The sequence below is a fragment of the Parabacteroides sp. AF14-59 genome, from assembly GCF_003479515.1.
Taxonomy (GTDB): Bacteria; Bacteroidota; Bacteroidia; order Bacteroidales; family Tannerellaceae; genus Parabacteroides; species Parabacteroides faecis.
Genome location: NZ_QUHH01000010.1, coordinates 1 through 171,593, shown reverse-complemented (window position 1 = coordinate 171,593; position 171,593 = coordinate 1). Strand labels below are relative to the sequence as shown.

The following is a 171,593-nucleotide window of genomic DNA, read 5'->3' as shown; positions in this document are numbered from 1 at the left end:
CTATTAATGAAAACGGGAAATTTACCGGAGTTCAAGATGAACTCTGTCTGTTTTATCTCAGCAATATGCTTAAAAGACGTGATAACATTCTTAACCAGCACATATATATCAACTTCTGACAGTTTTAATTGCACCATTCCGGCTTCTATTTTTTGTACATAGAGTAATTGATTTACCAGGGTAGATAATGAGGTTGCATTATTGTAAACCAATGATAACTTATCATATAGAATTTGTGAAAGGCGTTCCGTCTGCAATAACTCCTGTAAAGGAGAAAGAATCAGTGTCAGAGGTGTGCGAAGTTCATGAGAGACATTCGTAAAGAAATTGCTGCGTTCCCGGTTGATTTGCTTCTCTTTCTCACGTTCCAGATTGGCAACAAACAATTCATGTTTTAACCGTTCTTCATGCCTCAGACGTGCCTGCTCCTTTTTTACACGGCGAATCAGATAATATATAATAAAACCGATTGTGATGATGATTAGAAGACGGAACCAAATTGTTTCATACCAATGAGGCAGGATGTTGATATCCATGGATGTCAGATAGCCGCTAGAACCGTCTGCCATAATACTTTGTACTTCAAAAACATATTTCCCTTGAGGTAAGTTTGCATACGAAACCTTTTCACCTTCATTGATTGTCAACCAGTTCGATTGAGCCGGACTTAACCGGTAATTATATTTTTGCAGGTCATCCGAGTAGGTCAGATTACTGAACATCAATGAAAAACTATTATTAGCAGCCTTTAATGTTAATCCGTGAGTATAAGGAATACCTTGTTTCAGAATGACTTGATTATTTATCTTTTGCCCGATTTCAACTGTTTTATTATCTACTTCCAATTGAGTTATTACTACTTTACCGGGAATAAAGTGGTTGTTCATTGCTTCATTCGGGAGGAAATAGGTTATGTTTTTATTATTCCCCCAAAACAGAAAATCCTTATAAAAGATGACTGAGCGGTTATTACCGGATATATAGTAATTATAGAACAATTTCTGATGTCTGCTGTAGTTACAAACACTCGAAGCGGAACCTAGCCAAATACGTCCTTCCGCATCTTCACAAATACAACCTATATAATTACTGCTTAACCCATTATGGGTTGTGTAAAAATTCTCGATTGAATCAGATTGAATATCCATTACCCCAAATCCGTCGGAATAACCTATATAGAGTTTTCCGTCTGAAGCAGCATAAAGGGAACGTATGTCCCTGACTGGAATATCAGCTGTTTTTTCATAGTCCGATCGAATAGGTTGACCATTCAAAGAACACTTTACTAAGCCGTATGACAATCCTAACAAGAAGTATTTATCGGGTACTTCTGCCATTGCCCGTATGGTTCCGGAACCGACAGGGTAATAGACAAAATCTTTTGTCTGGCGATCAAACAACAATAACCCGTTGGAAGTTCCCAGCCATAAACGATTTTGATTGTCAATCAATAAAGACCAGATGGAACCAGACCACTCAGGTTTGTCTTTAATACGGACAGGATAAACGGTAAAGGTTTTATTTTCGGAATTATACTGAATTAGTTCGGACTGACCGTTTCCGAACCACAAGTTTCCTTTTTTATCGTTGAGCACACATAAAACAGTATTGCTCGAGCCGGCAGGGACCGATTCAAACTCCAAACGGCTTTGAGGATTGAAAGGTTCCGTACTTCTCAAAATACCCTTATGGAAAGTGGCTAGCCAGATATATTCATTTTCATCCGTCGCCATTTCACATATTTCATTATGTGTTTCCTGATGAAAGCGCTGATAAAATTGCTTTCGCAAATCGGAGGCATACACTCCTCCGCCTTGTGTTCCGATCCAGATGATACCTTCCGTATCATAGTAAGCGGAGATCATTCGGGTCTCCAAGTTACGATGAAGTTGAGATGCAGTGTTGTTATAGACTTCTGTTGTATAACGGGTAGGTTCTTCTTTATCAGGAATAAAAACTGTGTAACCATTCCATGTAGCAGCTAAATACCGTCCGTCTCCCAAAGAAACCATCTGGTAAATATCTCCATGGGAAAGAGTTTTTTTCGTATCCTCCGGTTTATAGCTATATTGAGTATAGACACCTGTTTTCGGATTGTAACAGATCGCTCCGTTGGCCCAGGTTCCAATCCAGACAGAACCGTCGGAATAAAGAAGGCGGTGAACGTGAATTTTATTGACTCTCGGTAAATCGCCTTGGCTTGTCATTTGACGTGTTTTGGGATTGAAAGTGACTATATTTCCCCAATCGGTCGCAATATAAATGATTCCGTCAGGGGATTGACACATAGCCATATAGTTTGTATTGTTCCCAGCCAGACCAGTAAACTCCATTTCTACTTTTAAGTCCACTTTGTCTATATTCCCCATTTTATCCATCTGATAAGCGATTGAAATAAGCGAAAGTACATCAGTGGATATCATCCAAAAAGTCGTATCGTTTTGCATGAGTACATCTTGGACTTTGGCATTCAATCTCTTTATCTCTGGATTGATGCCCCGAAAATAGAATCAGCTTTGAAGAACCTCCTTTCGAATGCGCTCAAATATACCCCGAAAGGCGGAAAGATAAGGGTTGCGATCGCCGAGAAGGAGGTGGACGGGAAAATGTTCTGTTTATTATCTGTTACGGATAATGGACCCGGTATCGCTGAAAATTTGCAGGGACGCATTTTTGAATCTTTTATAACGGGCGAAAATGATCCCTCATTTTCTACCAAGGTGGGTATCGGCTTGCGTATCGTTAAAAACACGATGGATCTCCATCATGGGAAAGTCTTGCTGAACAGTGTTCCCGGTAAAGGTTCCGAGTTTATCCTTTACCTTCCGTTAGGACGTGAGCATTTTAAAGAAGATGTATATCAACAGGTTGAGGATACCCGTGATGACCAGAAGGAGGAAGTATTCATTGCGCCGGAAAAGGTTCGTGAAGAGAGATCCCTCGAATCAGGTAAGAAATTGCTGGTCATTGAAGATAACGATGAGATAAGATATTATATTCATACTCTATTCGAGAAAAAATACCGTGTCCTGGAAGCTCGAGACGGTGAAGAGGGCGTGCGGATTGCCAGTGAAGAGATCCCTGACCTGATCATTTCGGATATAATGATGCCGGTCAAAGACGGCTTTACCTGTTGTCAGGAGATCAGGCAGGAATTGCAGACGGCTCATATCCCGATCATCATGCTGACGGCCAAAGCAGAGGAGGAGGATTTGTTGAAAAGTACCCGGATCGGTGTGGACGACTATATCATGAAGCCTTTCAATCCCGAAGTGCTCAAGGCCAAAGCAGAGAACCTAATCCGCATGCGTGAACAGTTGAAACGCATCTATACGAAAACTCTGATGCTGAAACATACGGTAGAAAAGCCGGAGGAAGAAGAGCAGGCCAGTCTTTTCATGCAGCAGGTGATCTGCATCGTCGAAACCAATCTGACAAACCCGGATTTCAGTGCCAAAAGTCTGGCAGGCCTGTTGAACCTCAGCCAGCCTACTTTATACCGGAAGATGAAGCAGCAAAGTAACTTGTCGATTATCGAAGTGATTCGCAGTATCCGTATCAGCAAGGCCGCTTCCCTGATCATGCAGAAGAAATATTCTGTTCAGGAGGTGGCTGAAATGGTCGGTTATAACGATATCAATACTTTCCGCAAGCACTTTACGAATCAGTTCGGTGTATCGCCGTCACGGTATAATGCTTTATAGTCTCCATTAGTCCGGGGAGAGTGTTGCCACTAGGGTGATGTTGCTGTTAACACGGCGTATCGTTTATCTTATCACTACGTCCTTCTTTGCATATCACAGTTGTGAAACAAAAGAAATCCATCTGTGAAACAAACGGAATCCAACTGTGATATGAAAGGAATGCAGTTGTGATAAGCAATATAAGTATTAAAAAAGAATTATTACCAATAGCTATTGACTATTATGGAATAAATCTTATTTTTGTATGGTATTGAGATAAATGGAGAGAGAGCCTTCTTTAGATTCCAGAGGAGATGAGTAATATAAGTTTCAGCGAGATATACACAAACTACTATAAACGTTCGTTTTTGTTTGTAAAGTCATATGTCAGGGATGATATGGCTGCAGAAGATATTGTGTCTGAGGCTTTAATTAATTTGTGGGATACCAGCAAAAAGGAAAAGGTGGAATATCCGTTATCCTTACTTGTTATGATGCTGAAAAACGGTGCTTTGAATTATCTGAAACATCAGGATGTAAAGCAGTCTGTCTCCGATTCGATCTCATCTAAAATGGCCCGTGATCTGGGCTATCGGATCTCTACTCTACAGGCTTGTGATCTGGAAGAAATATTTTCCTCAGAGATAACCCGTATCGTAAAAGAAACATTGGAGGCTTTGCCGGAACAAACCCGGCGTGTCTTCGAGTTAAGCCGGTATGAATGCCGTACTGTAAAGGAAATAGCAGAGGAGTTGTCTATCAGCCCGAAAGGAGTTGAATACCATATAACCAGGTCTTTGAAGGTGTTGAGGATTGCCTTGAAAGATTACCTGCCTATTTTTTATTTACTCTTTCTGAAGTGAGGAACTATTTCTTATCTGGAAACCCTTTCGCCAAACATAGTACATGACCGTGTCCGGCGAAAGGATTGTTGACAGGAATGATCCCGTATTATCTTACTAACGGAAACTCTGAAACACGTAGCGTTGTACACCCGTAAGGAATCAGAGTGATCTCTTCTACAGGGTTTTTACTTCTGCCGGTAGAGAAGGGGAGAGGGCCTGCCATTTCATTGTATAGTTGCCAGGAAGGTATTTCCTTCGCTTTTACCTTGATCTGGATAGGGGCATTTTCTACGTTCCAGAAATAATTATTTGCCTGTTTGGCTTTGTCGATCGTAACCTGGAAATTCTCCTTTGTATTTTCGGGAGCTGAAGCCAGTATTCCATAATTCCATTTGGTCGGTGAAGTGACTTCGTAGTAGGATTGACCGAACTGTGTAATATCATCTCCTTCAAATTTTTTCTTTTCCCATTTCTCCTCCATCTTCAGTGCATAGACCAGCGGACCGCGTTCGACGGCGATTGAATTCTCATACCATTTACTTGTCGTTACTTCCATCGGTAAGTGTAAAACGACCTGGTCGCCGGTTTTCCATGTTCGACGTATAATCGCCGTGCTGTTTCCTTTGGCAGTAGATTCAGGAACGCCATTAACGGTAACAGTCGCATCTTTACACCATCCGGGGATACGCAAATGGAGCGGAAAGTCAACCTCTTTGGTCTTGTCGAGTAGCCGGACGGTAAACTGTATCTTATCATCCATCGGGTAATGAGTGTCCTCTGTAACAGTTACTCTATGGCCGTTGCTAACCTTTGTCGTCACCTCCGAAGGAGAATAAGCCAGCGCAGCAATACCATTATCCGGTGTAGCATACCAAAGGCTTTGAGTGAATTTAGGCCATCCCTGATGCATATTGGAGAAACAACAAGGATATCCGGTCCGTGTCCCATAGATAATATCTGTTTCTGCATGGTTGGCATCCTCATAGAAATTGTGGGTATGGCGTGTGACCATTACCTGATTGGCCTGCTGGAAATATTGTTTATCCATAAAATCATCTGTTATCTGGGTAGGGAGGGCGTTGAAAGCGATCCGTTCCAGATGGTCTGTCAAAGTCAGATCACCCGTTATCTCCATCATCTTTTCCAGTGAATACATAAATTCTACGGCAGAGCATAATTCGGAACCCTGGGTCGGATTGTTGCCATGCAATCCTTCATCTCCTCCGTACATTCCTTGTGGCTGTCCGTTATATTGACGAATATCGGCCAGTCCTTTTTTTACTGCATCCAGATACTTCTTATCCGGGTTTTGCTGGTAATAGATAACCGGCTCCTTGAGTCCTTGTGCCAGGTTCACACAATGAATCGTGTTGAAACGGGTTAGGTCATTCCGGTTAAGGAACATGTCGACGAAATCGTAGCTTTGCTTATGTAAGAGATTTCCTAGATCGAGCAGGAATTTCTCTCCGGTAATATTGTAAAGCCAGTATACGGCCTGCAGGTTGTCGCAGGCACGGTACTCGGCCCAGAAGGTCCAGTTACCCAGTGGGGTAGAAGGAAGAGTCGCTAACTGATAACGGAAGTAGTTACTCATAAAGTCGATCACCCGTTTATCTCCTGTTGCCGAATAATACTGCTGCATGATCTTCAGCATTACCATCCGGGGCCACCAGTCTGCGGAATTATCCCTTTGAATGCCGGGTTCGGGACTATAGTCCCTGGCAGGACCGAAGAAACCGTCTTCACGCTGGCTTTTCAAAGTCCATTCTATCCAGGGCTGTACCTTTTGCTTCAACTCCTTATCGTCCAGGATATAGGCTAAGGGTAATAATCCGTCTATCCAGTACGGACCTCTTTCCCATTGGTCGCCGTCACCACCGAGCCATCCGTTACGTGCCCCCATCACTTCCGGATACAGGACGTCCATTTGACTGGACGCCCCTTTCTTTTGCCGCTCCAGCATCTCCAGAAGCCAACCTTTGGCTTTGATGCTACCCAATGGTAGTTCTATGTAGGGTTTTCTTATGAGCGGATAACGGTTATTGGGGTGGTCGGGGTTATCCGCCTTGGCAAGGGATACAGTGCTACATAATCCTATTGTAAGTATTAATGATAAAAGGAATTTATTGTTCATAATTGTATCTATTTATATTTTATTGATAACAAATTGACAGGCCCTAATAATCCGGAGGTCTGTAAAGGTGAATGAACATTCCATGAATTATGATGCGCCCATGTCGGACGTTCTGCCTCTGGCAGATGCAAATCACCGATCAGACGGTTCATCCAGGTATTAACTACTTCTACCTCCAGTTCATTGATACCGTCTCTTATCACATCTGAAACTTCTATCCGGTAAGGAGCTGTCCAAACACCACCGACATATTTACCATTGATCTTTATTTTGGCCATTGCCGTAACCTGCCCCAAATCTACAAAAAGTTTTCCTTCGGGCTTCTTTTTTACGTCAAATGTTGTTTTGTATATGGCAGTCCCTGAATAATATCTGATACTTTCATCTTCATGTTTACTCCAATCCGTGAGCGTTGTGAATGTAACCGGTTGAGCAGGTCCCCGTTTATATTGGTCTGATTCAAAAAGAACCTGCCAGGGCTGATCTATTTTAGTAATAATTTCCGGTTTCGGATAATTATCCTCCACACCGGTAGCGGCAGGTTTACCTGTTTTACGGAACACGATAAACCCACTTTCGTATGCTTCCAGTTGCAACGGGACGGTTGTCGATTCTTTACCCTGTATGAAAGCAGGTAATGGTCTGATTGACCCGGTTACAACATCCCATAATTCGGGAACTTTCCCTTGTACACGGAATTGTGGAGAAACGGTGATCGTCCGGTCACTTTGGTTCGTGATAAAATAGATTTCATTATCTCCGGCTGTGCGATGAACATAAAGGACCGGATCATTTTCTCCGAACTGACAGTCGGGAATCACGCCTGATCTGTCCAGAACCTCTTTTAACTCCACGTCGGTATAGATAGTCCCTTTTCCATAAGAACGTTGTTTTACGGATAGATCGCCCCACATTTTCTTTGCGAGTGCATTTACTTCCTGATCGGCAACCGGGTAGTTCTCCATACTGGGTGAACGGCTAGGGGGAGGACCGAGGATAACCGCCCCGTCAGCAACCAACTGTTCAATCTTCTTCAGGACAGATGGGCGCATGGTTTCCAGTTTAGGTAATACCAGTACGCGGTAAGATGTGCCGTGTGGCAATACCAACTTTCCGTCTTTTACTGTCAGGTCACGTTCTATAACTTCTGCATTAATGTAATCATATGAATATCCTTTGGGTATTTCAGGATCACGTATGCCTGTCATCTTTGGTGCATCTTCTCCAATAAAGTAAGCGACATCAGCTATATTCTGACCTTGCTGTAACATATAATTGGCACGTTTGATATAAGAAACAAAAAGACCTAAATGTGAGTACCATGTATTCAGGCGGTTAAATTCGTTGCCGAAACTGGTGTTGACTCCGGGTGGTCTGTTTTCGTAAGGTTGGTGGATATAAACATGTAAAAGAGTATTGTTGACACCTTCAGTGAACGACCAGTCACCACGTTGTTTCAGGATTGCAGGATAACGACTGTACGAACCTTCTCCGCAGGTGAATGACTCGGCAGAGACCTTTGGTTTTCCATAAATATGGGCACAGGAAGAAGCTGCACGATTCTCGATACTCCCCAGGTTTCCTTCATTCCAAAATTCACCGCCGACTTCATCGGACTGACCGCCATATTGCAGAAATTCGCCAGGGAATCCCCAATGCCCGTAATTCTCAAGCCAGGTGGTCATTCCATGTTCATGACTTATTTTTCTTAACCCTCCGACATAATCATAGGATATTTTGTCGGCAACGAACCTTCTGACATCCCATAGGAAACGATCAGACAAATCAGGACTACCAATGATATGGCCTTTGAATACGGGAAGAAAAGGCACGGGGTCGTAGCCATAGCGTTTTTGGAATTCTTTCAGAAAATCGTCAGTAAAATTTTGTCCTCCGGTTTCATAACTGTCCTGAACCGCAACTTTTAATGTTTTACGATCGTCAGCAGGAATTCGCTCCAGGATCATTCCCAGATAGGCATCGAAATGACTGGCTACATGTTCTTTGCTCATTTTATCCACCTCGAGTCCTGTGCCTTCCGGAGAAGCCGGGCTGTTTGTGACGCCTGTCGGTGTCATTCCCGTACGCATAATAATCCATTCTCCTTCGGGAACATCCCAGGTTAACAGTCCCTGGTCATCCATATAGCCAGAGATGTCCAGGATTTCATTCGGTTGTGCCATTTTGTAACTGGTAACATCGGGTTGTTCATCCCATAAATAATCATGCCAATAGGGGAGTGGTGTCTGATGCATTTTTGCCAATGATTTTTCTGCAAACCTTTCCATTACAGGTGAAGGAGATAACAGGATACGCTTGATACCGCTTCCCGGATTGGCTTCCATCACAAGGCGGAGTTTCTGATCTTTTACTTCCGGTAAGCTGATAGCGACGGGAGCATAAGGTTCGAAACCAACATTCAATGCGGGGTTAGTGCGATTTAAGGTGAACTGTTTAATGTTTTTGAAGGAATCCCCCTCTTGAACCTGCAGTTCAATTTTCGCTCTTATTGGTCGTTCTGCCGGATAGAGAACAAGGCTTCGCGCTGTAGCCTCTTTCGGTAAGGTAATATCGATAGTAATTTCTTTATCATTGAAGGTCAACTCTTTCCCAGTGTTCAGATCCGCTTTTATATTTGAAGGTGAAATGGTATAAGTCCCTTTTTCCAACAAATTAATTAAGTAGTCCTTATTTACGGGCATGGCAATTACCTTAACATCCTGGAAATCCTTTGTCGGCTCTGTAAGATGTTGTTGTAATTTTTTTGGGCCTTTTACTTTGACTTCCGAATATGTAAGATATCGCATCGCTTGTTCAGGCTTGATCCATGGACCTCCTGACTGGCTCCATCCGGAACTGTTGAAAAGTCCTATTTCAATGTTTAATTCCGTAGCGGTTTTCAGTGCAGTATGCATAATATCCCACCACTCATCGGTAAAGATCTTGACTTTTCCGTAGGGGGCTTCTTGTGGAGATAGTCCGATATTACCGATAAAAGCCCGGTTGATACCGACCTCTTTCATCGAGTGCAGGTCTTTTATTACAGCCTCTTTGGATATATTATCGTTGATCCAGTACCAGTATATGGAGGTCTGTATATCAGCGGGGATATCCTTGAAGTTTTTCTCAACTTCTGTGAAGTCCACGGTATTCTTCTGTTGTTTTGTACAGCAACAGAGAAGGCAACAGACTATCAGTGGTGTAAAATAGGTATAAATTATTTTTTTCATTGCTTAAAAACTTGTTATGTTATACTTAACAGGCCCAAGAAGTCCTGAATCCCTTAAAGGGGCATCTTTTGAAGGGCCGTTTATAGTCCATGTTTTACGCATCTCTTCCGGTTGTCCGGCATCATAGACAAGACGATTGAACCAGGTACTTGTTATTTCTACAGTCAGTGTATTTTTTCCGGTTTTCACAGCTTCTGTTATATCCAGACTATATGGTGGAGCCCATAATGTACGGAGAGGTTTTCCGTTGACTGATACGGAAGCTATCATTTCTACTTTTCCCAGGTCCAAAGAAACAGTCATCCCTTTTTCAATTTTATCTATATTGAAAGATGTTTTGTAAATAGCAGTCCCTGAAAAGGCTTTACCTTCGGTTGGAAGGTCCATATCTTTCCACGGTTTTAAATCTGTAAGTTCCAATGAAGACGGTGTTCCCCATCCGGAAGGGAAAGTCAGAGTCCATGGATTAGAAAGTAATACAGATGAAACTTTTTTATTCTGTTTCTCTATTTCATATTGGGATTTATTATTTTTTGAGTGATGGAATACGACGAAACAAGAGCCTGCGACAGGTAGAGCCAACTTAACAGATGTACGGTTGCCGTTACTGGAACTTTCGATCGGTTTTGAAGTTCCTGTTACCGGGTCCCAAAGTTCGACCTCTCCTTCACAACGGAAATTGAGAATGCCGTTGAAATCTTCTCCCTTTTGCGGACATACAAAATACCAGTCGGCATCTTCAACCTGTCGATGCGACCATAAAGCTTTCCCTCCTGTTACATCCGGAGTTATTTTTAATTCTTTTAAAGCCGTGTCGAGTGGAGTATTTGAAATTATATATCCTTTACCGACTTTTCTGATGCCTTTCTGACTCGCTTTTCCCCAGATGTTTTTAATTGCTTTGTCAAAACGTTGTTGAGCCGTATTTCCTCCTGTAAGAGTTACAAGCTTCTCGGGTGCATTCCCTATTACAGTAGCTCCGGCCCGAAGCAGTTCATATATTTTTTCTAAAGTTTCCGGTAGCATTCTCGGAGTATCAGGAAGCCATAATACACGGTAACTGATTCCTTCAGGAGTCACTATCTTGCCCTCTTTAACGGAAAGCCGGTTCAATAAAATATCAGGGTTACAATAATCATATTTGAAACCTTCCGGGAATGGTGCATTTTGATTTGGCTTATGATTTATTTCATCTCCTAGATACCAGAGCACATCAGAAACCGGTTTTCCACGCTCTAACATATAACTGCAACGTGAAAGGTAGGTCGTTAATTCAGGCATATATTTCCACCAGGTCTGTCCCCGTAAGAATGGGCTGCCTATGCCTGATCCGAAGGATGTTCCCGGAGCAAAGAACGGATTCTGGGGGTTGTGTGTATAGGTGTGAAAAACAAGATGAGTAACGCCATCTGCATAATTCACATTTGCCACTTCTTTGAACATGCTCATGTGTTCGTCCCATGTCAGGTCGAAAGAGGTAAAGGCTTCTGCTGCTAGACGTGGCTTACCGTACAGGCGTGTAGCAGATGCTGCCGGTTTGATAGGTTTGAAATTTGAAGAACCGACAAAATTCTCAGTCATCGGTTGCCAGAATTCGCACATGGGTATATCTGCAAATTTGAAATACTCAAGTATATCAGCGGGGAATACATCTCCGGCTGCTGTCTCGTAGGTCATGTACAGGCCGTTTTCATGTGCCAGTTCTGTCATTCTTCCATAAAAGTTGTGAGTGAACAGATCGTTTGTAGTAGCACGCCAGTCGTGTAAGAAACGTGTAGTCGTTTCGTGGTCTTTAATAACATAACCGAATACAGCAGGTAACCATTTACGGAGTTGATAATTTGCTACACGTTTAAATTCATTTTCCATATTATCGGTCCATGTCTGTGTATAGCATTCCCAGCTATCTATCAACATACCATTCAGTAATCCGTCTGCCAGTACTCCGTTATTTTTGATGAGGCGTCCTATATAACCGTCGAATTGGGCCTCTGCTCCTGATGGGGCAAATTTATTACATTCCCATCCGGTTCCTTCGGGAGGGGCAGGACTGTTCTTTTGTCCCGTATTTACGTGCCCGATTCGTAATATGGTCCATTTACCGGCAGGTACGGTCCAGTTCAGATTTCCGTCTTTATCCATAAAAGATGAAATATCCTGAATTTGATCAATGTCGATGAAGGCTTTTTTGTCTTGCGTAGGAAAAGCCCCGTTGCGTTCAATGCTTCGTAAAGTCCATCCGGCTTCTGACTCCCAGTTGTTTTTACGGGCGGCGGAGTATAAGAGGAGCGAAGATAGAGACATGTTGTGTTTATTGACAATAGATATCCGGTATTTATTTACTCCATAAACATCGGAGCAGGCCAGGGTAAAAGGTTTGTTGTCTTGAGAATTGGCTTGAGGTATATCTGTTTTTATTATGTCTTTCACGGAACCATCTGGTAAAACAGCTTGTATATTTACTGTTACTCCCGGCTCATAACATTGAGGATGATTAAACCAATTGATACTGGGAAATTCCACAGCTCGAAGGGGCGTTGCCTCTGGAAATGTAACCTCAAACCAATGCGGAGCATCTTCTGTGGTTGGTTGGAGTTTTACAGGCTGTTTCATCTTTCCCTGAAAAAAATCATTCCAGTCCATTTCATGGTTACTTCTTATTTCCATAGGGATGAGAGGGCTATTTGTATCATCCAGGGGAGTCGGGAATGCCAGTACTGTAATGTCTTTGTAATCACGCCAGATTTCTTCACTTGGTTGTGGGACAGATAATTTTTTGTTTATATGTACTCCTCCATCGATATCAGTCCGGCTCCATACCAGATGACGCATGGCATTCGATGTCTCAATCCATGGCCCTCCTGATGTTGCCCATCCGGAACAGTTCAGCATCGTGAAACGTAATCCCAAACGTTTACATTCTTCTGCGGTATGGCGTACAGCATCATCCCAATGAGGGCTCAAACTTTTTATTTGAGGTTCTACTCCCGGCCACGGACCTCCAAACTGTCCGTGAAACAATTGAATCCCGGAAATTCCGGTCTTTGATATTGCTTCCAGGTCTTTGGTAATCCCTTCTTTTGAAACGTTTCCTCCAATGTAGTGAAACCAGGTTTCCGGATAATAAACTTTAGATGGAGATTGGAAGTTCTTTCTATCTGTATTTCCGAAAGGGCTGTTTAATTCATTATCAGAAGGTAGTACCGGATGTTGGGCTGCTCCGTAGGAACTAACAAGGAAAGCAGCAGCGGTAAAACAATTCCTCAAAAAATCTAAATATCTCATGATGTATTTATTTTAGTGATTGGTAGATATATCTCGAATACGTTATTTCCATATAGTAGAAATTTTGTAATCGGGATCTATGGTTTTGAAGTGTCCTCTTTTTTTATTGTTACAGGTCCTATAAGACCGGAAGGCATCAGTCCGGAAGTTGGAGAGAAACCAATATTTGTTTTGGTAATTCTTTCTTTTTCAGGCAATGACGCATCATAAACCAGTCGGTTCCACCAAGTGTTAGTTACTTCTATTTCGAGAACATTTCCTTTAGTTTTACAATATTCAGAAATATCAAGTCTCCATGGAGCACACCACACTGTACCAAGATCATTCCCATTCAGACGGATGTTAGCCAGATCGTGGACTGTGCCAAGATCAAGGAAAAGCTTTTCCTTTGAAATTTTGTCAAGATCGAATTCTTTGCGGTAAACTACAGCGCCGGAATAATACTTGATTTCGGGAACAGAACTTGTTGTCAGATCCTGTAGTGACTTATAAATTATAGGTTTTTCGGGCCCACCCAATTTCGGATTAAAATGAAGGCTCCAGGAACTGTCAAGTGTTTTAAGTACTTCATAATTTGTATAATTATTTCCATCCAGCCGGGTCTCAGATGTCGGTTTCCGGAAAACAACAAAAATGCCCTGGTATGGAGCTAGTTCCATAGGTATAGTTGTTCTGGAACCACTGATTGAAAAAGCTTTTGCTGGGCAGGAAGAACCATCTACCGGATTCCAGAATTCTGGTAATTTTCCTGTTATACGAAATTTGGCATCTATATTTTCAGTGGTATTCCTACGGTTGATAATAAAATATATATCCGTTTCTCCTTCTTTGCGATGGATAAAATCTATTTTTACCGGAGTCGTTCCATAACATGCAATTTCATTCTCATTCATGTATGAGAAATCCCTTTCAATCGCTTTTTTCTTCATAACTTCTGCAATTTTGACTCCGCTGACGACTCGTCCTTTGCCAACGGCACGATCTACCGGACCTTCTGTTTTGCCCCATAGCTTTTCAGTAATTTCACGAAGCGTTTTCTCACTTTCAGGAAAGTTTTTTAATCCGGGGGTTTTTATGAATCGCGGACCTATGACAGTCGCTCCTTCCTGTACTAATTCGAGTATTTTACGAGCGACTTCAATCGGGACAATCCCGGATTCAGGAAGAACAAGTACTTGATAATTCATTCCGTCAGGCAGGTAAATCCGGCCATCCCGAACGGATAAGCGGCTCATGATAATTTCTGTATTACATACATCATAATCATATCCAAAACCACGGTCAGGATCTATATTCTTCGGAGATACGAAACAAGGTACGAGATCTCCTTCATAATAAAGTACATCTGCGACAAAATGTCCGCGTCGAAGCATGTATTGGCAGCGTGCCAGATAATCTGTAAATGATTTTGCCCGGTTCCACCATGTAATCCGGTTATTAAAATGAACTCCGGCTGCAAATACAGTTCCCGGCATACCATTGGCAGGACCGGATGTTGCAGAACCATGGAAGGTTATGTCGTTGATGCCTTCACAAAAAGCGACATTGGCTCGTGGCAATAGAGTGGCAGGCGAACTGACCCAATGAGTAAAACTGGTAAATGCCTCCGAAGCCGTCTTTTCTTTTCCATATAAATGAGAGGCACTGGCTGCCTGTTTAGTATTGACGTTCTGACGTCCTTCATACCATTCTTCCGAAAGTGATCCACTGTGATGCACTGCCGGGATCCATTGGTTTTCACTCCATTGACCGCCATACCAGAATTCTCCGACCGGAACATCCATTCTTCCCAGATTTTTCAAACCGTCATTCATCATTAATCTTGGAAGATGTTGTCCTCCGGCTTCTGCACGAACCTGTACCCCTTTTTCATGGGCACGGTCTGCCCATATTTTATAGTGTCCGTCAGCGACGCAATCAGCAATCGTTCGACGTACATCATTCAAAAAACGTTCTGTAATATCCGTATTTTCAACTATTTCGCCGGCCATAGCTGCAAGATAAGGTTTTGGGTCATAACCCCGTCGATTACGGAATTCTTCCAACATATTCTCTGTCCATGAATAGATACCATGAATTTCAACATTATCCTCATGTAAATATTTAAAAGTTGTTCCCTCTTGTTTTTCTGCTTCGCGGATCAATACTCCGCTGCTGTGATCAAAATCAAAGTCTGTGGATTCTACTGATAAATAGTCGGGCAATAAACCTCCGCCTGCCGGGATTTCAACAAAAGCGGTTCCTACTCTAATGATTTTCCATTTTCCTTCCGGGACTTTCCAGTTTAAACTTCCGTCCGGTGATATTTTATTGGTCAAGTCAATAGCGTCTTCTATGCGAAGAGGTGAGTTTTTAGAAGAAGCTTGTAATGGAGTTAAAGGGAAAGCTTGTTCTACTTCTAGTTTTGATGTGCCAATGGGGGTTAATGGATTCATCAGGCCGCGTTTGGCATTCATTAAAGCTACCTGATGAACGTCGCTTTTAGTTCCGAGAGATACCATACGGACAGATTCGCCTCTCCCCTTTTTCAGGACAAGCCGGAAAAAACGGGCTGTACGCTCGGGAACGGGTTGAAAAACATTTTGATAGACATCACCAATCGAATGAAGTGTATCGACTGGTTGATATGTTTTCCCATCTTCCGAAGACTCGAGTATTGTTGTCCCCTCTCGCTCAAGATAAACAAAATCAACCTTTTGGGGAGATTTAAAATCAAAAAGAATCCATGGCTCTTCCGTCTCATTTTCCGGATTCCAGGCGGTATTGTAATCGCCGTCCAACATATTGTTGATATCTTTGGCATTACTGCTAACTGAAATAGAAGGCTTAAATGAAATGGAATCATGGACTGGATAAGCCCAAACAGCATCGTCTTTGTATAATCCCGTAATTCCGGTTGGAGTATTTAATTCCCCTGAAAACTGAGATGGTCCTTCAAGGATTGTTTCACTAGAGGCTACACGTTTTGCCCCATTTTTCTGGTCAATCCAGGGACCACCGGAAGGCCAGCCGCTACTTACATTAGCCCCACATTCCAGGCCCAGGCGGGCACATTCTCGTACGGTATGGCGATATAGCTCAAGCCAGGCCTCACCTAAAAAAGGGACGTTGGGCATTCCGCCATGATAAAACACAAGAACTCCACCTATTCCCTTTTTACTAAGTTCTTCCAAATGCTCTGTTATAGCAGGTTTATCTACATTATCATACCACCACATAAACACCCACGGGCGGTTTTCTTTGGGTGGATTCAGAAAGTTATCGATTTCTGTATCTGATTTTTTTACCGCATGAACGGTTTCCGATATTAGGCTGGTAAAGAATAGGATAGCAATAATTACAGATATTATTTTTTTACTCATCGTTCTATTTTGATAAACTGTTTTTATAAAGCATTACATTAGTTTTCCTTATGGGGATATAGAGATTAACATTTTTCACATGTTCGGGACGCTTATAAAGTTCTAAGGACTGTATTAGAATACTACAGTCCTTAGATTAAACATATTTTTCAGAGTTAAAACTGAAACTATTTTATCTCATAACCGGAGTTTTGTTCCAGGCTATTATTACTTCTTTGAATTTCAGAAAAAGCAATGGGTAAGCGATAAAATGCATCTTTCCATTCATTTTTCCGGGAATCCTGAGTCAATTTATGGCGATTATAAGTTAATGTTCCATCATTATTCTTTATGATCTCTTGACCCATAATATGAGTAGTTTCTGTTTTTTCAGCAATCTTCCAACGACGTACGTCAAAATAACGATGTCCTTCAAACGCAAGTTCGATCATACGCTCGTGGTATATTTTATTCAGCAATTCCTCTCCAGTGGCTGTTACAGGAGGCATTTTTACTCCTTCACGACCTCTTACCTTATTAATGTATTCACGTGCAAGATCTTCATTTCCCAAATGATATTGAGCTTCTGCATAATTGAGATACATTTCAGATAATCGGAATAACGGGAAAGGACCTGTATAATGTTGGGTTTGTGAAATGCCTTTATCTTCCTCTATGAATTTTCTTATATAGTAGCCAGTCATGGTGGCATCCTGATTTGTTACATCATAACCTCCTTTATAAGTTTCTATTTTACGATCCATAAAATCAGCACCATTATAATAGATCGATGCATAGAAACGAGGGTCTCTGTTCACATAAGGATTGGATGGGTCGTACATCGATTTAGGATTGATTGTTCCCAACTCGCTATCGGTAACCGGTACTTCACCGTCTATTGTTTCGTAAGCATCCACTATATTCAAAGAAGGAACTGCCAATGCGAGTCCGCTATTACCCGCAGTACCAATATAAAAGGTCAACTGACAGTAATAGGTCTCACTGAATTCTTTTGCGAATATAAATTCACTGCAGTTTACATCCAGGAACATTTTCTGATAGTCTGCTGCCAGCGTATATCCTTTGTCAAAAAGAGCTGCAGCAGCATCAGCTGCTCTCTGCCATTTCTGCTTATCATTGCTCGGATTATTCAATATACTTGCATCATAGAGTAATACTCGTGATTTAAGTGCGCGCGCAGCATTTCCACTGGCTCTGTTTCTTTCTGAAGGTCTGTCAGGAAGGTCAGCTATCACTTCATCCAGATTCTTAACTATATAGGTAACACATTCATCCCATGTGTTTCTTTCTACCTGTGACCAGTCACTATTGATGTCAAATGCTTCCTCTATAATAGGAACACCACCATATGCCCAGATCAGTTTGGCATAAATATAGGCACGTATGAATTTCATCTCGGCAATAAGTTCTTTTTTTACTGAATCATCAATTGATGATTCCCCTATGTTATTAAAGAACACATTAATATTATGGATGAATTTATACGAATTATCCCATACATGTAGTATATTATTTAATGAACCTACATTATCGGCTGTCAATATATTTTCCCGGATAAGATCACAGCCTCCTTCATTGTATTTGGAGAAAATATCATCTCCAAAATACATTATTTTATAATAATTATCTTTCGTACAAATGCCACTATATTGTTCATTTACAAACATTTTCAACAGGTTCTCATCCTGCCAGACTGCCGGGTCAGGATATCTGTCTGTTGGCGTTATATCAAGCACATCACTGCAAGAAGATAATAACATGATCCATGTTATGCTTACTAAATATATTATCTTTTTCATCATGTGTATTTTTAAAATGAAACGTTTACACCTAGATTTATTAATCGCATCGGATTCAAGTCCCATCCTCCATTGGCAACTTCCGGATCTATACCGAATTTGCTGGTATGGTCGATAGAGAATAAGTTCGTTCCGCTCACATATACCCGAGCTCTTGACAAACCGACTTTGGATATAATATCTTTAGGTATTCTATATCCTATTTCTGCATTTTTGAGTTTGAAGAAATTAGCGCTGATCTGAGTGAAAGTTGTTCCACCTATACCATATGCCGTACCTAACCGTGGTTTTGTTCCGTTCGGATTATCCGGTGTCATCGTATCTTCCGTCCACCACTGTAGTATATTTGCACCACCGTTTGATGTAGCCGGATTCACCCAGTCTTCACGAAGGTAAAAGACTGCCCGTGCCTGTCCCTGGAATCCTAACGTCAGGTCAAATTGTTTCCAACTGAGATTTATGTTAAGACCGTAAGTGATATCAGGAATATTGGTCATATCCTGACGAACCTGGTCGAGTGAATTGATTTCACCGTCTCCGTTGACATCCCGTATCTTGATGTCTCCGGCTACTGTTCCGGGTCTTTTGGGAACATCCGGATTGGCAATATCAGCTTCGCTGTATATTCCGATCGCTTCGTATCTTAATGCTGCACCAATAGGTTTTCCTTCTTCTTTCTGGTATATTTCCGCCATGGGCGTTTCATCCTTGAAAATTACTTTATTCCGGGCATAAGTCAGGTTGCCGGATACAGAATAAGAAAAATCTTTGGTGGGATCATCCCTGAAACCAAGCATCATTTCAACTCCTTTATTTTCGGTCTCTCCGATATTTTCATCAGGTAGGTTCAAACCTGTAAATGCCGGGATTGATGCATTACGCTTTGTCAGGATATCTTTTCTGTTTGTTTTGAACCAGTCAAAGTCAAATGTCAGACGGTTATTCAAAAATCCAGTTTCCAATCCGATATCGTATGTTTCGGCTTTTTCCCAGGTAATATTGGGGTTAGGCACATTTGCCTGAGAAATTCCTGAATATTGTGTTCCGTTAAAAACTGAGCCGTCTGCTAATGTATACATCGTCAGGTATTGGAATGAATCTTTGAGATAATCATTACCCATTTTACCCCATGAACCACGTAGCTTTAAATTGTTTAACCAGGTAATATCCTTCATGAAATTTTCTCTGGATATTGTCCAACCTCCTGAAATCCCAGGGAAGAATCCAAACCGTTTTCCGGAAGGGAAGTTGTGGGAACCGTCATATCTGAACTGGAATTGCAGCATGTATTTATGGTCATAGTCATATAATACACGTCCGAAATAGTTTCTTCTGGCTGTTTTTGAAGAACTACTGTGATTTGTCTGTGTATTGGCATCTCCAGCATTCAGTTCTTCTAACGTACCTGTAGGAAAATTTGTGCGTTTACCATCTAATGCCGTGCTTTTGGTTTGATTTTGTTCGAAACCGACAAAGGCATCGACTGTATGTACATCAGCAAATGTATTCAAATAATTGACACGTACATTTCCGTTGATATACTCAGTCCGTTTTTCCTCAATAAATAACTGAGGGGCAGAAGTATGACCCTTTAATTTTTCGTAAGTATTAGTACTTTCATCGTAACTATATACATAATATACATCTTCGAATTGTTTATAGTTCTGACCAAAATAGTCATAGGCTATACTTCCTTTTACCGATAGACCTTTCACCCAGGGTATCGATATGTCGATGGTGGATTGTCCGTTAAACACCCATGTTTTGGAAGCAGTAGTACCGGCATCTCCTGTAGAGATAACCAATGGATTATAATTACCCCATCCTTGATTTGTCGGATAATCTGTTCCAGGCCAGTATGCATGGGCTGTAGGAGCACTTAAACCAACCCAACTGTACATCCCGTTACCGCTGGCCTGACCATTATACGGTAAAGTCCGGTCTGTGTTTTTGCCGAACAAGTCAAAAGTAAGTTTAATGTAATCGTTTATTTTTGCATCTATGTTTGACCGGACATTGTACATGCGATTCTTCATAGAACTTTCTCTATAAGGAGAACCTTGATCCAGGAAACCTGCGGAAACAAGATAAGTTAAATTATCCATACCTCCGGTAAGTTGTATATTTGCTTTGTCCTGACCTGACCAGTTTTTCTGTACTACATCATACCAGTTTGTGTTAGGATAATGTAATGGGTCTGACCCATCGGCAAATTTTTGTATCTCATCTTCTGTCCAGCGAGGACTGATTCCTCTGATTTCATTTGCCAGATTCTGTGCTCTTGCATATGAAGCGGAGTTTGCCATTTTTACAGTCCGGGTAGGTTGTGTAAATGAATGATTATAAGAGAGTGAAATGGTCGGTTTTCCCACTTTACCACGTTTGGTGGTAATCAATATAACTCCATTTGCGGCACGAGAACCATATATTGCTGCTGAAGCATCCTTCAATACTGTGATCGATTCGATATCTTCCGGATCGAACCGGCTGAATATACCTCCTTCTTCGGAACGAACGACACCGTCGATAACATAGAGCGGGTCATTTGATACTAATGAGTTCTGGCCTCTGATACGTATGGTAGATTCGTCAGCTCCGGGTTCTCCGTTTCGTGTGTTAATGATAACACCAGAAAGGCGTCCTGCTAATCCGGAAGCCATATTTGCTGTTGGACTGAGTGAAATATCTTCAGATTTTAAAGATGTTATCGCTCCTGTAACCACTTCCTTTTTCTGAGTTCCGTATCCTACGACTACAACTTCATCCAATGCCTGTAAGTCTTCTTTCATGGTTACATTTAATGAAGTCTTATTTTGCACGGAAACCTCTTGTGTAAGATAACCGATAAAAGATATCTGCAATGTAGAAGAAGGAGAAACATTTAGCGTATAACTACCATCTATACCTGTTATGGTACCATTTGTTGTCCCTTTTTCTACAACATTTGCTCCAATGATGGCTTCTCCGTTCGAATCGGTTACTTTACCGGAGATCTTTTTACCATTTTGTTGCTTTTTCATTTCTGCAGCATTCTTCATTAGCAGGATATTGTTGCCTTCTACTGCATATACTACATCTGAGTTCTTAAAAAGAATTTTCAGCACTTCTGCAACGGAGATGTCCGAAGCCTTCAAGGAAACTTTTTGTGATAGATCTACATTCTCATAATTGTAAACAAATAGATAATCTGTTTGTGACTCGATCTGACTGATAATATCCTTCATGTGTGCATTTTCGGCCTGGATATTTACTTTAGTCGTCTGAGAATTGGCATTATTTGCCCAAACACTTGAAATACATAACAGAAATAATAAAAAGGTTAACTTCATAAGTCTGAATATGTGTTTAAAATTCGATAATAATAGGGCATACTTCTTCCCTATAGGTTTTTTTTTCATAACTTTGAAAAATCTAGAAAGTTAGTACTAAAATCAATTTGCTGTTGTGTCAGAGTACTGACTGTGATAACCGGGTTATGTTGGAGCATGATCCGGTTAATTTTTACATCTCATTTTTATCTCATAGGCATATTTATTTTATAGTTATTAGATTCAAATCACTATTTTTGGTATAGCTGAACTTATGTTCTATCTGCAATACTTTCAATACTTGCTCTATACCATCTTTGGTCCTGAATTTACCGGAATATCGACTGTTTAGGATCCTCTTATTATAAATTTTGATGTCAATATCGTAGTATAGTTTAAGCTTCTCAATGATTGTTGCAACTGATTCGTTATTGAAACAGATGAGTCCTTCCTTCCATCTGAAATAATCATAATCGGCTATTTGATCGATAATTAACTTGTTGTCTTTTAACTGGACGTGTTCTTTCTCCTTCATCCTGTAGTTGGATGGGAGGTTGGGTGAAGATAGCTCTATACTTCCTCTTAATAAAGATACCTCAAAATCAGAAGAGTTGGAATAGGAGGCCACATTAAATTCTGTACCTAACACCTGTATGTCCATTTGCTGAGTTTTCACAATAAAAGGTTGTTTCTCATTATGGATAACATCAAAATAGGCTTCTCCATTTAATTCTACCTGGCGGGTCCCTTTACCGAAACTGACAGGGTATACAAGTTTACTATGGGCATTGAGCCAGACTCGTGTACTATCCGGCAAAATCAATTCGGCACGTTGTCCGGCAGGTACGTATAGTGTCTGGTACGTCGCAATACTTTCTTCGGTGATGTTGTTTGTTTCGAATAATTTTGTTCCTCCCCAGAATATGATCAGTATTGCTGCTATTTTGGCCAGTTCATAACCTATCTTTCGGAAAGAGATAGTTCTTTTTACCTTTTGGATATCGACCTGCTTATCCGGTTGATTCAGTAGGGAGATGTCGTTCAGTTTATGTAATGCCATAAACTCCCGGACGTTATTTTCGTCTGCATCTAACCAGTCAACGACGGCTATGATTTCTTCCGGGGTGACATTTCCTTCTACGTATCTTTGTAATATCTCTTTATCCATTTATAGGTCTACTAGTGTGTTCTATTTTTGTCTTGTATAGAAGAGACAACACAAGTTTGAAAATCCCTAGTAGGAAAATGAGATATTTTTCTGTTTTACTGTTTTTTTCTCCGACAGATGCCAGCAGGCAGTCAAATCATTGTTTTCTGATCGATTGATAATCAAATATAATGCCGGAAATGCTACACAAATTGTTATGTAGACACAACAATATACTTTAGTACTTGAAATCGGCAGGATATGCCAATAACTGATAAGCTAAAGCTTTAGCCATCCGGTAATGGCCTGCTGCATTCGGGTGGAGCCGGTCGGTTTTTTCGTTATGGAAATAAGGAGTTTGTGCATCACACATCGGATAAAGTCCACTAATACTGTTTAAGTCGATGACCGGTACTGCCCATACGTTGGATGCTTCTTTGATGACATTGACATAGGAGTCTACATATAATCCCGATTTATTAGGAAAGGCTTCTTCCGGCTGAATGTTATCTTTTCCGAAATAAGCCTGTGCACGATGAATCGGGGTCAGCAAAATGATCTGCTGTGTGGGGAAATTCTCTTTCAGGTACGCCATAACATTGTTTATACGTCCCCTGAAATTTGTATCATCTGTCTGTGGGATGCGTTTAAGGCGTATTTCCCGGGAAGGACCAGCCACTTCTACACTGGTTTTTTCCGTGCGAAACCAATCTCCCAAAGGTATTCCTTCATTATAATCATTAGTTCCCGCAAAAATGATTATCGCATCTACCTGATTCCCCTTTTCTTCTTTCAGCTTTTTCGCCTGTTCCAGCACACCTACCCAATGATGGCCATTGATACCATAGACCAGTGCCTCCAAACCCAGCATCTCTTCCAGATATTGCCAGTAATTTTTTGTTGTCCCTACATGCGATTTATCTGTAATGGAATCGCCTAGGAAAGCGACCTTTTTACCCTTCCATTGGGTTTGTATGACTTCCGTTGCTACAGGTTCTTTTTGATGTGAATGTATAGCGGCGATACAAGGACTAACATTGGTTGACAAGATCAGGCCGGATAGTAAAATTGCAGAATATTTTGTGTTCATGGTATTAATAATAGGTGCTATTTTATACTTTCAGTTTGTTTACCAGTCATCTGTACGGAATGAAGAGAGAGGTAAGTTCCCTTCTTCCGTGAATATTTCAGTTGCTGAAGTATCATCGAAACAATAACATACGGCTCCGGTTGAGATACATAAGGAGAAAAGGGATAACTTTATCGCCTGTCAAAGCAACCTTTGCCGGATAGATCATGAAATATTTATTCTCCTTTTTTTACCGGCGGATAATCCAACGTATAATGTAATCCCCGGCTTTCTTTTCGTTCGATGGCCTGACGCATGATCAGATAACCGACATTGATCATGTTACGCAGTTCGCAGATATCTTTCGAGGCAACCGAACGTTTGAACAGGCTTTCTGTCTCTTCGTAGATGATATCCAGACGGTCCCAGGCGCGTTTCAGGCGCAGATCGGAACGGACGATGCCTACATAAGTGCTCATGATCTGCCCGACCTCTTTTACACTCTGGGTGATCAATACCATTTCTTCCAAGGAAGTCGTTCCTTCATCATTCCATTCCGGTATGCTTTCCTGGTATTTTAACGAGTCGATGATGCTCAGGCTGTGTTTTGCCGCTGCATCGGCATAAACGACTGCTTCGATCAGCGAGTTGGATGCCAGACGGTTTCCTCCGTGCAGGCCGGTACATGAACATTCACCTACCGCATACAGGCGGTCGATAGACGAACGGGCGTCCAGGTCGACTTTGATACCTCCGCAAAGATAATGGGCGGCAGGAGCGACCGGGATATACTCTTTGGTTATGTCGATTCCCAGGCTCAGACACTTCTCGTAGATATTGGGGAAATGCTTCTTTGTCTCCTCCGGATCTTTGTGCGTGACATCCAGATAAACATGATCGTCACCGCGGGTATCCATTTCGTTCTTAATGGCACGGGCCACAATATCACGTGGAGCCAATGAAAGACGCTTGTCATATTTCTGCATGAATTCCTTCCCGTCTTTCGTACGGAGCACGCCGCCATAACCGCGCATTGCCTCTGTGATCAGGAAAGAAGGACGGTCGCCCGGATGGAACAGGGCAGTGGGGTGGAACTGTACGAACTCCATATCTTTCACCGTTCCTTTTGCCCGGTAAACCATGGCAATGCCGTCGCCGGTTGCCACCAACGGATTGGTGGTTGTCTGATAAACGGCACCGACACCTCCTGTTGCGATCAGGGTCACTTTAGAAAGGAAAGTATCGATCCGGCCATCCGGGTCCATGATATAGGCGCCATAACATTCGATATCCGGAGTCTGGCGGGTGACGGTAACACCCAGATGGTGTTGGGTCAATATTTCGATTGCGAAATGATTTTCAAATACGGTGATATTAGGATGCTTCTGGATTGCCTGGATCAGGCTGTCCTGTATTTCGGCACCAGTGTTGTCTTTATGGTGTAGGATGCGGAATTCGGAGTGGCCGCCTTCCCGGTGCAGGTCGAAGTTCCCTTTTTCATCTTTGTCGAAATCGACTCCCCAGCTGATCAGTTCTTTGATTTGCTGAGGGGCATTACGCACAACTTTTTCTACTGCACCACGGTCACTGAGCCAGTCACCGGCTATCATTGTATCTTCAATATGCTTGTCGAAATTGTCAACAATCAGGTTGGTTACCGAGGCGATACCGCCCTGCGCGAAATAGGTGTTGGCTTCTTCCAGATTAGTTTTGCATACAAGGGCTACTTTCCCTTTATTGGCTACTTTAAGAGCGAAACTCATTCCTGCAATACCGGAACCTATCACTAAGAAATCGAATCTTTGTACCATAAGACATTACTGTTTAGAGCGCCAAAGTTAGGAATTAACTTTTATGGTTGTACCATTCGGGGTGCCCTTTCGGTTAAAAAGTCCCGAAATACTTATTCTTTTGCTATTTTTAAAAGAAAAGCCATAAACATTCGCAGGCTTCCTCTGTTTTAACTACGCATTGGATATCCGGCTTATTATTAATACTTAAACGTTATAAATATGAAATCTAAAGTTTTACTGTTAGCTTTAGCCTCTATGTTGGCAGGCGGGGCTATGGCACAAGATTGTACATTCTTTTTCCCGACGACAAAAGGAACTAAACTGGTGAAAAAGAGTTATGATGGCAAAGGCAACCTGTCAGGTGTGATGACTTATGTTGTGGATGAGGTGGAAAGTAAACAATCCGGCCTGGAAGTCGAAGCCGATTACGTGTTCACCAATAATAGCGGGACAGTTGTCGACAAAGGTGAACTGGAGGCTTTTTGCCAGGATGGCGAATTCTTTATGGATATGAAAGAGGTCCTTACTAATCCGTCTTTTGTCTCTACAACGAATACCGCAGTGGCAGCTACCGATGCTGTGATCAATTATCCGAGCGTATCTAAAGGAGCTTCTCCTGATGATGTGTATTTCGACGATGCAGTAATCAACATTTATTCAAAGAAGAATCGTAAGGACAGGAAGAACATCTCTATTTACGATCGTGAATATGTGAAAACAGAAGAGATCACCACTCCGGCAGGTACATTCGACTGTACGAAAGTAAAATTTAAAATCAAATCACGTTCTCCGAAAGAAACGATCGAGGGTTACGGTTATGAATGGTATGCTCCGAATATCGGAGTCGTTCGTACTGAACAATACAATAATAATAATGTATTACAATCTTATTCAGTACTGGAAGAGGTTAAGTAATACAATGTGATTTTAGGAAATAAGAGAATTTACATAAAATATATTCCTTTTTTGGAATTGTTTGACCGGTTTAAGTGGATACGTCGTTACTGTGAAGTGGCGGCGTATTTTCGCTTTTTTTAATGATCAATTGAATCATAACAGAACTAAAAAATTCAGGAGCGCGGAGTTATCTGCGTTCCTGAATAACCTCTTGATACAACTGTCTATTCCGACAATGCTTCCAGTATTTCTCGTCTTGTCTTCCGGAAATGATCGCCTTCCGTATCGTAGAGTGTCCAGTGGAAGACGGTCAGGCGGCACAGTTCTTTAGCCAGTTCCGGATCTTTCCGTTCCAGCATCTTCAGTAAGGTATAATCGGCAATGCCGTCACGCATGGCTTCCAGACGGATAGAACCGTATAACTTGCCATTGTCCGGATAGACGATCCAGCTATCCCCTCCGGGTAATGTGTTTCCGCTTTCCGTGTTCATCAGGGTTGTTTCTTTATAGGGATCGTTATTGGCAAACCATTGATTGAATCCCCAGTGCAGATATCCTGTTGCGCCATATTTGAAGTTCAGCCAGTGGATTAACCGGGTCTTTATGAGCGGTTGCTCCAGGAAGCGGTTGGCAAAGTCTCCTTGCGGAGCCAGGCAGGTGTAAAACCATACTTCGTCGCCCTGCTTCTGTCGTTCGCGGTAAAAATCATATCCGTCTTTATAGAAGTTCAACTGCGGTACCCAGATATCCAGAGTATTTTCCAGGTCGTGCGAATGACAGGCCTCTATGATCTTGATCTCCGGTGCCAGTTGTTTGATAAACCGGGCAATCTCGACATAACTTTTTATATTGGAGCTGATCGGCTCGTCCGCAATGTGCTGGGCATAGATTTCTCCCATTTGCTGCTCTTTCAGATGAGCCGTTAATGAAGGGATGAACTGTTTGTAGAAGTTTTGTGCCCGGGGAGAAGACATCGGGTATTGTACCCGGGTCTTTTTGCCGTCTTTATATTCCGGAACATAGGGTTCGAACTGGCTGTCCCAGTTGCCGGTGCGTCCCGCTATATGTCCGCCTTCGATCATCTTTAGAGCACCCGCTTTTTTGAATATAGAGACCATCTTGTCGAACTGGGTGTAATCGAATGTATACGTCCCGTCTTTCTCTGAAAATTCAACGTATTGCAAGGGAGAGATCAGTATGACATTGGAATAGCATTCTTTCAGTTTCAGGGCTAATTCCTTGATCATATCCCAGTAAACGGGGGAGTAAAGTTCTACCTCTTTTCCACCGTTAAATATCTTCATTTTCTCAGGTGAAGTACCAAACCAGTTGGTCACCCATAAAGAAGGTTCTTCCATGACGACCGGATATACTTTGATCCGTATCTCTTTCTCCTGGCGGAAGAGCTTGCCGCCAGCTTTGCCTGTTAACCGGAACGTCGCTTTATAGTCGCCGGGTGCGGCATCCGAAGGGATGTTTGCCGTCAGCCAGATAGGCTGTGCCATATCCCGTTCCACATTCCACCGGTCTTTCTCGATGATCGGGTCCGGATAGTAATGGGATAAGGAGGTGATCGCATCTTTTGCCCGGTCAGGAGTTTGGCGGCCTACCCGTACAAAATCGACAAAGCCTGAACGCACAGCCGGTAAAGTAACCCCTTGTTCATTCGTGAAAGGAGACACCTCTATCGCCAGGTCTTTCAATGTAGCAGCACTACGGACAACGAACTGAAATGTCGCATGTTCGCCTGCCGCCACTTCTTCCGTCTCGTTGTATTCCGGAAAGAAGTTCGATTCCCTGAATACTTTCAGGAAAGGATCTACCTGTGCGAAACTGATCGTATCTTTCGTATCCGATGTGTTTGCACATGCCATAAGTAAAATGCAGAAAGATAAATAGGCTAGATGTTTCATGGTGTATAGCTTTTAAACTTATGATTGACAAATTATAGGTAAAACCCAGTAAGGATTCTCCCGAATGCTTACTGAGTTTATTGAGTTATCGATGTATGTTGAAAAACTTTATTCCAGTGCGGATGCGCTGGCTACTGTCGGCCAGTACGGATTCTGATACAGGTTGGATGTCTCCAATCTGGAATCCGGAGAAGCCAGAGTCATTTCCAGGATGGAATAAGGACTCAGATAGTAGGCTTTCATCCAGTTATATCCGTTCCATACCTCGTTGTTTTCTTTTACTACACGGTACGGACGTATATATTTGCTGTCATTCCGGTTTGAAATGTTCGCAGAAGAAAGTCCGTCTTTCTGTTCGATCAAGGCAGATTCATTCGTCAGTTCACCGGCATCGTTCCTCTTCAGGTAAGCCGTGTTCTTGTGCATCTCTGTCCAGAAGTTGACACCTTCGGGAACGTACGGCCCCATGTTTTCCGAGAACAATGCATCGAACGAACGCCAGCGGATCAGGTCATCCCATCTTCTTCCTTCCCCGATAAATTCGCAACGGCGTTCACGGCGAATGTTATAAAGGGTAGGATCCACTTTCTGCGAGCCGGAGTAAACACCCCAGTCCGGTTCCTTGGAAAGGTCGGTCGCAGCGATCGTTTTCGTGAAATCGGCATCGATACCCGCCCGCTCACGCAACTTTCTCCAATAAGAGGCCGCTGTAGCGTCGATCGATCCGTTCTTCAGGTAAGATGCTTCCAGATAGTTCAGATAGGCTTCGGCAGCACGTGCGGTTACGATACCGTTCGTACCCCGTACCCCGTTACGTATCTGCGCAAAATCATAACAGAAGGATTTACGCTGACGGAAACCGGTACGGTCGCGATGTTCTGTCAGACCGACTACCTCCGGTGCGTTATAATATTGAAGCGAATCTTCATTTCCGAGCACAGTCGTTTCACCGAATAAGAATAACTGCAGACGGCCGTCGCGGTCTTCTTTCTGCTGGTCGATCGTTATGTCTCCCTTGTAGCCTGAATTGGCGGCATAGATAGGCAGCCCGTTCTCCATCAGGAAAGCGTCGACGTAACTTTTCGTCATACCGTTGTTTCCTCCCTGCTGTATGTAAGCCATAAAGCCGTGGGTCACACTCAGGTCGGCATCGAAATCACGCCAGAGTATCACTTCATCCAACGTGCCCGGAGTCGGCATCGAGAACATTTCAAAATAAGGATTCCATCCGTAGATCTGGTTGATTGCCGGATTCATCACCATCGTGTTCTGTGTCAGTTCATGGCTGTCGGCTACTTCTTTCGCAGCGTTCATCGCTTCCGTCAGGAAGAAACTGACTTCACCGTCGATATTGAAGCTCTTCCCCGAGTTGTAAGCTTTGTCGGCACCCGGCCAACCTTGTTCTCCCGGAACACGGGGTGTCCCTTTGTGATATTTTTCAAATGTACCTTCATATAAGGCTACCCGTGATTTTACTAAATAAGCCAGTTCCTTTCCGATACGAACCTTGTTGAAAGCAGTACCGCTTTTCAGCATGGAGATAGCGCGGTCGAGGTCTTCCAGGATGAAACGAGCCACTTCATTACGCGGGGAACGCTTGCTCAACTCTACCAGTTCTGACGTTTCATCGACCGGTACGGTCGTTATGATAGGATAATCGCCATACGATCTTAAACGGTCGAAGTAAACCGAGGCACGCATAAAATAAATCTCCCCGATATAATGCCGGATATTTTCCTCCGTACCGGAGATGCTACCTGCCTCATATTTCGGTAAAACTTGTTCCAGGAAATAGTTCATGGCACGTATCAGCGAGAAATCAGGGCTGCCGGAAGAGGGTACCAACCAGCGGTTGGAAGCAAAATAAGTTGTATTGGCTTCCCCTACAACCATATTGTCCGTGTTTCTGTCCGCATTCAACGGACCGGCTGCATAGGCATCTGCATAACTGGGGATGATCGAATTATAATAGTTGATCGCATAGGCTCCCAGTTCTTCTGCCGAATTGAAGTATTGCTGGGGAGTGATACTGGAGATCGGCTCTCTGTCCAGAAAATCATTGCACGACGGCATCGACAGACCGGCTGCCGCTACAATCGAATAGATATATATGCTTTTAAAATTTAGTTTCATGATCGGATAATTTAGAAATTAACATTTAAACCAACAGATATAGTTTTACACAATGGATACAGCTTGCCGTCTCCATAATCTCCGCCGAGAGTTTCCGGGTCGAATACGCCGGTAATGTCAGATATCGTAAGCAGGTTGTCGCCGGAGATGTAGACACGGACAGAAGACATGCCCGCCTTTGAAACCCATTGTTTCGGCAATGTATAGCCTACTTGGATGTTTTTCATACGGATATATGCTGCGTTCTGCAGGTAACCGCTCTGTACATATTGGTTTTTAGCTCCGTCAAAACTAGCCCGTGGGTAATAAGCGTTCAGGTTCGCTCCCAGAGGATCGTCGGCTCCGCGCCAGAAGTCCCAGTGTTCTGTGAACCCGGCCGATTGCCACATTCCGCCTGAAGCACCCCAGAAATACGGGCCGCTTAACCAGTAATCACGTTTGGCTATTCCCTGGAAGAATACGGAAAAGTCGAGACCTTTCCAGGAAGCATCCAGCGTTAAACCGAAGTTATAACGAGGTGTGCTGTTACCGATGACCTTACGGTCGCCCGGTTCGTCTACCGTATTGGCACCGCTGTTGATAACGCCGTCTCCGTTCAGGTCGGCATACATGATATCACCTGCACTCCAGCTGGCTCCCCAACTAGGCTTGTTATTGGCAAGGTGTGCGTCCATTTCTGCCTGCGACTGGGCGATGCCTACAGTAGTGTATCCCCAGATCTCGTTCAGCATTTTCCCGTTGTAGTGAGCGATATCCAACGATCTCGACTCATTCGGGTATCTGGTGATCTTCTGTTTGGCGTCAGACAATACGAATTTTGCTCCGTAGTTGAAATCACCGACACGGTCTCTCCAGGACAGTTCCAGTTCAAAACCGTACGATTTCATATCCGAGTTATTGATTTTCGGAGGGGAAGCACCCAGTACGCCCGGTAGTTCGGGAGCCGGACCGATCATGTCGTATGTGTAACGTGTAAAGTAGTCGAATGAACCTGTTAAACGGTTGCCGAGCAAAGCCCAATCTAGACCGACATCCCACGATTCGATCGTTTCCCATGTTTTTAAAGAACTGACGATACCCGGCAGTCCGGCTACGTTCGGTTTCGTTCCGTCGACCAGCCACGTACCTGTAGCAGTCCCTGTCGGCATTGTCTGATAGAAAGGATACCAGGCATCTTTCGTGTCCGTATTTCCCAACTGTCCCCAGGATGCTCTCAACTTCAGGGTGCTGAAAAGATTCGACCAATCACTGAAAAACTCTTCACGGGCAATGTTCCATCCTCCGGATACGGAAGGGAAGAATCCCCAGCGTTTATCGCCGATGAAACGGGAAGAACCATCGTAACGACCGTTCAACTCGACCATATAGCGATCTTTATAGTTGTAATTGATACGTCCGAAGAAGCCTGCTACCGAGTTTTCTGCCCGGCCGCCGGTCACTTTCTGTTCCGATGTTGTCTGGCTCAGGTAAGGAGTTTCTCCTGAGATCAGCTTGTCGCCTCGTCCTGAAGTCGTATCGTATTTCGTTAATTCCGCGTTGAAACCGGCCATCACTTTGAAATAATGGTCATTGATCGTTTTAGAATAGTCGGTATAGATATTTGTTGTAAAATAATCTTCAGTATACCGATATTCATATACACGGCTGGCCCCCGGTGAATAAGAAGCGCCGCCATCCCAGCTGACATAATACGGAGATCCGTCTGCGTAATAGGCGGAAACCGGTAGTACGGCGTAATGCTGGTTATTGGTATGCGTACGCATATTGCCATCCACATTGATCGTCCAGTCTTTGATCGGTTCGAACTTCAATCCTATCTGTTGTGTATAGTAGTTTTTCTGGTGTGTCTGCTTACCACCATCCTGCATCTGGATCAATTCCATACCGTCGGTCAGGTGACCGTTGTCATCATATACCGGACAAGTCGGCCAGCGGCGGGCGATATTATGGAAGAACAAGCCGGTCATATAAGTGGGACGGCTGTAGTCCTCGCGTGTCCATTTGTTGGTATAATTCAACGTTGCCCAATCTGTCAACTTTGCCGAGATCTTTGCGTCCATGGTGTAACGTTTGAAACGGTCTTCCCCGAAACGTATCAGACCCTGCTGGTTCAGGAAACTACCGCTGACACGATAAGTGACTTTTTCTGATCCGCCGCTGACGCTCAGATTGTGCTCATGCGAAGGTACCCAGTCGCGGTATACTTCTTTAAACCAGTTCGTGTTGGCATTCGCTCCTGCATACATATTCCATTTACCTTGTGCGTTGGGTGTCGAGACAGTCGATATTTTTCCAGCCTGGTAATCCTGGATACGCTGCATCACCTCGGCACTGAACACGGCACTTTGTCCGGCATTAGCTGCGGCTGCATTGAAATACTGGGCGAATTGATATGAATCCATCATTTCCGGTATCTGCAGTGCATCCGTGAAGCGGACGTTACCCGTATAGTTTACATTTACTTTTCCGGATTGTCCCCCTTTTGTCTTGATCAGGATCACACCGAAAGAGGCGCGTGAACCGTAGATCGAAGATGAGGCGGCATCTTTCAATACGGAGATAGATTCGATATCGGCCGGGTTGATCGTGTTCATATTACCTTCGATACCGTCGATCAGGACCAAAGGAGATGAACCGGAACCGTCACCGATCGTACCGGCACCACGGATGTTTACATTCATCGTGTTATCCAGTGTTCCTCCGTTACTGTTCACCGTAAAGTTCAAACCGGGAACAACACCCTGCAGGGCTTGAGATACATTCTGAACGGGTCTCGATTCGATCACTTCCGCATTGACCATGCTCACGGCACCGGTCAAATTGACTTTCTTTTGTGTACCGAAACCGACTACAACCACCTCGTCGAGTGTTTGTGAGTCTTCCTTTAACTGTACTCTGATGGCATCCTGACCGGTGTATTTTACTTCTTGAGTAACATAACCGATAAAAGAGATTACGATGACGTCTCCTTTTTTCACGTTTGATAAACTGAACTTACCGTTCATGTCTGTGACGGTTCCGTTCGTTGTTCCTTTTACTACCACGGAAGCGCCGGTTACGGGACCGAACTCATCCTCAATGGTCCCTGTGATTTTTTCTGCCTGTTGCGTGATTGAAGTTTCAGTACCCACTTCAGAAGCATACACGTTTCCTCCGAAAGAGAGGGCTAATGATAGCAGCAGAAAGCTAACAGTTTGTGTTTTTTTCAGCATAATAGTGTCTTTAATTTTGTTTAAATTGAAAGCTTTTAACTCTAAGGTATCCCTAAGTTAATCAGTTGTTTACGCGTCTAGCGCAGCTCATTTCATACTTCTCCTCTATATAAGTTCTGATAGAACTTATTCTATTTATAAATCTTTGTATGAATGATGAGCCTATATGTTCTATGTTATAGAGGAATTATCCGGGTTGATATCATTTATATTATATACGTGGTGCTTATTTTAAATAAATTATACAATCACTAGCCTTTGTTGATAAAATCTTGCGTTAAAAGATGAAATATTAAAAAATATATTATATATTTGTGCCGATAATAAAAATAGTTCTATCAGAACTATGATACTATTTTTAGGGCAATTTCTTTTCTGCTGCTGTACTTTGAAAAAAACACTCATCTCTTTTGCCATATATAGAATAAATCTAATAATTAAACTATTCCATTTTAATATATCACTGATATGTCAAAATGCTATTTTATCTTCTAATGGCTGGTTTGTAATGAACCGCTTATAAGATATTCGGATTTTGTGCTGTTCTCAAGAAGTTGAGGAATATCATAAAGATTTATTTACTTGGATAATGCGTTCAATTAGCTTGTTGTATTTCTGTTTATTGTCCCGGATTATTCTTATGTGGTGAAATTGTAGTCATAGTGTAATTTGGATGCTCTCTTTTGTTAGTCTTGTTTTAGATGGTTAATCCTGTTGAAAAACATATATTGTGTTCTCGTCTTGTTACTTTTTGATGCGTTTTTTGAGTGTAATTAACATATATTTCATTTAAAATGAATCACCAACTCATTTAAAACAAAAAATAATTCGTTTAAAACGAGTTTGCAAAAAAAATTGAAAAGGCTGAGGAATGGGTTTAGAAAGGATTATAGTTAATATATGTTTAATTGAATATTCTAAAAGGACTTTTTATCAGATGACTTGGTTACGAAAAGAGGCTTTATTCGAGTATTGTGTCATAAAATACGGTACTTTGCCTTTATTTTGTTATTTATGCTTTTATATGATGATATTAAAGCCCGTAAACTTTTTAATATGAGCAGAATTTCGTAATATTGCTTATTACTAACTTTAATAGGTGAGATTATGGAAAAGCAGACGTTTAGAAAGAAACTAGTGACTCCAAAACATGTTGCGATAGCAGTTAGTATGCTTATCCTTTTTGGATTACTGTATTTGAATGAGATACGGCAGCCGGCAGCCTATATTCTGATCCTTGTTTTTATTGTGCCTGCATTATACTCTTATAAGATTGACAAGGGTTATCTGACACAGGGTAACTTTGTGGCAATCCCGGTAAAAGATATAGAGAAGTTATTTATCAAGCAATCGGGTAGCGTAGTAATCTATTATGGCAAGCCTTATAAAGACAAGGAGTATACCAACACCGTCCATCCGGTCGATACCGAAGGTTTTGTGGCTGCTTTACAACAAGTAAATGAAGAAATGACTATCTTGCGCGAAAATTCGTGAAATGGATAGAGTCTTTAAATCTAAGATCGGATGGTGGTACCATCTGTTGATTATTGTGTTGGCAATCCTGTGTGTCGTATCCGTATTGCATCAGAATGTTGCAGCAATTGTTAGTACATTAGTTGCCAGTGCGTTGACATTGCATGTGTTTTTCAATACCTACTATGTGGTTACGACTGACGGAATGTTGTTGCTCCGCTGTGGCTTTTTTCCTAAAAAAGAAATCGCCATAGCCGATATAGAGGCGTTGCAACCGTCTATTCTTCCCGTTTTCAGTTATTCTTTATCTCTGGACCGGATCGTGATCTGGAAAGAAGGTAAAATGTGGATGCTGATATCTCCGCAGAATGAAAAAGAGTTTGTGAAGTTACTGAAGAAGTTCAATCCGGATATCGAGATTAGGAATAATATTGGGATATTATGAAAGCGACTTTCAGAAAAGATTATAGCCACTGGTCGACATGGTTTCCCGTTACTGCCTATTTCCTTGTGGCGATAGGACTGTTTGTTGCTATGAGTATGGATCGTACTAACTATTATATGTTGATGATGCCTTCTGCCTTTATTCTTTTCTATGTGTTAATGATGCGGAATCCTTATCATCTGACAAATGATAATAAACTTACCGGAAATGGAATTATAGATGTGGAACTGATTGACAGACTGGAAAGGAAAAGTAAGGGAGTAACAGTGTATTATCTTTGGCCGAACGGGAAAGCAGAGCAAAAGCGTTTCTTCCCTCTGAAAGATATTGACGCTTTCATATCTACATTGCAGGAAATTAACCCAAATATAAAACTTAATTAAATCTGATAACATGAAATACGATGTTGCTATAATTGGCGGGGGACCAGCCGGTTATACAGCTGCTGAAAAAGCGGCAGCGGGTGGATTATCCACTGTGTTGTTTGAAAAGAATGCGTTGGGCGGTGTCTGCCTTAATGAAGGTTGTGTTCCTACAAAAACACTTCTTTATTCGGCTAAAGTGTATGATACCATAAAACATGCACAGAAATATGCCGTCAAGGCGGAGAACCCTACTTTCGATTTTCCTAAAATCATTGCCCGTAAGAATAAGGTCGTGAAGAAACTGACAGCCGGTATCCGTATGAAGATGACGGAGCATGGTGTCGTTGTCGTTAACGGCGAAGCGGAGATAAAAGGGCGTGCTGCCGACGGTACGATCTCCATTGTATGTGGAGAGGAAACGTATGAAGCTGCAAACTTATTGCTGTGCACAGGCTCGGAAACGGTTATTCCTCCTATCCCCGGATTGGCAGAAACCGACTATTGGACAAGCCGGGAAGCCTTGCAGACGAAAGAACTTCCTGCTTCTCTCGTCATTATCGGCGGTGGGGTGATAGGTATGGAGTTCGCCTCTTTCTTTAATAGTATGGGAACCGAAGTCCATGTGGTGGAAATGCTGGATAAGATACTGGGCCCGATGGATAAGGAGCTTTCTGAAATGCTTCAGGCTGAATACGCCAAGAGAGGCATTCGGTTTTATCTGGGGCATAAGGTGACAGCCGTTCACGGAGGTGAAGTGACCGTAGAGAAAGATGGGGAGAGCTTCGTGATCGAGGGCGAAAAAGTGCTTTTGAGCGTGGGGCGTCGTCCGGTGACGAAAGGATTCGGACTGGAGACTTTATCTCCGGAGCCTTTCCGTAACGGCATAAAAGTAAACCAATATATGCAGACATCTCTTCCGAATGTCTATGCCTGCGGGGATATCACTGCGTTCTCTCTGCTGGCCCATACGGCAGTCAGTGAGGCGGAAGTAGCGGTTAAACATATTTTAGGTAAGTCTGGGGCCGGTATGAGCTATAAAGCAATTCCGGGTGTGGTCTATACCAATCCGGAAATAGCCGGTGTAGGCAAGACGGAGGAAGAATTGCAGGCGGAAGGAATCCCTTATATCGTGAAGAAGCTGCCGATGGCTTTTTCCGGCCGTTTTGTGGCGGAGAACGAACAGGGTAACGGCGTTTGTAAACTGATCCTCTCGGAAGACGAGACGGTGATAGGAGCGCATCTGTTAGGTAATCCGGCTTCCGAACTGGTTGTTATCGCAGGCATCGCCATTGAAAAAGAAATGACGGCCGAGGAACTGAAATCGATCGTATTCCCGCATCCGACAGTCGGTGAAATTATAAAAGAAGCCTTATAATAAAAACCTTTTATACATGAATGGCGATGTGTCAGAAAGCGATTAGCGACCGCAGATGACGCAGAATTCACAGAGTCTCGCAGATTTATATATTAATAATCATATAGTCTGCGAGACTCTGCGCTCTGTCTGCGTATTCTGCGTTCTTTATTACGGACTTTTGACACATCTCCATTTTATTTTAGCAGTACCACTTCCTGTTATTGTATCGTGCGGAAAGGTATTTGCAACGTCTCTTCCGAAGATGTACGAGTGCCAGCCTTTGTCTGGATTTTTGGTCCCGGGATGAGGGGGCTGTAATTTAAGACATGGCGTACTCTTGTGTACTGGTCTTCCGTAAATTTGTTCGTGAGACTGTATGCGTAATCCATCAGATTGTCGGAAATGAACTCCTCTCCCTGGCAGTTGCTCCGCTGCGACAAATATTCGAGATCATAATTACCTGCGGGTAGTCCTCCCAGCCACGCATCGTATTCGACTTTGTTGTAGGAAGGTGTATCTTCGCAATAGTCCGTATCCTTGCACTCATTGGCCGCTGCACCGTTCTCGTCTTCAGCAAAAGGATGATGCAGGCCCAGATAGTGCCCCAGCTCATGTGCGAGGGTAATAATCGGATCGTTCGGACTGTATTGGCTAACTCCTGCATTTATATAGTTCGTGTTGATGGATACACAGTAAATGTTCGAAAGTTGTGACGCCTGGATATTTGAATAGTCTGTCAGTGTCAGTCCTTCCAGATAATTTTGTTGCGTTGTCAGCGGTAAATGTGAGACACCTAGTACATCATCCTCCTCGAAAGCATAAAGGAATACATTGATATATGAGTTAGGATCTTTCATTAGCTTGTAATGGTCGGTCCCTTTTTCACTGTACATAAATTCTTCACAACTGATGGAAGCTGTGGCGGATGAAATTGGTTCTATTTCAGCTATTTTGAATGTGAGATTCATATTATTATACTGATAGAGCTTGTTGACGGCAGTCAGGATCGTCTCTATCCTGCTTTGCGGAACATTCTGTGCACTGTTATTGTACAGGACGTGGAAGTAAACAGGCAATTCGTAAGCATATCCGTCTATATCGCCGTTACCCGCGTTTTGTGTGACGGTGACGGTTTTCTGTGTCCGGTGGGATGTCACGATGATCGTCGCCCTTCTCGGTTTGTCATTCAGGTTGGCCCCGACAGAAAGGCTGAGGGTCTGATTTCCTGTTCCTTCGGTCTGGGAGATGCTGCACCAGCTAGCCGAACTTTCTGCCGTCCAGGAAGAATTACAGATGATATCCACCGTCAGAGAGACACCCTCGCTGCTGACTTCGTCGAATGCCGATGCCGATAATTCGACTGCCGAAGAATCGGAGTCACTACAGCTTACGGTAAAGAGCGCCAGGGTGCATAAAGTGCATATAAGGAATAAATATTTCGTTTTCATAACTGGAAATTTTGTTATTGAGAGTACATGATACAAAGATAATGTTTTTATCCCTACCTTTGCACGAAATAAAAAATACATGGATTTGTTTGAAGGATATGTAGGCATTCGTTTGTGGGACGGACAGCTGATAGATGATGTCATCTTCACGCTGCTGCTATCCTTGCTTATTGCCTTTGCCATAATATTCCGATCTAATTTTCAGCATTTTATAAAGATGATGAAAGATGTGATATACTTGAAGGAGCGGCAGAACCTGTTTGACGAAACGATAGGGAAGAGCGGATCTTTCTTTCGCAATTTTATGACTTTTCAGGCATTGTTTCTTTGTAGTATCGCTTTGTTTTCGATAGGCCGGACACGGGGAATGGTCGGTTTGCAGGGGGAGAAAGAGGTCTTGTTGGCTATTGCCGTCCTTTTTGGTGTGCTGTTCTTGTTCTATCAGTTCAAACAACTGAGTTACTATCTGTTGGGATTTGTGTTTGCAGCGCCCGATAAGTACAAGTTCTGGAAAAAAAATTATAACGCCATTATGGGAGCATGGGGCATTTTGTTATATATTCCGGTAGTGTGGTTGATGTTCGTGGGAAGTAAAACATTGGCTCCCGTAATAATGTTTTGTATTTTCTATTTTTTGTGTCGTTTTGTAATAATTTATAAGACAATACGTATATTTCACAAGAATAATGTCGGTTTTTTATATATTAGTTTGTACCTTTGCACCCAAGAAATCTTACCCCTTATATTTTTGTATGAAGGTATGATTTTTTTGTATAACTTTATTGAGACGAGTACTCTATGGCATTGAACATCAAAAAGTTGCTGGTATCACAACCGAAGCCTGCATCCGAGAAGTCACCGTATTTCGACATTGCAGAGAAATATGGGGTCGAGATCGACTTCCGTCCTTTTATCAAAGTAGAAGCTCTTTCTTCCAAAGAGTTTAGACAGCAGAGAATTTCTATTCTGGACTATACGGCAGTAATCTTTACCGCCCGTACAGCTATCGACCACTTTTTCCATTTATGTGAAGAACTACGTGTCACTATTCCGGAAACAATGAAGTATTTCTGTATGACGGAAGCTATTGCAGTTTACCTTCAGAAGTATATTGTATACAGGAAGCGTAAAATCTTTTTCGGTCAGACCGGAAAGCCTGAAGATCTGGTGACTGTTATTGCAAAACATGCAAAAGAAAAATATCTGGTGCCGGTTTCTGACGTGCATAAAGATGATTTGTTAAGTTTGCTTGAAGCGAAGAAGATCAACTATACAAAGGCCGTGATGTATAGAACGGTAAGTAACGAATTTGCTAAAGATGAGGAGTTCGATTACGATATGTTGGTATTTTTCAGCCCTTCAGGTATTTCTTCTTTGTTGAAAAACTTCCCGAATTTTAAGCAGGAAGATATAAAGATCGGTTGTTTCGGCCCTACGACAGCAAAAGCTGTAAAGGATGCCGGTTTGCGATTAGACGTGGAAGCGCCAACACCTGAAGCTCCTTCAATGACGGCTGCTTTGGATTTGTATCTGAAGAAAGAGTTGGGCGGAAACAAAAAGAATGGAAAATAGAAGGTATACCCTTTCAAAAGAAGAACGCCTGTCGTGGAAACGTTACATTGACCTGTTATTTGAAAAAGGACAATCGTTTGTAGCGTTTCCACTGCGGGTCGTTTATTTACCGCTGGAGGAAGAGATGTCTGTTCCCGTCTCTATCCTGATCAGTGTCCCCAAAAAGAAATTCAAACGTGCCGTAAAACGGAACCTGATCAAACGTCAGGTACGTGAAGCTTATCGGGTACGTAAATACGATCTGATCGATCCGTTGACAGAAAAAAATCAACGCATGCTGATTGCTTTCCTCTATCTGGATAAGGAAATACATCCCTTCACCGATATGGAAAAGGCGATGACGAAAGCGATCCGGATCTTGCGTGAAAAAGAATAATGAAGAAATTCTTTACTGCACTTCTCCTGTTGCCGGTCTATTTCTATAAATATTGTATTTCTCCTATGACACCGGCTTCATGCAGGTATACACCTACCTGTTCCGAATATGCTGTGCAAGCCCTGAAAAAATATGGTCCCGTCAAAGGACTTTACCTTGCTGTCAAACGGCTGCTCCGATGCCATCCCTGGGGTGGGAGCGGGTATGACCCGGTTCCCTGAACCGATCCCTATCCTTTACTTTACTTCAAATTCTTTGTTGAAAGAGATGATTCTCTTATCATCTGTTATCACGTCGATAAGCAGGCGGTATTTTCCCGGTTGCGACGGTGCTTTGATATGTTTGGCTGGTTGTTTATCTGTGATAGTGAGTCCGAAAGGATAAACCATTTCACCTAGTGGATCGTTTTCATATATTCGGGGTTCTTTTAATGTTTCGATAGCAATTGCCCCGTTAGGAGTGTTGTAAATCACGCAGCGTGAGTCTTTTGGTTCGATCAGTTCGATAGATTTGATGTCTCCGGCATTCCATTGCAGTATATGTTCGATGTTTCCGAAAACTGGTTCGCCATTCACGACAATATTCAGCGGTGTATTTTCTCCGCCTAGGGAACTGTATTTTGCCGATTTCCAAACGATAGTCAGTTCGTTGTAGTCTCTTTCCATCTTCTCTCTTTCTTTGGATTCCTGGTATGCAGCCGCTTTCTGTAATAATCCAATCTCGCCGGTGCCGCTTCCCTTGCTCATTATCAAACTTATTTTTGTGAATCGGTTCAATAAAGAACGTATACTTTGACCAGAGCGTTTAGACAAGGTCTCTTCGCCGATAAAATTATTGGGATTCCGGTTCATTTCCCGGAAGTCAACTTTTTTATGAGTTTGTACGGTTACATTGTCGATATGATAAACACGTTGTTTATTTTCATCGATACTGTATCGGATGCTGGTATCACCCAGTATAATATCTGTTTGTAGTCTGGTTCTAGGGAATAGTGGGTTCGATATTGTGACTTCCGGATATGTTTCTTCTAACAAGGTAAACGAGCAGTTTGCTTTTTTCCCTTTATTGTTTTTTCCGGTCAACAGAAATCCGGTTCCGTTCGGGTAATTGTCGACCGGAACAACGAAGTTCCCCTCTTGATCAATTTCGCCGGAATAAAAAGAAAGATCTTTTGTGTTTTGTACATCAATTAGTCCGGGACCGAAAGGCTTGTCTTTGTCTTTTCTGGCTTTCCCTGATAGGAAAAGTCCGTCTTCGATAGGATATTTGTAAACCATTCCTTCTTTTAATATGGTTTCAGGTGCAAAAAGAACAAAGCGGGTTGTATATAACCAATGACTTAACTCCGTATTCAGGTCTTCTGTCTGTAGACTATTTATAAATGGGAAACGAATTGGTGATGTGATGTTTCCGCTAAACCATAAAGTTGGGTAGGCTTGTGTAGCAAGTAAGTCATGTTGTCGGGCTATCCGAACGAAAACGGAACTATTCTGTGGGGTATCCAGTTGAAATTTCAGGGTATCTTGTGGGGATACAGCTGTTTGTGGTAATAAGCAGTTGAATGTAGTTTGTTTTTCATCCAAGCCTTCTTGCCATAAAATACGTTCACTTAACAAATTTAATTCGCTGTCTGTCAAAAAAAGGGCGAGTATTCCTGTCGAATAATCGGATAAGTTGACAGCAGCTATCTTCTCTTCGGCATGAAAGGGTATTTCTTGTAGTCCTTTATTGGCATGATACAGGAATAGCCGGAAATGACTCCCTTTTTCGTTTGATAGGATACGGCATGACAAACGGTTTCTATTTATAATAGCTTGTAAAGTGGCTTCTTCGGGATTTATTTTCAGAGGGAAAGAAAAGAAACGTCCGTCATATTCTGTCTGTAACCGATATTGTTTATCTGTTTCCGGTTGGAAAGTGAACTTTCCTAACCCATTTTCAGAAACAGGAATATGATGTATTATTGTATCGTTTTTTTCATCCAAAAGGGTAGTCTGGGTATTGGAGACTGAGAAACCGTCATCATCTGTTAGCTGAAATACTACGTTTTGTTGGAATCCGTTCACGAATTTGCCTCCTTCTGGAAAAAAACGGCTATGTATTTCGCTGGTAGGCTCTTTTTTTTGCGGCTGTGTTGTTCCCAATAAAAATGGGGCGATCGCAAAGCTTTCTGTTGAATAGTTTTGCATAAGTCGGGTATATGCCCGTAGGTAACAGATATTAGTATTCCATTCTATTTGTGTTGGGATGAAAGTATAAAAATAACCTTTTTCATCACACGTTACTTTTTGTCTGAGCAAGAGAGAATCGTTCTGGTTGATGCATTCCAGATAGATATATCGACTGTATGGAAAGAAATCCTGTGTGTTTGCAGCAAGTAGTTGGCCTCTGACTAACAGTGTATCATCAGGCATACAATTTTCCTTTTCTGGAACAAGAAAAATGTGTTCCGCCCGGAAACTTTGAGCGGAACTATATTGTAAGTAGAATAGAAAAGTTAATGTTAATATGAATTTTGACATATTCCGTTTTTATTTGAAAACAACTCGTAAGATTCCAATTCTAGACAAAGCGTTTACACATCCATTGTCTCCCCAGTATATTGAATAGTAGAAATGTTTCATAATAGTGGTGTTTTAATCATTAGTAAATGCAATATATAAAAAATACATGTATAAACAATTATGTTTATCCTAGTAGTTCATTATATTTGTTTTTTATCATGGAACAATTAAAGAAGACAGACTTTATATATGCAGTATTATGATATACATACCCATGCGGAACAAACGGCTGTAGTGGAAAATGTGGTTACCTGTTATAATGTGGTTGTAAAGGAGAAGACAATTTCTGATCTACCTTTCGGGCAACCTTTATCTTGTGGTATTCATCCGTGGTATATACAGGCAGATAAGATAGAAGATCAGCTAGCCCGTTTTCGGGACTTAGCCTGTAAGAGGCAGGTTATAATGATTGGAGAAGCCGGTTTGGATAAACAGGTGTCTGCATCGTTCGATCTACAGGTTAAGTTGTTTGAAGAGCAGATTCTTATTTCTGAAGAATTGAAAAAACCTCTGATAATCCATTGTGTCAAGGCATGGGATGAATTGATCGTAATTCGTAAAAAGCACAATCCCTCGATGCCTTGGATTATTCATGGTTTCCGGAAGAAAGGTGACTTGGCAGAACAATTGTTGAAACAGGGTTTTTATCTGTCTTTTGGGGAACATTTTCAGGAATCGGCTTTACGAAAAGCATGGCCTGATCATCTGTTGATGGAAACAGATGAATCGTCTTACCCTATACAGACTATTTATCAACGTATTGCTTTTACTCTCCAAGTGTCTGTTGAAGAATTAAGTAGGCAAGTAGAACAAACAATACGTCGCTTGTTTCTGGTTAAATGAATGTTCTTTTTATGTTGCGTTTATGTTCACTTTATAATTTGTGTATCCGCATAAAGTCGTATCTTTGCCCGCATTAACTATATAATAATGAATAATTAAAACGATGAATTTTGTTGAAGAATTAAGATGGAGGGGCATGATTCATGATATGATGCCCGGAACAGAAGAGCAGTTACAGAAAGAAATGACTTCTGCGTACGTAGGCATTGACCCGACGGCCGATTCATTACATATCGGACACCTTGTTAGTGTAATGATGCTGAAGCATTTGCAGCGTGCCGGACACCGTCCTATCGCTCTGGTCGGTGGTGCCACCGGTATGATCGGAGACCCTTCAATGAAGTCGGCAGAACGTAATCTGCTGGATGAAGTAACACTTCGTCACAATCAGGACAGTATAAAGAAACAGTTGGCTAAGTTCCTGGATTTCGATTCGGATGCTCCTAACGCAGCCAAGTTGGTGAACAACTACGACTGGATGAAGGATTATTCCTTCCTGAACTTTATCCGTGATATCGGTAAGCATTTGACTGTAAACTATATGATGTCGAAAGACTCGGTAAAGAAGCGTCTTAGCTCCGAATCGAGTGTAGGGATGTCTTTCACTGAATTTTCTTATCAGTTATTGCAGGGGTACGACTTTTTGTTCCTGTATCAGAACGAAGGTTGCCGCTTGCAGATGGGTGGTTCCGACCAATGGGGTAACATCACTACCGGAACGGAACTGATCCGCCGTAAAACGGGTGGTGAAGCATTTGCCCTTACCTGTCCGTTGATCACGAAAGCCGACGGTGGTAAGTTCGGTAAGACTGAATCGGGTAACGTATGGTTGGACCGTCGTTACACTTCTCCTTATAAATTTTACCAGTTCTGGTTGAATGTAAGTGATGCCGATGCAGCAAGATATATCAAAATCTTCACAGACTTGAGCAAAGAAGAGATCGCTGCCCTGGAAGAAGAACAGGCTGCTGCCGCTCATCTTCGTCCTTTGCAGAAACGTCTGGCAAAAGAAATCACTGTGATGGTTCATTCTCTGGAAGATTACGAAGCAGCTGTTGAAGCTTCCAATATTCTGTTCGGCAATTCAACTTCCGAAGCATTGAAGAAGCTTGACGAAGATACGTTGCTGGCTGTATTCGATGGCGTTCCGCAGTTTGAGATCAGCCGTGATGAGTTGAGTGCCGGTGTAAAGGCAATCGACTTGCTTACTGAAAAGGCTGCCGTTTTTGCGTCTAAAGGTGAGATGCGTAAATTGGTACAGAGTGGCGGTATCAGTCTGAATAAGGAAAAACTGGCTGATGCAGAAACGGTTATCGACTGTTCTTCCCTGTTGGATGAAAAATATCTGTTGGTTCAGAGAGGTAAAAAGAACTATTACCTGCTGATCGCAAAGTAAGAAAAATAAGAAAAACGCTTGCAGGGTAAGATTTTATTCTTACCTTTGCATCGCTTTAGATAAAGCGCCGGATTGTCCCATGGTGTAATGGTAGCACTACAGTTTTTGGTTCTGTCTGACGAGGTTCGAGTCCTCGTGGGACAACAGAGTGAAGAGGTCTGAGACTTATGTCTCGGACCTCTTTATTTTCTCTCCCTTTTGGTGGCATAATTTATATTTCATAGAAAACTGCTTAAATGTTTAGTTCAAATAAAAATAAATGGATATTTTTGGTGGCACATTACATCTTTAGCAATTGAAATATGCCTTATTCTTTGTTATCCGATACTGAATTGTGGGACCTTTTCCTGAAAGGAGACAAAAAGGCATTTGCTCATATTTACCAAAAACAATACCGGTTGTTGCTGGCTTATGGCATAAAGCTCTGTGATGATCCGGAACTGGTCAGGGACTGCATTCAGGACCTGTTCGTGAAGCTGCACACAAATCGGAAAAACCTCAGTCCGACCCTCAACATCAACATTTACCTTATTTGTGCGCTTAAACATCGTCTGTTCAAAGAACTGTCCAATTCCATGCGGATGGAGACGATCGAGGAATTTCTTTTCGATCTGGCTGTCGATGAGGAATTTATGGATCGTTTCACTGATAATGATGAAGAATGGATGCAGAAAAAGAAACTTCAGAAAGCCATAGAGCAACTCTCCTCACGCCAGAAAGAGGCTATCTATCTCCGTTTTATCCGCGATCTGTCCTATGAGGAAATAGGGGAGGTGCTGGGTATTAATTACCAGTCATCCAAAAACCTGATCTCCCGGACGTTGGTCAAACTTCGTGACTTTTATCTCTCTCTTTAGGAAGGAAAATTAGCTTGTAAATGTTAAAATCTTATCCGATTCGTCTTTTTCTTCAAAAAGTTGAGTACTATTTTGAATGGGAGGTGTTCTTGGTATAAATAAAGATCAATAAGGATGAAATCTGCTACAGGTAAAGAACAGAAGATACAGTTTGGAAAAATGGCCCGTAAACAGCTTCCTCTCTATCGGCAATACGAAGAAGAAAAATATAGCGAAGGGGAGCAGGAAAGTTGGCATGCGATCACCGAACGTATTGAAATGACGGAGCGGCGTACCTTACGGCGCAAGGTCCTTTATGCTGTTGCTGCAGCAGTAGTCCTGTTCGCAGTCGCTGGCGTCTCTTTCAGATTATATATGGTAACGGCAGATGAAAGACCTATCGAAGAACTGGCTCAAACTTTCCAAACACCGCAGGAGGCAGGTGATAAGATATTACTTGTCACCACCGGCGAAAAGCAAATGGACGTCGATGATAATGCCAGCCTGAAATATAAGAATGACGGGACGGTCGTTGTTAATTCACAGACTGTAGACCAGAATGTCGTTTTCGACAAGAATCAGCCTGCCGTCTATAACCAGATCATTGTCCCTAAAGGGAAACGGACCCATATCTATTTTGCCGACGGAACGCATATTTATGTGAATTCGGGAACCAAAGTCACGTATCCGGCAGTATTTGCCAGGGAAAAGCGGGAGATATATGTAGACGGAGAAGTATACCTGGAAGTGAAACGTGACGTAAACCGCCCATTCTATGTGAAGACGGAAGGCATGAGCGTGCAGGTATTAGGAACATCCTTCGGGGTCTGTGCTTATCAGGAGGATAAAGAATCGTCGGTAGTACTGGTTTCCGGAAAGGTAGAAGTCGAGACCAAAGCCCGGCAGAAAGTGACTTTATCGCCTGACGAGTTGTTCAGCATGGAAGGATCGGTGACAAGTACGCGGAAGGTGGATGCCTCGGAATATGTTTGCTGGACCGAAGGATTGATGATATTCAACAAAGAACCGTTGGACTCCGTATTCAAACGCTTGTCCCGCTATTACGGGCAGGAGATCAGATATGAACATAAAAAGGGCCAGCCTTATTATGTGAGCGGAAAATTGGATCTGAGGGATAGCCTGGAAGAGGTCCTCGGCCTGGTTGCAGGTTTTGCCCCGGTAACATTTAATAAAACAGATCACATCATTACTGTAGAAGTGATCGAGTGATAAAATATAAATCGAGATTATTAACCTTTTAAATCGTACTGCTTATGGAGTGAGTCTGAATTGATGGAATAACCGGATAATACTGGGAATATTATCCGGTCTGGTTTCCAATTAAACGTTAGCTTTCAACTATTTATTGTTTAACGAAAAATCATTACAAATGTATGAAAAAAGAACATGCCTTGATAAAAACACTTACCAAAATACCTAAAAGTGTTTTCTTTTTCTGCTTTTTAATTAACCTGAGTATAAGTAGCGTATTGGCTGCAGATACCTATGCACAGTCGACTATTTTGACTTTGCAGATGAATAATAAACCTATTAAGGAGGTTTTCAATTATATAGAAAAGAACAGTGAATTTGTTTTTGTATATCTGGATAATGTAATCGATTCGCGTAAGGTAGTCGATGTGAACCTTCATAACCAGCCCATCACGGTTATACTCGACGAACTGTTTAAAGGAACGGATCTGACCTATAAGATCGATAACCGCCAGATCCTTGTAAAAAGAAAAGAAGCCAAAGAATCCTCTTTTTTATCGGTACAGCAGACGATCGATATTACCGGCGTGGTAAAAGATGATGTCGGCGAACCGGTCATCGGTGCCAATATTCTGGTGAAAGGAACCAATAATGGCGTGATCACCGATATGGAAGGACGTTTCAGTCTGAAAATACCGCAGGCGAATGCCTTGTTGGTCGTTTCCTATATCGGATACATCTCACAGGAGATTCAGGTAGGCGACAAACGTTCCCTGACGATCATCCTGCATCCTGCCACGGAGGATTTGGGAGAAGTAGTCGTAACGGCCCTGGGTATTAAACGCGAAACGAAAGCATTGGGATATTCCGTGCAGGAGGTGAAAGGAGGATCCCTGACCGAAGCCCGCGAAAGTAATGTGCTGAACAGTTTGAGCGGCAAGCTTGCCGGTGTACAGATCAGCCGGAGCGGTAATGGCGAAGGAGGTTCCAGCCGCATAATCATCCGCGGAAATAACTCTATTGCCGGAAACAATGAACCGCTGGTCGTTGTGGACGGTGTTCCCGTTAATAACTTTAATAGCGGGACATCCGGTATCGATCAATGGGGCGGCAGCGACGGAGGAAACGGTTTGTCGGACATCAACCCCGACGATATCGAATCGATTTCCGTCCTCAAAGGAGCGGCGGCAGCAGCTTTGTACGGTGCCCGTGCCGGTAACGGTGTCCTGATGATTACGACCAAGAAAGGTTCAAAAGTGAAGGGCCTGGGTATTACCTGGAATTCGAATGTTATGATGGAGAACCCGCTGGTCAAACCCAAGATGCAGAATCTGTATGGTCAGGGTACGAATGGCACGTTCGATGCGAACAGTAATTATAGCTGGGGAGCAAAGATGGAAGGCCAGATGTTGAAAGACTGGACAGGTCAGGAACGTCCCTATTCGGCTTATGATAATGACATTACCGACTTTCTGGGAACCGGCGTAACGACAACGAATACATTGGAGGCAAATGCCGTGAACGAAAAAATTTCTTTCCGCGGAACATTGTCATACCAGCGTATGGACGGAGTGATCCCGACCAATTATCAGGATAAATACATGATGAATCTCCGTACTACGGTCAATCTGAGTAAAAAGCTTTCCCTGGATGCCAAGATCAACTACGTGAAACAACGGGGATGGAACCGCCCGCAGTTGACAGGCAGTCCTGAAAACATCATGGCGAATTACCTGATGATGCCCCGGAATGTGCATTATTTGGATATGGCAGGTGGTGTGAACGAGGATGGTGTCGTGAAACGCTGGACGACCGACGAGGCGAACTATGTCCTGAATCCTTATTATACGACCGGCTTTAATAAGAATAACAATCAGCGCGACCGTTTCATCGGTTTCCTGGCTTTGCAATATACACCGACATCCTGGCTGACTATTAAATTGCGTCATGGGGAAGATATGTATTGGGAAAAAGGAGATTGGCGCCATGCTTCCGGCACCCCGTATGGAAAATACAACGGCAAAGGCGATTATGGCCTGAACACAAGCGATTTCCGGGAACGGAATACAGATGCTTTGATAACGGCCACCAAAGACAATTGGTGGGACTCCGGCTTCTCCGGTAGTCTGAGCGTCGGCGGTAACCTGATGTTCCAGCAGAATAATTCATACGCCATGTCTACAGGCCTGCTGGCGATACCCGATTTCTTTGCGATCAGCAACGGGGAAACGCCGACACCGAGCCATTATATCAGTAAGAAATCGGTGAACTCCCTGTACGGTTTTGCCCAGTTGAGCTATAAGAACTGGATTTTCCTGGATGTGACTGCCCGCAACGACTGGTCGTCTACTTTGCCTTACAAGAACCGTTCGTTCTTCTATCCGTCGGTCGGACTGGGTTGGGTGGTTTCGGATATGCTCCGTTCTTATGAAGTGAATGTACCGGAATGGCTGTCCCTGGCAAAGCTGAGAGCTTCGTATGCGGAAGTAGGTAACGATACCGATCCTTACCGCCTGCTGACTACTTATGGTATTTACACTGTTATCGATGATATAAAAGGGGCATCGACCGCCAGTACGATCCCTCTGGCAGACCTGAAGCCGGAATTGATCAAATCGACGGAAGCCGGTTTCGATATCCGTTTCTTTAATAACCGGTTGGGGTTGGACCTTACCTGGTATAAGAAAAATGCAACCAACCAGATTCTGGCTTTGCCGATCTCTTCGACGACGGGTAAAAGCTCCCGGATGATCAATGCCGGGAATATCCAGAATACCGGTATAGAGATCGTTCTGAACGGAACGCCTGTGCGGACGAAAGATTTTGAATGGAACGTATCTGTCAATTACTCGAAGAATACGAACAAGATCAAAGAGTTGCATCCTGATTCCAGACGTTTTATCCTGGCTAGTACCGACTTCGTGAACATCGTCGCTACGGAAGGCAGCACGTACGGAGATCTGTACGGACGGGCTTACCAGCGGGATGAACAAGGCCGCAAGATCATCGATGAAAACGGTTTGCCGTTGCTGGAAAGCGATATGAATACGCAAATCGGCAACTATATGCCCAAATGGACGGGTAGTATGATAAACTCGTTTACCTATAAGAATTTATCTTTCAGCTTTATGTTGGATATGCGTTATGGCGGGGATATATTCGTCAATTCCCTGGCTCGCGGTTCGCAGTACGGAACGACGGAGCTTTCCTTGCAGGGACGTGATGAATGGTATGCCGGAACCGGTGGTATCGTTGTGGACGGAGTGACTGCCGACGGGAAGCAGAATACCGTTGCTGCCAATCCGCAGGCGTATTGGGACCGTGTATCCCGTGCAGGTGAAGAGTTTGTTTACGACGGTACGAATCTGCGCTTGCGTGAGTTGACCGTCGGTTATATGTTCCCTAATAAAATACTGGCGAAAACTCCTTTCACGAATCTGAAACTGAGTTTTGTCGGACGTAACCTGTGGCTGATCAAGAACAATATTCCGGGATACGATCCCGAATCATCCTACAGTACGGGGAACGGGCAGGGCATTGAATATGCTTCGTTGCCTTCCATGCGTAGTTTCGGTTTTAACCTGAATGTCTCTTTCTGAACGATTGTTTGACCTTTAATAGTATCTGATATGAATATACATATAAAATCATATTTGTTTGGTTTAGCCCTTTGCGGAACGGCTTTAACCTCGTGTGAGAGTTTCGACAGTATCAATCTTAACCCGAATGACCCGACGCCGGAAACGGTAGATCCTACCTTCCTGCTGACTCCTACGATGATCAAAGGGACATTGGACGTGGATATGTATCAGCGTATACATAATCTGTATGTAGACAATTTCGCCCAGTATTTTGCCAATGATAAGTATGCCTCGAACAACTGTGTACCGGTAGAAAGCTGGACACAGGATTTCTGGGATATGCACTGGCAATGGATCGATGCCCTGAATGAAATAATTAAGAACTATTCGGATGATCCCAAATTGGTGAATACTGTCCAGATCGCACGTATCTGGAAAGTCTGGCTCTTCCACAGGGCGACCGACCTGTGGGGAGATATCCCTTACTTCCAGGCTGCCGACGGTTCCGGATTGGCTGCCCCGTACGACCCCCAGAAAGATATTTACTATGATATGTTTAACGAACTGACCGAAGCCTCCCTCGCATTGGATACGCAGGCGGCTGATCCGGGTAAAGGCGACCTGATCTTTAGCGGGGATATCTCCCGCTGGAAGAGTTTCGCCAATAGCCTGCGGTTGCGTCTCGCCATGCGTCTGACCGAAGTCGACCCGGCGAAAGCACAGGAAGAAGCCGAAGCAGCGGTGAAGGCTGGTGCGTTGTTAGCATCTAACAGCGATAATGTAAAGATATACCGTTGCCAGAGTTACATCTTTGACGGCCGCTTTTATTATGCCAATGCCCATCTGTTCAACGGAAAACGGCAGACGATGAGTTATTCGATGGAGAAACTGCTGACGGGACTGGGCGGCGTTCCTTTCCCGGAAGGGAATGGTTATATCAGCGTTCCTGAATACATCGATCCGCGTGGGCCGGTATATTTCAATGTTACCAATGAATATAACGGGGCGGCGGAAGATTTCCGGGGACGATGGAAAGGTGTTCCTTCCGGCCTTCCGGTAGCGGAGCGGGAACTTCCTGAGAATGCACGTACGAATAACTCCCGTATCGGTGTCTATTATGTGAGCGATACGAAAACTCCGGGAGTACCTTTTACGATCCAGTTCAATCGCGACCAGATACTGATGTATTATTCGGAAATCTGTTTCCTGCGTGCGGAGGGGGCGCTCCGTGGCTGGAATATGGGAGGTAGTGCGAAAGAATTCTACGAAGAAGGTATCAAAGCCTCTATGACTGATGCAGGAATCTCCGGTGAAACTGTCGGAAAGTATATGCAATCGACAATGCCGAATGCCTACGGTACGACGGTTCTTTTCGACCATAAAGGAGCTTCCCACGACTCCCAGCTGGAGAAGATCATTACCCAGAAATACCTGGCGAACTTCCCGGATAATGGCTGGGAAGCCTGGAACGACTATCGCCGTTTGAATATACCGGACCTGGAGCCGTTCGTTGCTCCCGAACCCGGCTACGTGGTGAAGGCCGGCGAACGTGACTGGCGCGGATCTGTCCGTCGTATCACTTATCCCGCACAGGAGGTCATTGTGAACGAAGATAATTATAATGCTGTAGTATCCCGTATCGGAGAAGACAAGACGACGACCCGTATGTGGTGGGATGCTAAAAATAAATAAATACCAAAGTATCATGACAAACATTTCAAGAAGAACTTTCCTAAAGACCGGGGCCTTTGCCGCCGCCGGTCTTACCATCGTTCCCGGGCATGTATTGGGGCGTAATTTCGGATTTACCGCTCCGAGTGATAAACTGAATATTGCAGGGATCGGGGTCGGTGGAATGGGACGCCGCAATCTGGCGAACATGAATACGGAGAATATCGTGGCCCTTTGCGACATCGACTGGCAGTATGCCGGGAAGACGTTTAATGATTACCCGAATGCCCGTAAGTTTAAGGACTGGAGGGTGATGTTCGATGAGATGGGCGATTCGATCGACGCCGTGATGGTGGCTACTCCCGACCATACCCATGCAGGGGTGACAGCCCATGCGATGACGTTGGGGAAACATTGTTATACCCAGAAACCGCTTACCCACTCTGTTTACGAATCCCGCCTGTTGACCCGCCTGGCAAAGAAGTATAAGGTGGCGACTCAAATGGGTAACCAGGGCAATTCGTTTGACTGGTGCCGCCAGATAGCCGAATGGATACAATCCGGTATAATAGGAGATGTATATGAGGTGCATTGCTGGACCGACCGTCCTATCTGGCCGCAGGGCCTGCAGGAACCGAAAACGGCCGTGAAATGTCCGAAGACGCTGGACTGGGACCTGTTTATCGGTCCTGCCCGGAAACGTCCGTACAATCCGGTTTACACTCCCTGGAACTGGCGCGGCTGGTGGGATTTTGGAACCGGAGCCCTGGGCGATATGGCCTGTCATATCATGGACCCGCTCTATTGGGCCTTGGACCTGAAATATCCTACGAGTGTAATCGGAAGCTCCACCCTTAGCAACCTGTATTCTCCTCCTCATGCCCAGGTGGTGACTTATACTTTCCCGGCCCGTCCCCCGAAAGGGAACGTGAAAATGCCGGAGGTAAAGGTCTATTGGTATGATGGCGGCCTGGTTCCTCCCCGTCCGGAAGAATTGAAGGACGGCGAAATGATGGGTGATGAGAACGGCGGTATCATCTTTATCGGTACGAAAGGCAAGATCATGACCGGTTGTTACGGCATGAATCCGACTTTGTTACCCTTCTCTGCCATGGAAAATTTCAACCAGCCCAAACCTACCATACCCCGTATCAAAGGCGGCAATGGCGATATATGGAATACGAATGCACATGAACAGGACTGGATTCGCGCTTGTAAGGAATCGGCTGCGAACAGGACGGAAGCCTCGTCTAATTTCCAGTTCTCCGGTCCGTTCAATGAAATGGTCGTGATGGGTGTATTGGCCGTGCGCCTCTCCGGCTTGTACGGGTTGCATCGTGAATTGCAATGGGATGGCGAGAATATGCGTTTCACCAATATCTCGCCGAACGACAAGATAAAGATCGTGACGACAGACGATTTCAAAGTGATCGACGGAGATCCGCGCTTCGACCGCCGTTATGCCGATTTCAATGCGGCTGAAATGGCTGCCGAATGGATCAAACATACGTATGAGAACGGATTCTCTTTACCTGATATGCCTTAATAACCGATAAAGTGTAATAAGATGAAACGACTGAATAAAATACTGTTGCCGATCGTTTGCTGCCTGTTCTTTACGTGTTTTTTATCTGCCGGGGAACAGGCAAAGACCGGAAAACGGGATTGGAGGATAGCGATCCAATCTTATACCTTCCATCTCTTTCCCTTGACGGAGGCGTTGGATAAGACCCGGGAGCTGGGTGTGAAGTATATAGAAGTATATCCGGGCCATAAGCTGGGAGGAAAATGGGGTGAGAAGGTTTTCGATTTTAACCTGGATGCCCGGACGCAGAAAGAACTGAAAGAACTGGCTGCCTCCAAAGGCATACAGATCATCGCTACGGGGGTATATGTGGCGGAAAAGCCGGAAGACTGGGAAAAGATGTTCCGGTTTGCCAAAGGGATGGGCATGGAGTTCATCACGTGCGAACCGGCTCTGGATGACTGGGACCTGGTAGAGAAGCTGGTCAAGCAGTATGGCATAAAAATATCCGTCCACAATCATCCCAAACCATCCGATTACTGGACCCCGGATAATCTGCTGAAAGCAATCGGCGGACGTAGTAAAATGATCGGCTCCTGTGCCGATGTCGGACACTGGCGCCGGGAAGGTTTGAACCAGTTGGATTGCCTGAAAAAACTGGAAGGCCGTATCATCTCCCTGCATTTTAAGGATATTGCCCCCAAACAGGCGGGAGAGGCAGAACAGCATGACGTCATTTGGGGAACCGGTATCCTCGATGTAAAAGGAATGTTGCAGGAACTGAAACGGCAACATTTTAAGGGTGTTTTTTCTATAGAATATGAATACAACTGGGAAAATTCCGTGCCGGATATAAAAGAGTGCATCCGATATTTCAATGAACTGACCGAATAAGTAAGGATATAGAATAATATCCCATTCACATAAAAAATGAGGTGCAAAGCTATTTTTGTTATAGTCTTTGTATCTCATTTTTTATGCCTGTTTCTCCAGGCTATATAAATTAAAGGATTCCGGTTATTTCCCCCGTTTTAGGTATTGGTATGAAGTTCTTGAGGAACTAATATATTTCTCCCACCGCAAATATAATCTATTTATACTATAAATAGTTAATTTAATAGGACAAATCCATTGAGCTGTTATAAACAGAGAAATAATATTTAAAAATGAATATTTGAAGATAATTGTGTAGTTTTGTTTACACTCTTGATTTTAAACGTTTTATCGCAAAATAAGGACGTAGTTCCTCAAGAACTTGGTATTACCACTGATAGATATTATTGTTAATTAAAACTATTACAACTTGGGGCCTATTGATATACATGGAATACAGGAAGGGGATCAGGAAGCTTTTAAAAGATTCTTTGTTCACTTTTATCCGAAGCTGCTGTCGTTGGCTTGTCGTTTTGTGGATGAACAGGCAGCGAAAGATCTGGTGCAGGATATCTTTATATTCTATTGGGAACAAAAACAACAAATTGATGTAAATAGCGTACAATCCTATCTCTTTAAATCCCTTCAGAACCGTTGTTTGAATTATCTGAAACACCAAAAGGTTATAGAAGAGTATAATGCTAAAATACGAATAGCCGAAGCACGTATTGCTTTTTTGAATGACCGGACCGATACAAATGATGTATTGAAACAAGTGATTGATTGGGATATTCGTGAACAGATCGAAGCTTCCGTGAAAAAATTGTCACCTAAAGCGGCAGAAGTGTTCCGTTTATGCTACTATGAAGATTTACCCCACAAAGAAATTGCAGATAAACTTGGAATATCACCACGTACAGTCGCAGTTCATGTCCGTAATGCGGTACTTTTCCTGCGGGAAGATTTAAAAGATTTACTGATACTATATATAGCTTTTTGCCAGATTATAAATTAATATGAACTTTTTTCATTTTTGACTACGTAGTTTCCGATGCCCCAGTTGTCTTCTTTATATAAACGATAAGAAAGATCTATGAATGAAGAAATACTAATACGATTTTTAATCCACCGATGTACTTCGGAAGAAATAAAGGTGGTCGATCAATGGATTGCTTCTGATCAGGCAAATGCTGATTGGCTGTTTGAGATGGAGCGTATCTGGAGTTTGAAAGACCAGCTACGTTTTTCCGACAAACAAGAGGTCGAAAGGGCCTATGCACGTTTTATGTCTGGATTGCAGGAAAAGGAAGTAAAAGTGGAAATAAGCCGGAGACGTCCTGTTTATATTTCATGGATGAAATATGCTGCAGCAATTGTGCTGATCGGATTATTAAGTACTAATCTTTATTTTTTATTGCAGGAACAGCCCTCTTCCATGAATACGATTGAAGTCCCTAATGGTCAAAGGACTTCTTTAACCTTATCCGATGGTACAAAAGTCTGGCTGAATTCTCATAGTAAATTTACCTATCCTGCTCAGTTTTCATCAAAGATGCGGGATGTTAAGCTTGAAGGCGAGGGTTTTTTTGAAGTCGCACATAATGAAAAAGCGCCGTTTATCGTACATGCTGATTTACTCCAGGTAAAAGTATTGGGCACGAAGTTTAATGTGAGAGCATACAATGAAGAACCGTCTTCCATAACGTTGGCAGAAGGAAAAGTGGAAGTCGCTACAAATGACAATGAACATAAAGTAACTCTAAGACCGAATGAGCAGGTTACCTATTCTAAAGATGACGGCCTGATAGTCAATAAAACGGTCAACACCTCTTTAGTCAAATCGTGGACGGTGGGCGAAGCGGCTTATATTAATAAACAACTGATCGATATTGTAGTTGATCTGGAACGTCGTTTCAATGTTCATATTACAGTGAAAGATCAGGAACTCAATACGGAATTATTTACTTGCCGTTTCAAGGAAACAGCTAAAATAAATCAGATACTTACTTTATTGAAAGATACCCGCAAACTGGATTATGAAATTCAGGGGAATCATATACAGATTTATAAACCTATAAAATGAGAATGCTTATGAAGAAGACATGGATGTTATAAAAATGAAGAACCGAAGATGCTGCAAACATCCCCGGTTCGGATTAAGCGAGTAACGCATTAGAGACAACCTAAATTTATTACTAACTAATCATTTACAAATGTATGAATTTTATTAAGAAGTGTATGCCATGCGGTACGCATAAATCGTCATGGCTCCGGAAATGTCTATTTATTATGAGGTGTATCTTATTGTTTTTATTATTGGGTACAATGCAAATCACGGCGAGTGTCACTTACTCGCAATCGGCTAAGCTATCATTGAATATGGAGAATACGACAGTACAGGATGTTTTGTCGATGATAGAGCAAGAAAGTTCATTCTATTTTACTTACAACTTAAATCAGGTGAATGTAAACCGTAAAGTATCTGTGAATGTAAAGAATAAGCTGGTAACAGATATTCTGGATGAAATATTCAAAGGTGAGAATATTCGGTATACGATCAGTGACAAGCATATTGTATTATATAAAGCTGATAAGTCTGAATTACCGGGTGTGAACCAGAAACTTAAAACGATAACAGGAGTCGTGCTTGATAATAATGACGAACCTATTATCGGTGCGAACGTGTCCATTCCGGGAACAAGTACAGGAACAACTACGGATATGGACGGAAAGTTTACCTTGGAAGTGCCCGACAATGCAACAATTGAAATCTCTTATATTGGTTATATAACCCAAAGAATATCTGTAAGTAAAAAAAATAAATTTTCGATTATTCTGAAAGAAGACACCCAGGCTTTGGAAGAGGTGGTCGTAGTGGGCTATACCTCCCAGAAGAAAGGGCTATTGGCTGGATCTGTTGAAACTACCAAATTCACAGAATCGTTGGCACAGATTCCGACAAACAGTGCCGCACAGTCGCTGGTCGGTAAAATGGCAGGTGTGCATATCTCCGTTCCTTCCGGTAAGCCGGGCGAACAGGCCAGTGTAGGAGTACGTACCGGTACGACGTGGAATTCCTCACCGATGTTGTTTGTAATTGACGGGGTTGTACGTGATGCGGAAACGTTCAATAATTTAAGTCCGAATGAAATTGAATCGGTAAGCGTGTTGAAGGATGCCGCTTCGGCTGCTGTTTATGGAGCACGTTCGGATGCGGGGGTTATTTTGGTTACGACACGTTCCGGAGTCTCAGGGAAGATATCGGTTAACTATACAGCCAACTTCTCTGCCGATTTTGCTACGCAAGAAGTAGCTTTGACGAATCTTTATCAGCAAGGTAGGGCTATTAATCAGGCATACAAAAACTTCGGCTTGACTGCTCCCCAAGGTTCAGGTTGGAGTGATGAAGAGTTGGAATGGGCCAAAAACCTTCCTGGGCAAGGGTTTAACATGCTTGATGATACATGGCATACACCTTACGTGATGAATCATGCATTAAGCGTCAGCGGCGGTTCGGAAAGAATCAAATTCTTTGGGGCTGCTAATTACTATACACAGAGTGGTTTCATGGAGTCAACCGACTACAATAAGTTGAATATACGTTTGAATGTGACGGCTAACATAACCGACGATTTGCAATTGTACGCTTCTGTTGCTAATACGAATACAAACTATGCTTCTTCTCCAACAGAAGGTACAGATGCAACTTACACGAAAGCACGTGTATCATTTGAATATATGCCTTCACGTTCGCCTGACGGTAAGTGGATTGGCGACGGATGGGCATATGGTAACCCGGCTGCGGCTGCTGAAGGTGCTTCCGGTTACAGAAAAAATAGCTGGATACGACCCGAAGCCAACGTCAGCTTGACTTATAAATTGCCATGGATAGAAGGAATGAGCGTAAAGGCTTCTTATTTGGGAAGTTGGAACTCATCGCGTAGTAAAGACTACACTGAGCTGCAAAGGTTTTATTATCCAATAAAATCAGGTGAAAACAACCATATCATCGATGTAAACAATTTGACTAATTATTATGTCAGCAATGAAGGTGCCGGTGTTTCTGCTTCGGGCAATTGGTGGACTTACCAACAGTTGAACTTCCAGGTTAATTACGATAAACGTTGGGGAGATCATCATGTGAATGCGGCTGCCGTATATGAGGCTTCGAACTACAATCACTATTATGTATATGGTAGACGCGACCAGTTCCCGTTGTACCAGACCGATCAGTTCTGGGCAGCCGGTTCTTCTGCCGATAAACAGTTCTCCAATGGTGGTCCTGATACAGACGGTGGACGTGCTTCTTGGGTATTTATCGGCGGTTACGATTATGCCAACAAATATATCTTGAACCTCTCTGTTCGTTATGACGGCTCCATGAACTTTGCACCTAGCGAACGTTGGGGTGTGTTCCCCGCTGTATCGGCTGCATGGGTCGCTTCTGAAGAAAGCTTCTTGAAAGATGTTGAATGGCTCGACTTCTTGAAATTGCGCGGATCTATCGCTTTAACAGGTAACGACGCTGTCGGTGGATGGCAATGGCAGACCAGTTATAAGAGTGGCGGTAACTACATGCTTGGCGAAAACGCTGCTTTGAATAACGGTTTGCAGTATGGAAGTTTGGTGAATGAGTTCCTGACTTGGGAAAAATCTACCGGTATCAACGTCGGTGTAGATTACCGCTTCCTGGATCATCTGCACGGTGCTGTTGAATATTGGCACAAGCATACGTTTGATATCCTTGGTAACCGCCAAAATTCATTACCGACCACTTTCTCCAAGACGATGCCGGCTGAGAACTACGGTGTGATCAACGGACAAGGTTTTGATTTCAGTGTGGGATGGGAAGATAAGACAGGTAATGTCAATTGGCATGCCGGTTTGAACTTGTCATACGGATGGAACAATGTAAAGGTTCAGGATTATGCTGCCGGTTTGTTGGATTGGGAAATCCCCGTAGGTAAAGACCGTAGTTATATTGCTGCCTATGAAGGACGTATCCTCCGTTCGCAAGCGGAAGTAGATGCTTTCAAAAAGGAAAATCCTAATTATGTCATGCCTTCAGGTGGTGGTGTAGATCTTCGTCCCGGTTCGTTCGTCTATATTGATAAGAGTGGTCCTGATGGTGTGAAAGACGGTGTTATCAACAAGTATGATAAAGATATCCTATACAACAACAATAACCCGGTTTATATGGGCTTGAATTTGGGTGCCACTTGGAAGGGACTTTCTGTAGAAGCTACTTTCACCGGTAAATTCCATAATCATAAAAACTTTGGTGTAATAGGAGATTATCATGACAACCAGATGTGGAACATGGAATGGATTGAAAATTCTTGGACTCCGGAAAACCCCAATGCAAACCTGCCTATGTTGGCTCCGCGCGACTATCGTTCATATGGTTGGACAGATGTTGATTTTTTCTGGAAGAAGGCGAACTATATCCGTCTTTCCAATTTAAATATCGGTTACACGTTTAATTTTGCCCAGCCTCTAGGTAACGCAATCTCTAGTATCAAGGTGTTTGCAACAGGTACGAACTTATTCTACATCTCTGGATTCGGTCACTGGGATCCGGAATTGAACCCAGGATGGAGCGGTGTTGGTTACCCTGTGATGAGAACTCTGGGTGGTGGTATAAGTGTTAATTTTTAAACATAAATTCTATGAACAACTTAAATATAATAAAGAAAAGTGGACGTAAATTCCTGACTTTGTCGGTATGCGTATTGGCGTTGTCTTCTTGCCAATTAGATTACGAAAACAAATCAGCGATTAATCCGGATAATGTGTGGCAGAATGAAACAATGATCCAAGCATATCTGACCGATATCTATAGCGGCATAGTGCCGGGATGGTCTTCTACGTCTGATACCGACACGGACCTTACAACGGATTCAAACGATAGCATGAGCGAGTGGTTACGTGGGGTAAACATTTCAGCTTCCAGCTATGGGGTCGATTTTAATTATACAATTATTGACAAGATTAACTACCTGCTTGAGCAGTTGGAGACAGTACCGGAAAGTGTCATGGCTCTTGAGGATAAAGATGCAGTGGTGGCACAAGCCAAGTTTTGGCGGGCTTACCGGTATTGGTCTTATGTAAAGGACTTGGGTGGTGTTCCTCTGATTCTCAAATCGCAGGATGTGAACGATCTGTCTTCATTGATGGTGAAGCGAAGTTCTACTTCTGATTGTATGGCACAAATTGTGAAAGACTTGGATGATGCCATCCAAGGTTTGCCAGACCGTTGGTCGGGTGTTAACTATGGGCGTATTGACAAATGTGCTGCCATGGCTTTCAAAGGACGCGTACAAATGTGGTATGCTAGTAAGTTATTCAATCGCTCCAACGACAAGGGGCGTTGGGAAGCTGCCTATCAAACTAATAAGGCAGCTCTTGAATATGCTGAAAAGAATGGCTATAAATTGATGGATAAATTTGGCGATATTTGGTTGACAAAAGGGAAGCCTAATACGGAAGCCTTGATCTATAGACATTACAAATATCCAGATTCGTATTATGACATGAACCAATATCTTCCTGAAGATATTACCCATGGATGGGCATGCCGTCAAGTGCCGCAAACACCTCAACTTCTTTCATTCCCGTTGAAGGATGGCTCTTCTATAGCTATCTACGAAAACGAAGAGTATAAGAGCCAGAAACTGGATGTAAACCGCCTTTCTACGGATGCTACTTACAATGCAGAAATTCTTGACAAATTGGTGAACGGAATGGATCCACGTTTCTACGACTCTTATTCAGTTCCAGGTTGCGAGTTCCCGTCGTTGGAAATTCCTGCCGGGCAGTATTTCTGGACTTCGTATGTGAAGACAGAAACGTTCTATAAAGCGATGTCCAACATACAGCTTGAGCGTAATGCCGGAACTACCCATTATGGATCATTCTTCCCGTTAAAAGCCATTACTCCGGGATTGAATAATGCAGATTCATATAAAGGTGAAAATAATGCTATCAGTTTACGCTTGGGTGAAGTTTACCTGAACCTTGCCGAATGTGCTGCCGAAGCAGGTCATATAAATGAAGCGTTGGGTTATGTAGCTGCAATCCGTAAACGTGCAGGTATCGATAAAGGTGCGGGCGCTATCGGGTATGGGTTGGATGTGTATAACACGATCGAAGGGGTTCGTCGTTTATTATACAACGAACGTGCAGCTGAGTTGTCTCAAGAGAACTTCCGTTATGGCGACCTCCGCCGTTGGATGAATTTCGGCAACATCAATGCCCAGAAACATTACAACAACCTGTATGTGGTATTTAACGGGGATGAGGAAGAAGCTGGAAAATTCGACTGGACACGTACGTTGGAAGATGCTGAAACGCAGAAATTTTTCCATATTGATTTCGTGCCTAATGTGAAGCAAGTTGAAGTTTCCACGTTTAATATCTCCACCAAGCATTGGTTTGGTGCCATTGGGGACAAGACTATAGGAGCAAACTTCGACAATGATATGTCACAACAAAACAACGAATGGGGTGGCTCATTTGATCCATTGAAGTAATACTGAAAACTCATTTATTTTTATAGCGGAGTAGAAGATATTTGTTTTAAAGATCTTTTACTCTGCTTTTTCGAACCTGTTCAAATCTTATATGAGACAAATGAAAAATATCTTATTAAAATGGGTGTGGGTAGTTATATCTTCACTATTCTTTTCGTGCAATCAGGCAGAGATGAATATTTGCTTTGAAACGGATTATGCAGTATTAAAGATGGATTCTACAGGATTCTTAACGAGTATCTACAGTAAAGTCGATAATATAGAATATTTATCTGATAAGAAAAGTTCTCCTTTATTGGCTCTTTATGCCGGTAACGATCAGGTAATTTTGCCTGTTTCGGCTCGACAAATCGACGAAAAGTTGATGTTGACATATATAAATGGAGCTGAAGCTATTATAGAAGTAGGAGAAAAAGAAGAGTACTTGACGTTTAAACTTATATCACTGACTAATCGTGGTAAAACGGATCATGTAGTGTGGGGACCTTATTATACCACGATACGTGAATATATTGGAGATTTGTTGGGAGTGGTCAGTAATGAACGTTGTACGATCGGTATGGTAGCCTGCAATGACAATACGAATACCGGTCTTCCTACAGATGGAGATATGCACCAAATGTATTACAGAGTACATACATCAGATCCGATCAAATACCCTTTGCCGGATTCATTATATGAGGGGCAGCGATTGCGTATAGGTGGAGATGGCATTAGCGATGTTGCTTTTACGAATCGGAAAGAAGGTCATTTCTTTTTCAATAAAGGAAATGGGGCAGAGTATATACCGGAATATGGTTCTTACATTGTAATGAGTTCGCGTGATCGCCGTGCTACCCGTGATATATTTTTTACACTTATACCAGGTTTTGAAAATGTGAATGTACCTAAGCATCATCAGGTGGAGGCTGTAGATGAGGATGTTTTAGGATCATCGGTTGCATTTTTTGTTTGTCCTAAAGAACATACGTTAAAACTTTATGAAAAAGTCGTTTTGGAGGAAGGGTTACCTTATATTACTCAGCAAGGGAAATGGGTTCGTGATCCGAAAGCTGCTTGTGCCGATTTAGCATGGTGGGGACGGCATGATAGTTTGATCTCTTATGCAACTCAGCTGGGAGTACGCGCTGTACAGGATGAAGGTTTGGGAGAGTATTATGTTAACCCGGCAAATCGATGGGCGGATAAGATGATTTCTTATGGTGGAAAACAAATTTCTATCGCTGAGTTTACAAAAATGACGAACGAGGCTGGAATCGCTTATGGGTTACATACGTTGTGTGAATTTTTGCAACCACATTGCAGTGATGTCAGTCCCATTCCTAATGATAGCTTATGTGTGGTACTGAAAACAACGATCACTCACGATTTGAATGCTTCTCAAACGGATATTTGTGTGGCTGATACAAGTTGGTTAAATGAATGGGGAACTTGGCATTGCAATAAACTCAATGTTTTGAAATTAGGAAAAGAATTACTTACTTACGAAGGAGTTACAACAACCCAACCTTATACATTGAAAGGAGTGAAGCGTGGTGCTTACAACACAGTGGCTCAAACACATAAAGCGGGTGAGGTGTTGGCAAAATTACAGATGAACTGTTATAATGGTTTTGTTCCGGATATGAATCTTCAAGACGATTATGCCGATTATTATGCGCGGTTATTGGTTGACGGTGGCATGGATTATGTCGATTATGATGGGCAGGAAAGTTTCATGTATCAAGGACATGGCTATTATTCTATGAAACGATTCTATCGGAATTTGTTTGAGAAGTTTCATACATATGGCGGAAATGAACTTCGTGTGATGGGATCTGGTATCATGTATGGTAATTGGCTATATATGGGGAATGGAAATATTGGTGGCGGAAACAATATGTTTAACCCTGTAACCAATTCTTTCGGAATTCAGGGGAAAGATGAAAGGAACGGTAATGTTAATAATTTCATTTGTCCCACTTTCGGTATCCAAAATTTCCAACCGGAATGGGATGAACAAGTGATAGAGAATCTACAATCAAAGGCTGTTGCATGGAATGCTACTTATATGCTTGGTTTAAGTGAAAACGCTGTTGAAAAATGTTTGGATAAAAAGCGCGTGTTTAAGGCTTTTCGTGTGTGGGAAGACGCTCGGCGTGCCGACATTTTTTCTAAAGAATTGAAAGAAGAAATGAAAGCTCAAGAGAACCGGTACCATTTGGAACGTACCAATGATCATACGTGGACGCTATATACAGTGAATACTTCCGGTGAGCGTGTCGATCCGAGAACTCTTTCATCGGATATTGCGCTTAAATAGATCCTGAAATTTTTTGATGGTAGTTTCTTATAAATTAGACAATATGTTAAAACATAAATTATTACGTGCATGTGTGTTGCTGTGTTTGGCTCTGAATATCCAACAAGGAAAAGCACAAGAGACAAACGGATTGGAATATGGAGAGGCGATCCGAGGAATGAATCAAGATCCGAAGCAAAAAAGCATCGGGAGTAAACCTTATGAAATGGAAGGGCGTACAGAAGCCAGAGAGCCACTGTTTACTTTTGATGATTGTACGCAGTGGCAGGTTCGGGCAAATCAATCCGAAGTCACATTATATCGAACTAAAGAGCAACGGGTAATAGGTGATTACAGTGGAAAAGTTGTTTACAAGACTAAGCAGGCAAAAGCCGGATTTCGTGTAGAGCTCGTCAAACCGTACAAGTTTGAGAAAGAGTGGGATTGCATCAACTTTTGGAATTATGGAAACCATTGGTTATGGGAGAACAGCGGAGAAGCCATGGCCCATTATGCCGTTATCCAGGATGCCAAAGGCCGGGAGATAACAATTCCGTTCATGCAAGAATGGTTATGGCGGAATATGAATTACAAGTATTGGTTTTTGAACCATATCAAATTGAATGATAGTATTGCCCGACCGATTACATTCATCGGATTGGAGTTTAAAGGGAATGGCACAAAACCGGATGTGGAGAACAATATTTTCTTGGGCCCTATCTATGGATATCAAGAAGTTTTGAAGCCGATGAAGTTTAAACCGTTCCCGGAGAGATTACCTTTTCCGCTTCGTGAAGAGACGATCTTACCGACGAATAAGACGACAGGATTTAGTAATCGTGTGGAGCAACAAGACGAGAAATTCCTTTTCTCATACGAAGGGAAAGATGCTAAGCTGATGTATCAAGTAGACCCGGCCTATCCGATAGGCGGCGTGACACTTTTGTGTGACGGACAAGAGAAAAAGGTGAATGCCAACGCTAAGATCCTTTTTGAAAAACGAACAGAAGCAGAGTGGATAGTTATGGATAAGAGACTAGAAAACGATACTTTGTTCATTCGTTATAAAGCAGTAGGAAAGGGGTTGAGCCAACGCTTTGATTGTTCTTATACGATCAAGCAGAAATCTTTGATTTGGACGATTGAAGAAAAAGCAGCGGATGGGAAAGTGGAAGAGATCTGCTTAGGCACAACAGGTAACGTGTCGGATGGTAAATTGGTGGGGGTCCCTTTCTTGGTGTATAACCCTTTTGCCAATGATTCCTATACGGCTGATGCTCCCAGCATACTGTATGCCGACAATCTGTTCTATTTGACAATGTTTGATTGGTATTATACCAATGCTTCCATGTATTATGGTGGAGAACAGGGTATCAAAGAGGGTAAAGCCACTTACAATGGCGGAGTAAAATATTATCCGTTGAATAACAAAAAGCGTAATCCCTTACGTGAACGTCTTTTCATTAACGTATCACCTGATGTACACGAAGTATTCCCGACGATTGATAACCCGGCTTCTCCAATGCGTTCTAATCAGGTAGATCGTTTGTGGGCGATCAACGGTGGAAGTGATCTTCCTAAATTAGGAAAGTTCGTGACCGATTTACGTTCTAAAGGTGTAGAAAAAGTTAGTATTCGCTATCACGAAGATTTTTGGCGTGCCGATGGAGAAAGTTATACGTTTCGAACGATACCTAATCCTGATCTGGGAATAGAGCGCCTGAAAGAATATGTCCGTTTTGTACAAGGACAAGATTGGAGGATTGGTTTTTACTCAAATTACATGGATTTTGCTCCTGTAAATGCTCTGTGGAATGAAGATTGGGTACGTATTAGCCACAAAGATTATGGTTGGGGGCCTGCTTGGTGTAGATGCTATGCTAATAAAGTAACTATAGGTTGGGAACAACAGGCCATTTTGGCTCCACAAATACATAAGACATTTGGGACCAACTTCTCTTATTGCGATGTAGAGACTTGTATTTCTCCTATGGATCGGGTGGATTACGATTATCGTACTCCTGGAGCAGGAAAATTTCGTACTGTATTTGAATATATTGGTATGACTTTGATGAACGAACGCCGTGCCTACCAAGGTCCTGTTTATTCAGAAGGTGGTACACATTGGTTCTATGCAGGATTGTTAGATGGGAATTATTCACATATGAATCATAGTTTACCTATATTCCCTGATTTTCAATTATTGAAGATTAATCCGTTGGAAATGGACGGAATGTCTAATGTATCTAACGAGGCCTATGTTGCTTATGCCTACGCTTTCGGTAATATTGGTATTTTGTCAGAGGGATTCGATGCGGTTCGTAGATATGCTTTCTTGCAACCATTCCAAAATAGCTATTCGATGATTCCGGTGAAAAGTATCCGGTATTTTGATGGCAAATCTTATGTATCATCTTCAGATGCAATCAAAAAAGATTTATTAAAATCTCCTTGTATTCAGGTTGAATATAATAGTGGTTTAAAGATTTATGCCAACTTTTCCGATCAGCCGTGGGGAGTTAAAGAGAATGATTGCGACTATTCATTGCCTAAATATGGAACTTTGGCTGTTTTGCCTGGAAGTCGTTTGTTTTCTGTTTCTTCTACAAACCCTGCCTCATCAACGGGTAAATTACTTGACAAGGTTTATTCCGATCATTTATTTTATATCGATACGTATGGGGAAGTAGAAAAGGGAGAACTTGGTGGTAAAGGGTCTTATATGTTGAAGAAAGAAAAGTTTGGTTGGGAAATTATCCCTCTTAGAGATTTAGAGGAGGTTGATTTCAATTTGTCTTTACTTGGATTTTCAGCATTAGGTGTAGATATAGAAGCGGTGGATAAGGATGGAAATAGTATGACGGTGGTTAACAAAGCGCCTATAACCAACCAAGTTCATTTTGAACACAAACCGCACTATTACAAATATAAGATTTGCCCTGTCTCATCTGAAAACTGACTACAGTAGAAACAATAATAATCCATGGAATAGACAATTATTTGCTATTTTATGGCTTATCAGTAAGCATTATTTTTGTTTGTGAAAAATGAGTATAAATAGGAAAATCCGATAAATAAGCTGTAAACAATGAGATTGGGAAAAATTAGCAGTATTTGTGTAGTAGCATTTCTAATGCTATGCGCATGCAATCAATCATATGTCGATGAACTATCGACTCAGTATGCCACATTCAGTGTAGATGGAAAAGGGTTTATCCGTCAAGTGGCAGACAACCGAACCGGTGTGAACTACTTGGCAAAAGAGAGTTCCTCTCCTGTGTTGAGCCTCTATGACGGGGAAGAGTATATCCTGCCTACTGGCTTGAAAACCGAAGCTGATAAATGGATACTGACCTTTGCCAACCAATCGGAAGCGGTCGTTTCCAAAGAGATAAAAGACGGATATATCCGTTTGTCATTGGTTTCGTTAAGTAATCGTGATCAGATTGAAGCTATTGCCTGGGGACCTTATGCAACCGATATATCTCAATATATAGGAGAGACGGTGGGAGTGGTACGCGATACCGTGTTTGCCGTTGGAGTACAGGCACTCGGTATCAACACGACAGAAGGACGACCTCATCTGGGCGATGATGCTACAGGCGGTTGTTACATCGATCCGCTGCCGGGACAAGAGGTGCCCGACGATTTGAAAGATAAGATCGGACAGCAAACGTACGACATCAATGTGAATGAAGAAGGAGATATGCCCGAATATGTACGTATGATCAGGGGGAATGCGGCTGTAGCACGTCCGTATGGTAGTGATATTCAATTTTTCGCACGTGATTGGCGAAAAGAAAAAGTGATAGATTATATAGGAAGGAGACAGACGGTGACGGCTTTGGATCAGGATTTCGTAGGAAGTTCTATTGCCTTGTTTGCCGCACCCTCTTCGGAAGCGGTTGATGTCATAGGGAAGATCGAGGTGCAGGAAGGATTGCCACATCCGATGATGAACGGAGAGTGGATCAAAAAACGGAAACTCCGGAATCCGGCTTATATGTTATATGAGGGTCGTTTGTTGGATAATGCATTGAATTATGCCGATTCTTGTAACTTCAATTTGGTTCATATCGGGGACCTATTCAAAAGCTGGGGACATTTTGATTTACACACCTCTCGTTTTCCGGAGGGAGCAGAGCAAATTAAAGCATTTACCGACAAAGCGAAAGCTCGTGGCATTGAAATCGGCGTACATACACTGACGATGTTTACTTCTACGCACGACCCGTATGTCTCTCCCGTGCCTAGTGATAGCCTGGCCATTTCAGGAAGTTCTGTTTTAACAAAAGAGATCAGTGCTACTGATAAGGATATAGAAATTGAATCACCGGAATTTTTTACCTATTTGGGTGAAACGCATTCGGCAAAGATTGGGACAGAGATTGTGTCGTATCGGGAGGTGACATCGGATAAACCTTATAAATTGTTGGATTGCACTCGCGGACAGTTCGGAACGAAACCAACGGCTCATAAAACGGGTGAAAAGATCGATAAGCTGCTGAATAATTGTTATAGCGGTCTTTTCCCGGATATTCATTTGAGTGATGTTTTTGCAAAACGTTTGGCTGAAGTGTGTAATGAAACGGGAGTCGGATTGATGGATTTCGACGGTTACTACGGTGGGTCACCTACGGGACATGGTTTATATGGGGCTTCCAGGTTCCTGAAACAATGGTTTGACGACCTGGATCAGAAAGGTATTATCTCTTGTGGCTCATCACCGTTCCATTATTGGTGGCATATCTATTCTTTCATGAACTGGGGAGAACCTTGGTACGACAATCTGCGTGAAAGCCAGGTCAATTACCGTTTGGAAAACCAGCGTTATTTCGAACGTAACCTGATGCCGGGCATGTTGGGTTGGTTTAAATTGGAACAGACTTATCGGCCGGAAGATATTGAATGGATCCAGGCACGTAGTGCCGCTTTTGATGCCGGCTATTTATTGCGCGTAGACGAAAGCATCGAACAGAGCGGATTTAAGAGCCGCCTTTTTGAGGCCATCCGTGAATGGCAGAAAGTGCGCAACAACCATTTGTTAACAGCTGCACAAAGAGAGAAGATGAAGAATCCTAAAAACGAATTCCATTTGGAAAAGGCGGGCGATAAGGCTTGGAACCTGTATGAAGTAACCTTGAAAGGGGATAATATCCACAAGTATCGTTCCGTACAAACGGGAGAACCTTTGTTAAGTAAATTTACTTTCGACAATCCGTATGAGAAACAACCGGTGCAATTCTATGCGGTGGTTAAAGCCGGTGAAGACGTATCTGCTCAAATAACAAACATGCAAATACTGGTGGAAGGATGCGCTCCGATTCAAATACAGGAGCTGCTGAAAGCGGGAGATAAGCTGTATTGCGATGGCACGTCGGTCTATGTTTGCGATGCTTTCTGGCAACCGCGTAAGCGTTTTGATGTTTCTGGAACGACCTCTTGGAATAAAGGGAAAAACAATGTGACGGTACAATGCGACTTCTCTTCCCCCAAAGCCCCCTCTGTCGATGTGGAATTTAAGGCATTGGGAAATAAGGAAAGTATAAGGGAATAGGTGTTGATTGATAAGAATGGTAATATTGGGGATCGGAGAGAGGTTAAATAAGAGATTTATGTATATCTTTGTGAATTACATAACACATAAAACACTTAATTATGAAAAATTTAGATCCGAAAGCCATGGCAGAGAATGAAAGAAAAGAGTTGCAGGACCGGTATATCCGTTTCGATTGGGCAATCAAACGTTTGTTGCGTCAGAAGGCCAATTTCGCAGTGCTCGACGGTTTCCTGACCGTCATGCTGCGGGAAGAGGTCCATATCCTCGAAATTCTTGAAAGCGAAGGCAATCAGGAAAGTGCCGGTGACAAGTTCAACCGTGTCGACATCAAGGCGAAGAACAGCAAAGGTGAGATCATCATCGTCGAAATCCAGAATACCCGCGAAGTGCATTATCTCGAACGCATCCTTTACGGTGTAGCCAAAGCCATCACCGAGCATATCTCGCTGGGCGAAGGCTATCGGGATATAAAGAAAATCTACTCCATCAGCATCCTTTATTTCGACCTCGGCGTGGGCACAGATTATATCTACCACGGGCAGAACCATTTCACGGGTGTACATACCGGCGACCGCTTGCGAATCAATACTCGCGACCGTGATGCCGTTATCACCCGCCTGCCCGCAAATATCTTCCCCGAGTATATCCTGATTCGTGTAAACGAGTTCGATAAAGTAGCCATGACCCCTCTGGACGAATGGATCGAATATCTGAAAGACGGAACGATTCGTCCTGACACGACGGCACCGGGTCTTCGTGAAGCCCGGGAAAAACTGAAATACTACTCGATGTCTACGAGTGAGCGGCATGCATACGATGAACATCTGAATGTAATCATGATCCAGAACGATGTGCTCGACACTGCCAAATGGGAGGGTCGGATCGAAGGACTTGCAGAGGGAGAAGCCAAAGGCAAAGCTGAAGGGCTGGCAGAAGGACTTGCCGAAGGAAAGACCAGGTTACGACAAACAGCAGTTAACATGAAACATATGGGCATAAGTACAACCGACATTGCCGAATGTACAGGGTTGCCGGTAGCGGAAATAGAGAAGCTATAGAAATATTTGAGCTATATATATTCGGTTTGTATTAAGGAACGCAGATGACGCAGACGAGCGCAGATAAACACAGATAATATATTGTTTTAAAGAAAATAAAAAGTCTGCGAGCGTCTGCGTATTCTGCGTCATCTGCGTCCCCTAATACGATCTGAATAGGTTCAATTTTGATAAGATATGCGCTATAATAGACAGGCCTTATTTCCCCTTCTCCTTCAACAATTGTTCCAGCAAGGAGGACTTTTCCTTTTCAACAGCCAGCATGCGTTCAAAAAGGTCGGTGGATTGTTTGTTCAATTCCATGATTTTATCCAGAGGGTGGATTGTATTATAATAATTCCCTTCACCTGAGTTGTCAATTCCTGTATTATAGCTTCCCCCTTCAAAATGATTATTCTCAATCACGATCGACAGCGGGTTCTCATCCAGTTCTTCAATGATCTTGGGGGAAACATGGAGGATATTCGCGATTTGGAGCAATGTGTCTTTTTCGATCACCCGTTGGCTTTCGATGCGTGAAACCTTTTGCTGCGTAGTACCGAGCTTTTCCGCCAATGAGCTTTGTTTGACACCCATTATATTACGTAATCTGCGGACGTTCGCACCCTGGTGAACGTTCTTTCCGGTTTTCTCTTCTGTTTCTCTTTCCATATCGAACTTAGTTTATTTGAGACAAATATAAGGACAAAACGATAAAGTCCTTGCTTGTCATATAGGAAATAACAATCTGCCTTGCTTTTTTCTTTTCCTGCATGCCAGGTAAAAAACTTAGTCGTTTATGTTTTTTACCTAGGCATGAATATTGGGGTATGGGAATATTCTGCCTTTCTTTGTAAGAAAGAAATAACAGGTTTTAGATTCATAAATGTAGATACAAATGAAAAAGGAGATAAGACTGGTAAACATTAAAAGAGGGTTAGAGCTTTCCATAAGCTCCCAACTATTCATATTTGGAAGAAGTATACGACTCATTCAAATATGTAGATGACTGTTCGGTTCGTGAGGATAGGGCAGTTTTTTAGTCTTGACATTGATTTTCTTGCTTATTCTGTTGTTTTTTTAATCATATCCGTTACCTTTGTCCTTGTAGGGAATGTTTTAGAAGCCATGGCGTTGACTTTCTTCTTTTATATTTTGACTTAAACTAAACTATTTATATTATGATGAATTTGTTAACTAGATTACGCGATTATGTAAAACATCTTTTTACCTACGACCCGAAGCTTAGCCTTGTAAGTAACCCGCTTCCTGACCCTGCCGCAACGTCGTCGAAGGAAGCTTGTGTTGTCCCTTCAACGCCTGATAAACAATCTCCCATGCCTGAACGACCTCCCGTATCTGAACAACAAAGCGCAGAGACACAGCCACAACCTGTATCCCCCAAAAAATATGTGACGGAGAAAGAGTTCCTGTCCGAATCATTTAAGAAGCTCACCCCGGAATATCTGTTTATCATAACGGAAATGCGCAATCTGCTTAACTCCGAGAGAAAGAAATTCGTATTTCATGCGTTGGCAACCCACATAAGTATCAGAAAGGTGGCAAAACATCTCAATATTACACAGCGTAAAGTAAAGATCATATTCCAGGATGCCCTGACGGATATCGGCATTCAGACCGGATTTGTCAGGAAATATCTGGATGAGGGCGTAGAGAAAGAAGAAGAAATCAGAGTACTGAAATCAAAGATAATATCGTTGAATACCAGAATAGAGAAATTGGAGAGTGCGCTAGCCTTGCGGATAAAGTTTTCCGGAGAGAAGATCTCTATAGAGGACCAGCGGCACTTACTGGATAAGCCGTTGACCGTCCCTTTCGAGCTGGATAGAAGGACCGTCAATGCGTTAAGAGGCAATGATATAGAGACGCTCGAGGACTTGATGAAGTATGTTATAGAACACAAAGGTCTGGATAAATTGAAAACATTGCATAACATGGGAGAGGTGTCGTTTAAGAGGCTGGAAAGCGAATTATTAAAAAAAGGCATACTGGATATCGATGGGAATTGCGAGCTTTTACGGTATGTGACGGTTACCGGAGGATAGGACCGTTTTTATATAAGATAAATAAAATTGCTATCTTTGACATATTATTTCATAGTGAAACATAAGATTTTATGTTTAATGATGGGGGATAGCAGCATAAATATGGATAGTAAACTTTTGTATCGCCTTAAAGAGGGAGATAGGGATGCTTTTAATACCGTTTATTGGCGGTATAGTCCGAAAGTATACAATACCGTTTTGTATCTGTTGAATGATTCTGATGCCGCTGAAGATATCGTGCAGGAACTTTTTCTGACAATTTGGGAGAGGCGCGGACAGATACAGCCGGAACTTAATTTTGAGGCCTATATCGCTACCATCGCCCGTAACCTGGCCTATAACTATGTGAGAAAGGCATTCCATAACAACCAATCGGTGGAAGATATCAATGATAGTAATTTGATCACCAATTCGGACGAAGGAACGATCGAAGCCGAGTCATTGAGGGAATATATCTTCAATGTCATCTCTTCATTTCCGGAAATGCGCCGGAAAGTATTTATCATGAGCCGTTTTGAAAGTCTCTCGCACGCTGAAATAGCAGAAAAACTGACTATATCCGAACGTACGGTTGCCGTGCATATCTATCATGCCTTGAAGGAACTTCGTAAGGTGTTGGGAGATAAGGCTGTGGCTTTCCTGTTCATTTATCTTTCCATGTGAAACGCCGCTCTTTTGCCTGACTTCTTCCTTGTTAATAACAGTGTGTTTTGTGAATTAAAGTTAAATATGCAATATATTGCATAGGTCGATTAAGTACCTGAAGTACTTAATCGACTATTATATATATACGAATTAAATTATGAGAATAGAATTACTTCACCGTCTGATAGCAGGAACTACTACCGAGGAGGAAAATCGGCAGCTGATGGAATGGTTCCGGGAATGTGCATCCAAAGAGGAATTCTTTGCGTTGTTCGAGACTGCCTGGAAAGACAGTTCGGATGAGATGCCGCGTGATGTGCAGGAACGTATGTATCGCCGGTTGAATCTGAATCTGGATCTGGATGAGAAGAAGAAAGAGGTGAAGGCCGTTCCGTTGCGTCCGCGCGTTTCCTGGAAGATCTGGCCGCAGGTAGCGGCTGCTTGCGTCATTGTCGTTTTGAGCCTGCTCAACTATAATATGAGCCACAAGCAGAAACAGCTGGCAGCGCAGAGTTTTACGGTATCGGCAGAGAAGGGCCAGCGGGCCTTTGTCACTCTGCCTGACAGCACGAAGGTATGGCTTAATTCCGATACGAAGATCAGCTATCCGGCTGATTATGGCATGAAGGAACGTAACGTGGCGTTGGTAGGGGAAGCTTATTTTGAGGTCGCTAAGAATCCGGAGAAACGCTTTGTCGTAGAGGCGAAAGGCATGCAGGTCGAAGCATTGGGTACGGCCTTCAATATCAATGCTTATAGGAATGACAATAAGATGATTGCCTCACTGTTTTCGGGTTCTGTACGGGTCAGCTATGATGACTATGTGGCGATCCTCCAGCCGCACGAATCGGTCCGGGTCGATCTGCTGAACCGGAGTTTTACTCAGTATAAGGATGAAAATATGGCCAGTATTGCCCTTTGGAGGGAGAATGAAATCTCTTTCGACGGCGAATCTTTGGAAGAGATCGCTCATATCATGAACCGCCTGTACAATACGACCATCCATATAGAAGACGAATCGTTGAAAAAGGAATGTTACATAGGAACGATCCGTAACAACAGTCTTGAAAACTTTATCGACATTATCAACCTGACAACTCCGGTTGTCTATGAGTATAAAGGAGATACTGTTTTCCTGAAAAGGAGAACTCCTTAGCAGGGGGTGTTAACCCTACGGAAATAAATACTAATATGTCTAATTTAACGAATTGCCTATGGGAAAGGAATGAAAGAATCAAAAAAGAGAGGTAACCCTCATAGAGAGCTACCTCACATGTACAATTTTAGCAGATATCCCTCAGTTTTGTACAGTCGATGTAGGAGACCGACTGTTATGAACAGGACTCTTCTGCTTACAAAGTTACAAACATTTATTTTATCTACATCTTATTTCTAATTAAAAGAAAAATGAGTAACATGAAGCATTTATTTAAACAGATGGTTTTTCTGACATTGTTGTTAACCTTCCCATTGATAGGGATCCACGCTCAGATAACCATACATATGAACAACAAACCCGCTTCGGAAGTGGTGAAGCAAATTGAAAAGGTGAGCAAATACCGCTTTTTTTATAAGAAAGGACTTTCCGGCATGAATATCCCGATCACTGTCGATGCGGACGATCAGAGTATAGAAACCGTAATGGGACAGGTTACTAAACAAATATCGGTATCGTATGCTATAAAAGGAGAAACGCAGGTGGTACTGACCGAATCTGACCCTTTGAATGCGGATATCAGTCCGAAGAAATTACTAAAAGGAACTGTAACGGATACGAACGGTGAACCTGTTATCGGTGCCAATATTATTCAGAAAGGGACAACGAACGGAGTAATTTCTGATGTGAACGGAAACTTTAGTATAAACATACCGACAGGTGCAGTTATTGAAGTTTCATATATCGGGTATCTTTCGAAAGAAATAAAAATCGGTGATAAGACGATGATTTCTGTAATACTTGATGAAGATAACCAAACATTGGATGAAGTAGTTGTTGTTGGTTATACCACGCAGAAAAAATCGCTTTTGACAGGAGCTATTTCGAATATGAAGGTGACGGATAACCTGAAGACATTACCTACAACGGCTACCGGAAATCTTCTGGCTGGTAAATTGGCTGGCGTAGATATTGGTGCAGTCAATGGTATTCCGGGTTCTACTCCGAAAATAACTATTCGTACTGCTTCGTCATGGAATGAACAGGTAGTTACCTATGTTATTGATGGTGTAATACGGGATGCTGCTGATTTTAATAATCTTAGTGCTGTTGAAATTGAGGATATATCCGTGTTGAAAGATGCTGCCTCCGCTGCAATTTACGGCTCACGTTCGGCAGGAGGTGTTATCATTGTTACTACCAAGAAAGGTAATAGGGGTAAACCGACTTTCAATTATTCATACGGATACAGTATCGATACACGCACGAAAAATATGGACTTAACCAGTGGTGTAGAGACGGCAGAGTTGTATAATCGGATGGTTGGAGATGATCCGTCTGCCTGGACGAAGGAAGAAATAGATCATATGCGTACAATCAATGGAGGTTATGGATATGACAACCTGAAAACTGTGTGGCACAATCCGGCAACACAAACTCATAATCTGAGTGTAAGTGGGGGTGGAGATCGGGTAAAATATTATGCAGCTGCATCTTATATGAAACAGGAAGGATTCCTGAGTCCGATGAGCCATGATAAATATAATATCAGAATGAATGTAACGGCCGATATTACAAAAGATTTTGAAGTATTTACCAGCTTTGGATTGTCAGACAATAAAATAGGGAGTATGATCTATGAAGGGCCGTCAGAATTGTATTCGAAACTAAGAAGATGGAAACCGGAAGAACCCATGTTAACAGAAAATGGTGAATATATTGATTTAGGTTGGACAGGAAATCTGGTCGCATTTACTACTGGTGCCGGTGGATATAATATTGGTTCTCAGTTGAAACCTCAAGTACTTATCAGTGGTACATATAAAGCTCCTTTCCTGAAAGGACTGAGTGCCAAAGTTACATATAGCCAAAGCTGGAAACACAATACAAACAAAGAGTTTTATCACAATTATGACCAGGCAATGGTTAAAAAAGACGGAGCAAACGGGCGTATTGTAAGTACACAAGAAGTTATCGGGACAAGAAAATCGACCTGGGTAGGAAAAGATTACATTCAGAGAGTATCAAAATGGGGAGGAGACAAGCAATTGAATTTCCAGTTGAATTATGAGAATGTATTCAATAAGGTACATCGTGTTCAGGCGGCACTCGTTTCAGAGTGGCAAGAAACTAATAGTACCGGTGTGACAGCCGGAAGGGAAACATTTCCGGTATATATGACCGATCAGTTCTGGGCTGCCAGTGACGCGAGGTCGGATACATGGGGCAACGGAGATACAGATGCAACGACAGGCCGTATGTCGTATATCGGGCAATTTAACTATTCGTATGCCGACAAATATCTGCTGAATTTTTCTTTTCGTCAGGATGGTTCTATGAATTTTGCTCCGGATCAGCGTTGGGGGTTTTTCCCCGCAGGTTCTGCCGGATGGGTTATTTCGGAAGAAGACTTCTTTAACAGATCGGCAGTCCAGTATTTGAAGTTAAGAGCTTCCATAGGTTTGACCGGTAATGATAATGTTGGAGGATGGCAATGGCAGGAGTCTTATAAAGGAGGAAACAAGGTGTATTATGGAACGTCTCCGGTTCCGTCTGTAGGTATTACTTACGGAAGTGTTGTCAACCCCAATTTAACATGGGAAAAAGCATTGAGTTATAATGTTGGAGCAGATATAAGCTTTTTGAATAATTGGAATGCTTCGGTCGATTATTGGTTCCGTAATTCATATGATATTTTAGGAGATCGTCAGAATACGTTGCCTACTTCATTCAGCTTGAGTATGCCTGCTGAAAATTACGGACAGATTCATGCGCAAGGTATAGATGTTACAGTTGGGTATCGCGGACAAAGCAGGGATTTCTCTTATTTCGGGAACTTGACGATGTCTTATGGTTGGAATGAAGTAATAAAAAAGGACTATGCAGAAAATGCTCAATGGGTTGATATTCCTGTAGGTAAATCAATGAATACCCTGATTGGATATGACTTTGATAAAATCATTCGGTCGCAAGCCGAATTGGATGAGTACATGGCTGCTAATCCCGGATATAATATCAATGGGAAGAAGCCGAATGTCGGCGACATGGTGTATAAGGATATCACAGGGCCGGATGGTGTTCCTGACGGGACTATCGACTCCTGGGACCGTGTAGTGCTTCGTGAGAAAAACTACCCTATAGTTTACGGATTGAATCTGGGTGGCAGCTGGAAAGGATTAAGTCTGGATATGATGTTTTCCGGTTTGTTAGGACAGAAGAAAAATTTCAGAAATGTGGCTACTGCTTATGAATGGCAACGTATGTGGGGGGAATGGTATGATAATGCCTGGACTCCTGAAAATCCGGATGCCATGTTGCCTCGTCAGGTAAGTTCCGGACAAAGCAGTACTTACAGAGATTACGACAGTAATTTCTGGTTGCGGGACCTTAGTTTTGTTCGTTTGAAATATCTTACATTGAGTTATGATCTCCCGAAAAATATGTGTTATAACAAGGTTTTCGATAACGTGCGTCTGTTCTTTACCGGAACTAATCTGTTTGTTTGGAGCCATTTCAAATATTACGACCCTGAATTAGGTGGGGGAAATGATTTCCCGGTTATGCGTTCGTTTAACTTTGGTATCGATGTTTCATTTTAATTAAAAAACAATTTAAGCTATGAATATAAAAAGTAGTATAGCGTGCGGTTTACTTACGATGGTGCTGTACGGATGTAGTTTGGATTATACAAATACGGGAACGATTAGTCCTGATAATGTATGGACGGATAAAACAATGATCAGTGCTTTTTTGGCTGATATAGAAGGAGGAATGAAACCCGGATGGCCGTTAGGTGATGCCAATAATTCCGATGAAGGGATGAACGGGAATGCATCAATGACCAATTATCAGCGGGGTGAAATATCTGTAGATAATAATGGACAGGGATTAAGCTACGGTAACATTGACAAGATAAACTTCTTTTTGAAGCAAATAGAGAATGTCGATCCTTCCGTTTTGACAGAGGTAGAAAAACGGGAAATGGTTGGCCAGGCTTTGTTCTGGAGAGCATGGGCTTATTGGGGAATGGTCAATGTGATCGGAGGCGTTCCTCTTATTCTTGAACCCCAGGATGTAACGAATGTGGAATCGTTATTCAGATCCCGCAATTCCACATCTGAATGCGTGGCCCAAATCTTTAAGGATCTGGATGATGCTATCTCTATGTTGCCTGATGCATGGACCGGAACAAATTATGGACGTATCGATAAGGGATGTGCGATGGCTTATAAAGGTAGACTGATGATGTGGTGGGCTAGTCCGCTGTTTAACCCTTCCAATAATCAGGAACGTTGGCAAGCTGCTTATGAAACCAATAAGGAAGCACTGGAATTCCTCCGTTCACAGGGGAAAGGTCTTTATCAGGGTAAATTCGAAGATATCTGGTATGATGAGCGTAATTGTGAAGTAGTGATGGTTAACCAGTTTTATTATCCGGATCATACCTTTAATCAGAATCTTATCCGTCCGTTACGACTGACTAAAGATAATCCGAATAATAATCAGGCTATTCTGCCTTTACTTTTGGCCTATCCTAAAAAAGATGGTACGAAACTGACATTGGATATAGACCGTCTGTCTGCCGATCCTGCCTATAATGCTCAATTTGTAGATGAGTTTTATCTGGATCGTGATCCTCGTTTCTATGCAACCATTTTCAGTCCGGGTACTGTTTACCCTGTACCCGATCTGACGGGTGGGCAACGTTATTGGCCGGCTTGGAAGAAAGTGGAAAACCCGGATGATCCGAAAGGCTTCCAATATGCCAGTATGGTAAAAGACCAGTTGGGAGATAGCGAACAGGCTACTAATACCTGTTTCCATCAATTGAAAGGTCTTGATAAAACATTGACGGTTGCCTTAGTAGGAAATGCTGCTGTCGACTGGATTGAAATTCGTTTTGCAGAGGTTCTGCTGAATTATGGCGAGTGTGCGAATGAAGTTGGTAAAACAGCCGAAGCACTTCAGGTATTGTATGATATCCGTAAACGTGCCGGTATTGAAAATAAAGATGGAAAATATGGCATTACCGCTTCTGCGACAAGTGAAATCCGGCAAGCATATATAGATGAGCGTTTTATTGAATTGGCTTATGAAGGTAAACGTTGGGGAGATTTGCGTCGCTGGAAACGTTTCGACATTCTGAACAACCTGAAGCATCGTAACGCCCTTTGGTTGATAGCCGGTAAAGAAGTGGATCCCGCAACTTTCGATTGGACGAACGATATGTCTGATCCGGAAGTACGTAAAATGTTTAGTTTCGATTTTATAGAATGTCCGGAGGGCGATAAATCGGTTTATAAGTTCAATCTGAGTATGAACCATTGGTTCTATCCCATTAAAAAGAATGACCTGGATCGTAATTCCAAGTTGGAGCAGAATAATGAGTGGGGAGGAACATTCGATCCTCTGAAGTAACAGAATAACTTGTTATCTTAGATAGATCAGACTTGAAAATTATGACATGTGGGTAGTACAATGTGATTATCCACATGTTTTTTATGACAGTATGTTTAAATCTAAAATCATGAAAGTAAACAGAATAATCCTATTTTTTATCCTTCTTCTGTTGCAAATGGCAACTATAGAAGCGCAAGAGTTTATTCCTTATAAAAAGGTTATTGATCCTGGTATTGATGATCCGTCAAAACAGTGGTGCTATATGGCTAAATCGACTACTGTGATCGGAATGCCGTTTCAGTCAGAGGAAGCTGGAATAACTCAGGTTACTTACGACGGCTCACTTTATACGACTTTTGCTGAATTGGGCTTTTTTTATGGAAAGAATAATACAGCCCTTATGGCACGGCAGAAAACATTCTATGAAGGTTGGATGCCTATTGTTCAGTACGATTGGAAAGATAACGGTGTACAATATGAACTGGAAACCTTTGCATCTGCCCTTGATGACGGGGAGGTTCTTAATTTCGTGAAAATAAAAATGAAGAATTTTTCTTCCGGCAATCAGGATGCTGACTTTACTTCCGTTGTTAGGGCTTGTTATCCGGATAACAGAGAAGGAATTGTCAAAGGTTTTTCTTCTGATAATGTTTTTGGGATTAGGGATGGAAAAGTATTGCGTGATGGCAAGTTACTTTATACTTTCCCCGCAGGAGCAAAGAATGAAGCCGTTAATGGTGTCCCTTATCGAAAATCTTTCTCAGGAAGTGATTATAACATTAATGAAGAAACGGCAGTTGCTTTAGCACGTTACCATTTCTCGATGAAAAGCGGAGAAGAGAAAGAGTTAGTATTTAAAATGCCACAAGTTCCGGTAGATACCAATCAGATTTCGGTGATCCGGGCAATCGACCAGGCTGATTATTCATTTTACAGGGATCGTACGATTTCCTATTGGAAAGAGAAAGTAGAGAACAAAATCAGGTACGAAATCCCTGAAAAACAATTTCAGGATGGCTTGAAAGCCTCTATTGTTCATTTGTTACTGGCAACACGCACGATAAAAGGTAAGAAAACTGTTACCGACGGTCTTCCTTATCCGAATTTTTTCCTGACCTCTTCCCCAGAACATTTGATGGCTTGCCTGATGATGGGCCTGAATGATTATGCTAAAATGATCATTCTGAATGCTGTATCTTATCAACAACCCAATGGACGTTATGCCGATATTGCCCTGGAACATGATAATGGTACTCCTCCCGTGGCACAAGGGCATATTATGTATAATCTGGCCAACTATTTCTTTTTTACCCGGGATGTGTCAACGATGAAAGAGGTCTACCCCAGTTTACAAAAAGCAGTGGACTTTATAGCAACGGAAATAGCGAAGAACAAATATGGATTGCTTCCTCCCGCTGTCCCTTATGACAATGAGATGATCGATGGACATTATACCACAAACAATGTATGGGCATTGTTGGGAATAAGGAGTGCTGTCCGCATAGCAAACGAACTGGGAAATAAAAAGGATGCGGATGACTGGTCGGCATTGGAACAGACCTACAGGAAGAATATCATGAAAGGTATAGAAGTCTCCGTCCATGCAGATGGGTATGTTCCTACAGGACTTTATCCTTTTCTTACAGGGAAAGCTGCCCGGCGGGGATTCGATGAATATATGACTAATGCCGATTGGGAAAATATGTTACTGGCTTATCCTTCGGAATTATTATCACCGGATGATCCAATGGTAAAGGGTACGCTTCAGCATATACGGAAAGAATATGCTGAAGGCATCATGACTTATCGGCATGGATTATATCTTCATCAGTATATTACGGCTAATATGATAGAACAATATATGGTCGGCGGTAATACGAAGCAGGCATTGATCGACTTCTATCACATTTTGCTTCATTGCGGTTCTACTTATGAAGGTTTTGAAAATCTGGTGCGTCCCTGGACAGATCGTCAGGTACCTTCTTGTCCCCCTCCCCATGCCTGGGCTTCTTCCAAGATCGCATTTACAATTCGTAATTTTCTTGTCTATGAATATGGCGGCAAGTTTGGCCTGGAACCGGAAGAACGGAATCTCTATCTCTTTTCTGTTCTTTCTCCGGCATGGGTACAGCCGGGTAAACGGTTGGTTATTCAAGAAGCTCCGACAGAGATGGGGACTGTTTCTGCCCGAATGGACTTTAAAGAGGGAGGTGCGACTGTTACTATCCGGAAGAACTTTCAGCAACAGCCGGGGACTATCCGTATCCGTATTCCTTATTTTAAGAAGTTGGTACGGTTTACGACCGATGCCGGGAAATCGTGCGTGGAAGACGGCTGCCTGGTGCTGAGTCCGGATGTCCGGACTGTTCAGATCGACTGGCAGGATATTCCGATGCGTGGCGTCTCGGAAGAATTGCTTGCCGCTTACCGTGCCTGCACTACTTTCGAAGGAGTCGATGAAAAGGGTTGTGCTATCCTGAAAGAAGGAAAAGCTTTTCTTTTACCCGCAGAAAAGCAGAATAAAGAAGAGATACTTAGTTTTAACCTGGTACTGAAGAACTTCCTGCATGAATTCGACAGACGGCGTGTAGAGAAACTAAAGCAAGGTTATGAACAATATATGATTGACATTCCGTCAATCCGGTAAGATCAGTTTAACTATTTATATCAAATATATTATATGCAAAAGAAACGATTATATCTGTCAATAATTTTCCTGTTGTCCTGTTTGGCTACACTGAAAGCCGGGGAACTGTTCCGGTTTACAACAAAATATATGATTTTGTCCGTAAATGACAAAGGATATATAGAAAGTCTGAAAAGCAAATCCGGTAAAGAGTATATTCCTGAAAAATACATGCCGGCATTCGTGAACCTATATCAGAATGACCGGTTGATTCATCCGGAAGCTGCTTCATATGATGAGAGTGAGGCGGAAATGACACTTTCATATCCGAACGGCTCTGTGGCTAAGGTCAGGATCGACCGGAAAGAAGAATATCTAAGGATGGAACTGCTCTCGGTATCCCCTGCAAACGGTGTGGATAATGTAGTCTGGGGACCTTATAACACGACTATTTCTAAGACACTTGGAGAGATAATCTCCGTAGTGCGCGACGATGAGTTTGCGATCGGCATTATGGCTTTGGATGATAATACGACCAGTGGCCTTCCGTGCAACGGAGATATGTACCAAAGTAGTTATATTATCCATTCTCCGGATCCGAAGAAATATCCATTACCGGACAGCCTGCAGGAAGGACAGCGTTTCCGGATCGGCGGCGACGGTAATAACGATGTTGCTTTCTATTCTCATCCGGAAGACTACTACCGGTTCATATTGGGGAATGGGGCGACTTTGGAGCCAGAGTTCGGAACTTCCATTGCTTTGCATGCACGCGACCGTTCGCTTCCCCAGACTATCTTGTATCCTCATTTCAATGATTTTCCGGCAATCAAAGCTCCCCGGCATCTGATAGTAGACACAATCCCGGTCGATTATGCCGGCTCTTCGATAGCCTTTTACGGATGTCCGGACGATAAAGGTTTGAAAGTCATCGAACAAATCGTATTGAACGAAGGTCTTCCTTATGTAACACGGGATGGCATTTGGGTGAAAGACCCGGCTTCATTCCGTACCGATATAGCCTGGTGGGGAGCGCATGACAGTCTGCTGTCTTATGCCAGTCAGTTGGGGATAAAGGCGATCCAGGATGAAGGACTGGGCGAGTACTACGTGAACCCGGCCGACCGCTGGGCAGGAAAGAAGGTGACTTTGAACGGACAAAAGGTAGATATCAGCGAATATACCCGGCAACTGAATATGGAGGGTATTGCTTACGGGTTACATACCTTGACTGAATTTGTACAACCTCATAGCAGTGATGTGCAGCCTATTCCGAATCCGGGTTTATGTACGGTTCTTCGTACACGGATCGAACGGTCTGTCAATGCCCGTGATACATTGATTTGTGTTGCAGATACCAGCTATCTGAACGAGCATGGTGGTTGGGATGACAATGGTACGAATGTATTGCGTCTGGGCAAAGAACTGATTACATATAAAGGGGTGACCACCCGTAAACCTTACATATTGACCGGCGTAAAGAGAGGCGCTTACAAAACCGAGGCGACATCTCATATGGCCGGGGAAGAATTGGTCAAACTACAAATAAACTGCTACCACGGTTTTATTCCCGGAATCCGTTTGCAGGACGAGTACGCCGACTTTTATGCTAAATGGCTGATCGACGGTGGAATGAATTATATCGACTTCGACGGTTATGAAAGTTTTACTTACCAGGGACACGGGCAGTACTCTTTCAAACGTTTTATGCGCAGGATGTTCGATTCGTTCGAGTTGTTGGGCGGCGGTTACCTGAGGGTAATGGGGTCCTGTGTCTTCGAAGGTAACTGGCATTATATGAGTGTTTGCAATATCGGCGGAGGAAATCATATGTTCAACCCTGTGACCAATAAATGGGGCATTGAAGGAAAAGATTTTCGTTATGCTCTCAGGAGTAACTATTTTCCGTGTACCTTCGGTATCCAGAACTTCAATCCGGAATGGACCGTACAGGTTGTCGAGAATCTGCAGTCGAAAGCTATTGCCTGGGATGCCACTTATATGCTTGGGTTGAGTGAAGCCGCAGTGGAGAAATGCCCGCGCAAATATGAGTTGTTCAAGGCATTCCGTACCTGGGAAGACGCCCGTATAGCCAATGTGTTTCCCGCCTCTTTAAAAGAAGAGATGCAGAAAGAAGAAAATAAATACCACCTGGAGCGTTTGAATGATAAAACATGGAAAATGTACCGGGTGAATGCAGCCGGTAAATTTATAAAACCGGTAATTTTAAAAGCTAAATAAAACGATATATACCATGAACAAGATCATAGTATTATTCATATTCTCCTTGTTAACCGCATGCAATACTGCACATGTGACCGATCAGAATCCTGCGATTGACGGAGCTGCTGCTTATACCATGCTGTCCGATAATGTAAATGATCCCCAGCGGGAATGGAGTTATAATCCTAAATCGACAACAGTGATAGGTGTACCTTTCACGCCGGCTCCGGTGCAGGTTACCTACGATGGTTCTATTTATACGGGAAATGCCGAACTCTGCTTCTTTTACGGCAGTTCGAACAAGCCGACTGCCGCTTATCAGAAAACATTTTATGAAGGTTGGATCCCTATTGTGGAATACGACTGGCAGGAAGACGGCATCCGGTATGATATGGAAATGTTCGGTTCCTCTTTACCCGGAGAAGATAGTAAAAACTCCGTACAGTTCGTCCGTGTTTCAATAAGGAATGTATCCGATCAAAAGCAACAAGCTATATTTACAGCAGGAACACGTTCCTCCGGACTCGATCATCGGATGGGCGAAGCCGAGTTCTCCGATCAGTTCAATTATCGTTTCGATAAGAATGAATTTGTTCGTGATAACCAACTCCTTTATACTTTTGAAGGAGAGCCGGAAAAGTATGCAACTAAGGATAAACCTTACACAGGTTCTTTCTTGGCAGCTGATTTGGGTATCCAGGTTAATACGGTTACCGGTTTGACACGTTATTCGCAGGAATTGAATCCGGGAGAAAGCTATCAACTGACGTTTAAATTTCCTCGTGTACCTGTCGGTAATCGTGAAACGGCATTTTTGTCGAAGTTGCGTCAGGCCCCTTATTCAGAATCCCGCCAGGCTTGTATCGACTATTGGAAAAAGCGTATTGAAGGTGGAGGATATTTTGTGATACCCGAAGACCGGGTGGAGGATTCTTTCAAAGCCAGTTTGGTTCATCTGATGCTGGCTACCCGGATGGAAGAAGACGGAACCAGGAGGCAGGGAAGCGGACTTCCTTACGATGGCATATTCTTCAATGATTTTATCGACATGCGTCTGATCTATGATGTGGCCGGTCATACCGATTTTGTAGAACTGAATTTCCCTTGGATGTTCAAGAATATAAATGAAGAGGGCTTGTTTGTAGACCCTAGTGTCAGCCATTCGCAGGAAATTATGACTTCACACGGACAAGTTTTGTTCAGTCTCTGCAACCATTTCCTTTACACGCAGAATAGGGCTTTAGCTGAAGAAGTTTTCGGCCCTGTCTGCCAGGCGATCGGGATGATCGAACACGACCATAACAAAGAACCTAACGGACTGGTACGGCCTTCGACCCCTTTTGATGCCGAGATGATCAAAGGGTATTACACAAGCCATAACCTATGGTGTCTGTTGGGTTTACGCAGTGCTATTACGTTAGCTGACTATTTGGGAAAAGGCGAAGAATGTAGGAAATGGAAAGAACTGGAAAAGTCCTATTACAATGCGATCATGAAAGGGATAGAAACCAGTGTTCATGCAGATGGTTACGTACCGACCGGCCTGTATGAATACCAGATTGGTGAAGTGGCCCGTAGCGGATTCAAGGAATTTCAAACCGATCAGGACTGGGAAAATATGCTGCTGGTTTATCCGACTGAAATGTTGGAACCGGATGATAGGCGGGTTAAAGGAACCTTAAATCATATCCGTACTCATAAATATAGAGAAGGTATTATGACTTACCGTAACGGTATGCATCTACACCAGTATGCGACGACCAATCTGGCTAATCAATATCTGGCGATCAACGATCAGGAGAAAGCGCTTCTGGATATGTATCATATATTGCTGCATAACGGTTCCACACATGAAGGGTTTGAAAATATGGTAGAACCCTGGTCTGATCGCGATCCGGACCCGGTTCCGGCTCCTCATGCCTGGGCGGCGGCAAAGACCGCTTTGTTGATCCGGAATATGCTGGTACGGGAATATGGGGGAAAGGCCGGTATAAATAAAGAGGAACGTTCACTCTATCTGTTCTCCGGTTTGTCGCCTTCATGGGTACAACCCGGAAAGCAAATAGAGATACGGGATATCCGTTCCGAGTTTGGTAAGATCAATGCTGTAATGACATGCAAACAAGAGGGTGCGGATATCCGTTTAAATTGTGATTATACCAACTTCAAACCTGCTCATCTCTATATGGCTATCCCTTACTATAAACAAATAGATCAGGTTACATCCGATGCTGGCGAGGTGACAGTGAAGGACGGTTATATGGTCTTTTCGCCGGAAACCAAAGAGATACGGATACGCTGGAAAGATAATAAGCAAAGTGGAAAGAACTATGTCCAGGAAATATTGAAGAGCTATCGGACTGAACCGGGCGTTGCCTGGAAAGATTGTCCGGAAGACAAAGGAGATCGTTCTCCTGCCGATGCCGGTTGCTATCTTATCGTTATTCCCGGTGCTGAAGAAGGATTTCTTACTAAAGAAGAACTGAAGATCGAAGCGGAGCCGCTTAGCTTCGAAGTTGTCAGGAAATCTTTTCTGATGGAGTATGACAGAAGAAGAGGACAGTATCTGCAAAGCGGAAAGAAGTTGTTGGATATTTATCCTCCGGTAATGGAATAATTGTATTTTTTTAATCAGTATCATGCATAAATATCATTGGTTAATATCAGTTTTGGGATTATTGATATCCGGTTGTACCGCTGAAAACAAGACGAAGCCTTTCTTGAGCTCTTTGGATGGAGAAGCCTTACCTTATGTTTACCGGTATGACGGGAATCGGTTGGAAGAATCTTATCCTTTTCAAAAAGATATCGTACGGATAGATGAGGTTACCGTATGGGCTTCGGATATCGATCAGCAAGCGAGCGGTAATGAGGGGGTATCTGAGTTGACATATCGTTTTCAATTGAAGAAAGGGCATATGTCCAATGCCGGAGTAGGTATCGAATTTAAATTTGAAAACTGGGATACATCCAACCAGGTATTTGTTCCGGCAGCCGTCTATAACGGCAACCGGTTCCGGTCGTTGAACATTCCTTATCCGCCTTATATCTATGATAAGAAAGAGAAGGAACCGGATATGCCCGTGACTATTACGCAAGTTCCGCGTTTGTCTGTCCAACCGGAACCTTCCCGGATAGAGATGCTGACCAGTAATTGTACGACTCCTATGTTAAGCTTTTACAGTCCTTCCCGGCAAAAAGGATTTATATTGCTGACGACCCAGGATACCTGGTTAGGCAATTCCGGGTTTACTATCCGGGAAGATCCGGAAGAACATACAGCTTCCTTTATCGTCGCGGCACCCGGTGTGAGGGAAAAGAAGTATGTCATGACGAACCTGGTCGATAGTGAAGACCATGCAATCGATTGGAATGAAGGAGATAGCGTATCAGTGCGATTGAAGGTGTATAATTTTGATGCGTCTTCGTTAGATGTATTTTTCGATAGGTTGTTTGAAGTGCGTAAAGCATTATCCGGCAAGAACGAGTATATCGACCGGATGCCGTTCAGCGAAACAGCCTCTGTTATTCTGGATCATCACGACCGGACAAAATGGTTGGATGATGGGCGGTACAAATATATCTGTAACCAACCGGATTCGGACTCTCCTTATGGTCATATCCAAACCGGTTGGAGCGGAATACCGGTCTATGCTTTTCCGCAGGCGATTCGGCCGACACCGCAGCGGGTGGCACGGATCGTTAGCAGTCTGAATATGCTCCGACTGGCACAAGGGAAATCAGGACTTTTCTATGGAATGTTCAAGAAAGGTGAGTTGTTTGGTGATAATTTCAATGAAATGAACGAACGGCGTTCCATAGCCATGATCAGGCGCACAGGATTGGTCTTATACCAAAGTCTGCAAATAGAAGATTTGCTGGAGAAACAAGGCTTTGGTTCGCAGATCGATCCTGAATGGGATAACATGCTTCGGAAAGCGGCAGACGGGTTGGTTACACTTTGGAACCGTTACGGACAGTTCGGGCAGTTTGTAGATGTGGAAACCGGGGAGATGGATATAAACAACTCGACGGCAGGAGCAATAAACATTGCTGCGTTGGCTTTGGCATCCCGGAAATATGGAGACCCCCGTTATCAGGAAGTGGCTGAGGCTGCGGGAAATCTTTATTATGAAAGAGACCTGATGCAAGGATATACCGGAGGTGGTCCGGCCGAGATCCTGCAATGTCCGGATAGTGAATCGGCTGCCGAGTTGGCGGAGTCTCTGACTGTCTTGTACGAGATAACCGGTAAGAAAGAATGGCTGGACAAAGCCCGTTTTGCGGCTGCCATGTTTTCCAGCTGGGTTGTTTCCTACGATTATAAATTTCCGACTGGGTCGGACCTGGGGCGCATCGGTGCGAAAGCGACCGGTTCGGTTTGGGCCAGTGTCCAGAATGAACACAGTGCTCCGGGTATCTATATCCTTTCGGGTGATTTTTTGTTGAAGCTCTACCGGGCTACCGGCGATGAACGTTATGCGGAACTGCTTAAAGATATTGCCCACAATGTTGTTCAATATGTCACTACTCCCTCCAATCCTTTAGGGCATGGATCGGCCCCCGGATCAGTATCGGAACGTGTTAATTTAAGTGACTGGGAAGGTGTCGGAGGTATTGGAAACGTATCGGCAGGAGATTCTAATATGGCTTGGGAAACGGTGGCATTGCTGTCTATATTGCAGAATCCCGGGATCTATTTACAAACGGATACCGATAAATTACTGGTGCTGGATCATGTGAATGCCCGGGTATTGGAGCGGACAGATAAAGGTACTCTGCTTGAAATAGAGAATCCAACGGATTTTCCGGCGCAGATTGCTGTCTTTGCAGAGACAAAGGCGGAGTCCGGGAAGCCATTGGGATGCAATGCCTGCCTGGAATGGCCGAAGGTAGATGTTGGTAGCAAGGAAAAAATAAAGGTGTTGATTGATAAGAATGGTAATATTTTGGTTCGTTGAAGGCCAGGAAGTAAACGTCGTCAAGCAACTGTATCCATATTTTTTATCATAATCCTCGATGGAATGGCCCTTTTTGGCGACTCTATAGTGACAAATGCGGGAGGTTGCCTGTCATGACTGCATTGTCACTATATTGTCAACAAAATTAGGGCTATTGTCTTATTTCTTCCTATACTTTTATCGGCTGGTTTTTTGAAGGCATGAGGAGAAAGCGGCTTTCTAAAAATTAGTCGATCATGGAAGAACAAATTACTCATCTTTGCGGTGGTTATTACCGCTCGTTTGCCCGGTTCAAACGCCAAGTGGAAAAAATGGAGGACAGCCGCAGGTTCATCGAAGAATGTGCCCATTTCCTCACAAACAATCCGGATACTGCCGGCGATGAACTCAAGGAACGGTTCACGCGTCTCTTTTTTAAAGCCTACGGCAAGATGCTGGCGGGCGACTGCGGATGCTCGAACCTGGTGTACGATTTTCAACGTATCCGCGTTGTCGAACAAGACTTTTTTCTGGATATGATGCGGGCTGCCGTCGAGATCGGCATGCTCGATTGCTCGCACGACGAACTGGCTGCCGTGCTTTATGCAGGATACAGGACACGGTTTGCGTTAAAAACAATTAAAAACAGGCTGATCACAGAGACCTCCGGGGGCAAAATATTGCAGGAGGCATTGGAGAGAATCTTTGGAAGATATTATTCTGCTAGTAAATCACATAAATAGTAAATAAAAAGTCAAACAAACAGGCCGCTTCTCTCCGAATGTCATATGTACCTACGAAAAAATACCCCAAATCCGTATCTTTCACTTTCCTATCTTTGCCTCTGTGATCTTTTGAAAATCGGACGGAGTCCTTTATAAGATATTTATAATATAATATTTATTATATATAGAGAGATACCGGCGATCGTCCCACCTTTGTCCCGCAAGTATTTTTGAAAGACCGGTAAGTGGCAGAACAGCAAGTATTTATATAGGGTGAATTTTGTCCCGCTCTTGTCCCACGGATTGTCCCGGACGGAATGGGGTTTGTTTAACTAAATTGAAAGATATGAAAAACACGGAAAATCAAGGTGTTATACCTGAAAAAAAGAGAAAAGGCTTCCTGCGTGTCCCCAACGAGTTACTGGACGACCTGTATTCGGACGACCCGGTGTTGAGGAAGAAGGCGCGTGTTTACCTGTGCCTCTTGCGGCATGCTTTTTTTGTGGACGGCGTCATTACGCTCTCGCGTAAGAAAATCCCCTGTCGCCGCGGTGAATGGATCACGACCCTGCGGCAGTTGGAAGAGAAGACCGAAGTGCCGAAAACGCTGGTGAGCCGCCTGTTGGCGAAACTGGCGGACGAAGGTTGTATCCGTGTCAGGCGTCTCGGACGGTTTACGCAGGTGCAACTGTTGCATTTCGATGAACCGGTAGTGACGAAGGCTGCGAAAAGTACGGATGGCCCGAAACCGCCTCCTGCTGCCTCACCCGCTACGTTACCTCTTACCCAACGTCCTAATTATAAACGCTTTGAATAATAATAATATGAAAAACGAAACAAAACAAACAGCCGGACAGCCTTCAGCGATCAGCGTTGCATCCGGTAACAGTCAGGCACCGGTTTCCGAAGAGATGGAACTTGCCGTTATCTTGTCGGTCGTGGCACAGAGTACCTCTATCTGCGAAGTGGGCGAACGGCTTCGTCCGGAGATGTTCAGCCATCCCGATTACTGCCTGGTGTACCGGGCGATGCTGGCGCTTTACCAGCATGAAGCGGATATCGACATGCTGAGCATCGAACGGGAGATGCGGCGTCTCGACCCCGAGCATGCCGCGCGGCTGAACGGGCTGGGCTTCATCGCCGACCGGATGCTGAAGGTGCGCAACGCCAGTTTTATCCGTACCTATGCCGCCTGGGTGATCCGTTGCTGGGTGTTGCGGCAGGCCATCCTGAAAATGACGGTACGTATCGGCGAGGCACAGCGTGCGGATGCCGATGTTGTGGGGTTGCTGGGGGCGACGCACAAGGATCTGGAGAAGCTGGAGGAGGAGTTTGTTACGCACGGTACGACCCGTACGGCGGCTGAAGTGAGCCAGCGGGTGCTGGGCGAGATTTACGAGGAACAGGAACGCCGCCGGGCAGGCGAGGAGTTGCAGGTCAGTACCGGTGTCGATGAGTTCGACCGCCATCTGGGAGGGCTTTTTAAAGGCGAGATGCTCGTGTTGGCCGGACGCCCTTCGATGGGGAAGACGGCACTGGCGCTCCATATGACCCTGGCGGCGGCACGGCAGGGGAAGAAGGTGGCCTTTTTCAGCCTCGAGATGACCGAACGCCAGCTGGTCGGCCGTATCCTTTGTACCCTTAGCGGGGTGGAGCCGGACAAGTTGCGGTTCAAACTGCTTGACGACGACGACCGGCGGCGTCTCGACCGGGCGGCGGAGGAGTTGCGGAAGTTGCCGATCTTCCTCATTTACTGTAGCGGTAGCAGCCTCGAAGAGATCCGGGCGCGGTGCATACTGCTGCAACGCAAGTACGGACTTGACATGATGGTGCTCGATTACCTGAACTTGCTGAATGTCACTTCCGGCCGTGCCGGCATGAAAGACACGATGGACCTGGCCCTGGGGGAGGCGGTAGGCAAGGTGAAGTCGCTCTCCCTTGAATTTAATATTGTCACGGTGGTGCTGGCGCAGTTGAACCGTAACTGTGAGACGCGTCCCAGCCATATCCCGGTCATGAGCGACCTGCGTAACTCGGGCGAGATCGAACAGATAGCCGACAGCATCGCGATGGTCTACCGTCCCGAGCAGTACAACGAGCTTTACGATGACGTGACGCACGAATCCTACTACCGTGTAGGCCGCCTCTTCGTCATCAAAAACCGCAACGGCGCTACCGGCGAAGTGCGCTTCCGCTACAACGACAGCCTCACGCAGATTTATCCGTATAAGAAAAAGTGAAACCCAATATGTGTCGATTCCTATGAATGATATAAAACAACTGAAGGCTGCCAATCCGATCGAGGTCGTGGCGGCGCGTTATGGGACGCTGCATCGTTCCGGAGCCAATTATAAGATGCTTTGTCCTTTTCATGACGATCATCATCCTTCGCTCGGCATCCATGTGGGCGGACAGTATTTCAAATGCCATGCTTGCGGGGCGGGAGGCGATGTGATCGGCCTGGTGATGGGACTGGAGCATTGCTCCTTTGCCGAGGCAGTGGCGAAACTCGGCGGAAAGGAAGAGAGACCGGCCGTATCACGGTCGGCTCCTGCTTCCGTACCCGTTTCCGACGCTTCTCCCGGGTCCGTATCCGGAACGCCGCCTGCTCCTTCCCCGGAGACCGTTGCCGCCTCTGCCCGTGAAAGGGCACGGCGTATCGGTGCGAACAACGGTTTCCTGGCTTCGCTGCTACCCTGTGCATCGGGGCATACGGAACTGTCGGGTACCTGGCTCGACTTCGGGGTGGGACAGGCGACGGCTTTCGTCCCCGATGACTATCGTTACCTGCGCGGGCGTATTGTTTTCCCCGTCTATAATGCGGAAGGCGAACTGACGGGGTTCGGCGGACGCCGGCAGGAGAGGACTGACGCAAACCTTCCGGCTGCCGCCGACGATCCGAAATATGTGAATAGTCCCAACAGCCTCCTGTTTGACAAGAGCCGGATGCTGTACGGCATCCACCGGGCTTCGGAGGCGATCCGCCGGAAAGGATTCGCCTACCTTACCGAAGGCTATAAAGATGCGCTGGCCATGCATGCGGCAGGTTTTACTAATACGGTGGCGTTGGGAGGGACGGCTTTCACGTCCGGGCAGGCAAAAGAATTGCAGCGTTTTTGCAGTCGTGCGGTGCTCTTGCTCGACAACGATCCTGCCGGACAGGCTGCTACTGTCCGCCTGCTGGAAGAACCGCCCGGAGGGCTTTCCCTGGGCAGCCTGCGCCTGGTGTCGGCCAAAGATCCGGATGAGCTTTTCCGCCGCCTGGGACGTGAGGATTTTATCTGTTATATGGAATTGCTGACGGAAATGGCCGGGGCCGGAGAATGCCGCCTGCTGGCTTTCTGCCTGAAGCATCCGGCAGTGGCTCCGCATGTGGAACGGATGCTTGAAGAGGACGATCTGGTATTTACGGGGGAGACGTATCGTAATCTGCTGCGTTTCGTGTCGCTCCGCCAGCCGTTAGCGGTATTGCCGTCCCGCGAACGGATGTTGGCGGAGATACTTTCGGGACAGCTTCCGGACTTGCCGTTGCCGCCCGGTGTGCCCGCTTCGATGTTGAGTGAGCCGGAAGAAACGATCTGTCCGGACCTGGCCGACTATTTCCGCCTGGAATATTACGAAGAACGCCTGTTGTCCGACACTTCCCGCCTGACGGAGCAGTTGAAAACAGCCCCCGCCGAAACAGTCGGCAAAACCGAATCCGCCTTCCGCACCGCCCTGTTGGCAACACTCTCCTCCCATATCTCCCAACTGGTCCGCCTCACCGAAAGCCTCGCACGGACACCGGTGATCGAGGAGAGGTGGCTGTAAAAACAACCGAATACCGATAAAATACCGACAAACGCGGACAACCGGGGACTGTGCCGGACATCGGCGGACCCGGCGGTTGCGGGCGGAGGTATCTTTACGATGTAATATTACAGGAGAGAATAAACAGATTCAGTAACTTTTAATTCGTAAAATTATGTCAGTAAAGTATCGATTGGTATTGAGGAAGGATATGACCAAGGGAGCGGCAGCCGATGCAAAGCTCTTCTATGCGGCCAGCAGTTCGAACGGGATGTGCGACACGGCTACCCTTTGTGATATTATTGCCGACCGTTCGGCAGCTACCCCGGGCGACGTGAAGCTGGTGCTCGACGGGGTGTTGTTTGTGGTGAAACAGAAACTGCTCGACGGGCAGACCATACAGTTGGGGGAACTGGGCTATTTCATGGCCGTGCTGGGAAGCAAAGGCTCATCCATGAAAAAGGATTTTAAACCGGAGATGGTCAGGCGGCCCCGTGTTGTCTTCCGGCCCGGAAAGGCCTTACTCGAGCTGGCGAAGACGAAGCTCAAGGTCGAGCGTATGATGCTCGATAAGAACGAGGACGAGAAGGAAGAGGGCGGTGGCGACCGTCCTGAGATCGAGTAGCAAAGCCGGTAGTTTTCAGCTACCGGGAGGCCCCAGATGACGGAAGATACAGGTTGCCTGCTTCGGTGTCAGCAATTTACGGCCCGGTTTCCAGCCGTAGGCGGTCAGTTGGGTTACCAGTTCCTTGCTGAACATGATCCAGCGGCGGAGCTGCCGGGCGGCACTCTCGGGTTTGATGTTCGGGAAATAGAGGATCGCCAGTTCCTGGTAACCCCACGCATGTTCATTCTCCGGAATGTATTGGTCTGCCTGTTCTTCTGTTATCATGACTTATCGTATCAGGGATGATTATCTACTCCAAATGTAGTAAATAATTATTTGATATTCAAGTGTTTTATGTGTTTTATTCACCGTCGTAAGATAATTTTCCATGACAAAATATGAATTTGTAAAACGTTTCCTGCCGGAGGCGCAGGCGGCTGAGAAGTTGTTCCGTATCAATGCGGTGGTTATGCTGGCCCAGGCAGCTATCGAGTCGGGTTGGGGCGAGAGCAACCTGGCGCGGCTGCATCATAACTTGTTCGGAATTACCGGCTACGGCCCGTCCAACGAATTTTGGCATGGCTGCCGGGTGGCATTGAAACCCGAGGGGTTGCCTTTCCGCAAATATGCCGGTACGCAGAACAGCTTCTTCGACTATGCCCGGCTGATCACGAGCGCTTACCCGGCTGCGGCCGCGGTCAGTTACGATCCCGCTGCTTTTGCGCATGAAATAGCGTACAGCAAATATATCAGTGAAAAGAATGGCGATAACCGTACCGTCTACTGCCGGTTGCTGGCGCGTCTGGCTGTGGCGATCGGTAAACTTATTCCGGTGTGATTCTGAATGTATAATCTTATAAACAACGATTTTATGAAAACGATTCGTGTCATTTGCAATTTTCTCCTCTCCCTGGTCCACGCTCTTTTCCCGCGCGGGCTGAAAGAGAGGCACAGCTGCCCAGGCAATCCCGTGGCTGGCGCTGATAGCACTGCTGTCGCTCCTGCTGAAACAAACGGAAACCGCTCTGGCCGCCATCGGGGCGATCCTGTCGCTCCTTCGTCCCCCGAACCCTCCGGCCGGTCCCCGACTGCCGGTAACCTGCTCGGCTGGCTGCTGATCGGTGCGGCGGCGGTGAAACTGTTCTGCTGAAAGGGCCGGATTGAAACAGGTACATTGCAGTCCCCGAAGGTATTTAATTATCTTTGGGGACTTATAGATGTATTTTTTCAGCCCCTTTTCAACCATCTTCCCATTTGCTTTGTTATTGAATGACAATGTAATTACAGGTAAAAAACGCTAATAAAAACCTCTAACCTGGCCTTTGATAGATAAGCTAAATTTAAACTAAAAAAATTACAAGTAATGAGAAGATGTACTCTTGTTTTCCTGGCCGCCTTGTTGACGATGTCGATAAGTGCCGCCCCTGTCGATGTAGAACAGGCACGGAGCGTTGCGCTCAGTTTTTTGAAAAGCAATCATCTGCAGACCCGGTCTTCCGCTCCGGAACTGGCATTGGTCTGGTCGGATGCCGGGGCCGCCACCCGTTCGGGCAACCCTTCGCAGGATGCTACCTTTTATGTATTCAGCCAGACGGATGGTAACGGTTTTGTGGTCGTTGCCGGCGACGATCTGGCTTATCCTATTTTAGGATATGGTATGCAACAGACTTTCCGGAAAGACTCTATGCCGGTGAATGTGCGCTCCTGGTTCGACGGCTACCGGCGTCAGATCGACTGGATGCGTGAGAATAAGTCGATGGCAGCCAAAGAGGTGACGGCTGCCTGGAGCCGGTTGAGGCAAGGCAATATGCAGTTGAAGTCCGGAGGCGTGCAGCTGACCACCGTGCTGTGGGACCAGATGACGCCTTACAACGATCTCTGCCCGATCGTGGATAACCAGCGTACGCCGACCGGCTGTGTGGCTACCTCGACAGCCATCGCCATGCAATATCATAAATGGCCGGACGTAGGGACGGGAAGCCATTCCTATACCTCCCAGACGTATAATTTGTCGTTATCCGCCACGTTCGATACGCCTTACCAGTGGGATAATATGCCGTCCACTTATACGGCGGGCCAGTATACCAGCGCACAGGCTCAAAACGTTGCCACCCTGATGTACGACTGCGGTGTTTTCTCTGAAATGAATTATGCGCCGGGTAACAGCGGTGCCCTGACATTGACTGCCGCCCGGGGGCTTGTCAATTATATGAAATACGACAAATCCCTCCATGTCCTGCAACGCGATAATTATCAGAAAGACGAATGGGAAGCCATTATCAAAGGCGAACTTGACGACAACCGCCCTGTTGTCTATGGCGGCGAGAACGACCAGAAAGAAGGCCATCAGTTTATCATCGACGGTTATAATGAGGCCGACTATTATCACGTGAACTGGGGTTGGAGCGGACTGGCGAACGGCTATTACCTTTTATCCGTTCTCGAACCCGAAGTGCAGGGGACCGGCGGGAACAGCGGAGGCGGTTTCTCGCTCGGACAGGATGCCATCATCAGCATGAGAAAACCGGTGGAAGGTTCCGCCTATCAGGACATGCTGGTATTTTTCTATGGTGAAAACGAAGGTACTGTTTTTGCCGGCCTGACTGCGACGACGGATGATTTTGAGCAGAACCGGCTTTTCGCTATCCAGTACGGTTATGTTGGTAATATGAGTATCCGTACGTTCTCGGGTAACCTGGTCGTTGCTCTTGTGGACAAGGACGGGAATACGAAAGAATTTATCTCCGGCGAAGAACCTGTCACCATCGAGATCGAACGCGGAGTAGGGCAGGAAGTGCCTTGTACGATCACTCAGACGATCGCTCCCGGCGACCGTATCCGCCTGCTTTACAAAAGCAGCGACGGCAGCGAATGGCAGTGGGTGAGAGGCAACGGCAATACGACCGGCGAGATCGTCGTGGCTGCCGACCCTTCTACTTCGACGGAGGATATAACCGCCGGAACCGGTGTTACTGTTTCTTATGATGCGGCGGGAACGGTTCAGGTAACTGCTCCTGTGGCTATTAAAGAGGTCGTTCTATACGATATGAACGGCCGCCTGATGAAAAGGCAACCGGCGGCAGGCAATACGCAGTTATCGCTTTCCTACGACAGCTATCCGGCCGGTATTTATGTGCTGGAGGTTGTGACTGCCGAAGGGAGAAGCAATCATAAGCTGGTGAAAAGATGATATTATTTTAAGTAACACAGAGACATAGAAGGTACGGAACATCGAAATATCCGTGACTTTATGTCTCTGTGTTCTGTTTTTACCAGCCTGGATTTTGATCTAAATTAGGATTTAATACTCTGTCGTTTGCAGGGATCGGATTGAAATATAGCTTGTCGTGCCATGTTCGTTTCTGATCTTTCATGTACAGCAAAGTATGTCCGTCGCTATCCAGTTGGGTATTGCTGTTAGCACCGCTTGCCAACGTTTTACCGACATACACGTAATAAACATCGGCTATTTTATCCGGATCGAGTTTTTGTGTAAAACAGACATCCGGTTTCCCGTCTTCATTCATGTCGTAAGGTACGTCTAGCTTGGGGATATAAACTCCGTCCCAGGTCCTTGTACATACTTTTCCTACTTTCCAACGGCAGATATCGTTCCATTCCAATCCTTCAAGTACCAGTTCGATCCACCGTTCCCGGCGTATTTCCAGGATCGTAGGGTCTGATATATCCGGAAAATAAGTCTTTTGCAGGTAGGGGTCGGCCTTGGTCGGCTTGGCTGTCAGTCCGCCTGTAATGCCGGCCCGTGAGCGCAATGCTCCGATAGTTACCGACCATTCGTCGTCGGTCAGCGTTCCCATTTCGGCTTTTGCTTCCGCATAGTTCAGCAGAACTTCTGCAAAACGGAAAACGACGGAGTTGTTGTCACAGACATCTACGTTATCGTACTGTGTGTCATCCAGAGTAAATTTATAAATATGATAGCCGGTCGAAGCGTAGGCATAATTAGGAGCAGTAGCTACTTCCTGTCCGGCATCTATACGTGTAAATCCCGGGGTACGTATCGTCTGTGACAGGCGTGCATCCCTGTTTTTACATTCTTCTGAGAAGAACATCGATTGATAGTTTTCTTTATCTGTAAAAGGTGTTCCGTCTTTCATCAGATATGTGTTTATGAACGAGCGGATAAGGCAAGGCGAACTGCTGAATGTCGTCGATGTCCAGTTACGGTTTCCTCCATGTACGACCCCCAGGTCTCCGTTGTAAGTAACCGCACAGATTATCTCTGTTGAGACAGGCACTTTTGAAATAAAGAGCTGGCGGTAAGATTTCTCTGTTCCGCTACCCGTGTAAAGTGAATATCCGGCATCCATAACGAATCTGGCGGCATCGGCAGCTTCCTGTAGCCATTCGTTTGCCGACGATCCCAATCCGGCTTCCGTCCTGTATTTCCGGAATGTCCCTTCGTAAAGACAGACTCTCGATTTCAGTGTCGCAGCTACGCATTTGGTTATTTCGTTACATCCGCTACTTTTTAATTCTTTGATATTCCCGATAGCGAAATCGAGATCGGCTTTGATGGAGTCCACGATCAGGGTTCTTGGATCCCTTTTGGCATATAGGGCGGGGTCGTCGACATCCATAGGACTATTGATCCAGGGAAGATCGCCAAAGCTGGCCATCATATTGAAATAGAAATAAGCACGGAAAAAACGGGCGATTCCCTGATAATTGTTCAATATGTCCGGCGATACGTCCGCTTGTTGGCTATTCACAATGAAGTAGTTGATATTTCGTAACTGGGTCCATAACCATCCTCCGGCCATTTCGGGCGAATAAGCTCCTTCGATAAGATACAGGTTCTGCGTGTTGGTAGCCGTATAAGGGGAAGAAGCCGGGTAAACGACTGTACTGGATGGAAATGCATCATAAAAAGAATTAGTATACATTTTCAACCCGGTTTCAGAACCGAATAACGATTCAATGGATATTTGGGCTTTAGGATTCTCGTTCATGTCACAAGACCAGCATAATCCCAGGCATGCGATGATATATAGTATATATTTCATAACTCAGAATATTAAAATGTAACAGATAGTCCGATTGTAAAACTTCTCAGTATGGGATAGTTGTATGAACTACCTCCGTTGGTGATGATCGTGTTTTTACCTCCGTCGCTGGCAGTTGCTTTTGCTTCTGTGTCTTCACCGTAGATGGAGCCTACATCAAAGTTTTTGGTATGTTTATATAAAGGAGACCAACTCCATAGGTTTTCTCCGGACAGATAGATACGTGCCGACTGCATATGGGTTGCTGCTATCCATGATTTGGGGAGGTTGTAGCCTATTTGCAGGTTTTTCAGACGGACATAAGCTGCATTCTGCAAATAGCGTGTTTGTGCTACTGCCATCTGAGAAAAGCCCTGCAAGGCCGAGTAACCTCTGTAACGCGGGAAGTAAGCAGTAGGGTTTTCCTCCGACCAGATATCTCCCAACATGGAAACCGGTATGTTGTTGTATGGGCGGTTGTATTGGCCCCAGAATAGTGCATTGTCGTATCCGGGCCACCAGTCTTGTTTTCCTACTCCCTGGAAAAAGGCGGAGACAAATATATTGTTCCAGTCGGCACTCAGATTCAGACTGAATGTGTAGCGTGGGGTCGTATTGCCTATTACTTTCCGGTCTCCCGGATTGTCTAGGGTGTTGGTACCGTAATTGATTACGTGGTCATTGTTCAGGTCTTTGAACTTGATATCTCCGGGCATTCGTTTCGTGCCGTATCCTACCATGTATAGCGTCTGGTCGGCATGAGTCTTGACATCTTCTTCGGAAGTAAAGAAACCTTCTGTTACATACCCCCATATTTCACCTACGGTTTTGCCTTTATAGAAGTCGTCGACGTTGTTTGTTTCGTTGTTGTAACGGTCTATCTTGGATACATAATCGGCAAGCGTGAAACGTGCTTCATATGAAAAAGGCTTGTTTGCAAAGTTGAAATTGTCATGCCAGCTAAGCGTGATTTCCCAGCCACGGGTGGTCATGTCGGCATAGTTCCCTTTAGGTACCTCTGCCCCGAATACGGCAGGGAGTGTTTTTCCTACGGTATACATATCGGTTGTTTTCCTGATATAATAGTCGGCGGCAAGACGCATGCGGCCGTCCAGTGATCCCATATCGAGACCGAAGTTGGCTGTCGTCGCAGTCTCCCAGGTCAGGCTTTTGGGAATGATGGTCGGCATATATGTTTGCTGGTTCAACGAACCGTTGAGCAACCGGCTCATCTGATAGATGGAGAATAATTCTTTATACGCATAGGCATTTATATTTCCATTGCCTAATGAACCGTACGAAGCTCTGATCTTTACATCGCTGATCACTTTGGGATTTACATGCCAGAAGGCTTCCTCCGACGCTCTCCATCCTCCGGATACGGAAGGGAAGAAACTCCATTGCTGGTCTGACGGAAATTTGGATGAACCGTCGAGACGGCCGTTTACCTCCAGCAGATATCTGTTTTTGAAGGCATAGTTAAGTCGGAAGAATCCTCCGGCGATTCTCCATTTGTCATACTCGCTGTTCACGGCAATTGCGCTGCCATTGGCCATATTTATATTTTCGGCATCGTCGAAGATCAAACCGTTTCGCCGGGTTGAAACTTCTTTATAGGTGGACTGTTCGTAGTTATATCCGACCATGCCTTTTAGATAATGGTTGTCGCCGATCGTTGGTTCATATTCGGCATACAGATTAGTGGCAAGATATTTGGTAACTGCATTCTCTTCTTTAAAATCGTCTGTCGAAGAACCCAGGTAAGAGATGACCCCCTGTTTTGTGCTGTAGGGAACGGGACTTCGTTTTGTCGTATTATTATCATCTGCGTTGCGGAATGTGATGTCGCCTTTGAGACGTAAAGTATTCTCCAGGAATGTCGCTTCAAAGGAAGAGGTATTCCGGGTGATCCGCTTTTCATAATTTGTATAGCTTTTACCGTACCACAAGTCGCCTATGCTGTAGGCAGCGGCCATTGTCAGTGTTCCGTCGGGATTGAACATGGTAGCTACCGGTAAGCCTTCTCCTTCAAGCCCGTACCAGACACTACCGTCGGCTACGGTCAGTGGATTATGGTAATTCATCTGCGAAAAATCGAAATTGTTGCTTACTTTCAACCAGGGTAGGATCTGCGCGGAACCTTTTGCCCGGATGTTATAAATTTTGTAGTCGTCACTGTTATATTTGAATAATCCGTCCTGTCCGTAGAAATGTCCGGATACCAGAAAATCCGCTTTTTCTCCGCCGCCCTGTATCGTGACATTATGGTCATGCGAGAGAGTTTGTTTTTTGTAAAGTTCGTTATACCAGTCCGTATTGCCGTAATAGGTATAACTTCCGTCGCTTCCGGTTACCACTTCCGGAGCGTTCATGCCCGGGCGGTGACTGGCCATTTCATTGTACCAGTCTTCCGAATACGGATTCGATTTGTGGAATTTTGAGGGAGTTGTCGAATAGTCGTAAGCAGCCGAGTAGGCCTCGACGAACATGGTAGCATATAAATATCCGTCGGTTACCATGCTCGGTACGACTGTCGGAGTCTTAACGGAAAAGTTTCCATTGTAAGTGACTGATGTCCGTTCTTTATCCGGGTTTTTGGTGGTAATCAAAACAACTCCGAATGCTCCGCGGGCACCGTAAATAGAAGCCGAGGCTGCATCTTTCAAAACAGATACGCTGGCAATATCGTTAGGATTCAGCATAGCAGGATCTCCTTCGACACCGTCTATCAAAACGAGGGCGCTACCGCCTTGACCGATAGAAGTGGTACCACGTACGTTGAACTCGGCCGAACGCATCGGTTTCCCGTCGGAGAGCGAGATGTTCAGGTTGGGGATCGTTCCCTGAAGTCCCTGGGTCAGATTCGCCATCGGACGGTTTTTCAAGATCGCATCGGTAACTTGTTCAACGGCTCCGGTTAAGTTTACACGTTTTTGTGTGCCGTAACCGACTACCATGACTTCTTCCAGCGATTGGGAGTCTTCTTTCATTATTATTTTAAGGATATTACCTGTTACCTTTATCTCCTGAGACAGATAGCCGATATAGGTGACGGATAGAATTTTACCCGGACTAACGGCAAGGGTAAATTTCCCGTCCGTATCTGTCACAATACCGTTAGTGGTTCCTTTCTCGATGATGCTTGCACCGGCGAGAGGTACGCCGTTCTCGTCAAAAACCGAACCTGTGATCATTCTTACTTGTTGTCTGACCTCCTTTTTTTCTGTTTGGGGAGAGAGGACTATATAGGAACCTTCGAATGAATAATTTACCGTACCATCGAAAAGGTGTGAGAGAACACGCTGTAGCGTTTCTTTCTTTGCATTTACTGAAACGATTCTGTTCAGATCTACATTTTTATTGTAGACGAATAATAGTTCAGTCTGATTTTCAATCTCATGTAGGATATCTTCCAGTTTGACATCTTTCTTATTTAAAGTAATATGGATATTATCCAACCGGATATCTGTCGCCTGGGCGTGCAAGGTATAGCACATAAAAAGTATTACGACAGTATAAAATACTGCCTTGTATTTATGGTAATTCATGTTTCTATAGATTACTTAGATTTAATAAACTAGATAGTGTATGAAGGAATTTCAGGTCTACGGAGCATCATACACACATGTTCCTCAGGTTATGAATTGATTCTTTTCATAAGCGATTGTTTTAAATTGTTGTCATAACTACTTGATATATACAGTCGATCGATTGTTGCTAAATTCGAAAGTGAACGATGCGTCCCGCTGTAATACACGCAGGATATCGCTGATCCCGTCGGATATACGGAATGTTCCGCCACACATATAGTTATCCAGCTCCTTGTTCTGAATGACGATCTGTAGATTGTAATTCTTTTCCAGACGTGCCATAAGGTCTTTAAAACTGGTGTTTTTGAAACAGATCAGTCCGTCTTTCCACCGGTAATAATCGTAATCGCTTATCGGCTTGACAGCTAGTTGCCCGTTTTCGGAATAAGCTATGTTGTCAGGCGTAAGCATGATACTTTGTTCCGGAAGTTCCGTGTCGGCTACTTCTACGCTTCCTTCTAACAAGGTGGTTGTAAATGTATTTGAAGCGGAATCGGCTGAAACGTTGAATTTGGTACCGAATACTTTTATGTCGTAACGTCCGGAGTGGACGATGAATTGCTGTTTCTTATTTTTAGTGACATCGAAAAAGGCTTCTCCTTTCAGGTATATTTCACGTAAATCACCATTGAAGGAAGTAGGATAGGATAACTCGGAACAGGCATTGAGCGATACTTTGGTCCCGTCTGCCAATACGAGGTCGACATGTTGCCCTGCCGGAACCGTGATAAGGTTCATTGCGGTGGTTTCTTTGTCGCTTACCAGGTAGGCTATGTTTATGGAAAGCAAAATAATAATGGCAGCAGCGATCTTTCCCCACATTTTCCAGTTGAGGTAATGACGGGATCTCTTTTCTTCTTTCCCGTTCCCGGCATCTGAAAGTTGCAGCATATCGTAGAAATGACGTTCTGCGATAAAGATATTTTCGTTTTCAGGAGCACTTTCAACCCATTTCCTGATTGCCGATAATTCTTCCCCGGAGACATTCCCTTTGAATAATTTGTGTAATAATTCTCTTTCCATTTTATCTGCTTATATTAATAAAGGCAAAGATATCAACCTGTACCCTAAAATAAAACGTTACTTTTTTTTCAATCCGGGTAAATAATTACTTAATGAGGAGCGTAAGGCATTTAAAACCTTACTGATATGGAATTCTACGGATTTCTGGGAAAGTTGCATTTCTTCTGCGATTTTGGGATAGGTCATATTATCCTGGCGGCTCATGTTAAAGATACGGCGGGACTTTTCGGGGATTTGCTTTAAAGTGTCATGCAGCAATTGCTGTAATTCCTGGTTGTAAATTTCTTCCGGTTCACACGATTGCAAGGATGAAATACGCATTTTCAGTTCCCATTCGGTGTCTGACAGTATGTTTTGTGAGATCTCGTCCCAGGTTCGTTGTTTCTGGAGATGGTTTAGGCATTTATGTTTTATAATGGTCAATAAGTAAGTGGAATAGTTTTCAATGACCGGTAACCTTTCTTTGTTTTCCCAGCAATAGGTGAAACTGTCCATTACCAGGTCTTCTGCAATGTTTCTGTCATGTACATAGGAAAGTGCAAAACGAATGTAATGTTCCCGTTTTTCGATAAAGAGATTCGTTAATTGCTCTATGTCGGATTTATTATCTTCCACTTTGTTATTTTCCCGGCAAATATATAAAAAACAACCGGAAGTCACGATTTTATCTGTCAGGCACAGAATGAAAAACGTGGCTTCCGGCAGTATGGCCTTCTGAATATACTGTTTTTTTATTTCTTCAGCAGCGGCCAGTTCGGGTCTTCGATATGTTCACGGACCATGATCTCTTTCAGTTCGGCCACTTTATCCGGATATTTGTCCAGGATATTATGTTTTTCCGAAGGATCGGCTGCCAGGTTATACAGTTCATAATACGGTTTGTCGCCGCGGATATTCATATGGACCAGTTTCCACGGGCCTTGGCGGACAGCCTGGCGGCCATTCATTTCCTGAAATTCGAAATACAGGAATTCATGCTCCTTCTGTCCTTTGCGGTTTTGCAACAGCGGCAACATACTTACGCCGTCCATCTCTTTCTGTTTCGCCTTCGGATGGATGATCTCTTCGAACGTAGGCAATACATCCCAGAATGAACACATGAAGTTCGTTTCCGTTCCCGGCTGTATATGTCCCGGCCATGAAATGATCATCGGTACACGGATACCGCCTTCGTATAAGTCGCGTTTGTAACCCCGGTATATGCCGTTGCTGTTGAAGAAATCAGGATCGGCACCCCCTTCCATATGCGGGCCGTTGTCGCTGGCAAAAATGATGATCGTATTGTCGTATAGACCTTTATCTTTCAGTTTCTGGATAATCTGTCCGACATACACATCCAGGCGGTAGATCATGGCAGCAAACGTGGCATGCGGATAAAGCTGCGTGCAGTAACCGCCTTTACGGAAAGCCGGATTTCCCGGTTCCGTTCCCTTATATGCTTTTTCCGGATACATACCCCGGAATTTTTTGATGATGCTGTCTTCCGGAACGATCAGTTCGGCGTGCGGTAAGATGGTCGGATACCACATGAAGAAAGGTTCGTCTTCCTTGATATTATCCAGGTAATCGAGTGCTTTGGAGTGGATCAGGTCTTGTGAGTAAGTACCTGTCCCGTATTGAACGTCCACTACGTTGTCTTTCAGTTCCACCCGTTGGTCGTTATCCCACAGATGGTCGGGGTAATAACTGTGGGCCAGCAACTGGCAGTTGTATCCGAAGAATGTCTCACATCCCTGGTTCCTGGGGTCGCCGGAAGTACCGATGTAACCTAATCCCCATTTGCCGAATGCCGAAGTCTTATATCCTGCGTCCTGCATGACATGGAAAATGGTCCGTGCATCTTCCGGTAATGGAAATTGCCCTTCCGGATCTAATTCCTTGTTTCCACGGATGGGGGTATGGCCGCTGTGTGTACCTGTCAGCAGGCAGGAGCGGGAAGGAGCACTGACGGTGGTTCCCGAATAGCACTGGGTGAAACGCATGCCGTTTTGGGCCAGTTGGTCGATGTTGGGAGTTTCGAATTTTTCCTGTCCGTAGCAACTCAGGTCGCCGTATCCCAGGTCATCCGCCAGGATGAATACCACATTCGGTTTTTTGTCTTTGTTTTTCTGTGCATGCACAAAAGGAACGGCTGCAATCAGGCCGGAAGCGAGTAAAATAGTTTTTTTCATGATTCTAAGATGTTTCTTGTCAGACATGTCGGCAAAGTTATATTTTTTTTTATTGTACCTTTGTACGGTCTAACTAAAATGATAAAAAATTATATCCCGTGGCTAAGATAGTTGAAACCCCATTGATGAAGCAGTATTTCGATATTAAGGCGAAACATCCGGATGCTGTCCTTTTATTCCGTGTAGGAGACTTTTACGAAATGTATGGCGAAGATGCCGTGGTCGGTGCCGAAATACTGGGAATCGTACAGACTAAAAAAGCCAACGGACCGGGACAATTTATCGAAATGGCGGGTTTCCCGCATCATGCGCTCGATACCTATCTGCCGAAACTGGTCCGTGCCGGTAAACGTGTTGCAATCTGCGATCAGCTGGAAGACCCGAAGATGACCAAGAAACTGGTGAAACGAGGGGTTACGGAGTTGGTTACCCCGGGAGTTTCTATCAATGACAATATTCTGAACCATAAGGAAAACAACTTCCTTGCTGCCGTTCATTTCGCTAAAGATGTTTGCGGCGTCGCTTTTCTGGATATTTCGACCGGTGAGTTCCTGACAGCCGAGGGAACGATCGATTATATCGACAAACTGCTTAATAATTTCTCTCCGAAAGAGGTTCTTGTCGAGCGTAACAACCGTAAGAAATTCGAGGAAGTGTTCGGTCCCCGTTTCTTCACTTTCGAGATGGAGGACTGGGTATTTTCCGCCGATGCTGCCAACGACCGCCTGCTGAAACATTTCGAGACGAAGAACCTGAAAGGCTTCGGGGTGGAACATCTGAAACTGGGGGTTGTCGCTTCGGGAGCGATCCTCTATTATCTGGATCAGACACAACATACGCATATTTCGCATATTACAGCGCTTTCACGTATCGAGGAAGACCGTTATGTGCGTCTCGATAAATTTACGGTACGCAGCCTGGAACTGGTCGGTACGATGAACGATGAGGGAACCAGCCTGCTGGATGTGATAGACAAGACGGTTTCCCCGATGGGATCGCGTATGTTGCGCCGCTGGGTGCTGTTCCCCCTGAAAGATGTCAAACCGATCCGGGACCGTCAGAATGTGGTGGATTATTTTTTCCGTCATCCGGAGGTAAAGGATATACTGGATGAACAGATCGAGCAGATCGGCGACCTGGAACGTATTATTTCGAAAGTGGCTGTAGGCCGCGTTTCCCCTCGTGAAGTGGTGCAGCTGAAAGTCGCTCTCCGGGCGATCGAACCGATCAAAGAGGCTTGTATGGCAAGTGATGAGCCGAGCCTTTCCCGTATCGGCGAACAGTTGAATGCTTGTACCGAGATACGCGACCGGATAGAAAAGGAGATCAATAACGATCCGCCGTCTTTGCTGAATAAAGGCGGTGTCATAGCCAAAGGGGTCAATGCGGAGCTGGATGAGTTGCGTGCCATTGCTTATTCCGGCAAGGATTACCTGATTCAGGTACAACAGCGGGAAAGTGAAAAGACCGGCATCCCGAGCCTGAAGATTGCCTTTAACAACGTATTCGGTTATTATATCGAAGTGCGTAATGCGCATAAGGACAAAGTACCTGCCGAATGGATACGCAAGCAGACATTGGTGAATGCCGAACGTTATATTACAGAAGAACTGAAAGAGTACGAAGAAAAGATATTGGGCGCTGAGGAAAAGATATTATCCCTCGAAGGCCGCCTGTTTACCGAGCTGGTGACTTGTCTGGCGGAGTTTATACCCCCTATTCAGGTGGATGCGAATCTGATCGGTCGTCTGGATTGCCTGTTGTCGTTTGCCAAAGTGGCGGAAAGTAATCGGTATATCCGTCCGAACGTGGATGATTCGGATGTGATCGATATAAAGTCGGGCCGTCATCCGGTGATCGAGAAACAGCTGCCGCTCGGCGAGGCCTATATTGCCAACGATGTCTATCTGGATAGCGAACAGCAACAGATCATCATTATCACTGGTCCGAATATGGCGGGTAAGTCGGCGTTGCTGCGTCAGACGGCATTGATCACGCTGATGGCACAGATCGGTTGTTTCGTCCCTGCCGAGTCTGCCCGTATCGGTATGGTAGATAAGATATTTACCCGTGTGGGGGCTTCCGATAATATCTCTGTCGGTGAGTCTACCTTTATGGTGGAGATGAACGAGGCGTCGAATATCCTGAACAATATGTCTTCACGCAGCCTCGTTCTTTTCGATGAGCTGGGACGGGGAACAAGTACCTACGACGGTATCTCGATTGCCTGGGCGATCGTTGAGTATATCCATGAGCATCCGGATGCCCGTGCCAAGACGCTTTTTGCCACTCATTACCATGAACTGAACGAGATGGAACGTTCTTTCAAACGGATAAAGAATTATAATGTCTCGGTGAAAGAGGTCTCCAATAAGGTGATCTTCCTGCGTAAATTGATTCCCGGTGGTAGCGAGCATAGTTTCGGTATCCATGTGGCGAAGATGGCGGGTATGCCTAAAAGTATCGTGAAACGTTCCAGTGAAATCCTGAAACAACTGGAAACGGATAATCGGCAGGAGAGTATCGATTGCAAAGAGAAAGCAAAAGGCAAAGGTAAGGTAAAAGCGAAGCCGGTCAGGGAAATTGCTTCTGCTGCCGAAGGTTATCAACTCAGCTTCTTCCAACTGGACGATCCTGTTTTAAGCCAGGTTCGCGATGAGATCAAGAATCTCGATGTCAACAACCTTACTCCGATCGAAGCCCTTAACAAATTAAGTGAGATACGGAAGATTATTACAGGGAAATAAGGGAGATTCAGGTATAACGAAGTAGTACCATAGTGGTTACATACTGATTTTATTACAAAATATTGCTTGAGTCAAATTGTCAAAATGCTACTTTAAGTAGTTCCTGAAGAGGCTGTATGAACCAGGGGACAGTTGTGACTATTTTTACGCAAACGTAGCAAAGTCCCATATTGTCATATTAGATGCAACAGCATGGTCGATCATTCCAAATTGCACCCAAAAAACAGATAATACGGAGTTTTTTTCTTTGATAAAAGATATTATTGAGAATTATGTCGCTGCTATCGTGGCTCTGGTTTGAGAGCTTCCAGAGCAAGAAATAGCTATAAAACATAGAATTTGAGGATAAAAAAAGAACCAAACAGAGACGTATTAACGTATATTTACACTGTTTTTGGTTTAAAATAAACCTTCATTCCGTTTAAAACAAAAAAATATTCGTTTTAAACGAAGTGGAAATTTGTTTAAGACAAACTGGAAGTAGGAAGTAAGATGTTTAAATTGTTAATTATTGTGATAATAAGATTCCTGGAAGTTACCTTTCGGCAGATTGTTGAGTTGTCAGATTAAGATATTGTCTTACATATTGAAACCTAAAATTTGTTTTTTAAATCATTATGTCTTCAGATAATAATCACATTGTTAATTCATCTCATTCTTCTTTCAGTTAGCTTTGAAAGATAAGTTATAAAGACAACCTGGAGACTGAAATGTGATGTTTGAAAAGAATTAAAAAGGCTTGTCTGGAAAAAAATAGCTAAAATTGCATTCGAATACTTTCGCTATTTCATTCAAATGATTTATATTATATTTTGCCCTTTTGTGGGGGCTTTCACAATCACGGATAAAACCTTGGCTAAGGTTAATGTTATCAGCAAATTCTCTTTGTGACATTCCTTTCTCAATTCGTAGTTGTTTTACTCTCTGTATTACAAAGTCTTCTATTTCCGTCATCTTCTTTTTTTGTTAAAGAAAGATTTCTTTTAGAGAATAGCTGAGCGTATATGTATTCTTATTATCTTTGTGCGTATAAAAACGAAGGTTCTTCTTTGGGAATCTTATTGAATAAATAATATATGTTAATATAATAAATAGAATTCAAATATAAATGTTTATTTTGTGAATGGGAAACGACTATTGTGTAATTCTAATTCCGATAAGTATGCATAAAGTAAGAAAAGAAATAGTATTGCCTTTACATGTTAAATATTTAATCTAGTATATATTGAATGCCTCTATAACAGATGAAAAACTGATTGCTGCAATCGGAAAAGATGATTACAGTAGTTACAATAAGCTGTTTGTCCGTTACTACAGCCGCCTGTGCTGTTATGCGTACCGTCTGTTGGAGGATAAAGAGGATGCCGAAGATGTTGTGCAGGAGCTGTTTCTTACGCTTTGGAATAACCGGAAGAAGATTGTGGTCGGGGAGAATGTTTCCGGCTACTTGTATAAGATGGCGAGAAATCTGGCATTGAACCATATCCGTACGCAAACAAATTACAGAACACTTTTGGAAAATCGGGAAGAACAGCTTCCCTATTATGAGGAAAATCCGCTCGAGTCTGAAGAATTCCGCATGGCTCTTTACGATTGTATCAACCTGCTGCCCGGCAGGTGTAAAGAGGTATTACTCCTCCACCGTGTAAAAGGACTGAAACAGAAAGAGATTGCCGACCAATTATCCATCTCAGTCAAGACAATTAAAAATCAGATATGGGTATCCCTTCAGAGACTGAAAAAGTGTCTGGAAGTAAAGGGTGCATAATTTTTTTTAGGTCCGTATAGGACCTTTGTTGTTTTGTGGTGTCTTACTTATAAAAGGAATATTTATGGAGAGAAAAGGACTCATAAGCGATCATATAGTAGACTACCTGCTCAGTGGTGGGAAAGAGATTACCGACCCGGTGCTGCAGGAATGGCTGGACCGGAATGAGTCGAACCGGCAGGAACTGGACCGGTATCGCAGGATCTGGGAGGAATCCGGACATTATATGGATATCGGCCTGTTCGATACGGATCGCGCCTGGGAGAAGATCGATACGATCAACCGGCAGAAGAATATCTTCCGGAAACGTCTGAATAATATGTATTATACTTTATCGGGTATCGCAGCATCTGTCTTATTAATGGTCGTCCTTTCCTTGAGTAGAGTGTTTGAAGAGGAACAGGATATCTCGGTCAGTCTGACGGCTGATTACGGGAACCGTTCGGAAATAGCCTTACCCGACGGCTCGATCGTTAAGTTGAATTCGGGGTCAGATATTACCTATGTATATAATTCGAAAAAGAAAGTCCGGGAGGTCCGTTTCCAGGGAGAAGGATTCTTTGACGTATCGAAAAGTAAAACCCCGTTCGTCGTGAAAATGGCAAACGGAGTGGAGGTAAGGGTGTTGGGTACGACCTTTAACCTGAAGGCTTATGCCGACGATCCGACCGTACAGGCATCTTTGGTGGAAGGGCATATCGAACTGGGAGATCACACTAACAAACTGAATATGAAGGCTGGCGAAATGGTGGAATTCGACAAACGGACCAACAAGCTGAAACAGCTGGATGGTGATTTGTCTCATGCCTACGGATGGTTGAATAATAAGCTCTATATGGATAATATGTCGTTAGGGGATGTCTGTAAATATCTCGAAAGATGGTATAATGTCAATATCACTATTCAGAAGAATCTGGGAGAAAAAATACATTACAATGGCGTTATCCAGGAAGAAACTATAACGGAAGTACTGGAGGCTTTGTCCCATTTAAGTAATATTGCCTATCACGTGAAGGGAAAAAATATAAGTATAACCTCTAAATAATTTGCCTATGAAGAAACTATCATAAAACACAAAAACGGGAAATGCAGCAACACTTCCCGTCCTATTTTTTGATCATTAATACACAGTGTGTCCAGCACTATTGTTAACTAACAATCAAATTACAAATATATGAATTTTTTTAATTTGTCAAGACCGGAATCGTCTCCGGCCCTTAAAAAGGTATACGCTATTATGAGATTGACAACATTAGCTTTAATTGCTTTCTCGCTCAATATCTCGGCTACCGTTTATTCCCAAAAGACGAAGTTGTCGTTGGACGTAAGCAATCAGTCCATCAAGGAAATCCTTTTCCTGATAGAGAACCAGTCCGAGTTCCGGTTTATTTATGAGAGTGGAAAAATCAACCTGGATAAGAAAGTTTCTGTCCGCGAGAAAGACCAGAGTGTCGAAACGATCCTGAACCGTCTGTTTGCAAAGGAAGGGATCAAGTATGAGATCACAGAGAATAACCTGATCCTGATCAACCCGGCGGAAAAGAGTGATGGTCCGGGAATACCGGTTGTGGCACAGGGAAAGAAAGTTACTATCACAGGTGTGGTTATGGATGCTAATGGAGAACCGGTTATCGGTGCCAACGTGGTGGAAAAAGGTACTACGAACGGAACGATCACAGATGTTGATGGTAAATATACTTTGGATAATGTTTCCGGTAAAAGTCTTTTGGTTTCTTATATCGGTTATATCAGTCAGGAAGTGACTGTACGCGACGGTTCTCCTGTTAATGTGAAGCTGTTGGAAGACACCCAGAAACTTGAAGAAGTGGTGGTTGTTGGATATGGTATCCAGAAAAAAGTGAACCTTACCGGATCAGTTTCTTCTGTCAGCGCAGAAGAGATACAGGATACACCGGCTTCTAGTTTGTCGAATGCACTTGTCGGTAAAATAGCCGGTGTATTGCTGACACAATCCGGAGGTAAACCTGGAGCCAGTTCCGATATGACGGTTCGTGCAAAAGGTACCTGGAATGATACGGAACCGTTGTATGTAATAGACGGTATCATACGTGATAAATTTGCTTTTGATGGTTTGGATGCCAGTGAAGTAGAGAATTTGTCTGTTTTGAAGGACGGTGCTTCGGCTGCTATTTACGGGGCACGTGCAGCTAACGGGGTTGTTTTAGTTACGACTAAGAAAGGAAAAATGGGAAAACCGGTCATTTCCTATACCGGTTCTATCGGTTTGTCGGATGCTACTAAAATACCGGAGACACAGAATGCTTATAACCAGGCTCTTTTTATAAACCACAACCGCGATGTGGAAAATGTGGATCCAACAGATTTGAGTTATTATACGGATGATGAATTAGAATATTTCAGGAAAAATAACTATAACTGGTTGGATGAAGCATGGAAACAGCCGTTGGTTACCAGACATTCGCTGAATGTAAGCGGAGGTAACGAACGTGTTCGTTATTTTATAGGTGGTAACTATTATTATGAAACCGGATCTTTTGATAATCTTAGTTTCAAAAAATATAATCTGAGAAGTAACATCGAAGCAAATATTACTAAGGATTTGGTTGCTACATTAAACCTGAATATGGATATAAGGAATGATCATAAACCTTATTGGAGATATGATAATGACAATGATACGATGAATGACTTGTATAAAGCCCTGTTGTTCCGTACCGGACAGGTTCCTCCTTATGTCAATGGCTTGCCGACAGGTAGTTTTGTAGAATGGCATCCGTTGGAGATATTAGGCGATAATACAGGTTATAACAGAAAGAAATATTCTAACTATGAAGCGAATATTTCGTTGCTATATAATGTGCCGTTTGTAAAAGGACTGAGTTTGAAACTATTGTTCAACAAGTATAACAGACATACTTTTATCAAACAGTTTAACCGTCCTTATTCGTTGTATGAGTTTAAAATGACCGGCGGCCATAACCATATTGTAACAGATGTAGTTGATTTTGTTAAGGTGAGAAATGACGGTGATTATCTGGAAGAAAAATATGATACGAAGGATAGTTACCAGTTGAATGGTTATATCACTTATGCCAATAAATTCGGAAAACATGATGTAGGAGCACTATTTGTTTATGAGCAGACGGAAGGAACTGTAGATTGGTTTAACGGAAGAAGAAATTATTTCATCTCATCTGCTGTAGATCAGCTGTTTGCAGGTAGTTCGGATTCAAAGAATTCGACAGTTGACGGAAAGGGAGAAGAAACGGGACGTATCTCTTACATCGGTCGTTTGAATTATGGTTACGATGATAAATATTTGGTGGAGGCTTCCTTCCGTTACGACGGATCGGTGAACTTCGCACCTAAGAATCGCTGGGGGTTCTTCCCTTCTGCTTCATTGGCATGGAGAGTTTCGGAAGAGAAATTCTTTAAAGAAAATGTACGGTTTATGAATTACCTGAAACTGAGAACCTCCATCGGCCTTCTGGGGAATGACCGTATCGTGTTGAAAGACAAGAATGCTGTTAGCGGATGGCAATGGATGCAGCGTTATAATCTGGTGGACGGTGCTTATTTCGGTTCATTGAGCAGTGGTGTTGCTGCCGATGTAATTCCGAATGTGGATATTACCTGGGAAAAGTCTTTGACGTATAACTTTGGTCTTGATGCTACTTTCCTGAATAATAAGCTTTCACTAAACGTAGATGCATTTTACAGACATACATATGACATTCTCGGCGATCGTGCCGCCAGTGTCCCGGCTACTTTCGGGGCAAAAATGCCGTCTGAAAACTATGCGGTTATCGATGCAAGAGGTTTTGAAGTGGAATTGGGATATAATGACAAGATCGGTGATGATTTCAAATATTATGTAAAGGGAAATCTGGGATATGCTGTTAATGAGGTAATTACGAAAGATGAGGCAGAAAATCTTCGTTCCTATAAGTCGGAAATTGGTTATAGTACGGACCGAAAAATGGGATATATCGCAACAGGAATTCTTCGTACACAGGCGGATCTGGATGCACTGCCGGAGGGCTATACCATTTTCGGACAAAAACCGGAACTGGGTATGCTGAATTATCGGGATTTACGTGGCGCCAATAGTGACGAACCCGACGGCGTGATCGATGATAACGATAAAGACTGGATTATTAATCACACGACTCCTCCTTTGAATTATGGTATTTCTTTGGGGGGCTCATGGAAAGGGATCTCTCTGGATATTTTCCTGCAGGGTGTTGCTGGTAATGATATTATGATCGATATGAGAGGTGCGCAGGCACGGCCGCAGGAAACGAATTTCGACTTCTGGACTGACCACTGGACTCCGGAGAATGTGAATGCTGCTTTTCCGCGTGCATCCCGTAATGCGGCAGGTGAAGAATCGACGTTCTGGGTACGTGACGGCTCTTTCATGCGTTTGAAGAATGTGAATCTGGCGTATGCTTTACCTAAATCTGTTTTGACCAAATTAGGTGTTGCCCAGCTGAAGTTCTTCCTGACAGGCAACAACTTATGTCTGCTGCAAAATAAAATGAAATATTATGATCCTGAAAATTCAAGCATCAGGGCATATCCTCTAATGAGAAGTTATTCTTTCGGTGTGAACCTTAGTTTCTAATTTAATAATGCACAATAGTATGAATGTAAAATATTTCTTATTCGGCTCATTATTAACAGTGAGTATGGGATGTTCAGATATCCTTGATAAAAAAGATTTGTCTGCCGTTACGGACGACCAGGTGTGGGGTGATGCTAAGTATGCGACTGCTTATCTGAACCGGTTATATGAAAGGAATCTGCCCAAATGGGATGGAGAAGCAGATGGAGATGCTGATGCCGCTATCCCCTATTTTTCAGCTTATTCGGATGAGTCAGAAGGAGGGGATGCTTATCTGTATGGTCAGTTGACGACTGCATCTGTGGATTATTGGTACTATGGCTGTATCCGTAATATCAACTTGTTATTTGAGAAACTGGAAGATAATCCGGCTATAGATGCTGAGACTTGTACCAACCTGAAAGCACAGGCCTCTATTTTGCGTGCCTGGCGCTATTTCGGTATGGTACGCGTTTACGGAGGTATGCCGATGATCCTCAGACCACAGAAACTGACGGATGATCTGTTGGTGACTCGTAATAAAACCTCCGAATGTATAGATATTATCCTGCAGGATCTGGATTATGCTTATGAAAATTTACCTTGGATCTGGACTGGTGATGATCTCGGCAGGGCTACTAAGGCTGCTGCACTTGCATTCAAAGGACGTGTGTTGTTGTATTATGCAAGTCCGCAGTTTAATCCGGATAATCATACCGATCGTTGGGAAACTGCCTATAAGGTGAATAAACAAGCAAAAGAAGAACTGGAAGCAAATGGCTATGGCCTATACCCCAGTTACGAGAATTTGTGGTATGATGAAATGAACAAAGAAGTCGTTTGGGGACGCAGATACCAGGAACCGGGTGCTGTAAATTATTGGAATGCATCTACACGTCCAATTTCTGAGGCACAGAATCATGCGGGAGCAAATCATCCGACATTGGAAATGGTTGAGTCTTATCCGATGGTTACAGGAGTACCTATTTCAGAATCGAAGGACTATGATCCTGTTCTATATTGGAAAAACCGTGATCCGCGGTTTAAAACAACAGTTGCATATAATAGTTGCACATGGGAATTAAGCGGTAAAAGCGGAAGAAAGCAGTGGACTTACGTTGGTGCTGAATTAAATATGCCAACTGCAACAGGATTTTATTGCAGAAAGGCTGTCGATCCGTCTTACACACCCTATTATACGGAACGAAGCAGTACGGACTGGATCGAAATCCGTTATGCTGAAGTGTTGTTGAACTATGCAGAATGTGCAGCTATGTTAGGCAGAACAGATGAAGCTTACGCTGTTTTGAAAGCGATCAGAGAGAGGGCAGGAATACTTGCCGGAAATAATGGAATGTATGGTTTGAAGGAGGGGATGACATCGGATCAGATGATTGATGCAATCATGCTTGAAAGAAAGATCGAGCTGGCTTTTGAAGGAAAACGTTATTGGGATTTGCGGCGCAGACGTATGTTTGCTTCGGAATTGAATGGTAAAGTTCGTCACGGCGTTCAGCCAAAACTGAATATTCCTGAAGAAGAATTCAATAAAATAAAGGATACGGTTGACTTTGAGAATGATTATGGCACTTACTTCAGAGACTCATTGGTTGTTCTGGATAAGAAGTTTACAATCGATTTTAAAGATAACTATTATTTTTATGCCATACCGAACAAATATCTGGAAACTAACTCCAAGATGGAGCAGACACAAGGATGGAGCGGCGGAACATTCAATCCGTTAGATTGATTTTAATAATTATGGAGGCGGGGACGGCGTTCCTGCCTTCTTATCAAATATGTAGTATAATGAGAAGATACCTGACACTAATTTGTGTACTTGGTTTTCTAAGTGCATGTAATCATTCTACAGAGAAAAAGACTGGAGTAGAATGGCAAGAAAAAGCGGCTGGAGTATGGAATATTTCTGTCGGGACGCCTGAGAAGGTTAATTTATTGAGTGAATTACACATAACTCCGAAGTTGGATGCTATCCGAAAGATGGGAGATGTTTCACTGCCGGTATCTGAAGAGGATATCAGTTTTGAGCAGATCGACGGAAAGACCTATATCCGTTTTCCGCTGGAGAAAGGGGAAAAGATATTTGGTTTAGGATTGAATTTTAAAACGGTAGAACAGAGAGGGCGTATCATGCGTTTACATGTGGACCATTATGGTGGTAAGGACGATGGCCGTACGCATGCACCTGTTCCTTTCTTTGTCTCTTCCCGGGGGTATGGTGCATTAATCAACTCAGCCCGTTATATAGATGTATGGGTGGGTACTTCCGTGCGTAAAGACAGTAAAAATCCTCCGGTTGTGAGAGACCGGAATAGTGATAAGAATTGGGAAGCTCAGCCTTATTCGGATAATCTGGAGTTTCTGGTACCGTCAGATGGTGTTGAAGTCATTCTTTTCGGCGGACCGACGATGTTAGATGTGGTACGCCGTTTTAACCTCTATAACGGGGGAGGAACATTGCCGCCCCGATGGGGATTAGGATTCTGGCATCGCGTACCTTCCTTATTTTCTGATAAGGATGTGAATGATGAAGTTGCCGAATTTGAAAAGCGTGGTTTTCCTCTGAGTGTGATTGGCCTTGAACCTGGCTGGATGAGCCGTTCATATCCTTGTACCTATGAATGGGATCAGGGACGTTTCCCGGACCCGGAAGGCTTTGTGAATGGATTGAATGATAAGAATATCAAAACAAATGTCTGGATAAACCCATATGTATCTCCTGATGGAGAACTGTATGATAAAATAGAACCCTATACCGGCTCCCATACTGTCTGGTGTGGTATCGTTCCCGATTATTCAATGCCGGAAGCAAAAAAGATCATGACGGAACATTTTGAAAAGCACCAGCTGGATAAAGGCGTTAGCGGATATAAGATGGATGAAAACGATGGCTTCGATTCTTGGCTTTGGCCTGATGTTGCAACCTTCCCATCCGGACATCCAGCCGAACAAATACGTCAGATTTACGGTTCCCTGATGCAGGATATAACCACGCAAATGTATCATAAACGGAATGAACGGACATACGGACTGGTTCGTGCCGGTAATGCAGGAACGTCTTCTTATCCGTATGTAATTTATAATGACTATTATAATCATAAAGATTTTATTACAGCATTGATTAATAGTTCGTTTATCGGAGTTTTGTGGACTCCTGAGGTGCGTGCTTCTAAGACTTCAGAAGAGTGGTTGCGTCGTATGCAGACGGTTTGTTTTTCTTCTTTGGCAATGCTGAATGCCTGGGCAGACGGAACAAAGCCCTGGTCGTTCTCGGATGTGACGGATGAGGTGAATGAGATTGCAAAATTACGTATGCAACTGATCCCTTACCTCTATACGGCTTTTGCCGATTATGCTTTTGAAGGAATACCTCCTGTTCGTGCCATGAATCTGGAAGAAGGTTATCAGGCGGATGCCCAAACAGAAAAAGGGGTGTTGGATGCGACAGCCAATCCGTATGCGATGGCTGTAAGGAAAGAGGTGAAGGACCAGTTTATGGTAGGTCCGAACCTGCTTGTCGCCCCTCTGTTTGCAGGTGAGAAAGAACGTCAGGTGATCCTGCCGCAAGGTAAATGGTATGATTTCTATACAGGAGAGTTTGCTGGAGAAGGAGAGGGGATAACAGTTTCTCCCGGGTTGTCAAAAATTCCGGTATATGTGAAAGATGGAGGTATTATTCCTCTATGGCCGGTCGTGACAAAGGTGAAGGATGAAAAACTGCCGCTGGAAGTACGTCATTATGGCAAAGCAGCTTCTTCTTATAATTTGTATGATGATGACGGGAAAAGTTTTGACTATGAGAAAGGAGACTTCTCCCGTATCGTTCTGAAAGTGGATGTAGATGCGGATGGAAATAAAACGGGAAGAACTGTCATTCCTGAAGGGGCTAAAGTCTGGTCATTCAGTGATTATAATTTCCGCTTTATGACTGTCAAGTGAGTATCGACAACTGCTAATAGTCTGTCGGTGACCAGAGCTGCAAATTATAAAACATCTATATCCGGGATTAGGGCGGTGGTGAAACAGGTTTCCCTAATCCCGGATTATGCAAAATAAATCTCGTATTTTATAAAAGTCTCAACCGGATTGTTTCCTATTTTTACCATTTCAAAGTTTGGAACCCTAATATAACTTGAGATGAATAATCATGTATCGAAAATTTTAGTGATAGCATTGCTTTTACTGAGTGTTGATCAGCTCGTAAAAGGGAAGGATGCAGAGGGGGTTGATGCCATGTCTGGTGCTACCCCGGTAAAGTTGAAAGTAGAGGCGAATGCCGATAAGCAATTGGTGCTGGATGTCTCTTATGAGGAAAATCCAGTTATCCGGGAAGCCCCTTTGGGGCTGAATGTCGACCACCGTCAGCTGGGGAAAGACGTTCAGCTGCTTAACAAGGAAAAAAAGGAAAATAATACGCTTGTCTATGAGTTACAGCAAGCCGACGGAAGCCGTTTTTATATGGATATCCGAATATTTCAGGACGGTATCGCCTTGCGTTACCGTGTTCCGGCAGAGGGACCAGTCTGTATTTACGGAGAGGAAACATCATTTATTTTTCCGTCACAGACGAAAGTCTGGTATGCCAGCGGCCCTTTCCAATATGGCTGGTTACAAGAGTACCAGGAGCGGGAGACCGACCGTATAGAAGGTGAACTACTGGCTCCGCCTGCCACTTTCCATCTGCCGAATGGGATTTATGCAGCGATCACGGAAGCGAATCTGTTCAATTATCATGGAGCCGTACTATTTGGAACAGCTCCGAACAAGGTACAATTCGGTTATGTAGAGAATAAAGGGCATATGGAAACGGGGATAATAACTGGCCTTCCACCTACAAAATTCTGGCATGAAGAAGTTCGTAATGTCCCGTGGATTGTATCTCCGAAAGAGCAGAGTCAGGAAATCGTGACTCCCTGGCGCGTTCTTATGCTGGCAAAAGATCTGAATGGTCTGGTGAACAACCGGATTATCGCTCAGGTATCCGACCAACCGGATAAAACGCTTTTCCCTGACGGGGCAAAGACCGATTGGATCAAACCGGGCAGAGCGACCTTTACCTGGTTGGTGGAAGGCAATGATCGGCTGAGTGTTGCCAATCATAAAAAATATGTGGACGGATGTGCCGAACTGGGTATTGAGTCTGTTGTGGTAGACGACGGCTGGGAGTTGTGGCAGCAAACGGAAAAAGAGGCAAACGGACGAACCAAGTGGGAGATGTTGAAAGACCTGGTAGATTATGCCAAAGCAAAGAATGTAGATATCTGGGTATGGCGTTCTTCGTCTCCCCGGTTTGGTTTTAAATCCGATGTGGGTCTGGTAGATGCGGAAGAGCGTACCGATTTTATGAAGAAGTGTGCGGAAGTAGGAGTGAAAGGTCTGAAAATAGACTTCTTCCATACGGAGAATGTCTTTACGGTCAATCTGATGGAAGATATTCTGAAAGCTGCAGCCAAAGAAAAATTAATGGTCATCTTTCACGGCGTGAATAAACCGACAGGTGATTCGTATACCTATCCGAACTTACTGGCGAAAGAAGCAGTAAGAGGGCTGGAATGTGTAGGCGGAGAGAATAGCTGGGCTCCGGGTCCGCCTTGGCCTTATCATAATACGGTATTGCCGTTTACCCGTTGGCTGGTAGGTCCGGCTGACTATACACCTTTGAATTTCCGTGGTTTTTGTCATCCGTCCGTAACTTTTGGCCACCAACTGTCATCGATCTATATGTTCACTTCTCCGATGTTGATCTTTGCGGCAGACATGGAAGATATGCTGTCGTGCCCTGGTAGATCGTTCATAGAAAGCGTCCCGGTGACCTGGGATGAGACAATCGTGTTGCCGGAAAGCGAGATCGGGCAACTGGCTGCTTTAGCACGGAGAAAGGGAGATGTCTGGTATCTGACCGTTCTCAACGGAGAGACCGCCGGGACATTTGATGCAAAGCTGGATTTCTTGCCAAAAGGTAAATATCATATGGAAATAGCCTCGGATACTCCCGGTAACCGGAAACAGATCGGGGTAAAGAAGAGTAAAATACGTTCCGGACAGCGAATAAAGGAAGAACTAATGTCGGGAGGAGGTTTTGTGGCACGCATATCCGTAAGCGGTAAGCAATAATAATCCACGCAATAGGCAATTATTTGCTATTTCCGGGAGGAAGATGAAGACCTATTTTTGTATTAAATATCATGTACCGCATATATGGGAAGAAAGAGATACTTATTATCACTATTTATTATGTTTTTAGGTTGTTGTCCGGCTATATGCCGGGCGACTCCTTATAATATTGCCCCACTGGCACGGGCATCGGCTTCTTCTTCGATCGATGCCGATCATGGTGCGGTTAAGGCGATCGACGGAGTGATACGGGTACCGGGGAAAGGAGAGTGGGTATCTGCCAGTACGGAAACATTCTGGGGGCAGATTGACTACCCCTGGATACAGCTGGACTGGGAACGTCCGGTGAACATTGATAAGGTTATTTTATATGACCGTCCGAGTATGAATGCACATATTGCCGGTGGCGTATTGCATTTCAGTGACGGCACTAAGATCAATGTCTGGGGGATGGCGAACGACGGTACTCCTAAAGAGGTCGAATTTGAACCGCGGGAGGTGGAATGGATACGATTTGAGGTGACGGATGCTGCCGGTACACAGGTGGGACTATCGGAGATCGAGGTCTTTCCTTCTCCTGAAGATTATACGGATCATGTATCCTGGGTCAATCCTTATATCGAGACTGCCCGGGGACGTTACTTCTTCTTTATCACAGGAAATCAGCCATACGGGATGATAGGCGCTGCACCGCTGACAAGAAATAAAAATCAATACGGAGGCGGTTACAATTATAACTCTTCGGAAGTTTTGGGTTTTCCGCAGATCCATTGCTGGATGCTTTCCGGGTTGACGGTGATGCCGGTGACGGGAGAGGTGGATCCGACAGGTGGGGAACAGTCCTGGAAATCTCCTTTCCTACATCAGGGAGAGATCGTCCAGCCGGGCTATCACAGGCTTTTTCTGGATAAATATAACGTATGGGTAGAACAAACGGCTACCGATCGTGTCAGTTTCTACCGGTTCACTTATACGGAAGAGAATCTGGCCGATATATTGTTGAATCTGGGTGGTTATGTCGGTACTTCGACCATGGTAAATGCGCACGTCTATAAAAAAGGAAATGATGGTGTGGAAGGCTATTTTGATACGACCGGACGACTGTGGGGTGGTCCCGATGTGGTCAGGATCTATTTTGCCATTACCTTCGATACTCCTTTCCAATCACTGGACGGGTGGGTAGGTTCGGAACAGTTCAAAGACATAAATGAGTTGCAAGGGGCAAAAGAGAGTACTCCGAGAAATCCCGGAATGAGTTACCATGACGCTCCTGTTTCCGGCGTGAAAGCGAATTATCGGGTACAGCCGGGAGAACAGTTACAGATGAAGGTCGCTATCTCTTATGTGAGCACGGAGAATGCTTGGGATAACCTGAAGCAGGATTGCGACCATTGGGATTTTGACCGGGTACGACAGGCATCCCAGCAGGAATGGAATGAATGGTTGGGCCGAATCGACGTAAAAGGAGGCAGTCATGACCAGCAGATGAAGTTCTATACAGACTTATGGCACTCTTTACTGGGAAGGCATAAACTGGATGATGCCAACGGCGAATATCCGGATTATACGGATGGAACCCGGGAAGGGGCACAGACGAAAAATATCCGTTTCCATGTGCGTCAGTTGGCGAAGGACGGACAGGGAAAGGTGAAACATCATATGTACAACTCAGATGCGTTCTGGTTGACACAGTGGAATCTAAATACACTTTGGGGATTGGCTTATCCTTCCGTACTGGATGATTTTGCCGCTTCTTTGCTGGAATATGATGCCAATGGAAACTTGCTTCCTCGCGGACCTTGTGCCGGCGGATATTCGTATATAATGACCGGATGTCCGGCAACCTCTCTTATCACGAGTGCTTTTCAGAAAGGACTTGTCCGGAAATGGGATTCGCGAAAGGCTTTCAAAGCAATGAAACGGAACCATTCCAAAGGAGGAATGCTGGCATTGGGTATGGATAAGGAACTGGACTTTTATGTACGTAACGGATATTGTCCCGGTAATGCTGGCTTGACTATCCAGTGGGCTTTTGAGGACTGGGCTTTGGCTGAAATGGCTGCTAAACTGGGAAAGAAAAGCGATTCGGATTACTTCCGTAAACGGGCTACAGGCTGGCCGGCTTCCTTCAATAAGGAACTGGGGTTGATCCTGCCGAAGAATGCTGCCGGCGAATGGGTACATACCGATCCTTTAAGCGGCAACGGATATATAGAGGCAAACGCCTGGCAGGCTACGTTCGGGCTTTCGCACGATATCCCCGCATTGGCAAAGATGATGGGAGGAAACGACAGTCTTTGCAATAAGCTGGACTTTGCTTTCAGGGAGTCGGAATCGACGGATTTCGTCTATGGATATGGGAGTGGCTATGTCAGTTATGCGAACCAACCCGGATGCTCCAACGCCCATGTCTTCTCGCATGCCGGAAAACCCTGGCTGACCCAATACTGGGTGCGTCGTGTGAAAGAACAGGCTTATGGGGCGGTAACTCCCGACAGAGGATATGGCGGACATGATGAGGACCAGGGACAGATGGGGGGAGTAAGCTCTCTGATGGCGATCGGATTGTTTGCGTTGGATGGTGGTTCTGCCCGCGATCCGCAATATGATATAACAAGCCCTGTATTTGACGAAGTGACCATCTCGTTGGATCCCGATTACTATCAGGGAGGAACCTTTAAAATAAAGACATACAATAACTCGAAGGCAAATTGTTACATACAGCGTGCTTGTTTGAACGGGAAAGAGTATAATTCTTATCAGATACCTCACGCTGTCTTTTCTGGCGGAGGATTGTTGGAGTTGTGGTTGGGCGATACGCCGAATAAGGATTGGGGACGATGAAGAAAGAAAGTTTGTTCATTATAGCACTGACCGGGTTGCTACTGGGTAGCGGTTGCCGGTCTTTGTCTCCGGAAGAGAACTGTCGGTATCAGTCGGAGGCGGTAGGTCTACGGATCATATCGGCTGATAGTTCCTGGGTGACCGGGCATTCCTGCTTTCAGGTGGACGGGCATTTTGTCTGGGGGGCATCACCTATTCAAGGGGAAGACGGTAAATACTATCTTGTTTTTACCGGGTTTGAGACGGGTACTTATAAGTTTTCCGATGCCTGGGTATTGGGTTCAAAACTGGGACTTGCCGTGTCCGACAGGCCCGACGGCGGTTTCCGTTTCCTCGGGTTCTTCCTGAATCCGGACGGATATGCTCCCGATACCTCATCATGGGATGCCCAGACAGTCCATAACCCGCATATACGGCGGTTCAACGGTAAATATTATCTGTATTATATCGGAGGAACTGATCCTGCAGGACAGGTTCCCATACGATGTTCTTCCGGTGAGCTCGACCGGCGTAGTCGTATCCAGCAGTGGCTGAAAATCGGGGTAATAGAGTTCGAGTCGTTCGATCGCCTGTTGAAAGGAGACTATACTCATTTCGACAGGCCTTTGTTGATACCCCGAACCCGGGTGAAACAGGATGCTATCGTAGACCCTTCCCCCGAGGGAACGAAACCGTTGCCGGATAATATTATCGTAGTGAATCCTTCGGTCGTTTATCGTCCTTCCGATCAGAAATATCTGCTTTATTTCAAAGGGAATATCTATGACCCTACCTGGAGAGGTGTGCACGGGGTGGCTATCGGCGATTCGCCGGTGGGGCCGTTCGTCCCCCTCGACCGGGAGATATTTACCGTAGAGACGACAGGTGGCGAGAAGTTATCTGCCGAAGATCCTTATGTCTGGTATAATCAGACCGACAAACTCTTTTATGCCATATTCAAGGACTTTACCGGGAAGTTCACGAAAGGAGAGCCTTCTCTGGCCCTGATGTATTCGAAAGACGGTATCGACTGGTTGCTGCCTGAGCACTCCCGGTTCCTCAAAAAAGAGTTGATACTGGACTCCGGCGATACTATTCGGGTAGACCGTCTGGAACGTCCGCAACTATTGTTGGATGATAAGGGGAATCCTTTGATATTATACGCTGCCTGTGCAGTTGTCGATGTCAATCCACGTACGGACGGAGGATGTTTTAATGTACAGATCCCGCTGAAACGGATGACAGGGAAATAAAACGATTATTAATCATAAGGTCGCCGGATATATATTTGAGTATCTTTGGGGGACTTATACATATGTTGAATTTTACCATGAAAAAGACAATCTCTTTATTTCTCCTTCTGGGAGGATTTTTCTTATCCGGGCTGACTGCTAACGCCCAGAATACCCTCTCCTTGCCGGAGATGGATTTATCTCTTGCCTATCAGCAGTACGGCTCGCCTATGAAGAATGCGGCAGTTACCGGCGAAGCGTTGACGATAGCCGGTGAACAGTTTAAACAAGGAGTCGGCGTACAGGCAAACAGTAAGATCAAACTGAGCCTGCGTAACAACACCTCCCAATTTACTTGCAAGGTGGGGGTGAACGATCGTTCGCTCGATTACAGGAAAGAAGATTTCAGTAAGATACCTATGACGGACGGGACGATGCTGTTCTACCGGACAGATGGTACCGGAGGGAAGAAACAGTTTGTCGGAGTAGGTTCCGGTGACGGTTCCCTGGGGAAAGGGAGTGTTGTCTTCCGTCTGGTAGGTGACGGGAAAGAGATGTATAACAGCGGGATGGTTCGTGGAGGTGAGAAAGCCCGTGAAGTATCGTTGAACGTATCCGGGGTGGATGTCCTGGAGCTGATCGTGGAAGATGGCGGAGACGGTGTAAGCGGCGACCATGCCGACTGGATCGAGCCGGTCTTCTCTTACAACGAGATCAAACCATCGCTGGTTAATGCCGATTATAAAGGAGCTGTCGAAACGATGCCGGCAGCGGTGGAAAAGAAATTACGTAATAAGATCGCCACATTACCGGTTATCGATCTGCCGGTGGCACGTCCCGGGAAGGATTGGCTGCTCGATGCCAAAGGGGTGAAAGCCGGTATCTTCCAGACGCATAACGGAAAAGATATTGTCCTTTCCAACGGCCTGGTAAGCCGTGTTTTCCGTGTCTACCCGAACCTGGCAACGGTCGACCTGATCAATCAGATGACCGGTGAAAGCATGCTGCGTGCCGTCAGCAATGAAGGTATTCTGAAGATAGACGATAAGGTGTATACGTTGGGCGGCCTCGACGGGCAGTTCGAATACGGATATACCCAATATAAATGGATCGACAGCCTGACCATCCTGCCGAACTCGTTCCGGGTGACAGGATTCGATATTACCGAACTGGCACCTCGTATCGACTGGGCGAACAAACGCTGGTCGCTGGTGAAGCCGGGTGAAACGACCGGGAAGGTACTCTCTTTCTATCTCGAAGGACCGGACTACCTGAAAGGGGTAAAGGTGAAACTCAACTACGCCCTCTATGACGGCATCCCTTGCATCAGTAAATGGATGGAGATCGAGAATACAAGCGACATGCGTATTACGCTCGACGAATTTACGCTGGAGCAGTTGGCTATGGCGGAACCCGAGTCTCCGGTGGAAGCCAAGCGTCCCGAACAATTCCTGAAACCCAATATCCATGTCGAAAGTGACTGGGCGTTCCTGGGCTTTACCGAGCGGGAAGCCGATCGGACCGAGTTCTGGAATACCGACCCGCGCTATACTTCCCAGTGCAACTATCCCTTGCTCACCCCTTGCCTGCTGGAGGTAAAGCTCCCGATGGGACCGGATGAAGATATTGCTGCCGGTGGCAAGTTCAGGAGTTTCCGCACCTGGCTGATGCCTTTCGACAGCGACGACCGTGACCGGAAAGGTCTTTTCCTGAAACGGATGTACCGTAAGATAGCTCCGTGGACGACCGAGAATCCGATCTTCCTCCATTGTGTATCGTCAGACCCGAAGGTGGTGAAGACGGCTATTGACCAGTGTGCGGAGACCGGTTATGAGATGGTTATCCTCAGTTTCGGCTCCGGACTGAATATGGAGGATGAGAGTGAAGCCAACATTGTCAAGTTTAAGGAATTTACCGAATATGCCAACTCCAAAGGCATCGAACTGGGCGGTTATTCCCTGCTGTCGAGCCGCTGGATCAGTGATGAGGTGGATGTTATCAACCCGGAAACAGGAAAGCGCGGAGGCATGATCTTCGGTAGTTCGCCTTGTCTTTCCAGCGAGTGGGGGTATGACTATTTCCGCAAGATACGCTCTTTCTACGAGAAGACGGGAATGACGGTCTTTGAGAACGACGGCTCTTATCCGGGCAACGTCTGTGCTTCGACCAGCCATGCCCATCATAAGGGTTTGAAAGATTCCCAGTGGAAACAACGCCAGCAGATCGTGAACCTCTACCAATGGATGTGTGAGAAAGGTATTTATACGAATATCCCCGACTTCGGTTATATGCTGAACGGTGGGACGAAGGTCGGTATCGGTTACCGGGAGGTGAACTGGTCGCTTCCGCGTGAGCGGCAGTTGGTTCTGGGACGCCAGGTGATGTACGACGGCCTGTGGGAACGTCTGCCGGGTATGTGCTGGACATTCGTTCCGCTAACCCAATATCATGGCGGTGGGGCAGCCGCCACACTCGAGCCTTTGAAAGATCATATCCCCGACTATAAAGCACACATGATCCAGAACTATGGGGCCGGTGTACAGGCTTGTTACCGTGGTCCCCGTTTGTACGATACCCCGGAGACGAAAGCTGCCGTGGTGGAGGTGATCGACTGGTACAAGAAATACCGGAATATCCTGAACAGCGAACTGATTCACCTGCGCCGTGCCGACGGACGTGACTGGGATGGCTTTATGCATGTCGATCCGCAAGGAAAGGAGAAAGGCTTTGCCTTGTTGTTCAACCCGACCGACCAGGCTATCACCCGTACCATCCAGCTTCCGCTTTATTACACCGGCCTCTCCGATGTGGCGAAGATCAGGGAGAAAGAGAATGCTCCGGTTACCTATAAGCTGAACAGAGACTATACGGTAGATATCAAGGTGACTATTCCCGCCCGAGGAAATACATGGCTGGTGGTTGAAAAATAATTTACCTTGTTTTTTCAACGTCATATATTTTATATTGTGATAGAATGAAAGGGATCAGGACTGATACGCAGTCCTGGTCCCTTTTACATATGTATGTGAGCACCGTCGGAATAGTAGTGCAAAAGGAGTTGAAACAGCTATTCCGCCAACAAAAAGTAAATGATAATAAGTTTTGCATAAGCAACTTAAGAAGATATTATTATCTTTGATGAATAGAATTATCGAAAGAAAAGTTTATCCGGTAAGCAGAGGATAAACACTTTTATAAGGCACTTATGATACTGGTCAGCCGGATTTGAATCTTAAATACTAAGTATATGAAACAATTACTATTTACTTTGTTGGGTTTGTTAACCTTCGGAGGCTTGCAAGCTCAGAGCATACCTGCCAGCGAACTGTATGGTTTGGGTTCCTGGGATGCTGACTCGTTGGGAAATCACCGCGTTGTCGTAGCGGTGGAGAAGCCGGCAGACGCAGTGCTTGCAACTGTAGAATGGCGTCGCCGCGATCTGAATCCGGAAGATAAGAACCTGATCGTTGTGGATGCAGCTACCGGGAAGCAGGTTACGAACGTTTGCCGCTTTACGGTGAATCGGGAGAAAGGAGAAATCGCTTTCCAGCCACAGACCGTTCCGGGAACCTATTATATTTATTACCTGAAGAATGTGATGAGCGGCAGTCGTTATTATCCGACCGTCGATTACCCTCCTTTTGAAAATACGGCTTCACCCGAGTGGATGAAGAAGAATAAGTTGTCAGGGAAGAAAGCCCCTTCGTTGCCTGCGGCTAAGGTGGTGCAATTCCAGGCGATTGATCAGTTGAACAGCTTCTACCCGATGGAGGTGATCGCAACGGCAGCAGAGACTGCCCGATTGTTGAAAGAACATCCTTCCGGGAAGTATATCCTGTTTACCGAAGACCGGAAATATCCGATCCGCATGACTACCGATATTCCCTATAAATGGATTGAGGAAGACCGTCATGACCGATTCACCGGGCAGGCAGATAAAGGCGAATATTATGTGTTCCAGTTGGGAGTATGGGCGGCCCGTTCCAATGTGGAGAACCTGCATGTCGACTTTTCCGGTCTGGCTAATGCGGCGACGGGCGAACAAATCCCGGCTTCTTCTTTCACTTGCTTCAATACGGAAGGGACAGATGTGACCGGTACTGTCTTCAAAAAGAACTGTTCGGTGGATAAAGGGAAGGTCCAGGCCTTATGGATCGGAACCCAGCTGCCGGAACATCTCTCTGCGGGAACTTATCAGGGAACAGTAACCGTGTCTGCAGCGAATGCGGAAACTAAAACGGTACAGGTCGCTTTGAATGTTTCGGAGAATGTGATTGCCGATCATGGGGACAACGAACCCTGGCGTCATTCCCGCCTGCGCTGGCTGAACTCACAGATCGGTTTTGACGATGAAGTGATCGCCCCCTATACACCGTTGGTACTGAAGGATAAAACCATTCGTTGCCTGGGACGTGAAGTGACGCTCTCTCCTTTAGGCTTGCCTGCAAATATTACCAGTTATTTTAAAGAAACGATGACCGGCATCGGCAGCGACGGCCGTTCCATACTGGCAGCCCCGATGGAACTGGCTGCTGACGGCGGTGCGTGGGAGAACCTGAATTTTGAGATTACGAAACATAAACAGGGAACTATTGCCTGGAAGGCTCTGAATCAGAACAGTCGTTTCCTGATGGATCTGGAAGGAAAGATGGAATCGGATGGAAATATCGAATATAAAGTGACTCTGGTTGCCCGCGAAGATGCGGCTGTGGAAGATATCGGCCTGCGAACCCATCTGGCTTCCGGTATTGGCCGTTATATGATGGGGTTGGGTGAAAAAGGCGGTTATTGTCCGAAAGATATCCGTTGGAAATGGGATGTGGAAAAAAATCAGGATGGACCGTGGATAGGAGATGTCAACGCCGGACTTCAGATCCGTTTCTATGACGATACATACGAACGTCCGTTGAATACGAACTTCTACCACCAGAAACCGTTGCACATGCCTGTTTCCTGGTGTAACAACGGGAACGGAGGTATCGATATCAATCAGGCTGCCGACGGGACACGCATCAATGCTTATTCCGGTAAGCGGCAGGTGAAGAAAGGCGATAAGTTGTACTATTATTTCAATGTGGCTATTACTCCGTTCCGTACGATCGACACGGATAAGCAATGGCGTGAACGCTACTATCATAGTTATGATTTTATAGAGAAGGTTGAAAAGGTGGGTGCTAATGTGATTAATATACATCATGCAAACGGCATCAATCCTTTTATTAACTATCCGTTCCTGCGGACAAAGGAGATGAAAGCTTATATCGACGGTGCTCATGCACGGGATATGAAGGTGAAAATTTATAATACGGTGCGTGAACTGTCTAATAGTTGTGTGGAGATGTACGCTTTGCGCAGTTTGGGGAATGAAATATTTTCGGAGGGGCCCGGCGGAGGCTTCTCCTGGTTGCAGGAACATCTGGATCCGAATTATATAGGTGCCTGGTTTGTGCCTCATCTGAAAGATGCGGCAATCGTTAACAGCGGTGTTTCCCGCTGGCACAATTATTATCTGGAGGGTCTGGATTGGCTGGTTCGGCACGTCGGTATCGACGGGTTGTATATCGACGACCTGGCGTTCGACCGTATGACGATGAAACGCATCCGTAAGATACTGAATCGTTCGAATCTGGGAGCGATGATCGACCTGCATTCGGCGAACCAGTATAATCCGAGGGATGGTTTTGCCAATAGTGCGAATCTTTATCTCGAACATTTTCCTTATCTCGATCGCCTGTGGTTCGGTGAGTATTTCAACTATGATTATCCTCCCGAGTTCTGGTTGATAGAGGTTTCAGGTATCCCTTACGGTCTGATGGGGGAAATGCTGGAAGGTGGCGGTAACCCGTGGCGCGGTATGCTGTATGGAATGACAGGACGTAGTCCCCGTGTGGATAACGGACCGTTATGGAAATTGTGGGATTCATTCGGTATGCAAAAGAGCGAAATGATCGGTTACTGGGTGAAAGATAATCCGGTGAAGACAAACAGTGAAAAGACGTTGGCTACCGTTTACCGTCATATGGGAGATAAGACGTTGATCTCATTGGCAACCTGGGAAGATACAGATGCGAAAGTAACGCTTTCCATCGATTGGGCTAAACTCGGTCTGGATGCTTCTAAAGTGACATTACATGCTCCCTCTGTCGAGAATTTCCAACAGGAAGCCAGTTGGAGACCCGGTGATGAAATGGTTGTACCCAAAGGCAAGGGACTATTAATTATTGTGAAATAAAGTCTTCCGACATAGTATAATTTATCCGGAATGTACTCCTTATATATAAATGAATTACCATGAAAAAGATTCTCATCCTTCTTTGTGCAACCTCTTTGTTGCAACCTTTATTTGCACAGCAGCAAGCAACTGTGACAGAGACGGTACAGACAGTTAAAACCTATCCGTTCTCTGATCCCGACCCTGTGGCAGATCCTTCCGATCTGTTCTATCCTTATTTCCGCTTTGACGGTTTCTCCGCTGAAGGGATCGATAAACAATGGAAAGTCGTTTCGCTTGAAAACGACTATATCAAGCTGACGCTCTTCCCGGAAATCGGAGGAAAGATATGGGGGGCGACGGATAAAACGACCGGAAAGGAGTTTATCTATAACAACCATGTCGTGAAGTTTCGCGATATAGCCATGCGCGGTCCCTGGACATCGGGGGGGATCGAGTTTAATTTCGGTATTATCGGCCATGCTCCGACTTCCAGTACGCCGGTAGACTATGTGACCCGGCAGAAGCCGGACGGAAGTGTGAGTTGCTATGTATCCTCTTATGAACTGGTTACCCGGACACTTTGGACCGTGGAAGTGAATCTGCCGAAAGATAAAGCTTATTTTACGACAACGACGACCTGGCATAACGGTTCTTCCATCGATCAGCCTTACTATCAGTGGATGAATGCCGGATATGCGGCAGCAGGAAATGCGCAGTTCTGTTATCCGGGAACCAATTATATCGGGCATGGCGGCGAACTCCATTCGTTTCCTTTGGATGAACAGGGCCGGGATATCTCCTGGTATGAAAAGAATGATTTCGGCAATTCCAAATCATACCATATAGTAGGAAAATATAACGATTTCTATGGTGCTTACTGGCATGAGTATGATTTCGGTTCGATCCATCATGCCGATTATGACGAGAAGCTGGGTATGAAGATCTTCCTTTGGGGACTTTCCCGTGAAGGAGGTATCTGGGAAGATCTGTTGACCGATACCGACGGTCAGTATATCGAATTGCAATCCGGACGTATGTATAACCAACCGGCTTCCAATAGCAGTTTTACTCCTTATAAACATACGGCATTCGGTCCGCAGGGTACCGACCGGTGGACGGAGTATTGGTTCCCGGTAAAAGGAATAAAAGGAGTTTCGAAAGCCAGCCGTGTCGGGGCGCTTAACGTGTTGAGGGAAGATGGCTTCCTGAAGTTGTATTTTTCTCCTTTGCAGAAACTGTCTACGACGCTGAAGGTCTGTGAAGGAGACAAAGAAGTACGTTCCGTCCCGTTGAATTGCGGTGTGCTTGAAACATGGAAAGATTCAATCCCTTTGAGTGAAGCAGGCGCTGCCGGAAAACTGAAAGTAGTGGTAGGAGAAGATTTATTGGTGTATTCGGAAGTCCCGTCGGATAATATAATCAATCGTCCGAAACAGTTGCCTGCCGACTTTGACTGGAACTCGGTGTATGGTCTTTATACGCAGGGAGAACAGTGGATGAATCAAAAAGTACTTGATAAAGCAGAGACGTTTTTATTGGCATCTCTGGATAAAGATCCTTATTTCGTACCTGCGCTGACAGACCTGGCTTCCCTGTATTATCGCCAGGGGCGTTATGACGAGGCTCTTGCCCGTTGTAAAACGGCGTTGAGCATTAACACGTATGATGGAGACGTCAATTATCTGTATGGGTTATGCAATAGGGCGCTGGGGAATAACACGGATGCCAAAGACGGCTTTTCGATAGCATCCTATTCGCCGGGCGTACGCAGTGCTGCTTATGAAAAATTAGCCGAAATGTTCCTGATCGATAAGAATTGGGCGAAGGCGGAACATTATGCATTGAAGAGTAAAGACTTCAACCGGATGAACCTGACTGCCGACCATGTGTTAATGGTGGTCTACCGTAAGACTGATCGACCGGAAAAAGCAAAAGCACTTATCGAGTCGTTGTTGGAAGACCTTCCGTTATATCATGCCGCACGTTTTGAACAGCTCTATCTGGGTGAAGGTTCCGGACATCCGATCGATGATTTCCAGTCGTTGATACGTAATGAACTGCCGTTTGAAACCTATATGGAGTTGTCTGAATGGTATGAGTCGGTTGGGTGCACGGAAGAAGCGCTGTCTCTTTTGTCATGCGCGGGTAGTTATCCGGTTGCCCTTTACAAACAGGCTTACTTGTTGCACCGGACAGGCAACGAGGATGAAAGTCAGCAGATGTTGGAACGAGTTGCCGGGATGTCCCCCGCGATGGTATTCCCTTTCCGTCCCTCCTCTTTGAAAGCGCTGGAATGGGCGAGGACAGTGCGCCCGGACTGGAAGATCGATTATTATGAAGGGCTGATCCGGTGGGCCAATCAGGATAAGGCAAAGGCGTTCGCGTTGTTTGAGCGTTGTGGCGACGTGGACTATGCGCCGTTCTATTTGACCCGTGCCTCTTTGAAAGAAGGTGAATCCCGGTTGGCCGATCTGTTGAAAGCGGAACAGGTCGGGCTGTCATGGCGTACCGGTTTTGCCTTGATCAACTATTATGTAGCCGGCAACCAATGGCAGAAAGCAGTCGAGACGGGAAAGAAGTATATGAAGAAGTATCCGTCGAACTATTATATCGGTTTGAAATATGCGAAGGCATTGTGTGAAACGGGCGAGTATCAGTCATGTATCTCCTTGTTGAGCCGGATGCAAGTACTTCCGAATGAAGGCTCGTATGCCGGACGGGCTGTTTACCGGGAGGCTAATTTATATCGGGCAATGGAACAGTTGGGCCGTAAAAATTATAAGCAAGCGGTGAAAAGCGTGGAGGCCTCCAAGGAATGGCCGGAAAATCTGGGGGTCGGGAAACCTTATGACAACATGATCGACAGCCGTCTGGAAGATTATATGGAAGCGAAAGCGATGGCAGGACAGGGGGATGACCGGAAAGCTGTTGCCTTATTCGCTGCTGTAGCCGGATATAAGACATCACGTTCGTATTTCGGTTCCGGTAACTTGTTAAGTGCGCTGGCTTTGCGTGAGTCAGGAAAGGAGCCGGAAGCAGACCGTATGGTAACTGCCTGGAGTACGGATTTTCCGGAAAACCGTATTGTACAATGGTGTACTGCTATTTATCGGGGAGAAAGAGAAAAGGCTGCGGGGATGATTAAATCACGGAATGATCAGGCGGATACGACACCCTGGGAAACCTCTTTCCGTGATTCCGATTTTGACCTGATCGTACGCCTGTTTTCAATAGCCGGATTATAATCCGGTATAAAAGGCTTAGTTCTTGTCAGCCCTGTTATCGGCTTTACCGGTAACAGGGCTGACTATTTCTGCTACTGTCAAAAATGAAAAGATAAACATCAAAATTGAATGTCGGATAACTTTGTGCTATGTTAACTTTGTATTTGTAAAATAACCTCTTAATCTTTTTGTCTCAATGAAATACACATTATTGCAACTACATTGGATATATTTGTTGGTAGGCTGTCTGTTTCTTTGTCCGGCATATGCCTGGTGCACTACTTCCATTCTTTCTCTAAAGGTACAAAATAAGGTGGAGCCACTTGCTGTCGAAGATAAACATCCGGTATTCAGTTGGCAGATGCAATCGGATGAAGTGGGACAAAAGCAAACTGCCTACCGGATAGTCGTCACACGTAAAAGCGATAACCGGGTGGTGTGGGACAGTCGTAAAGTCGATTCGGATATTTCTACCCAGATAAAATACATGGGAGTGGCATTGCAGGCTGAGATGGCCTATGACTGGAACCTGACGGTCTGGGATGCACAAGGTAAAAGTTATACGGCATCTTCCTTTTTTGAAACCGGATTGATGAATCCCCATATTTCGGCCTGGGACGGTGCGGAATGGATCGGCTCGAAAGAGTTGATACTGGATGCTGCGGCTACCAACTATTTTATGATCTCGACCCGGTTCAAATTACTCAAGGGGGATAGGGCTTCGTTCATATTAGGGGCAAACGACTTTCGCCTGATCGATTCTTTTCAGAATGCTGATAACCTGCAAGGGGAAAACTATGTGCGTGTCGAATTGGATCTGTCCGGTGTAGGTAGTGCTCAGGGGGCAGCTTTACATATTTACCGTGTCGGCTATGCGAAATCCGACCGTGCCGATATTCCTTTCCTGACTGTTTCCGCAGAGAAATATCCGGAAACCAATATCAACTCCCTTTTTACATCAGACAATAAAAATACGGAACATACGATAACCGTAAAAGTCGAATCCAGCAATCTCACTTTTACTATCGATGGAAAGGCATTGACTACCACTGCTGCCTCCGGAAATACACCGGCTCGTTTTAATGTCGGTCCCTGGGGAGATACACATGACCAGAATACATTACCGCATCTGGCCTCGATCGGCTTTGCGGCTATGCCGGATTGTGAGGTCCGTTATTCCGGTTATCGGGTGCAGAACTGCGGGCGTAGTGAAGATAACGTAACTTTTGATAAACAGCATTATAACATTTTTGAAACATTGCCGAATGTCCGTGTGGAAGGAGACGATATTCTTGTCCGGAACGATACGGAAAAGATGACAATAGGGTATGCCGATCCAAGTCATGGCGCTTTGACGATGCTGCGCTCTTCATTCTCGACCCGGAATGGGAAGAAAATGACCCGGGCAAAATTGTATGTGACGGCTATGGGTGCTTATGAGTTGTTTATGAATGGGAACCGTGTCGGCGAAGATTGGTTTGCACCCGGTAATAGCCAGTACCGGGAGGTGTTGGGCTATTATGCATATGATGTTACCGACCGGTTGGCGGAAGGTGATAACTGCATTGCTGCCCGGTTGAATCCGGGGTGGTATACCGGCTATATGACCTTTACGATGCCTAATTTTAATTTCTTTGGAGATCACGAAGCTCTGTTGGCCCGCCTCGTCATATCTTATGAAGATGGAAGCGAACAGGTGGTAGTGACCGATAAGGATACCTGGAAGATTTACAAAGAAGGGCCGGTCCGCTCCGGTAGTTTCTTCCATGGGGAACGTTATGATGCGAACCGGGAACCGGCTGTAGAAGGGTGGACTACTACGTCCTATAACGATTCGGCATGGGGGCAACCGGATATCATACAAAAAAGAGACTGGATACATTTTGATATCGTATCACGCTACGATGATCCGGTACGCGTCCGTGAAGTATTGACTGCCAGACAGGTTATGCCGGTGCATAGTGCCGATAAGCATACCTATGTATATGATATGGGGGTGAATATGGTCGGTGTTCCGTCTGTGACTATTCCGGCAGGATGGCTGAAAAAAGGGGATATTGTTATCATGCGTTATGCAGAACAGCTCTATCCGGGTTTAAAGGGAGATGATGCCTGGTATATCGGTGAATACGGGAAGAAGGGAAGAAATATAGCCGGCCGGCCGTTGCATGAAACGATGCGTGCTGCGCTGGTTTCTGATTTTTATATTGCGAAAGATGATGGGGAAGTGACTATCCGGCCTTCGACGACCTACCGGGGCTATCAGTATATACAGATTACGTTGCCGTCTCATTCGGGGGCTTTACCCGTCAGCAGTGTGAAGGGATTGGTCCTTTCTTCAGACAACTTGCCTTCCGGAAAGTATGAGGCTGTTACGGCTGATGGCAGGACAGGTAAACTGGTAAATCAGTTATTCAGAAATATACAGCGTAGCCAGATGGGTAATTTCTTTACGATCCCTACCGATTGTCCGCAACGGAATGAACGTATGGGGTGGACTGGCGATGCACAGGCTTACACGCGTACAGCTACTTACAATTCGGATGTACAGAATTTCTTCCGGCAATGGATGGTGACCTTGCGGGCAGACCAGGGAGTGGGTAGTGCTACAGAAGCTCCGGGTGGAATAGGCAGTACGGTCCCGACTTATAACCTGGCAGACGATACGACGTTTGCCGATGGTACGACTTGGGCTGCTGCTGTCTGTATGGTGCCCTGGCAACTCTATATCCAGTATGGCAACAAACAGGTCATAGAGGAAAATATGGAAGCGATGATGGATTGGTTGAACGGTATGGATTTTTATGATTTTAGTGAGACCTATCCTCATTTGTCGAGCAAAGCAAGCGGATTGTCTGACTGGCTGGCAATGGACCCGAATACTCCTGCTGATCTGGTTAATAATGCTATTTATATGTATATGATGGAAGTGACCGCTTGTATGGCCGATGCGATCGGTCGGGCAGACTATGCGGAGTTGCTCCGTGAGCGCCATGCCTTGGTAAAAGAGGAATGGAATAAGGCATATGTAGATGAAGCCACAGGTAAAACCAAAAATGTAGACGGAAAACTGGTTCATTCACAGTCTTCTTATGCCACACCGCTGAACTTCAATTGTTTTTCCGATAGGAACAAGGCCAGGGCGGAAGCCTATTTGGCAGAATTGGCTGCTAATCCATCTGCCAGTGGTCTGGGTGACGCCAGCTATCCGGCTTATACGATTACGACCGGTTTCTCCGGAACACCGAATATCCTGCCTGCATTGAGTCGTTCCGGCCATGTTAAAGAAGCATATCGGATGTTTACCTGTACTGATTTTACATCCTGGTTATATCCGGTTACTAAAGGGGCTACTTCTATTTGGGAGCGTTGGAATGGTTATGAAGTCGCCTTTGCTAAAGGGCATAGTAATGCTATGAATTCATTCAATCATTTTGCTTTAGGTGCAGTCGGACAATGGATGTATGAATATCAGCTAGGTATTACAAGCGATTACGGTCAGGGAGAAGCCGGATATAAGCATTTTGTTCTGCAGCCTTCAGCCGGTGCCGATTATCTTTCTTTAGCAGGAAGTTATGTCTCCTGCTACGGTGTTATCCATAGTGCCTGGACTGCCGATGGGAAGGGTACATTGACCGGTTATCGCGCGACAGTGCCGGCAAATACGACGGCAACCCTTTATTTGCCTGTCTCTGAGTCTGTTTCTGATTGTAAAGAAATTAAAGGAGTGAAATTTATAAGAAAATCTTCTCGTAATGGAATACCTGTTGCTGTTTATGAACTGGAATCCGGCTCTTTCGAGTTCCTGGTACAGGGCGGTCAGGTAGAGGTGCGTTAATAGTCTTATTCGGGTTTTAGCTGTGTGTCGTATGTGATTCTTTCTGATAGGAGGATCTGGTAAAATAAAGATAGAGCCGCAGCCCGGTAGTCTGGAGAAAGTAGATTTTGATGTATACACAGCAAAAGGGACAGTACATTTTTATTCGCAGGGAAAGAAAGGGAAACGGACCCTTCGGTTGAAGATCCCGGATACAGTGTCTGTCGAATTATGGCTGGATGCACGGGAAGAAATCAAACTACCGTTCTTACGGACTGAGAAAAATGGAATCAAAGTATATAAGATGGAAGGTCAGGAAAAATACGAACTTCATTTGAAATATACTTGATACGTATCTTTGCATGACAAAGAATAATTTGTTAACTAAATTCATTAGGAGATGAAAAAGGATAAGATTATTAGGGGGATGGTTATGGTGTTTTTATGTTCTGTAAACATCTGTGGACTAAAGGCGCAGGAGAAAGCCGAAGAGTGTGTGCCTGCGGATTTGAAGTGCGAGCATCTGATTGCTCCGTTAGGTATCGACCGCCAGGCTCCGCGTTTTTCGTGGCATCTGGAAGATAGCAGGGACGGAGCCGTTCAAACAGCCTACAGGATCACTGTAGGAAAAGATTCTGTCGCTTTGTCCAAAGGAAAGAAGATCCTGTGGCAGGAGAAAAAAGCAGACGGGAAAACGATGGCTGGTTATAAGGGGAAAGCCCTGGAGCCTTTTACGAAATATTATTGGAGTGTTACTGTTTGGGATAAAGACAAGCGGGAATCCCGGAAAGTAATTTCTTCTTTTGAAACAGGTATGTTGACGCCTTCAAACTGGAAGGGAACATTTATTTCAGATGGACAGGATATAGAGTCCCGTGAGACTCCCTATTTCCGGAAAGCTATTCGATTAGACAAAAACGTCCAATCAGCAAGGGCGTACATAGTGGCAGCCGGATTATATGAACTATCCATTAACGGGCAGAAGGTCGGTGACCATTTTTTAGATCCGGCTTTTACCGATTATGACAAGCGGTTATTGTATGTTACGTATGATGTCACCGATCTTTTGAGTAAAGGAGATAATGCCGTGGGGATAATTCTCGGAAATGGCTGGTATAACCATCAGCCGGTTGCTGAATGGTCCTTTGATAAAGCTCCATGGCGTAAGCGTCCTTCTTTCTGCCTGAATTTGCATATAACATATACGGACGGGACGAAAGAGATTCTGGCATCCGATGAAAGTTTCAAGGTGAAAGGCGGTCCCATTACATTCAATGCTATCTATGTGGCGGAAAATTATGATTTCAGAAAGGAGTTACCGGGTTGGAATACCGTATCTTATGACGATTCATCCTGGAAGAATGCAACGGAAGTCGCTATCCCCTGCACGAATATAACCTCTCAGGTGATGCATCCGATCCGTATCACGGAATATTGCAAACCGGTCGACCTGAAGAAAATAAGCGATACACTCTATCTATGTGATTTCGGGCAGAACTGGTCAGGTATTACGAAGTTCACAGCGAAAGGCATACCCGGCACAAAGGTGAAAGTACGTCATGGAGAACAACTGGATTCCCGTAGAAAACGATTATTCGACGATAATAACACCCAGTTTTATCAAAATGTAAATGAACCGTTGAAGTATGGCGTTCATCCGGAAGACGAGCTGTTCCAGACGGATGTATTGATATTGGATGGCAATACGAATGAATATATGCCCCGTTTTAATTATAAAGGGTTCCAATATGCAGAGATATCTTCGGATAAGCCTTTGCATCTGTCGACAGAAAATCTTACTTCTTATTTTATACACACGGATACTCCGGTAAACGGCTCTTTTGAGTGTTCCGATGCGTTTGTCAACAGATTATTGAAAGCGACCAACTACTCGTATCTGTCGAATCTGGTCGGATATCCGACAGATTGCCCTCACCGGGAAAAGAACGGTTGGACAGGCGATGCCCATCTGGCGATTGAAACAGGATTATATAGCTTTGACGGGATTACATTGTATGAAAAATGGATGGATGACCATCGGGATAATATGTATGACGGAGGACGGTTGCGCTGTATTATTCCTTCCGGTGGTTGGGGTGGTGACATTGCCGACTGGACATGCTCAATGACCATTATTCCCTGGGCTTTGTATGAGTTTTATGGTGACCCGACCTGCCTGAAGGATAATTATGAAGCCATGAAAATGCATACGGATTACTGGTTGAAAAAGTATCCGGAAGGACTGATCAGTGATTATTGCCTGGGAGATTGGGTACCTCACAAATCTGTCTCAGATAAGAAATTGACAGCTTCGATTTATCATTATAAAAATGCGGATATCGTTTCCCGTACTGCCAAACTGTTCGGTTTTGAGAAGGATTATGAGTATTATAAGGCAGCGGCAGAGAAAATAAAGAATGCGATCAATGAGAAGTTCCTGAATAGGGAAACCGGTATTTATGCCAACGGCTATCAGACGGAGCTTAGTATGCCTTTATATTGGGGTATAGTCCCGGAAGACTGTAAAGAAAAGGTTGCAGAACAGTTGACCAAACGGGTAAAAGCGGACAAAGATCATTTGGATGTGGGTATTATGGGATGTAAAACGATCCTTAATGCATTGACGGAGACGGGAAATGTAGAACAGGCTTACCGTATGGTAACCCAGCAGGATTATCCTTCATGGGGAAACTGGTTACGTCAGGGGGCGACAACCCTTTACGAGAATTGGGATTATAACGGCCTTGCCTGGGGATATTCGCAGAATCATATCATGTATGGTGAAATTGGAGCATGGTTCTATAAGGCATTGGCGGGGATTAATGTCGATCCGCAGAACCCTGGTTTTAAGAATGTGATCCTGAAGCCTCATTTTGTAGAAGAACTGACCTATGTAAAAGCTTCTTATAATTCTCCTTACGGGTTGATAAAATCAGCCTGGGAAAGAGTGGGTGATAAAGTTATTTATAAAGTAACTGTGCCTCCCGGTGCAACGGCTACATTACATCTGGAAGGAGAGAATACTCCTAAAGAATTGATTGCAGGTACTTATAAGTTTGAGGTAAATAAATAATTACGGATATGAAAGGCATTTATTTAAAAGCATTATTTGCGTTTGTCTCGCTGTTAGCCGTTTCGTGCAGTACCCGTTCGTCGTTGGATATCGATGGTTTGCAGTGTGAGAACTTAAATGAGCCGTTGGGAATCGACAATACCTCTCCTCACTTCAGTTGGGTGTTAAACTCAAAGGAACAAGGTGCCGAACAAAGAGCTTATCAGATACTGGTCGCTTCGGATAAAAAGTATTTGTCGGAAGGAAAAGCAGACCTGTGGAATTCGGGAAAGATGGAGTCAGACAAATCCAATGGGGTTTTATATCAGGGTAGTCCTCTAAGTTCCAGGAGCTTTTCCTATTGGAAAGTGCGTGTCTGGGACGGAAAAGGGAATGTGTCCGTATGGAGTGAACCTGCTTGTTTTGGAGTGGGATTGCTGCATCCGGAAGATTGGACTGCCCGGTATATCGGTATGAACCAGGCCGAAGGCCAAATGGAATCGCCGCTATTCCGGAAAACATTCCAATGTAATACACTTGGAGAAAAGATGTTGCTCCATGTGAATTCGTTGGGTTACCATGAGGTATATGTCAATGGGAAACATGTCGGCGATGCTGTATTGACGCCGGCTGTCTCCCAGTTCGATAAACGTTCCCTGATCGTTACTTATGATGTTTCCGGACTTGTTCAGAAAGGTAGTAATGAGATTGTTCTCTGGTTAGGTAAAGGCTGGTACCGCGACGGACTTCCGGGCGTTGTGGAAGGCGGTCCGTTTGTCCGTGCCCAGCTGGAAAGCAGAGACGAAGGAGATTGGACTACGGTTTTGGTTACGGACGATTCCTGGCTGGCTCGTAAAAGCGGTTATGTCTCGACAGGAAACTGGAGACCGCATCAGTTTGGCGGGGAGGTTGTAACGGCTTCCGAACTGCTTCCCGATTTAACTGCTTCTACATTGAATAGCGTTGAATGGGAAAAAGTAAAAATAGCTTCGATACCGGTCCATAAGGCTACGCCGCAAATGGCAGAGTTGAACCGGATTCAGAAAGAGTTCCATCCGGTATCATGCCAGGCATCCGGTGATACCGCCTGGATCTTCGATATGGGAACGAACTTTACGGGGTGGACGAAAATAAAGTTTCCGGCATTGGCTTCCGGTCAGAAGATACGGATTAGCTATTGCGATTTTCTGAACGAAGAAGGGCAGTTCAGAGACAGACTTTATGAAGATTATTACATCGCTTCCGGTAAAGCAGGGGAGAGTTTCGTTAATAAGTTCAATTACCAGGCCTATCGGTATCTGAAACTGACGAATCTGAGTGAGGCTCCGACGCTAACCGATATAACAGCTTGCCTGGTTCATACGGATTATAACGGAAGTGCCTCTTTTAGTTGTTCGGATGAAGACTTAAATGCAATTCACGATATGATCCGCTATACACTCCGTTGTTTGACGTTAGGTGGGTATATGGTAGACTGCCCCCAGATCGAACGACTGGGGTATGGTGGCGACGGGAATGCTTCGACGCAGACCGTTCAGACAATGTATAATCTTACTCCTTTATACATGAACTGGATGCAGGCATGGGCAGATTGCATGAGAGAAGACGGAGGTATGCCTCATACGGCCCCTAATCCTTATATGGCAGGAGGAGGCCCGTACTGGTGCGGATTTATCATTACAGCTTCCTGGGCTACCTATGTAAATTATGGCGACAGCCGTCTGATAGAACGTTATTATCCTTATATGCAGAAATGGCTGGAGTATGTGGATGAATATACTGTGAACGGTCTGCTGAAAACATGGCCGAACACCGATTACCGGAATTGGTATCTGGGTGATTGGGCTACTCCGACCGGGATCGACCAGACAAATCCTTTATCGGTTGATGCCGTTGATAATTGCTATATATCGGTTTGCTATCAAACGATGTGTAAGATAGCGAATGTATTGGGTAAGGAACAGGATAAACAGGCGTATGCGGCTAAATATAAAGACCTGAATACGCTTATCCATAAAACGTTTTATGATCCCGGGCAGAAGAGTTATGCTACAGGTACGCAGATCGATTTGATCTACCCGATGCTGGTCGGTGCAACACCGGAAGATGAACAGTCTGATGTCAGAAATACTTTGTATCGTGTCACGAAAGACCGTTTTAACGGACATCTGGCAACAGGACTGGTGGGGATTCCTGTAGTAACCGAATGGGCTGTGAAGAATAAACAGGCCGATTTTATCTATGGAATGTTGAAGAAGAGAGAGTATCCGGGCTATTTGTATATGCTGGATAATGGAGCGACTACGACCTGGGAGCACTGGAACGGAGAGCGTAGCCATATCCACAATTGTTATAATGGTATCGGCTCCTGGTTTTACCAGGCTTTGGGAGGTATCAACCCAGACGAAGCGAATCCGGGATACAAGCATGTATTTATTCAGCCTCAACTGGTAAAAGGCATTTCATGGGTGAAAGCAGCGAAAGAAACCCCTTTCGGAATGTTAGATGTGAAATGGGAAAAGACGGACGTAGCCTTTACCCTGGATCTGAGTATTCCTGTTGGTTGTAAAGCTACGGTTTTGTTACCCGTTAAAGCCAAGAGTGTTTCGATTAATGATGTAAAGTCGGACAAATTGGATCAGTTGGAAATACAATCGGGGAATTATCGGATTACATGTGCTCTGTAGGAATGACAGGCAGTAATGAAATATCATTTTTATCAACTAAATTGTCAATTTTATAATTTAGAAGAAAGGCTTAACCTATTCTTTTGTACAAACGAATAAATCTTTAAGTATATGAAAGCACAAAACATTGTAAAATACTTATCCGGTGTTATTGCAGGAAGTGCCCTATCATTCGGTTTGGTTAGCTGTCAGAATACCAGCGTGCAAACGCAGGATTCTTTTACCACTATAGAAAAGGATTTTAAAGATCCGCCTGCCGATTTTAGAAGTGCCCCGCTGGCAGTCTGGAACAGTAAAGTGACCGAGGCCGAAGTAGAGCGTACGATGCGTGAGCTGAAAGAGGCCGGTTTCGGAGGTCTTTTCATTCATCCCCGTCCGGGTATGATCACTGAATATTTGGGTGACGAATGGTTCTCTCTCTATAAACATGCGGTAGAGTTCGGGAAAGAGATAGGTATGAACGTCTGGATTTATGATGAAAACTCCTATCCCAGCGGATTTGCCGGTGGCCATGTGCCGCAGGAAATGCCGGAATCTTATAACCAGGGCCAGGGATTGGCTTTGACAAAGGCTGAATTACTTCCGGAGGATACAGCCCCTTATTACATGTGTTTAAAAAAGGAAGGCGATGCCTGGAAAGATATTACAGCCCAAATGGCTGAATATAAAGGAACCAAAGGAGAATATTACCTGTATAAGAAAACTTATATGGGGAAATCGGATTGGTACGGCGGTTATTCGTATGTGGACCTGTTGGTTCCGGGAGTAACGGAAAAGTTCCTGGAAGTAACGATGAAGAACGGATATGAAAAGACGCTGAAAGGAGAATTCGGTTCATCCATTAAGGGTATTTTCTCTGACGAGCCGAATATTAGTACTCCGGGCGGACTGCGCTGGACTCCGGATCTGTTCGATGTCTTCCAGCAAAAATGGGGATATGATTTAAAACCGTTGTTGCCGTTGCTGGAAGAAGAGACCGGCGACTGGAAGAAGGTGCGTCATAACTATATGGAGACTTTGTTGCAGTTGTTTATCGACCGTTGGTCAAAACCTTTCCATCAGTATTGTGAAGAGAATAACCTGGAATGGACCGGTCACTACTGGGAACACGGATGGCCTTATATGAATGACGGACCGGATAATATGGCCATGTATGCCTGGCATCAGATGCCTGCGATCGATATGCTATTCAACCAGTTTGATGAGAAAAGCCCTGTAGCGCAGTTTGGTAATGTCCGTTCGGTAAAAGAATTGCGTAGTGTCGCCAATCAGATGGGATATTCACGTACGTTGAGTGAAACGTATGGTGGCGGTGGCTGGGACGAAACCTTCAAGGATTTCAAACGGCTCGGAGACTGGGAGTATGTCCTGGGAGTAAACTTTATGAACCAGCATCTGGCACATATGACTCTTACGGGTGCCCGTAAATACGATTATCCGCCGGTATTTACCTACCATTCGCCGTGGTGGGCCGATTATAAGTCACAGAATGATTACTTTGCCCGTCTGTCTTTACTTATGAGCAAAGGGGTTCAGCAGAACGATATATTGATCATAGAGCCTAATGCTACATTATGGAGCTATTATTCACATACTAAGAGCAGTCCGAAACTGATGGAAATCGGTCAGGCTTTCCAGACTTTTATAACGACTTTGGAAAAGAGCCAGGTAGAATATGATCTGGGTTCAGAGAATATTATAAAAGATCAAGGGACCGTTGCCGACGGTAAGTTCATTATCGGTAAAGCGGCATATACGACAGTCGTATTACCTCCGATGATGGAAACATTGAATAAGCCGACATTCGATTTATTGCAGAGCTTTGTGCAACAGGGCGGACGTGTGGTCACTTTCTCTTCTCCTTCCTTGATTGACGGTGCTGAGAATGCGGATTGGAAAACGATACTTTCTGCCCAGTCTGTAACTTCCGTTCCCCAGTTGACGGATGCAGTTATTCAGAATACATTTGCGGATGCAGATTGCCGGTTCTCGTTTAACGGAGGCGATTTATACCACCAGCGCCGTCAGTTTACCGATGGGGAATTATTGTTCCTGGTAAATTCATCCCTGGATGAAGCTGTGGACGGAACGGTTACTGTCAACGGGAAATCAGCTGTTCAGATGGATGCGATGAGTGGAAATATCTATACGTATCCTTCGACGAAAGCAGACGGTAAATTGACAATGAAGTTCCATCTGGAACCAGCCGGAAGTTTACTGTTGTATAGCTCCAAAGGTTCACAGAAGTCTTATCCTGAAATGCCGGCCGTTGCAGGCTCTACTCCGGTTCCGGCTGTTAGTCCGCTTCAGGTTAACCGTTTGAAGGATAATGCACTGAATATCGATTTCTGTGATGTGAGTGTCAATGGAAAGACAACAAAGAATGTTTACTTTGCACAGGCAGCCGATATCGTTTTCCGTGAATATGGTTTTGCGAATGGTAACCCCTGGAATACTTCCGTACAGTACAAGCGGAATATTTTAGATCGGGATACCTTTAAGAACGGTGGCTTTACGGCGACTTACCGTTTTACTGTAAACGATAAGTTCGATTATTCAAATATGAAACTGGTTTCGGAACGTCCTGAATTATTTACTGTTAAGATCAACGGCGAACAGGTGAAACCGATACCGGGAGAATGGTGGCTGGATCGTTCGTTCGGTGTTTATGCTATAGGAAAACAGGTGAAGACAGGTCTGAATACTGTGGAATTGAGTGTTAGTCCTATGAGCATCTTTGCAGAGATAGAGCCGGTTTATGTCCTGGGAGACTTTGCCGTTGTCCCGGAAAAGTTAGGATGGAGTATCAGTGCTCCGGTTGAAAACCTGACATTGGGTAGCTGGAAAGCACAGAAGCAACCGTTCTATTCCTGGGGAGTAAGTTATTCCAAAGACTTTGAGGTAGAATCTCTTTCAACCCCGTATGCTGTTCAGTTGAACGACTGGAAAGGAACGATTGCCGAAGTCTATGTCAATGATCAGAAAGCAGGTATTATTGCATACGATCCCTATCGTTTGGATGTAACATCTTATCTGAAGGAAGGTAAGAATAAGATAGATGTCCGGGTAATCGGCAGCCATAAGAACCTGTTAGGCCCGCACTATCGTAATCCGGCCCCGGGCCTGGCTTCTCCGTGGCATTGGAAAGGAATAGAAAAGCCTATTCCTGGTAATGAATATCAAATGATGGATTATGGTCTGATGACTGATTTCGATTTAGTACATTAGTACTTCTTTTCAGTTCGTTGGTGGAATTATTATAGTATTTGGAAGTTTCTCCGTATTGTTCAGGATGATGCTTTCATATTATGGATAGTTACGGATTGCTCTTTTTGTCGAAAGTTGGCCGTGGCATAATGCTTTTGAATATTCTATTATTGTGTTAATATGTTTGATATTTTAATGAATGTGTAACGGACGTGTTTTTCGGAATAATGCTTTTGGGTGATTTGTTGTTACAATAATTAACAAATTTCTTCATGGATCATTTTCTAAAACTCATTTTAAAGAAATTGTCACTTTGTTTAAAACGAATTTTTTTTTGTTTTAAACGAAGTGATGGTTTATTTAAGATGGGAAAAGTGTTAAAATAGGTTGCCTGAGAGATTGATTGATATTTTTTTTGTCTGAATTGTATGTTTATTAGCAGTTCTTCATCTCTAAAGTCTTAGTGGAACAGAAGGGGAAATAAATGATAAAAATAGCATTAGTCTAGGTTTATGTGGAATAAATAGATACAATAAGTGGGTAAATGTTGTCTGTATGTTCTGTTATTCTGATATTAGTGCTTCTGTTTGATAAGCCTGAACATCCGGAGAATCTCGTAAAATCCACCCATTCGATCCTCTTGGTGGTATAATCGCTCCATCATCGGTTTAAATAGCATTTTGATACATTGAGTATTCAATTTTTTGTTCATTTGTGTCTTTTTTCAAGGAATATCTTTTTAATGAAACAAAAGTTTCTATGCAATTGGTATGAATAAAACTTTTGGGGTAAATTGGGGATAAATTGCCTTTCTTATGATAACTTGCCTTGTCTGTTTTTTTAAGAGCCTGAAAGACAGCAAACTTCTTTTATGTAACTAATATACAAATTGATATTATTATGTAGTAGAGAAAATAGTGTTAAAATGCTGAATACTAAAAAAATACGTAATTATCGTAGTGACTAAAAAAATCGTTCCTTTTTTCTCGCCATCAAAATTAACAATAAATTTTAAATCTGCAATACATTTTGATTTTTTTCTCTAAACCTATATGTTTTTTTATCAATTGAATAACAAAACAACTACGATTTCAATGTTCAATCAATAAATCCTAAAAGAATGGCGAGAAAAAAGGAACGATTTTTCTAGTCATTTCGACTTTTTTGTCTTTTCCATCTGATCGTCAATTAGTAGGAAAAACATAAAAACGATCTTTTCAAAAAAATCGTGGTGAGATGATGATGTTTACCTTATTTCGTAGAAGCGAACAGTGTAAGAGATGTAGTGCTGTAGTAAATTCATTTTTATCAGTCGTTTGTGTTTTTAGTTTATTATATATACCTTAAATTCTGATTTTATATGAGAAATGTTGTATTATCGAAGTCATTAATCTTAGGGACTTCTCTTCTTCTGTACGGAGTCGGTACGGCTTTTGCTACAGAAACGGATTATCAGTATCCTGCATTAGGTGCAGGATTTGCGAATGTGCAACAAGACGGACGGCAAGTAAATTGCCTTATCGTAGACAAGTCCGGACCTATCGTCGGAGCCAATGTAGTGGTAAAAGGAACTACTATTGGTAACATTTCCGATATGGAAGGACGGGCTTTCATCGAGAATATGCCCGCAGATGCCGTTTTAGTGATATCTTATATCGGATATATTACCCAGGAGGTATCACTAAAAGCTCACCAAACCTCTATTAAAATTACGTTGGTCGAAAATTCCCAGGCATTAGATGAAGTTGTCGTAACAGGTTATAGTACACAGGTCAAAAAAGATATAACCGGTTCTGTGGCTGTCGTCGCTACGGACGAATTGAAAGAGACTCCGGTGTCCAACTTTGCTGAGGCTTTGCAAGGTAAAGCAGCCGGGGTGTTCGTACAGGCAGGAGGTGGCCCGTTGGGTGAAACCACCATTCGTATTCGTGGTGTGGGTTCTGTAAACGGCTCTGATCCGTTAGTGATCGTGGACGGTGTATCCGGTGTAGATATCGATGCAGTGAACCCTAATGATATTGAGTCTATGCAGATATTGAAGGATGCCGCCGCTTCCGCTATTTACGGAGCAAAAGGAGCAAACGGCGTAATCATTATTACGACGAAACAAGGCAAGAAAAATGACCGTGTGCAAGTATCTTACAATGGCTATTTTGGCGTTGCGAAGATGGCCAACCATGGTTATGGCTTGCTGGATGCCTGGGAAGCAATGGAATTTCAAGAGGAAGGACAACGCAACCTGTTCCAGTATCGCGGCGGTCAAACTGTGACCCATGCCCAGTTCGGTTCGATCGGGCCGGATGGTACAGGTCATTTGACGATGCCCTACGCAATCAAACCGTCCGGTTTGAGCAAGGAACAGGTAATCGGTCAATTCGGTAGCCTTGAAGCATGGAGGACTTCTTATAAAGATGATGGCACCAACACCTGGTCTCGCTCCGCTTACTATCAGATGCTGGAAGATGGCTGTTCTGAAGAAGAAGCCCGTAAAGGGACGGATTGGTATGACGAGGTTGTGCAGACGGGTAAAGTGCAGGACCATCAGATTTCCGTGACGGGTGGTGGTCAGAAAGCTACTTACTCTATAGGCTTGGGTTATATGAACCGGGAGGGTACGATCAAGGAATCCTGGTTCCGCCGTTATTCCTTGCGTGCTAACACAAACTTCTTCGTAAACGGTTGGTTTAATATCGGACAAAACACGAACATTGCCGTGATCGAAAACTCCGGAGAACGGGGGCGCCAAGGTGACGACAATACGTTCGGTAAAACATTCTCTATCCAACCCTGGGTACCCGTCTATACAATAGGCGGCGACTATGCCGGTTCGCAGAACGCTGAAGGGGGACGAGCCGAGAGTGCCGTAATGGCCGTAAACCATGGCAAAGACAACCGCCGTCGTTTCTTACGTGCGCAATCCGCTGCCTATGCCGAGATAATGCCGCTGAAGGGGATCGGTGAAGATCTGAAGATACGTACCCAGTTCAGTGCCCGTATCAATGGTTCGTGGGATTTCTGGATGAACAAACGTACCATTATGACAAATAAAGAAGGCCGTAACAATAATGAGTTCTATGAACAAGCTAACTACTGGTTAGGCTATCAATGGACCAATACTGCAACTTATAACAAGACTATCAATGATGATCATACGATCGGTGCCGTAATTGGTACCGAAGCTATTCGTGAGGGTCTGGGACGTTGGATCCAGGCAGGCCGTATCAATTACCCGTTCGAAGACGATCCGAACACATGGGTTATCAATAACGGTGCCAGTGCAGACTTAAGGAACAGTGGAAACCAGAATGATGTATCTACTATGTTTGGCATGTTTGCACGTGCCGACTATGGCTATAAAGGCAAATACCTGGCAACCGTAACAGTCCGTCGGGATGCCTCCTCCCGTTTCTCCCAGAAGAACCGATGGGGGACGTTCCCTTCCATATCTTTGGGGTGGCGTATCTCTGATGAAAATTTCATGCAGCAGACGCGTACATGGTTAGATGACCTGAAGATCCGTGCGGGTTACGGTACAACCGGTAACTCTAATATCGATTCGTATAACTGGGCGTTCCAGTACGGTACGGGAGACCGCTATCTATACAGCATTAGTGGTTCCGATACGGAAGTATATCAAGGTTTTGGCGTAACAAACCTGGGGGATATCGAGGCGAAGTGGGAAACTTCTAAAATGCTTAATGCCGGTTTCGATATAACTGCTTTGGACCAACGATTGTCTGTAAACTTCGATTATTATATCAAGAATACTTCTGATATGTTGATTGACGCGAATTGGTCTGCTTTGGCTGGTGCAGCCGGTAAACCGAAAGTAAATATCGGTGACATGAGAAATACGGGGGTTGACCTGAATTTGAACTGGCGTGACAAGGTAGGTGATTTCGACTATTCCATCGGTTTGAATCTTTCACATTACAAGAACAAATTGACCGAGATCGGTACGGATGCCGGAATTTTTACCGGAACCCGTATCTCAAACATGAACGTATTGATGAAAGGACATGCGGTAGGGATGTTCCATGGTTACCAACTGGACGGAATCTATAAGAGTGAGGATGAGGTGAAGAACTATAAGAATGATGTCGGCACTGAAGTATTGCCGTATGGCGTTTCCGACGCATCTGCTTTGAATGCCGCCAATTACGTCGGCCAGTACAAAGTTAAAGATGTGAACAACGACGGTAAGATCGACGCAGACGACCGTACATTCATCGGCAATCCCCATCCGGACCTGACAGGAGGCCTGAACTTGAGTTTAGGTTGGAAAGGATTCGATTTAAGTACTTATCTGTATTTCTCTGTAGGAAATGACATTTTCGCCATGTACAAATACTACACCCATTACGGCTCCTTGCAGTCCGCATACTCAAAGGATCGCAGGGACAATTCCTGGCATCCGGTGACGAATCCGGATGGTATCTATCCGATGTGGGCAACCAATACGGGTGAGAGTACGATCGCTGCCAACGAATCTAATTCAGGTTATATCGAAGATGGTTCCTTCCTGCGTATGCAGACGCTGACATTAGGTTATACGCTTCCGAAGAGTATCCTGGAGAAAATCAAATTTGAAAAGATTCGTATCTATGGCCAGGTAGCCAATGTATTCACATTAACCGGATATTCCGGTTTGGACCCGCAGGTACGTACCGATTCGGACGGTCGTTCAAACGACCGTACCATGGGAACCGACTTTGGTTCTTACGGTATGCCGCGTCAGTTCATCTTAGGTGTAAATATAACATTCTAAGCAAAACCCGGTAAGTTTAGGGAATTGATAACAATAAATTTAAAAAAGATGAAGAAACTGTTTATATATGCGGCGATTGTTGCCGTAGCAGTAGGATGTATGACTTCCTGCTCTGATTTTTTGGATGTGAAACCGATTACAAATAAGCAGGAACCTGACTTTGTGTCACAGGAGGGGGTAACCTTGTTGTTGACTGGCATGTACGCAAGGTTAAATTCTACAGATGCTGACGATGGATATTTCCGTTCGACGTTGACCAATTATGTGTATGGCGACGTAATGGGGGGAGATGCGAATAAAGGATCTACGTATCAGGACCAACCGGATTTCACCAGTCTGGAAACTTATACGTTCACTACCGACAACAGTTATTTCAACACCAAATGGGCTCATTGCTACAACGGTGTATTCTTCGCTAACAATGTGATTAAAGTTGCCGGTCAATGCAAGGAGGAACTCTCTGCCGTAACCGGTCAAAGTAAGGATTTCTACACGGAGGCTATTGCCCAGGCTCGTTTCATGCGTGGTTTCTTTCATTTCGAGGTCGTTAAATTGTTTGGGGCTGCCGTCCCTTACGTGGATGACGTGGCCATGAAAGAAGACGTAAATCCAAAGGTATCCAATGTTGATGAAAGCAGAAATTACATCTATATTTGGGATAAGATTGTGGAGGACTTGCAATTTGCTTACGACAACTTGCCGGACATATGGCCCGTAGAAAAGGGGCGTGTAAACAAATGGGCTGCCGGTGCTTTGCTTGCTAAAGTTAAAATGTACCAATCCTCTCCATATAACGGGAAGAACGGTACTTCCAATCACTGGACTGAGGTTAAAACAATCCTGGATGATGTACTGGCAAACGGCAAGGACAATAACGGAACGAATTTCCAATTGGCGGAGACCTATGAGGAACTTTATACTGCAGGTGAAAGCGACTGGACGGGAGAGTCCATATTTGATGTCCAGGCCGCTGTATCAGGCACTGTAGAGCAGACTTCCAATATAAACGGTGCCTGGCATATCGGGTTTAGCGGTGCATTGGGTACCGGGGGCTGGGGATTCTACCAACCTTCTTACGATCTGGTTAACGCTCATATCGTGGATGAAAAGGGCTTGCCCAAAATGAATGATTCTTACCGCAATGATCCGGTATTATCATCATTGGATGAAAACAACCTGCCTCATACGGATTTGCAGGTCTATACAGATCCGCGTTTGGATGTCTCCACGGGACGCTTTGAGACCCCGTTCCTCGACTGGACTATTCCAAGCATGTTGGATGGCTGGGTTCGTGACGTTTCTAACGGCGGGTTGTATCTGAATAAGAAAAATATCCCGAGAAAAGCCGATAAGGGCAGCTTGTCCGTCACAACTCAAACTAACTCTACGGCGAAGAATTTCCACTTGATCCGTTATGCGGATGTATTATTATGGTATGCTGAAACATTGATTGAATTGGGGCAACCGCAGGAGGCGGGGAAATATATTAACCGGGTACGTGCCCGTGCCGCAAACGGCTATGTTAAAGCCGTAGATCCAACGACTATGTTAGAGACAAGTTCTTCTTATGTCTTAGATGATAAAGTAAATGGCAAGCAAGATGCCGATGCTGCCGCAAACTATCGTGTCGGCTTATATCCGGATTCCCAGTTTGCCTCAAAAGAGAAAGCGTTTGAGGCATTGCGTTGGGAGCGCAGGATCGAGTTGGCAATGGAAGGCCATCGTTGGTACGACCTGGCTCGTTGGGGTATGGCTGCTGAGATATTAAACAGTTATACGAAATATGAAGCTAAATACTTAGGTAAATATTCGAACAGTGTTTACAATGCTAAATGGGCGACAATGCCTATTCCACATAATGAGATCCAGAAGATGGATGGTCTTTTGGTTCAAAATGAAAACTGGAAATAAACAAGTGGATTAACAGTTTGAAGAGAGCGAAGGTGTGTCAAAAAGCAATTAAGGACCGCAGTTGACGCAGACTACGCAGACGCTCGCAGATTTATATATTAATAATCATATTGTCTGCGAGACTCTGTGCTTTGTCTGCGTCAACTGCGGTCCTTAATGTCGACTTTTGACACACCGCCTTTTTTATGTTCGCCTAGTACGAGCATATTCCATAATGAGTAAGTTTAAGTGCCCGAAGAATCATTATTTTAAGGTAGAATGGGTGTTGCCGTGGATAGACAAGGTGCTGAAATAGATTCTTTTCTTATATTTGTACCATCTAATTAATTATCAATTCTGAATAACATGGAAAACATCTCAAGAAGAACAGCCATTAAGACCGCACTGGTGGGTGGGGCTGCGTTAGCCGTATCCGGACTGGATGCAGCGAATCCTGCAAAGAAGAAAAAAGTAGAAACAAAGGAACCGCTTAAGGGGAATATACGTCACTCCGTTAGTAAATGGTGTTTCGGCGACTATCCGCTGGATGAATTTTGCGGGATATGTAAGAATATAGGCATTGAATCGATCGAGTTGCTCGATCCGAAAGATTGGCCGGTGGTACAGCAACATGGGTTGACGGTAGCTATGTGTCAGGGAGCCGGTTTAGGGATCGACCGTGGGTTCAATGATCCTAAACTGCATGATGAACTGGTTGCCAGTTACGAACAGGTAATTCCTTTGGTTGCAGAAGCCGGATTGACCAATCTGATCTGTTTCTCCGGTAAACGGAACGGCCTGACCGATCTTCAGGGATGGGAAAATTGTGAAAAAGGCCTGAAGCGTCTGATGCCTTTGGCAGAGAAGCATAATGTGGTCCTGACAATGGAATTGCTGAATAGTGTGGGACACAAAGATTATCAGTGCGATCATACTGTCTGGGGAGTGGAACTGTGCCGCCGTGTCGGTTCGCCTAACTTTAAACTTCTGTATGATATCTACCATATGCAGATCATGGAAGGAAATATCATTGAGAATATTCAAAAGTATCACGAATATTTCTCCCATATCCATACCGGCGGTAATCCGGGACGTGCGGAGATCGACGAGACACAGGAACTTTATTATCCGGCTATCATGAAAGCGATAGTGGAAACCGGTTATAAAGGGTTTGTCGGACAGGAGTTCGTTCCGCGCCAGCAGGATAAGATCGCCTCTCTTGAAAAATGTATACGTATTTGTGACGTCTGATCGTATGAAGAAAGGTCAGATTATACAGTTGTGTATCCTGTTGTTTGCCGTTGCTTTTATGAGTTGTAAAAGTAAAACAGGGGCAGAACAGGCAGGGGGCGTATTTACTCCCGGTGAACTGTGGCCGGATAACAACGGGACGCATATCAATGCTCACGGTGGCGGTATTCTTCATGCCGGTGATACCTATTACTGGTTTGGCGAGCATAAGACGGAAGGAACAGCCGGAAATAATGCCCTGGTCGGTGTTCACTGTTATTCCTCCAAGGATCTGTATAATTGGAAAGACGAAGGTATCGCTCTGTCTGTCGTGACGGATGATTCGACACATAGCATAGCGAAAGGCTGTATTCTGGAACGTCCGAAAGTGATCTATAATAAGAAGAATAACAAGTATGTCATGTGGTTTCATCTGGAACCGAAAGGGGCGGGATATTCCGGTGCTCTTAGCGGTATTGCCGTAAGCGATCGAGCGGTTGGTCCTTATACGTTCCTTCGTGCCGTACGTCCGAATGCCGGTCATTGGCCGATCAATGTGCAGGATATTCATAAACAGCGGGTTCCGGAATCGGATAGGAGTCAGTTTACAGGCGGTAGTTTGCCAGCTCATCCGGACAGTCTGAATTTACTCGGGCGTGACATGGAAGGCGGACAAATGGCCCGCGATATGAATCTGTTCGTCGATGAGGATGGTAAAGCCTATCATATCTATTCTTCCGAAGAGAACAGTACGCTGCATATCTCTCAACTGACGGACGATTATACCGGTTATTCCGGTGCTTATGCCCGTTTCTTCCCCGGTCGTTTCATGGAGGCTCCGGCAATGTTCAAACGTGACGGGAAATATTACCTGATCATGTCCGGCTGTACCGGATGGGCGCCGAATGCGGGACGCTCGGCCGTCGCTTCTTCTGTTTGGGGACCCTGGGAGGAACTGGAGAACCCGTTTGCCGGGGCGGATGCCGACCTCTCTTTCCATTCCCAAAGTACGTATGTTTTACCGGTTCCGGGCAAACCGGGGCAATTCATTTATATGGGTGACCGATGGACTCCCGACAATGCGATAGATGGCCGTTATATCTGGCTTCCTATCCGTTTCGATGGTGACCAGCCCGTCATTGAATGGCGTGATAAATGGAGTTATTGACTGCCTGATCCGTCGTAATAGAAATTTAACTATCTGTTTTTTATAAATTCATTGGAATCATACCGATAAATTGATTTAATCTTCATTAATTTTGCAGCTTCGTTTTTGCGGAGCTGCAAATTAATAAACTTTTAAAATGAAACCAACTTTATCGATTACCTCAAGGCAGTTAATGCTGAGAGAGCTGCACGATTACCTGATGATCGCTCTTGGCATGCTTTTCTATGCTATTGGGTGGACAGTTTTCCTTTTGCCCAACGACATAACTACCGGTGGGGTGCCAGGTATTGCTTCTATTGTGTATTGGGCGACCGGATTGAATGTTCAGTACACGTATTTTGCAATTAATGGCGGGCTATTGATCGCTTCTCTGATCGTTCTGGGGTGGAGGTTCAGCGTAAAGACCATTTTTGCCGTATTGGTCATGACTTTTATTCTGCCGATTATTCAAGGGGCGACAGCCGGTTTGCATTTACTTGGTGATCAGCCGTTCATGGCTTGTGTTATCGGTGCTTCTTTTTGCGGAAGTGGTATTGGTATTGCTTTTTCTGCTAATGGCAGTTCCGGCGGTACGGATATTATTGCTGCCATTATCAATAAGTACAGGGATATTACGTTGGGGCGTGTCATTCTGATGACGGACATGATCATTATCTCTTCCAGTTATTTCGTACTGCATGATTGGGAAAAAGTGGTTTATGGTTTTGCTACTCTGTATATCTCCAGCTTTGTGCTCGACCAGGTGGTGAATAGTGCCCGCCAGTCAGTGCAGTTCTTTATTATTTCCAAAAAACATGAAGAGATAGGACGTCGTATCAATAAAGATCTCCACCGGGGTGTAACGGTAATAGACGGAACCGGCATGTATACCGGACTCGGTGTGAAGATGATGTTCGTGCTGGCAAAAAAGCGGGAATCGACTACAATTTTCCGTTTGATCAAAGATATAGATCCGGAAGCATTTGTTTCACAGAGTGCTGTTATCGGTGTGTACGGGGAAGGTTTCGACCATATCAAAGTAAAATAAATAACTCTTTATAATCACTTTCTTTCAGGCATGGAATTTATATATTCCGTGCCTGAATAGTTTGTAGGAATGCGTAGGTGATTTTTATAGAAATTTAAGATGGTAAGGCAGGAAGGACTGATTGTGACAGTAGATTTATATAATTAGTACCTTAGTTCTGTTAGAACTAATAACCCAACGGATGCAAATATAGCTCATTTTTATTATAATAGGTTAAATAGGAAGGAAGAATGAACGTTTTTAAAAATCTTTGTTAACAATCAAAGCGTTATACATACAATCAAATCATCGTTTTTTGTAGAAAATAATGATATGCATATTAGTTCTAACAGAACTATTTCCAATCTTTTATTTTCAAAGAGATAGATATGTTGTAAGTGTAATACTATTTATGGACTTATGAAATTATACGATCTTTATACTAATGCTTACTTAATTTTGATGTAATATGAGTGTAATAATGCGTATTTACTTTTGCGCACCAATTGTTGTTGATAAATTATTACAATAATTATAAGTAGGTATTTATATGCAAATATCCGATGAGAAATTATGGGAATTATGTTTGATAGGGGATAAAGAGGCTTTCAGAGAAATCTATTGCCGCTTCTATTCTTTATTATATAATTATGGCTCCAAGTTAGTATCGGATAAGGATTTAGTAAAAGATTGCATCCAGGATATTTTCATAAAACTAATTCAAAACTACCAGTCTCTTTCCGCTACCCCGAATGTGAAAGGATACCTGATCAAAGCCTTACGTAATAAATTGTATGATACACTCGAAAAGGAGAAAGCCACGGATGATATCTCCTTGTATGAAGAAGTGTTTGTGACCGACGAACTGATGCCTTTACTTTCTTTTGAAGATTCGGATGCTGATAATCGGGCTAAACATCTGATGCAGGTCTTTTCGCAATTATCTCCCCATCAACAGGAAATAATTTATCTGTATTATGTCAATGAGCTAAAGCATGATGAAATAGCCGAGATAATGGGAATAAATTATCAATCCAGTAAGAATCTGTTATTCAGATCTTTGACGCGTCTTAGGGGATTGTATCTGAAAAAGAATTGATTTTATTCAAAAAAAGTGAGTACCAAATGAGACCTTTCCCGTAATAAGGGTAAAAAGAGGTTACTTGTGAATAGAAAACAAAACATATTAAATAAGAATTCATTTGAGCAGGCCGGGAAAGACTTACTCAGGAAAGTTCATGAAGCAGAGCCGGATAAATTGCCGGAAGCTCTGGTTTCATGGCAGGAGATAGAAGCCCGGTTGGATCAGCCACATACTTCATTCAGATTACGCGCCCGTTATATCTGGTCTGTTGCAGCATCAATCGCCGTACTTATTTCTGTCGGTCTTTATTTTGGCATGGAAACGAAGAATGATACTTCCATGTCGCTAGCCCTGCTTGAAAACCATACATCTGCTTTGTCCGGTGATGAGATCGTTTTAATTGAAAGCGAGGATAAAATGCAACTGAAAGATGAATCGTCTATCAGATATGATGTGGATGGAAAGTCGAATGTAGAGGAACACGTTGTAAAGAAGGAGACGGCAGAAGATAAGAAAGAGAAAAAAGAGGAGATAAACCAGATCATTGTCCCGAAAGGCAGAAGAGCGGATATCACTTTCTCCGACGGAACGAGGATGCATGTAAATGCCGGTACACGTGTGTTTTATCCGGCAGTATTCAAAAAAGAAAAAAGAGAAATAATTGTGGAAGGCGAGGTTTTCCTGGATGTAACAAAAGATCCTTCACGTCCTTTTATTGTCAAAACAAATGGTTTTGATGTAAAGGTGCTCGGTACACAGTTCAACGTTTGTGCCTATAAGGAAGATGCTTTTGCATCGGTCGTACTGGTTGACGGGCGGGTGGAAGTCGATTCAGGTAAGAATAACAAGTTAGAACTCTCTCCCAATCAGATGTTTGAGATAAATGATAAAGGTACGAAAGTCAAAGAAGTAGATGTTTTTGAGTATATCTGCTGGAAGGATAATATGATGATGTTGAGCGAGCGGAAGGTTGGAGAGACCTTAGATCGGTTGTCCCGTTATTATGGGCGTACTATTTGGTATAATGAAGAGATAGGGAACATACCCATTTCCGGGAAACTGGATTTGCGTGAGAACATGGAAGATGTGATCAATATCGTCTGCCAGTCCCTATTCCTCCAATATAAGACAGACGCGAATAACAACGTAATAATATCAAAATAAAATTGCCTATGTGAAAGACATCAAATTAAAAAAAGAACCGAACGATACGGCCATATCACTCGGTTCTAAAGTTTCTTGTTTAATCTATTAATTTATGTATCAAAGAAAAAACGTTACAAATGTATGAAAAAGAATGAAGAATTCAGCCGAAAACCGGCTCATTTTCTTAAAAGTGCATGTTTAGCCTTATGTCTGGTAAGTTATGGAGGGTCTGTAGTCTATGCAGAATCAACCTATGCGGAACAAACCACATTGACCGTTCGCATGAACAACCGGACTGTAAAAGATGTATTTTCTTACATCGAAAAGAACAGTGAATTTATTTTTGTGTACCACGGTTCAAATATCAATTTGAACAGGAAAGTAAATGTGGACGTCAACAATCAGACCGTTGAATCCATATTGAAAAAAATGTTTGAAGGAACGGACATTGAGTATATCATTAATGACCGCCAGATTATTGTTCGTAAGAACGAAACGAACAGAAAACAAGTTGCTGTTGCTGCTCCCCAGCAGGAAAAGAAAATTTCCGTAACAGGTAATGTAAAAGACGCGATCGGTGAACCGCTGATTGGTGTGAATGTGATGGTGAAAGGAACTACTATCGGTGGTATAACGGATGCCAATGGTAACTTCTCTTTATCTGATGTTGCTCCGAATGCAGTTGTCAGTATCTCTTATATCGGTTATAAGACACAGGAAATTGCCTTGAATGGCAAAACTTCGGTAAATGTGACCTTGAGTGAAGATAGTGAAGCTTTGGATGAAGTGGTAGTTATCGGTTATGGAACACAGAAGAAGGCAGACTTATCCGGAGCGGTGGCGACTGTGCCGAAAAAGGTCTTGGAAAACCGTCCGGTTTTGACGGTTGGACAGGCTTTGCAAGGATCGGTGGCTAACTTGACCGTTTCGATCGGTAGTGGACAGGCTACAGATTCTCCCAGCTTTAACATTCGTGGAACAACTTCTATCAACGGTGGTAATCCGCTGGTTGTAATTGACGGTGTTGTTTCTTCGGCTGAAGAGTTGAACAGAATGAACCCAACCGATATTGGTAGTATATCCGTGTTGAAAGATGCAGCATCGGCAGCGATCTATGGTTCGCGTGCAGCATTTGGTGTGATTTTGGTTACGACTAAGACGGCCGGTCAAGAAAAGCTGACAATCAATTACAATAATAACTTTGCAATGCGTAAGTTAACAGGTATGGCTGATGTGATCACTGATCCTTATCTTGTGGCTTCAACCCGTAATACCATGTCTTATCCCTGGTATAACTTATATAACGAAGAACAATTGGCTTATGCCAAAAAAGTGTCGGAAGATCCGAGTACTTCCCCCTATTTTTTGAATCCGGACGGTACGTATGCTTATTTTGGCAGTACTGATTGGTTTGATGAGGCTTATAAGAATTTGGCATTCTCTACAAATCATACAGTCGATGTATCTGGTAAAACAGACCGTATAAATTATTACTTTTCTGCCAATTACAATTTTCAGGATGGTATGGTAAAGTACGGAACTGATAAATATAACCGTTACAACCTTCGTTCCAAACTGGATTTTAAATTGACAGACTGGTGGACTTTAGGTAATAATACCAGTTTTGTAAATTCAGATTATGATTCTCCTAACTATTTGGGAAATTCTTACTATTGGGAAGTAAACCGTATCAACCCGTTGGATGTGACTTATAATCCGGATGGTTCTTGGACCAAGGCCGGTAGTAGTGTATTCGGCCGTTTGGTAGACGGAGGTCGTTGGAACCAACAGAAGACAACTTTCTCAACGCAATTTACAACAAAGATCGATATTATCAAGGACATCCTTTTTGTAAATGGTTCGTTTAACTATTCGACGAATAAAAATGCAGAGGAGGGATATTCTTTACCTGTCGACTATTATGATGGTCCGGACAGACCGGCTGCTCAGCAGGATCCGGTATCTCAGGCTTACCTGAACCATACGAATGCACGTACTCTTACATTTGATGCATATGCCACTTTCCATAAACTGTTTAACGACAAGCACGATTTTACAGCGATGATTGGTTTCAACCAGGAAGACTGGCGTGATAATTATACCTCTGCAAGCCGTAAAGAGTTGATTTCATCTTCTTTACCTTCATTAGGATTGGCATCGGGTGATATGAATGTAGGTCAACGCATCTATTCACTTTCTATGCGTAGTGTATTCGGCCGTTTAAATTATATCTATAATAATAAGTATATCGTGGCATTTAATGGTCGTTACGACGGAACATCCCGTTTCCCACATGATGACCGGTATGCATTCAACCCTTCTGGTTCTGTAGCTTGGGTGCTTTCAGAAGAAAACTTTTTTGAACCGGTACGTGATGTTGTTAATTTCTTGAAGTTCAGATTCTCTTACGGTAGTTTGGGTAATCAGGATTTAAAAGAGAATTATTACGCTTACTTGGCTACCATGGGATCCGGAAAAATTTCCAATATTTTGGATGGTAAACAACCGATAGGTGTATCTGCACCTGGATTGGTTGCGGGTAACTTAACTTGGGAGAAGGTGACGACTGCCGACTGGGGTATGGATGTCAATTTCCTGAATAACCGATTGACTGCTACTGTCGATGGATATATCCGTCGTACAAAAGATATGTTGACGGCAGGAGCGGAACTACCGAATGTTTTAGGTACCAGTGAACCGTTGGAAAATGCAGCAGACTTGAAAACAACTGGTTGGGATTTGACGATTAGCTGGCGTGATAATGTAAAACTGGCAGGAAAAACGTTGAATTACGGTCTGAGCTTCAATATTGGTGATAGCCGTTCCTGGATCACCAAATTCTCCAATGACACGGGTTCTTTGGATAGTTATTACGAAGGTTGGGAAATGGGATCTATCTGGGGATTGGAAACGGAAGGATTCTTTACATCTCAGGAAGATATTGACAACCACGCCGACCAAACACAAGTTGCTTCTTATATCGGTACACGACCACTTGCTCCCGGTGATCTAAAATTTAAGGATTTGAATGAGGACGGTAAGATTGATAAAGGAGCTTGGACAATTGACGACCATGGAGATTATAAGATTATTGGCAATAACCGTGCACGTTACGGTTTTGGTTTTAATATGAATGCCGATTGGAATGGTTTCGATTTGAGCTTGTTTGTCCAGGGTGTTTTAAAGAAGAATTATAGTCCGAGTGGTGACCTGTATTTCTGGGGTATTTATGCACAGCCATGGACTAATATTACTTATGGTAATTACTATGATCGTTGGACAGAAGAAAATCCAAGCCAGGATGCTTATTTCCCGCGTTTTAAATCGTATGTAGCGGAAGGTGGATCTGAAGCGGCTCTTACTCAGACTCGTTATTTGCAGAACGCTACTTATGCTCGTTTGAAGAACTTGACATTCGGATATACACTTCCGAGAAAGTGGACAGATAAGGCTAATATCCAGCGTTTACGCCTTTTCTTTTCTGGTGACAACTTGTGTGAAATAACAGGTTTATATAAGTATTATAAACTGGGTCCGGAATGTTTGGGCGGCCAGATGTATCCGTTACAGCGTTCTTATTCGTTTGGTTTAAATGTTACGTTCTAATTTTTAATTGCTGAAAGTTATGATTATTAATAAAAATATTATGAAAATAGCTGCGATAGGAATCGTCGGCATTTTATGTTTAAGCGGATGTAACGATTCGTTTATGGATAAATATTCTGAGACATCCATTACAGAGGAAGGATTTTTCAAGTCTGCAGGTGATTTGGAAATCTATACAAATAGCATGTACGGATATGTTTCTTCCAATTATTGGGATGTTGCCTCTGATAACGTGATATATGTGGAAGAGGCCAGCATTTATTCAAAGATGCGCGGAGAATTGAATCCTGATAATGCAGGGACATGGGGATGGGGAAACATTCGCAATGTCAATTTTATGTTAGCAAGGGCCGGCAAGGCTGAAGGTGATGTAGCGGAAATTAATCACTATATAGGTTTAGCCCGTATGTTCAGAGCTAAATTGTATTATGACAAAGTATTATCTTATTCGGATGTACCTTGGTATAGTCGCGATTTACAGACAACGGATACAGAAGAATTGTTTAAACCACAGGATTCGCGTGCTCTGGTTGTCGATTCTATTATGGCGGATTTAGATTTCGCGGTAACTAATATGAAAGATGAAAGTAGCGGTCGAACGCGTTGGTATCGGAGTGGTGCTTTAGCCATGCAAGCACGTATCGCTCTGGCAGAAGGTTGTTGGCGTAAATATCATTCAGAATTGGAATTGAATGATGCTGATCGTTTCTTCCGTGTGGCAGCTGATGCATGTAAAGCGATTATGAATACAGGCAATTATGAGTTGTCAACCGGCGAAGGGGCTTATGAAGCTTTATTTAATAGCCAGGATTTATCTTCTAACAAGGAGATGATCATCTTCGAAGATTACAGTAATGAGTTGGGACGTAAGCATGGTGCTGGCGCTCGGTTTGACTGGACGACCGGTTTATCGCGTGACCTTATGGAAGATTACTATGTGATCGAAGATGGCAAGACGAAGAGATTCCAGGATGTACCTGGTTATGACAAGAAAACATTCCTTGAAATTTTTGAAAACAGGGATCCTCGTTTGGGACAAACCTTTATGATGCCAGGTTTTATGCGTCCGGGAGAAACTGAACCTCATCGTCAGAAAATTACTATCGGCGGTTATCCGCAGGTAAAATATTCTCCGCTGACATTCGATCAGACGGAATGGGATAAAGCTTATACAGACCTGCCATTGATCCGGTATGCGGAAGTATTATTGATGTATGCAGAAGCAAAAGCGGAATTGGGAGAGTTGACTCAGGATGATATCGATCAAAGTATCAATCTAATCAGAGAACGTGCAGGTGTACCTCGGGCAACTTTAACAGATTGGATGGCAAATGTTGATCCTGTTCAGGCAAATCGTTATCCAAACGTCACTTCTGCACAGAAGGGAGCTATTTTGGAAGTTAGACGTGAAAGACGTATCGAATTGGCTTGTGAAGGATTTCGTTATGACGATTTAATGCGTTGGGGAGCTGGTAAATTAATGGAAAGGGCTCCGGAAGGTATGTATATTGATAAGTTGGGATATCTGGACCTGACAGGGGACGGTCAGCCTGATTTTGCCGTGGTGGCAACGCAGGCAGATGCTGATGCTATTCCTCAGGCAGATAAGGAAAAGTACAAATTGAATGTAGAGATTTTAGCAGGAAATACATTTGAATTGACTGGTGGTGATAAAGGATATATCCGTCTGATCTCTCAGGTTAATAAATGGAACTTTATAGAGCCGAAATATTATTATAGTCCGATATCGACTAAAGATATTGTATTGAATAAGAACTTAGTTCAAAATAAGTTTTGGGCTAAATAGTCGATATTGTTTTTTACTCTTTTGAGCAAAAAACAATAATATGTATATCCTAAAAGTTATATCTATTATAGGTGTGGACTTTTGGGATATATTTTTGAATCATTTTTATCTTTCTATCTTTGTGGTAGAATTATATTAATATCGATAAGTTATGTACATGAAAACACGAATTTTTACCAGTATAACATTTGTAATACTAATTCTAAGTCTGTTCATATCTTGCTCAGAACAGAAAAAAGAGCAACAACTCACCGTCCTTTCCTGGAATGTCTGGCATGCAGGTCACTCAAAAACTTATGGACAAAAAGCCTGTGACGGCATCATCGGCATTTTGAAGAAAAGCCAGGCGGATGTCATTCTGATGGTTGAAACTTATGGGGCGGCTCCGATGATCGCGGACTCGCTCGGATACGAACATTATCTGATTTCCAGTAACCTTTGTATCTTTAGCCGTTATCCGATCGTAAAGAGATATTCTTATCCCGATGTGATCGATACGTTTAATTTCGGAGGGGTAGAAATAGATATGGACGGGACACCGGTCCGTTTGTTCGATACCTGGATACACTATCTGCCTGATATGCGTCTGACCCTCACCGATAAGTCGGAAGAAGAAATACTGGCCTGGGACGATGCCGGTACACGTGACGACGAGATACGCAAAATATTGGGTGCCCTGAAACCGATGATAGCGGAGACAGATAGCATTCCTATCATTATGGGAGGCGATTTCAACAGTCACTCTCATCTGGACTGGACGGAAGCGACCAAAGACATGTACAATCATGGCGGCGCTGTTGTCAACTGGACAGTATCCAAAGAGATGGAGGCGGCCAATTTCAAAGACAGTTTCCGTGAGATCAACCCCGACCCGGTGAAGAACATCGGAACGACCTGGCTGACAGATGCCGACTCGCTGGAAACGGTGAACCGTCAGGATCGTATCGACTTCATCTATTATCAGGGTAAAACGATACAGGCAGTAGAGTCCCAATGCTATGACAATATCCTGGGTGAAACATTCTCATTTAAAGGAGATGACTTCTTCTATGCTTCCGATCACGGATTCGTATTGACAACCTTCAATATCAAAAAATAGTTATGATGAAACACTTATTCTTATCCCTTCTTATCTGTCTGGGATTCGGTTCCTGCCAGAAAGAAACGAAGCCTGTTACATTTGCCATCGTATCGGATATACATCAGGATATCGCACATGATGCGGAAGAACGTTTGAGTACCTTTTTACATGCAGCCGAAGAGAATCAGGTCGACTTTATCATCGAACTAGGTGACTTCTGTATGCCGAAAGAAGAAAACAAGCCTTTCCTGAAGCTCTGGCAGGATTATCCTGGCGAGAAGCACATGGTGTTTGGAAACCATGATATGGATAACTGTTCGAAAGAGGAGTTTATCCGGTTCACAGGGATGCAGAGTCCGTACTATTCTTTCGATAAGGGAGATTTTCATTTTATCGTACTCGATCCGAATAATATCTATGACGGAGAAAAGTATCTCCCTTACGACAAAGGGAACTATTATAAAGCGGAAAAGATTTCGTTGGTGGATCCCGAACAAATGGAATGGCTGAAGAAAGACCTCCAGGCTACCGACAAACGTTGTATCATCTTCTCGCATCAGAGCTTTGAATGTTCTTCAGAGAACCGTGAAGATATCCGGAAGATCTTTGAGGAGGAGAACCGGCGTGCCGGATATAAAAAGGTGGCGGTCGCTTTCAGCGGGCACGATCATACGAATTATATGAAGGAGATCAACGGTATTGCCTATATCCAGATCAACAGTGCTTCCAATCAGTGGGTAGGCGAGAAATATGCCTGTCCGGAACGTTTCAGCGACGAGATCAATCAGAAAAGACCGGCTTTGAAATATACGCTGCCTTATAAAGACGCCCTTTACGGGATCGTTACATTGACAGATAAAGGTATGGACCTGAAAGGAGTAAAGAGCGAGTTCATTGCTCCCGGACCTGAAGAACTGGGTATTACAGATCGTTCGCAACCTTTAGTTCCCTGGATAGAAGATTTACAACTAACATTCTGAATATAAACACATCAATCACATGAAAAAAACATTTCTGAACATCGCCCTGTTGAGCTGTGTGGCATTCTCTGCCAGCGCTGCCTATACAGGACGGGTCTTTGTAGATAAGAACAATAACGGAGTTTTTGATAAGGGAGAGAAACCGATGGCTGGTGTAGCTGTTTCCGATGGACTGAATGTCGTGAAAACGGCTTCCGACGGTTCGTTCTCCTTGCCGGGACATCCGAGGGAACGGTTTATCTTTATCACCACTCCTTCGGGATATAAGACGGATAATAAACATTATATCCGTATCGACGGTGAACAGAAAGGGTATGAATTCGGTTTGCAGCCTTATAACGGGGGTATCCAAAAAGATGGCAGTCATAAATATGTCCATATCGCCGATACGGAGATCTTCAATACGGAGAATCACGGTGACTGGGTAAATAATGTGCGCGATTATGCAGCCAACGAACAGGTTGCCTTTATTATGCACACAGGCGATATCTGCTATGAAAAAGGTCTGAAGGCACATATCCAAATGATGAATACCGCCAATATGGATTGCCCGATGTTTTATGCCATCGGTAACCATGACCTGGTGAAAGGAAAATATGGTGAGGAACTTTTTGAAAGTATCTACGGGCCTGTTTATTACTCTTTCGATGCAGGTAGCACGCACTATATCGTGACTCCGATGGCCGGAGGCGATTATCAGCCCGGTTATACGAAGGAAGATGTCTATCGCTGGCTGAAGAACGACCTGGCACAGGTTCCGCAAGGCAAGCCGATCGTCGTTTTCAACCATGACCTGCTGACGTATGGCGACCAGTTCATTTTCGGAATCAACGATCAGGAACAGATCAACCTGAACGAACATAATCTGAAAGCCTGGGTATACGGACACTGGCATATCAACTATATGAAGAAGCAGGGAGATGTATATTCCGTTTCTACGGCAACGTTGGATAAAGGTGGTATCGACCATTCAACCAGTGCTTTCCGTGTCTTGCATGTTGATAAGAAAGGAGATTTCGTTTCCGAGCTTCGTTATACTTATCTGAATAAACAGATTCAGATAACCTCCCCGGTTGAGGGACAGGTGCCTGTATTGGCTTCGGGTGCCGTACCTTTGGCGATAAATGTCTATTCATCCGTAACGCCGGTAAAAGAGGTGACTTATACCTGTCTGGTAGATGGTAAGGCCTTGTTCAGTAATAAGAAACTGCAAGAAGCTACCGATTGGTGCTGGAATGCCGAAGTTCCTTTGACTGCCAAACAAGAGGGAAAGGCTGTTACTTTAAAGATAAAAGCCCGTTTCAATAATGGAGAAACAGCTGAAACAGAAAGTGCCTTTACATATCATGCTGCTCCTGTGGAGGTGAAACTGGGCGGTAACTGGGTGAACCTGCTGGAGAATCCTCAGCATGCCTTACCTGCTCAACCTGCACTGAACCAACCTTTACAGATGGCCTGGATAAAGAATGTAGGAGCGAATATTTATATGACATCGCCTTTGGTTTATAACGGAAAGATCTATATCGCTTCTGTGGATGAGAACCTGAAAGGGGAGGCCTATGTATATGCCCTCGACGGTAAGACCGGTGAACTTATCTGGAAATATCCGGTACGCAACTCAGTTAAGAACACGATCGTTATAGATAATGGTCAGGTTCTGGCACAAGATGCACAGGGGTATTTATATGCCATTCATGCCGAAAGCGGTAAACTCAGCTGGGAAAAACAGTTACCGATAAACGGTCTGCCTTCTCTGATCGAAGGACTGGTTGCTTCCGACGGTGTTGTTTATGCAGGTACAGGTAAAGGGCTTTGTGCTATCGATACGAAAGACGGTCGTGAAATCTGGCGGAATAAAGCCTGGGGGCAGGGCGAAGGAACAACAACGACATTCTCTATAGCAAAGAATGTATTGGTCGGTTCTTCCCAATGGCGTGCACTTTACGGAAACGACCTGAAAACCGGAGAATTGAAATGGGAAGCCAATACGAACGGCCTGCGTAACCGTGGTGCTTCGGCAGCTGTCCATGGTGACCTGCTGTATATCATTTCGAGTGAATCGTTCTTTATTCTGGATGCCAATACGGGTCGCGTGGTTGTGCGCAAGGAGTTACCTTTCAGTGTGGATGTGACTTCTACACCTTTGCTGACGGATAAAGAGATCATCTTCGGTTCAGCTAAAGACGGTTTGATCGCTCTGGATAACGAGACACTGGAGTTGAAATGGAAGTTTGCAACCAACGACGCTTTGGTATTCACTTCTCCTTATTCCCGTAAACCTTCCGCAACGATCGAAACCAGTCCGGTTCTGGCAGGTAATACGGTTTATGTAGGCGCTTCCGACGGAACTATCTACGGAGTGAATAAAGAAGACGGTAAACTGGTATGGAAACATGCGACAGGTGCTCCGGTATTCGGTTCGGTGACTGTTTCAGGGAATGCTTTGATCGCTGTTGATTTCGGTGGAAATGTTTATACATTTGTGGCAGGAGAATAGGAATTATGTATATCTTTGTGAACTACATAACATACAAAACACTTAATTATGAAAGATTCAGATCCGAAAGCCATGGCAGAGAATGAAAGAAAAGAGTTGCAGGACCGGTATA

95 protein-coding genes are annotated in these 171,593 nt (G+C 44.1%); 72 read left to right on the top strand and 23 right to left on the bottom strand.

Annotated elements, in window-relative coordinates; genetic code table 11:
- Positions 1 to 2,423: two-component regulator propeller domain-containing protein (locus tag DWW23_RS12830; RefSeq protein ID WP_305037001.1), on the bottom strand; the 2,423-nt coding region annotated here is incomplete at its 3' end.
- Between the two features lie 18 nt (positions 2,424 to 2,441).
- On the opposite strand from DWW23_RS12830, the gene DWW23_RS12825 reads away from it, so the two are divergent.
- On the top strand, positions 2,442 to 3,704 hold the full coding sequence (locus DWW23_RS12825) for a response regulator (protein WP_233564331.1): 1,263 nt from the start codon (positions 2,442 to 2,444) through the stop codon (positions 3,702 to 3,704).
- Between the two features lie 293 nt (positions 3,705 to 3,997).
- Positions 3,998 to 4,546, top strand: a complete 549-nt coding sequence (locus DWW23_RS12820) for an RNA polymerase sigma-70 factor (RefSeq protein ID WP_122353680.1) — start codon at positions 3,998 to 4,000, stop codon at positions 4,544 to 4,546.
- Between the two features lie 88 nt (positions 4,547 to 4,634).
- Here DWW23_RS12820 and DWW23_RS12815 read toward each other — a convergent pair whose 3' ends face one another.
- The 9 genes from DWW23_RS12815 to nadB form a co-directional block, all read right to left on the bottom strand.
- Entirely contained in the window at positions 4,635 to 6,662 is a 2,028-nt protein-coding gene (locus tag DWW23_RS12815) for a beta-L-arabinofuranosidase domain-containing protein (RefSeq protein ID WP_122353679.1), read from the bottom strand.
- A gap of 8 nt (positions 6,663 to 6,670) precedes the next feature.
- Positions 6,671 to 9,892, bottom strand: a complete 3,222-nt coding sequence (locus DWW23_RS12810) for a glycosyl hydrolase (RefSeq protein WP_122353678.1) — start codon at positions 9,890 to 9,892, stop codon at positions 6,671 to 6,673.
- 3 nt (positions 9,893 to 9,895) lie between these two features.
- On the bottom strand, positions 9,896 to 13,177 hold the full coding sequence (locus DWW23_RS12805) for a glycosyl hydrolase (protein ID WP_122353677.1): 3,282 nt from the start codon (positions 13,175 to 13,177) through the stop codon (positions 9,896 to 9,898).
- A 77-nt stretch (positions 13,178 to 13,254) separates the two neighbouring features.
- Positions 13,255 to 16,539 (bottom strand): glycosyl hydrolase, encoded by a 3,285-nt coding sequence (locus tag DWW23_RS12800; RefSeq protein ID WP_122353676.1) that lies wholly within the window; start codon positions 16,537 to 16,539, stop codon positions 13,255 to 13,257.
- Between the two features lie 167 nt (positions 16,540 to 16,706).
- Positions 16,707 to 18,338 (bottom strand): RagB/SusD family nutrient uptake outer membrane protein, encoded by a 1,632-nt coding sequence (locus tag DWW23_RS12795; protein WP_229800935.1) that lies wholly within the window; start codon positions 18,336 to 18,338, stop codon positions 16,707 to 16,709.
- Positions 18,339 to 18,349: 11 nt separating this feature from the next.
- The gene (locus tag DWW23_RS12790) at positions 18,350 to 21,667 is read right to left on the bottom strand and encodes a TonB-dependent receptor (protein WP_229800934.1); all 3,318 of its coding nucleotides are present in this window, start codon (positions 21,665 to 21,667) and stop codon (positions 18,350 to 18,352) included.
- 202 nt (positions 21,668 to 21,869) lie between these two features.
- Positions 21,870 to 22,814 carry a FecR family protein gene (locus DWW23_RS12785; protein ID WP_122353673.1) on the bottom strand — a complete coding sequence of 315 codons (945 nt, stop codon included), beginning with the start codon at positions 22,812 to 22,814 and terminating at the stop codon, positions 21,870 to 21,872.
- Between the two features lie 217 nt (positions 22,815 to 23,031).
- Complete coding sequence (locus DWW23_RS12780) at positions 23,032 to 23,883, bottom strand: SGNH/GDSL hydrolase family protein (protein ID WP_122353672.1); 852 nt, start codon at positions 23,881 to 23,883, stop codon at positions 23,032 to 23,034.
- A 215-nt stretch (positions 23,884 to 24,098) separates the two neighbouring features.
- The gene (nadB, locus tag DWW23_RS12775; protein ID WP_122353671.1) at positions 24,099 to 25,673 is read right to left on the bottom strand and encodes an L-aspartate oxidase; all 1,575 of its coding nucleotides are present in this window, start codon (positions 25,671 to 25,673) and stop codon (positions 24,099 to 24,101) included.
- Positions 25,674 to 25,874: 201 nt separating this feature from the next.
- On the opposite strand from nadB, the gene DWW23_RS12770 reads away from it, so the two are divergent.
- On the top strand, positions 25,875 to 26,570 hold the full coding sequence (locus tag DWW23_RS12770) for a hypothetical protein (protein WP_122353670.1): 696 nt from the start codon (positions 25,875 to 25,877) through the stop codon (positions 26,568 to 26,570).
- 206 nt (positions 26,571 to 26,776) lie between these two features.
- Here the strand turns inward: DWW23_RS12770 and DWW23_RS12765 are convergent, their stop codons facing one another.
- The 3 genes from DWW23_RS12765 to DWW23_RS12755 all read right to left on the bottom strand — a co-directional run bounded on the left by DWW23_RS12765 (position 26,777) and on the right by DWW23_RS12755 (position 33,810).
- On the bottom strand, positions 26,777 to 28,465 hold the full coding sequence (locus DWW23_RS12765; protein ID WP_122353669.1) for a DUF4091 domain-containing protein: 1,689 nt from the start codon (positions 28,463 to 28,465) through the stop codon (positions 26,777 to 26,779).
- A gap of 108 nt (positions 28,466 to 28,573) precedes the next feature.
- Positions 28,574 to 30,598: a RagB/SusD family nutrient uptake outer membrane protein gene (locus tag DWW23_RS12760; protein ID WP_122353668.1), complete on the bottom strand. Its 2,025-nt coding sequence runs from the start codon at positions 30,596 to 30,598 to the stop codon at positions 28,574 to 28,576.
- Between the two features lie 11 nt (positions 30,599 to 30,609).
- Positions 30,610 to 33,810 (bottom strand): TonB-dependent receptor, encoded by a 3,201-nt coding sequence (locus DWW23_RS12755; protein ID WP_122353667.1) that lies wholly within the window; start codon positions 33,808 to 33,810, stop codon positions 30,610 to 30,612.
- 1,107 nt (positions 33,811 to 34,917) lie between these two features.
- Here DWW23_RS12755 and DWW23_RS12750 point away from each other — a divergent pair.
- Genes DWW23_RS12750 through lpdA form a run of 4 tightly spaced genes read left to right on the top strand, consistent with a single transcriptional unit; the run spans position 34,918 to position 37,468 of the window.
- Complete coding sequence (locus DWW23_RS12750; RefSeq protein WP_122353666.1) at positions 34,918 to 35,304, top strand: hypothetical protein; 387 nt, start codon at positions 34,918 to 34,920, stop codon at positions 35,302 to 35,304.
- A gap of 1 nt (position 35,305) precedes the next feature.
- Positions 35,306 to 35,728: a PH domain-containing protein gene (locus DWW23_RS12745; RefSeq protein ID WP_122353665.1), complete on the top strand. Its 423-nt coding sequence runs from the start codon at positions 35,306 to 35,308 to the stop codon at positions 35,726 to 35,728.
- Entirely contained in the window at positions 35,725 to 36,111 is a 387-nt protein-coding gene (locus DWW23_RS12740) for a hypothetical protein (RefSeq protein ID WP_122353664.1), read from the top strand. The genes DWW23_RS12745 and DWW23_RS12740 overlap by 4 nt, the downstream gene beginning before the upstream one ends.
- Before the next feature lie 10 nt (positions 36,112 to 36,121).
- A complete protein-coding gene (gene lpdA, locus DWW23_RS12735) occupies positions 36,122 to 37,468 on the top strand; it encodes a dihydrolipoyl dehydrogenase (RefSeq protein WP_122353663.1) in 1,347 nt (448 codons plus the stop codon).
- Between the two features lie 200 nt (positions 37,469 to 37,668).
- On the opposite strand, the gene DWW23_RS12730 is transcribed toward lpdA, so the two are convergent.
- On the bottom strand, positions 37,669 to 38,898 hold the full coding sequence (locus DWW23_RS12730) for a zinc-dependent metalloproteinase lipoprotein (protein WP_158583183.1): 1,230 nt from the start codon (positions 38,896 to 38,898) through the stop codon (positions 37,669 to 37,671).
- 79 nt (positions 38,899 to 38,977) lie between these two features.
- Between DWW23_RS12730 and DWW23_RS12725 the strand changes: the two genes are divergently transcribed.
- Genes DWW23_RS12725 through yidD form a run of 4 tightly spaced genes read left to right on the top strand, consistent with a single transcriptional unit; the run spans position 38,978 to position 41,067 of the window.
- Entirely contained in the window at positions 38,978 to 39,706 is a 729-nt protein-coding gene (locus tag DWW23_RS12725; RefSeq protein ID WP_122353714.1) for a DUF4271 domain-containing protein, read from the top strand.
- Complete coding sequence (locus DWW23_RS12720) at positions 39,703 to 40,470, top strand: uroporphyrinogen-III synthase (RefSeq protein WP_183670590.1); 768 nt, start codon at positions 39,703 to 39,705, stop codon at positions 40,468 to 40,470. The genes DWW23_RS12725 and DWW23_RS12720 overlap by 4 nt, the downstream gene beginning before the upstream one ends.
- Positions 40,460 to 40,846, top strand: coding sequence for a ribonuclease P protein component (gene rnpA, locus DWW23_RS12715; RefSeq protein ID WP_122353660.1), 387 nt, complete (start codon positions 40,460 to 40,462; stop codon positions 40,844 to 40,846). Before DWW23_RS12720 ends, rnpA begins: the two co-directional genes overlap by 11 nt.
- Positions 40,846 to 41,067: a membrane protein insertion efficiency factor YidD gene (gene yidD, locus DWW23_RS12710; RefSeq protein ID WP_122353659.1), complete on the top strand. Its 222-nt coding sequence runs from the start codon at positions 40,846 to 40,848 to the stop codon at positions 41,065 to 41,067. Before rnpA ends, yidD begins: the two co-directional genes overlap by 1 nt.
- Before the next feature lie 15 nt (positions 41,068 to 41,082).
- On the opposite strand, the gene DWW23_RS12705 is transcribed toward yidD, so the two are convergent.
- Positions 41,083 to 43,260 (bottom strand): hypothetical protein, encoded by a 2,178-nt coding sequence (locus DWW23_RS12705; protein ID WP_122353658.1) that lies wholly within the window; start codon positions 43,258 to 43,260, stop codon positions 41,083 to 41,085.
- A gap of 339 nt (positions 43,261 to 43,599) precedes the next feature.
- Here DWW23_RS12705 and DWW23_RS12700 point away from each other — a divergent pair, with 339 nt between their 5' ends.
- The 16 genes from DWW23_RS12700 to DWW23_RS12620 all read left to right on the top strand — a co-directional run bounded on the left by DWW23_RS12700 (position 43,600) and on the right by DWW23_RS12620 (position 71,778).
- On the top strand, positions 43,600 to 44,253 hold the full coding sequence (locus tag DWW23_RS12700; RefSeq protein ID WP_122353657.1) for a TatD family hydrolase: 654 nt from the start codon (positions 43,600 to 43,602) through the stop codon (positions 44,251 to 44,253).
- A gap of 103 nt (positions 44,254 to 44,356) precedes the next feature.
- A complete protein-coding gene (gene tyrS, locus DWW23_RS12695; RefSeq protein WP_122353656.1) occupies positions 44,357 to 45,649 on the top strand; it encodes a tyrosine--tRNA ligase in 1,293 nt (430 codons plus the stop codon).
- A gap of 302 nt (positions 45,650 to 45,951) precedes the next feature.
- On the top strand, positions 45,952 to 46,506 hold the full coding sequence (locus DWW23_RS12685) for an RNA polymerase sigma factor (RefSeq protein ID WP_122353655.1): 555 nt from the start codon (positions 45,952 to 45,954) through the stop codon (positions 46,504 to 46,506).
- Positions 46,507 to 46,620: 114 nt separating this feature from the next.
- Positions 46,621 to 47,715, top strand: coding sequence for a FecR family protein (locus tag DWW23_RS12680; protein WP_122353654.1), 1,095 nt, complete (start codon positions 46,621 to 46,623; stop codon positions 47,713 to 47,715).
- A 164-nt stretch (positions 47,716 to 47,879) separates the two neighbouring features.
- Positions 47,880 to 51,296 carry a SusC/RagA family TonB-linked outer membrane protein gene (locus DWW23_RS12675; RefSeq protein ID WP_122353653.1) on the top strand — a complete coding sequence of 1,139 codons (3,417 nt, stop codon included), beginning with the start codon at positions 47,880 to 47,882 and terminating at the stop codon, positions 51,294 to 51,296.
- A 30-nt stretch (positions 51,297 to 51,326) separates the two neighbouring features.
- The gene (locus DWW23_RS12670) at positions 51,327 to 52,970 is read left to right on the top strand and encodes a SusD/RagB family nutrient-binding outer membrane lipoprotein (protein ID WP_122353652.1); all 1,644 of its coding nucleotides are present in this window, start codon (positions 51,327 to 51,329) and stop codon (positions 52,968 to 52,970) included.
- Positions 52,971 to 52,983: 13 nt separating this feature from the next.
- Positions 52,984 to 54,495 (top strand): Gfo/Idh/MocA family oxidoreductase, encoded by a 1,512-nt coding sequence (locus DWW23_RS12665; protein WP_122353713.1) that lies wholly within the window; start codon positions 52,984 to 52,986, stop codon positions 54,493 to 54,495.
- 21 nt (positions 54,496 to 54,516) lie between these two features.
- The gene (locus tag DWW23_RS12660; RefSeq protein WP_122353651.1) at positions 54,517 to 55,368 is read left to right on the top strand and encodes a sugar phosphate isomerase/epimerase; all 852 of its coding nucleotides are present in this window, start codon (positions 54,517 to 54,519) and stop codon (positions 55,366 to 55,368) included.
- A 409-nt stretch (positions 55,369 to 55,777) separates the two neighbouring features.
- A complete protein-coding gene (locus DWW23_RS12655; protein ID WP_122353650.1) occupies positions 55,778 to 56,362 on the top strand; it encodes an RNA polymerase sigma-70 factor in 585 nt (194 codons plus the stop codon).
- 78 nt (positions 56,363 to 56,440) lie between these two features.
- Positions 56,441 to 57,430: a FecR family protein gene (locus DWW23_RS12650; protein WP_122353649.1), complete on the top strand. Its 990-nt coding sequence runs from the start codon at positions 56,441 to 56,443 to the stop codon at positions 57,428 to 57,430.
- A 206-nt stretch (positions 57,431 to 57,636) separates the two neighbouring features.
- On the top strand, positions 57,637 to 61,005 hold the full coding sequence (locus tag DWW23_RS12645) for a TonB-dependent receptor (RefSeq protein ID WP_158583182.1): 3,369 nt from the start codon (positions 57,637 to 57,639) through the stop codon (positions 61,003 to 61,005).
- An 11-nt stretch (positions 61,006 to 61,016) separates the two neighbouring features.
- Positions 61,017 to 62,879, top strand: a complete 1,863-nt coding sequence (locus tag DWW23_RS12640) for a RagB/SusD family nutrient uptake outer membrane protein (protein WP_122353647.1) — start codon at positions 61,017 to 61,019, stop codon at positions 62,877 to 62,879.
- A gap of 172 nt (positions 62,880 to 63,051) precedes the next feature.
- On the top strand, positions 63,052 to 65,181 hold the full coding sequence (locus tag DWW23_RS12635) for a hypothetical protein (RefSeq protein WP_122353646.1): 2,130 nt from the start codon (positions 63,052 to 63,054) through the stop codon (positions 65,179 to 65,181).
- Positions 65,182 to 65,224: 43 nt separating this feature from the next.
- Complete coding sequence (locus tag DWW23_RS12630; RefSeq protein ID WP_147382610.1) at positions 65,225 to 68,119, top strand: hypothetical protein; 2,895 nt, start codon at positions 65,225 to 65,227, stop codon at positions 68,117 to 68,119.
- A 129-nt stretch (positions 68,120 to 68,248) separates the two neighbouring features.
- On the top strand, positions 68,249 to 70,717 hold the full coding sequence (locus tag DWW23_RS12625) for a hypothetical protein (protein ID WP_147382609.1): 2,469 nt from the start codon (positions 68,249 to 68,251) through the stop codon (positions 70,715 to 70,717).
- 101 nt (positions 70,718 to 70,818) lie between these two features.
- Complete coding sequence (locus DWW23_RS12620) at positions 70,819 to 71,778, top strand: Rpn family recombination-promoting nuclease/putative transposase (protein ID WP_122353643.1); 960 nt, start codon at positions 70,819 to 70,821, stop codon at positions 71,776 to 71,778.
- Between the two features lie 198 nt (positions 71,779 to 71,976).
- Here the strand turns inward: DWW23_RS12620 and DWW23_RS12615 are convergent, their stop codons facing one another.
- Complete coding sequence (locus DWW23_RS12615; protein ID WP_122353642.1) at positions 71,977 to 72,429, bottom strand: helix-turn-helix domain-containing protein; 453 nt, start codon at positions 72,427 to 72,429, stop codon at positions 71,977 to 71,979.
- A 509-nt stretch (positions 72,430 to 72,938) separates the two neighbouring features.
- Between DWW23_RS12615 and DWW23_RS12610 the strand changes: the two genes are divergently transcribed.
- The 14 genes from DWW23_RS12610 to DWW23_RS12545 all read left to right on the top strand — a co-directional run bounded on the left by DWW23_RS12610 (position 72,939) and on the right by DWW23_RS12545 (position 95,952).
- Positions 72,939 to 73,823, top strand: a complete 885-nt coding sequence (locus DWW23_RS12610) for a hypothetical protein (RefSeq protein WP_122353641.1) — start codon at positions 72,939 to 72,941, stop codon at positions 73,821 to 73,823.
- A gap of 102 nt (positions 73,824 to 73,925) precedes the next feature.
- Entirely contained in the window at positions 73,926 to 74,486 is a 561-nt protein-coding gene (locus tag DWW23_RS12605; RefSeq protein WP_122353712.1) for an RNA polymerase sigma factor, read from the top strand.
- A gap of 139 nt (positions 74,487 to 74,625) precedes the next feature.
- Positions 74,626 to 75,624, top strand: coding sequence for a FecR family protein (locus tag DWW23_RS12600; protein ID WP_122353640.1), 999 nt, complete (start codon positions 74,626 to 74,628; stop codon positions 75,622 to 75,624).
- Positions 75,625 to 75,884: 260 nt separating this feature from the next.
- Positions 75,885 to 79,223: a TonB-dependent receptor gene (locus DWW23_RS12595; RefSeq protein ID WP_233564330.1), complete on the top strand. Its 3,339-nt coding sequence runs from the start codon at positions 75,885 to 75,887 to the stop codon at positions 79,221 to 79,223.
- A gap of 19 nt (positions 79,224 to 79,242) precedes the next feature.
- Positions 79,243 to 81,042 carry a RagB/SusD family nutrient uptake outer membrane protein gene (locus DWW23_RS12590; protein ID WP_122353639.1) on the top strand — a complete coding sequence of 600 codons (1,800 nt, stop codon included), beginning with the start codon at positions 79,243 to 79,245 and terminating at the stop codon, positions 81,040 to 81,042.
- Between the two features lie 109 nt (positions 81,043 to 81,151).
- Positions 81,152 to 83,671 carry a hypothetical protein gene (locus DWW23_RS12585; protein ID WP_187576539.1) on the top strand — a complete coding sequence of 840 codons (2,520 nt, stop codon included), beginning with the start codon at positions 81,152 to 81,154 and terminating at the stop codon, positions 83,669 to 83,671.
- Between the two features lie 33 nt (positions 83,672 to 83,704).
- Positions 83,705 to 85,891, top strand: a complete 2,187-nt coding sequence (locus tag DWW23_RS12580; protein WP_147382608.1) for a hypothetical protein — start codon at positions 83,705 to 83,707, stop codon at positions 85,889 to 85,891.
- Positions 85,892 to 85,904: 13 nt separating this feature from the next.
- A complete protein-coding gene (locus DWW23_RS12575) occupies positions 85,905 to 88,490 on the top strand; it encodes a hypothetical protein (RefSeq protein ID WP_122353637.1) in 2,586 nt (861 codons plus the stop codon).
- Positions 88,491 to 88,512: 22 nt separating this feature from the next.
- Positions 88,513 to 90,834 (top strand): AGE family epimerase/isomerase, encoded by a 2,322-nt coding sequence (locus tag DWW23_RS12570; protein WP_122353636.1) that lies wholly within the window; start codon positions 88,513 to 88,515, stop codon positions 90,832 to 90,834.
- 236 nt (positions 90,835 to 91,070) lie between these two features.
- Positions 91,071 to 91,556 carry a hypothetical protein gene (locus tag DWW23_RS12565; protein WP_122353635.1) on the top strand — a complete coding sequence of 162 codons (486 nt, stop codon included), beginning with the start codon at positions 91,071 to 91,073 and terminating at the stop codon, positions 91,554 to 91,556.
- A gap of 328 nt (positions 91,557 to 91,884) precedes the next feature.
- Positions 91,885 to 92,355: a hypothetical protein gene (locus tag DWW23_RS12560; RefSeq protein ID WP_122353634.1), complete on the top strand. Its 471-nt coding sequence runs from the start codon at positions 91,885 to 91,887 to the stop codon at positions 92,353 to 92,355.
- Positions 92,356 to 92,362: 7 nt separating this feature from the next.
- Positions 92,363 to 93,778 (top strand): DnaB-like helicase C-terminal domain-containing protein, encoded by a 1,416-nt coding sequence (locus tag DWW23_RS12555; protein WP_122353633.1) that lies wholly within the window; start codon positions 92,363 to 92,365, stop codon positions 93,776 to 93,778.
- A gap of 22 nt (positions 93,779 to 93,800) precedes the next feature.
- Positions 93,801 to 95,348: a CHC2 zinc finger domain-containing protein gene (locus tag DWW23_RS12550; RefSeq protein ID WP_122353632.1), complete on the top strand. Its 1,548-nt coding sequence runs from the start codon at positions 93,801 to 93,803 to the stop codon at positions 95,346 to 95,348.
- A 154-nt stretch (positions 95,349 to 95,502) separates the two neighbouring features.
- The gene (locus DWW23_RS12545; protein ID WP_122353631.1) at positions 95,503 to 95,952 is read left to right on the top strand and encodes an HU family DNA-binding protein; all 450 of its coding nucleotides are present in this window, start codon (positions 95,503 to 95,505) and stop codon (positions 95,950 to 95,952) included.
- 15 nt (positions 95,953 to 95,967) lie between these two features.
- Here DWW23_RS12545 and DWW23_RS12540 read toward each other — a convergent pair whose 3' ends face one another.
- Complete coding sequence (locus DWW23_RS12540) at positions 95,968 to 96,219, bottom strand: DUF4248 domain-containing protein (RefSeq protein WP_122353630.1); 252 nt, start codon at positions 96,217 to 96,219, stop codon at positions 95,968 to 95,970.
- A gap of 103 nt (positions 96,220 to 96,322) precedes the next feature.
- On the opposite strand from DWW23_RS12540, the gene DWW23_RS12535 reads away from it, so the two are divergent.
- Both DWW23_RS12535 and DWW23_RS12525 read left to right on the top strand, forming a co-directional pair.
- On the top strand, positions 96,323 to 96,772 hold the full coding sequence (locus DWW23_RS12535; RefSeq protein ID WP_122353629.1) for a glucosaminidase domain-containing protein: 450 nt from the start codon (positions 96,323 to 96,325) through the stop codon (positions 96,770 to 96,772).
- Between the two features lie 525 nt (positions 96,773 to 97,297).
- Entirely contained in the window at positions 97,298 to 99,124 is a 1,827-nt protein-coding gene (locus tag DWW23_RS12525; RefSeq protein WP_122353627.1) for a thiol protease/hemagglutinin PrtT, read from the top strand.
- Positions 99,125 to 99,203: 79 nt separating this feature from the next.
- Here DWW23_RS12525 and DWW23_RS12520 read toward each other — a convergent pair whose 3' ends face one another.
- From DWW23_RS12520 to DWW23_RS12500, 5 genes are all read right to left on the bottom strand, one after another.
- On the bottom strand, positions 99,204 to 100,961 hold the full coding sequence (locus DWW23_RS12520; RefSeq protein ID WP_122353626.1) for a RagB/SusD family nutrient uptake outer membrane protein: 1,758 nt from the start codon (positions 100,959 to 100,961) through the stop codon (positions 99,204 to 99,206).
- A gap of 11 nt (positions 100,962 to 100,972) precedes the next feature.
- A complete protein-coding gene (locus DWW23_RS12515; protein ID WP_122353625.1) occupies positions 100,973 to 104,488 on the bottom strand; it encodes a TonB-dependent receptor in 3,516 nt (1,171 codons plus the stop codon).
- Positions 104,489 to 104,626: 138 nt separating this feature from the next.
- Positions 104,627 to 105,553, bottom strand: a complete 927-nt coding sequence (locus tag DWW23_RS12510) for a FecR family protein (protein WP_122353624.1) — start codon at positions 105,551 to 105,553, stop codon at positions 104,627 to 104,629.
- Between the two features lie 57 nt (positions 105,554 to 105,610).
- Positions 105,611 to 106,168: an RNA polymerase sigma-70 factor gene (locus DWW23_RS12505; protein WP_122353710.1), complete on the bottom strand. Its 558-nt coding sequence runs from the start codon at positions 106,166 to 106,168 to the stop codon at positions 105,611 to 105,613.
- Positions 106,169 to 106,284: 116 nt separating this feature from the next.
- Positions 106,285 to 107,724, bottom strand: a complete 1,440-nt coding sequence (locus DWW23_RS12500) for an arylsulfatase (protein WP_122353709.1) — start codon at positions 107,722 to 107,724, stop codon at positions 106,285 to 106,287.
- Between the two features lie 125 nt (positions 107,725 to 107,849).
- On the opposite strand from DWW23_RS12500, the gene mutS reads away from it, so the two are divergent.
- Positions 107,850 to 110,471: a DNA mismatch repair protein MutS gene (gene mutS, locus DWW23_RS12495; RefSeq protein WP_221267779.1), complete on the top strand. Its 2,622-nt coding sequence runs from the start codon at positions 107,850 to 107,852 to the stop codon at positions 110,469 to 110,471.
- Positions 110,472 to 111,200: 729 nt separating this feature from the next.
- On the opposite strand, the gene DWW23_RS12490 is transcribed toward mutS, so the two are convergent.
- Positions 111,201 to 111,425 carry a helix-turn-helix domain-containing protein gene (locus DWW23_RS12490; RefSeq protein ID WP_122353622.1) on the bottom strand — a complete coding sequence of 75 codons (225 nt, stop codon included), beginning with the start codon at positions 111,423 to 111,425 and terminating at the stop codon, positions 111,201 to 111,203.
- A gap of 271 nt (positions 111,426 to 111,696) precedes the next feature.
- Between DWW23_RS12490 and DWW23_RS12485 the strand changes: the two genes are divergently transcribed.
- The 28 genes from DWW23_RS12485 (at position 111,697) to DWW23_RS12350 (ending at position 171,481) form a co-directional block, all read left to right on the top strand.
- The gene (locus DWW23_RS12485) at positions 111,697 to 112,239 is read left to right on the top strand and encodes an RNA polymerase sigma factor (RefSeq protein ID WP_221267776.1); all 543 of its coding nucleotides are present in this window, start codon (positions 111,697 to 111,699) and stop codon (positions 112,237 to 112,239) included.
- 64 nt (positions 112,240 to 112,303) lie between these two features.
- The gene (locus tag DWW23_RS12480) at positions 112,304 to 113,284 is read left to right on the top strand and encodes a FecR family protein (protein WP_122353620.1); all 981 of its coding nucleotides are present in this window, start codon (positions 112,304 to 112,306) and stop codon (positions 113,282 to 113,284) included.
- Between the two features lie 192 nt (positions 113,285 to 113,476).
- On the top strand, positions 113,477 to 116,848 hold the full coding sequence (locus DWW23_RS12475) for a TonB-dependent receptor (RefSeq protein ID WP_122353708.1): 3,372 nt from the start codon (positions 113,477 to 113,479) through the stop codon (positions 116,846 to 116,848).
- Between the two features lie 19 nt (positions 116,849 to 116,867).
- Positions 116,868 to 118,577: a RagB/SusD family nutrient uptake outer membrane protein gene (locus tag DWW23_RS12470; RefSeq protein ID WP_122353619.1), complete on the top strand. Its 1,710-nt coding sequence runs from the start codon at positions 116,868 to 116,870 to the stop codon at positions 118,575 to 118,577.
- A gap of 59 nt (positions 118,578 to 118,636) precedes the next feature.
- The gene (locus tag DWW23_RS12465) at positions 118,637 to 120,787 is read left to right on the top strand and encodes a TIM-barrel domain-containing protein (RefSeq protein ID WP_122353707.1); all 2,151 of its coding nucleotides are present in this window, start codon (positions 118,637 to 118,639) and stop codon (positions 120,785 to 120,787) included.
- A 198-nt stretch (positions 120,788 to 120,985) separates the two neighbouring features.
- On the top strand, positions 120,986 to 122,962 hold the full coding sequence (locus tag DWW23_RS12460; RefSeq protein ID WP_122353618.1) for a glycoside hydrolase family 97 protein: 1,977 nt from the start codon (positions 120,986 to 120,988) through the stop codon (positions 122,960 to 122,962).
- A gap of 120 nt (positions 122,963 to 123,082) precedes the next feature.
- The gene (locus DWW23_RS12455) at positions 123,083 to 125,806 is read left to right on the top strand and encodes a GH92 family glycosyl hydrolase (protein ID WP_187576540.1); all 2,724 of its coding nucleotides are present in this window, start codon (positions 123,083 to 123,085) and stop codon (positions 125,804 to 125,806) included.
- Positions 125,803 to 127,038 (top strand): glycoside hydrolase family protein, encoded by a 1,236-nt coding sequence (locus DWW23_RS12450; protein ID WP_122353616.1) that lies wholly within the window; start codon positions 125,803 to 125,805, stop codon positions 127,036 to 127,038. Before DWW23_RS12455 ends, DWW23_RS12450 begins: the two co-directional genes overlap by 4 nt.
- Positions 127,039 to 127,115: 77 nt before the next feature.
- Positions 127,116 to 129,947, top strand: a complete 2,832-nt coding sequence (locus DWW23_RS12445) for an NPCBM/NEW2 domain-containing protein (RefSeq protein ID WP_122353706.1) — start codon at positions 127,116 to 127,118, stop codon at positions 129,945 to 129,947.
- 317 nt (positions 129,948 to 130,264) lie between these two features.
- Entirely contained in the window at positions 130,265 to 133,249 is a 2,985-nt protein-coding gene (locus tag DWW23_RS12440; protein WP_122353615.1) for a glycoside hydrolase domain-containing protein, read from the top strand.
- Between the two features lie 59 nt (positions 133,250 to 133,308).
- On the top strand, positions 133,309 to 136,476 hold the full coding sequence (locus DWW23_RS12435; RefSeq protein ID WP_122353614.1) for a DUF5107 domain-containing protein: 3,168 nt from the start codon (positions 133,309 to 133,311) through the stop codon (positions 136,474 to 136,476).
- A 175-nt stretch (positions 136,477 to 136,651) separates the two neighbouring features.
- A complete protein-coding gene (locus DWW23_RS12430) occupies positions 136,652 to 140,293 on the top strand; it encodes a family 78 glycoside hydrolase catalytic domain (protein ID WP_122353613.1) in 3,642 nt (1,213 codons plus the stop codon).
- A 178-nt stretch (positions 140,294 to 140,471) separates the two neighbouring features.
- The gene (locus tag DWW23_RS26715) at positions 140,472 to 140,621 is read left to right on the top strand and encodes a hypothetical protein (RefSeq protein WP_233564329.1); all 150 of its coding nucleotides are present in this window, start codon (positions 140,472 to 140,474) and stop codon (positions 140,619 to 140,621) included.
- 51 nt (positions 140,622 to 140,672) lie between these two features.
- Positions 140,673 to 143,345: a glycoside hydrolase family 78 protein gene (locus DWW23_RS12420; RefSeq protein ID WP_122353612.1), complete on the top strand. Its 2,673-nt coding sequence runs from the start codon at positions 140,673 to 140,675 to the stop codon at positions 143,343 to 143,345.
- Positions 143,346 to 143,353: 8 nt separating this feature from the next.
- Positions 143,354 to 146,011: an alpha-L-rhamnosidase gene (locus tag DWW23_RS12415; protein ID WP_122353611.1), complete on the top strand. Its 2,658-nt coding sequence runs from the start codon at positions 143,354 to 143,356 to the stop codon at positions 146,009 to 146,011.
- A gap of 111 nt (positions 146,012 to 146,122) precedes the next feature.
- On the top strand, positions 146,123 to 149,239 hold the full coding sequence (locus DWW23_RS12410; protein ID WP_122353610.1) for a glycosyl hydrolase: 3,117 nt from the start codon (positions 146,123 to 146,125) through the stop codon (positions 149,237 to 149,239).
- Positions 149,240 to 150,578: 1,339 nt separating this feature from the next.
- Complete coding sequence (locus DWW23_RS12405; RefSeq protein ID WP_122353609.1) at positions 150,579 to 153,986, top strand: TonB-dependent receptor; 3,408 nt, start codon at positions 150,579 to 150,581, stop codon at positions 153,984 to 153,986.
- A gap of 48 nt (positions 153,987 to 154,034) precedes the next feature.
- On the top strand, positions 154,035 to 155,897 hold the full coding sequence (locus DWW23_RS12400) for a RagB/SusD family nutrient uptake outer membrane protein (RefSeq protein WP_122353608.1): 1,863 nt from the start codon (positions 154,035 to 154,037) through the stop codon (positions 155,895 to 155,897).
- Between the two features lie 345 nt (positions 155,898 to 156,242).
- Positions 156,243 to 157,127: a TIM barrel protein gene (locus DWW23_RS12395; RefSeq protein WP_122353607.1), complete on the top strand. Its 885-nt coding sequence runs from the start codon at positions 156,243 to 156,245 to the stop codon at positions 157,125 to 157,127.
- 4 nt (positions 157,128 to 157,131) lie between these two features.
- A complete protein-coding gene (locus DWW23_RS12390; protein WP_122353606.1) occupies positions 157,132 to 158,274 on the top strand; it encodes a glycoside hydrolase family 43 protein in 1,143 nt (380 codons plus the stop codon).
- A gap of 136 nt (positions 158,275 to 158,410) precedes the next feature.
- A complete protein-coding gene (locus DWW23_RS12385; RefSeq protein WP_122353605.1) occupies positions 158,411 to 159,301 on the top strand; it encodes a YitT family protein in 891 nt (296 codons plus the stop codon).
- A gap of 529 nt (positions 159,302 to 159,830) precedes the next feature.
- The gene (locus DWW23_RS12380; protein ID WP_122353604.1) at positions 159,831 to 160,379 is read left to right on the top strand and encodes an RNA polymerase sigma factor; all 549 of its coding nucleotides are present in this window, start codon (positions 159,831 to 159,833) and stop codon (positions 160,377 to 160,379) included.
- Between the two features lie 66 nt (positions 160,380 to 160,445).
- The gene (locus DWW23_RS12375) at positions 160,446 to 161,528 is read left to right on the top strand and encodes a FecR family protein (RefSeq protein ID WP_122353603.1); all 1,083 of its coding nucleotides are present in this window, start codon (positions 160,446 to 160,448) and stop codon (positions 161,526 to 161,528) included.
- 123 nt (positions 161,529 to 161,651) lie between these two features.
- Positions 161,652 to 165,116 carry a TonB-dependent receptor gene (locus DWW23_RS12370; protein ID WP_122353602.1) on the top strand — a complete coding sequence of 1,155 codons (3,465 nt, stop codon included), beginning with the start codon at positions 161,652 to 161,654 and terminating at the stop codon, positions 165,114 to 165,116.
- A gap of 19 nt (positions 165,117 to 165,135) precedes the next feature.
- Positions 165,136 to 166,923: a RagB/SusD family nutrient uptake outer membrane protein gene (locus DWW23_RS12365; RefSeq protein ID WP_122353601.1), complete on the top strand. Its 1,788-nt coding sequence runs from the start codon at positions 165,136 to 165,138 to the stop codon at positions 166,921 to 166,923.
- Between the two features lie 157 nt (positions 166,924 to 167,080).
- On the top strand, positions 167,081 to 168,022 hold the full coding sequence (locus DWW23_RS12360; RefSeq protein ID WP_122353600.1) for an endonuclease/exonuclease/phosphatase family protein: 942 nt from the start codon (positions 167,081 to 167,083) through the stop codon (positions 168,020 to 168,022).
- Between the two features lie 5 nt (positions 168,023 to 168,027).
- Positions 168,028 to 168,984 (top strand): metallophosphoesterase, encoded by a 957-nt coding sequence (locus DWW23_RS12355; protein ID WP_233564327.1) that lies wholly within the window; start codon positions 168,028 to 168,030, stop codon positions 168,982 to 168,984.
- A 19-nt stretch (positions 168,985 to 169,003) separates the two neighbouring features.
- A complete protein-coding gene (locus DWW23_RS12350; RefSeq protein WP_122353598.1) occupies positions 169,004 to 171,481 on the top strand; it encodes a PQQ-binding-like beta-propeller repeat protein in 2,478 nt (825 codons plus the stop codon).
- Positions 171,482 to 171,593: the final 112 nt, after the last annotated feature.

Coding starts and splice junctions, on each gene's coding strand:
- DWW23_RS12535 (WP_122353629.1), top strand. CDS start 96,323: ATGACAAAATATGAATTTGTAAAACGTTTCCTGCCGGAGGCGCAGGCG.
- DWW23_RS12580 (WP_147382608.1), top strand. CDS start 83,705: ATGCAAAAGAAACGATTATATCTGTCAATAATTTTCCTGTTGTCCTGT.
- DWW23_RS12545 (WP_122353631.1), top strand. CDS start 95,503: ATGTCAGTAAAGTATCGATTGGTATTGAGGAAGGATATGACCAAGGGA.
- DWW23_RS12570 (WP_122353636.1), top strand. CDS start 88,513: ATGCATAAATATCATTGGTTAATATCAGTTTTGGGATTATTGATATCC.
- DWW23_RS12680 (WP_122353654.1), top strand. CDS start 46,621: ATGAAATCTGCTACAGGTAAAGAACAGAAGATACAGTTTGGAAAAATG.
- DWW23_RS12700 (WP_122353657.1), top strand. CDS start 43,600: ATGCAGTATTATGATATACATACCCATGCGGAACAAACGGCTGTAGTG.
- DWW23_RS12815 (WP_122353679.1), bottom strand. CDS start 6,662: ATGAACAATAAATTCCTTTTATCATTAATACTTACAATAGGATTATGT.
- DWW23_RS12380 (WP_122353604.1), top strand. CDS start 159,831: ATGCAAATATCCGATGAGAAATTATGGGAATTATGTTTGATAGGGGAT.
- DWW23_RS12585 (WP_187576539.1), top strand. CDS start 81,152: ATGAAAGTAAACAGAATAATCCTATTTTTTATCCTTCTTCTGTTGCAA.
- DWW23_RS12620 (WP_122353643.1), top strand. CDS start 70,819: ATGAAAAATTTAGATCCGAAAGCCATGGCAGAGAATGAAAGAAAAGAG.
- yidD (WP_122353659.1), top strand. CDS start 40,846: ATGAAGAAATTCTTTACTGCACTTCTCCTGTTGCCGGTCTATTTCTAT.
- DWW23_RS12790 (WP_229800934.1), bottom strand. CDS start 21,667: ATGAAGTTAACCTTTTTATTATTTCTGTTATGTATTTCAAGTGTTTGG.
- DWW23_RS12665 (WP_122353713.1), top strand. CDS start 52,984: ATGACAAACATTTCAAGAAGAACTTTCCTAAAGACCGGGGCCTTTGCC.
- DWW23_RS12490 (WP_122353622.1), bottom strand. CDS start 111,425: ATGACGGAAATAGAAGACTTTGTAATACAGAGAGTAAAACAACTACGA.
- DWW23_RS12610 (WP_122353641.1), top strand. CDS start 72,939: ATGATGAATTTGTTAACTAGATTACGCGATTATGTAAAACATCTTTTT.
- DWW23_RS12770 (WP_122353670.1), top strand. CDS start 25,875: ATGAAATCTAAAGTTTTACTGTTAGCTTTAGCCTCTATGTTGGCAGGC.
- DWW23_RS12795 (WP_229800935.1), bottom strand. CDS start 18,338: ATGAAAAAGATAATATATTTAGTAAGCATAACATGGATCATGTTATTA.
- DWW23_RS12360 (WP_122353600.1), top strand. CDS start 167,081: ATGAAAACACGAATTTTTACCAGTATAACATTTGTAATACTAATTCTA.
- DWW23_RS12355 (WP_233564327.1), top strand. CDS start 168,028: ATGAAACACTTATTCTTATCCCTTCTTATCTGTCTGGGATTCGGTTCC.
- lpdA (WP_122353663.1), top strand. CDS start 36,122: ATGAAATACGATGTTGCTATAATTGGCGGGGGACCAGCCGGTTATACA.
- DWW23_RS12765 (WP_122353669.1), bottom strand. CDS start 28,465: ATGAAACATCTAGCCTATTTATCTTTCTGCATTTTACTTATGGCATGT.
- DWW23_RS12470 (WP_122353619.1), top strand. CDS start 116,868: ATGAATGTAAAATATTTCTTATTCGGCTCATTATTAACAGTGAGTATG.
- DWW23_RS12465 (WP_122353707.1), top strand. CDS start 118,637: ATGAGAAGATACCTGACACTAATTTGTGTACTTGGTTTTCTAAGTGCA.
- mutS (WP_221267779.1), top strand. CDS start 107,850: ATGAAGCAGTATTTCGATATTAAGGCGAAACATCCGGATGCTGTCCTT.
- DWW23_RS12760 (WP_122353668.1), bottom strand. CDS start 30,598: ATGAAACTAAATTTTAAAAGCATATATATCTATTCGATTGTAGCGGCA.
- DWW23_RS12820 (WP_122353680.1), top strand. CDS start 3,998: ATGAGTAATATAAGTTTCAGCGAGATATACACAAACTACTATAAACGT.
- DWW23_RS12705 (WP_122353658.1), bottom strand. CDS start 43,260: ATGCCTGATGATACACTGTTAGTCAGAGGCCAACTACTTGCTGCAAAC.
- nadB (WP_122353671.1), bottom strand. CDS start 25,673: ATGGTACAAAGATTCGATTTCTTAGTGATAGGTTCCGGTATTGCAGGA.
- DWW23_RS12785 (WP_122353673.1), bottom strand. CDS start 22,814: ATGGATAAAGAGATATTACAAAGATACGTAGAAGGAAATGTCACCCCG.
- DWW23_RS12525 (WP_122353627.1), top strand. CDS start 97,298: ATGAGAAGATGTACTCTTGTTTTCCTGGCCGCCTTGTTGACGATGTCG.
- DWW23_RS12755 (WP_122353667.1), bottom strand. CDS start 33,810: ATGCTGAAAAAAACACAAACTGTTAGCTTTCTGCTGCTATCATTAGCC.
- DWW23_RS12675 (WP_122353653.1), top strand. CDS start 47,880: ATGAAAAAAGAACATGCCTTGATAAAAACACTTACCAAAATACCTAAA.
- DWW23_RS12600 (WP_122353640.1), top strand. CDS start 74,626: ATGAGAATAGAATTACTTCACCGTCTGATAGCAGGAACTACTACCGAG.
- DWW23_RS12480 (WP_122353620.1), top strand. CDS start 112,304: ATGGAGAGAAAAGGACTCATAAGCGATCATATAGTAGACTACCTGCTC.
- DWW23_RS12685 (WP_122353655.1), top strand. CDS start 45,952: ATGCCTTATTCTTTGTTATCCGATACTGAATTGTGGGACCTTTTCCTG.
- DWW23_RS12745 (WP_122353665.1), top strand. CDS start 35,306: ATGGATAGAGTCTTTAAATCTAAGATCGGATGGTGGTACCATCTGTTG.
- DWW23_RS12455 (WP_187576540.1), top strand. CDS start 123,083: ATGTTTTTAGGTTGTTGTCCGGCTATATGCCGGGCGACTCCTTATAAT.
- DWW23_RS12475 (WP_122353708.1), top strand. CDS start 113,477: ATGAGATTGACAACATTAGCTTTAATTGCTTTCTCGCTCAATATCTCG.
- DWW23_RS12595 (WP_233564330.1), top strand. CDS start 75,885: ATGAAGCATTTATTTAAACAGATGGTTTTTCTGACATTGTTGTTAACC.
- DWW23_RS12435 (WP_122353614.1), top strand. CDS start 133,309: ATGAAAAAGATTCTCATCCTTCTTTGTGCAACCTCTTTGTTGCAACCT.
- DWW23_RS12385 (WP_122353605.1), top strand. CDS start 158,411: ATGAAACCAACTTTATCGATTACCTCAAGGCAGTTAATGCTGAGAGAG.
- DWW23_RS12810 (WP_122353678.1), bottom strand. CDS start 9,892: ATGAAAAAAATAATTTATACCTATTTTACACCACTGATAGTCTGTTGC.
- DWW23_RS12395 (WP_122353607.1), top strand. CDS start 156,243: ATGGAAAACATCTCAAGAAGAACAGCCATTAAGACCGCACTGGTGGGT.
- DWW23_RS12405 (WP_122353609.1), top strand. CDS start 150,579: ATGAGAAATGTTGTATTATCGAAGTCATTAATCTTAGGGACTTCTCTT.
- DWW23_RS12540 (WP_122353630.1), bottom strand. CDS start 96,219: ATGATAACAGAAGAACAGGCAGACCAATACATTCCGGAGAATGAACAT.
- DWW23_RS12590 (WP_122353639.1), top strand. CDS start 79,243: ATGAATATAAAAAGTAGTATAGCGTGCGGTTTACTTACGATGGTGCTG.
- DWW23_RS12780 (WP_122353672.1), bottom strand. CDS start 23,883: ATGAACACAAAATATTCTGCAATTTTACTATCCGGCCTGATCTTGTCA.
- DWW23_RS12565 (WP_122353635.1), top strand. CDS start 91,071: ATGGAAGAACAAATTACTCATCTTTGCGGTGGTTATTACCGCTCGTTT.
- DWW23_RS12350 (WP_122353598.1), top strand. CDS start 169,004: ATGAAAAAAACATTTCTGAACATCGCCCTGTTGAGCTGTGTGGCATTC.
- DWW23_RS12515 (WP_122353625.1), bottom strand. CDS start 104,488: ATGAATTACCATAAATACAAGGCAGTATTTTATACTGTCGTAATACTT.
- DWW23_RS12605 (WP_122353712.1), top strand. CDS start 73,926: ATGGATAGTAAACTTTTGTATCGCCTTAAAGAGGGAGATAGGGATGCT.
- DWW23_RS12430 (WP_122353613.1), top strand. CDS start 136,652: ATGAAATACACATTATTGCAACTACATTGGATATATTTGTTGGTAGGC.
- DWW23_RS12670 (WP_122353652.1), top strand. CDS start 51,327: ATGAATATACATATAAAATCATATTTGTTTGGTTTAGCCCTTTGCGGA.
- DWW23_RS12750 (WP_122353666.1), top strand. CDS start 34,918: ATGGAAAAGCAGACGTTTAGAAAGAAACTAGTGACTCCAAAACATGTT.
- DWW23_RS12635 (WP_122353646.1), top strand. CDS start 63,052: ATGAATATTTGCTTTGAAACGGATTATGCAGTATTAAAGATGGATTCT.
- DWW23_RS12440 (WP_122353615.1), top strand. CDS start 130,265: ATGAAACAATTACTATTTACTTTGTTGGGTTTGTTAACCTTCGGAGGC.
- DWW23_RS12450 (WP_122353616.1), top strand. CDS start 125,803: ATGAAGAAAGAAAGTTTGTTCATTATAGCACTGACCGGGTTGCTACTG.
- DWW23_RS12510 (WP_122353624.1), bottom strand. CDS start 105,553: ATGGAAAGAGAATTATTACACAAATTATTCAAAGGGAATGTCTCCGGG.
- DWW23_RS12445 (WP_122353706.1), top strand. CDS start 127,116: ATGAAAAAGACAATCTCTTTATTTCTCCTTCTGGGAGGATTTTTCTTA.
- DWW23_RS12365 (WP_122353601.1), top strand. CDS start 165,136: ATGATTATTAATAAAAATATTATGAAAATAGCTGCGATAGGAATCGTC.
- DWW23_RS12650 (WP_122353649.1), top strand. CDS start 56,441: ATGAATGAAGAAATACTAATACGATTTTTAATCCACCGATGTACTTCG.
- DWW23_RS12460 (WP_122353618.1), top strand. CDS start 120,986: ATGAATAATCATGTATCGAAAATTTTAGTGATAGCATTGCTTTTACTG.
- DWW23_RS12415 (WP_122353611.1), top strand. CDS start 143,354: ATGAAAGGCATTTATTTAAAAGCATTATTTGCGTTTGTCTCGCTGTTA.
- tyrS (WP_122353656.1), top strand. CDS start 44,357: ATGAATTTTGTTGAAGAATTAAGATGGAGGGGCATGATTCATGATATG.
- DWW23_RS12630 (WP_147382610.1), top strand. CDS start 65,225: ATGTTAAAACATAAATTATTACGTGCATGTGTGTTGCTGTGTTTGGCT.
- DWW23_RS12555 (WP_122353633.1), top strand. CDS start 92,363: ATGAAAAACGAAACAAAACAAACAGCCGGACAGCCTTCAGCGATCAGC.
- DWW23_RS12725 (WP_122353714.1), top strand. CDS start 38,978: ATGGATTTGTTTGAAGGATATGTAGGCATTCGTTTGTGGGACGGACAG.
- DWW23_RS12640 (WP_122353647.1), top strand. CDS start 61,017: ATGAACAACTTAAATATAATAAAGAAAAGTGGACGTAAATTCCTGACT.
- DWW23_RS12805 (WP_122353677.1), bottom strand. CDS start 13,177: ATGAGATATTTAGATTTTTTGAGGAATTGTTTTACCGCTGCTGCTTTC.
- DWW23_RS12410 (WP_122353610.1), top strand. CDS start 146,123: ATGAAAGCACAAAACATTGTAAAATACTTATCCGGTGTTATTGCAGGA.
- DWW23_RS12800 (WP_122353676.1), bottom strand. CDS start 16,539: ATGAGTAAAAAAATAATATCTGTAATTATTGCTATCCTATTCTTTACC.
- DWW23_RS12740 (WP_122353664.1), top strand. CDS start 35,725: ATGAAAGCGACTTTCAGAAAAGATTATAGCCACTGGTCGACATGGTTT.
- DWW23_RS12420 (WP_122353612.1), top strand. CDS start 140,673: ATGAAAAAGGATAAGATTATTAGGGGGATGGTTATGGTGTTTTTATGT.
- DWW23_RS12560 (WP_122353634.1), top strand. CDS start 91,885: ATGAAAAACACGGAAAATCAAGGTGTTATACCTGAAAAAAAGAGAAAA.
- DWW23_RS12390 (WP_122353606.1), top strand. CDS start 157,132: ATGAAGAAAGGTCAGATTATACAGTTGTGTATCCTGTTGTTTGCCGTT.
- DWW23_RS12660 (WP_122353651.1), top strand. CDS start 54,517: ATGAAACGACTGAATAAAATACTGTTGCCGATCGTTTGCTGCCTGTTC.
- DWW23_RS12500 (WP_122353709.1), bottom strand. CDS start 107,724: ATGAAAAAAACTATTTTACTCGCTTCCGGCCTGATTGCAGCCGTTCCT.
- DWW23_RS12370 (WP_122353602.1), top strand. CDS start 161,652: ATGAAAAAGAATGAAGAATTCAGCCGAAAACCGGCTCATTTTCTTAAA.
- DWW23_RS12550 (WP_122353632.1), top strand. CDS start 93,801: ATGAATGATATAAAACAACTGAAGGCTGCCAATCCGATCGAGGTCGTG.
- rnpA (WP_122353660.1), top strand. CDS start 40,460: ATGGAAAATAGAAGGTATACCCTTTCAAAAGAAGAACGCCTGTCGTGG.
- DWW23_RS12575 (WP_122353637.1), top strand. CDS start 85,905: ATGAACAAGATCATAGTATTATTCATATTCTCCTTGTTAACCGCATGC.
- DWW23_RS12520 (WP_122353626.1), bottom strand. CDS start 100,961: ATGAAATATATACTATATATCATCGCATGCCTGGGATTATGCTGGTCT.
- DWW23_RS12645 (WP_158583182.1), top strand. CDS start 57,637: ATGAGGTGTATCTTATTGTTTTTATTATTGGGTACAATGCAAATCACG.
- DWW23_RS12615 (WP_122353642.1), bottom strand. CDS start 72,429: ATGGAAAGAGAAACAGAAGAGAAAACCGGAAAGAACGTTCACCAGGGT.
- DWW23_RS12625 (WP_147382609.1), top strand. CDS start 68,249: ATGAGATTGGGAAAAATTAGCAGTATTTGTGTAGTAGCATTTCTAATG.
- DWW23_RS12730 (WP_158583183.1), bottom strand. CDS start 38,898: ATGAAAACGAAATATTTATTCCTTATATGCACTTTATGCACCCTGGCG.
- DWW23_RS12400 (WP_122353608.1), top strand. CDS start 154,035: ATGAAGAAACTGTTTATATATGCGGCGATTGTTGCCGTAGCAGTAGGA.